Origin of the sequence: Haloimpatiens massiliensis, assembly GCF_900184255.1 — a bacterium.
Lineage (GTDB): Bacteria > Bacillota > Clostridia > Clostridiales > Clostridiaceae > Haloimpatiens > Haloimpatiens massiliensis.
Window position 1 is genome coordinate 382,855 of record NZ_LT854639.1, and the last position, 230,686, is coordinate 613,540.

Sequence of the window (230,686 nt, forward strand, 5' to 3'; positions counted from 1 at the left end):
CTCCATTTCTATATCACCTCATAATATATCTAGTGCAGCACACCCTACACCATTATTTTGTAGTCTTTTAAATAAAACTTTCTTTATGCTAGGTAGCAGTTCAACCTAATCTCTTTCTTTTAGTATCACGTTCAATATAAGCGCCACTATAGTTCCTGTGGAAATTCCTGAGGAAAAAAGCATCTTTAAGCCTTCTGGTAATTTACCTATAAATTCTGGTCTAAAAGTAACTCCCAATCCTAGCCCAATAGCTGTGGCAATTATTAATAAATTACGGTTATTTATCTTCACTTTGCTTAAAGTTTGAATTCCCGCTGCTGCTACTGTTCCAAACATAACAATTCCAACGCCTCCAAGCACTGGTTGTGGCATTATATTAATAAGTGCTGCAACTTTAGGGAATAACCCCAAAAATATTAGAAGTATTCCAGCAGTCATGGTTACATGACGACTAGCTACTTTTGTTAATGGAATTAATCCAATATTTTGACTAAAAGACGTATTAGGAAGTCCTCCAAAAAATCCTGCAATCATGCTACCTACTCCATCTGATAAAACACCAGCTCCAACTCGCTTTTCATCTTCTTTTAATCCTGAAACTTCCAATATAGCTTTAAGACATCCTACTGTTCCTATAATAGTTACAAAATATGCTGGAATAAATGGAAGTAAACATTTTATATTAAAATTAACACCATATGCAAAAATATTAGGCATAGATACCCAACTTGCTTCAGCTACTGATGAGAAATCTATCATATTCATAGGTATACAAATAATATATCCCAAAACCATACCAATTAGTATAGATGCACTGCTCGTAAGTCCCCTTCCATAATGGTTTAAAAGTAGTGTAACTATCATTATGAATAGAGCTATAGAAATATTTTTTAAGCTTCCATAGTTAGGAGACCCAACCCCTCCTGCGGCCCAATCTATAGAAACGGGTAATAGAGTTAGTCCAATTAAACATACTACTGTACCTGTTACTACTGGAGGAAATAATTTCATTAAAGGCTTAATAAAAAAACTTAGCATAATAACTATAACTGCACCTAAAATGGTACCATCAAAAATACCTGCTAGTCCATATTGAGAACCTACAGCAATGGCTGGTGCCACAAAAGTAAAGTCTGTTCCCATTATACAAGCAACACGAGCTCCCACTGGACCTATTCCCTTAGATTGAATAACAGTCGCCACCCCTGCCATTAAAATTGCAGCACTAATTAGAGCTGTGGATATTTTAGCATCCAATCCCAATGCTCCTGAAATAACTATAGGTACTACAATAATTCCACCAAAGGCTGCGAATATATGCTGGAATCCTAGTAGAATCTGAGCTGGAATCTTAGGTTTATCATCAACTCCATAGTTCAACTGCACTTGAGCTTCATTGTTTTTCATATTCTTTTTTACTCCTCTCTTGTTAAAAATACTTATATTAAAAATATTTTCTATCATACAAGGAGCTTCGTAATGGATATGATTAAAGTCATATAATTATTTATATAAAACATAGCTATATAACAAATTTATAAGGCAAATTTGTAAAACAAAAAACACCTCAATATACATATAATATATGAGGTGTTGATTTTAAAATAAACAGATATAAATTCCATCTAATTATTAAAAAACAATACCCCGTAGTCTGCTAATTTACGGTTAGCAGGTAGAAACTTTCGGTCCATATTACCGATGATATACGAGCTTTCTGTATGATATACTGCATTATATCATATTTTTTTTAATAATCATATGGTAAAATATTAATGTTATGAGAATATTGCGAAGCAATACATTGAAGAAAAATCTGATTTTAATTCCGTAATAAATGTGGAATTTGGGACTGTTCACAATACGCCAAGAACTTCTAAATGTCTCACAGTTAAAGCCCCTAAAGCTTTCAAACTCACTCGTTCCTCGTTCAAACATGAAAGTTTCTTAACGGGTCTTTAACTGTGAGACATAAGAAGTTCTAAGGCTAGTTCAATAGTCCCAAATTCCACATTTATTACTACATTAAAATCAGATTTTTAGTTTAATATGTATGTGGTTTTAGAGTAGAAGCCTACTAAAGGATGATTTTCCTCCTCTTCGCTATGGAAAATCTTTAATTCATAAAATAAATATAAAGGTGCTCATAATATTTTTTAGGCGAAGCCTTTCGTTTAGTCTCTAATTAATAGTTACAAATATTATTTTGACTAATCGTGAAATATAATTGTTAACTTTGATTGTGTACTAGTAAATAATTGATTATAAAAATGCATTAATGTGTAATAATTAATATATTTTGCCTTAAGGCATTAATTTGTATAAATCTTAAATTTGTAGGGTAGACCAGGTAAAAGGTAATAAGTTAGAAGTAAGAGCTCTTGAAAAAATTCAGCAAAGCTGAATTTTCACCATAACTATTACTTCTTAGCTATTACCTATTACTTATCTACAAGTTCTTATTTATCTAACAATTAAAGATTTTCCGTAACGTAGTGGAGAAAAATCATCCTTTAGTAGGCTGTCTCTCCCATAAGTAATGTACATATGAACCAAAAAATCTGTCTTTAAGGTAACAATAAATATATTTTTTTAGACTATTGAGCTAGCCTTAGAAATTCTTTGTTTTCAAATTTCAATACCCGTTAAGAAGCTTTCATGTTTGAGCGCCGTTAGAAGCGAGTTTGAAAGCTTTAGGGTATTAAAATTTGAAAACATTAGAATTTCTTGGCGTATTGCGAACAGTCTAATAAAATATATTTATTGTGGACTTAAAGACAGATTTTTCTTGCAACACTTGCTTCGTAATATATTCTTTTGTTGATTTACTTTGTTCTGTAGTGAGTGTGAAGTAGCTCATGCGCTATGTGGCTATTTGGTTTCTCGAAAAACTCATCATAAGCCTGTTTTATCATTGGATTTTCATGAGACTTTCTTATGATTTTATTGGAGTCTACGGAATATATACATTCCATCCTCTTCTTAACTATTTCAGTATCGCACTTACTGTATGGTTGTCCTGCACCATTTATACATCCGCCTGGACATGCCATGATTTCTACAAAATGATATTTTGATTTTCCCTCTTTTATATCATCCATAATTTTTCTAGCATTACCTAGTGAACTAGCTACTGCTATATTTACATCTTTTCCGTTTAAACTTATAGTAGTTTCCTTTATACCTTTAAGACCTCTTACATCTTTAAAGTCTACATTTTCTAAAGTTTCACCAGTTACCCATTCATAAGCAGTTCTTAAAGCAGCTTCCATAACACCGCCAGTAGTGCCAAATATAGAACCAGCTCCAGTAGATTCTCCTAATGGGTTATCGAATTCTGCATCTTTTAAATTTTTTAAATCTATACCAGATTCTTTTAACATTTGTGAAAATTCTCTTGTGGTAATTACTATGTCCACATCTTTCATTCCTTCTCTGGCCATTTCTTCTCTATTAGCTTCATACTTTTTAGCAGTACATGGCATTATAGAAACTACCACTACATCCTTAGAATCTATGCCTAACTTTTTAGGTAAATAAGTTTTTGCCATAGCACCAAAAATTTGTTGTGGTGACTTACAGCTAGATAAGAATCTTGTGTTTTCTGGATACTGATTTTCCACAAAATTAACCCATGCTGGACAGCAGCTGGTCATAAGCGGAAGATTTTCACCTTTAGTAAATCTTTCTATGAACTCAGTAGCCTCTTCCATAATAGTCATATCTGCTGCAAAGTTTGTATCATAAACTCCATTAAAGCCCATTTTCTTTAATGCTGCTACCATCTTAGGAGTTATATTAACGCCAGCTTCAATATTAAATTCTTCTCCTAATGCAACTCTTACTGCTGGAGCCACTTGAACTACCACATGTTTATTCTTATCATCTAATAAAGGCCATATTTTATCGTAATCTCTCTCTTCACTTAAAGCTCCTGTAGGACAAACTGCAACACATTGTCCACAATAAGTGCAGTTAGTGTCTACTAAAGGTTCATTAAAAAAGGTTGATACTACCGAATTAAATCCTCTATCAATTTCAGTTAAGACATTAATTTTCTGAACCTCATTACACATGGTAACACATCTTCTACACAAAATACATTTATCCATATCCCTAACTATTACCTTTGAAGATCTATCTATTTCATATTCTGATATCTCACCTTGAAATCTATTTTTTCTTATACCTAAATCTGCTGCTATTTTTTGAAGTTCGCATTTTCCATTTCTTTCACACTGCAAACAATCATTGGGATGATCAGATAATAAAAGCTCCACTATAGTTCTTCTAGCCTTAATAGCTCTTGGTGAATGAGTTTTAATAACCATTCCTTCTGTAGCTTCTACAGAACAAGATGGAATTAATTTGCCTTTTCCCTCCTGCTCAACTACACAAACTCTACAAGTTCCTTTACAATTTCTGGTTTTACCATTATTCATATACATATGACAAAGAGTAGGTATATTTATGTTTAATTTCTTAGCTGCATCTAATACGGAGGTGCCTTTTTCCACTTCTACTCTTTCACCATCTATAACTAAATTAATCATATCCATTTTTCTTCCCTCCCTACGCTACTCAATTGTTATAGCCTTAACTGGACATGCATTATAACAAGCTCCACATTTTATGCATATCTCTTTATCTATTACATGCTTTTCTTTGACACTGCCCTGTATAGCTCCTACCGGACAAGTTCTAGCACATTTTGTGCATCCTATACATTTATCTGTAATTTTGTAAGCCAAAAGTTTTTTACAAACTTTAGCTGGACATGTTTTATTATTCACGTGAGCTTCATATTCATCTCTAAAATACTGTAATGTACTTAGCACTGGATTTGGAGCTGATACTCCTAAACCACAAAGTGAAGTGTCTCTTATGACTTTGCAAAGTTCCTCCATATTATCCAAGTCCTCTTCTGAGGCTTTGCCTTCAGTAACTCTATTTAATAATTCTAATAGTCTCTTATTTCCTACTCTACAAGGTGTACATTTACCACAGGACTCATCTACAGTAAATTCCAAATAGAATTTTGCCACATCAACCATACAGTTATCCTCATCAAGAACAATCATTCCACCAGAACCCATCATAGAACCTATTTCTGTTAAAGTATCATATTCAATAGGTATATCTATAAATGAATTAGGTATACATCCACCAGATGGTCCTCCAGTTTGCACAGCTTTTAGTTCTTTACCGTCTTTTATTCCTCCACCTATTTCATATATAATTTCCTTTAGAGATATTCCCATAGGCACTTCTACAAGTCCTACATTATTTATTTTACCTGCCAATGAAAACACCTTAGTTCCAGCAGATTTAGCTGTTCCTATGGAACTATACCAAGCTGCTCCTTTATTGATTATAGGCGCAATATTTGCAAAGGTCTCTACATTATTTACACAAGTAGGTCTTTTCCACAAACCTTTCTCAGAAGTACGAGGTGGCTTCATGGTTGGTTCTCCTCTTTGTCCCTCTATGGAGTGAATAAGTGCTGTAGCTTCTCCACAAACAAATGCTCCTGCACCATATTTTATTTCTATACTAAAGTCAAAACCTGTACCTAATATGTTTTCTCCTAAAAGCCCTGCTTCTTCAGCATGACTTATAGCTATTCTTAATCTGTGAACAGCTAAAGGATATTCTGCTCTTATATATATATATCCCTTATTAGAACCTGTAGCATATCCGCAAATAGCCATAGCTTCTAATACACTATGAGGATCTCCTTCTAATATGGCTCTATCCATGAAAGCACCTGGGTCGCCTTCATCAGCATTACATATAACATATTTAATGTCGCCTTTAGCTCTTAGGGCAGTTTGCCATTTCCTACCTGTAGGGAATCCTCCGCCCCCTCTTCCTCTTAATCCTGAATCTGTTACTTCTTTTACAGTCTCCTCAGGTGTCATTTCAGTAAGCACCTTCCCAAGAGCGGTATAAGCTCCTGAAGCGAGAACTTCTTCAAAATTTTCTGGGTCTATTACACCACAATTTCTTAACGCAATTTTTACCTGTTTTTTATAAAAAGGAATGTCTTTTTTGTTTCTTACTTTTTTCTTAGTTTCAGGTTCATCATATAAAAGTCTCTCTACTACTTTCCCTCCAACTATATGACTTTTAATAATTTCTCCTGCATCTTCAGGTGAAACCTTAACATAAAACACATTATCAGGAACTACCTCTATCACAGGTCCTTCTGAACAGAATCCAAAACACCCAGTCATTATAACCTTGGTACTTTCTTCCATCCCTGCCTTTTTTATTTCCTCATTTAACTTTTCTATTATCTTATGTGAATTAGCTGATTTACATCCTGGACCACCGCATACTAATATTTGTCTTTCTTTAATTTCCTTGCTCTCTTTGATGTCACTACCTTCTTGGTTATATCTCAAACTAACGATTTTGCTATATTGCTCTTTTATTTGTAGCAATTTATTATAGTCTACTATTCTCTCCATAACTATTTATCACTCCTTTAGCCCTTCTAAAACAGTTTCTACTTGTTCCTTCTTAAAATAACCATGAACTTCATCATTCACAAGTACCACTGGAGCTATAGAACAAGCTCCTACACATCTCAATACATCTAGAGTAAAAAGCCCATCTTCTGTGGTCTCTCCTTCTTTTATTCCAAGCTTTTGCTTGAACTCCTCAAGAATTTCTCCTGCTCCTCTAACAAAACAAGCTGTACCTGTACACACACTAATAACATACTTGCCCTTAGGTACAGTAGTAAAAAATGAATAAAAGGTTACTACCCCGTATACTTTTGAAGCAGGTATTTCCAATTTATCAGCAATAAACTGTTGAACCTCCTTACTCAAATATCCATAAAGTCCCTGTGCCTTATGCAATACAGCTATTAACGCCGCTTCTTTATTATCTTGTTTTTGTATAAATTCTTCTAATTCCTTAAATTTTGAACAGTTATTACAGCCTGTACACAATTTATATCCCATCCTTCCACTATCCTTGAATTTAAATTGTCTGTGCTAAAATACACTCTTAATAAATTAGTTATACATATTCGTCATAAATTCACCATTAGTAGTTTTACTATTTAATGTCTTATTAATTATTAATTTCATTAGCTTCATAGCTTTAAATTAAAAATTTGAATTAAAGCTTAAAAATTAATTCTCAATTCACTGTTTGATAAGTTATTAACAATCTCTTCTTATCATTTCTTTAACTTTTACCATATTTTTATATACCTATATGGCCTTTTTCAATTATATCATTTTTCTAAATATTTGTTAATATAATTTTTTCCCCTTTAAAGATTCATATTATGTACATGATTAAATAGAATTTTTTTTGGTGTATTCTAGTATTAAAATAGATATTTCTTTAACACTCATTTTGAATGTTCAAATCAACACTTAAGTCAAAATTCCCATTTATGCCCTTATAACTGTTTATTTTCTATAGATAACTGTTATAGTATTTACTATAGTCAAAACATAGCAATATGATAATATTCATTTATTATTTAAAATATTGTACTATATAATTTCATTATGTATATTTATTATTTTTGCAATTTATAAATGCATTAGTTTCACAAAGTATCATTTTTCCTCGAAATTTTAAATAACCAATACAAGACCATTTTATGTAAACTATTTAAAATTAAGATATTTATATGTTAATTTTTTATCATTTTTCCTCGAAAAAAATAAAATAGAAAAATCATAGAAAACATGGATAAAAAATAAAATGGGATAGTTAAAATTCTTTAACTATCCCATTAATTTATTTTTTTACCTTTTTAAAACAAACCGTTATTTTCTTCTCTTTTTCTTTTTAAAATAGATCATACTTTACTTTTATTCTTTCTAACTTTTCTATCATAGGCTGAGAAATAAAAAATAAAAATACAACCGTTGCAAAAGCATGTACTAAGTCAAAGGGAATCCCTGTTGCGTAAGTAGATAATAGGGCTTTTAGCGTAAATCTAGGCATTATCATAGTTATGGCACATATATTCATTATTCCACCGTATATCAAAAATGTTGATAATCCTCCAAAAATACATAGAATAATGCGATTACTTTTTAGTCTTCCTTTTTTGAATACAATTCCTGCAATGAATCCAATTATACCAAAGCTAAACATTTGCCATGGGGTCCATGGACCTTGTCCAAAGAAAAAATTTGATACAAGGCCAGCCATAGCTCCTGTTAAAAATCCCTCTTCTGGGCCAAAACAAACACCCGTTATTATAACAATTGCCACCACTGGTTTAAATTGAGGCAACATAAAAAATGCCATTCTTCCAACAACAGCTATAGCTGCCATGGTAGCAATTAGTATAAGTTCTCTAGGTTGAGGTTTCCTTTTTTCAAATTTCATAAAAAATGGTATCATGGTATAAATAACTATCATTATACTAATAAAAAAATATTTTCTATCGTTTAATTTGTATATACCAAAAATAATAGTTAACGGTATAAGTATTACTATTATAAAAAATGTTATTAATTTTTGTATATTAAATTTGGGCACCTTTTTCTTTATATTACTGTTACTTGTACCGTTATTCTCTGTATTACTACTATTTATATCATCACTACTATTCTCTGTATATTCAACACCGCTATTTGTATAACTGCTACTATTTCCATATCCACTCTCATTTTTAGAACTATCACTATTTCCATAACTATCATCATTAGTGTAACTACTGCCATTAGCATAACTACTGCGATTATTTGTATTGCCGGTATTATTTATACCATCTGCTGACATATGGATATCACCTCTTCGTAGCTGCTAACATCATCTAATATTCCTCTTGTCAGACGATTTAATGATGTGGTGTAAAAACTATTATTTCTAAAAAACTTTTTAGGTATATCTGTTGAAACTATATTTCCATTAAAAAGCATAGAACACCTATCCGAATATTTAGCGCAAAAATCCAAATCATGTGAAACGATTATAATGGTAACTCCATCTTGTCTCAACTTTTTAATTATTTCCCCTAGTTTGTATTTAAAGAAGCTATCCAAAGCCTTAGTAGGTTCATCTAAAAGTAAAACCTTAGGACTAAGCATTAAGATTTTTGCCATAGCTACTATTTGTTGTTCCCCACCACTTAAATCATAGGGATGTCTCTTTAAAAGTGACTCTATGCCAAAATAATCTATTATTTCTTGAAATTTTTCATTTATCTTAGCTTTTTTAATTCCTCTACCTTTTAGTACTTCTTTTAAATCTAATTCAACTGTTTTTTTAACAAATAGTGCCTGTGGATTTTGAGGCATTAAAACTATTTCACTGTTAGCAAGTATGCTTTCTCTCTTTTTAAATACATCTAATTCATTATATTTTACAGTACCTCTATATGGCTGACATAATCCAGCTACTAACCTTAAAGTAGTGGTTTTACCTGTACCATTACCACCTACTATAGAATAAATTTCTCCCTCATTTACCTGTAATGATAAATCCCTAATTATATCATCACCTTTTTTTTCATACCTAAACCATACCTCTTTTAAGTTTATTAAGGATTTTACATTAGAAACCTCTGGTATCGGTATCGGTGTAGATTTAGTTGTGGTTGCAGCTACATCACATGTATTCTTATCTAAGTTATTATCTTTTAGGTATGAGCTAAGCCATTTTCTACCTTCTTTTATAGTAACAGGATTTCCATTACTACCTAAAGTTACAGCCAACCTCATTGGTATTGGAAGAGCATTAAACATAGCCTCATTTTCACCATAAATAATTGAACCAATTTTATTTGGAACAGTATCTGCTACAATTTTTCCTTCATCCATTACTATCACTCTATCAGACAATGGTAATACATCATCTAAATGGTGTTCTACTATTATTATAGTAGTACCAAGTTCTATATTAATTCTTTTAATGGTATTTAAAAAATCTACTGTAGCTATAGGATCTAACTGTGACGTAGGTTCATCTAATAGTAGCATATCTGGCTGCATAACCATTATAGAAGCTAAGTTCAAAAGCTGTTTTTGTCCCCCAGATAATTCTGTAACTGATTTTGTAAACCAAGTTTGTATTCCAAAAAATGAGGCCATTTCAGCTACTCTTGAGCGTATGGTATTTGTGTCATATCCAAGACTTTCTAGTCCAAAAGCCAATTCATGCCATACTTTATCAGTAACTACTTGGTTATCTGGATTTTGTAGTACATACCCTATACTACTAGCTTCACTACGTAAATCTATAGATTTTATATTTTTACCCTTATATAATATATTTCCCTTTACAGTACCTGCAGGAGTTAAAGCTGGTTTTAGATGCCTTAGAAGTGTTGATTTTCCACATCCTGATCTACCACATATGGTTATAAAATCTCCACTTTCTACTGAAAAATTAATGTCATTTAAAGCATTTTCATTGCTACCTGAATAGGCAAATGTTAAATTGTTGACCTTAAGCGTTTCCATACCATGTCCTCCCTTACATTTACTATCACTGGAAAAATGCACAATAAAGTATATGATATATAAAACAAAACACTTACTATGGATATACTTTTGTATTTTATCATAGGAAAAAACATTATTGTGTTAAATCCTAAATATGCTCCAATTAATATAATTAATATATTTAAAGTTATGTAGATTAAACATTTCTTATCTCTAGAATCAAATCTATACAAAGAGAAGCTAGTTCTACCCTTTAATCCATATCCTCTAGCTTTCATAGAATCTGATGTTTCAATACCATTTTCAAGGGCCCAAGTTATCATTATAGATATTACTTTTACACCATTTCTTATCATACTGAAAATAGTACCTTGGGAAGCCCCCCTTCCAATAGATTTTTGTCCTTCTTCCACTACCTTTAGTTGAGCTTTGAATTTAGGCACAAATCTTAGTGTCATAGACAGCACTAGGGATAGTGCTGGTATAATGCGACCAAATAAATACATGAACTTATCTGATGTCATAACTTTATGGTAACAAGAAAACCATATAAGTACTGATACAAACATTATACCTGCACCTACTCCAAATGCCATTGATTCTAAGGTTATTCCATGATCATTAAAAAAAAACAATGTAGTTACTCCTTGGTGAACAAATACTGGATTTAGTATAGCTATAGCTAATCCTATACACAAAGAAGAAAGCAAATTGAATTTTACTGCCTTACTGCCTCCTAAATACACTGAATATATAAAACTACATATCAATGATATTACAAGAAAAGCAGGATGCATAAAAAACATTGAAAATAGAATAACCGCAGTAAAATACGTAAAATTAATTATAGGATGTAATCTTGAAAATGCATCACACATTATTTATCACCTATCCATTCACATCCTACATCTCTTCCTAAGTCACATGTGTATTCCCATTCTATATTATCTCCAGGTTTAAGAAGATATCTGCTACATCCATAGTTTGGAAACCATCCATTTACTTTGTACATCCAACCACTTAAAGGTCCACAGTCAAATTCATATAAGTTATGAATTCCTTTAATATAAACACTGTTATACATTGGGGTAAACTCAAAATCCATGTGTATTCTGTTTCTTGCCATTTCCCTTGAAAGTACGTTGTACACAGATTCTCCCTCATAATACACGGCTCTTCTTCTCTTGTATATTACTCCATCACGTGGAACCATACATTCTTTTCCTTTACGTAAATCTTCCATATTATCTAATATAGTATTACATCTTACAGATAAAATGCAGTAATGTGCTCTACTAGGATCTATCTTTACATCTTGAGGTTCAACAGGCGTTGGCATTCCCTTAGGAGTAGGGTCTGTCATATATTTATCTTTTTTATTAGAATCTGTATGCTTATTAGCCTCTGCAACTAACCTAGCATAATTACTATCACTAGTACTTACCCCTGAAGTTGGCTTTTGAACTAAACTTCTATCTACTTTATTTGGATCATCTTTTTTAAATTTAGGTCTTACTTTACTTTTTTTTGATGACTTATGGTTTGAAGCTGACTTACTATCTGCTGCTTTACTAGTTGTTCCTTTACTAGTTACAGCTTTACTAGCCTCACTTTTACTTTTCTCTTCAGCCTTTTCCTTCTCTTTGTCAACTGGTTTTGATTTACTCTCTGGATCTTGTTTACTCTCTTTAGGAACACTGGAAACTTCAGATTTTCCTTTTTCCGCTACTTGAACAATTTTAGAAGCATTTTCAGCATGCTCATCTGGCGTTTCTACCTTAGCGCGAACCCACGTCACACTTATACACATAAAGACTGCAGCCACAAAAGCTACTATAGATAATCTCTTTTTTGTCATTGTATTTTTTTTCATTAATAATTCACCTACTTTGACAATTTAATATTTTTTAATAGTCTCTTAAAGAGGAGATAGTTAAAATGTTTCATAATATCTAAATACCACTAACTATCTCCAATTTTATTCCTAATTCTAATTAGAAATTACTAAATACATACTATTTCTTTATTTTACATATTGATTTTCTTTTTAGAACAAACAATATTCCTGCACTGCAAACAAACAAAATAACAATAGGCATAGTTTTTGAATTATCGCCTGTTTGTGGAGTTGACATATTTTCATTTTCTATTTGTGCATTTTCATCTTGTACTTCTCCACCCAATGCATATGTGCCTTGTTCATCTTCACCCTGGTTATTTGATGATGATTGTTCATCCTTTATGCCAAGCTTAGAATTTGCACTAATAAAATAATCTGAACAATGATCAATTTCAAATACTGCTTTTCCATCTTTAACAGAAATTTCATTAACTAATTCGCTTTTACCTGTTTTTTCATTAAAATAGTATAAGAAATAATCTCCATCTGCTAAATCAACATCTATAGTTACTTTTGCCTTTCCTGGTAGCTTACCTTCATGATCAAAACTTAAAATAGTAGCATCTTTTGCAATACTTTTAATTTTTCCATAATTTTCAGATGTAAATGAAATCTTTGTATTAAAACTAATAGTTGGATCTGTAATTTCACTACCCTTAAAGCTTATTGAATAGTCCTTACCTTCTATAGTCTTATCTTTAAAGGTATACACTTCGTCAGAACCAATTATATTTTTAAATACATCACTTATTATTGTCTTATTATTTTCAAGTTCATTAATTACTTTTTCTGCAAATAAAACATCCTTATAGTTTTTAACATGCTTTCTATCCTTTTCATTAAGTTTTTCATATTCAGCCTTTAACTCTAAAACAGTGTTTTTATCCTTTAAAGTTATATTCATAGGATATATTTCACTAAAAATTCTATCATCAATTTTCTTTACCTTAGCTTCAATTTCTTCTATCTTTTTCATTAATGACTCTAATTTTTCACAGCCAGTTTTCTTATCTGGTAAATCTGGTAATGCTTTTAGAGCAATTAAAAGTTGAGAAACATTATTTTTATCATCAAGTCCAATATCACTTGGTAATCTGTCAATATTTTCTAAAATCAATTTTAACTTAGCAAGATTTTCTTTTTCTAATTCTTTTTTAAGTTCCTTAAGCTTGCTATTTGCATTATTTAATTTTTCAATATTTGTTACCTTTTTCTTATCAGCATCGCTTAGTTTATTAAATTTTTCATTTATTTCTACTATTTTTTTCTCATCATTTAAGGTAATTGTTTCTGGAAGATTCTTAATAGAATTTATTACATCATTTATCATGGCTTCATCTGTTACCGTGATACTAATTTGGTATTTTTTCACTTCATTTTTTCTATTTTTTATTTCAATCTGTATTTTATCTCCATCCACAGCTTTTATTTCAGAGTTTAATGGTATACTGCTTGTATCATAAGCACCCATTGGTATATTTACAAAGCTAAAACTCTTTACATTGGATGGGATTTCAAGAGAATAGCTTTGTTTATCCTTATCAAAAGCTATGTTGTAATTATTTCCATTACCTTTTATAATGAATTCCTTTTGATTGGTTTCTGGACGAAAATCATATAAATTTCTCATATTATTTCTTAAGCGCCAGTAAGATACCAATCCATAAAGAGTCTGTTCTGTTGCCATACTATTTGATGCATCAGGTTTAGAAGATGGATTTTCAGGATCATACTTATATGAATGTAAAAATCCCCCGTCCCTTTCATTTCTATATTTCATTATTCCATCAATTAGAGTTTTTCCATTTTTTATAAATCTAGAATCTTTCTCGCAGTCAATTCCAATAGAACACAATGCAGTAAGAATTTGAATTGTACTTTCTACATTTTCAGTTCCCCAGCTAGTAAAGTCCCCATCATTATTCTGTCTTGTACCCATTAAATCTAGACCTTCATCTATAATTTGTTTTATAGTTTTATTACACTCTATATAATTTCCTTGTGCGTCCTTAATCTTTTTTGATTTATATGTGTACACCTTATCACTGTTATAATATGGTGCCAAAGCTTGTATAGCCATACCTGTTATATCTACATCAGATACATTTCCCCAAAGAGCAAATCCACCATCTGCTATCTGTTCTTCAAGTACTGCCTTAATAATATCATCCCTTGTATATTTAGCTCCTTCTGGAACCTCATATTTCATGCTGTCCAAAGAAATAAGTGCCCAAATAGCTCCATTTATACCCTGTCCTTTAATTCCTCTTCTTGTAACACAGTTATAAGTTCCATCTGCAATTAGATTTATAGGCTTACCCTCTGGGTCAGTTCCAATCTTTGTAGGATCGCCTCCCATAGCGAGAACTGCTAAAGAAATTCTATGCCACTCAGTACCTTTAACAGCATGCAATTTACCTTTTTCTTTGTATCTTTCAGTAACATTTTTTTCTATAGCAGAAAGATATGCAGCATAATCATCTTTATATCCATATCTTCCAACACCTATTGGAAACCAATCACCTGGTGTGGTTCCTGCCATTGTTAAAAATTCAGGATTTAATAACTTTTCATTTCCCTGCTTTGCCCATTTTATTATTCCTTCAATGGTTTCTTCTAGCTTTGCATTGGAAATAGAATTTACTTTTACTTCCTCTGCAAAAGCATTAGTGGTCATTCCAAGTATCATAAATATCGAAAGTATAATACTTAGTAACCTTTTTTTAATTTTCAAAATATACACTTCCCCTCTAATTTATTACTATGTCAACATAAAACTGTATTAATTATGCTCTATTATTCAACTTTAATTAACTTTCCTTGAACTACAAGCCTAGCATTTTCCCAATCATATGCACAGGTAGACAAAGTAATCATTGTATCCTTACAGTTAAATTCAACATTTCTAAAATACAATGCGGAGCTTTTGATTAACTTTAAATAATTGCTCACTTCTTCATCATTATTAAAATAAATTTTTCTATAATCAAAGTCTGCATTTACAACAAAAACAGAGAAAACTTCAAATTTATATTTTTTAGGAAGAATAGCTAAGTCTACTAATTGATTATTCTTATAAAACTCTTTATTTTTAAAAAGTTTTAAGTCTGCAAACATGCTTCCATCTTTCATGTTATGTCCGTATAAAATTATGTTCTGTCCAGCTAGACTATTATTGTTTAATTTGTTTCTGTAATCAATAAAAATAGTGCCATACTTACTTTTATTCTTTTTAATATCATGTTTAATATAAAATTCATTATTTGCACATTGGACTACTGGATAATTAACTTTACTGTTATTAATCTTTATAATCCCTTTTATGTCACTATTTATATCAATTAAACTTTGCATAATATTTCTATTTTCACTATTATTACTTGATCCATTTTCGATTATTTGAGAAAGCTTTTTGGATAAATTATCATTTAATTTTTTATTATAGTAAAATTTATATCCCATATAAACAAGGCTCGCTGTAGAAAAGAGAAAAGCTATTAGTGCAATTAAAAATAGTATCTTCCTTCCTTTCTTAACCTCTACTTTAAATATCATATTTAACCCCTTTCTCAAAAAACAATCAAAAATCTTTGCTCTATATTTCTTTAGGGCACCAAAGTTTTCATTATGAATTTATATATTTTTATTGTATTTTTTCCTTTTTGAAACAATCAACACTACTAATGTTGCTAAAGCTGTAATAGCTACAATGCTCATCATGAGAATAGGTGACTTGTCTCCTGTTTTAGGTGTTTCCGTAATTTCTGCTAATTTAGGTGTATCTTCAACATCTGCAGCTTTAAATGTTTCTGTAGCTTTTTCTGTTTTATTTGTCTCTGCATTTTCTCCTGATTTTGATTTCTCTGAAGTAGCTTTAGCTTTTTCTGCAATAGCATACAAACTAAAGTGATCTGTTTCAAAAGATATAGTATTACCATTAATAGTTGCTTTCATATCTTGTAGAGTACCATCTTCTAATATTCTGTACACAAGTACTCGACTGTGATCATAATCAGTAGGTATATTCATTGTAACCTTCACTTTACCATTTGGTTGAATTTTTTTCTTCTCACTTTCTAGTGAAATATCGAAGGATTTAAATTTTTCCGAAGTACCCTTTAATGCTGTTTTAATCTTATTGAAAACCGTTGCATTTGACTCTATTACTGGTACTACTACCAGTTTTGTATCCACTGGCACAACATTAGACTGCATTTCTACCTTAATTCCAGTATCTTTGTCTTGATTCTCTACTGGTTTAGTGCTTAGTTTAGGAACTGTAACTTTACAAGTAGCAGTTAAATTACTAACTTTTGCAGTAATAACTGCCTCTCCCGCTTTTAGCGCTGTAATCTTTCCATCTTCTACCTTTATAACTGTAGCATCTGAACTTGTCCATTGTACAGTTTTATCATCTGTGGTATTTTCTTCTTTATAACTAACTATTAAATTTTCCTGAGCATTTTTTTCTAATACTAAAGATGTACTATTAAGTGATATGCCAGTCAAAGGAATCTTTAAATCTTGAATCTTTTTAATTGCATTATCTAACTTTTCAGCATTTGTCACCTTTTTCTGATCATTAACACTTAATTTATCAAATTCTTTCTTTACTTCCATAACTTTTTCTTCATCTTTTAGTGTAATATCCTCTGGTAGACTATCTATATCTTTTATTATTTTTTGTAAATTTCTATTAAGTTCTTCAATGGTCTCTATTGATTTGTTTAACTTTTCAGCATTTGTTACTTTTTTCTGATCAGCACTACTCAACTTATCAAATTGCTTCTTTATTTCCATAACTTTTTCTTGGTCATCTAATATAATATTTTTAGGTAAGTTATCTATCTCTTTTATTACATTTTGTAAAGCTCCATTAATTTGGTGAATCTTTTCTATTGCCTTATTTAATTTTTCAACATTTGTTATTTGTTTCTGAATATCACTGGTTAGATTGTCAAAATTGGACTTTATTGCTATAACCTTTTCCTCGTCATCTAATGTAATATTCTCTGGTAATTTATCTATCTCTTCTATTACAAGATCTTGAATCTTTTTAATCGCATTATCTAATTTTTCAGCATTTGTTACCCTTTTCTGATCACTACTGCTTAATTTATCAAATGCTTTCTTTACTTCCATAACTTTTTCTTCATCTTTTAATGTAATGCTTTCTGATAAATTATCTATATCTTTTATTACGTTTTGTAAAATTTCTTTTATTTCTTCAATCTTCTTAATTGCATTGTTTAACTTTTCAATATTTGTTATCTCTTTCTGAACATCAGCAGTTAGTCTATCAAAATTTTCCTTTACTTTCATAACTTTTTCTTGATCATCTAATGTAATATTTTCTGGTAAATTATCTATATCTTTTATAACAAGTTTTTGTAGTTCAAATTGTTTTATAACTTTATCTAATTTCATATAAATTTCATCTACAGACTTTTGTGTTGCATCCAATTGAGCAGCTATCTTATTTGCCTCGTCATATACTGACTTAATCCAATTTTTTGCTAATATTTCTTCTTTATATTTAGCAGAATTTATAGAAGAAAGTAATGTCATCAATCTATCTTTATTGGCTACTTCATAAAAGTCGGTATTTTCACCACCCATGGCATATCCGCCACCGATATCGGCACCATATCCATATAAAGTAAATTGCACACGAATCACATCTCCATCGGCTGGATAAGAATCAGCAAAACCTACATTTGGGAATACATTATTTAGAGCATACATCCAACCAGACATAAATGTGTAATCAAACTCTCCCAAGCAACTAGCATCATTTAAATTATCTGGTGGCCAGTTACCTTTACTCTCTAAAACAGTTTTTAGTCCTTGTGGTACTTTATCCTCAATATTGACAGGAGCATTCAAAAGTTGTGCTTTATCTTGATCTGTACATCCATGATCAAGTACCCCTCCATCTCCTACTATAGACAAATAAAAGCTATCCTCCAATCTTCCAGTATGTTCATATGAATAACCATGTTCAGTCAAAATACGATCTAGTGCCTGTGCCGCATTTTCACCTTCATAAATTGGAACTTGTGTGGGTTCAATTATAAAACCTCTACCAATTGTTAATGCTTCTACTGTCCAAGTAGCATAACCAATTAACTCACCCTTGGCAGCTTTTTCATATATAATGTTATAGGTTTTAATTGCTTCAATATCACCAGAAAAGGCTCTTACAACAACTGTATTTTTACCCTCTTGACTAAATTTAAGTGTATAGCTTGTTTTGTTTTCGTCATCCCAATTTGGATTTACCTTTTCTCCATTTAAGGTAACCTCACTTGATATTTTTTTGCCATCCAATCTAGCAACAACATCGAAGGTTTTTTTACTACCTTTTAGTGTAGCACCATCAATTAATGTTGTTTCTAAGGAAATTTGTCCATTTTCAACCGCATAGGCTGATTCTGGAACTGCTATTATCAGCATAAACAGCGACAACAACAGAGCCAAGACTTTTTTCACTTTCATTTTTTGTTTCCCCCCTATAAAATATCTAAATTATTAAAACAAAAAAGAGAACCTAAATTCGGTTCTCTTTTAAAACAGATTATTAAAAATTAATTATAAATAACAAGTACTTAAAATAATACTTATTACTTGCATTAAAATAATCAAGCTAAAATCCCACCGATATTGCTTAAATAACAACATAAGGCAGGTCTCCTGACTTGAAATCATCCTACTAACTTAAAGTCTTCCCAGTTTTACCAGTGACTAAGAACATTAAAATATGTTCTTCTATAAGCTTTCGTCTTTCTCACAGTAGCGGGGGCTGTTATGGTCTTTCACCATATTCCCTTTTAATGTACGTTTGAATGTACAACCCTACATCTAATAATTATTCAATTTCAATTGTTTAAATTTAATCATACAACTGTATTATATATCTTATGTATCCATAATACAATATATTTTGAAATATTTATCTTTTATGCTTTAAAAATTACATTACTAGAAATCAAAAAAATTCTATTATCCCAAACTAAATATTTACCATGGTTCCAAAGGTCTTATCCCCAAAAATTTGATGCAACCCCAAGCATAATAGTAATTAGGATAATATCACCTGTATAATATTGTAAACAAAAAAAACGTAAAAGCCATCTCATTTTCATATTGTTTCCATGATTTTAAATATATAATCTATACTTTATCTTTACTCTTTCCATTTTCTTTATCATCTTTTCTCCAAATACAAATAGGAAAAAGGCTGTACCAAAACCATGAACAGCATCATAGGGAGCACCTGAAATGTAAAGCATAGCTAGTGATTTAAAACTTATAGTTACATTTGAAGCTGGTATTGAACTGGCCATGACCATAGCAGCCATATTCATTATGCCACCATATATTATGAAGGTTGTAAAAAAACCATATATAGATAAAGTTATGTCATCTATGGGCAATCTCTTTCTTTGTATAAAAAGTCCAAGCACAAGTCCTACTGCTCCAAATGCGTATAGCCACCATCCAAAAAAAGTTGCCGTAGACTTTGTATAAAGATATATCACATAACCTATTGATATGGATATTATGATACTTAATACTGGACCTACTATAATTTGAAAACTTCTTGATTTTACCTTATCCACCTGGGTTTTATTAAATATTAACCCTGACAAAAATCCTAATATACCCCAGCAAAACATTTGCCATGGTGTCCATGGACCATGTCCTGCAAAAAAGTTAACAACAAATCTTGAAATAGCACCTACTAAAAATCCTGCTTCTGGTCCAAGAGATATGCCTGACAAAATAACCATTGCAGTTCCTGGTTGAAAAGGTGTCATCATAAAACACATTAAATTTCCAACAGTAGTTAAAGCAGACATTACTGCTATCATTACTATCTCTCTAGCTCTTGGACGTCTTTTTTCAAACACCATGAAAAATGGTAGCATTGTATAAAATACTATGAATAATCCTATGAGTAAATACCTTTTATCCTCTAAATATTTAATTCCTATAAATATAGTAATAGGAATTATTACAAATATTATAAATGCTGATACAGCTGTTCTTTTCCTAAATGCTAATTCATAACGTTTTGGATCATATTTTCTTGACATAATTGAATCACATCCTCACAGGTTATTGCATTTTCAAATATATGTTTTGACATGCGGTTTGACGCTGTGGTATAAAAACTGTTGCTACTGAAAATCTCCCTTGGTGTATCCTCTGAAATAACAGTTCCATCAAACAACATGGCACATCTATCAAAATACTGGGCACAGAACTCTATATCATGAGTAACCATAATTATAGTTACTCCTTCTTTTTGAAGTTTTTTAAATATTTTAGCTAAGACTTTTTTATAAAAAGGATCTAGTCCTTTTGTAGGCTCGTCCAATAATAATATCTTAGGATTTAACAATAAAATTTTACCTAAAGCAAGCCTTTGCTGTTCTCCTCCACTTAAATCATAGGGATGTAAATCACCTAAATTGGATAAACCCAAAATCTCTAACATTTCATTAGCTTTACTTATTTTCTCATCATCTGTAGCATTTATATCCTGAACCATATCTAATAAATCCTCAAAAGCACTTGGCTCTGTGAATAATTCCTTAGGGTCTTGAGGCAGCATACATATATTTTCTGTAAATAATTCTTTATACTTATATTTATTTATTTCCTTACCATCTATTATTATCTTGCCTCTATAAGCCTTTTTTGTACCTGTAATAAGCTTTAAAAGAGTGCTCTTTCCCACTCCATTTCCCCCTATTATAGAAAATAACTCTCCTTTGTTTACAGTAAGGGATAAATCTCTTATAACATCATTACCTTCCTTACTATATCTAAACCATGAATCTTTTATTTGTATAATAGGTTTCTTTATATTTGCATAGGATTCATTTATACAGGACTTATCTATAGAAGATTTATTTTTACAATCGATTTTTTGAATCCTTGGCTTATTCCCTAATAAATTAGTAAGCCACATCTTTCCATCTCGTACTGTTATAGGACAGTTGGTCTCAAAATTAATTTCTGAATTCATACTAAAATTCCCTTGTAAATTCATCTTGCAATTTGTTTCTAAATTCATCCCACAATTTGCCTTTAGATTCATTTTAGAAATTACTTTAGATTTCACTCCAGTATTCACTTGAAAACTCATTCCATGATTCATTTCAGATTTCACTTCAGAATAAACCTTCATAGCCGTTGGAAGTCCATCATACATAGGATGTCTCTTTCCTTTTGAGCTTAGAAAATTTCCCACCTTTAATGTATTGTCATAAATCTGAGCTTGTCCATCCTCCATTACAAGAACTTTATCAGCTATGGGAAAAACCTCCTCCAATCTATGCTCCGATAATATAATTGTTGTACCCAATTCTAGATTTATCTTTCTTAAAGTTGATATAAATTCTGCAGATGCTATAGGATCAAGCTGTGAAGTAGGTTCATCTAATATAAGAACCTTTGGCTGCAGAGCCATAACTGAAGCAAGGTTTAATATCTGTTTTTGTCCTCCGGATAATTCAAAAACACTTTTTCTAAACCAGCTCTGTATACCAAAGAAACTTGCCATTTCAGCAACTCTCTTTCTTATAAATTTAGTCTTCATCCCTAAGCTTTCTAGTCCAAAAGCAAGCTCATGCCAGACTTTATCTGTAACAATTTGTTTATCTGGACTTTGATGAACGAATCCAATTTCTGATGCACTAATAAAGGCACTTAGCTTGTCTATAGATATACCATTATAAAGCACTTCCCCTAACACATCTCCATCCGGTGCTAATTCTTGCTTCATGTGGCGAAGAAAAGTACTCTTGCCACAACCAGATTTTCCACAAATTAAAACAAACTCTGATGGATATATCTTAATATTTAAATTCTTAATTGCTTCTTTTTCACATCCTGGATATGTGAAACTCATATTCTTGAACTCAATGATTTCCATTTATATTCCTCCAATAGGTCAATTATTACAGGTATCATAAGTAAAATAAAATATGCCAAATACACAATTACAGACATTATTGTTATATGCTCAATGCCGATAGCTGGATAATATATTATATTATTCATACCAAAATAGCAGCCCATTGAAACAATCAGTGATAGAAAAGCTATGATGGTTAAAGTAATTGCATCTCTTCTGTCAAAACGGTATATGCTAAAGCTTGAACGATGTGGAAGGCCATATCCTCTAGCTCTCATAGAATCTGATGTTTCAATAGAATTTTCCATTGACCATGTTATAAGTATAGAAAATTCTCTCATAAATTGTTTAGCCCTTTTAAGTACTCCCCCCTGTGAAATACCTCTTCCAATATTCCTTTGACCTTCTGAAATATTCTTTAATTTTTTCTTAAACAATGGTACAAATCTAAATGTCATTGATAAAACTAAAGAAAGTGAGGGAATTATTCTTCCAAAAAGATATATAACCTTGTCCGAAGTCATTATGTAATTAATAGATTTAAACCACATTATAGCGCTTATCATCATAATTCCTGAAGCTACACCATATATTATTGCTTCTAAAGTTATGGCATTATCATTTAAATAAAAAAGTATAGTTACCCCTTTATGAACAAATAATGGATTTATTATAGCCATAATTATTAGCATCGGTATTAAAAACTTCAAATTAGACTTCAATGATGCTATTCCATTTAAAACAACAGAATAAGTAAAGGATGCTACTAATGTGATTATAAGAAATAAAGGATGCATAGAAAAAACCGTAAACAAAATCACTGCTAAAAAGTAACAAAAATTCACAATAGGATGATATGTTTTAAATCCTGTCTCCATATTCACACCCTCCTTTAGTCCTTATTATATTTAGAGTAATCCTGATCTCCTACATCCTTACCTAAATTGCAGGTGTAATTCCAAGATATATAGTCATTTTCTTTAACATTATATCTACTGCAGCCATAATTAGGAAACCAACCATTTACCTTATACATCCAGCCACTCAACTCTCCACCGTCAAATTCATATAGATGATTTATTCCTTCCACATATGCTCCGCTATATAATGGATCATTCCTAAATTCCATTTGAATCCCTTTACTTCTAGTTGCACGCTTCAATATATCAAATACATTTTCATTCTCTTTTATTTGGACTTTCGTAGGTGGCAAAATCACACCATCTTTAGGAATATAAGAGGCTTTTCCTTTTGGAAGTCTATCCATATTGTTAAGTATTGTATTACAACGAATTTCTATAGTACAGTATCTCTTTTTAGTCCTTCTTGAATTGGCAGAAGTACTTTTAGTTCTTTCTTTACTTGCTACTGTTTTATTATTAGTATTATTATTTGCTTTATTGCTTACATATCTATTATTAATTTCTTTATTACTACTTTTTACATCTTTGTTTTCTTTATTAGCATTATCCTTATTACTATTTACTTCATCTGAGTTATTTTTATCTGTATTATTTTTATCTTCGGCAATCTCTGAAGTTTTTGCTTTATCCTTTTCAGCTTTAGATGATTCATCCTTATTTTCATTTTTAGGTTTTACTTCATCAAATTTTACTTTTGCTACTTCTGTCTTTACATCAGATAATACCCAATCTCCACCTTCATCTATGCTAAATGAAGCCATGCTGTTTTTAAACTGTATTTCAGATTTATAAACTAAATGATTAGAAGCTTCATTATATTTATATAGATATTTTTTTTCCTTAGATGGATTATGAAGTTTTATGTCTACCTCTAGAGGCAATTTATTATTATGGCGGAAAGACAACATGTCCACTTTCATGCTATTGTCCTTAGCAATGATTTTAATAAATTCCTCATACACTGTATCAGTTTCTATATCTAAATTTATTGGATGTATCTCCTTAACCTTACTTCCTAATATATTCCACTCTACTTTTTTATTAGATCCTACCTTAATTTCCTTATTAAAGATTTTATTTTCTTTTTTTATCTTTTCTAACTCTTCACTTGATAGACAATTTTTATTAGAGGAAGATTTGAATTCTTTAATATCAGCTTTAATTTTCTTATATTGTTTTCTCATATCATCAATATCTGGTGCTTCCTCTTCAACTAAAACTTCAGCCTCAGCAATAGCATTTTTTATCTTAATAATATTATTCTTAGAGTAATCGCCTTTGTCATTTCCCAGCTTAGCCTTATCTAATAATGTATTTGCTTTCTTTATCTGTGTAGAAATAGCTTTATTATAATCCGATGGTTCGATAGACAATTTATAAAGTCCACCTATTACAAAAAAGGCCAATATACTGATGAGTATTATCCTTCTTATCCTTTTTCTTTTCATAACCAAACCCCTTATAAATTATTTGGAGAGACCACATTATATGATCTCTCACTGTTTAATTATTTTTCTATAGTTATAACCTCTCATTTGTAATTATTATTTTATACTTCCATTCCCTTACCTTTAATTATTCTTTTTAATTTTGCTATTTACCCTTTTGATTATTCTATTTGATTTTTTACCTATTGTACTTTAACAGATTTTTTTCTATTATATACAAATAGAATTACTCCTATTAATATGCAAACTGTTGCAATAATAGCTGGATAATTTCTTGAACCAGTTTTAGGCAAGGTATCATTATCCTCTTTATATTCACTGCTATTTTGTTTATCAGACTTTAAGTTTTTATTATCACTATCTGCATTGTCTTTAATTGAATTTTTATCTGATGATTTTTCTTTCTCTTTACTAATTTTCTCTACATCTTTTGATATTTCAGGAATAATATTATAATTTTCAATATATTTTTTCTCTGATTCTGGTATAGATTTATAGTTAGTTTCTACTTCATCTATAATATTCTTTATCTCATCTACATTATTCTTATCTACAGTAATCTTTTTATCTCCATCCATAAGTTTTTCATTAATTAATGCATTTATAAAGTCAACCTTCGCTGGAATAAAATACTGCTCATAACTAGTAATAGTAGCTAAATCTTCTTTAGTAAGTCCATTAATGGCTTTATCTACATTATCTATTAACGACTTACTATTAGTATTAATGGCTACACCAATTAATGTATTTTTAATAAGCTCGTCTACTTTTTTTATTTGATTTAATACTTTTTCTAATTTTTCTTCAGCTTTTTCTAATTTAGAAAGATTTGTAACTAATTTTTTACCGCCATCACTTAATTCATCATATCTTGCTCTTGTAGATACGATGGAAGCACTGTCTACAGAAGTAATTTTGTCCACTGGTTTTATATTACCTATTGCTTCCATAACACCTTTTGCTGAAACAGCATTCTGTAATTCTTCTACTTTTGCAACAGCCTTAAGTAATTTATTTGAATTTGTTATTTTAGCTTTTTCTTCATTTGATAACCTATCATAAGATGCTTTTAAAGCTAGAACTCTACCCTGGGCATCTAATGTTATATCTTTTAATTCTGGCAATGAATCAATACCTTTTATTAAATACTCTATTGGATCAACATTTTCTAATATTTTTTGCAGCTTATCAAAATTAGTAACCTTAGCTTTCTCTTGATCTTTCAAAGCATCATAACGTTCAAATATACGTTTAATTTCAAAACTATTATAATATGGAGAACCAGCTGGGTCTGGTAGTCTTTCAATTTGATTTATGATATCAGCAACACCTATATTAGTATTATTTTTCTTTCCATAATTGTAAAGTATTCTAGCATCATTGTAGAAAACCATATCTCCATTAGGAGCAATTGCTACACTTTGTGAAGCGTATTGTTTTTCTCCTATATTAGTAACCTTTTCATATTTAGGTTTAGTTTGTCCTATACTATCTCTAACAATATACATTACTGAACTGTCACTTTCCTTATCTGGTGCATAAGGAATAATATATAAATAAACTTCTTGATTATTTTCTTTTGTGGCATAAGCTGTAGTTAATATAGGAGTACCTTTTGTAATAATTTCATCTATCCTATAAATCTCTTCCATAGTGTTTGCATCTATTACGTGGAATGGTTCATTACTTCCCATAGTATGTCCACCACCACCAAGATATAATCTATCATTATAAATTACTGGACTTGATTGAGTTCCACCACCATCAACATCAGAAATGTATGCCTTCATACTCTCTTTTTTAAAAGACCCATCACTATTTATCTCATATGAACGTACTACAGCTCCCAGACTTCCAGCACCGCTAGCAGATATATATATACGGTTATTCTTTGGATAATATACAATAGTGGATGAAACCACTTCTTTATTTGGTAAAACCATGGAATCAATTATTTTTCCTGTTTTTGCATCAACAGATCTTACTACACTACCCTCTCTTCTAATTTTACCTTGATCTGCAAATATAACTGCTCCATTTACAAATGCAGGACCCGCATTTGTTCCAAATCCTAACATTGTATTAGTTTCTACAGTCCATGCTGATTCTACCACTTCATCTGATTTTGAAGGATCTACATCTGTAGTTTTAAAAGCAGCATATTTTCCATTACGATCTCTTGGTCCTGTATATACATAACCATCATTGTAAAATACCTGTGCTTGAATTTGTGCACCCTCTGCTATTGAAGCAGTAACAAATAACTGTTCTAAAGTATTTGCATCATATGCGATTAAATATGTTTTCCCTGGCTGTCCGTTTTTTCTTGTAACATGTCTTGGAACAAAAATCTTACCATCACCATAAGCCAAATTTATAAAAAATGCGGCATCTCCTGGAGCTGGTGCAGTTTTTATTACTTTTCCAGTACTAGTTTCAAATTTAATAAGTTTTTCATATATATAACAATAAGTATAGTTCCCTACTATAATAGGAGTGCCTGGAGTAGTAACCCAATCCGAATCGCTTTTAGATTCAGTATATTTCCACTTTAATTCCATTTCTTCACCATTTCTTGGGGTTTTGGCATCAGATACTCCTTGAAGCTTTAAATTTCCCATAAATTGTGGCCAGTTTAAAGTAGTACCAGCTTCTACTAACTTATCTGTTTTTTTCGTTTCAGCAAATACACTGGTAAAATTCGTTAATACCATAGCCATAATAATTACCATGGCCAAAAAATGTTTAAATATATTTAACTTTTTTTTCATTTTTCACACACCTTTTAATTTATTGATTTAAGATATAGTACATATTATTTTAAAATGCTGTAAATTTCCATTTTAAACTTAGTAATTCTATTAATATAGTTAAATTTAAATACATCAGTTTGAATTTAAAAATAATAAGTCAGTATGCTAGTATATTTAACTTGTTATTTCTTTTCATGTACCTTATGTAACTTTAAAACTAGTAAGTATACAACATAAACTTTTAAAAAATCACATAAAAAAATCTTCTAACACGAGGTTAAAAGACAGCGAATAAATAATATGAAAACATTTCCACATTTAACACCCCCCTATTAATCGTAGAGACTTTGGTGAAAAATATAGGCAGATATCCTGACTTAAGTATCATCATTTAAAAATGTCTTCCCAGTTACCCAGTGACATAATATTCTTAAACTCCTCTATTACAGTGGCGGAACCGTTCAGGATTTTAACCTGATTCCCTTTTAATCCATTGCTAAATCTTAATAAATAACTCTTCAGCAACGAAACCCATATTTTATTATTAAATTATTAACATGTTCAAGATAATATTAACTATACGGTATAATATTGTCAATAGTAGAAATCAGTAGAAATACGAAATAAAGAAGAAATTTAGAAATAATTTATTTATTTTAAGAAAAATAAGATAAAAATAGAGACGGTTAAGAACTTTTATCTAAAAATTCTTAACCGTCCCCCTACTTCTTTACTTTCCTCTGCTTAAAGCATAAGCTTCTCTTGTTAAAAACTGCTTTGTCTTAAGATATTCAGGTATGTTCTTTTCCTCATTATTTATAGTTATATTAGCAAATTTCCTTCTTAATTCTAGCATGTACACATTATTGTCATAAGGTAGCTTTCCAATACATCTCAGTCTAAGTTTAAAATTATCATCCAGTTCACTTATATTAAATAGAGTGAGAAATCTTTTACATCTTCCTTTGAAAGCTTCTTCAGGATCAAGATTATCTATTTCAGTGTTATCAAAGATAAAATCAATATTTAGATATCCATCCTCAGCATATATGTTTGATTTGCAGAACTCATTTATATATTGTCTATTTTGATTAGCTCTAGAAATTCTCGAAAATTCCTCAAGCTCATCTATAAAGGTCAAAAAGGACGAATCATCAATAATTCCTTTCATTTGAAAACCTTCACTAGTATGATCAGATATAGCCATAAGTATTGATACAAGTACCATTGTCTTAACATAATCATATTTATTTACATTTAATGTTTTGTAATCTGAATAGTTAAAAGGTCTATTACTAAATACGGACAATTTTCTAAACAAAAGAAAAGCACTCATTATTCCATGTTGGTAGTTTTCAAAATCCTTTGAATATCTAATGTGCCTAGAATAACTAAAGTACAACTGCATTTTAAGTTTATTATTTTTTAAAATTTTACTCTCCTCTTCTGTTAAATTTAAAATTGCTTCTTCATTTACTCCCTTTATCTCCCCACTATATCCATTAAATTTAAATATCTTTTTAATAATTTGCTCTGACTCTTCACCTGATTTTCGTAAAAAACTAAAATTATAACTTATAAGATTTATGAAATCTTTTATTAAATTATCGTGTATATCTGAATAACTAAAATCAAATTCACTAAAGTCTTTTATTCCAAAATGAGGCAGTATACTTTTTATATTTTTATTTATAGAATTTATTTTCTTTATAGGATAGCCAAGATCATGAGTTAAAGCTCCTAAACATCTTACGGAATCATTATAATCTTCAAATTCTTTAATAAGATCATCTAACTCAATTACATCCTGAAATACTTCTGAATATTTACTTTTTCTAAACACATCGGATATTTGCCTTAATTGTTCATCTTCCTTACCGTATTTGTTAAAAAAAATCTTAAATTCATGATTTTTTATAATATATTCACCTAAAAAATATACCCATAGACAGTGCATAGTATGATCTCTATAAAAAGAATCCGATGCAAATATAAGCTCTTCAAAATTTACATATTCATCAAAATATGCAAATAAATCATCATAACCTCTTCTATCAGAATCTATAAAGCTCATGGATGCCTCAAATAGAAGTTTCCAAAGTTTCTTGCAAATTTTAATTTTATTATGCATTTCATCAGCTTCTCTTAAGTTTGATATTTCCCTTAATATATCTTTCTTGTACCATGGTTTATTCTTCAAAAACGCTATTGAATCCTTACCAATCTCATTAATATAAAAATCAAGTACCTTCTTTTCGTTAATTATCCCCAATTAATTCACCCCATTTAAAACTATTATTTTTAACCATTATTTACTATTATATCATTGATATCAAATTAATTACAGAGTGTGAAAAACAGTACAACTAGGCCCATTTAAGATACTTTCTGCATGCTTCAGATAGCTACACTGTCCTCTTACTTTAAATTTCTCTTTTTGTAAATAATAATATAGAAGAAATTATTGATAAGACTGTTATTATAACTGTTATTATTAGAGGTTTACTGGAGAACTCACTTGAAAGCTTCGAGCTTTCTGCTATAAGAGTAAAAGGATTAAAAGAATATTTAAATGTATTTAAAAGAGTTAACAAGATATTTATTCCCATAGATAACAGTGCAACCGCCATAGATTTTTTAAACAAGCTGCTAAACAAAAATATCAATGAAAGAATAAACAATAGATAAATATATACACTAGAAGAACATATAAACACAGTTTTTATATTAGGAAAATCCTGCTTAAATACAATAAAAGAATAATATATGTTTGTGATTACAGAAAGCGTACTTATTATAAATACTACAACCCCATAAAAACAAAATTTTGATATTACAATTGATGCCTTATTTGCTGCTTTTGTTATAGGAAATATTATGTTTCCCTTAGAAATTTCATTGCATAAAACTCCACTAAGTGTAAGACATAAAATCAATACACAAATTTGAGGTAAGGTACTACTTAAATAGTTTGCCACAGAATCCATTGCTGATGTTTTAAAAAGACTTGACATATCAGTTCCATATTGTTTTTCTAAAAGCTTTGGTGTGACTTTTAGCATAGGAGGAGTTAATAGCGCGAAGAAAAAGAATCCCATAAATAATATTATTAGTTTATGTTCTCTTTTAGCCTCTATAAATTCCTTATTTATATATGCCTTAAATGTCATTGCAAACACCTGCCTTAACAAGATTAAAGAATATATCCTCTAATGATACTTCTTTTTTAGTAAAGGATTTTATAGGAGTATTTAAAGATACTAAATATCTAAATAAATCACATTCATCTTTTAAAGTATTATCCACATAAATTAACATTATTTCTTCATTTTGTTTTATATTTTTTATAAATTGTGGATAATTTTGTTTTTGTACACAGCCATCAAAAATCACTTCATAATAAAAGGATGAATACTGCTTTTTAAGTGAGTCAAGAGTAGTTGAAGTAACAATTTCACCTTTATGAATTATAGTTATATAATCACATATATCTTCTGCATCACTTAAAAGATGAGTTGAAAAAAATACTGTCATACCTCTTTTCTTGAGACTTCTAATTATATTCATAACTTCTCTTCTACCTTCCGGATCCAATGCTGAGGTAGGTTCATCCAGTATAACTATCTTAGGATTATTACATATAGCAGTAGCTATCCCCAATCTCTGAAGCATGCCTCCTGAAAGAGTTTTTATGGTTTTATTTGATGCTTCTTTTAGACCAACTACTGAAAGTAATTCATCTCTAGAAAAACTAGAATCTTTAGAAGGAGAAAGGCTTAGTATAAAATCTAAATATTCCTTAACTCTCATATAGTTATAAAATTTAGGTTGCTGAGGAAGATACCCTATAGATTTTCTCTCATCATCATAATTAAGCTCTTTTTCACAAAAGATTACCTGTCCTGATGAAGCTTTTTTCAAACCACATATTATATTCATAGTAGTAGTTTTACCTGCTCCATTTTCACCAATAAATCCGTAAATAACCCCCTGTGGAATCTTTAAGTTTATATTTTTAAGTACCTTAAAATTGCCATAATTTTTATTTAAGTTTATAAGTTCTAAAGTAAAATCATTGTCCCCCTCACATATATTCATTGGCCTTCATCCTTTCCTAATATTATTTAATTCCCTTATAAAATTACTAATTTCATTTTCCCATAATTATTAATTTCATTTTTCTAAAATTACTGCTTTCGTTACTTCTTAATATCATTATTTTCATCACTTCCCTTACATTTGTTTCATATTTTCTAATCCTCATTTCTGCCTATTATTAAAAATGCAATACATCCTATAGAATTAAAACATAGTATTGTCCACGCCCATTTTGGGATAAATTTCACTGGACTTTTTGCTATTATTATAAAACAGTAAATTGAAAAAATAGCTTGAAGTATTAATATTGGTATTAATAATGTAAAATCTATAGTCACAATATCCACTCCTTTACTTCCTATTTGCATTTATTTATAAGCTACAAATTACTTATTTTTCTTCTTAAAATATATTTTTTTATATATTAAATAAATTAAGGCTGAACTAGGCACATTCATTAACCCAATTATTCCCCAAAGCCAAGGATTTGGAATATTATTTTTCATCGCATCTCTGAAAATAATAGTTCCTTGAATAGTCACAAGTATAAGCAGCAATATAATAAGTACTGTATTTCCTGTCACTAGCCTTCCCTCCTTGCTTTTCTTCTAATAATAAATGAATTTATTATTAGTAATAGTATAAGTAATACAAATTGGACTTCCACTATCGCTACTATTGAAACCTTTGTACACATAAATCCAATGAAAATAGACATTAAAGTAGCTACCAATAAGAATTTAATTGTAGCCTTTCGAAGCTTAATATTAAAACCTATTTCCTGTCCCTTTTCTACTATAGAACTTATATCAATAGAAACAGGTATATTATTTTCCATATCATTTGTAATGGACATCTTATCTAAAATAGATTTTAGTTCAAATTCATCAGAGGTAGCACCATCTAGTGACCCCTCATAGTACTTATCAATGTTTTTATTTAAATCATCAAAGGATTTCATATTAGCTACCTCCCTTAAATTTCGAAATAATTTCTTTTATTCCATAATGTAATCTAGAACGTACTGTACCAATTGGACAGTTTAATATATCACTTATTTCTTCATAACTATATCCATAATAGTGCTTTAGTATAAAAACGCTTCTTTTATCATTAGACATGGCTTTTAATATTTTCAAAACCTCCTCTAAATCTTCCTTTATAATTATATCTTCCTCCAAATTATAAGAGGATGGCAAAACATCTAATAGTATATCTGTTTCATTAACCTTTCTTAAGCAATCCTTATATTTATTAGTTGCAATCTTTATTAACCATGTAGAAAACTTTGCCTTTGGAGTAAAGGACTCTATATGAATAACAGCTGATAAAAGGGTGTCTTGAACAATATCCTCAGTTAAATCTTTATTACAAGTGAGTTTTAATACATATCCCTTTAAAATTGAAAAATTATTACTAATCAATATTTCCAAGGCATATTTATCCCCCTTCTTAGCTCTTGTGATTAAATTTTCTTCATTTTGATTTTGAAGATTCATATGTTTTACTCCTTTTGCTATTACACTTATTTCATTTATTTATTCATTTCATTTATTAAACGTATTAATTTCAAAAAAGTTCAATGAAAAATTAAAATTTTTACCTAATTATAAACTTTGCTAAAAAATAAATCTATGTTAAAAATAGCTCAATTATCCCTTATATCCCTCTTAAAAATTACTATTATTGAGATATTCAAAGCTTTCTGCTTGTACTATTGATTAAAACATGTTTATTTATTCTTTATTATTTTTACATTTTTATACTTTATTTTAAAATAGTGGTATAATGTTTTTATCGTTATAAAATATTAATGGAGGTGTTCTATTATGAAAAAAACTTTTAATAAAGTTTTTAAAAAAGTTTTTTTATTAGTTCTATCCTTTATGTTATTAACATTAAACTTTACTCCTAACGTCTTAGCTTCATCTGCTTCCTGTGGAAATTCTAATACAAATTCATCATTACCTAAATTAAATAACAATTATCCTATTGTAATGGTTCATGGATTATTTGGTTGGGGAAATGACGAACTCTATGGCATTAACTATTGGGGTGGAAAAAATAGTCTAAAAGATATGCTAAATAAAAAAGGCTATACAGTTTTCACTCCTACTATAGGTCCTATATCTAGTAATTGGGATAGAGCCTGTGAATTATATGCTTACTTAAAAGGTGGTACAGTGGATTACGGAGAATTCCACTCAAAAAAAGCTGGACATGCACGTTATGGAAGAACTTATCCTGGAGTTTATCCACAACTGGGAACTTCAGATGCTAATGGATTAAAAAAGATCCACTTAATTGGTCACAGTATGGGTGGACAAACCATTAGAGTATTAGCTCAATTATTAGAAAATGGGGCTGTGGCATTAAAAAATTTACATACAATATACTGTTTTGCAAGTTTAAACTTAACACAATATATTGTAGTATTTATTTTTAGTGCGACAGCCCCGTTGATGTAATTATTACTTCATTTAAAATAATCGTATTTATATAGATATTTTTCATTTTCCAAAACTTCTTCAATTAATTTGTGTAATCACTTATAATAAGTATAAATGCTATCCAGTATTTAGTCTTTAAAAAGTTATAAATTTATACGTTTATACAATATTTTCTTTTTTTATTAAATTACCAAAGCTTAGGATCGGAGTGTGAATTTATGAGACTTCACAGACTTTTAGGAATTATTATGCTGCTTGATTCAAGAGGAACAATGAAAGCAGGAAATTTAGCTAAAATACTTGAAACTTCAGAAAGAACTATATATAGGGATATTGATATATTATGTGAAGCGGGTATTCCTATTATGTCACTTCCAGGTCCTAATGGCGGCTACTCTTTTATGGAGGATTATAAAATAAATTCAAATGTTTTTGAGAGCGGAGATATTATTAATCTTTTACTTTCAAGTATGGGCATAAGACCAGAAAAGAATAGCGAAACAGCACAACAGCTACAAAATGCCATAATTAAGCTTGAAAAAAGTATATCTATAGAGCATAGAAAAGAGATTATTAAGGCTAAAGAAAAATTTTTTATTGATTCAGAACCCTGGCGGGGTAAAAAGGCACAAAATAAGTACATAGATATAATTAAAAAATCAGTGCTCAATTTAAAAAAGATAAAAATATATTATAAAAAATATGATGGAGAAGTATCAGAAAGAATTATAAGACCCTATGGTGTAATAGTAAAAAATTCTCAGTGGTATGTGGCAGCCTTTTGTGAATTAAAAAATGATATTAGAATTTTTAAATGCAGCAGAATTAAAAATACTGAAGTTCTAAGTGAAAGTTTCCATATGCCCGAGAATTTTTATCTGGAGGAATTCTGGAAAAAAAACAAACAAAAATTTGTGAAACAGGCCTCATCTAAAATAGAGCATAACGCATACCCTGTAAAAGTCAAATTGTATGAGGAAAAGAAAAAACTTCTTGAAGGCTTTCATGTGCTTTCTTCCATGAAGTTAAAAGACCATTGGGTTTATGATATAGATATGATTAGTTTTCAAACTGCCTGCAATGTAATATTTCCTTTTAGTGATAGAATAGAAATTCTAGAACCTATGGAGCTTAGAGGGTTTATATTAGAAAAAATCAATAAAATCTTAAATTTATATAAAGTTAAATAAATCCCTGACATAATGTTGTCAGGGATTTATTGATATAATTGATATAACATTAATTGAAGGGGTGAGGGATAATGGAAGAAAAAATAAAAAAACTTTCAGGGGCAAATATGGACATAGATCTAACAAGTGATGGCAAAGTTGATTGGAAGCAAAGTGCTTGTCCTTGGAATAAAAAAGACGGATCAAATACACATAAATGTGCAGTTAAAGATACTTCAATATGTGAGTATTTTTGTGGTATTGAATATCTAGATAAAGTAATTTGTTGTTTCCCTAATGCAAATCCAAATAGGTATCAGGGAGCGATTAACAAATAGATACTATCAAATGGTAAATACTAGATATAGCTAACAAATTTTAATATATATTAATTTAAAATTCGTTAGCCCATCTATAAATACAAATATGAAGGGAGATATTAATATGGAAGGAAAAATATTAACCATCAAAGGATTCAAAGCTGTAGGTATCACTTACTTTGGTAACAATAAAAATGGAGAAATACCAAATCTTTGGAATACATTTAACAAACGTTACAAAGATATAAAACAAAAAAGTAAATCTATGCTCTGTTACGGTGTCTGTGATGATGAAGCAGATTCCCAAGGTAGATTTCCCTACACTGCTTGTGCAGAAGTAGATAGCTTTGAGGATATACCAGCAGATATGGTAACAAAGGTTGTTCCAGAGGGTAATTACTTGGTGTATACTTATAAAGGAGCTATAAAGGATATTTGTGAGTTTTATAACAACATATTTGCAAAATGGCTTCCAACTTCAGGACATGAGATAGATTATAGACCTCAATTTGAATTATATGATGAGAGATTCATGAACAATGGAGAATTTGACGTATATATTCCGATTAAGTAATACTTTATATAATAATATCTACTAATTATTTTTATTCATAAATATATCATAAAAAGGATGTGCGTGCAGCAGCATGTCCTTTTTATATTCTTATAAACTCAAATTTTCCTTATTAGTTGTAATGTAAAGTTTTTAAAAGAAACACTAAATAAAAATTCAATATCAATCATAACTTATACTCATTCTAAATATAATTTAATTGTTATAACTATTTATAAAATACACTTTAGTAGCTCATAGAAGTGATATACGTCTATTGACAAAATTAATATTTATTAGTTATAGCGTGAATTTTAAAATTCTAAGTTTCCTAATTAACTAAAAGTAGCGTATTAATGATACTTATTTTTAAAAATTTTTATGAGGTGTTAAAATGAATTATATAAACACAACAAAATATAAAGATGAATTACCAATAAATACTATAGATAAAATTAGAAATTTACTCTATAGTGCAGGGCTTTCTACCATAGAAACAAATTGGAACAACTCCATTAAAGGCTTCTATTCGGTAAGTCTAACTGTTAAAGGTACAAACTTATCTACAAATGGTAAAGGCACCACTTCCTTATATGCATTGGCAAGTGCTTATGCAGAACTTATGGAAAGGTTACAAAACCAATCTTTCTTTAAACTTTCTGTAGATTTAAGTCCACAGGCATTAAATTATAGAGGTTTCTATTATGCACCAGATGAAAAGTATATTAAAATTACTGATATGATAAATAGCCAAGAAGATTGGGTTCAAACACAAATGTCTCAATTAAATCCTGATATTGATAAATTTAAGCTCATGAATAAGTGGAAGGCTATATCTTATGAAGACATTTCCTGTGATTTTGTTGCTTTACCATATATTAATTTAACAAATAGTAAATTATCATATATACCAATCAAAATGATTTCAAAAATGTATATGTCCAATGGCATGTGTGCTGGAAATACAATAGAAGAAGCATTAGTACAAGGATTATCTGAGATTTTCGAAAGATTCGTAAATAAAGAAATAATATTAAATAAAATTACACCTCCAACTATTTCTAATAAATATATATCAAAATTCCCAAAAATTGAAGCAATGATAAATAGAATAAAGTCTAATGGAAATTATGATATAATTGTAAAAGATTGTTCACTTGGAAAATTCTATCCAGTAGTAGGAATAATTTTCATCAATAGAGACGACCAAAGCTATTTTGTTAAATTTGGAGCTCATCCAATATTAGAAATTGCTCTTGAAAGAACTCTTACTGAGCTTTTACAAGGGCAAGATATTAAAAATATGAATGGATTAAAAGAATTTGCTTATAAGAATACTATTAATAGTGAAAAAAATAATTTAATTGGCATTCTTGTAAATGGTTCTGGCTTTTATCCTACTGAATTTTTCAGTAAAAATTTCAGTTATAAATTTAGTGAATTTGAAGATCTTAGAGATTGTAGCAATAAAGAAATGTTAAATTATTTAATTTGTTTATTAAAGAAAGAAAATTATGATGTTTTTGTAAGAGATGTATCATATTTAGGATTCCCTAGTTATCATATAATTGTTCCAGGCTTCAGTGAGATTGAAAAAATTGATGATATAGAATCAATAGAAGAATACTCTGATTTTGTTAGAATTAAAAAATGTATAAGAAACTTAGATACCCTTTCTAACGAAGAAACATTACAATTTTTAAATATAATGAAATATCGCAAAATCAAAGGTCTAGCCCCTATAACTGAATTTTTAAACATTTACACAAAAAATACATTTTCATGGTATTATTCAAGCATTGATTTGTTTACTGCCGCTGTCTATTACAAGTTAGGGGACTTTAAAAATGCCTACGAAACTTTTAATACATTTTTAAAATATATTCCATTTAATCCACTCAATAAAAAAATATACACTTATTATAAATGTGTGAGAGACTATATTGGAACAAAAATAGATAACTTAAATGAGAAGGAAAGTATAAAAATGTTAAATTCTTTTTATCCATTAAATATGATAAATAAAGTAATCAATCAATTTAGAAATCCACAACAAATCTTTTCTATCTTTGGACAACTAAGGTGCTGGAACTGTGAAATCTGTGATTTCAAAGCCAGTTGCTCATATAATACAACAGAAAAGGTTTATAAAGTTCTAAAATACAATTATGATTTAAATAGAATAGACCAATATCGTATCAAAAATTTATTAAGTTTATAGTATTTTAATAATTCAAGCGAGAATGAAAATTTATTTCTATTCTCGCCTTTTTTAAAATAAAAAAGACTAAACACTAATTTAATTTAAAAGCATTTAGTCCTAAGATTGTTATACCTTTGATTTTATATTTAATGTACTTAATTACTCTTCATAAGTAGATATCATTGGAGTCATTTCATACGTTCTCTGCATTGATTGCATTGGATGCATCGCATACATTCCACACATCGATTGCATTGATTGCATTGGATGCATTGCATACATTCCCTGCATCGACTGCATTGATTGCATTGGATGCATTGCACACATTCCCTGCATCGATTGCATTGATTGCATTGGATGCATTGCACACATTCCACACATCGACTGCATTGATTGCATTGGATGCATTGGATGCATTGCATACATTCCCTGCATCGATTGCATTGGATACATTGGGTAGTTAGGTTTCATTTCTTTAGCATTCATTTCTTGCATACAGCCCATTTCATATTTATCCATTAATATACCTCAAATTTATTTTTTCTATATTATTATATGTGAATCACCTTTTTATGTGATTCTATTATTTAGTGTTTGATACCCATTTACACTTTCGTGGATTTATACTATCATAGTTTCTCAACAGGAATCCATATTTCACAAAAACAATCCTTAATATCCTCTGAATACAATTCAAAATCAGTATCATCAATCATGCTATATTCTGAACCTGGAAGAAACTCTGAAAAGATTTTCCCCCAGGTTTCGCCTATGCAATCTTCATTTTCACCAACACATTTAAATACAGCCCATAATGTAGGTTTTACCTGCCATATAGTATATCCATCCGGTACATTACCACCACTAAATTCCATACCAATGCCATAGTCAAAATGAGTACTTTCTTTTGATACTGGTGCACAGGCTCCATAAACATCATGCTTTCTAGTGTTTTGTTTCAGAACATCAAATACTCCATTTTCGCCACATTGTTTCCAAAAATCCGGAATTTCAGTATTTCCATCTTCTGAAATTGATTCATTTCTAAACTTTTCAACCTTAGCCAATAATTTAAATTCTTCTCGTTTTTCAATTCTGTAGTCCATAACAGTACCACCTTCCAATTTTATTTTAATAAGAAGGCGATTAAAAGACTTTAATTTCATACCTGCACGCCTTGCCACATTCGGCGTAACACCATGAAATCTAGTAAATGCTTTTGTAAAACTTTCTGGTGAATCATAGCCATATTTTAATGCAATATCAATTACCTTTAAATTAGATATAGAGATTTCCTGTCCAGCCATGGATAATCTTCTATTCCTAATATACTCATTTGCTGTAATACCAGTCACTAAACTAAATGTCCTATGAAAATGATAGCTTGACATGTACACATGTTTTGCAACATCTTCATAAGTAATCGGCTCTAATATATTTTCTTCCATATAGTCGATTGCCTTTTGCAGGTTCTGAATAAAATTCATTTTATCACCTCCATGTATAAATTGTACTAAAACATAACTGTTATTTCCTATCCTCCCTTGCTCACATTTGTCCAAATGAACTATAAATTTTGTTAATAAACTACCTCATTAAGTTTAGAAATTAATTCTTGATCATTAAATTTTTTAGTAAGATAATTTTTAGGATCAAACTTTAGTAAAACATTTCCTATATCAAATACAACATTTTTAATCATTTTGCCCTCCAAATATAATATAAGCACTTACCTTTGTGTGTTTTTTGTTTAGATTTTCTAAGTAAATTGCCATTTAAACTTCAATATTATTTAAACATATAATATAAAAAGTGTCGAGAAAAACTCGACACCCTATTTCTTTAGCTTAAATGAACTTTTAAGTGATACTATTCTATTAAATACTAATTTTTCATCAGTAGTATATTTTGGATCTACTGTAAAAAATCCATTTCTAATAAGTTGTAACTTGTCTTGTGGCTTGGCATTTTCTATAGCTGCCTGCTCAATAAATCCTTGTAATATCTCTAGTGAGTTTGGATTTATTTGTTCTAGGAAATTCTTTCCTTCATTTTCTTCTGCATCATCTAATATTAAAGGCTCGAATAATCTAAATTCTGCTGGTTTTGCTTTTTTAGCTTCTACCCAGTGAATAGTTGCTTTTACCTTTCTTCCTTTAAAACCTGAACCTGATTTTGTTTCTGGATCATAAGTACAATGTATTTCTACAACTTCATCATTCTCATTTTTTATAACATCTGTACATTTAACAAAATATGCACCTTTTAATCTTACTTCGTTTCCAGGGAATAATCTAAAATACTTCTTTACTGGAACTTCCATAAAATCTTCTTGTTCTATATATAACTCTCTTGAAAATGGCACAAGTCTCTTTCCTAGAGTTTCATTCTTAGCATTGTTCTCTATTTCTAACATTTCTGTTTGACCTTCTGGATAATTTGTAATAACTAATTTTAAAGGTCTCATAACAGCCATTGCTGATGGTACTTTTAATTGTAAATCTTCTCTTATGAAGTATTCTAACATTTGAGAATCTACTATTGAATTAGATTTAGATACACCTATTGCCATACAAAAGTTTCTTATAGCTTCTGTTGTATATCCTCTTCTTCTTAATCCTGATACAGTGGGCATCCTTGGGTCATCCCATCCGTCAACTATTCCTTCATCAACTAATTGTTTTAACTTTCTTTTACTCATAACTGTATTAGTCATGTTTAATCTTGCAAATTCAATTTGTCTAGGAACAGATTCCATTTCACATTCTCTTACAACCCAGTCATATAAAGGTCTATGATCCTCAAACTCCAAAGTACATATGGAGTGAGTTATTCCTTCTATAGCATCTTCTATTGGATGAGCAAAATCATACATTGGATATATGCACCACTTATCTTTTGTATTGTGATGTTCTGCATGGGCAATTCTATAGATTATAGGATCTCTCATATTTATATTTGGAGAAGTCATATCTATTTTAGCTCTTAAAACTTTTTCTCCATCTTTAAATTCACCTTTTCTCATTCTTTCAAATAAGTCAAAATTTTCTTCAATAGTTCTACTTCTATAAGGACTTTCTTTTCCAGGTTCAGTTAGAGACCCTCTATATTCTCTCATTTCTTCTGGAGTTAAATCACAAACATAAGCTAATCCCTTTTTTATTAAAAGAACTGCTTTTTCATACATTGTATCAAAATAATTTGATGCAAAATTTATTTCATCCCAGTTACCACCAAGCCATTTTACATCTTCTTTAATTGATTCAACATATTCAGTATCTTCTTTAGTAGGGTTTGTATCATCAAATCTCAAATTAAATTTTCCATTAAATTCTTCTGCTAATCCTGAGTTTAAAACTATTGATTTAGCATGGCCTACATGTAAATAACCATTTGGCTCTGGAGGAAAACGAGTTACTATTTTATCATGTTTTCCACTATTTAAATCTTCAATAATTATATTTCTTATGAAGTTAGATGAATTGATTTCATCAGACATATTTTTCCATCTCCTCTTAATTATTTTTACATATAAAATGCTTGTTATTAAATTATGTTTATTACCACATATATAATGCTTATTGTTAAATCTCACCTATTGTTACATGCATAATGCTCATTATTAAACCGTACTTATTATCAATTTTAATCTAATATACCTAAAAAATAAAGTTAGTAACTGAACTTTCACACATAAATTTTAAGATATATATTATTTTTTAATTTTATATGCTTATATTTCTAAAAATTTCTCAAATCTTTGTTTTACTTTATCTTTACCTAATATATTCATAATAGTATAAAGATCAGGTGTATTACTTCTATGTGATAAAGCTGCTCTTACTGCACCTGCAACATCTGAAATCATTCCTTTATATTGTTCTGGATTTGCTTTGTATGCTTTTCTATTTGCACAATATCCTAATTCTAAACCAATTGATTTTAAATCTTCAAACCATTCCTCTTGACTAGTAACATTGGTATTGTATTTATTCATGTATGCTTTTATTACGTCTTTTGCTTCTTCTAATGTTAATGTCTTTGGTAATTCAACTTCTTTAGCAGTTTCTTTGTAGAATAATTCATCGAAGAAATAGAAGATTTTTTCTTTTACTTCATCCCACTTAGCATAGTCTTTTCTTGGTTTTGGCCCTTCTTTATCTATATTAAATATTTCTTTAGACATTTTTTCATTAACTGTAACCAATCCATACATTTCCGCATCAAATTCTTTTGCCCAAGCTATATAATTATCATAAACTACATCTGCCTTCATTTTGCAAATAACATTTTTACTTACATCATTTAATTTTACTATATCAAATAAAGCTCCTGATTTACTCATTTTGTCTAAATTTACTGTGAAGTCATGATAACAAGCTGTAGGATTTTCTTCTCTCCATTGTTCAAAGGTTGAATTTATGATATTTAATAAATATTCTATAACTGAAACTGATGGATATCCAACTTCCTTATAATAAGAAACCGCAGCTTCTGGATCTTTTCTCTTTGATAATTTTCTCTTTGAACCGTTATCATTTTTCATTATTGTTGGCACATGAGCATATTGTGGTATTTCTAAACCTAATACTTCAAATAATTGAATATGTATAGGCAATGATGATAACCACTCTTCTCCTCTTATAACATGAGTAGTTCTCATTAAAGTATCATCTATAGCATGTGCAAAATGGTATGTTGGAAGTCCATCACCTTTTATTATAACAATATCTTGGTCATTCTCAGGAAATGATATATCCCCTTTTATTAAATCATGAATTTCAACTCTATTTTCTATATTTCCTGGTGACTTTAATCTTAATATATACTCTTCTCCTGCTTCTATTTTAGCTATAGCTTCTTCTGGACTTAAATTTCTGCACTTAGCATATTCTCCGTAATATCCTGGAGTTATTTTTTCAGCTACTTGTTTTTCTCTTAAAGCTGCTAACTCCTCAGGAGTACAAAAACATGGATAAGCCAATCCCTTAGCAATCAAATCCTTGGCAAAGGTCTTATATATTTCCCCTCTTTGACTTTGTCTATATGGACCATATTCTCCTTTAAAAGTTTCTTGTCCTGTCATACCTTCATTAAAATCCATTCCAAAGTTATACATTGTTTCAATTGTATCTTCGATTGCCCCTTGAACTTCCCTCTTTTGATCTGTATCTTCTATTCTTAAACAGAAAACACCTTCACTTTGACTTGCTAATCTCTCATCTACTAAAGCTGTGAATATTCCTCCAATATGTTGAAAACCCGTTGGTGATGGAGCATATCTAGTAACTTTTGCTCCTTCTTTTAAATTTCTCTTTGGATATTTTTTTATATAATATTCCGGTGTCTTGTCTACATCGGGGAATATTATATTAGATAATTTTTCTAAACTCATTTTTATTCCTCCTAACTAACTATAATAAATATAAAAAAACTTCCGTCCTAAAACATTAGAACGAAAGTTACTTCCGCGTTACCACCTAAATTGATTAAGTAAACTTAATCCACTCATTATCCCTATATGGGGAGTTCCCCTAAACCTACTACACAATAAAGCTTTCAGTTTAAGCTCCAGAGCTTCTTTCTATAGAATCAAATATTAGGCTTGCACCCTCCCTAACTCGCTTTAAATTAATGTCTATATACTCTTCTCCTTCATTGCACTTATCAATATTATTATTTTCAAAATATAGTACTATTATACCTATACCACTGGTTATTGTAAATAGTATAGACATATTTTTATTAACTTACAATTAATCTTCATTTATTTAGATTCATTTAATAACTTCAATATATTTTTATAAAAACATTACCTTACAAAATTGTGCAATAAAAGAGAGGATATATATTTTTTATAATGTTAAACTTTGTTTAGGAGGCGATGATATGGAGTGGTTAAAGAAACTAAGTCAATCTATAGATTATATAGAAAACAATTTGGATGGAACTATTTCTTATGAAGAAATATCAAAAATAGCCGACTGTTCCATTTACTCTTTCCAACGCATGTTTAGTTATATTGCAGGTATTCCTTTAGCTGAATATATAAGGCGTAGACGTATGACAGCTGCTGCATTTGAAATACAAACTAAAGAAATTAAAATTATGGATATAGCTTTAAAGTACGGTTATACTTCACCAACTGCTTTTAATCGTGCATTTCAAAGTATTCATGGTGTAGCACCAACTCTTGCTAGGTCAGAAGGAACTCTACTAGAAGCATATCCACGAATCAGTCTTTCAATATCAGTTAGTGGAGGTGAAAGTATGAAGTATAGAATAGAAAAAAAAGGACCTATTCGAATTATAGGAATAAGAACTGGTTTACAAGAAAATTTTGAATACAATTTTAAAGTAGTCCCTGAATTTTGGAATGAAACACTTAAAAAGGATGACTATTTTAAAATTTGTAACTTAAACAATCAATCCCCTAAGGGCATTCTTGGTTTAACATTATATGAAAACCCTAAAGAAATTTATTATTATATAGCTACTTCTACAGATAAGAATGCTCCAAAAAATATGCTAGAGTACACTATTCCATCCGCAACTTGGGTTATTTTTGAATGTAATGGTAATTTTAAAGAATCTATTCAAACCATATTTAAAAAATTTCTTACAGAATGGCTCCCATTCTCAAACTATGAGTATGCAGGATTGCCAGATATAGAAATATATCCAATAGCCAAATCCCATATTGCTTCTGGATATTCAGAAGTGTGGATAGCAATTAATAAAGTAAGTGAATAAAAAATAATTATAAAGGAGAAAAAAATGAATTATAGTATGAAAATTAAGAGTATTGAACCTATTAGAGTAGCTTATATGAAATATAATGGAGTTGTTGCTGGAGCAAATAAATTCTTTCCAAATGTCTTTAAAGCAATTAATGGGAAGGCAAATGGAGCCCCTTTTATTTCCTATTATTCATTTGATGAGCAAACCAAAATAGGTGAATTGGAACTTTGTGTTCCCACTGCCGAAACGCCAAATAAAAATGGTATATCAATAAAAGAACTGCCTAAAATAAAATCACTTTGCACTACTCATATTGGTTCATATGAAAGTCTATTTGTTGCATATAAAGCAGTATATAAGTATGCCAAGGAACATTCTATTTCTTTAAAATCACCTTACCATGAAGTTTATATTAAAGGGCCTGGATTATTTTTTAAAGGTAATCCAAACAAATATATAACTGAAATTATATTTCCAATAGAAGAGGTGGAATAAATGCTTGCAATTGAAATTAAAAATATAAATAAATGCTATAAAAATGGAGTTAGTGCCTTAAATGATTTGAGTCTAACGGTTAAAAGAGGAGAAATTTTTTCTCTTCTTGGCCCCAATGGGGCTGGGAAATCCTCACTAATTAATATTTTAACAACATTTTATAACGCTACTTCTGGTACAATAAGTGTTTTAGGAAAAAACTTGCAGGAAAATCCTCATTGGGTAAGAAGTCAAATAGCTTGTGTTTCTCAGAAAATTTCAATAGATGAGCATCTCTCTCTAATGGAAAATATGGTTTTTCAAAGTAGATTATATAAAGTCGCTGCTAAAGAAGCTGAAGAAAGGATAAAAACATTAATAGATATTTTTAACCTCTCTAGTTATTTAAAATATCCTACTTCTTCTTATTCTGGTGGTGTAAAACGTAGACTTGACATTGCCATGAATTTAGTTTCTTCACCTAAAATTTTATTTTTAGATGAACCTACAGTAGGATTGGATGTAGAATCCAGGGCATCATTATGGAAAATGCTTCTTAAAATTCGTAATCAGCTAGGGACAACAATCTTTCTTACCACTCATTATCTTGAGGAAGCCGATTTTCTAAGCGATACCATATGCATTATGAAAAAAGGGGAAATATTAGTGCAAGGTTCACGAGAGGACTTAGAAGGTTATATAAAACAAAATGTTCTACGTATTATTTTTTCTACTAAGGAAGACGCTAAAAAGTATAAAGATATTTTAATCAATATGCTCAACACTAAATTTACCACTTTAAAAAATAAATCTTTATTTATAGGATTAGCTGACACTCCTAATGCTTTTATTGAAATTAATAAATGGCTTTTAGAAAATCATATAAAATTTAATGGAATTGAAATGGTAGAACCAAGCTTAGAGGATATTTTTCTTATAATAACAAATTCAGATAAACATAGATTGGGGGAATCGAAATGTTAAATATTTTATGGAGAAATATGAAATGGCGTTTTGAAAATCCTTTATCAATTGTTTTTACTATAATACAACCTCTTCTATGGCTAGTTATGTATAGTACAGTTGCCAATTATACAATGCAAAATTTAGGAATTCAAAATTACACTGCTTTTATACTTCCTGGAATCCTCGTTTTAGTTACATTGGGTGCTTGTTGTAGCTGCGGATTTATGAATTTTATTATGAGATCTAATGGTAGTTTTTATAGAATTTTAATTGCTCCTATTAGCCGAAAATCAATTGTTTTAGGGCAAATGTTAGAGTCAGTATTAGTTTCACTTTTAGAAGCAGCCATTTTATGCGTTGCAAGCCTCTTTTTTTCTGTTAGAATTGAAACAGGGCTAACTGGAATATTACTAATTATTTTACTTATCTTCATGACTGGATTTTTCATGTCAGGACTTTCGTATTCTATAAGTCTACTACTCCCCAATGAAGTAATTTATGAAACAATCATGAATACAATTGTACTACCATTTTTCTTTTTAAGTACAGCATTGTTTCCTATTGAAGGTTTAACCGGTGCTTTACGAACAATTGTATTAATAAATCCTTTTACACATATTATTAATGCATTGCGTAGTTTAATACTTGGAAATACCATATTATTCTTAGATATATTACCTGTAATTTTATTATTTATAGTAATGTGTACTCTAAGCTTTTTACTTGCCATGTGGAGATTAAAAAAAGAAACAACTAACTAAATTTATTATAAATTAACTAATTTCATAATAAATTTATGTATAAAAGCCGTATTACAAATATGTATTACGGTTTTTATAATAACAAAAGATTTATATTCGTTTTATATACTTTAATATCTTTATGCATTTTACAGCTCATTCCAATACTTTGCTTAAAATTACATATTACGCAATCATTCTTATTAAAAGAAAATTTAATGCTTATGGTTTGCGTATCTTTTTCCTTAAGTTTTCCTAATAAAATCTTTAATTAATATAAAAAAAATATTATACTTAATAATAGTATAGTAAGTAATACCTATGATTAAACCATAAAAAGGTACAATGTGGTGGAATTATGAAATTTCTCCTCCATGACTTGCATAAGAGCTGAGAACAATAAATTTAAATAGTTCCTTTGCTTCTTATGCAAGTCATTCCAGAAAAATTTCATAATTCAAGTAATTTAATACTTTTTGTGGGATAATCATATCTATAAATAGGGAAAACTAGATTGAGGGGTTTATATATGAAAAGAAAAGATATACTTGAATTAAAAAAACGTTTAAAGAAAGATCATTGCACCTTCACTAAACTGTGCGGTTGCTATGTTAATGGTGAAAAAAATATTGTTTTAAATTTTAGAGAAAACTTTTTAAATTTAGATGAGGATGAGTACTTTAAGTATTTAGAAATTGCTAAAAAAGTCCTATCTGGAACCATTGGCAACAATATTTTAGAACTTAATTTTCCACTCAATGAGAATCTTGAAAATGAAAAACAACTTTCTCTTATTAAGCTTAAAAAAAGTCAATTAAAAGATGATGCTCTACTTCAAGATTTTTATAAATCTATTATAGATAATTATGATTATACCGGCAATTTTTTAATACTAGTTTTTCATGATGCTTATGATGTTATTACTAAAACTACTGATAATTCTAAGATAGATGAATCTGAAGAAGTTTATGAGTATATTCTATGTGCAATATGTCCTGTTTCACTTTCAGATCCCGGACTTAGATACTTTGAAGAAGAAAAGAAAATAAAGGCACGTATTAGAGATTGGGTGGTGAATACTCCTCTCCTTGGCTTTGTATTTCCTGCTTTCATTGATCGTAGTTCAGACGTTAACTCTGTTATATACTACACTAAAAATGCAAAGGACCCACATTCTGAATTAATGGAAAATGTTTTAGGTTGTTCTTCAAAACAAACTGCCACTATACAAAAAGAAACCTTCCAAGTAATTATTAAAGATCATATTAGCACTGATGAAAAAAAAGCTGAGAAAACTTTTATGGAAATACAAGAAAACTTAAATACTATGATAGATGAATACAATGAAATGTATGATGATACAGATGCCGAACCTATAACCTTAACACAAAAGGATATGCAAAATCTTTTAATAGAAAGCGGAGTTCCTGAAGAAGTTACTACTAAAATTGAAAAATCTTATGTAGAAAGCTTTGGTGATGACCTGCCTTTAGCAGATAATTTAATTGACCAAAAAGTACTTAAGGCAAATGCTCAAAGAAAAAAAGAAGAACATCTTGAAAAGCAAGTAGAAATACTTGAAACTAGACTTAAAGAAGTTAAACAAGAGGCAGCTGTAGATAATGAAGCTGACCTGGCTACAGAAATTAATGATGATAATGTGGTCTTAGAAGAAGCTGACGATACAAGTTCAGAAGATAATAAAGTTACTTCCAACTATGACGTTATACTTCAAGTAAAGCCTGAAAAAATACCTGAAATAAAATCTCAAATAATTGATGGTCAAAAATGCATAGTTATTCCTATTAATGAAAATGAACAAACTACAGTTAATGGCTTAGAACATTTGATTTAAGTTATATAAAGAAAAATAGCAAATTTTAAAAATAAAGTTTGCTATTTTTCTTTACTCTTTTTATATCTCAAATAATTATAAGGGATAAGGTGCGTCTATATACTTTTCTGCCTCTTTATATTTATTTTTTGGTATTGGAATTACTAATTTTTTTAAATCCTTAAATTCTAAACCTCTCATATTATCAGTTTTTCTTGATGTCTTACTTGGGACTGCATAAGTTATTTCAATATTTTTATCTCTTATCTGTTTATTTTCTAATTCACTTTCACACTGTATATTAAATCTATAAACTTGTTCATTAACTATAACCATTCCTTTAGTAATGGTTATAATATAGTTTGTAAATATTAAATGATCTATTAAACTTATAATTTCTTTTAAAGCATCTATTAAAAATAGCACTCCTATTACTACCATACAAATTACTATATATGGAACTATTTTTTCAGTACCTTTTGAATTTATAATGTTATGTAGTTCTAATGCGATAATTGTTGTTATTAAAACTATTGCTATAACCTTTAAATAACCCTTTAAATCATTAAATATATTAATTTTAAAATTTTCTATTATAAGCTCTCTCCATTCACTTTTTTCATACTTCCATTCAATATAAACGTCCTCATTATAGTATATATTCTTATATTTAAAGGCCTTTATAATATGATAAATTGATATTATAAGCAATGGAATTACTAAAAGCGTCATAATGGTGGCACAAACAACAATTCCTATTTTTGAGTGTTCAACCTTACTATTCCAATTTATCAAATTACATTTTGTCATTAGAAATACTGCTAAAATCATCATTAATGCATTAGCAAAATATAATATTGAAATTCTTATTTCCCTTGAACTTACCTTCATTTTCATTTCCCCAATCTTACAACTTATGAATATTTAAAAAACGCCATATCATATGCTTTTCTTTAATCATTAAATGACAATTCGGATTTAAATACTATCATAGCATTTCCAGAAATCTTAACTTCAACTGGTTCTTTGTCTTCTATTTTCACCTCAACTTCAATAATTCCTGGTCGTTTTATAGCTTCGCCTTGTTTAGCCCTAAATTTAAATAAAGAATTATTGTGCTTAACAAAATTATGGTGAATAAGATATGCACCTAAAGGACCATTTGCATTGCCAGTTACAGGGTCTTCATTAATACCTATTGCAGGTGCAAACATTCTGCCATGTATTAAAATATCATCATCCTGTGGATCAACTGTGAAAACATAATATCCATTACATTTAATAACCTTACTTAGTTTAGAAAGTGCATTATAATCTGGATGCAAAGTATTTAAAGTTCCAATACTTTTGATACCGACCATAATCTTAGAATGACCTGTTGAGACAATCTGAATTTTATAGTTTTCTAGTAAATCACTATTTTTTATATTAAGTGCTGCTAAAAGTTGTTCTTTATCTTTACCATCAATAATGCTGCCAAAGTGAATTTTACCTTGTGTCATGACAATTTTATAATCCTCATTTTCCTTTATTATATCAACTGGTAAAATTCCAGCACCTGTTTTATGATAAACCCTTGAAGTATTGAGCCCGTTTTCAATAGCGCGGGCATAATGAGCAGCAATAGTCGCATGCCCACAGATTGGAACTTCATTTGTTGGCGTAAAAAACCGTATATGAACATCATAGTCATTGCTATCTGAAGAAAAAATAAATGCTGTCTCAGAATTATTAAGTTCCCTAGCTATTTTCTGCATTTCATAATCAGTTAATCCATCTGCATTTGTTATTACTCCTGCTGGATTTCCTGTAAATTTTTCTTTTGTAAATGAATCAATTTGGTATAAATTATATTTTCTTATCATGATCTTTCTCCTAACTATATTATGATTTTATAGGTTGCTCTTAATTTTCTTAAATTGTGGCAATTAATTTCTAGATATTATATAATTAATTATAATTTTGATTAAATAGACATACAAGTACGCACTTTTTAATCAGATGCTTACCATTTGGAAAGAAGGATAAGATATGTACAAAGACATGATTGAAAAATTTCCAAATCAAAAGAAAAAGCACTCATCCAGCCAAGAATAATGCTCTAAACTCTTAAATTTATATAATAAATTTTATTCAATAGCCCTAAACAAAATAAGCACTCTGTGAAAGCGGCTAACAGCAAGTTATGGTTTTCTTGCAAGTTGTAAATCTATCGTATCGTATATAGTAATAATACCGCCGTTATCATTAATCGCTTCTCTTATTTCATCAAACAATTTCATTCTTATCGTTTCTTCAATAGCAATATGACCTGAATAGGTACCTAATAATAATATATACTCATCGGCTGTAAAGGTTCTTGTTCTATTATAAAGTCTATAACTTATATCTTTAAATCCATATTTAGAAGCTATGTCTGCTATATTTTTGGCATTTTCCTCACTATATTCATCTCCCCTTAATGAATTAGGCATATACTTTGCATATATGTTTTCAAATGCAATATGTATGTTATTGTGTTTCTTGTCCAGTTCCTATTCCAACCTCAAGCACATTACTTGACGGGGTTATTTCTTTTACATTAAAAATATCATCATATAACTCTTCAACATAATTAGGACGCCACCTGTCGTATTCACTGTAAACAGAGTTAAATGTGGTTTCTAAACCTTTAATTATTGACATTTTTACCCCTCCCGTTATATAAATAATCTCCTCGACAAATTACTATTTATCTGTTGATTATATAAATAATCTTAGTTCAAAGTTTTTACTATTCTGTATCACTCTCCACAAATATAATACCATTATTTCCTATAACTGTACATATTTTAATCACTATTAATACAACTTAAGTCATAAAACACATATATAAACCAACTGTAATATTGGTGAGGAACCCTTTGGGAGAGGCTCCAATATGGAAGGCGATAGGTAAAAAAATAAGAGTCTTAACTGATACTCCTCTTAATCATTTCTATTATATTTAACACTTTTAAATTTCCTTAAACCTCTGGTATTTTTAATGAATTTGTAAGATCCATTTGGGATATTTATATGGGAATTAAAATGCTTAGTTATTGTTATAGGCATAGGATTATTGATAAGGATTAGGGGGTTGAGGTTATTGAAATATAGATGATTCCTTATTTATAAAAATTTAAAGGGTCTCGAGATGAGACCCTTTTGCTTTAGATTAATATTATGTTATAGCTTAAAAAAATATATTATTCCCTAACTATAATTATGTTACTTTGACTCTGCAAATTGGAATTTATCTTTTGCTTAAACTTCTTCCCAGACAATAAACACCAACCAGCATTTCTCCCACAGATAACCCCAAAAGTAATCCAGCAAAAAAATCTTTTATATCAGAACCACCAATACTATGAGAAACAGCCAAGGAAGCAATCCCCATTACAATTAGTAAAATCCCATACATAGTATTTTTTTGTTGCTCTAAATCTTGCGTCCTTTTTAACAGGTCCATAATCTGTTTCTCATCGTATATGCGTACACTATTTTCTTCAATTTCTTCTCCGTCAATTAGTTCTGCAACTGTTATTTCAAGCTCTTTGCATAGTTCTTGCACCACACTGTAATCAGGCATGCATTTTCCTGTTTCCCATTTTGAAACAGACTTATTTGATACGCCTATTTTTTCTGCAAGTTGCTCCTGTGTCATATTGTGTTCTTTTCTCTTTTGTGCAATAAATTTGCCTATAGATAATTGGTTCATATTTAACACTCCTTTGTTTTTGATACTAAAATCCTACTTGCAAAGTATCAAAAGGTCTATCCCTTATTATGCGAATATAGGTGGAATCCTTATAACTTGTGATTTTCTAACATCCAAGACTCGAAAAAATCTTCAGTTTTTCCTTGTTGATGATGTGCGTCAAATTAGAATTTAACGCCTATAAAGTTTTCCAATATCTTCTTGTTATTATTTTATGTCCATCTATGAGGTTTTCTACTTTATCTTGGAGTACCATATCATTCTTTTCCATTATTTTAGCAGAAGCAGAGTTATCATCATCAACCAACCAAAAATAATTCGCACCAACCCTATTGGGTTGCAGATTACGCTCATTTTTGTAATTATCGTATTTTACAAATATATCATAGGACCTTGCATCATCAAATGCATATGTTGTGACGTGGTTATCCTCATATTCGTCATATGCTTCAATATATGATTTCAAGTACTTTTCATTTGGTTCTGTAAGTATAATCATAACTATCCCCCCGGTAAATTTACTATTTACATTTACTCAACCTTAAATTGAAATTTGTTGTTCTTCGTATTATGCTCACAATATAAATTTATTCTATGGCGAATTATGCCATTAGAATTGCATGGTCTGGTAATCCAATCGCTATAGTTTTTATATCTTTTGCTGTTAAGCTTCCATATCCGTTTTTCTTACTGATGAAATCCCAGTCATATTTTGCAAACATACTATAACCTTTCCTCCTGCTCACAGCATCATTACTATTTTTCTTAACATCTACATTCTTATTACATATGAAGTAAATAAAATTGCAGATACAAGCGCTTTAGATTATGCACATAATATATATTTAAGAATATCTGTTAAATCGTCTGTATCAACTGCATACATTGCAAACTGTTGAACTTTTGGTAAACTGTTTATAGCAATAGATTTTCCACAATATTGAAAAACCGGAATATCTGTTGAATCATCGCCTACAGCAATACATTCATCAGGTTTTATATTGTTATTTTTACAAAAATCTTGTAAACATTCGATTTTTTGTTCAGCCCTATTGTAATTAAGAATTCTCCCAGTAAATACTCCTTTAACTACTTCGTAATCACTACCATAATAATCATCAAATCCCCAAATATCACATACAACTTTGGCTACTTGCTTAGGACCGACAGTAATAACAATACATTTAATATTTTGTTCATGTAATATTTCAACTACATCCTTGATATTTTTTAGAGGTTTTGCTATTTTCAAAAAGGATTGAGCAATTTTACATTCTTCAAGACCTAAAAGTAATTTTGCTCTAAGATAATCTGCTGATATGTAGTTAATCAGTCCTCTTTCTTCTTGTTCTTGAATGAAAGAATGTTCTTTTTCTTTCCCATTTAAAATGCATGGTAACATAACGGAATGGATTTCTCTGATTAGAGTATCATCTAAGTCAAAGCAAACAAGTTTCAAATTTCCCATTTCTATACACCTTCCCCAAAATATAAACATTATTAACTCCAATAGCCTACACAGTGTGTATTAACTTACTCTTCGTCTATTACTCAAATTTGTTCTTAATTTTATTGTAACATATTTTGTGAATACACTATTACTTATGACACGGTATTTTCGCCTATAAAAACAGCCTTAGGCAAGTTATATCAATGCCTTAGGCTGTTTTTATAGGAAACTTCTTCTCACATTCGTTCGAATGAGTAAGTTCTGCTATCCAAATCAAAGATTTGGAGCATCGCTTATGGTACGGTTCATCGTAACAGTGACAAATGATAAAAATCAGTTAAATGAATTTGCTACAACTGATTAACACTGGGGTTGTTAAAGTTTGCCCATGCTAAATTACTGTCAATGTATCTAGCCATTCTGTAAGCTATTGGTTTAAATCCACACTTCGGCCAAAATGTTGAGGAAGTAAGGTTGGTTATTCTCCAATCTGCTATTATACTGTTATACCCTTTTTCTTTCATAATCCTATGGCCTTCATTCATCAATTTTTTACCAACCCCATTTCCCATTTGGGAATAGTAAGTGCCCGCAATACTCAACTCTACCCCATTATCAGGTACCATTAAATCTGGGGTAATAGGCCAATATGCTTGAAATCCTAACCCCTTCAATTCTTTTTCCGCAATAAAGATCATTGCGTCATTATCCTCTACCGCACACTTATACCCGTTCCTTATGTCTGTTACAACTTCAGGTAAAGCAGGTGCAAAGGAAGGTGATGAATTTTGATACGATTGGATTATAGTGGACATATTACCCATTGTTTCACTATCCATTTTATTAGCAACTCTAATCTCTGCATCAGATACATTTTCAAAAGGCTTGTATTCCTCCATGTTCATTACCCCATGTACTTGCTGAATAAAAAAGCTTAATTTTAAGAAGGCCTCATAGTATACCTGATTTCCAAGAGGTATTATGGTATAGTGCATAAAGCAACCTTGTTCAAGCCATAAAATAGCAACCTTTGCATAGAGATTCCTTATAAGCTCAGAGGATTGATCTAATCTGATTGCAATTCCCTCATACGGAACCCATACATACCTGCCTCTTCTATTATCAATCTTTATCTCTCCCATTATATAGCCTACTAGTTTACCATTATCAAATGCTCCTATCCCAATAACTTTACTATTAGTAAACAATTCTTCAAGTGAATCTGTGATATATTTTGTATTAAGGCAACTGTTCCTCAGTAAGGGAAACACTTTACTCTCAAGGTTTTGCCTATCTATTAGCAAAGCAACCATTCCAGGTATATCATCAATAGTAATTAATCTGAATTCATATTCGCACATTTCTACCTCCAAATCGAATTTATATTATATTACATATATTAACATAACAAATTACTATTAACTATGTAAAAAACAATTCATTATTGTTTTTTACCACCTGGGATTGTAATGAAAACATACACCAAAGTGGATATTGGTTTGTAGAGAAAAGTGTAAAATATATGCCCCAAAAAAGCTTTTAGATTTCATTATTCTTATTAATAAAAATAGCCTTAGGCAAGTTATATGAATACCTTAGGCTGTTTTTATAGGAAACTCCTTCTCACATTCGTTCGAATAAGTAAGTTCTGCTAGCCAAATCAAAGATTTGGAGCATCACTTATGGTACGGTTCACCCTTTATAATCCTAATTCCATATAAGATTATTAAATCAGTTTTCTAACAAAATTATAAACTTCCTCATCTTCAGCTTGTGATATCTTTACATGTTCCAAAGTTACACCTTCAATAGAAAAATTCAAAAGATCCTTTAGTTTATTATAATATAAGTCCCTATCTAATCTAATTTTGCTGAAAATAATTTTTTGAGCACAGGGCTTGCTATTTGCATCTGAAGGAAGCATAAGCATAGCTAGTCCTCCCGTGTATTTATTTTTATTTACATTAGGTTTAATCATATTTATATAGGCAGTACCATCATTAGCACTTTGCAAATTAAAAAATAGAAGTTTGTCCGTGGTGTTGTAATTACCTTTAAAGTATTTAATAACTTCACCATCAGAGAGAATTTTAAATATTACGTCATCATTACAAATATCAACAATTCCTTCGTGTATAGCTCCTTCCCTAGCTATATTTGTAACTAAAAAATAAACATAATATTTTTCTTCGAATATATTCATCTTAATTTCTTGATTATTTTCTAAAGTTTCAATATCTAATGCTGTTAATGTACTTCCAATAAGTTTATCCATGCTTATGTTGTATACCTCACAAATATATATTAAAGTTTCTATGGATGGGAAGGCCTCTCCTGACTTATATTTAGAAAGTAGATCTTCTGAAACACCTATTTTCTTAGCAAGATTCTTTTGTGTTGATTCTAGGCTAATAAACTTTTTTAGATTATATATAAACGTCTTAGCGGTCTTTTCATATATATTATTTTTTAAACCCTTTACAACATTGATGTCAACGGACATACTGCCCTCATTGTTTTTTACATATTCCAATTGATTTTTTACCTTCTCACTTATTTCTTTAAGTTCATATAATTCCTTCTTCAAAATTCTCCCTCTCTCTATAGTATTTAATTTTATTTAGCATACTCGCTTATTCATAATTATTTATTTCTAATTGTTCATCCTTAGTTATTTATTCTTAGTTACTTATTCTTATTCACTTCTTCCTAATTTTTTATAATCCCCAAAATAAGTTCTCCACCTAATTATAATATAATTATAATCAAGTTACTTGAATTATATTCAACTTAATATTTTATACTTTTCAATTAGATTTGATATTTATATATAGTTATTGTTATAAGTTAATTACTATATTACCATAATCATGAAGTTATAAAAACATCTTTAAATTCTAAAAAATTAGTCCAGCTAAGAAATGTCAATAAGAATTAAAAAAATAATTAATATTTTTATTATCTTAAAAAAGGGTAACCTTAATAAACTTTTGTTAGACTAACAAAAAACGGAAATTATATTTATGGAATTATACTACGCAGCGAAGCCGCATTTCGCTTTGAGATAATTCTTTTGGTGTTCTTCTGGTGTAATTATTTCAAATTCTTTCCCATCACGAAGAATGGCAAATAATATGTTACAAACTTTATGCATAACTGCCCCAAGAGCAATCATTTTAGGCTTACTTTGGCACTTTAAAAGATAGTATTCTCGAAGTACTTGATTTTTGGCGGAGCCATCTTTGTTTTTGCTTATGCTGATTAATGCCATAGTGTGAATTACTCTTCTGGCAATTCGAGAGCCTCGCTTTGACATACTGATTTTTGTGCCATTAAAGTTGCCAGATTGCTTTACTGCTGGATCTAAACCAAAATAAGCAAAAAGCTGTTTTGGTGAGTTGAACGCAGAGAAATCTCCGATTTCTCCCATGAGGCTTACAGCAGAAAGAAAACCTGCACCTTTAAATGTTTCAATCAAGTGAATTTGCTTTACAAAATCAGTATTTTCATTTTCATCAACAAGCTTATGCATTTCAGAGAGTATAGAAGAAATCTCTTCATCATACTTTCGAATAAAGCTTATGTATAATCTAATACGCTTAAAATTACTACTTACAGAATAACCGAAGGTCTTTGCATCATTGGCAGCCTTTATAATGGCATTATACTTATTATTAGCATATGTAAGCCCAAAACGAGCTGTAGATCTTATAGAATCAATAATCTCTTCTTTGGAAGCATTTAAAAATGCATCTGGAGATGTGTATGTTTCTAATAAGGTTAATGATGTATTAGTAGTTATTTTTGAAAAAATTTTAAGGTATTCTGGAAATACCATCCGAAGTTCACTTTGAAGTTTGTTCACATAAGCAGAACGGTTGTCCATCAAATCATAATACTCTCTTGAAAGATTTCTTAAATCAAGAGCAAGATCTGATGGCATAAGAGATACTTTTAAATCTGGCTTTAAGCCTATTAAGGCAGCTTTTTTTGAATCAAATCTGTCATTATGCACTTTTCTAATGTTAATGTTTGTGCTATTCTTAGTGATGATAGGATTAATTAGGTTAACATTAAATCCAGTATCACGAAGATAGCAGAAGAGTGGGTAATGATAAATTCCCGTGGATTCTAGGAAAATGCGACTTTCCAAAGAATACAACTCTTCTGCTTCTTTTATTTTAGAAACAGCGAGTTCAAGGGAATCAATGTTTGAATGTAGTATTTTAAAAGGCTTTCCAACAAAGGTCTGGTTAGGAAGTGCGATAGACATCCAACTGAAATCTGCACCAACATCAATACCGACCGAGATAAATAAATTTTTAAATAAAATGTTTGACATGAGCAAAAGCTCCTTTCCGATAGGAATCCATTTCCATCTAATGAGTACACAACCTTGCGAGTTATACAGGTATAGCCTGAGGCTCCCAACCAGCCGAATCATAAAACCTCATTGAATGGACTAATTGACTAAATCACGGGTATGAGTCAGCAGATACTGACTTCCCAAGGAGGAAAACATTATTTGTCCTATCCTTGAAGATTATACTTTATGAAAAGTCTGGAGTCTATATAGGAACCGTCAAGCATGATAATTAACTAAGATAACATCTGATGAAGGAAGAAATCCTTCTTCTGTTATCTATTATAGAAACAATTAAATTGAGATGAGTAGTCTTAATGACTACATCATTATTATACAAGGAGGAATATTAATGGTTGGAATTCATAAAAAAGATTTCGATAAAAATAAAATTAAAGCAATATTATTAGATTCAGGGAAAGTATTAAATACTCCAGTAACAGGACACTGGTTTATAACACCTAACTTTTTCACATATGTTGATAAAAAAACTTTTACTTCAATAAAACCAACTCAAAAAAAATTAGCCTTTGATAAAGCTATGGAATACATTAGTAAACAGAATTTAATTATTGATGAAGAGGAAGAATATAAATATTTTATTGAGTATTATAAAATTCTTTCAAAATATTTACCTGAATTACAATTAAAAAATGAAGATGTTCAGGCTATTACAAAAGATTATGTATATAACTATACTAAATATATCTTTTTTAGTGATGCTATAAATCTTATACCAGAATTGAGCAAATTCTATAAATTAGCAGTAGTATCAGATGCATGGCCATCTCTAGAAAATGTTTTTAGACAAGCAGGCTTAAGGGATTACTTTTCATCATTTATCATATCTTCGCAAAAGGGAGTTACAAAACCCCATGAATTAATGTATAAAACAGCACTTGAGGATCTTAATGTTTCCCCAAATGAAGCAATATTTATTGATGACAATATTAAAAACTGCCATGGAGCCATAAAGCTTGGAATTACTTCATTTGTACTATGTAGGGGCCTAAAATCCTATGCTTATCATAAATTAAAACATAGAAATTACAACATAATTAAAAATTTAATTGATATTAAAAATATATTAAATTAGAGAGGATTTTTTATGATTACTATTATTTTTGCTATATTATTAAGCTTTTTGATATGTTCAATCACTGGATTGATTCTCATTCCATTATTTAATAAATTGAAATTGGGGCAAAACATAAAAAAAGAAGCCCCTAAAAGTCATAATAAGAAAGCTGGCACACCTACATTTGGTGGTATTATATTTATTTTTTCATCAATCATTACAATGCTCATTTTTATAGAGAACTGTAACAAAGAATTTCTGATTGTTTTATCAGCTTTTTTAGCTTTTGGAATCATAGGTTTCATTGATGATTTTTTAAAGAAAAAGCATAAAAAGAACGAAGGATTAACTCCAATTGAAAAAATGGTATTATTACTTTTTGTTTCAACGATTTTTGCCTTTTATTCATATTACAATTCTTCAATTGGTTCATTAATTATAATTCCTTTTACTAAAAAATCATTTGATTTAGGAATACTCTACATACCATTTATTATTTTTTATTATGTTTCAACAACCAATGCAGTAAATCTAACTGATGGTATAGATGGCCTTGCTACCTCAATAACACTGCTTATAATAACATTTTTTATTTTCATAAGTTTTAATATGGGTTATTACTCATTATCAATATTTTGCGGATGTGTGGCAGGCTCTTTACTCGGATTTCTAAAGTATAATTCTTATCCAGCTAAAATAATTATGGGTGATACTGGCTCTTTAGCTCTTGGTGGTGTTGTTGCAACAGTAGCTATGATACTTAAAAACCCACTTATCCTTATTATCGTTGGGGGGATCTACGTTATTGAAACACTGTCAGTAATAATTCAGATAGCATCCTTTAAATTATTAAAAAAACGTGTTTTTAAGATGGCGCCTATCCATCACTCATTTGAACTATGTGGATGGCATGAGACTAAAATAGTTTTAGTATTTTCAATTATAACAACAATTTTATGCCTTATTGGATTTTTATCATTTTGATTAATAATTTCCTTATAGAACAACTCTCAAAAATAGTAGCCTACCCACTGCACAAAATGAGTTGGCTACTATTTTTATAATTATTTATCTATTCACTTTCATAAATAAATTTCTAAGTGCGTATCTACCGTTATCCCCCACTTTCATAGAATATGGGAGTATTACGGTAGATAACCCTCGTATAAACTGCTTTTTATCTCTACTAAATAGCTCCCTCTTATAATTAAAAAGTATGCTATTTCATATTACATTATTCTAAAAGTAAAATGTGAACAATAATCAATTATATTAAATATTCCAACTATTAATTTGTTTAATATACATCCATTTAGCAAATAGATAATATATTGTTTGTAGGACTAAATATATTCCACCAATAAATGCAAAATACTTCATATACAAAAGTCCCACAGATTTTACTGCAAAAGCAGCATGAAGGGTTGCAACTGTAAGTGGCAAGAAAAACATTGTAAAACTTTGAATACTAACTACTTTTTTTATTTCTTCTTGTGTGACACCTATCTTTTTTAATCCTATAAAATCTTGCTTATCTTTCTGAATTTCGTTAAACATTTTAAAATATAATATACTTCCTGTTGCAATGAAAAATATCATTGCAATAAATGTTCCTATAAATAAAAGCATAGATAACACTTTCATCATTGATGCTGCACCTAACACTCTCTCAGTAAAGAAACTTTCTTTACCTTTTGTAACTAAATTTTTTATTTCTTTTACTGCATTAGAAGCTTTTAAATTATGTTTAATGTTGTATCCATAATAAGTATACTTACTAGCAGGTGAAACTTTATTCCACATTTTTTTAAAATCATCATTATTAACAATTATAGTACTAGTATTTTGCTCATCTGCATTTATAATTCCACCTTTTATATTATTTAATATATTAAATCTACTTATTGAGCCTTCGATATTTAAGTTTAAAGTCCTCTGATGCTTAAAAGGAAGCTCTGTTTTTTGATTAGCTATATCATTAGTTAAATCATAAGTATATATTATTACTTGTCCATTTTTTAAATCTAAAGATTTCTTATTATACTGTTTTGCAAGTTCATTAAAACTATCCTCTGACATTATGTTAAAATCGGTTTTATTTATTTTTATACCATAAGTACTTTTCTTATTTTCTACTACCGTATCATTATTTTTCGCTTTTATTAATTCTACTTTGTTTTTATATTTTATATGAAATTTATACTTATTTAATATATCTTCAACTTTACCCTTAGGTATAACTTTATAGGAATTTACACTCTGCTCTATAATTCCTATATCCTGTGGACAATTTTCTTCCATTGAAGATAAACTGATCTTTTGCAGTGAATAAACTGATATAGCTGATGCAAGGGTAATTCCACTAAGTATTGATGTAATAAACAATACTTTTGCATTATCTTTTAATTTATATATAATTTGAGATAAGGTTATTAGATTTATACCTTTATAATAAACTTTTTTAGTATTTTGTAGTTTATTTGCAAAATACACACTAAATTGTGAAAACAAAAGTTTAGTGCCTATTATTACAACTATAAGTATTGGAATCATTGTAGCTACAATAGCCGATTTAGAAAGTATGCCTACAATATATCCAGATACAATAAGTATTATTGCTAGTGCTGCTTTTATTTTAGAGAACTTTGGTGTAGCCTTAGGTATTCTTTCACCTTTTAATAATTCTGCAATATTATTATTTTTTATTTTGAAACTTGTAATAAAGCTTATAAGATTAAGAAGTATAAAAAAACTTACTATTGTTATTTTTACAGCTTTACTTGATACTGAAAATGGAATTTCTGCGTTTAAATCTAAAATTGCAGACACAGCTAGAAAGAATAATTTTGAAAATAGAATTCCAAAGAATACCCCTGTAATAATAGAAGCAATGGAAATTATTATATTCTCAAACATAACATATCGTCTTATTTGGTCTTTGGTCAATCCAAACATCGATAAAAGTCCAAACTCTTTTTCTCTAGACTTTAAAAAACTCGTTATTGAGTAATTTGAAAATATAAAAGTAAAAATTACTATTACAAATTCACATAAGTACATTAATCGGCTGGATACAGTGGCAATGGTCCCATCACCAATATTTCCACTACTCACACCTTTATTATATATAAAATTAGCAAATATAAAAAATATAGTTACAACTATTACATTACTTAAATAATACATAACATATTTATTTAAGTTTCCCTTAATATTTTTAATAGCTATATTGTTAATTTTCATTTAAATCCTCCTTCATTATATAATTGACTACTTACTTTTTTTGATTCTATCTTTCACATTAAAAATTCTCCTTCTACAGTTTATAATTGTCTGCCCTGCTTCCTAAAAGCGAAAGAGAATCCATGATTTCCTTGAAAAATGCTTGTCTATTTCCTCCATTTACAATTTCTAAAAAATATTTTCCATCCTTAATCATAATTATTCTTTTGCAAAAGCTTGCGGAAAAAGGATCGTGAGTAACCATCATTATAGTGGCTTCTTTTTTGTTATTTAAATTTGTCAAAGTTTCCATAACATCCTGTGAAGCCTTAGAATCTAGATTTCCTGTAGGTTCATCTGCAAGAATTATAGAAGGATTATGAATAAGTGCTCTAGCACAAGCTGCTCTTTGCTGCTGCCCTCCTGAAATTTCATATGGTTTTTTATTTAAAATATCTTTAATATTTAAAAGCTTTGCAATATCTTCCACTCTATTTTCTATTTCCCTTACATTAACTTTTTCTAATACAAGTGGTAATATTATATTTTCCTTTATAGATAAGGAGTCTAGAAGATTAAAATCTTGAAATATAAAACCTAGCTCTTTTCTTCTAAACAAAGCAATATTTTTTTCATCTAACTTTGTAGGATTTGTCCCATTTATAAAAAGTTCTCCTGATGTAGGACTATCTATTGTTGCCATTATATTTAACAACGTGGTTTTACCACTACCAGAGGGACCCATTACCCCTAGAAATTCACCTTTTTCAATTTCCAAACTAAATTTATCTAACGCCTTAAAGGTCATTCCACCTTTTTTTCCACCATATATTTTTGTTATATTTTCAACTTTTAAAATTGACATAATAAAAACCTCCTGCTTTATATATTCTTTTGAGACTATGATTTTATTATAAAAAAAATAGAGAAATCTTAGTATCGATTTCTCTTTCATTTTGAATATTAACATTACAATTTTGAAAGGTTACAATGCAAATATATTTTTTCCTTTATAAAAAACAATATAAAATTTTGTTCCTTGTCCTTCTTCTGATTCAACATATAATTCATTTCCAAGCTCATTACAAATCCGTTTTGATAAATACATGCCCATGCCTGTAGACTCCGCAGTCTTTCTACCATTTTTACCTGTAAAGAAAATATTAAATACCCTGCCTAAATCTTCTTTTGGTATACCAATGCCATTGTCTTCAATGGTTACAACTACTTTTTCAGCCCCATCTTTTATTTTAAAGTTTATAGCTTTTTTATGTTTTTCTGCTGCAATTGTATATTTTATTGCATTAATAACAATTTGATTTATAACAAAATATATCCACTTTTTATCTGTTTGAACAATGGTAGATTTACCTATTATTTCAGGAAATATTTTATTCTTAATAAGTAATTTTTTATTATCATTTATTACTTTTCTTAAAATCAATAATATATCTATATCTTGCACATTAAAATCATGGTTAAATTCATTTATTCTTGCATTATATAACATGATATTAAGACCTTGTGATATTTTTTCATTTTCCTCACCAATACTATCAAAAACTTCCTTGTATTCACATGCATTTTGTTCCTGAAGTATTAGATTAATTACAGATACAGGTGTCTTCATTTGATGCACCCATTGATTTATAAAATTTGAATAGTTCTTTTGAATGTCTTCATATTTATAAACTTTACCTTCATATGATTTATGTAACTTTTTCAATAAATCTTTAAAAATTTTTTGCTCTATACTTCTAACTTCACCTACATTTATAATATCATCTATGATATTTTCAGAATTTAATGTTTCATAAAGCCTTTTGTAAAATGCTCTTACTTTTGCGTACTCACATAATAAAAATATACTAAGTATCACTATAGAAACAAGATATGCATACAATATATTTATTATGGGAAAATCTATTATTTTTATAAATAAGGTCAAATGCATTATTAAAATAACTAAAGATATACTTATGAAATAAACTATTACATAAGCTATTCTATCTTTTAAAAAATCTGTAAATTTCATTTTATTCACCCACTCTTTACTCTACCAATTGTTAGTAAGCATATATCCTTGACCACGTTTTGTCTCTATAGCATTAGTAATCCCTACTTCCTCTAGCCTCTTTCTAAGTCGTGTAACATTCACAGAAAGAGTATTATCATCAATAAAATCAGTATCACTCCAAAGGATCTCCAGCAAAGTATCTCTTGAAACAATCTTATTTATGTTTTTCACAAAATGCAATAAAAGAGAAAACTCATTTTTACTAAGTTGAGTTTTTTTGCCTTTATATTCTAAAAGATTCTTATCTGTATGTAATATAAAATCACCAATTTTTAAAAAATCCATATGATTTTTAGCATAGCTGCCATATACTCTTCTCAACACACCTTTTATCTTTGCCAATAGCACATCGTAAGAAAATGGTTTTGTTATAAACTCATCTCCTCCATTATTTATTGCCATTACTTGATCCATATCAGAATCTCTAGCTGATATAAATACTATTGGTACTTTAGAATCAACTCTTATTTCACTACACCAATAAAAACCATCAAAAAAAGGAAGGTTTATATCCATCAAAACCAGATGCGGCTTATACTCCAAAAATTCATCTTTTATATTTGAAAAATCTTTAACTAGAAATGCTTTATATCCATATCGTTCTAAGTGATTTTTTATAAGTTCAGCCATTTTCTTATCATCTTCTATAATCATAATACTATACAAAATTACCACAACCTTTAAATATTTATATACTTATTTTACAATACTTAATTTATTAACTAAAGTAGTTTACGTTTAATTTCCATTTACACTAACAAACTTATGAAATTGCTTTTATCATTTGTCATAAGATAACACATCTTATCCAGTAATATTATAACTCTTCACCAAAAAAACTAAATAACATATACTATATTATCTAAACATTATAATTTTTCAATATGAAAACAACTTTAATATATTATTATGATTATCCCACAAAAAGCATTACATTACCTGAATTATGAAATTTCTCTGGAATGACTTGCATAAGAAGCGAAGGAACTGTTTAAATTTAATTTTAGAAATTCTTCTTTTAGACAGATAAAATTATCGTAATCCTTAAAAGGACGCCAGGCTAGCGAACCTGAGGCAGGACGCTGAATGTGAGCGTTAGATAATTTTATATGGCTAAAAGATTAGAATTTCTTAAATTAAATTTATTGTTCCGAGCTCTTATACAAGTCATGGAGGAGAAATTTCATAATTCCATCACATTATACCTTATTGTGGTTTAATCATTATTATTTATTTTATAAAAAGCAAAATCCAAAAGGGGGATATAGCAATGCCAAGCGATATAATACTACCAAAAGAATATGAAATAGAAGGCATCATCAGTGATAATGGAAAGATTTTAAAAGGAGATGGTTTTTCAGTTAGCCATCCTTATTTAGGAGTATATGTGGTTAAATTCGACCATCCTTTCTTCTATCAAGCGCCTGAAATCACCATAGAAGCATCTGGACTAACACAAGGTGCAACAGCAATGGTAATTGATAAAAACTTAAACGCCTTTAAATACTTTACCCTTCAAATAGAACCATATGATATGTATTTACAGGATTTAGAAATAAATTTTTCAGCTAAGGGTCTTAAGAATTAAACTTAAGATACTGTAATATGTATATTAATTTTGAATTTTAAATAACTATAAACACTTAATTCTATTTTAATAAAAATAAATTAAATAAGATTATAATATAACTGAAAGGAGATTATGATCATGGAAAAATTACGAGAAAATAGCAAAGTTAGAGAAATAGATGGCTCTATAGCTTCTGATGGAAGAATTCTAAAGGGAGATGGTTTTACAGTTACCCATGAACACCCTGGAGTTTATATTGTTAAATTCGATACTCCTTTCTATTTTTCACCACCAAGTATAGAAAGAATGGAAATAATAAACCCTTTTATTGAACCTTATGGTTATAAAGTAAAAATAATTGGTTCAGTAACTACAACCCACTTCAAATACTTCACCTATGAAATAAAAGATCATGATTTAATTATGAAAGATATTGACCTTAATTATTTTTATGCTTGGGGCTATAAGGAACCTGAACCATAAAGTACTCTACCGTAAAAACTACTCACCCTATTATCATAGAGCATGAGTAGTTCTTATTTTCTTCTATTTATTTAATAAAACCTCATTCAAATTAAATGATTTCTATTTTTTCTCTTTTATCTTTCATTTATATATATATATTATATAATAAATATATTAAGATAATATACTTTAGGAGGCTTTGTTTTTTTATGAATAATAAACTGACAGAAGAAAATATAAAAAAATTAAGAGAAGAATTAGAATATAGAATGACTGTAAAAAGGGCTGAAATTGCAAAAGAAAAATTAGAAGCTGCTGCCCATGGTGATAGGTCTGAAAATGCAGAGTACAAAGAAGCTTGTGCAAACTATAGAGAAAATGATAATAGAATTCAATATTTAATGACCATGATTTCTACAGCAACTGTAATAGATGATGAAAATGTAGATAAATCAATATTAGGAGTTAATAGTAGAGCTAGAATCAAATTCATAGATGATGATTTTGAAGATGTTATAACATTAGTAACTACTATGGATTTAGATCCTGAAAATATGCACATAAGTATAGAATCAGACTTAGGAAAAGCTCTCTCCGGTAAAAAAGCTGGAGATGTAGTTGAAGTTAACGCTCCAGGAGAAAAATATTCAGTAGAAGTATTGGAAATATTGTAATTTCTTGATATATGAGTCCAGTAGGCACAACAATTAAGTTTGCCACTGGATTCTTTTTTAATCTTTTGTATACGTTTTATGATATTACTTTAAACTTTCAGCAAAACCCTTATTTCTCCACTTTCCCTTTTTAAAGAAAATTGTAGTTATAATAGCTCCTAGTGTCCATGAGACAAGCAGTGAAATAAATGTAGATTCAGGTCTTCCTGTAGGATATGCTGCACTTCTAGTAAGATAAGCAATTCCATAAGCCACAGGAACACGCACAATAACTGTAGTAATTAGTGAAATCCACATAGGTGTCATTGTATCTCCAGCGCCTCTCATAACACCTGATAAACTTTGGGTTACAGCCATTGCAATATACCCTAGGGCAAGAATTTTCATCATATGCATACTTAAATCAACTAGCTCTTTTGTATCAGTAAAAATTCCCATAAGATATTTTCCAAAAATCAAAATTAGAATTGTTATAGTAGTGGACACTCCAACTGCAATCATCGTACCGTCCTTAGTTCCCTTTTCTACTCTATCCATTTTTCTAGCTCCAATATTTTGACCAGCATAAGTTGTCATAGCAGTTCCAAAAGTAAAGTTAGGCATCATAGCAAATCCATCTACACGCATAACTATTACATTACAAGCAATAACCATTTCTCCAAAACTATTAGTTAAGGATTGTACAACTATCATGGCAAGGGAAAATATTGCCTGAGTTAATCCAGATGGTAATCCCAGTTTTATAAGTTGAAGGGAGTAGTCCTTCTCAACTTTCAACATTTTTAAATTAAAGTCAAATACACTCCTCATTTTTGATAATTTAATAATACAAAGCACCGCTGATATTCCTTGAGCAACAACAGTTGCAATGGCAACTCCTGGGACTCCCAAGCCCATACCTGCAACAAACCAAATATCCAATATAACATTTAAAATTGTAGAAATAATCAAAAATACAAGTGCAGATACAGAGTCACCTAGCCCACGAAGAACTCCTGCTAAAATGTTATAATAAGCAAAGCCTGCAATACCTACATAATAAATGATAAGGTATTTTGTACACCAATCAATTATAGAAGCTGGTGTTTTTAATAATAAAAGCAGTGGACGTGTAACAATAGGTCCTACAATCATTATTATTACAGAAGCAATAGCAGTAAGTGTCATACAAACACCAATGGTATGGGATAATTGCTTACGTTTTTTTGCTCCAAAATATTGAGCAACCATAATGCCTGCTCCTGTTGCAATTCCAACAAAAAGCACAAGTAAAAGATTTAGTATTGGAGCTGCACTGCCAACTGCAGCAAGAGCATTATCACCTACATATTTTCCTACAATAATAGAATCAGCTGTGTTATAAAGCTGCTGAGCTACGTTTCCAATTAGCATCGGTATGGAAAATTCAACAATTCTTTTCCATGGTGTGCCCTCAGTCATATCCTTTGCTGTAAATAATCTAGAAATTTTTTCCATAGATTTTTCTCCTCTCTATTCTTTAATATAACATAACTCTTCGCCAATGATTCCTATTTTCCTGCAAAATATTCATTATTCCTTATTATCCCTTATTTTCCGCGTTTTTTCCACTGAAATATTGTAAATCCACCGTGATGCTCTATTTCATACGAATTAACAACTGAATTATCAAAAATAAAAACTCCTTAACCGTCTATTCCCTTTTCCTTCACCCTGGCTATAGAACACTTATAGGTGTATACTTAACTTTAAGGGGGGTACATAAATGAGACAAAAAAATGATTTTACTCAAGGAAGTGTTTCGAAACGCATATTAAATCTAGCTTTACCAATGACTTTAGCACAACTTATAAATATACTTTATAATATTGTAGATCGTATGTACATTGGTAGAATTCCCAATGCATCAACTCTAGCTCTTACTGGCATTGGTATTACACTTCCTATTATTACAATAGTAATGGCTTTTGCTAATCTTTTTGGAATGGGTGGCGCGCCACTTTGTTCTATTGCTCGAGGTAGAGGGGATATAGACGAAGCTGAAAAAATTATGGGCAATTCTTTTTCACTTTTAATTATATTTGGTACTTTGCTTACTATATTAGGACTACTATTTAAGAGGCCTTTGCTATTTCTTTTTGGTTCTAGCAATTCTACATTCTCATATGCAAATGACTATATTACAATTTATTTGCTTGGAAGTATCTTTGTTATGATTAGCCTTGGCATGAATAGTTTCATAAACTCTCAGGGGTTCGGAAGAATAGGCATGATGACTATCCTGCTAGGTGCTATTACAAACATTATATTAGATCCTATTTTTATATTTTTATTTAATATGGGAGTAAAAGGCGCCGCATTAGCTACTATAATATCGCAATTTTTATCATGCTTTTGGGTTTTAAAATTTTTGACTGGAAGAGATGCAATTCTCAAACTTAAACTTGAAAATTTTAAAATAAATCTATCAATACTAAAGAGAATTGTTTTTCTTGGATTATCTGGTTTTATTATGGCTCTTACCAATAGTGTTGTACAAATTGTTTGTAATATTACTTTACAAACCTATGGTGGAGATTTGTATATAGGCATTATGACCATTATTAACTCTGTTCGTGAAATTATTATAATGCCTGTAAGAGGCATTACTAACGGTTCTCAACCAATTTTAGGTTTTAATTATGGTGCAAAAAAATATGACAGAGTTAGAAGTGGAATTAAATTCATGTCCATAGTTTGTATATTATATACAACTATAATATGGATTGTTCTAAGAGCTTTTCCTGAATTTTTTATAAGAATATTTAATAATAACCCTGAATTAATAAAAAAAGGTATTCCTGCAATGAATACGTACTTCTTTGGTTTCTTTATGATGTCCTTACAATTTTCAGGGCAATCAACTTATGTTGCCCTTGGTAAATCTAAGCATGCAATAACTTTTACACTATTACGTAAAATAATTATTGTAGTCCCACTTACATTAATTCTACCTAAAATGTTCAATTTAGGTACTAAGGGAGTTTTCTTAGCTGAACCTATTTCTAACTTTTTAGGAGGACTAGCTTGCTATGTAACAATGCTGCTTACAGTTTGGCCACGTCTTAAAGAAAATAACCAATGCTGTAATGAATCGAGTATATCCTAGTAATCAAGTTTTTGGATTGTATTAAAATTATAGTTTTTTTATTTTAAACTGAATACATAAAACTTCATTTTTAAATTGAGTTTAATTTTATTTCTTTTCTACATATAAATGGCATGGGAGTATCCTATTAACTTCCATGCCTTCAAAACTATTATTGTAATTTTATTAGACTAATTCTTTTATAATTTCATAAATCTTTTTCACATCTTCAACTCTTGTTTTTCCTGTTTCTTTATCAATTATTGAATTATAAACATGAGGCATTACTCTTTTACAGCCGGCATCTAAACAAACTTTTAATATTTCTCTAAAGTTATCTAAATTGATTCCTCCTGTTGGTTCTACCAATAGTAAATCATATTTTACACAAGCTTCTGCCACTGCTTTTAACTCCTCTATACTTTTCAATCCGCCCATTGGGAAAAATTTAACTGAGTGAACCCCCATATCCTTTAACATTAATACAGCTGTTTCAACATCTACTATAGCTGCTTCTCCATTTTGACTTGCAGGACCTGTTGAAATTTTAACTTTTCCTACTATTCCAGTTGGTGATATAAGTGAATTAACCATTGTATTTTGAGCATTGTTTGCCATAAGCATTCCCACTGCCACTGGTGCTCCTGTAAAAACTTCATTGATGTGTCCAGCATCTGTTGCTGCTCCTATTTTAGCAGCCTTCTCCCATTGCATAGGATCGCCTGAGCCAAGTCCCACTGAAACTGTTGGTATCTCTTTAAGCCATTTATTAACTTCCACTATACCTTCTTCTGCATTATTAAATTGTTTAGAAAGTACTCCAACAGCTACATGCCCATCAATTACTTCTACTACCTCTTTAGCATTATCTATATCCTTTGCTAAAACATTTATTGCTACTCTGCCATTATAGAAATTAATTTTTTTTCCTGCCATCTCTATCTCTCCTTTACTATTTCTTTTAACCTTTGTACAATTATTTCCTTATCACCATCTATCATAGGTCTAGGGTCAAATGTTATATATCCTAAATTTACTCTATGTTTTCTTCCATGAATTGATGGATTTCCTTCACTAAGCATTTTCATGACTTCATTAGCATTTATTCCTAATATATCTTGTTTAACCTTAACTTCTGCTCTATAAATTGTTCTTCCAGCCTCATCCACAGTAACCTGTGCTTCAAGTCCTCTAATCTCATTTATCTCCTTAACTAAGTAATTAACTATTTCTTTTTGACATTTTAGTTCTTTTTCTTTATCTTTGTTTACGTAAATATCTAAAGCCTTAAGCAATCCCATTATATTTTCTTTTCCTACCTTCATGGCTCTTCCTATACCTTTATATTGAGCCTTTGCATAAGCAATATACTCTTTTTTTCCAGTAACAAAACCTGAAGTTGTTGCTTCTATAGCTTTAGCTCCACTATATACTACTAAATCAGCTCCTAATTTGTAATATTTAGTTATATCTTCTTCTGCTGCTGCATCTACTAGTATAGGTAAATTGTTTCTATGAGCTATTTCTATCATATCCTCTAGAGTTACCATTGATTTTTGAACACAATGATGAGATTTTACATACATAAGTGCTACTGTATTTTCATTTATAGCCTCTTCAATATGTTCTTTAAATACTTGATTAGAGTAACCAACTTCTACTGGTTTTCCTCCTCCAAGTCTTATCATAGTAGCTACTGGTGCTCCGTAATTTACAGCATGTCCCTTTTGGATTATAACTTCATTTTTAAGTCCAGTAGTATCCGGAAGTCTCTCCATTAAAGAAATCTTTCCCTTAGTTATTAAACCTGCTATAGATAAGGCTATTGCTGCTGATGCAGATGAGGTAACACAAGAATCTTCTGTCTTTGTATAACTGGATATTATTTCACCAGCTTTATCAATCAAAGAATTAATTACAACATAATTTTGCCCTCCGTTTTTGGAAGCTTCTGCTACTTCATCACTTAATGTAGATACTCCTAATGCTGTCATTCTACCAGACGCATTTATCACCCTTTTTAATCCTATTTTTTCATAACAATTCATAAATTACACCTTCTTTTAAATTATAATAACAATCCTCCTAATAACATAGCACCTATTATTGCTCCTCCAGCTATTGGTCTTTCAAACTTATAAAATATAGCTCCTCCAATAAATGCTCCTATTCCTGTTGGAATTGAATATTGTATTGCTGAAATGATTATTAATGGACCTAGATATCTTCCAGTAGCATTACCTGCTCCCATCATAATACCTGTACCACCTGCTGCTATTCCATTTGGCATCATTTTTCTTATTACTATTATTAAAGCTCCTATTAACACACCTATTATTAATCCTGTTGCTAATGCTAATGGAAAGCTCTTAATTGGCATTTCAATACCTGATGCTAACATCATAGCTGGTATACCAATACCAACTCCTGTTAAAAGTGACCCACCTATATCTAAAATTCCAACTAATGGCCCTTCAAGTACTCTAGCTAGTAAAAATCCTGTAGCAAAACCTGCTGCTGCTGCATAATCCCCACCATTTAGACCTTTATCTAACATCTGAACTACAAATATTTCATTAAATGCTCCAGTATGATGTACAACATACATATGAGTTCCTGCAAATATAGCCGCACATGCTATACCAACTATTAAAGGAAATGAAAAATCTTTAAGTAAAAATGATAACAACCTATCTTTTTTCTTATTTTCCATGATATACTCTCTCCTTACTTTTTAATATTAAAAAGGTAATCCTAATTTTTTAGTAAATCCTCTAAAATAAGCTATAGCTAAGAATATCAATACAACTATTACTATTAGTGACTGAGAAGTTTTGTTTTTATATCCATTTTCTTCAACAGTTTGTCCTACTAATATACCTAATACAATTCCTGGAGTACCATTTCCAGTAACCATGTGTGATACTCCCCCTAATACAGTAGCCCATGTTCCTGTTATCTTTCCTGAATCTAATGCTGCTAACCAAAATACCGCTGGCATTATTGGATTTATCATTAAATTAGCTGCTGGAGTTAATACTTCTTTAGCTATTGTTGATAATTTTACAGGTATTACTGATGATATAGTATTTAACAATGTTACAACAACAGCACCTACACCAGCTCCTGCAAACATCATCTTTTTAGGGTTATGTAATGTTTCTTCTAAATTTTTATTTTTTGTCAATAATATAGCCGCTGAAAAGTTTGGTATTATTCTGTGAAATACATCTTGTGTTAATGCTCCTGATGCCACTGTTGATGCAGCAGAGTTAAATAAAAAACCTAATCCAAATGAAAAATGTGCTATAGGATCTCCATTACATGCATTTAACTCACCTAAAGTTCTAAATGCGCCTAATCCTTGTGATTCTGGTGCATGAAACATTCTTGCAGCACCTGCAGCTACAGCTGCGCCACCCAATGTACCAATGATAATTGATTTAATAATTATCCAAAACACTTTAACTCCTCCTAATTAAAAATCTACATATTTTACATTTATTCTAATTGTTGCCTTAACTTTAACTTCTTCCTTTTCTCTTGGCATAAATATAAACATAAATCTTTCTTTTATTTTTTTTATTTCAACATCTTCTATAAAAACATCCACTGGTTCCATATGTATAACTATCCCATCTACATATTGGTATACTTTTTTTCTTAACATTGCAAATATCTTACCCATTGCATCTGCTTTACTCTTACCTTGCGCTTCTAAAGTTATATCAATTTGTTTCTCTAACATAACACTTTTCTTTGTCATAATTTTTCTACCCTTTATTTATTTCCATATATGCTTTTACTAATTTTTCTCCTAATTCTTCTACGTCCATAAATCCGAATCCTAGTACACTATTACCTTCTTTTAAAGCTGTTATCCCTGCTTCTACTGAGCGCAAATGATGTTTTGCTTTATAACCATATTTATTTGCTGCCATTAAAGCTCCTGCTCCACCAGAACCGCAAAAACTTATTCCTATATCCGCATTGTTTTCTTTCATAACATCACCAAGCTTCATATCTGCTGCCATTCCTTTTATAACTATAGCCTTTCCACCTCCTTTTTCTACTCCTGCTGCTACCTTTTCACCTTTTCCTAATCTGTGACCAATTACTACTACAACTTGTTTTTCCATTATAGACTCCTCCTAAAAATTATTAATTATTAAATTATAATTTTATTTTCTAATAAATTTTATTTTGCAACTTGTATATGTATTGCCACTAGGTATATTTCTGATAAATTTTGTTCTCTTCCATATCGAACAAATATGTCTGAAAAAAGCTCTGTAGCTATTTTTATGGACTCCTCAGATAATTCATTAAGCATGTCTTCTCCTAATTCATCAACAAATTCATTATTCTTAACTCTATCTACAAAGCTAATAACATGATTCCAAAAACTTATAGCAAAATTATCTTGAAAATTTATATTATATTTTACTAACACGCTATTAACATGTTCTATATCTTTCTCTATATCTTTTAATTTATTCTCATCTATCTTAAGATTATTTCTTATTAAATTTAAGTATTCCACTTCCATTGCCTCCTGTATGCACCACGTACTCTAGTTCAAGTTTTTCTAAAATTCTTTGTTCATTTCCTTCTGAATCTTTTGCTATTTCATCACATGATTTCATGTTAAATATTGTAAAATCCCCTTTATATCCTTCCTTTAATTCCCCTAATCCTTTAAGCTTAAAAAAGTCGGATACATCTGATGTAACCTTTTGTACACATTGTTCCAAGGTTAATCCAGCTGCAATTAACTTGCTCATTACATTTAAAATACTTCCTACTGGTTCAATCATATTAGTATGATACAAGTCAGTACTTATAAAATCCGGAATAAAATTATTTTTTAAGGCCTTCCCAAAAGTCCTTATATTAAAACTTGCACTGCCATGCCCTACATCAAACTTTACTCCTCTTTTTTTAGCTTCTATAACTTCATCCTTCAATGTACCCTCTTCTTTAAATAAACCATTCTTTTTACCATGATATGCATGGGTTACTATGTCATTTTTATCTAATAAATTTAAAACTTCACTAGCACTTGGAGGATAATTTCCCATATGCACTACCAATGGCAATTGAGCCTTTTTTGCTATTTCCTTTCCAATGGCTATTGGCTTCAATCCATTTTTTCCTACTACTGATGCACTAGCTCTCACTTTAATAGCCTTTATATTGTGCCTATTTTCATTTACAACTTTTAATACTTCTTCTTCATCTATATTTTCCAGATTAGATAGTTCATCTAATGTATCCAATCCATTTTTTGATATATTTAAACAGGTAAATACTCTTGTTTTTACTTTATCTATAACATTTTCTTTAAAATCCATATAATTTAAAGGTCCAGAAGTTCCAGCATCAAATATTGTGGTAGCTCCCCTTTCTATACCCAGTACATCCGCTTCAGTACCTATAGGGGATTTTCCTTTATAACAGTGAGTATGTATATCAATAAAACCTGGGGCTACTATTTCTCCATTAAGCTTTATTTTCTCCACATTATTTTCTTCTAATTCTTCTCCAATTTCCTTTATTACACAATTTTCAATTAATATATCTAATTTATCAAATAAATATCCATTTTTAGGACTTAATAAACGCCCTCCTTTTATAAGTAGCCTATCCATTTTAACTCCCCTTTCTAATTTAAATATCTTAATATAGATACAACTTCTGTTTTAGATATTTTCAAATTATATTTTTCATATATATTTTTAAATGTTTCTTCTATCATTTTAAACAAAGTTTTATATTGTTTTTCATAATGTTTCAATTGTTTTTCTTCTGTGAACTCTCCTCTTTGCCATCTTGGAATTGCCATTATTAAATGAATTAGTATACCATAGACCCTTCTAAACTCCTCTGTATTTAAGCCATTTGGAAAAATCCTTTGAAATAGTTCTCCAAATTCCACTAATATCAATCCCATAAATTCTGAAAATTGAAAAAAGTTTTCTTGCTTAATGTCCAATTTTTTGTTTGATATAAATCCCCCAATATTTTTTATTTCTTTATAAAATTCACTAACATGCTTTTTAGGTATGTACTTCAACATTACGTTTGTAAGCACTTCATCTATATATTCTTCCTCTTTATTCACTTCTCCCATATACTCACTTTCAAGGTAAAGAAAATCTCTGATTTTTGAAAGCTCATACATAGTTATTATTGGACTAACTATTATTGCTGGTTTATGTAAATTATCAATTTTTATAGTACTTATTACTAAATCTACATCTCCTAGCAAGTCCTTATCTTTTTCAATATTTATTACAGAAACTATATCTTTTATGTTAATTTCCGGAATATTATTTTTTATTCTTGTAGCCAGCAACTTTGATGTCCCTCTAGAAGTATTACAAACTACTACTACGTTCTTTTTTACATATGTTTTACTCTTCTCTAAAGATTTCACAAAATACATTGTAATAAATCCTATCTCATCTTCACTTAATTCAAATAAATATTCCTCTTTAAATATTTGTGCGGTTTTTCTTGCAATCTCAAATACATCTCCATATTTTGCTTTAATTTGCTCTAGTATTGGATTTTTACTTATTATGTTTAAATCATATCTCTTTATTGTGAGCCTTAAATGATTTATTATCTCTGAATTTAATGTTTCTAACTCATTTTCTTTTATATTCAAATGCTCATATACATATTGAACTATTTTTTCAACTACTATATTTAACTTTTCCTCATCTACTCCTTCTTTTTCAATGTTTATTAAAAACATATTTTCAGAAAGGAGTACGTGTGAAAAATACGCTATTTCTTCTTCCACATATGGTATGTTAAAAAGCTTCTGTATTTTCTTATATATATTTATAGTCTGCCAATAAATTTTAGTGGTTTTATACCTTGTCACTTCTTCTTCATATTTTCCTACATTTTTAAAAAGTCTAATTCTTTTTATGAACGCTAACACTATAAGTTTTAATTTAAGTTCTTCTAATGTGTTAATTCTTATATTAAATTCATCTTTTATATACCCTATTACTTCATCTGCTTTTTTACATTCACTCTTGTTAAAAATATTAAAAGATGCTTTAAATATTTCCTCTCCATACACTTTTATTATTAATGGAATTAACACCTCTCTTATGTATAATCTTATAGCCCCCTCTTCTCCTGATAATTTAAACCCATGATGTGGCTTCCCCTCTATGGAAATAGAATGATCTAAAAGTTCTTCATTTATCTCCTTTATAGTACTAAGCACTGTACTCCTAGATACAAAAATCAAATCTGCTAACTGTTCAGACGTAATTATTTCATCGGAATAAACTAATTTACTAACTATTATTATTTTCCTATTATCTGGAGATAGTATAATATTATCACCTAAATTCATTTCACTTAATGCCTCTAAAGCTTTTTCCTTTTTCAAAATTTTAATGCCTACTCTAGGTACTTTTTCAATTATTGCACCATTTTCATTTACCCAATATTCTATATCTTCTAAATCATATCTTATGGTTCTTAAAGATACATCAAATTCTTCTGATAGTGTCTTAGCTGTTATACTTTTCTTAGAAAGCAACAATCTTTGAACAATCAATTTTTGTCTTTGGGTTAAGATCATTAAAATCACTTCCTTAGCTATATATTAATCTACTCTTTGCACTATTAAAATATTAATTATCTTCACCACCAATAGTGCAATTTTATACTATTGTTAATATTTTATCACTGTTTTTGCATGATTTAAAAGTGCAATTTTTACATCATTGTGCAGAGTTTAACTTTTTTCAAAAGTCATTGTATCCATACAATTGTCAAAATATTTTTTCAGAATTATAATAGTTCTAGTACTGTAACAGGCCTAACACTATAACATGTCGTAGGCCTAGTATTTTCATGTAAAAATATAGCTATAAGTGAGGGGATTATATGAAAAATAAAAATTCAAAAATGATAAGATTGTGTCAAACTGCATTATTCGCAGCGTTATGTTTTGTATCATTTACTTTTCTTCAAATTAAAATTCCGGTACCTGGAGGAGATGCAACTTCATTACATATAGGCAATGCCTTTTGTGTATTAGCTTCCCTACTTCTTGGTGGATGGTATGGTGGACTAGCTGGGGCTATAGGAATGACCATAGCAGATTTACTAGATCCTGTATACATTTTAGTAGCACCAAAAACATTTATATTAAAATTATGTATTGGTTTAATAACAGGATTAGTTGCTCATAATTATGCCAAAATAAACAATAGTAATGACAAAGGTTACATATTTAAATGGAGTATAATTGCTTCAATTTGCGGACTAGCTTTTAATGTAATTTTCGATCCTGTGGTAGGCTATTTTTACAAACAATATATTTTAGGACAGCCTCAAAAAGCTGCATCAGTCTTAGCAAAATTAAGTGCATTTACTACATTCTTCAATGCAGTTGTGTCTGTAATATTAGTAGCTTTAATTTACAATGCTATATTGCCAATTTTAAAAAAATCAGGTTTTTTAATGCCAGTAGGAAAAGATAAATAGTAACTAAGATCTATTAGCCACAAACTGCCTGTTCAATTATATAACTTTCCAAGTTATATATTAAGAAATATATAGTATGATTAAACCACAAAAAGGTATAATGTGATAGAATTATGCAATTTCTCCTCCATGACTTGCATAAGAGCTCGGAACAATAAATTTAATTTAAGAAATTCTAATCTTTTAGCCATATAAAATTATCTAACGCTCACATTCAGCGTCCTGCCTCAGGTTCGCTAGCCTGGCGTCCTTGCCAGGCTTACGATAATTTTATCTGTCTAAAAGAAGAATTTCTAAAATTAAATTTAAATAGTTCCTTCGCTTCTTATGCAACTCATTCCAGAGAAATTTCATAATTCAAGCAATGTAATACTTATTGTGATTTAATCATAGTATGATTAAACCACAAAAGATACAATGCGGTGGAATTATGAAACTTTATAAAGAATTTATCAGTATAAATAGACAAAACCATCTACATATCTGCGGATGGTTTTGCTTATAATTATTCATAACATATAATAGTGGGGCTGTGGCACTAAAAATAAATACTACAATATATTGTGTTAAGTTTAAACTTCCAAAACAGTATATTGTATGTAAAATTCTTAATGCGACAGCTCCTTACAATCATAAATTTAATTCTTTTTAAATTCAATTATAACCTTAAATAAATCTCCATCTACCTGTATTTCTAAATACCCTCCTTGAATTTCCACAAAACTTTTCGCTATAGCAAGACCTAAGCCAGAGCCCTCTGTGTTACGTGATTTATCTCCTCTTACGAATCTCTCAAGGATTTCATCTGGATTAAACCTTATCTCGTCTGCGGCCATGTTCTTTAGGACTATTTTAACCTTGTCTTCATCTGGAATAATATCAATATATACTCTTGAACCGTGCATTGCATATTTTGATATATTATTTAAAAGATTTTCAAATACTCTATACATTCTTTGGCTATCTAGTGGAAGTATTACTTTTCCATCTGGGTAGTTTGTTCTTACTTTTAGTAATGACTTTGATAATTTATCGTCTACCTCTATAAGGGTTTGTTTCATTAATGCTACAACGTCAACATCAACAATATTTAGATTTATGTTTCCACTATTAGCTTTACTTACTTCAAATAAATCCTCAATTAAATCCTTTAATCTTTGTGATTTTATATCTAATATATTTAGATATTCCTTGCGTTTATCACCAGAAAGAGTTTCATCCTTTAACAAATCCACATATGTGATAATAGCTGTTAATGGGGTTTTTAAGTCATGGGATACATTTGATATTAATTCTGTTTTTATTCTTTGGCTTTTAACCTCCTCTTGAACAGCATTTTTTAATCCCTTTTGTATACTCTGTATTTCTTCTTTTAGGTCATTAAATATACCTAAATCTTCCTCAACGGATACATCTAAATTTCCTGAAGCTATTTCCTCTATAGCATCATGAAGTCTGCTGTATTTACTACTTATGTTGTTATAGCTTTTTCTAATTAATTTATACAATACAATTGAGTAAATAATAGCCACAGGGATACCAAAAAACCATATTGAACTAATAACTAGCAGAATAATAAAGTTAATAAACAATAATTTTATAAGCTTTTTTGTGTTTTTATCTTTTAAATCTATATCTTTTAAACTTTTAACTGTATTTTTACCTCTCCTTAAAATAACTCTTATGACTTTAACTATTATAGAATTATTTTTAAAGTATTCCTTTATTCCTGTTTTAAAAATATACTTTATATATGTTACTATTAAAAACACTACTGTCAATAAAACTACCCAGTGAACTATATTTATTAGGTTGTTAAGTGCTTCAATTGAGCCTTTACTTAATTCTATTTGTAGATTCTGAAGAATTTTAATTAAACTATTTTTTATAGTTTCATTTATAAGTAAAAGTGAATTCTCATATATAAACACTATTACTATGCTAAAAATTAAGGTCATTATCTCTATAGGCACCCTTGAAATGGTTTTAAAACCTACTACCTCCTTGGAAATATTATAAGGAACTATGAGTGCAAATATTACTATTAATAAAACGACTATATTGATATATATGAAACTTACTTGGCGATAAGCTGAATTTTCATTCATAACCTTTAGATTGTATATATTATCAAAATACTTTAATTCCTTAGGTACTGCATAGATATATGTCATATTTTTAATTGGTTTAACTTCTAAATTCTCTGGCACATAAGTTTTTCGTTTACTAAAAGCTTGATTAACTGAAACCCTGTCAGCACCATAAATCTTACTTATTTTCATTTCACCAACTTCATTGTAGTCAATAACTAAATAAAATAAGTACTTATTATTAAACTCTTGAATAATTTTTGCATCAAGATTTTCACTTAATAAATTTATTATTTTATCTTCATTTCTTCCCTCTGATAACTTTGATTGCTTTTCAAAAGCATAATACTGCATATTTTTATTATAGTCTAAATTGCTTCTATAATCGTATATATCATTATCAAAATTATTTTTACGCTCTTTTACTTCCTCCTCTGTATTCTGCTCAGTATTTACAGTGCTACTTAGAAGAACTTCTGAAGGTTTAAGGTTTTTATTTTCCTTTTTATTTAAAATATCATAGTATATTGTATAGTTGCTATTCCTTATATCAAATAGCCTATCATTAAATGAAAAACTTTCATGCTTGTTGTCTGCTGCTTTTTTTATACTAGGATACAATGCATATATTCCTAATGATGATAAAACTAATATACATAAAAGTATTGCATTTATAATAAATTTACTTTTATTGTTTTTCAATTTTGTATCCAACTCCCCACACCACCTTTAAATATCTTGGATTTTTAGGATTTATCTCTATTTTTTCTCTAATATTTCGTACATGAACCATTATTGTATCGGTATTTACTGCTTGTTCGTTCCACACCCTTTCATATATTTCATCCGCTGAAAATACCCTTCCTGGATTTTTCATAAGCAAAGTTAAAATTTTAAATTCTATAGGTGTGGTTTTAATCAATTTTCCATCAACACTAACTTCCTTTGTATCCTCATTTAGTTCTATACCACCAATTGTAAATACATTTTCCTTTTGGTTATTTTTGTTTATTATGCTTAAGAATTTACTATATCTTCTTAGCTGAGAGTTTACCCTTGCTAATAGTTCCATAGGCTGAAAAGGCTTGGTAACATAATCGTCTGCACCAATATTCAGTCCCATTATTTTATCCATATCTTCAGATTTTGCCGATAGCATTATAAGTGGGAAATCATACTTTTCCCTTAACTTCATTGTAAATTCGATGCCATCCATTTTAGGCATCATAATATCAACTATAGCTAAATGAATTTCTTCCTTTTCTAATATTTCTAATCCCTGAACTCCATTTTCTCCAATAAAAACTTTATACCCCTGATTTACCAAATAAGTCCTTATTCCCATAGCTATATCTTTTTCATCTTCTAAAACTAAAATATTATACATATTCATTTTCCTTACCTCTTTCTGTGTTAAGGCACATTCAAATAAATAATAAGTCAGTATGCTAGTCTATTTTGCGTCATACTGCGTCAGCAGAACCCGCCTATAGTACTAACAAAGACAGAACCTGTTTTCCTTGCCTGACACAAAATAGACTAACATCTTTGAATTGTTATTTCTTTTCATGTACCTAATGTCATAAATATATAATATCATAGCTTTTATATAATTCTGCATTCATATTACTGCATTCCCCCCTTATTTATTCTACAAACCTATTCTATATCTATTTTTTTAAGATATAGTTGTGGTAATTCTAAAGATTTTCTAAAGAAATGTCTTATACTCTAAATTGTTTATTATATACTGCAAAATAAAAGCTGCACTTTTCATAATAATCTTTCCTCCGTTAACTTAATTTATCATTAAATCTTTGATATATATCATATTCACTTAATGGGTCAAGAGCTGCTGTAGGTTCATCAAGAATTACTAATGCTGCATGCTTATAAAGAATTTATAAGCATAAAATAGATAAACCCATCACGCTTTTGTGATGGGTTTTTTATTGGTGGAGGCGAAGCATATCATTTCAAATGTGCTATCAATTAAGGATTTATAAACAGAGCTCTAACCTTCAGATGGAGTTTTTACTCCATCTGAAGGTTAGAGCTCGTTATCCAGGGACTTACCTGCCGTAACACTCCCACTTTGTTAGAAGTGGGAGTGTTACGGCAGGTAAGTCTCTGGATAAATATTTACTTGTTAATTGGTATCCACACTTCGCATCTATAATCTTCTGATTTAGTATCGCCACTATAGTAAACTTCAAGCTCCGGTGCACAAGCATGTTGATATCCAGATGAAGGTAGCCACTCTGTAAATATTCTTTTTGTTAAAGTTTGAATAGATTCAGGCAGTGGTCCTATTGACTCAAATATAGCCCATGTGGCATCAGGGATAGTAGCTTTTATATACCCCTTTGGTACATCTTCCATTGCATCCTCTACAGCAATCATATAATTAAACTCATTTTTAATCATATCAAAATCTTTACATACACCTAAAACGCCCATTTTTCCTGCTTTTGACCCCAAGAATTCTAAGCTTCCATCCTTCATTAATTCATCCCAAAACATAGGAACAACCTTAAAATTTTCTCCTCCATTCATATTAACTTTTTTTTGCTTACCTATTACTTTAAACCCTTTTTTCTTTTCAATTTTATAATCCATACTCTTCTCTCCTTTAATTGAAATATGAAAGGATAGCTTAGGATAAGAAATTAGCTTTACTCCTTGTTTTTTTACCTTAGACGGATTTATTCCATGCATTTTCTTAAATGCCTTTGAAAATGACTCCAAGGATTCATATCCATATTTAAAAGCTACGTCAGTTACCCGTGCCCCCATAAATAGGTCCTGTGCAGCTAAAGACAACCTCCTTCTTCTTATATATTCACTTATTGTAACACCTGTTATCATGTAATACATCCTTTGAAAGTGAAATTCTGAGGACAAAGCTATTTTTGCAATTTCCTTTATATCTATTTTTTCCGTAATATTGTCCTCAATATAATCTATTGCTTTATTCATAGAGTTTAACCAATCCATATCCCCCCTCCTTTCATATCTAATGTTAATACATTAAAGAAGTAAATACCTGTCTTCCTATGCTATGTGCTGACAGAACATAAAAATAATTATACTTGTTTCATTTTGCACCCCTATGTATTTCCCTTTATAGGTATATGTCTTTCCTCTGTACACGTATGCGTTTTCTTTTGTATCTATCAATAGTTTCCAAGTATGTTCATAATCAGAACAATTCATCAAGTAATATATAATATCTTACTAAATTCATATCTGGCTTAAATTTAAGATTTTTCAAAAATTTATCTGTATATTCTGTTGGAAAGTCTAAAAGTTCACACAAGCACAATGCAATGTCTTGATGTCTATCAGCAATACCACCACGTCCCATATCTATATATCCTGTTATGGTTTTTCCATCAGTGAATAAATTATTAAAGCAATAATCACCATGGCTAAATACCAATGTCTCTTTTGGTTTGTTTTCCACCAAATACTCATATGCTTCATCTGTATTTTTAATGCCCTCAGTGTATTTATTTTGATCCACTTCTAGATGAAGACCATTATCTATACGCTCTTTTGCCTTTTTTAATTTATAATCAATTGTGCTGTCAAATTTACATTCAGATATATCTAGCTTCTGCAATTGATTTATTCCATCTGCTGCAAGCTTAATTAATAAATTAGGGTTGTCTCTATATAAATTATTTTCTAGCATAATACCTTCTGCTTTTTCAATCAACATATATGAAGTACCATTTTCAATAACCCTGCAAATGACCTTTGGAACTGGAAGTTTCCCCTGAAGCCACTTATAAATACCATATTCTCTCTCTGGCTCATCAGATACTTTTTCTATCTTTAAATATAGTTCTTTGTTTTCTCCAATACATTTAACTACTTTTGCTTTTGACATTCCTTCGTGGTCATTATGAAACTCCATACCCTTAATAAAATTTTGAATTTTTTCTGGTAAATACATGTTATTCAACCTTTCTTAATGTTTTTAGCATATAAATTTAAACTATCCAAATATTATTTTATTCATCTATTATATACCTTATTTCATGATTGTGCCAAAATAATATCCTTTCCATGAAACTTCAGTCTAAACTTATTGAACCCAGTAGCAATATAGACATGTAGTACATATTCTGATACTAGAGGAGGTGCAAAAGTGAGTAATCTAAAAAATTCTATAGAAATTGAATCTAAAAAATGCTCCAATGAAATTAATATAGATGCCCCTGTTGTTCAATGTATAGGCCGTGCCAACTCCGTGCAGGACTATTTGAGAATAATAGACACAACATTCAGAGATATTTGTCCAAGCAATAGAAACTGTGAATTATGGTACCGTGGTCAACCTCAGGCGTCATTTAATCTTATACCAAGAATTGCAAGATCACCTTTAAACCCAAAGGATGAGATATTGTTTCTATCGAAATTTAAATCTCTTGCAATACCTGATGTCCAGTTCTTACCATCATTCCCTATTCCCAACGGACCTGCGGCTTACTGGCACTGGCTGTTCCAGATGCAACACTATGGCGTACCCACCAGGCTAATGGATTGGTCCCGTGATGCATTTGTAGGCTTGTTTTTTGCCATTACCCAAGCGGCTGCTGATGTAGGAAACGATGCTGCAGTATGGGTACTCAACCCCGTAATATTGAATGAAGCTTTTTCATTCCACAGCTTCGTAAATCCTGGATATATCCCTAATGTGGATGAACCAGTGGTAGACCTTTACTTTGGTCCTAATGCACAAATACTCGGCACTACAAAACCTGCTGCCGTAATTGGCCCTATGAACAACCCTAGGATAGTAGCCCAAAGGGGAACTTTCACAGTATTCCCTCGTATTGAGGATGTTACGCCTTTGAACCTGTTCACTGACGCTTCTAATTATTTGTTAAAGATTTGCATTGCTGCAGAAAGCATCGATTCCATCAAGCGCCAATTAACACGTTATGGTATAACAAGATTTGCCTTGTTTCCAGACCTCTGCAATATAGCAGAGGAGATTAGTCTCCAGCTAATACAAGAAGGACAGATACCTTAAGCTTAATTAGAATAAAATTTTTATTTTAGTAGTTTAAAGGCTACCCCTAAGTATTAACACTTAGGGATAGCCTTTCCTTATTTTCAATATAGCTATAAACAATTTATACCTAAAAAATTCTTTGTATCTCTTGGAAGCTCAACACTTACTACTTTCGCATTAGTAGCTTTTACTGCTTCATCAGCAGCCATAATTTGAGAGCCTGCTCCAGTCCTGTTGCTTATAATGCCTATGGCTCTATGGCTTTTGTCTAATCTCATTTTATCTCGCAAAACGCTATCTATATTTGTTATAACAAGCCCTACTATATTTCCATACTTTACCGTTCCTACAAATTCAGTTATTGGTGCTGGTTTATTCATTACTTATCTTTCCCCTTTTGAGATTAATTTTTTATCTGTTGATTTTATAATTTTACTAATTTAATTCTTTGGAGTCAAATTTTCTTCGTTTCTTAAGTCTTTTACTTCAAAATATATATTATAATACTATAGTTCCCTTCAAACATCTTGGAAGGTTTTATCTTATTTTACTGCAATTAATTATATTTTTATGTATATTTGCAAATACTAATATAAAATCAGTAAGGGTGATGATATGTATGACTTCTAAAGAAAAAGCCTACATAGGTGGAATTATAGATAGTAAAGGCAGTATTATGCTTTTAAAGTTTAATAATAATGAATTTCCGTCTCCTTGCATAAGCATAAGTTCAACCTCAATTGAATTATTAAAATGGATAAAAGATGTAACAAAAATGGGTTCAATAAAAAATAAGAAAAATAATAACTCAGAAAAACATGCTAATTCCTTTATTTATACAATCAAGCATAATGATGCAATAAATCTTTTACTAGAAATTTAACCCTATTTAATAGTTAAATGTAAAAAGAAAAAAGCTAAACTAATATTAGGGAAATACAAAGCAGTTACTCCTCGAAATGGAAGATATTCTAATGAAATGCTTAAAGTAAAAAAACAATTTTATGAAGATTTTATAAGTATAAAATAGGAAAAACCATCACGTTTTTGTGATGGTTTTTTATTATTTAAGGCAAATCACACTCTTCAAAATCTACTAATTTAGTAAATACTTAAATTGGTAACCTTTATAGTCCACATCATTTATCAGACCAAATAAAGCCGCAACAAGTTTTATATTTTCCACTAATAGCTCTTTCAATAGCTTGAAATGTAACATCGTAAAAAGCTGCTGCTTCCCTTAAACTATTCCATTCTTTAATAAAATTCCCGTTTATATCATACTGCCTTATCACTCGATTTTTTTTAATTTCAATTTCGCCAACATATCTCCATATAAAATTACAACAAGTTTTTCTTTCTCCCGTGCAAACCCTACGAATTGCCTTGGGTGTCGTGTTATATTGTTCTGCTGCTAAATTAACTGAATCCCAAGTATTAATTAAATTTACTTCTAAATCATATTGCTCTACCTTTTCAGGGCAAACGCATATGATTTTTTTGGCGCTAGCCCTTTTATTTTGCTGAAATAATGCTTATAATTTAAATTGTACAAAGATAGAAAGGAAGATTATTATTAAACCAAACATGTTTGATATTGAAAGTATAATATTTGATGCATTTAATGAAGTCGAAGACCCACGAGGCGATAACAAGAGACATAAATTTATAGATATAATCGGTATAGCACTATGTGCTGTAACCAGTGGAATGGAATCTTATAATGAAATTGAAGAATTTGGAGAGTCAAGTGAAGAGTGGCTAAAGCAATATTTTGAGTTACCTAATGGAATTCCTTCACATGATACATTCAATAGGGTATTTTCCCAAATAAATCCTAAACAATTTCAAAAATGTTTTAATGAATTAATGAAGAATTTAGCTGAATTAGTAAATGGAGAAGTAGTATCTATAGATGGTAAAACAGTGAGAGGATCATCTTGTAATAGTTCAAATCAAAAATCAATTCATATGGTTAGTGCTTGGGCAAATCAGAATCAGGTAGTTTTAGGGCAAATCAAAACAGATGATAAATCAAATGAAATCACAGCAATTCCTAAATTAATTGAACTATTAGAATTAAAAGATACTATTGTTACAATTGATGCTATGGGAACTCAAAAGAAAATAGCAGAAGTTATTATAGAAAAAGAGGCTGACTATGTGTTGGCATTAAAAGAAAATCAGAAAACTCTTCATGACAATGTTGAATTATTTTTTGACTCTATATTGAGAGATAAAAGTACAGATATAAAAGTACAAACCCATACTACTCATGATAAAGATCATGGGAGAATTGAAACACGAAAATACTTTTTAGTTAATGAAATTTCATGGCTAGATAATAAAGAAGACTGGAGAAACATTCAATCTATAGGTATGGTTGAAAGAAAACGAATTGTAGGAGATAAAGAAACTTTTGAGCGAAGCTACTATATAACAAGTTTAGAGTCTATAGAGTTATTCTCAAATGCAGTTAGGCAACATTGGGGTATAGAAAATAAGCTCCATTGGGTTTTAGACGTATCTTTTAATGAAGATAAATGTAGAGCTAGAAAAGATAATTCAGCTGAAAATTTGGCTGTCTTACGACATTTAGCCTTAAATCTACTTAGGCAAGAAAAAACTTTAAAGAAAAGTTTAAATATAAAAAAAGTTAAATGTGCATTAGATAAAAAATATCTAGAAAAAGTTATTTTCGACCCTCTACGAGGTAAAGAATAAAGAATATTAAAATGCCACTAAGGAAAATCTATGAGTAGTTTTTTCAATATTCACTTTATTTATAGCAGCTCATTTATTTTACATATTTTATAAAAACGCATCTTTATATTGAAAGAAATACAATATAAAGATGCGTTTGCCCTGTCTACCTTTTTAATTTGTCTTGACTTTTTATTAATAGTTTTTTTATTACATCCTAATCTAGCTTTTATATCTATTTCATCTGCCAAAAACTCATTATATTTATCTAAATATAGCCATATAAAATTTTTATGTGATTTATGATTTTCTTTTTCACAACATTTTTTAATCGAACCTATATCAAACTCTTCTTTTAAATCTTTTAAAGCATATGTTCCTATATAATTTGCATCTTTATCTAATTTAACTATTTTTCTCCCCAACTTTTCTTGTCTTTTACATTCTTTACTATCTATACATCTTTTAAATTTCTCCCATTTTTCTCTTTTTCTTTTCATATAAATAGTAGCATTATCATATAAAGAATCTACTACATCTCTGTATTTTCTACCTGTAAAGCTTATCTGACAAATATTTGGTGAATGTTTATTTATTAAAACATTTTTTTCTGAATTAAAGAATTTTTTTATTCCATAAAGCATATCGTATGTTCCAATAAATTTTATCTCACAAATGAGCATTGGACTTTTCCTATTTTTTCTTAATTTCATATAAGTTGATATGCATCCATCACCGTCCATATATCCTCTAATAAAATGTTTAATTAACTGTTTGGGAACTATATTTTCATTTGCAAATTTTAATACTAATGATTTTCTTGGTATACAACCTAATTTTATTAAATCATTTGCCATTTTAGTGCTACTAATATTAATAGAAACATATCCTTTGTTACTTACATATAATGGCCTATTAGACTTTACATCTTTCAATAGTTGCTCTAATATATATTTATCATCTGGATGTAGTTGTATTATAATAATTTTATTATTTTCACTTTTTTCACTTACACAACCATCTGCATATAAAAGTCCTAACCAATATGCCTTTCTTTCGTTATCTATTTTTTCAAAATATGAATCATCTTGAATATATCTTGACATACTATCACCTAATAATATTTTTGTTATTATCTTTTGTACAATCATATAAATTATTCATGTATATTAATTTGAAACAGTTCTTTATTACGTTTTGTATCCACTAATAAAGCTATATATTATTAAGCAAAGGTATTTTTTAACGCTTGAATTTTTCTGAAAATATAAATAAGTTTAGAGGAAATACCGTATAAGATACACAAATAATATACTTGTAAATATATAAGCCAACAAAAAGTTACATATTTAAAAGATATAAAATCATAAAAAATTTAAGAAGATTTATTAACTGAAAAGGAATATAAGAAAGATTTTATATGGGAATATTACCCAATTTATATTATTTTATTTAAATTACATCCTAAAATATAAAATGCTTTTAAGCATTTATTAGGTTTAAAAAGCATTAAAAAAAACCACGTCAAAGCTGTCGTGGTTTTCATGGTGGAGGCGAGGAGAATCGAACTCCTGTCCGAAAGCTTCCACTTGCCTTAACTTTTCTAGTTATATCAATGCTTGTAGCAGTTATTCATCAAAAGTCCCATTCGGAGTATCCGATTTGCTGTTAATTTTCATTTTATCATAACGTAGACTTGGAGTAAACCAATAGGTCTAAATGCGTAGAAATATCTTATAAAAATGTAAGTATAGTAAGCCGAATATAACACCCAGTAAACATTCCGTATTGAGAGGTGTATAATCAACCCCATTTTCTTCTAGCCATTGACGGATAGACTTTTCACCTATTTTCTGCAATTATACTTTGATGCATCTTATAAGAAAATTGTTCATCAAGTTTATTATTTTTTTATTGCTTATTTATCTGCTATATTCAATAATTTCACCATATGCAACTTTCTCTTGATACTCAATTGTTTTTATAACCATTTCATGACAAACTACAATCACTCTGTTATACTTCAAATACTTTTCCAATACCCCATTTATTCTTTTCTTCATATTTTCCTTAGTTTCCCACACTTTGACCTCACCCTTAGGATGTATTCCATTATGTAAATCAAAATCTCTACTCAAGGAAAAACATTCTTCTGAGGTTCTATGTTGAAAGTTTATTATATCAGGTATCCATTCATGTAAGTCAACATCAACTTCTATATCTATTCCTAATTCCTTGGATAAAATTGATGCACTTTGAAGTGCTCTTGTATAAGGTGATGAAACAATAACTTCACAATTTTTAAGTCGATTGTCTTTTGATGTTTCTTTTAATTGCTGTATTCCAATTTCAGTTAATGGTGCTAAATCCAACCCATGTCCAATAAAATTTCTATCATTAACAGGTTGATATGTTGGTTCTCCATGCCTAATTAAATAAAATACTGTCATAATTCTCCCCCTTTAATACGCACTTTTTTACAAAGTCGAATCAATATATTGATTAAATTATACCATATAATTACAATAGTTCAAATTGAAATAGGATGTCCCATTTACAGTGCATTAACTTGTTATATATAGTAGGAAGAAGTTTTTTTATAAAGGTTAGAAGCTGAGAGTTTCCTATAAAACTCCAAGGTAATCGTAGATGCCGATGCAATAACTTCTACGGATTCATTCTTATTGAATGGGTGTTGGGTTTTTACATGGATTGAACCCTAAGGAATTGACCTTAAAACAAACATGGGAGAAGATAGCAGGAGTGCTATTGGGGAATGAGGATTTAGCTATGTCCCCTTTACTTCATTGGATGGCTAAATTATAAATAGGTTAATACTCATTAAATAGAATCTCCGTTATATAGCACTTAGTAATTAAGCATTGGTTAGCAAGCCCCTTAGTTAATACATAGAATCTTGACGGATTCAGATACTTTAGAAATTAATTTAAGCAATAGGTAATTGCTGAGTGATAACGAAGCAGATAAGTATTAAAACTCCTCTTAATAAAACCTGTCTTATAATAGTTTAACAAGTTAATTAATACTAATGGGACTATTCTTTTAAATAGGAGGGGGATGTCTAAAATTCTTCCCTTTTCTGTTGTTGGTATGAATGAATGGAAAATTTACGGATTTGTATTCAAGGAAAGTCCTATTTTTCCCACTATAAAATCAACACAATTCCCCTCTAGAATGAGTATTCCTAATGGTTTTACAAATGTCAATATATGTCACCAAAACTCTGTCTATATATAGTAACAGCAATAGTAAAAAAGTGGTGAGGAAATAAAATCCTTAACCACTCTTTTTTATGGCTTTTTGTGCTATAAATCAGATAAAGTATCTTTTTGTATAGCCTTATGTAAATCATTTATGCTGTTATGATAGTATGCCATGGTTATTTCTAAAGAAGAATGTCCCGCTATTCTACAGACATCTAATGGATTACTTCCATTTTTTATCATGTTAGTTAATGCTGTATGCCTTAACTTATGGGGCGAGGTACTTTTATCCAAACCTGCCTTCTTTCCATACTCTATTAGTTGACTCTTAATATGAGATAAAGCTACTTTGCTATGTGATACACTTGATAAAAACAAATACTCGCTATTAACATCATTAGCAATTTCCACTAGCTTCTTAACATATGGTTGTAACTTATTGTTCAATGGTACAATCCTTTGAGTCCTGTTCTTTGCAGTTTCTCCGTTTATGATGATGTACTTATACTTTAAATTCACATCTTTAACCCTTATATTCACAGTTTCATTTACCCTTGTACCTACGGATAGCATGAGAAGTATTATAACGTAATCCCTTAATCCTGCGTATGAAGTCATGTTTATTACCTTGAGTAACTTTTTTATATCACTTTGAGTTAAAGGTTGTTTTTCATTCTTAACTTCCCTAACCTTTTTTACTCTTTCATTGATTCTATCCTTAACAAATCCTTCATCTTCTAAAAAGGCTAGATATACCTTTAAATAGCGTATTCTGATATTGGTAGTGTTAGGACTTACCTTCTCCAACATAAACGAAATATACCCTCTTATCAGCGTTATATCATATCGAATTTGGGTGTCCGAATAATACTCAGAAATATAGTTATTCATGTAAAGAAATGCCCTGTCATAATCATACAAAGTCCTTGTAGACAGGTTTTGTGACCTCTTACAGATGATAAAATCTTTCTGTTTTTCAATAAAGTCCTGTACGGAGAAGTATTCTGCTGTTACCTCGTTATCAAACCCTATCGGAGTAACATTTTTTGTTAATTGTAGTCTTTTAGCCATTTTAACACCTCAAATAAAAAAGATTACAGGTATCGGACACAGAAGAATTTCTTCCGAATCGAACTAGTAATCTTAATCATTAAAGTGCTATAAACCATTGATAACACTATGTATTTGGTGGAGGCGAGGGGAATCGAACCCCTGTCCGAAAGCCGCATCCCCTGAGCATCTCCGAGTGCAGTCCTTATTTTAAAATTCCCTCTTCCAAACGCCTAAGGACAGGCTTTTGGTTTTGGTAGCTTCATAATTTCCGTTCCCTACTCAAAGCTTTGTAGGGCTCGTTTCCCCGCTGTCGACGCCAGACCCTAAGTCGCGGGACTCTTAGGCTGACGAGCAACTATACTAAGCTGCTAATGCTAAATTATCGTTTTCGTTTATATTTAAATCCATAGTTTTTTAACGCGGGCCCATGGGTCCCTCGACTCGCTTCCCAGGAGCTACGTACCCCCGTCGAAACCATTACGCCCCCATGATAATTTACATTGAACAATAAACATTTAAAATAAGCAATTACTGCCCAAAATGTATAATCTACTGTTTATAGTACAAATGTATTGCATAGGAACGCCACCGATATTTAGTTTTCAAAATGTAAACATAACTTAGACTTTACTATAAACAAAATGTATCTATTATTATACACCTATATATAGCACATTGTCAAAATCATGATACGTTATTATAATACAATACATATGATAATTAATCAAGTATAAATACTTGTAAAAAGCAATTACATTATGCCTATACTCTCATTCTTTCTTTCATCTGTCTATCAATATCTCTTTTGGCAGCTTTTTCAAGCATAGCATCTCTTTTATCGTAGTTTTTCTTACCTTTTGCCACTGCTAAGCTTACCTTTACCATACCATTTTTTAAATATAAAGATAATGGTACTAGTGTGTATCCCTTTTGGCTCGTAAATCCTGTTAATTTAAGAATTTCACTTTTGTGAAGAAGTAGTTTTCTATCTCTTAGTGGATCTTTATTAAATATGTTTCCCTTTTCGTAGGGGCTTACATGCATATTTACTACAAATACTTCTCCATTTCTTATATCAGCATAGCTATCCTTTAAATTAGCTTTTCCTTCTCTTATGGATTTAACCTCAGTTCCTACTAATTCTATTCCAGCTTCATAAGTTTCTTCTATAAAATAATCATGTCTTGCTTTTCTATTTTCTGCTAAGGTTTTTGTTCCTTTTGCTTTAGGCATATATATCTCACCCCTAAAATTTTAATTGCCTTATGTCACTTTATGTGAACAAAGCATTTGTATATATTTAGTCTATCATATAGTATATCATTTTGTAATACACTTTTCAATTAGCACAACATAAGAATATTGTAAAGCAATACATTGAAGAAAAATCTGATTTTAATTCCGTAATAAATGTGTAATTTGGGACTGTTCACAATACGCCAAGAACTTCTAAATGTCCCACAGTTAAAGACCCTAAAGCTTTCAAACTCTCTCGTTCCTCGTTCAAACATGAAAGCTTCTTAACGTGTCTTTAACTGTGAGACATAAGAAGTTCTAAGGCTAGTTCAATAGTCCCAAATTCCACATTTATTACTACATTAAAATCAGATTTTTAGTTTAATATGTATGTGGTTTGAGAGGAGAGCCCTACTAAAGGATGATTTTTCTCCGCTTCGCTATGGAAAATCTTTAATTTATAAAAAAAGCACTCATAATATTTTTTAGGCGTAGCCTTTCGTTTAATCTACAATCCTAGTTACTAATAATATTTTAACTAATTGTGAGATATAATTAGTCACTTTCATTAGATACTAGTAACTGCCACATTATCAAAATATTAGATAAAATTCAATATATTTTGCCGTAAGGCATTGACTTGTATAAATCTTAAATTTGTAGGGTAGACCAGGTAAGAGCTCTTACTTTTTACCTATTACTTATCTACAATTTCTTATTTGTCTAACAATTAAAGTTATATATTCTTATATATAAATCCTAATTATGCCTATGTATTTAGGCTGGCTACCGCCAATAAAAGATTTTTAAAGCGCTTAAAAAAAGTTATAACTATTCCATTTAATGAAATAGTTATAGCTTTTTTGCTATCTCATTTATTTAATTAAAGATTTTCCGTAACATAGTGGAGGAAAATCATCCTTTAGTTAGCTGTCTCTCTCCTTTGATAGCTTATGTACGAACCGAAAAATCTGTCTTTAAGGTAACAATAAATATATTTTTTTAGACTATTGAGCTAGCCTTAGAAATTCTTTGTTTTCAAATTTCAATACCCGTTAAGAAGCTTTCATGTTTGAGCGCCGTTAGAAGCGAGTTTGAAAGCTTTAGGGTGTTAAAATTTGAAAACATTAGAATTTCTTGGCGTATTGCGAACAGTATAATAAAATATATTTATTGTGGACTTAAAGACAGATTTTTCTTGCAGCACTTGCTTCGTAATTTATTCTTACTCTTCGCTTTCGAGATCTTCTAGTGATATTATTTTATATTCATAAGATTGTATAGCCTCTTCTTTAGACTCTGTTGACTCTTCATCAGGCTTTTCTTCCTTTAATAATTTAAAGTTCACTTCATAGGCATCTAAGTCTACACTTTCTACTTTAATCTTTACCTTATTGCCTAATCTATAGGTGTTTTTGGTTCTTTCACCTATTAAACAAAGATGTTTTTCATCATAAATATAATAGTCATCATCTAATGTACTTATGTGAACAAGGCCTTCTACAGTATTGGGAAGCTCTACAAACATTCCAAAATTTGTTACGGAAGAAATTATACCATCATATTCTTCTCCAATTCTTTCACTCATGTATTCAGCTTTCTTTAAATCGTCTACTTCTCTTTCTGCTTCATCTGCTATTCTTTCTCTTTCAGAAGATTGGATAGATGCATAATCTACGGCTTTTACCAAATTATTAGTTTTCTTTTCATCTAATCTTCCATTTATAAATTCCTTTATAATCCTATGAATTATAAGGTCTGGATATCTTCTTATTGGAGATGTAAAGTGACAGTAGTATTTAGCTGCCAAACCAAAGTGACCTATACATTCAGGTGAATATCTAGCTTGCTTTAGGGAACGAAGTAAAAGTGTGTTTATAACAACTTCTTCATCCTTGCCTTTTACCTGTTCTATTACACCTTGAAGCATTTTAGGATGTACTTCATTAGACCACCTTATAGCTACCCCTAAGTTATGAGCAAATTCACTAAAGTGCATTAATTTTTCTTCATCTGGGTCTTCATGCACTCTATATACAAATGGAGTATTAGCCCAGAACATGTGCTCAGCCACTGTTTCATTACAAACTAACATAAATTCCTCTATAATTCTATTAGCTATGGCTCTTTCGTATGGTTTAATGTCTATAGGTTTGCCCTGTGGATTTAATATTATCTTACATTCCTCAAAGTCAAAGTCTATAGCTCCTCTTTTTAATCTCTTATTGTAAAGTATATTGCAAAGTTCTTCCATAGCCTTAAAATCTTCTACTAAATAATCATACTTTTCCGTAAGCTCTTTATCCTTATCTCTAAGTATTTTGGTTACATCAGTGTATGTCATTCTTTCATCTGTTTTAATTATACTTTCTACTATTTCATAACTAACAACTTTTCCATCCTTGTTTATTTCCATTAAACAGCTCAAAGTTAATCTATCTTCTCTTGGATTTAAACTACATATACCATTAGATAGCTTCTTAGGAAGCATCGGAATTACTCTGTCTATTAAATAAACAGATGTAGCTCTTTTCAAAGCTTCCTTATCTAACGGAGAATTTTCCTTTGCATAATGAGAAACATCCGCTATATGTACTCCTAAATAATAGTTTCCATTTTCTAGTTTAGCTATAGAAACTGCATCATCTAAATCTTTAGCATCTTCTCCATCTATGGTTACCATTCTTACATTTCTAAGGTCTTTTCTTCTCTTATATTCTCCTTCTGGTATCTCTGTTTCTATATTATCTGTATACTTAAGCACTTTTGGTGGAAAATCCTCTGGCAATTTATATTTCTTTATTATAGACAATATATCAATGCCCTTTTCACCTTTTTTACCTAGTATTTCTACCACTCTACCTTCTGGATTTCTTCTAGGCTCTGGCCATTGAGTAATTTCTATGATTACTATGTCACCACCTTTAGCACTATTTTTTTCTCCTTTTGGAATAAATACATCTTGTATTATTCTCTTGTCGTGTGGAATTACAAATCCAAAATTTCTACTGTCTTCATAAGTTCCTATTATAGTTGAATTAGCTCTTTCTAATATCCTTATAATTTCTCCTTCACATTTTTTATTTTCTGCTTTTTCTTTTGTTATTTTTACCATTACTCTATCGCCATTCATGGCGCCATTCATATTAGATGAAGATACAAAAACATCTGGACCTTCTTCATCGGTTATAACAAATCCATATCCCCTAGCATGACTTTGAAGTTTCCCAGGCAATAATCCCATTTTATCTGGAAGTCCATAATGCTCTGTTCTAGTTTTAACTATCTGACCATCCTTCTCCATACTTTTTAAAGTGCTTTTAAAGGCTTTTATTTCTTTTTTGCCTATACCAAACACCTTAGCTAATTCTGTTATATCCATTGGTTTATATGCTTTTTCCTTCATAAAGGAAAGAATAATTTCTCTTATATTCATAATTATCGTCACCTTATATAGCTAAAATCCGCATGTAAAATTAATTTATAATATTGTCCATAATTCGCAATATGCCATTATATATTAAATATAATATCAAATTCGAAAATTTAATTAATGAACAATTTAGGGGAATCTTTAAATTTACATATTAGTAATTTAAGAATTAAGATTATCTTTTACATTGAATTTTAGTAAATTAGTAACTTCTCCTCCTCCCAACTATTTTTATTACTTAGTATATCTTTCTACTAAAATATGTAATTATTTATTATTGTAGATAGTATCCTTATAAATTATATTATTTCAAAAACAATATTTATTATTCTCATATTACCATTATACTACATACATTGCCATAGATTTCTTTATACATTAACATTTTGCAAGTACAATTACATTTATATACTTTAAAAATATTTATATTTCATATTTTTTATTATAATAATTTTGAAATTTAAAATGTTCTAATATATTAGGAATAATTTTACTTATATTTTGCAAAATATGATTTATTTATACATTTTTACTATAGATACCGTAGTATTCATACAAATTTTCTATAATGTGTTTTTCATATTGATAAATTTTGCCACCTAATCTATAATGAATTTCGGGTTAAACCGACATTTATTATAGGGGGGAAGCTAAATGAAAAAGAAGAAATTACTAAGTCTTCTTCTTGCAGTTACTTGTAGTTTAGGTCTTGTAGCTTGTGGAAATTCTACAGCTAACAAAGATTCAAAAACTACTACTGCTAAAGAAGAAAAAATCAAAGACGGTGGAACTATGGTTTTTGCCTTTGGTAGTGATCCGACAAAACTAAATCCATTTTATCAAGATAACAGAGTAACTTTTACTGTTAACAATGCTTTATTTAGTCCACTATTTATTATGGATAGCAATGAAACTAGATATTATTTAGCAGAAAAAGTTGAAGAATCTGCTGATAAAATGACTTATAAAATTAAGCTAAAAGACAATCTTAAATGGCACGATGGAAAGAAAATAACAGTTGATGACATTATATTCTCTATAAATACTATATGGGATGAAAAACAATGTATAGGCGATAGAGAAGGTTTCTTAATTGGCGGCAAAAAATTCGAAATGAAAAAAGTAGATGATTTAAACTTAGAAATTAAATTACCTCAAGTTTATATGCCTTTTAAAGGAGTTATTGGCGGGTTACGTCCAATTCCGAAACACGTTTATGAAAGTGAAAAAGACTTAGCTAAATCAGAGAAAAATAATAAACCAGTTGGTTCAGGTCCTTATAAATTTAAAGAATGGAAAAAAGGCGATCACTTAACTCTAGAAAGATTTAATGACTATTTTGGTGGAAAACCTCATGTAGAGCAAATAGTTTATAAAATATCTGCTGATAAAAATAGTGGTTCTATAGCTTTTGAAAATGGTGAAATAAATGCAACTTATTTAACTGAGAAAAAATTCAATGCTTATTCAAAAGATGATAAGTATAAAACTTATAAGTTTGATGAATCTATGCCGGAATATATGGTATTTAACTTTGAAAATAAACTTCTAGGTAAAAAAGAAGTTAGACAAGCTATAAGTTACGCCATAAATAGACAAGATTTATTAAAAAGTATATTTGAAAATATAGAAAATGCTAAACCAGCTTATTCTGTATTCCCACCAAGCACTTTATATTACACAGATAAAGTTGAACATTATGATTACAATATAGAAAAAGCTAAAGATTTAATGAAAAATGCCAATGTAGAAAAAGCAACTTTAAAATTTGGATATATAGCTGGAAGCGAAAAGGATGTAAATCAATTTAACGTTATTAAGGAAAACTTAAAAGCTATAGGAATAGACGTTAAACCAGTACCACTTGAACAACAAGCATTTTTCTCTCAAGTATTCGGAGAAACTCCTAAAACTTTTGATTTGACTTTAAATGCTTATGTTTGTGGTACAGAACCTGATGCTTATTCCGGATTATTTGCAAAAGGTGGCGCTATGAACTGGAGCGGCTACTCTAATCCTGAATTAGACGAACTATGGAAAACAGCTGCTATAGAAACTAATGAAGCTAAAAGAAAAGAAATGTACGAAACTATTCAAAAGAAATTAGCTGAAGATGCCGTTCAATACAATATAGATTACTCTACTTCAATGATAGGCGTAAGTGCAAATATAGGTGGAGTAGAAAAAGCTAAAACAGTTCCAATATATATGTTTGAAGATTTATCTAAATTGTATTTTATTGAAAAATAATATAAGATAAATGAATCCAACGCAACATCATATATAATAGTTATATTACAAATACATTATGTTCATAAACAGATTATAAATTAAGGGGCATGCTTGGCTTAACATCCATTCATGCCTTTTATTATAAGAAAATTAATTGAAAAAATTGCACTCCTTACATGTGCGTTAAAGGTTGGTGTCTTATGAAAAAATACATATTTAAAAGAATTTTACAAGCTATACCAATGTTATTTGTCATCACTATAATTTCCTTTGCTCTTATGAACTTTGCTCCTGGCAACCCTGCTCATGCTTTTATAACCCCGAAAATGAATTCCAAACAAGTGGCTAAAATAAAGGAAGAATTAGGACTAAATGATCCTGTACCTATAAGATATGTAAAATGGCTAAAAAATTGTACTAGAGGAAACTTCGGATACTCCTATATAACTCACGAACCTGTGTTAAAAGAAATGGGTGCCCGCCTTCCTACTACTCTAGGTCTTATGGGCATAACCATGCTTATATCTGTACTTATATCTATTCCTTTAGGCATGGTTTCAGCACTTAAAAAAAATTCAAAAATTGATAATATTATCACGGGTATTTCATATGTAGGTATATCTATCCCTAGTTTTTGGTTTGCTATGCTTATTATTATTCTTTTCTCTAGCAAACTAAAATTCTTACCTTCCTCAGGTATGAGAAGCATAGGAGTGGATACTACCCTAGATTTAATTAAACACAGTATAATGCCTTGCGCTGTGCTATGTTTTCCAAATATAGCTGTACTCACAAGATATATACGTTCTAGTGCTTTGACACAGTTAAAAGAAGATTATATAATAACTGCTTTAAGTAAGGGACTTTCTACCAGAGCTGTACTATATAAACATGTTTTTAAAAACTCCATTCTTCCTTTAATAACTATACTGGGCATGAGTCTCCCAGAGCTTGTTTCAGGAGCCTTTATCACAGAAACTATATTTGGTTGGCCAGGCATGGGAAGATTCGGCGTAGAAGCCATATTTAATAGAGATTACCCTGTTATCATGGCTATGACTCTTATATCTTCTTCACTGCTTATTTTAGGAAACTTAATTTCGGATATTTTATATGGAATTGTTGATCCAAGAATTAGGGTGGTGGATAAATAATGAAAAATAGACTTTTTATAAATTTAAAAATACATTTTAAAAAGAACAAATTGGCTTTAATTTCTTCTATTATACTAGGAATAATTATATTGAGTTCCCTTTTAGCTTTTTTATCTCCTTACGATCCAAATAAGATAAATGTTTCAAATAAATTGGCCTCTCCTAGCATTCAACATATATTTGGCACTGATGAACTTGGAAGAGATTACTTTACAAGAGCTCTTTATGGTGGAAGAATATCTCTTAAGGTTGGATTCTTATCAATGTTGGTATCTATCTCACTTGGTACTATAATAGGTGTTATAAGTGGATATTTAGGAGGACTAGTTGATAGTTTGATTATGAGGATTATAGATGTCCTTATGTGTATTCCTACCTTTTTTCTTATATTAATAGCTAATGCCTATCTAGAGCCAAATATAAACAATATAATTGCTATAATTGGCCTCTTTGGTTGGATGGGAGTTGCTAGAGTAGTACGTTCCGAAACTTTATCTTATAAGCAGAGAGAATACGTTTTATGTTCTAAATCTTTAGGTGCAAGTAATTTTCACATAATTTTTAAACACATTATACCAGATGTTATTTCTTCTGTAATAGTCATGTCTACCTTGAATATAGCAGGAGCCATACTTACAGAATCCTCTTTAAGTTTCCTAGGACTTGGTGTTCAACAACCCATGGCTTCTTGGGGCAGTATGCTGCAAAATGCACAAGGTTATATAACAGATAAACCTCATATGGCTATATTCCCTGGAATGTTTATTTTACTTACAGTGCTTAGTTTTAATGTATTAGGCGATACTCTTAGAATTACCCTAGATCCTAAAATCGACCAAGAAATTTAATAAAGCAAAATAATAGAAATAAAAAAGCGCACTAGACAGTGCGCTTTTTTTTATTCTATTTAAGAAGATTTAATAATATTCCACCATATTCAACTATTACTGGAGCAAATACTAATGAAACTATTGTCATAAGTTTTATTAATATGTTCATAGCTGGGCCTGATGTATCCTTGAATGGGTCTCCTACAGTGTCACCAACAACTGCTGCTTTATGAGCGTTGCTTCCTTTTCCACCATGTGCTCCACCTTCAATATACTTCTTAGCATTATCCCATGCACCACCAGAGTTAGCCATAAATATAGCCATAAGAACTCCTGTTGCAACAGCTCCACCTATTAATCCACCTAAAGCTTCTGGTCCTAATAATAAACCTATTAATAGAGGAACTACTATAGCAAGTATTCCTGGTAATAACATCTCTTTTAATGCTGCTCCTGTTGATATATCAACACAACTCTTATAATCAGGTGTTCCCTTACCTTCCATGATTCCTGGAATTGTTTTAAATTGTCTTCTAACTTCTTCTATCATTTGGTTAGCTGCTTTACCAACTGATTCCATTGTTAAAGCACCAAATAGGAATGGAAGCATTGCACCTATTAATAATCCAGTAAGTGTTACTGGGTTTAATAAGTCTATACCTTCTAATTCAACAGATTGTGCATAAGATGCAAATAATCCAAGAGCTGTAAGAGCTGCTGAACCTATTGCAAATCCTTTACCTATAGCTGCAGTAGTGTTACCAACTGAGTCTAGTTTGTCAGTTATTTCTCTTACTTCATGAGGAAGTCCTGACATTTCAGCTATACCACCAGCATTGTCTGCTATTGGTCCATATGCGTCAACTGCAACAGTTATACCTGTAGTTGAAAGCATACCTACAGCTGCTAAAGATATACCGTATAATCCGTGAGCTACTTCAGTTGCTCCACCCATTATAAAGAATGAAACTAGAACCCCAATACCTATAAGGATTATTGGTAATACAGTAGAGTACATACCTACTGCTAATCCTGATATTATTGTAGTAGCTGCACCTGTTTCTGATTGCATACCAATTTTCTTAACAGATTTGTATTCATCTGAAGTATACATTTCTGTTATTTTACCTATTAACATACCTACTAGCAATCCTGCTGTTATAGCAGCAAAAGCTTTTAAGTTTCCAAATACATAGTTACTTAATACAAAAGCTACGATTATAACTAGAACACCACTTATAGTTGTTCCTGTATTTAAAGCCTTTTGTGGGTTTGAAGACTTACTCTTTCTAGCTATTAAAATACCTACGATTGAAGCTACGATTCCTATTGATGATAATAACATTGGGAATAATATAGCTCCTTTTTCAATATTAACTTTTCCAACAAATAATGCTCCAAGAGTTAAAGCTGAAATTATAGAACCTACATAAGATTCAAATAAGTCTGCTCCCATACCAGCAACGTCACCAACGTTATCACCAACGTTATCTGCTATAACTGCTGGATTTCTTGGGTCATCTTCTGGTATTCCTGCTTCTACTTTACCAACAAGGTCTGCTCCAACATCTGCTGCTTTAGTGTATATTCCACCACCAACACGCGCAAATAGAGCTATTGAGCTGGCTCCTAGTCCAAAACCTGTTAAGAATTTAGTATTTCCACCAAATACCATGTATAATACGCTTAATCCTATTATTCCAAGACCAACAACTGACATTCCCATAACTGCTCCACCAGAGAATGCAATTTCAAGGGCTTTTGATTGTCCATTTCTAGCTGCATTAGCAGTTCTTACATTTGCCTTAGTAGCAACCTTCATTCCGAAGTAACCTGCTAATATTGAGAATATAGCTCCTACTACAAAGCATACAGCTGTTTCCCAACCAATGGCAAATACTATAAGTAAAAATACTATTACTATAAATATTGATAATGACTTATACTCTCTTCCTAAGAAAGCCATAGCACCTTCATGTATGTAACCTGCAATTTCCTTCATTCTATCAGTACCAGCTTCTTCTTTAGATATAGCGGCGCTTAGAATAAAAGCAAATACTAGTGCTAAAATACCTGCAATAGCTGCATAAATATTAGTATTCAATTCTTATTCCTCCTATATTAAATTTTATTTTATTATATTTATTGCCATCGTTACAACAGCAAATAATATGCTTGAAATTACCGTAATTCTAGCCAAAACTTTATCTGATGTTCTCACATTATGTTTTGCATAGAAAGTATCTTGACTTGGTGCTGCAAAATTATTAAAACCATCTGCTTTACTTGGTTGCATTATTACTGATACTATAATTGCAATTGAAAAAATCACTTGCATAGCAACTAATAGTTTTTGCATAGCTTCACCTCCCCGTGTGATAAAACACATGACTATTTTAGCACACCCCACATAAAATTACAATAACAATAAAGGGGTACCTTATGTGCCCCTTTATTCTCTTATACATTTTACAATTATATCACAAAATACAATATTTATTCAATATAAATTACCATTTTTTTATCCAATAAGTATCTATTAAACTACTACCTACTTTATAAAAATAACAGATAGTATTAGATATACTTATAGATAAATAACGTTCTTTTAAGCTACACTCACAGATAAGCAGAATTCTTTTAAACTATGATTATCTATTTATATTGTAGAATGCCTTTATTCCTCTGTATTCTCCCATTTCGCATAATTCTTCTTCTATTCTTAATAATTGATTGTATTTAGCAACTCTTTCACTTCTTGAAGGAGCTCCTGTTTTAATTTGTCCTGCATTAACAGCTACAACTAAATCAGCTATAGTAGTATCTTCAGTTTCTCCAGATCTGTGAGATACAACTGCTGTATATCCAGCTCTTTCAGCCATTTCTATAGCATTTAATGTTTCTGTTAATGTTCCTATTTGGTTAAGCTTTATAAGTATTGAGTTAGCTGTCTTTCTTTCTATACCCATTTTTAATCTTTCAGTATTTGTAACAAATAGGTCATCTCCAACTAACTGAATTTTATTGCCAAGTTTTTCAGTCATAAGCTTCCAACCATCCCAGTCTTCTTCTGCCATACCGTCTTCTATAGAGATTATTGGATATTTTTCTACTAAATTAGCATAGAATTCAACCATTTCAGCTGGAGTTAATGTCTTACCTTCACCTTTTAATTCATACATGTTTGATTCTGTATTAAAGAACTCAGATGATGCTGGGTCTAAAGCTATGAATAAATCTTTTCCTGGTTCGTATCCTGCAGCTTTTATAGCTTCTATTATAACTTCTATAGCTTCTTCATTACTATTTAGATTTGGAGCGAATCCACCTTCATCACCAACACCAGTTGCTAATCCTTTTTTATTTAATATTGATTTTAAAGCATGGAATGTTTCTGAGCACATTCTTAATGCTTGTGAAAAACTTTCAGCTCCTACAGGCATTATCATAAATTCTTGTAAGTCCACGTTGTTATCAGCATGAGATCCACCATTGATTATGTTCATCATTGGAACTGGTAAAACTTTACCATTAACTCCTCCGATATATTGATATAAACTTAATCCTAAAGATTCAGCAGCTGCTCTAGCACATGCTAAAGAAACTCCAAGCATTGCATTTGCACCTAATTTTCCTTTATTGTTTGTTCCGTCAAGTTCTATCATAGCTTTATCTATAGCTACTTGGTCTAAAACATTCATTCCAACTAATTCATCAGCTATTAGTGTATTTACATTTTCTACTGCTTTTAAAACACCTTTTCCAAGGTAAACTTCTTTATCTCCATCTCTTAATTCTACTGCTTCAAATATACCAGTTGAAGCTCCTGATGGAACTGCTGCTCTTCCTACTATACCATCTTCTAATGTAACTTCTACTTCTACTGTTGGGTTTGATCTTGAATCCAATATTTGTCTTGCATAAACATCAATGATTTCAATATAATTTTTCATTTAATTATCCCTCCGCTTTTTTAATTAATAATTAACAATTGATACATTAGTTAATCCACTAATAATCTCAATACTAATTATTATTATATATAATTTTTTTACTGACTTATTATTTACTTAGTTATTATTTACCTAGTTACTATTTATTATTAGTGCTTAATTTATATACAGTGCTCGTACTCATTCTTATCCCTAGTCACCAATCACCATTTTTAAAGTTTAGGTAATAATTAGGCTCTAGTTTTTATTTAAATTTGTAGATTTTTTTAGCGTAGCTAAAAAAAATCCTCCTCCTCTAGCCCTCTAGCCCACTGGCACCCTAACACCCTAACACTCTAAATACGGTCCACTGGCACCCTGACACACTAACACTCTAAATACGGCCCTCTAGCACACTAAATAAGCGTTTCTCCTGTCATTTCTTCTGGCTTTGGAAGTCCCATTTCCTTAAGGATAGTTGGTGCTATATCTGCTAATTTTCCACCATTCCTTAAAGTTTTACTAGAAGAATTATTAGACACATACAAAAATGGTACTGGTCCTGTAGTGTGAGCTGTCATAGGTTTTCCTGTAGAGTAATCTATCATTTGCTCTGAATTACCATGGTCTGCAGTTATAAACACTGTACCATTTTTATCCAAAATTTTATTGACTACTTTGCCTATACATTCATCCACTGCTTCTATAGCCTTCTTAGCAGCATCAAAAACCCCTGTATGACCTACCATATCTGGGTTTGCGTAGTTTAATATTATAAGATCATATTTATCTTCATCTAATCTTTTTAATAGTTCTTCTGTAACTTCATAAGCACTCATTTCTGGCTTTAAGTCATAAGTTGCGACCTTTGGTGAAGGTATAAGTGCTCTATCTTCACCTTTATTAGGTTCTTCAACTCCTCCATTAAAAAAGAAGGTTACATGAGCATATTTTTCTGTTTCAGCTATTCTTAATTGTTTTTTACCTAAAGAACTCACATACTCTCCAAGAGTGTTCTTTATGATTTGTGGTTTATATGCAATTTTTACATTTTCTATGGTTTTATCATATTGAGTCATACATACAAAATGTAAATCTAAAGTCTCTCTATTGAAACCATCAAATTTTTTGTCATTTATAGCTCTTGTCAATTCTCTAGCTCTATCTGGTCTAAAATTAAAGAATATAACTGAGTCTTCATTTTTAATAGTAGCTGTAGGCTCTCCTCCTTCTAATATCACTGTAGGAAGAACAAACTCATCGGTTTTATTGTCATTATAGGATTTTTCAATTGCCTCTACTGCGCTATTAGCCTCTTCACCTTTACCTAAAACCAATGCATTATAAGCAAGTTCTACTCTTTCCCATCTATTGTCTCTATCCATAGCATAATATCTTCCAGCTACTGTAGCTAATTTTCCCATGCCAATTTTATTGCAATATTCCTGAATTTCTTCTATGTACTCTTTTGCAGAAGATGGTGGTACATCACGCCCATCTAAGAATCCATGAATATAGACCTTATTCAATCCTTTATTCTTTGCAAGATTTAATAGTCCTTTTAAATGTTCTATGTGAGAATGAACTCCCCCGTCGGATAGTAAACCCATTAAATGTAATGAAGAATTTTTTTCTTTTACATTATCCATAGCCCATAAAAAAGCCTCATTTTGTTCAAACTTTCCTTCTTGGCTTTCTTTAGTTATTCTAGTAAGTTCTTGATATACTGTTCTACCAGCTCCTATATTCAAGTGTCCAACTTCTGAGTTACCCATTTGTCCCTCTGGAAGTCCAACACTTAAGCCACTGGCATTTAGCTGGGTGTGAGGGTAGTTATTGTATAACGTATCGTAATTTGGCTTATTGGCAGCCTTTACTGCATTGCCATCTTCTTTATCTGAAATTCCGTATCCATCTAATATCATTAACATAACTGGCTTTTTTTCCATTTGAACACCCCTTTTCTTTAGAGGGCTAGGGGGCTAGAGGACTAGAGGGCTAGTTTTTATCCTAGCTTTTTGCTCTAGTCTCCGTGTCCCATTACACCCCGATTTTTTGTTGGCTAGTTGGCGGAAAAGCTTGCTTTTCCTGCCAACTAAACTATAATTAAAGATTTTCCGTAGCATCGCGAAGGAAAATCCTCCTCCTCTAGCACACTGGCAAACTAGCACACTAACACCTGACCCACTAGCACACTAGAACTCTAGCACACTAACATCTAGTCCTTTGCTGATTAAAAGTTTACTATTTTAGAAAAATCATCAGCTTTAAGACTTGCTCCTCCAACTAAAGCGCCATCTATATCTGACATACTCATTTGTTCTTTTATAGTGTTTGGTTTAACAGAACCACCATATTGTATTCTAACTTTCTCAGATGTTTCTTTATTATATATTTTTTCTACAGTTTTTCTAATGAATCCTATAGTTTCATTAGCTTGCTCTGATGTAGCAGTTTTTCCTGTACCTATAGCCCAAATTGGTTCATAAGCAATTACTAAATCAGCTACCTGATCAGATGTTAATCCTGCAAGATCCAATTTAACTTGTGTTGCAAGTACTTCTTCTGTTATGTTTGCTTCTCTTTCTTGCAGACTTTCACCTATACATAATATAGGTGCTATATTATGTTCAAAAGCTTTTTTTAACTTTTTATTTACTGTTTCATCAGTTTCGTTAAAATATTGTCTTCTTTCACTATGTCCAATTATAACATAATGTACTCCCATTTCTTTAAGCATAGCTGGAGCCACTTCACCTGTAAACGCTCCACTTTCTTCAAAATGCATGTTTTGGGCACCAACTTTTATATTGCTTCCTTCTGCAGCCTTTAAAACTGCATCTAAACATACAAATGTTGGACAAACAACCACATCACATTTTGCATCTTTTACTAATGGTTTTAATTCATCTATAAATGTAACAGCTTCTTTAACTGTTTTATTCATCTTCCAATTTCCTGCAATAATTGCCTTTCTCATTTTAAACACCCTCCTTAATTTAGGGAACTAGTTGGCTAGTTGGCTAGTTGGCTAGTTGGCTAGTTGGCTAGTTGGCTAGTTGGCTAGTTGGCTAGTTGGCTAGTTGGCTAGTTGGCTAGTTGGCGGAAAAGCTCCGCTTTTCCCGCCAACTAAACTATAAATGAAGATTTTCTGTAGCATCGCGAAGGAAAATCCTCCTTCCCTAGCACTCTAGCACACTAGCAAACTAGCCCACTAATATCTAGTCCACTGGCACACTAGCACACTGTTCTCTGTTTCTCTTGACTATTTATCATTAAGTGCTGCTATTCCTGGAAGTTCCTTTCCTTCTAAGAATTCAAGTGATGCACCACCACCAGTTGAGATGTGAGTCATCTTCTCTCCGTATCCTAATCCATTAACCGCTGCTGCACTATCTCCACCACCTATTATAGTTGTGGCATTACTATCCGCCATAGCTTTTGCTACTGCTAATGTTCCTTTTGCAAAATTAGGGAACTCAAAAACTCCCATCGGTCCGTTCCAAACCACAGTTTTTGCTTCTTTTATAGCTTCCGCAAATAATTCAGCTGATTTTGGTCCTATATCTAATCCCATACAATCTGCTGGCACATCTCTGCCTTCTGAAACTATCGGCTGGGCATTTTCAGCAAATTCCTTTGCACAAACTCCATCTACTGGAAGTAATAATTTTGTTCCTTTATTTTTAGCTTTTTCTATCATATTTTTTGCATATTCTATCTTATCTTCTTCTAGAAGTGATTTTCCTATTTCATGTCCTAGAGCTTTTAAGAATGTATACGCCATTCCTCCACCTATTATTAAAGTATCTACTTTTTCTAATAGATTATCTATAACTCCTAATTTATCTGAAACCTTTGAGCCTCCTAAAATAGCCACAAATGGTCTTTCTGGATTCTCTACTGCATTGCCTAAAAACTTTAATTCTTTTTGTATTAAGTATCCGCAAACTGCTGTATCTAAAAATTCTGTCACTCCAACTGTAGAGCAGTGAGCTCTATGAGCAGTTCCAAAAGCATCATTTACAAATATTTCTGCCAATGAAGCTAATTCCTTTGAAAAAGTATCTATGTTTTTAGTTTCTTCTTTTCTATATCTTGTATTTTCTAGTAATACCACATCTCCTTCTTTCATTTCCGCTACTGCTTTTTTAGCATTTTCACCAACTACATTTTCATCTCTAGCAAAAACTACTTCTTTTCCTAGCATTTCTGAAAGTCTTTTAGCTACAGGAGCTAATGAAAGTTCTGGTTTGGGCTCTCCCTTTGGTTTTCCAAGATGTGAACAAAGTATTACTTTAGCACCTTTTTCCATTAAATATTTAATAGTAGGCATAGCACCAACTAATCTGTTCTCATCAGTAATAACGCCTTCCTTTAAAGGAACGTTAAAATCACATCTTACTAATACTTTTTTACCTTTTACTTCTATATCCTCTATTGTTTTTTTATTAAATTGCATATTTTTCTCTCCTTTCACATGGATGAATTAAAAAATATTTCAACATTCTCATACCATTTTACCACTTTTACATAAATGTGTTAATATAAATACGCATTTTATTTTTAAAAAGCGTATATTATTTTACTTATAAGACTATTAATATATCTCTTTTATGTATTGTGATATACTATTTATTTTACCCATGGTCAGTTTACGCCATTAATTGAAAAAAATCAAGCAAAATCAATGGATATATTTTTCTTTTTAAAACTAAGAGTGAAAAGTTGTACAACCTCCGTACATAAAACCTTTCACTCTTAATTATTAATTCTAAATTCTCAAATCGCAAGTTTTAAGTTTCAATTCTAAATTAATAACCTTTAAGTCTTAATTTTTAACTCACAATTCTCTACTTTCAATTGTCAACTATTTATTAAAGTCTATCAGCAACATATTTAGTTAAATCAGCTAATCTGTTTGAATAACCGTATTCATTGTCATACCAAGAAATTATCTTAACCATTTTGTCACCCATAACCATTGTTGATAATCCATCAACTATTGAAGATCTTTCATCTCCTCTATAGTCTATAGATACTAATGGTTCTTCACTATATCCTAATATTCCTTTTAATTCATTTTCTGAAGCTTTTTTGAATGCATTGTTTATTTCTTCTACTGTAGCAGTTTTTCCTAATGTAACTACTAAGTCAACCATTGAAACTGTTGGAGTTGGAACTCTTACAGCCATTCCATTTAATTTACCCTTTAATTGTGGAAGAACTTTAGCAACTGCTTTAGCAGCTCCTGTAGTTGTAGGTATCATAGCTTCTGCTGCTGCTCTTGCTCTTCTTAAATCCTTATGAGGAGCATCTAATATTTTTTGGTCATTTGTGTATGAGTGAACTGTTGTCATCAATCCTTCAACTATTCCAAATTCTTTGTCAAGAACTTTAGCAAATGGTGCTAAACAGTTTGTTGTACATGAAGCATTTGAAATTATGTTATGATTTTTTGCATCATATTCTTCTTCGTTAACTCCCATAACTATTGTTATATCTTCTTCTTTAGCTGGAGCTGATATAAGAACTTTTTTTGCACCTGCTTCTAAGTGAAGAGCCGCTTTTTCCTTGCTTGTAAATAATCCAGTTGACTCTATAACTATTTCTGCTCCTATTTCTCCCCAAGGAAGGTTTTTAGGATCTCTTTCTGCATATATTTTTATTTCTTTTCCGTTAACAACTATTGCACCTTCTTTAGCTTCTACTGTTCCGTTAAATTTTCCGTATAATGCATCATATTTTAGTAAGTGTGCAAGTGTAGCTGGATCAGTTAAGTCATTGATAGCTATAACTTCTAATTCATTTGAATAATTCTTAACTAATGCCTTAAATACATTTCTTCCTATTCTTCCAAAACCATTAATTGCAACTTTTTTCATTTCAGATTACCTCCTGATTTTTATATATCTTTTTTATTTTTTGTTTTTCTTTATATAAAATTCATTGTAAACTAAATTAATTTTAATTATTTTCTTGTAGTATTTTCATAATTTCCCTAGCGGCACCTTCATCAGTTACAAGAACTTTAGCATTTAAGTTTAACCCTGCAGATAGTATTGCTTTCGCCTTGCTCTTACCTCCTGCTACAGCTATGCTAAGGCTTATATTTTTCAGTTGCTCTCTTCTTATACCTATAGTAGGAGTAAAACGAACAATTTCTCCTTTTCCACTGAAATAGTATCCAAAAGCCTCACCAACGGCACCTTTATTCTTAAGTTCATTCACTTCTTCTTCTAACATTCCTCTTTTAACTGCCATTTCATCAGCTTTGCCAATTCCAAATATTAATATATCTGTTTTTTGAATTTTATCTACTATTTCTCTTATATTCTTCTCGTTTAGCATAGCTTCTAATGCATGATCGCTTAAGTCATCTGGCACATGTAGAAGTTTATAATTTCCTCCAATTTTTTCTGCTAGTTTTGCTGTAAGGGTATTTGATTGAATTTCTAAATTTCTACCCATACCTCCTCTAGCTGGTAAAACTGTTATGTTTTTAAATTTACTCATCTTAGGTATATTATCTATTACAGCTTTAACTGTACTTCCACCAGTTAAAGATATAATGAAATCTTCTTTTAAATTGTTCTTTACATATTTAGCTGCTGCTTTTCCCAATTCATTTATTATTACTGGTTCATCTTCTAAGTCTCCTGGTACTATCAAAACATCCTGTAAATTCAAACTTTTCTTTAGATAATCTTCTATATCGTCCAAGCCTTTTATACCGTACATAAAATCCTTTAGTTTTTCTAAAAGTTCCATTCCTTCTTCTGTTACGTTCATTCCTGGTGTATTTATATCTATTAGTCCTTGACTCTTTAAGAAATTTACTTCTGTACGTACAATCCTTTCTCCAATACCCAAGTTATTTGCTAGTATTCTCCTACCTATAGGCTGATTGTACTGTATATTTCTTAATATGTTATATCTTTTTTCCATAATATCTACCAGCTCTGGAACAATCTTTTGTTCTAGCTTTATTAAGTCATACAAATTTAACACCTCTTTGGTCACTTTGAGTCCCATATATTAATTTTATGTCCCAATACCATTATAAAATATAAGAAGACATTTTTAAACAATATTTTTAAAAAAATTGTGAACAAAATGTTAACATTTTAAAATATAGGGATTTACCCTATATTTTAAAATCTTTTTCTTTTACTAGAAGACTTTATTCCTAATTCTTCTCTATATTTTGCCACAGTTCTTCTTGAAATATTCATGCCTTCTTCTACTAACATCTCGCATATTTTCTGGTCTGATAGCGGTTTTTTCTTATTCTCTTTATCTATATATTCCTCTATTTTTTTCTTTATTTTTATCACAGATATATCTTCTCCTGAGTAAGTAGATGAAATTGCTGTAGTGAATAAATCTTTTATTTTTATGGTTCCCTGACTAGTATATATATACTTATCCCTTATTGCTCTACTCACAGTGGATTCATGCACGTCAATTGCATTGGCTATTTCCTTTAAAGTCATAGGCTTCAATTTATCTTTTCCATAATCAAAAAAATCTCTTTGAAGTTTTAGTATTTCTTCTAAAACTCTGTATATAGTACTTTTTCTTTGTTCTATGCTCTTTATTAAAAACATAGCACTATTTATCTTATCCTTTACATATTCTACAGTGTCGTCTTTTTTCTCACCATTTAAAATTATATTTTTATATACAGGATTTATATTTAATTTAGGAAGCACACTGTCATTCATTATAATATGATATTCACCATTTATCTTTTTTATATAAGCATCTGGTGCAATGTACTTTACACTTTCCCCAGTATAAAAACCTCTAGAAGGTTTTGGTTCTAATGTTTTAATCAAATCAGAATATTTTTGAGCTTCTTCCACCGAAACAGAAAGTTTTTTAGCTATATCAGCTATTTTGTTATCAGCTAGCAGTTCTAAATAACTATCAATAAGTGACAATATTTTTTTGTCCTCTATACCCTTCTTTATTAACTGTATTTTAAGGCATTCCTTCAAATCTCGGCAGCCTATTCCATTTGGCTCCAGTGATTGAATGATATTAAGTGCATATTCTATCTGTTCCTCTTTAGCATCAATCTCCTCTGCCATGTTCTCAATTGTATTATCTAAATATCCTCTATCGTCTAAGTTTTCCACTATGTATCTGCATATTTCTTTTACATACTTTTCTTCCTGTAATTCTAATATCTGTTCCTCCAAAAAATCCTTTAGAGATTTCTCACTAGATATAAAATTGAAGGGTGATACTTCTTCATCATCTGTATTTACATAATTTTTACTACTATAATTGTCAAATTCCAAATATTCTATAAATTTTTTATAGTCTATTTTGTCCTTATTATTTTCTATGGAATTTTCTTCGTTATAACTTGCATCCAGCACAGGATTTTCTTGAAGTTCCTTTCCTATATACTGCTGTAATTCGAATCCTGACATTTGAAGCATCTTTATAGATAACTGCATCTGCTGTGTCATTATTAACTTTTGTTCCTGCGTTAACTTTAAATTAAAATCTAATTTCATCTTTTCACCACACAGTCTTTTTTACTATTGTAACTTATTATATCACTATATATTAATTAAATTCTACTGATACATATAAAGTTATTTTTTTGTAAATCAATAATAATCAATTTAAGTAAATGTTAGTAACAAAAAAACCTAGCCTATACTATACCGTTTACGCTAGGTTTTTTATATTGGCCTTATAGTAGTATATTGTACTATAAAAGCACATTAATATAATAATTAATATACTGCCTATCTTTCTCCCTTTACATAAGGTTTTCCATCTGCTGCTGGTGCTGTAGTTTTTCCTACAAAACCTGCTAAAGCAAGCATAGTTAATAAATATGGCAATATTGAATAAAATTCTGTTGGTAAATGCCAACTAAAGCTTTGTGCTACCATTTGAAAAGCAGTACCAAATGCGAATAACAAGCTAGCTAACATAGTTCCCTTAGGAGTCCAGTTACCAAATATAACTGCTGCTAAAGCTATAAATCCACGACCAGCAACCATGCCTTCTCTGTAAACTGGAGTTATACCTATAGAAAGTGCCGCTCCTCCAAGCCCTGCTAAAACTCCTGATAATATAACACACAAGTATCTTGTTTTATATACATTTATACCCAAAGTATCTGCTGCTGCTGGATGCTCACCTACAGCTCTTATTCTAAGTCCTATTGGTGTTTTATATAATACATAACTAGCTACAAAAACAAGTATTATAGCTATTATAACAAACCAATTAAGCCCAGCTAAAAATTGCCCTAGTACTGGTATTTTTTCAATAGACTTTGGAATTGAATACCCTAATCCATTGACTATATCTGTTTGACCACCTTTATGAAATACTTTCATTATTAAAAAACTTGCAAGAGCTGATGAAAATAAATTAATAGCTGTTCCTGATATAACTTGATCTGCTCTTAAAGTTATACTTAAAAATGCGTGAATTAAAGCTATAAAACCACCCGCTACCATAGCAAAAAATATACCCATTACAGGATTTCCAGTAATGTAAGAACCTAAAACTGCAAAGAAGGCTCCAACAATCATCATACCTTCAAGTCCAATGTTAACTACTCCCGATTTTTCAGAAAACACCCCTCCAAGACCTGCAAAAATTAAAGGAGCTGCCATTCTAAGTGTAGCATTTATAAGTGAGATAATTAAATTATTATCCATTGATCATTGCTCCTTTCTTCTTTCTATTTTCAAAGTATTTGACTATATAATCTGTAGCTACAAATATAATTATTACCGCTTGTATTAAAGCAACTATTTCCTTAGGTATACCGTTTAACTGTAATACTTTTGAACTACTATTTAATGCACCAAATAGTATCGCTGCTGGTATACATCCTATTGGATTATTTTTAGCAAGTAGTGCAACAGCTATACCATCAAAACCAAAATTAGGGAAAGCCATCATATCTTGAACTTGATGCATAACTCCTGCTACATGCGTAGCTCCACCAATTCCTGCTATAGCTCCTGATAAAACCATTGCCAATATAATATTCTTCGATATGTTTATTCCTCCATATTCTGAACCATATGGATTAATTCCTACTGCTCTTATTTCATAACCTACAGTAGTTTTCCATAACAACCAGTAAATAAATATAGCTACAATTATAGCTAATATTAAACTTACATTAGCATTACTTATTTTACTAAATTTAAGAAATTGAGCACTTTTTTGTATCAATGGTGTACTTGATGTTGCCTTAACTCCAAATCTAGTTCTTAATATCATCCAGTTTACAATATACATTCCTATAAAATTCATCATTATAGTATTGATAACTTCATTAGTTCCAAATTTAGCTTTTAAATATCCTGGTATTCCTCCCCATATACCTCCAGCTATAATACCTATTATTATTATTAAAGGTATATGAATTACAGGACTTAATCCTGGTATTAATCCTACTAAAGCTCCTGCTCCCATTCCTACTATAAACTGTCCTTCAACACCTATATTGAAAAGTCCGCATCTAAATGCTATAGCATTAGCTACACCCGTAAATATCAATGGTGTTACAAAAACTAAGGTATTTAAGGCATTTCTCTTAGTGGCAAAGCTTCCTTTCCATATTAACTTAAATAGTGTTCCTAAAGCAGTAAAATATTGAGTTATAGAATATCCCTTAGCCCACATAACAAAGAAAACTGCAACAAATATTGATAGTATTATGGCTAAAAACGGGAATAATAAACTTTTTAACGTTCTGGTTAATGCATTGGAGGTTTTTTCTTTATTACTCAATGTCTGACACCTCTCCCTCTTTATCTTTTAAGCTTCCACCTGCCATAAGTATGCCTAATTTCTGCTCATTTGCATCCTTTCTATCTAGTACATCCACTATATGTCCATCATACATAACTGCTATTCTATCAGATAAAGCTAAAATCTCATCTAATTCCAAGGAAACAAGCAAAACTGCTTTCCCATTGTCTCTTTCTCCTACAAGTCTTTTATGAATAAATTCTATAGCTCCTACATCCACTCCTCTAGTAGGCTGTGATGCTATTAAAAGTTCCGGATCTTTAGAAATTTCTCTTGCTACAATTAACTTTTGTTGGTTACCACCAGATAATGAGGAAGCTGATACTTCATCATTAGGTGTTCTTACATCAAATTCTTTTATGAGTTTTTTACAATATTCTCTTATCTTTGTATAATTCATAATTCCTTTTTTGCTAAAAGGCTTACTGCGGTGACTTCCAAGAATGGAATTTTCGTATAATGAATAATCAAGTATAAGTCCTCTTTTATGTCTATCTTCGGGTATATGTCCTAATCCTGAATTTATAATATCCATTGGATTTTTAGCGTATATATCTTTTCCCTTTAAGGTTATTTTCCCTTTTTCTGGCTTTCTAAGTCCAGTTAATGCCTCAATAAACTCTGTCTGTCCATTTCCATCTACTCCAGCTATCCCTACTATTTCCCCACCATGAACAGTTAAATCTATACCTTTTACTGCTTCTATATTTCTGGAGTCTTTTACATGTAAATCCTCTATTTCTAATACTTTTTCACCTAATTGTGCTTCTTTTTTATCTACTACTAATTGAACTTTTCTACCTACCATTAATTCTGCTAGTTCATCTATGTTTGTATCTTTGGTATTAACTATTCCTGTAACTTTTCCTCTTCTTATAATAGTAACTCTATCACTCATTTTCATAACTTCTTTTAGTTTATGAGTTATAAGAATTACTGATTTACCTTCTTTCTCCAAATTATTAATAATAACTCCAAGCTCATCAATTTCCTGTGGTGTTAATACTGCAGTAGGTTCATCTAAAATTAATATTTCTGCTCCCCTATAAAGCGCTTTAAGTATTTCAACCTTTTGCTGTTGTCCTACAGAAATATCCTCGATTACTGCATCTGGGTCTATTGAAAAACCATATTTGTCAGCTATGTCTTTAACATCTTTTCTAGCCTTATTTATATCTATAGATAATCCTTTTTTAGGTTCTGTACCTAATACTATATTTTGGGTAACAGTAAAATTATGCACAAGCATGAAATGTTGATGTACCATACCTATGCCTAATTTTATGGCATCATTAGGATTTGCTAAACTTACCTTATTTCCCTTTACGTATATTTCTCCCTTTTCAGGTTGATATAAGCCATATAGTATATTCATTAAAGTAGTTTTTCCAGCACCATTTTCACCAAGAAGTACATGCGTTTCACCCTTTATAAGTTCAAAATCTACATCATCATTAGCTACAGTACCGGGGAATATCTTGGTTATACCTTTCATCTCTACTACTTTTTCCATTATTCTTCCTCCTATTTACCTAAGAATGCTATGGATATTTATAAAAAGCTAGATGTAATTACATCTAGCTTATTTAATTAATTACTATTTTACTGCATTTGTTGTAAACTTCATTGCTTTTTCTTTAGTTTCTGGAACTTTTATTTTTCCATCTACTATAGCTTTTTTATATTTTTCAACTAATTCTAAAACATCTGCTGGAACATTGTTTTTTGATGTATCTGCCACACCAACACCATTTTCCTTTAAACCATATACTTTTGTTTCACCTTTAAATGTTCCATTAACAACAGCTTCAACAGATTCTTTAGTAGCTAAGTCAACTCTTTTTATCATACTTGTTAATATTACATTTTTATATTTTGGCACTGATACTGCTTGGTCTTGGTCAACACCTATAGCCCAAACTTCTTTTCCAGCTTTTTTAAGTTCATCTGCAACTTTGAATAATCCTATTCCAACTCCACCAGCTGCATGATAAACTATATCGCATCCTTCATTGTATAAAGATTTACCAAATTCATAGCCTTTGTTTGTATCTGAGAAAGAATCTGCATATTTAACAACCACTTTAATGTTAGGATTTACAGCTCTTGCCCCTGCTATGTATCCAGCAGTAAATTTATTTATACTTGGAACATCTTTTCCACCTAAATAACCTATTTTACCTGTTTTACTCATCTTAGCAGCAATTGCTCCTACTAGGAAAGAACCTTCTTCTTCTTTAAACACCAATGATCTAACATTTGGTAGTTCTATAACAGAATCTACTATAGCATATTTCTTATCAGTATTTGCTTTAGCTATTTTTTGTAATGCTTCTTGCATTTGATATCCAATGGCAAATGTTAAATCACAATTTTGATCCAATGATAATGTTTGTAAATTTTGCTCATAGTCTTCTTTTTGTTTTGATTCTATTGGGAAATATTGAACACCTGTTGTTTTTTGCGCATCTTTGATTCCCTTATCTGCTGATTGGTTGAATGACTTATCGTTCAATCCACCCTCATCTGTAGAAAGACCTATTTTAATGTCCTTACCCTTTTGTTCTTGCTTTTGTCCTTCTTTTGAGCCATTGGTAGCGTTTTCACTTCCAGCCTTACCACATCCCACAAATAGGGTCGCAACCATTGCTAATGAAGCAAACATTGCCACTATTTTCTTTTTATTCATTTTATTTTTACCTCCCTTTAACTATAGTTTATATCATTCTATTTCATTTAATACACTAGAAATAGAATTTTAAAAGTGCTATTTTTCCACCTAAAAAAATGACTTTACGGCACCTTTTTATAAATTTTTATAAACTTTATTTGTATTATAACCTATAGATTAAACCTTTTCAATATTTTATTAATATATTTTTAATTTTGGTATTAAACATAAATACAATTAATATTTATTTATAATATATGATTAACCCACAAAAGCATTATATTACTTGAATTATGAAATTTCTCTGGAATGACTTGCATAAGAAGCGAAGGAACTGTTTAAATTAAATTTATTGTTCAGAGCTTTTATGCAAGTCATGGAGGAGAAATTTCATAATTCCACCACATTGTACCTTATTGTGGGTTAATCAATATATTCAATTATATTTAAATTAAATAGGAACCAAAAATCTTACTTATTTTTGGTTCCTATTTATTAAAACGCGCGTTTTTTTTATTTAGTAGTGTGTTTTTTTAATTACTTTTTTAATTATTTCTATCCTATATAACCTGCTTTTTTAAGTACTTCTTGAGCCTTTTCACTTTCGTCCTCTGCCACAAGAATTACAGGACCTGTGCATCCCATTCCACTTTCTGAGTATACTTCTTCTTTCCAAAGAGATTTACAAGCATCTTCAAGTTCAAGTATATCTATACCTGGGATAGCAAATGTTACAACTTTCTTAGGTGGTATTTTAACTTCTTCTGCTGCAGCTGGAGCTGCTTTTTTAGTAACTTTATCTATTTCTTCTTGAAGCCCTGCTTTTTTAGCAGCTTTGAACTCTCCAGAAGCAATAGATAAAACTTTATTTTGTGCACAAGTAGCACAGTATCTTAAAGCTTCACATATAAGTGGAGCACCTGATGCTCTTGATACTATGTTAACTAGCTTATCATAGTTATCACCAATTCCTGGTCCATAACCATATCCAACAGTTTCATAGTTTCCACCTGTAGTAAATGAAGAGAATATTTTTATAAGAAGATTTCCTGTTAATGAATCACATACCATTACATCTGGAGTGCCTGCAAGAAGATCATTTCCTCTCATTACAGCTCCACCATCTGCTCTTAGTGATTCAGCAAAATCAAATTGGTATCCTCTATTTTTAACTTCTGTTAATATTCTTTCAACTTGTCTAGCTCCATCAACATTTAATATACCTACTCTAGGATTTTCTATTCCTAAAGCTTTAGCAGTAGATATTCCTGATATAGCATTTATAACCATACCTTCAACTCTGTTTGTTGATGTGGTTCCAGTAGTTGTAGCTATTATCATTTCTCTTCCCATACCTGGAGTTACTACTCTTCCTACAGTAGATACTCCTATTGGAAAATCAAAGTGTTGAGTTACACATCCATCTATTTCGCCTTTTTCAAGAAGTTCAACCATTTTCTTATGGCCTTCTTCTGCATCACTTACTTCTATAGTTTCGAATTCATCGGTAATTTTTGATCCTATTAAAACTATATCAAAATCACCGTATTTACCCTTAGCTAATTTAGCAGCTTTAACCATTTCCTCTACGCCATGCTCTGAGCCTAAAATAGTCAAGCCTATTCTTACTTTCTTCTTAAAGCTTCCACTTTTTATACCTTCAGCGATTTCATTGAACACCTCAGCAATCATTGCCTTTGTAGCGTTACTAGCCAAGTGAAACACCCCTTTCTATAATGTATTAATGCATTATTCTTCTACTTTTGATCCTAAGAAATTAGCAAAGTCTTTCATAGCATCTGCAACCATATCTTTAACTTCTTCCTTGCTGATTCCGCCTTCTTCTTCTACTTTTCCTGTATTCTTTTCAACCAATATAGAAATACCATCGAATAGATTAGTCATTCTTCCTAAGAACAAACTTCCTTTTCCTATAATCATGAAGTTATTTAATTTTCCTTCTTTCATTAAATCTATTCCATGACCAATTATTGGAACACCTGATGGAATATGTCCTTGAGTTGGAGCAAATCCTGGATATCCATGCTCTTTTACGAATGCTGGTAATTCTTTTCTATCTAATTGTCCTGATTTAACAGCTAATGCACCTATCATTTTGTAGTTTTGTGTTGGTACATCTCCAGCTCCTGCTGGTTCAGTTATTTCAGATGTTTGCATTTCTGGTGAGAATTTGTCTATTTGTGGTATTGTCATTCCATTATCAACTAATGGCTTAAGTACTAATGCATCTAATACTGCTTGTGGTGAAGCTCCACTTGCTATAGTATGTCTTCCAATAACATCTGTTCTTATGATTGGATGAACTCCATCATTTTCAGAAACTAATATTGCAAAACCTCCTAAACAATCTTCTAATACTGGTAAATCTTTTCCTACATGAGATTTTCCATTCATACCTAGTTTAGCTGTACATCCACCAGCTACTACTAAAACATGTTTGAACATGCCTGATTTTACAAGAGATGCTGCATTAATTAAAGCATGAGATGGTCCAGCACAGAATCCTCTCATATCTATACCAGTAGCTCCTTTAAATCCAGCTATTTCTCCTACAGATTTAGCTAAGTTTCCGCCACCTCTTTGGTTCATATCTCCTACAGCTTCTTCTGAACACTCTATAATGTATCCAACTTCTTCAACTGGTAAATCTAATTCTTTTGTAATATACATAGCAGCAAGTACTCCTGAAGCTTTAACTGCTAAGTTCTCAAGCATGAATTCTGCTGAAAGGTTAGAATCAAATTCGTGTGCTCTTTTTACGCATCCAACTAATTTTCCGTCTTGGTATAATCCTTCTGCTCCGTTTTGGTTTACAGCCTTTTCAATATCAGCCATTTCTGCGCCTTTTAAAGCTCCAACCTTATCTTTTAATAGTTCATGTGCTTCTATTTTTCCTTTTATACCCTCAACAAAAGATTCTTCTAAAAGTACAAGATCAAAAACATCTACAATCTTCATTAATGCATAGAATTCATCTTGTGGCATTATTTCTCCAAATTTACCAAATCTACTAGCACCCTCTACATTTGCAGTATGCCAAGGTTTTGCAGTGTTTGATAATTCCTCTGGAGTCATGTTTCCTATATAAGTTTGGTTTGGTGCATATCCAACAACCTGCTCATAACTTCTTAAGTGGCTTTTTATAGCTTTTAAGTATTCTGAATCTGGATTTTGTTCTCTTTCTAACATTTGTGTAGTACCATTATGTATTACCATGTCTGGTGTGTTTACTAACACATAAGCTGCTTTTTTTAGAACTGGGAAACTCATTATAATACCTCCTCTTATTTTCAAAAATACATTCTTAATAATTTTATTAAAAACAAAAAATTAGTAACAATGCTTTTTAATTTGTTTACTTATTACTAAATTTTTATTTTCAATAAACAACATTGTAAGTACACTGAAAGTTATTTTGCATATTTAAACAAAAGTGCTGGGAACACACGGTTCCCAAACACCTTTATATATTGAATTAATGTATTAGTCTTCAAAAACTTTTTGGCCATCTACTTCAGTTTCAAGAGCTTTTAATGCTTTTTTAACTAATCCTTTTCTTAATTCATATTCATCTTCTTTAGATAAAGCTGGATTTCCAAGTGGGTGTGGAATAGCTATTGTAGGCACTATTCTGTTAGCACCAACTGTTAATGATATTGGTACTACTGTACACATATGAACTACTGGAATTCCGCCTCTTTCTATTTCTTTAACTAACGTTGCACCGCAACGAGTACAAGTTCCTCATGTAGAAGTTAATATAACTGCATCTACACCATCAGCTTTTAATTCAGCAACAATTTCTTCACCAAATTTTTTAGTTGATGCAACAGCAGTTCCATTACCAACTGTTGAGTAGAAATATCTATGAAGTGAACCGATTTCTCCGTTTTTCTCCATTTCTCTTAATACGTCAACTGGTATAACTCTGTCTGAGTCTTCGTTAGCATAAGTTGGATCATATCCACCGTGAGCTGTTTCATAAGTTTCTGAAGTTAAATCCATTACTCCTTCAATATCGTATTTTCCATAGTGAGATGCACTTGAAGATTCGATATGGTCTGGATTTCCCTTTGGAACTGTACCACCAGATGTAACAATAGCAATTTTAGCTTTTGTTATATCTTTAACTGCTGGATTTGGATCTACTCTGTCGAAGTTTGGCATTGGGAATTCTGTTACGAATTCTTCACCTTTTATCTTCTTAACAAGTAAATCTACAGCTCTTTTTGCTCCTCTTTCTTCATGGAAGAAGTTCTTTCTTATTCCTCTTGGAATATATCCTTCTTCTGCAGGAGTTCCTACAGCTTCACCTTTAGCTAATTTAGTAGCTAATTTAGCAATTGCTGGTAACGCCTGTCTCATACCTACTGCACTATTTCTAGTTTCAACGATGTATACGTCTTTTTTGTACATATCAGCACCTGGGTTTTCAATGTACATAGCAGTTAATACAGGTATGTTTAATTTTTCTTCAACTTCTTTAGCTATAGTTCCACAAGCAACACCGTATCTACCAGCGTTAAATGCAGGACCTGCTATGAATAGATCTGGGCTATATTTCTTCACCATTTCTATTACTTCTGCTTTAGCTTCATCTATATTTTCATTGAAATAAGAGTCACCACATATTACTGTTGCAACTATTTCAATTCCTTCTTTTTTAAGTAATCCATTAAGACCCATTCCTGGTCCTACGAATCCTTCTCTTACTTCTGGTTTATAATCAGCTTTTTCTTCTCCACCAATTCCAGCATAGAATTGATTTATATAGTGAACTACTTTAATCACTTTTTCTCCCCCTTTCAGGATTTAAAGTTATGGGTTCTTATTTGTTATATTTAGAATATTGGTCTCTTACAGTTTTAACTTCGTTTATTATATCATCAACATCTAGAACCATTTCCATCATGCCGCATTGTTCATCGTATACTGCAGCATCACATTCGTCTTTAATTTCTGGCTCTACTACGTGGTAAACGCCTAATCCTAATTCTACTCCAGCAAGTGGGCCTGCAAAAGTTGGGTCTCCAGCAGCTACTGTTTCTGCTGATAAGCCTGAAGCTTCACCTTCAGCTCCACCTAATACTACTACTAAATTTTCAGGGCCATGCTTTTCAGCTAAGTCCTTTACTCTTTGTTGGATCTCCAGATCCATAGCTCCTGCAGCTGTTCAAACAAAGCATTCTGTTGATGCAAATAATACTTCTGCTCCAGCACTTTCTACACATGCTTGTATAGCTGGACCTGGTATACCATCTCTATCGCCAATAGCGATAACTTTCTTTCCTTGTAACATTATAATCATCCTTTCTGTTCTGTTTTAATTATGGACATTTGAATTTTTCTTTTTTAAACTGTTAATGGACTGATATTAGAATCCTCTTGCAGTTAAGTAGTTAAATCCAACTTCACTAGTTGCTCCAGTTATAACTTGGATTTCAGCTTCTATAGAACCGTCTTCTCTTAAACTTCCAACGTGTCCTCCAGCTATTATATTAGCTGCTTCTGGATGTCCTATTACTTTTTTCATTGGAGGTAATACAACTACTTCGTTAGCATTTCCTCCTGTTACAACTGCATCTCCTTTTGGAGTTGAGTCTGCTAATGATTGAGAACTTCCATCTTGTCCTGCATATTCGTCAGTTATAAGAACTGTTTTGATTCCTTTTTCTGTTATCTTGTTACAGTTCATAACAAGGTCAGCATCTGGATTACCAAAACCTTCTTCAGAAATTATAACTGCATCTGCTCCTAAATATTCAACTAATTTAGCTGTCCAGTTAGAAGATCTTTCTTTATCAGCAAGATATACGTTTTCGTTTGTGATTACACATCCTAAGAAGTTAAAATCTTTTCCATGTCTTTCATATAATTCTTCAATTACTGGATGATTCATGTGAACATATGATGGGTTTTTGTCGCAAGCAGATACACAGTTACCACTAACGATTGCTCCATCAAATACTTCTGTTGGATATAAGAATGTTGGGATTATTTTCTTAGCATCTACGCCATATACATATGTATCATGTAGTAAGCCTTGGCTTTGTAACATGTATACATAAACTACTTTTGGTAGTTCTGGGTATTGAGCTGCTTGTTGTAACAATGGTAATGTTTCAAATACCTTTACTTCATCTGGTTCAACTGCTTCACCAGCTTTTCCAAGGTAAGCAGCTGCTTTAAATCCTATAGTTCTTACAGCTTCTTCGTGTTGATGTTGATTTATTCCTTCTTTTGGTTCACAGATAACAACTAAGTTGTTAGTTTTAGAGAATGGAGTGTATTTTGCACCCTCTCCGCACATGTCTATGATACCTTCTTGGAATCCAACTATTTTACCAGTTGTTATTACTGCTGCTCCCTTAAGTACATGAGTTCTTCCATCTCCAACGATGTCAACTTTACTCATAAAGCCTGGCATTATGCCACCTTTACCCTCAACTTTAACTCTTGGCTCGATTACATCTTTAACAGGGATTATTCTTACTTCCTCTCCTGGTCTAACGATATCAAAATCGATACTAGCTACTCTTTCGTCTCCGCTTACTTCATTTAACAATTCTTCTTTGTTTACATAAAGAACACCATTTTCAACCTTAGTTTCATTTCCAAATTGCATGTCCTTTATAAATATTTTGCCTAATTCAAGACGCAAGATGTTCACCTCCCTAAAAAATTTAAAACACTGATTAGATTTTTTATATTAAAGACCTCAAAGGCAGATGCCTTTGAAAGTCTTTAAAAACATTTTCTTAACACATCCTATTTGTAATTTAAACAAATGATGATGTTTTTATACTCGAACTATAAAGTTTCGTAGTATTCTTTTATGAAGTTTTCTATATCGTCAATTGAGCTTACTTTGTCTGGAGTTATTGTTTTTACACATTCTCCAGCATTGTATATTTTCATTGTTGGTAATCCTAAAACTTTTTGTCCTATAGCTACTCTTCTAGCTCCACCTATGTTTAAGCTAGCAAATTTAATTTTGTCAGCGTATTTTTCCTCTAAACCATGTACGCCTGGCATTAATTGTTTACATATTTCGCACTTGTCTCCCCAAAAGTCAACAAATACTGGTTTGTCAGTGTAATTAATAACTTCTGCATCAAAATTAGTCTTATCTAATTCTACCATTTTACAGACCTCCTATTTATTTTATATTATTAATATTTACAATTTTTTGAACTTTTTTATTAAATTTTTTAATCAAATTATTTCGAAATTTTTCTATAAATTTTTTAGTCAATTTATTTCGAACTTTATGATTAAAATTTTAAACCTATTTTATAATTTTATAAGATCTTTTGTTTATATATATTACTCAGCAAAATTGTTTTCTATATAGTGTTCTGCATTTGTAGCAGCAATTGCTCCGTCTGCAGCAGCTGTGATAACTTGTCTTAATGATTTTTCTCTTATATCTCCAGCAGCAAATACACCATCAACATCTGTTCTCATTTCTTCATCAGTTACGATGTCTCCTCTATCATTCATTTTTACCTTTCCTTTAAATACTTCTGATATTGGAAGGTATCCAACGAATACGAATACACCATTAACTTCTAATTCACTAACTTCGCCTGTTTCTCTATTCTTTACTACTAAGCCTTCTAGTATTTCATCACCTTTAGCTTCTTCAACTACAGAGTTCCATATGAATTTGATTTTTGGATTTTTGAAAGCTTTTTCTTGAAGAGATTTTGCAGCTCTTAATTGATCTCTTCTGTGTATTACTGTTACTGATTCAGCAAATTTAGTTAAGTATATAGCTTCAGTTATTGCTGAGTCTCCTCCTCCTATAACAGCTATATCTAAATCTGTAAAGAAGTCAGCGTCACAAGTTGCACAGTAAGAAACTCCTCTTCCTCTTAATTCTATTTCATTTTTAAATCCACCTAATCTTGGATATGCTCCAGTAGCTATTATTATAGTTTTAGCTTCGTAAGTTTCTCCACTCTTACATTTAATTGTTTTTGTTTTTCCTGAGAAATCTACATCCATTACTTCATTTTTAACAAAGCTTACACCAAATTCTTCTGCTTGTTTTCTCATTCTTTCTGTTAAGCTACTTCCAGTACAATCTTCAATTGATCCTGGATAGTTTTCTAATTCATCAGTTGTTGTTGCTTGACCACCAAATTTGGCTCTTTCAATTAATAAAGTGTCCATTCTTGATCTTGCTGCATAAAGTCCTGCAGATAATCCAGCTGGACCTCCGCCTACTATTATAGTATCGTAAATATGTGCCATTCTTTCATCCTCCTTAAATTAATACATGATATATTAAATCATAATCTATAACTTGAAAATCATTTAATACGTTTTCTGTCCAATTAGGAGTTTTCCCCATTTTCAGAAACTTATCCGTAGTAGCTATAGCGTTTTCAATAATAGTTAACGATTGCATATCTAAAGATTTTTCAGCTACTACTGACACGCACACAGTTCTGTACGGCGTTTCATTAGGTTTTACACTACTCATAAGTGGATGTGTCAAAAGTTTATGTCCTATATGTACATAATCCCTAACTTTTTCAAAAACCTTCATAACAGCGTCATTTATAAATATTACTTTTACAACTCTTTCTTCCATTTCTAATTTTTCTTTAGCTAAGGGATTGTTTGTAATTACTATCATATTTTCTACCACGACAAATTCTCCTTTACACATAAAAGCATATAAAAAAGTACATAAAAAAACAGAGAAATAAAAGACTTTGTCTATGCCTCTTATTCTCTGTCTAATAACCTGAGAGTTTTGCTCCGTCGGTGCCCATAAGGCTTTCCAGAGTTATGTCAGTTTTAGGTCCTTTTTGCCTGAGAGATTCATATTGCTTCGGCTCACAATACTTACTCCTTCGGCTATTTACTATACTATATAGTAAATTATCTCCCATAAACATCATCCATAATAAATATTTAATTATCTATTTGATTACATTATAACTGAATATTGATAAATTTTCTACAAAAAAACCTAAATTCTTCATTGGTTTTTCGTATACATACTATAAGTTTATTAAATAGTTAAATAATTTATAAAATTATAAAAGTCCAAATTGAAATAAATGTATTTTTTAATATTCTTCTATGAAGAAAACACCACAAGCACCTCCGCCGGAATGAGTGCCTACTATACAGCCTACATGAGCTTCTATGAATTCTCTGTCCATTGAATTAATCTTATTTGTTAACTCTCCTAATATATCTTTATTATCTGCATTTAATAGTATACTTGTTGCGCCCTCTTTTATGCCTTTTTCATCCATATAACTTAAAATAGTCTTTACCGCTTTTTTTCCACCTCTTACTTTATCCATAACAGCCATTTCTCCGTCTTTTACTTCTAATATAAGTTTTATACCTAATATATTTCCTATCACCCCTGCTGCTTTAGATAATCTACCTCCCTTCACTAGGTTATCTAAGCTTGAAAAAGCAAGACAACTCTTCACATGAGGCATTCTCTCTATAATTCCATCTTCAATTTCTTTTATAGTTTTTCCTTGTTCTCTAAGTTTGCAAGCTTCTATAACTAAAATCCCCAGTCCTGATGTTACATTTAAACTATCTATAACTATTATATCCTCTACATTTTTAAGTATAGAATCACTTGACAACATTTCTACAGCCATTTTAGCTGATTGATAAGTTCCACTCATTTTTGATGATAAATGTATGGAAACTATTTTATACCCATCTTCTATATACTTTTTATAGCATTCATAAAATCTTTGAGGATTCACTTGAGTAGTAGTTGGAAAAACATCTGAAGTATACATCTTTTGTAGGAATTCTTCTAACTTTATGTCTACTCCATCCCTAAAGGACTCCTCCCCAAAGTTTACAAACAGAGGAAGCACTTCTATGTTGTATTTTTCTACTATTTCTTTTGGCAAATCAGCTGTGCTATCTGTTATAATTTTGATCTTTTCCATGCGCTATTTCTCCTCTCTTAGGTACATGAAAATAAATAACAAATCAAAAATGCTAATATATTTTGTGTCAGACAAGGAAATAGGTTTCGTCGCTAGTAAGACTATCGGCGGGTTCTGCTGACGCAGTATGACGCAAAATAGACTAGCATACTGACTTGTTATTTATTTGAATGTGCCTTATTTCATATGTGGAAAACCCATCTGTTTGAGAGCTTCATAAGCTACTATAGCTACAGTGTTTGATAAATTAAGAGATCTAGTGGTCGTTTCCACCATAGGAACTCTTATACATCTTTCTGGGAAGCTTTCTCTTATATAATCCGGAAGTCCTGATGATTCTCTTCCAAATATTATAAAATCTCCTTTTTTGAACTGCACATCCGTATAGTAATTTTCACCATGAGTTGTTATAAAATAAAAATTAGCATCTTGATATTTTTCTTTCATATCCTCATAGCTTTCATGCAATTCTAAATTTACATGAGGCCAGTAGTCCAAACCACATCTTTTTACTTGTTTATCATCTATATCAAATCCCAAGGGTTTTATTAAATGAAGCTTACTATTAGTAAGTACGCATGTTCTTCCTATATTACCTGTGTTTTGAGGAATTTCTGGCTGAAATAGTGCTATGTTTAATATATCATCTTCCAATTTTCTACCTCCTACTAAATTCGAGAATATATCTATTTTATATTACCCCAATTATATATAATAGTAAAGACACATAATCGTTTATTAACAAATACTTCAAAAATGCTCACTCATCAGTGGCTAGTTGGCGGCAAAGCCCCGCTTTTCCCGCCAACTAAACTATAATTAAAGATTTTCCGTAGCATCGCGGAGGAAAATCCTCCTCCTCTAGCACACTAGCCCACTGGCACACTAATCTCCGCCCCACTGGCACACTAATATCTGTCCCACTGACAAACTAGCAAACTAAATAAAGTTATGGTATGATTATCCCACAAAAGCATTACATTACCTGAATTATGAAATTTCTCTGGAATGACTTGCATAAGAAGCAAAGGAACTATTTAAATTTAATTTTAGAAATTCTTCTTTTAGACAGATAAAATTATCGTAAGCCTGGCAAGGACGCCAGGCTAGCGAACCTGAGGCAGGACGCTGAATGTGAGCGTTAGNCTTACTTAAAACCTTGTATATTAATTATTAAATAAAAATTAAAATTCAATTCTATAATTAAATTTTATTTACTATATTCTTTTGAAGATTTCTTCAATTCTTTTCTTTTCATTAATAATATTACCTTCTCCATCCACAATTACATGTGCTCCATTATGTATTTTAACCTTAACTTCACCCTTACAATCTCCAAATCCTTTTAAGCAAGGTGCATCTAATATTCCAAGCTTAACTGCCTCAGATATAACCTTAGGTTCCATTAGTGGTTTTTCATATGCTTCTCCTATTTTAATAATACTATTGATTATGTCCATAGCCTCTTCTTTTAATTGTTCTTTTCTATTATGTACTTCTTTATCTGATGCAAAATCTGGAATACCTTGCTGAGCCATCATATATGATCTTTTAGCAATTTTTACAGATTCAATTATTTCCTTAGGTGTAGCCCTTTGTACAGCTTCACAATAAGCCACTACATGTATTATATGTGGTTTCAAATAGGAACCATAGAATATAGAACTCGCTAACTGTGCTTTAGCTGCATCCATATCCGCTGGATATGATAACAAGCCAGTTCTTATCATCCTTATAATATTAAATTCATCTGATTCTAATTCACTAAGCAATTCTATTTTAGCTAGCATTTTTGCTATATCCATTTTAGGTGAAATTGTAGGTGGTGTACACAACATAAATTGCATAATAAAATCCTTTACTTTAAGTTCTTTAGCATTATATGCTGTTATGTACGCAAGAGCAACTTCTAATGCATCATGTGCAAATCTAAGAGCCCACTGATGTGACTCATTTATTTCTACTGGAATTCCATTTTCCGCATTCCATTTAATTGCCAATTGATTTTCTCTTATGGCATCTTCTAATTTTCTATTAGATCTTCTATCTAGTTCTGAATACCAAGTTAAAGGAATAGCTGCCCAAGCATTATTTATAGTTTCTTTAAGTATTTTAGAAAATTCTAATAAGCCTTCTGTTCCTGAATAACATCTTAACAGTGGATAATTTCCTCTTCTTGTGGCCCCATACATGCGAATTAAATCTTCTTTTTTGCGTATAGGTGCGCCTCCTGCCCCATCCTGTTTTCTATCCATATTCTGTTGATTAAAGAAAAATTGCTGACAATTTTGATCAGGAGCCAATGATATAATATCCAACAAGTTAGATTCTGCCAATTCCATTATAGCTTTTTCCGTTTCTTCTAGTGTTCCTAAACCTATATGGTGTCTAAATAATGGGTATGGATTTTTATAATTTATTCTTTCACGTAGCTGCTGTGGAATGTTTACATTATTTTTGTCAATGCTGTGACTATTTCTTAAAAATAGGATACTTTCCTCTGGCTCTTCTGAACCATCAAATATCTTGCTTATAAAAGAAAACTTTCTTGCAACTTCTGCTGTTTCAATTGTTCCACCGAATACATATATTATATTATCTAATAAATTTTCTTCCCTGAGATTTAATTCTAATTCTTTTAATATTTTTTCTGCAGATTCTTTGCTTAATCTATATCCTATAGAAACCATATGTGGTTGAATTTCTTTTATGGCATTTATAAGTTCTTTTAAAGGTACTGCTCCACCCATATATGTAGTTTCATATCCTTCTTCTTCTGCCATCTGAATAAATTTAAATACTCCTGCTACATGAACACAACTTCCTACAGCTGCCCCTACTAAGTTCTTCATAAACATCACCTTCTTATAAATTTTGAAAGTTTCAACTTCAAATCGCCTTTTAATATATTAAATCTAAACTTTAAACTATCCTTTTTATTTTTCCTAGGATCCAGCACCTTATTCTCCCTTATTAATTTCTGCACTTCATTTATCTTATATTCATTGTCTATACCTTCTAAAATCTCTCTCTCAGGAATTACTGTCCATAAAAATTGTTTTCTTCCCTCTCTGTACTCTATATCTTTATTTAAAACTAAGTCATCTACCATCATCTGAAATAAGTTTATTCCACTTAAATATGATGAATAATTCCACATACCCGGCCTTGGATTTATTTCAATTAATTTATATTTATCATCCCTTTTATCGTACTTATATTCTATATTAGTTATTCCATAATAACCACAAGTTTCTAATAATTTCTTAGATGGTTCAATTAGGCATTCATCAAAGTTTGTCATTCCTGAAGTTATAGTTCCTGCTTCTTTCGGATATTGAGTCAATTTATGTCCTATAGAAACTCCTTTTAATTTCAAACTTTTTCTATCACTATATGTTGTAATTGTATATAAATTTTCAACACCACCTGGAATATACTCCTGTAAAACGAAAGAACTTTCGTATCCTTTAGTGAATTTGTCCTTCAAAAAAGATTTAAGCTCATCCATAGTATTAAATATATAGTTTCTCTTTTCACCTGGAAATAAAGATACAAAGTCCACTACTTCTGATGGTTTAACCAATATAGGTAATTTCATTTGCAAATCCATATCTTTAAATTCACTTTTACTGCATATAAATGTTTTAGGATATATTACATTTAATTCATCACAATACTTATAAAGATGTTTCTTAATGGTTAGTTTTTCTATAATATTCCATTCAGAAAATGAATACACAAAATATTTTTCTAACCTTTCTCTATACTTGGACAATGGAATTAACCACTGATCATTAGTAGTTATTATTATAGGAATTATATTTTTTTCTCTTATATTCTTTCCTATATTCTCCATCTCATGTATAAATTTTTCTTCATTATATTTAGGATCACTTACAGTAATCTGCTTACACATTTTAGAATAAAACGAAATGTTTTTAACACAATCACAAATTATAGACTCAATCCCATAGGTTTCATAAAAAGTTCTTGTTATACTATATCCGTTAACATATCCTCCAAAAATCACTGGAACAAAATTCATTTTACTAGCATCTCCTTATTAAATTCTCTGCCAAATTTCATAAAATCGTATTTCATAAGTATAGAAGCAAATTCTATAAAAGTTTTTATTGTCTTTGCTTCTATTCCATAAGCTTTACCTGTATTATATATAGGAACAAGGCCTGTACATATATCATCATAAATGTATCTATGATTTAAAGTATTTGGTGCATTTATATTTCTGTATGCTTCTATCTCTTTTATGCAGTTATAAATATTGTCTGAGGTAGAGCCATACTCTTTATTCAACCACTCAATTAATGATATATATTGGCATCCCACAGCCTCACATATACTCTTTCTTTCCTCATCTACCTTTTGAATATATTCAGTCACGGTAGGCGTTAAACCCTCACTATAATATTTAAAGTTACTTCCACTTTCTATTCTTGCAGCATTTAATATTGTAGGAATAGGATGAAGTAGTGCCCCTATATTATTAAGTGTAATTTTAAAATATTCTTCATCATATTGAAACTCTGGTATTATATACTTTAAATAACTTTTTTCCCCATCATCTATTTTATCAAAAGATGAATACAGAACCTTAGTTTTTAATCCATGAACGTCCAAAATATTTCCATTTATTCTACAAGCATGCAAAATAGTTTGAGCTTCAATACACTTAGGGTAAAATCCTCTTTGCCTATTTATCTCTTCTGAAAACACTATGCTTCCATAAGTTCTACCTGGCATTAGTATAACTACATGCTCTTTAGTTAAAAAAGGAGCTGAAACTCTTGCTATATCTTTATGAGCATTTCCTGGAGTAACTATAAAGACATATTTGCCTTTTGACAATGCATACTGTAAATCTGTAGTAATTTCTGTTATCTTAACATCACTATGAGCATTATCATTAACACTTCTAGCCTTTATAATATTATTATTTTCTCTTATTGCTTTCAATCTTTCTTCAGTTCTATTCCACAGTATGGTTTCTATTCCTTTTTGCTCTAAATATGTCGATATAGCAACCCCTCCATTACCTGCACCTAAAACAACAATCATAACTATCAACTCCCTCAAATATAATTAGTTACTACTAGCTCTACTTTTAAATTTATCAATATATTCAATTATCATATCCCATATATATTTAATAGTTTCTCTATAAACATAAATAGCTACTATGCACATTATTCCATCTATTAACAATAACTTCAATCCTTCAAATAAAAAACTAATCAAATTAGCCATTAATATCAATGTAATTCCTAAAATTAATTCTCTAATGTTTATTTTTATAGTAAAAAACTTTTTTGTTGTAAAAATTCTACTTATCCATAAGACAAAATACGCTATTAAAGTTGACAGTGCTGCCGCATATACACCTATAAATTTTATAAGAAGTAAATTTATTACAAAATTTAAAATTGCACTATACACGGTTGTTGTAAATGCTTCTTTTGTCTTCTTTTCACAATTGTAACCTACTCCATAAAATAAACTAAAGCTCAAAAACAGATTTGCTAAAAATAATATATTTGCATATTTCCAAGCATACCTATATTCATGTCCAATAAAAATCATCATAGGCTTAAGCACTATCGTACAGCCTAAAACTATTAAGATTTCAAATTTCATTAATTTATTAAAAATTTCTGTAAAAAATTTATCTCTATTTGGCGAACTATAATTTTCTATAGCACTAGTTTGCCATGCCCTATCAAATATACTATTAAACATAAATAAAACAGAAGCAAACTTATTTGACAACCCGTATATACCTACAGCACTCATTCCTACATATATATTTACCAAATACCTATCAGATACATTCATAATCCACCAACTTATGGTGTTTGGTATTAATGGAAATGAATAAACTAAAAGTTCTTTAAACACTTCTTTACTAAATAAATTCATTTTATAACATTTGAATATATTTCCTTCTATTAGTATAAATATACTTACAATAAAAAGAGTTATTATGTTTGCATAAACCATACCTTGATAACTCATCTTAAAATAACCTATAAATATAATATTCAAAATACAAAAAAGCAAAGTTGTAATAATCCCTGTAATAGAATATATCTTAATTTTATCTAGTCCTCTTAATATTTGCTTTAACATACTATTTAGCATGCTAAATAATGTAAGTAACACTATAGCACCTACATAAGGTATTTGTAAATTAAATACTTTATAAATTATCCAAAACACAATCATACTTATAGTGGAAGAAACTATAGTAAAATTTATACCTGTAGATACAATTTCCTCTTTATCGTATTTATCGTCTAGTAAATATCTAAAAACCCCACTGGTAAGCTGAAGAGAAATTATAGGTATTATAAGTGACTGCGTAACATTTATTAAATCCATCGCTCCATATTCATCTGTTCCTAAATAATTAGTATAAAAAGGTACCAATAAAAAACTAATGATTTTTGAACCAAAATCACCTATAGCGTATAAAATCATATCTACTACTAATCTTTTACTTCTATTTTTATTACTCATCAATTTCCACTCCTATAGTAAATCATTAAAATTCTATTGATTTTCTAATAATTGTTCTTCTGGTACATTTTTAAATATTTTTGCTGGATTTCCTACAACTATTTTAGCCTTTTCCACATCTTTAGTAACTACACTTCCTGCTGCTGCAAAACCATCCTCATTTATAGTTTTCCCTGGCAATATAACCGCACCCGCACCTACTCTTCCACCTTTTTTTATTGTAACTCCCTTAAAGTGATTAAATCTCTCTTTAGATCTGGCAGCATAATTATCATTAGAAGTAATCACACATGGTGCTATAAACACATAATCTTCCACTTCAGAATAAGCTGTTAGATATACATTAGTTTGTATTTTACAGTTTGATCCTACATTACAGAAATTCTCTATGGTTGCTCCTTTTCCTATTATAGTTCTTTCTCCTATAGTCACATCTTCTCTTATAACAGCTAAATCAGCTACCAATGTTTTACTCCCAATTTCACATCCTACATATATTATTGTCCCTGCTCCAATTAAGCATTCATCATTAATTTTGCAAGAAGAAAACTTTTTATCATTTTTAAATATACTATTTACGGCTCTCATTGGTTCTTTTCCTATTACTGTATTATCATCTATTCTAACATTGTTTCCTATAGTAGTCCCTTTATGTATAACTACATTATTTCCTATAATACAATTTTCTCCTATAGTCACACAATCCTCTATAACAGAAAATCTACCTATTTGTACATCATTACCTAACTTAGCAGTTTGAGATATATAATTCATTTGCATAATTCAACTCCTATTTATCCCTTAATTTTTAAAATTACCACCATAATATATTATCATATTTTGATGGTAATTTTAAAAAATTAGTATTTGTTTTACAAATTATTTATTAATTTTATCTACATTAACCATTTCCATAGTATTAAAGTCTCCCATAGGGAATTTTACAGGCATTCCAGTAAGTCTTGATTTGTAAGCTGCAAGTATTATGGACATTCCCTTCTTACCTTCTTCACCATTTACTAATGGTTCTCTTCCTTCATTTATAGCATCTATTACATCCTTAAATAATGGAGTATGTCCAAAGCCATAAACTGTGTCTGGATCCCCTTCTTGGGCTTTTAATATAGCATCCTCATTATCTTTTCCATCAGCAAATCTCCAAGTCTCAATCTTATTTACTGCTAGTCCACCTATGCACACCGTTCCCTTTTCTCCAAAAACACTTAGTGTTTCTTCTAAGTTCTTTGGATATACACAGGCACTTCCTTCAATCATTCCTATGGCTCCATTTTTGAACCTTATCATTATAGCTCCAAAGTCTTCTGCCTCAATGTCTCTTAAAAATGTATCACACTGCGCATATACAGTATCTATTTCTCCACCCATCATCCATTGTAGTAAATCTATATTATGTATACATTGATTCATAAGGGTTCCACCATCTTGCTTCCATGTACCTCTCCATGGTGCCTGCTCATAATATCCCATGTTTCTGTTCCAAAGAATTCTTGCCGTTCCGTTCACAAGTCTTCCAAATCTTCCTTCATCCATAGCTTTTCTCAACTGTTGGATTGGCTTATTAAATCTATTTTGATGACTTACACATAATTTAACACCATTTTCTTTAGCACATTTAATCATTTCATCTGCATCTGCAGTTGAAAGAGCCATTGGTTTTTCAACTATAACGTGTTTCTTTTTATTCATGCAATATAAAGCTATTTCTGGATGATATCCACTTTCTGTGGCTATAGTAACTACATCTATATCTTCTTTTTCTAACATTTCTTTATAATCAGTATAGATATTTACATTAAATTCTTTTCCCATTTTAGATATGTATTCATTTTTCTTTTCTTCTGCTTTTTCTCTTACCACATCACAAGTGGCTACAAGTACCGATTCTTCATTATTATTCATTATAGCTTCCACATGCTTGTAAGATATTCTTCCGCAACCTATTATCGCAAATTTATATTTTTTCATATTTATTACACTCCTTTTATATTAAAACTATAAATATATATTATTTATTGTAAATAAATATTTTAAGTTTGTATGCTCTTATTTCTTTTCTTTTTAATTTTACATGATTCTAAGAATAATTCAACTTTTTTATTACATAAAAAGTTACATTTTTTATTAAATATTAATTTAATGAAATTTTCCACTCTTTTTAACATAACTTTATATAATAAACTTTAATCTATTTACTAAATTTAACGTCTATAAATTATCAATCTATTTTTCTACTATAAGTACAAACCTTTTTACCCATAAGTGTAAATACATCATCATTTTCTACATTTTCTTTAACTACTTCTCTAAACTCATCAATATCCTTTTCTAAGGAATTCAAATCTAATTCCATAGGCTTTTCTACAAATATTTTATTATGTTTAGTAGAAGTTAAAGCAACTTCATCCATTAAAAGCTCTTCATACAACTTTTCCCCTGGTCTTAATCCAGTATATTCTATTTTAATATCTTTGTCTGGTTCAAATCCTGATAAAGTTATTAAGTCTCTAGCTAAATCCACCATTTTTACTGGTTTTCCCATATCCAATACAAATATTTCGCCACCCTTAGCCATTCCACCTGCCTGTATAACAAGCTGAGCAGCTTCTGGTATGGTCATAAAGAATCTATTTATTTCAGGATGAGTTACAGTAACAGGACCTCCACGAGCTATTTGCTTTTTAAATATTGGTATTACAGAACCATTACTTCCTAATACATTTCCAAATCTAACTGCCACATATTCTGTACTGCTAGTCTTATCAAAAGCCTGAATCATCATTTCACAAAATCTTTTAGTAGCTCCCATTATATTGGTAGGATTAACAGCCTTATCGGTACTTATCTGAACAAACTTATTAACCCCAAAATCACTGCTGCACTTTACTACATTATAAGTACCTATTATATTATTTTTTATAGCTTCCTTAGGATTTTTCTCCATAAGTGGTACATGTTTGTGAGCAGCTGCATGAAATACTACATTCGGTCGATACTTCTTAAATATTTCTCTAATTCTTTTTTCATCCCTAATGGATGCTATAATAACATCTAAATCTAACTGAGGATTTACATCTCCTAATTCTCTTTGAATCTCATATGCATTATTTTCGTATATATCTAATATAATTAGCTTTTTAGGTTTAAATTTAACTATTTGCCTGCATAATTCTGAACCTATAGATCCTCCTCCACCAGTTACCATTACTACTTTATCTTTTATATACTTATCTATATCAGTATTGTCTAACTTAACAGGATCTCTTCCAAGCAAGTCCTCTATGTTTACATCCCTAAGTTTACTTATACTTACAGTTTCATCTATTATTTCGTATATACCTGGTATAGTTTTTAATTTGCATTTAGTTCTCTTACATATGGATAGTATTTCAGTTTTAGTCTCTAAATCTGCTGAAGGCATTGCCATTACTATTTCTTCTACCACATTTTCTTTACATATTCTTGGAATATCTCTTCTTCCACCTAAAACTCTAACCCTGTGAATTACCTTTCCATACTTAGATTTATCATCATCTACAAAACCTACCACATTATAATTAAATTCCTTATGCTTTCTTATCTCTTTTAAAAGCATAACTCCAGCATCTCCAGCACCTATTATTAAAACCCTCTTTTTACCTTCACAATTACCTTTATACTCGTTATTGTCCTCAACCATTCTGTATATAAATCTTATTCCGCCTAAAGACACTACAGATAAAATCCAAAATATTATGTGCACAGTAAATGGAAACCTAAAGTAAGCATTTTCAAATAATTTATATGTTATAAAATAGCTGTATATTATAAAAACTACGTTAGATAAAGAAACTGAATATATTATAGAAATAAGTTCTTCAATAGAAGCATATTTCCAAAGCTTATTATATAGTTTAAATACAGTATTGAATATTATGGTTATAGCTGTTACTGGTATAACTGAATACCAAAAAAAAGTCATATATTGTGGAGAAATTTTAAAATCTAATCTAAGCAGTAATGCTAAATATAATGACGCCACAATAAGAATTATATCATACATTATGAAACTTCTATATTTCCTCATGAATTCACATCCTCTTCATTTATCTTATATAAATCTTTATGGTCTTACGTTTAAATTTTACACCATTTTAGAAATAATTCAACTTTAATTATAGTGTCTAAATGTCATATATACAAACTTTATTATTAAATAGCTAAAAATTTTACAATTAATTCATGTTTATCTATGTACTTAAAATTATTAATTGTTATCTATAATTTAAATAGTTATAATTTAAATTATAAGAATACATAAAAAGATACCTACTCCTTAAGCATCTAACTGGACACTTATGAAGTAGATATTTAAAGATTAGTAGTCACTTCGCAACATTATATTACTATATCCACTAGTTATTATCTAATTTACCCTTATCTTCATCTCCTCAATACACTTCAATATATTAATTTTCAAAACCATTTTAGTTTCAGTATCTATATATATTTCAGTATCATGAGGAATCAATATGCTGGCCGCTGCTCCAAATTTTCTTAAAAGTATAATATCATAATCTTCCTCTTCGATATTATTATAATTATCTTTTAATGTTTGCAAAACACCCTTACCTTCTTCTATGCTCACCTCGCCAGATTTAATAAACTTCTCTAATATATACATGTGTAAAATTTTTTCAAAAGAAAGAGTAAGTCCCAAAGGATATAATTGACTATATATATTCATGGTCATTTCTGTAACTAAATTTCTTCTCAAAACTTCATCTTTACTAAAAGAAATGTCTTGTAGATTAGGCGTAAACATGTTAGCAATTTCATCTAGAGATAAATCGTCCTTCATGTTCTTTATTACATCAATTCTATCTAGTATTTTATCTTTAGGAAAAAATGTTTCCTGCCCTGTAAAAGATGATTTTTTAATAAACCATTCTTCTGGAATTAGTTTCTTTCGCTTCCATCTATATAATTGTCCATAGGATATACCCGTTAAATCTAAAAGTTCCTTTTTAGAAATCAAATCCTCTTCCATATTATAATTACCTCCTTCCTCCTACAGTACACACATATTACAATACCTAATCATTAGCCACCAGGCTCCAGTTACTAAGCTCTAATCATCAGGCTTTAGTCTTCAATCACTGAGACCTATTCACAATTCTCTAGTCTCCAATAACTATCCACTACTCCCTCAGGTTCACCACTAACTACTCTTTACTCAATTCAAAACAATTAGATACAACATTCTATCTTACATAAATTTTCATCTTAAGTACTCCATTATCACTTGCTCTCTAACCTAGTTCTCTAGAACTCTAATCCCCTAGCCCTCTAGCACTCTGGCCAACTAGCCCACTAATTTAGTGTGTTCCTAAAATTCCCTTATCTCTACATTTTCTATCTATTCTTAAGAATATCCAATTTCCTACAATACAACACACTAACATAGACACAATAAGTATTATAAATTCTATTTTTAAAGAAAACAATGGTTTTTGATTTATTAGTATAACTCTGTTACTGTCATACATATAAGTAAGTGGTATAGCTAGTGATATAGCCATAAATGCCTTTGGAAGTACTTTTATAGGAAAAAAGCTTCCTGACATAGCATTGATTATACTACTGCTTAAATCTATTATTGGATTTGCATTTTTAGCTATTAAAACTAATCCCGCTATGGCAACGCCTATGCCCATAAGACCAATGACTCCTGGTATTATAAATGCTATAGCTTTTAAAACATCTCCTGTTACTCTAAATCCAAAAGCAAAATGACATATAACTCCTGTAATAATAATCTCTATAGTTGTTATAAGTAATTTAGACAAGCTTTTGCTTATTAAAAGGCTTATTCTACTGGCAGGAGCTGACCAATTTGACTCCAAAACCCCCTGTTGCATCTCTTCTTTAAGAGAAAATCCAATGGACCAAAATACCGTTTGCACATAACTCATTACCATATAACCTACCACTAAAAATCCCATAAAATCCGAATTACCAGTGTACTTAGTAAATCCACGCATCTCTCCATTTATGGAAAAACTTTTCCCCATGAAATAAAATGGTGTAAGCCATATTAATGGGTCAAAAAAACTAAATATAACATTAATAGGATATCTAAAATATATTTTCATGCTTATTATAAATCTTGCTCTGTAAACATATAGTTTTCTCAATAATTTTTTCTTCAACTAATTCACCCCCTAGAATCTTCCTAAAGCCCCTTGATTCTTTACTCTCTTTTCTGTATATAAAAAAGCAAGTCTTCCTAATATAAAAATAATTATTCCCAAAATTAAGCACATTATCATATTAAAAGAAGCTGCCCTCAAAGTCTCTCCATTTACCATTAGTTGCCTTGCTGCTATTATTCCATAAGTAAATGGGATGCATTTAGATATACTCTGCATCCATAAAGGAGTTATTGCTATTGGAAAAGTTATTCCGCAAAGCATCATTATAATCCCTCTTACAAACTGTACTGCAGTATTAGTTTCCTTTGCCCATAGAACTAAACTAGCAAATAAACAGCCTAGCCCATATATACCTGGAATCATTATTAAAAATATTAAAAGCCAATGTAAAATATTTCCTGTAAATTGAACTCTGTATATAAATCTATACTCTAAAACAGAAATTACATTTACTGTAAGAGCCTCAGTCATAGATACGAGACCTGCTCCTACTAAATAATCAAATTTATTTATAGGACAAAGCCAGTTAGACTCTAAGGTACCTCTCATCTGTTCCTCTCTTAAAAAAGTTCCAAACCCCCACATAGTTGAATTTACCCACATCCACAGCATAGTTCCAACCACAATATATCCAACATAATTCGGTGTTCCAGTCACAGCACTAAAAGCTTTTAGTCCTGATCTATCTGGTCCTGAAAACCCAATAGCACTTAAAATGTACATAGATGGAAAAATTAATGGCCATATTATTATTTGTATAATCCAAGTAGGATATCGCATTATTAAAGTAAATTCTTTTCTAAAAACCGTACCTATAGTTCTAAACCTATTCATTTAATCCACCCCCTAATCCCTCAAGCTCTTTCCTGTTAAATGTATAAATACATCCTCCAGGGAAGGTTCCTTCACATTCATGCTGAGTATTTTTTTATTATTGTTTGAAACACAATCTATTATCTTTTGAATAACCACATCCCCATCCATATGATGAATATTTAAAATATACCTTCTTCCAGCCTCATCATATTTGCTCACTACATTTTTTATATCTTTTATTTCTTTTATTTCATCTAAAAGTTTTTTATCAGAACCATCCACCTCTACATTTAAAGTCTTTACTTCATTTAACTTTCTTTTTAGATTTTCGGGGGTATCTAATGCTATTATTTTTCCTCCATCTATTATTGCTATTCTATCACTTAAAAAATCTGCTTCTTCCATGTAATGTGTGGTCAAAAGCACAGTTCTTCCTTCATTTTTTATCTCTAGAATTATTTCTCTTAAATTAATAGCTGCTTGAGGATCTAGCCCTAAGGTCGGTTCATCTAGTAAAACCACTGGTGCATTAGGTATCAAGGCTTTGCCTAATGCTACCTTTTGCTTCATACCTGTAGAATATTTCTCTACTAATTCATCTGCCTTATCTTTGAGCCCCAATCTCTCTAACACCTTTTGAGTTCTGTCCTTAGCTTCCTTTTTATTACACCCATATAAAGCTGCAAAATATTCCAAATTCTCCCTAGCACTTAGCTTCCAATATATACTTCTATCTCCTGCTAGTACCGTTCCTATATTACTTAAAGCTTCCATAGGATTTTTATCTACATCTTTTCCCATAACTGTAACACTACCATCTGTAGGCCTTAAAAGGCCTGTTATCATTTTTATAGTTGTGGTTTTTCCTGCTCCATTAGGTCCTAAAAGCCCAAAAACCTCCCCCTTATTTATATGAAAACTTACATCATCCACTGCTTTAAATTCTTTTTTATCAGTTTTTTTAAATAATTTCTTTTTTTCACTGATAAAATACTTTTTTAAATTTTTAACCTCTACTGCTAATTCTTTATTCATTTTAAAAGCCCCCCTTTTTTTAACTTTACATTTTTATTTTATAACTGCAAAAGTTGAATATTTAAATTATATGTTATGATTATCCCACAAAAAGCATTACATTACCTGAATTATGAAATTTCTCTGGAATGACTTGCATAAGAAGCAAAGGAACTATTTAAATTTAATTTTAGAAATTCTTCTTTTAGACAGATAAAATTATCGTAAGCCTGGCAAGGACGCCAGGCTAGCGAACCTGAGGCAGGACGCTGAATGTGAGCGTTAGATAATTTTATATGGCTAAAAGATTAGAATTTCTTAAATTAAATTTATTGTTCCTAGCTCTTATGCAAGTCATGGAGGAGAAATTGCATAATTCTATCACATTATACCTTTTTGTGGTTTAATTATGTTATTTGATATTTAAATTATATTTGCTTTGTTACACCCACTTTTGATTCATTTGACATATTGAAGCTCCCACTGTATTCAACATTTTCTATATTGCATCCTGGTCCTAGTACTATATTTTTACCTCTTACAGTTTCAGCATGAGTGTATTCCAAGTATATTTCATCACCCTCTATTAGCTCACATTGTAATTTAGCTATAGAGTTACTAAAGGACATTTTGAAAAACTTTCCAAATCCTATTTCATCATTTTTTCTTACATCTATCTTCTCTCCACCTATTTCTCCCACTTCATTTTTTCCCTTTAATTTTATATTTATTTCTCCCGCATTAAGCATGCCATCTATTTCAAAAACCCCATTAGAATTAAATATTTCAGCCTCGCAATTACCACCTATTTCTACCGCTCCTGAAACTTTTATTTCTTCTGAATACACATTGCCATCTACATCTATGGCACCAGCTATCTTTAACTCTTTACAATTTATATCTCCCTTTATATCTGCAGCACCACTGACACTTATATAATCACCTTTAACATTTCCATCTATATCTGCAGCACCAGCAACCTTTATATTTTCCCCATCTACATTTCCATTTATATCTCCTGACCCCATTACCTTTAGTTCTTTACACTTCAAATCACCATTTATGTCTCCAGAACCAAGTATCTTAACTTGATTATATTCTCCACCTGAACTCTCTCCTGAACCAAGTATTTTTACATCTCCTAATTTATTTTCCACGCTAAAACCTCCTATATAATCTCTTAAAATTTGTTAGTTTATATTGTTTAATAATATTTTATTCGTCCAACGTAACATTGTTACGCTACAGGAATAAAAAAATATCACTTTAACCAAAATAGAATAAATAATTTCCTTATATTCAATCTCTAATCTCTATTTTCTAAACGCCTTTGCTTGAATAGCATTTCCAATGTCATATACTATTGGCTTTTAATCAAAACTAAAGTCTCTTACCATTTGCTATCTTTTCTCTATACTTTATTGTTTATTTTTCAAATTATTCCTTATGACAATTTCATTGTAACATAACATTGTTTCATTGTAAATACATTTACAATTATTTTTTTAAATCTATATATAATTAAAAAAATAATATGATTAATCCCCAGTGATTAATTTCTCATCTCCATACTTATTTGGAAATTTGAGATTATTCTCTGGGGATTAATAATTTGTATTTTAAAATCAAAATTTGGTGATTAAAGACTTGGGGTTAGGTATTATAAATTATGCTTTTTTCTATTTCTTTAACTATTTCATCTTCTGGATCTATTTCCTTAGCAAGCTTCAAATGGACTTTTGCCTGTTCCAAATCATTAATATTTAAATAGCACATAATTAAATTTGTACATATTTCTACAGAACCCGTAAAACTAAAAGCATCTCTAAAATATGCTATAGCCTTCTCATATTGCCCTATAGAAGCATAATTAAGACCCATTTCATTTATTATTTCTACAGCCTTATTATCTATTGCTAATGCATCATTTAAATAATATATAGCCTTGTCATGATTTTTCATATTTCTATAAGCTACTGCAACATAATAATATATTTCAGCTTTATCTCCTAGAGGCTGCATAAGTGGAATTAACAATTTTAATGCTTCCTCAGGTTCTTCACTTACTAAATCTTTACCTTTGTCATATTGATTTATTATGCTTAAAGATTCTTTAAATGTACTAATTTCCTTGCTCTCATCTCCACCTTTAGCTAAATATGTGTTTATACAGTAATATGCCTTTTGGAAATCTTCCTGTTCTTTTAATATAAGAGCTTCGTATAAATATGGTTCTGGAAAATCTTCATACAGTTCTTTACACTGTACTATTAAATTTAATTCCTCTTCCACATAAAGTTTACTGCTTTCCCTTAGCTTATCACAAAGTAATAAGAGTTTTGAAAAGTTGCCCTTGCTTTTTTCTATAATGCAAAGTCCCTTTAACATTATATATCCTTCTTCATAATTATTCTTTTTAATTTCTTTTGCAATTTTAGATTTTATATATTTTTCTCCATCTTTAGTGTTCAAAAGCATCTTTTCATAGTATTTATTAAATTTAAAATTACAATCTGCTCCTAAAACATAAAACATTCCTTCTATAAAGAAACTCATGGGCATAACATCTAAAGCCTTAGTTTCTTTTATCTCTTTAGCTAAGTTTTCTGTTCCCACAGGCATGTATATGTCCTCTTTTAAATCCACATTAAAAAGTTCCTTAAGCCTTTCTCTTTTTATATTTAAAAATAGTAATTTAGATAATTTCTCTGCATAATGAGCTTTTAAATCCACTAAAATTCACCTCCAAGATTTTTTACACATCTAATATTAATTTAAAGTGCTTGTATTGTAAAGTATTCATTTTTATTATACCGTAATTGTAAATAACTACAATTATAAAAGATAAAGGGTGAAAACTCACCCTTTACATAAATCTATTAATTTTAGCTTATTAATTTTATAAATCAATTTACCACATAAGTTTTAAACTCTATATTATTGTTTTAATTTAAAATGTAGAATTTAAATTAAATATTAAAACTCACAATTTATTCAATTTATTAAAATAAATAATATTATTTTAGTCTATCAAACTCATTACCTGCTCTTTAAATTTAATCATTTTACCTTTACAGTTTTCACTGCTATCTCCTACTACTGATAAATATATTTTTATTTTTGGCTCTGTACCTGAAGGTCTGACTACAAAACAAGAATTATCCTCTAGTATAAATTTTAATACATTAGACTTAGGAAGATCTATTTCTTCTTCATTTATTTTTACTAAATCTTTTTGTATTCCTAATTTGTAGTCAAACTTCTTGATTATTTTAATCTCATTCAAATGAGCTTTCATGGAGTGTCTCAAATGCTCCATAAGCTTCTCTATCTTTTCCTGACCTTCTTTTCCTTTAAGTGTGATAGAGACCAATTCTTCTTTATAGAATCCATATTTATTGTATAATTTCTGAAGTGCATCATACAATGTCAAGCCTTTGGATTTATAGTAAAGGGCCATTTCACATATAAGCATAGATGTTATAACTGCATCTTTATCCCTTACAAAATCTCCAGTTAGGTATCCATAGCTTTCCTCAAATCCAAAAATATACTTTTTATCCCCTTTTTCTTCAAACTCCTTCATTTTTTCCCCTATATACTTAAAACCTGTGAGTACATCTATAATTTCTACATTGTACTCTCTAGCTATTTTCCTAGCTATTTCTGTAGTTACTATGGTCTTAATCACCACACCATTTCTAGGTAATTTTTGTTCTTCTTTTAAGGAGGATAATATATATTCCATTAATAATGCACCAGTTTGATTTCCTGTTAGTACCTTATACTGTCCTTCTTTATTTTTAACTACTACGCCAATTCTGTCACAATCTGGATCAGTTCCAAAAATAAGATCTGGCTCTATATCCTCTGCCATTTTAAGAGCTATGTCAAAAACTCTTGGGTCTTCTGGGTTAGGATAATCCACTGTAGGGAAATTACCATCTGGCTTTTCTTGCTCTTTAACAGTGTAGACCTTTTCATAACCCAATTCCTTTAAAACTCTTCTTACTGGTTTATTGCCCGAACCATGAATAGGTGTATATATTATCTTTAATTCATCAGCTTTTTCTTTAATTAAACTTTTTCTTATGGATAAATCCTTTACTCTTTCCATATATACATTGTCTACTTCTTCCCCTATTATAGAAAGAATTCCTTCTTCTTTAGCCTTTTCTATTTCCATAAATTTAATTTCATTAAAATCTTCAATTCCATTTATTTCTGATATTATTGCATCTGCTGTACTATCTGTTATTTGTCCGCCATCTTCTCCATAAACCTTATATCCGTTATATTCTTTAGGATTATGTGAAGCAGTTATTACTATACCTGCACTACTTTTTAAATGTCTTACGGTAAAAGATAACATGGGGGTAGGTCTTAGACTTTCAAATAAATTCACCTTTATTCCCTTAGCGCATAATACCATAGCAGCAGCTTCTGCAAACTCTTTTGATTTATTTCTAGAATCATAGGCTATACTAACTGAAGCCTCAGCTCCATTTTTATTTATTAAATATCTTCCTAAGCCTTCTGTGGCTTTTCCTACAGTATAGATATTCATTCTATTACTACCAGCACCTATTATTCCTCTAAGACCTCCTGTACCAAATTGAAGATCTTTATAGAATCTATCTTCTTTTTCTTTTTCATTTTTTATATTTATTAGTTCTTTTTTAGTTTCTTTATCTATAAAATTGGAGTTTATCCATAACTGATATTTTTCATTGTATGTCATTTTTATCCCCCTTGTAATATTATTGTTTTTAACTATAAAATAATCTTACTAGTATATAATATTACAAAAAAGAGGAATAATCAATTTGATTATTCCTCTTTTACCTCTAGTTCATAATTTTCTTCATTTTCTACATTTACTTCTTCATTTTTTGCATAAGTAACACTCAATATAACAGTGTCTGGGTCTTCTATCATGGATATTTCCTTTGCCATTTCTACATCGCCCATTCTTATCACACTTCCAACTTTTAATCCCTTTAAATCAATGTGTATACTCTTAGGCAATTCTTCCGCATTACACTGAACTTTAATACTATTTTTCTCCTTTTGCAATATACCACCAGTTTTAGATACAATTTTTTCATTATGGAATACTATAGGAACATCAGATTGTACTATGGAATTTCTTTTAATCTCTTGTAAATCCACATGTATTATTTCATGATTTACAGCATCTCTTTGAACTTCTTTAATAAGAGCTTTTACTATGCTTCCTTCCACATCTAAGTCTATAATTCCGTGCTCTCCTACTCCATTTATTTCTCTTTTTAGTTCCAATTCTCCTACTTCAAACATATAATTTCCCAATGATTTCCCATAAAGAACCCCAGGAACTAATCCCATTCTTCTTTTCTTTTTAGCTGAATTAGAAGTTTTATTTTGTCTTTTACTCAATACTAAAGTTTCCATTTTTATCCCTCCCATTTATGTATTATTGACAAAATACATGAATAATATTCCCTTCAAATGCAATACTAATGTTAGTGTATATACCTAATTAAAATTCAATTTTTTTACTCTCTTTTTACGTTGATAATAAACACTCTTCTCACTTTTAAAAAAACATAAAAATTATTTAAAATAAATTTAATTTTTTATTGCATTCTATTTCCATTTAACTTATAATGATATTGTTTTAAACGAACTAGATAATATTTCTAAGGAAGTTCGCGGATTTTTAAGAAAGAAGGTGTTAATTAAGGTGTATAAATTAAATCAAAAGGAAACTCCTTTATTTGATGCATTAATGGAATATGTGGATAGAGATACTTTACCCTTTCACGTACCTGGTCATAAAAAAGGAGTGGGAATGGACGAAACTTTTAAAAACTTCATAGGTGAAAATCCTTTTAAAATTGATGTAACAGTTTTTAAGTTAGTTGATAGCCTACATCATCCTAGTGGACCTATAAAAAGAGCACAAGAATTAGCTGCAGATGCATATGGATCTAATGCTGCATTTTTTTCAATTCATGGCACATCAGGTGCTATACAAGCTATGATACTTTCAGTAGTGGGAGCTGGAGATAAAATTATTATCCCTAGAAATGTCCATAAATCTGTTACTGCTGGAATAATATTAAGCGGTGCTCACCCTGTTTATATGCAGCCTGAAATAGATAAGAATCTAGGTATTGCTCATGGTGTATCGCCAGAAACAGTGGAGAGAACCCTTAAAGAAAATCCTGATGCAAAAGCAGTTTTAATAATTAACCCTACTTATTATGGAGTAGCTACAAATATAAAGAAAATAAGTGATATAGTTCACAATTATAATATTCCACTTATAGTAGATGAAGCTCATGGTCCGCATTTAGGATTTAACGATAAATTACCAGTTTCCGCTATAGATGCAGGAGCTGACATGTGTGCTCAAAGCACCCATAAGATAATAGGTGCTCTAACTCAGTGCTCCTTATTACATGTTAATTCTGATAGAGTAGATACTAGAAGAGTTCAACAGGTATTGAATTTACTTCACACTACCTCACCTTCTTATATTCTTATGGCATCGCTTGATTGTGCTAGAAGACAAATAGCCTTAGATGGGAAAGAACTTTTAGACAAAACTATAGATTTGTCCAACTATGTAAGAAATGAAATAAATAAAATTCCTGGTTTCAAATGTTTTGGAGAAGAAATTTTAGGAACTCCAGGTGCCTATGCTTTTGACCCAACTAAAATAACTATAACCTGTAAGGATTTAGGCATCACTGGATACCAATTAGATACAATACTGGCTGACAAATATCATATTCAAATGGAATTATCAGATTTCTATAATACTTTAGCTGTAGGTTCCTTTGGAGATACTAAAGAAGGTATGGATAGACTTCTAAGTGCTCTTAAAGAAATAAGCGAAGATTACTATGGCAAAAGCGATAGAAAAATTGACTTTTTAGATATACCTGCTATTCCTGAGCAAGTATTAATTCCTAGAGAAGCATTTAATAGTGAAAAAACTTGTATATCTATTAATGAAAGTATAGGAAAAATAAGCGGAGAATTCCTACTAGCTTATCCTCCTGGAATACCTGTATTATGTCCTGGTGAAAGAATTACTAAGGAAGTAATTGACTATGTATCCCAGTTAAAAGAAGCTGGTCTATACGTACAAGGTACAGAAGACCCTAATGTTGAGTACATTAAGGTAGTTGAAAAGGAAGACGCTGTATTTATAAATGTAGAATAAATAAAAAAAGTGTGGTTTTTAATCCACACTTTTTATTTACTTCTTATAAAAGTCATAAGATTATTTATATTATTATTTTCGGCCTCTTTTAAAAATCTAGTATAGTCCTTTTCATTCATATCTAATATTCTGCTATATGTACGTAATACTTTTTCAAAATATCCCATAACATAATTAGCTTTAATAAGTGCACCTATATTTTTAGTTCTAAATGTAGCAGAATATAATCTTCTTGTCTTTTCAGCCTTTTTCTTCAATTTACCATAATGCTGTCCTCCTGGATATATAGCCTTAACTTTCTTAAAATTTAGCATTAAAGCTTCCTTATATACAGTGTAAATCTTTTCTAAACATTCAGCATTGAATACTTTTTCTTCTTTTTTCATTTGCTCTACAATATTTATTACTTCTTTCAGCTTTTCATTATTTTTTCTTCTAAGTTCTGGTACTTTTTTAACTATAGGCAGTATTTCTTCTACAGCTTCTTTCTCTTCCTTTTTTTTATATCTATCTTGTAAAATTTTAAGTCCAAATTCTGCCTCTAAATAATCATTATTATCCTTAACTATATCCATTTCATTTTGAACTGTTTTATATATACTTATTCTATTTTCTTTATCAAAGAATATTTCGTAATAATAAAATAGTTTAACAAGCTCTCTTTGTACCTGTTTTTTATCCAAAACTTGCTCTCTTTCATTTATAAATATAAACTGACTTTCTCTTCCCTTAACATTATCCATAAATCCCTTACTAAAAGCAACTTTTCTATATGAATTTCCAAAACATTCAACTGGTTCAGATATCTTTACATTTTCTCCCTTTTTAACATATGAATTTAATTTTTCTAATATTTCTGGTGTTGCTTCATTATACATTAACACTCTCCCCCTCCTTGTTATATTTACTATTATAACAAAAAAATCAAATGATACCTAGTACCTAAATAGAGCACTTATACAACTTAATAGAGAGATTTCTTCCATATAAAATTATAATACAATTTATTAATCATTCAACTTTCGCAGTTATAAAATAAAGATATAAAATTTAAAATTTGCAGGTAAGTAATAGGTAATAGCTAAGAAGTAAGGGTTAAGGATAAAACTCAAAGAGTTTTTTATAATTAATTTGTGAATAAGTAAGACCAGCTAGTAAGAGCTCTTGAAATTTATATGCAAAAATTGTGTTAATTACAAATTGGGCACATAAATATAACCTCATGCTTTCACATGAGGCTGAATTTAACTTCCTTTAGTATATAATAATCATCTAAGTATTAACAAGTGTATTGGTGTTAATTTTAGCTAATTATTCTTCTATATAATCTGGAAATAAGCTATCCATTTTTTGTGGTGGATAAAAATCTGGTACATCTCTATTCATAAATTCTGTACATGGATCTTGTTCTCCTGGGCACTCATCAGGTATTGGACAATATCCATAACATGGAATTAATAGTTGTACTAAAAGTTCACTTTTAACTATAATAAATAGCCCTAAAGTTATACATAAAAATACTTTATCTGGCTCTGGCTCTGGAGAATCTACCTTAATTAATTCTGATCTTAAGCAATCAGCAACTACTTCTAATTTTATCATCTTTTCATCTGCATCTTCTATATCTGGATTGCACAAACAACCCTTACTAATTGAAACCTCTGCTATTGGGTCTGGACAATAGAATTTTGGAACTGTTATTGTTTGATTTACCGCATATTCTAGTGTTCTAGTTTCACATGTACTTCCAGTATCAATTAACACATCTACTTTAAAAGTTACTGTAAAATTAACAGTTACTCTTTTGTATCCCTCTTCGCCTTTTACACAGGATTTTGATACAGAAGTAATATCCACATCAAAATTGCGACAACAGCCTATCTTTTTAACTTGACTTGGGTCAGTAACTCCAGTTAACTCCTTACACAATTCTGAATTTAAATTTCCCATTTCATCAATAGGCTTAAGACATCTTTTTATTAAGCATTGATCAAAAATCTTAGGTACTTGAATACAACATAATTCATCAGGGTCTGGTAAACATCCCTGTTTATTTACAAAACCAGGGCGTGGAATGAAATCCTTAGGATTAATTGCCATAAAATAGCCTCCTTCTCTATATTAAAATAATATTGTTTTCTCAATATATATTATGCAGACAAATGTTAAGTGTGCTTTTGTTTATTTAAAGAATATATAATTGAATTCATTAATATATTTTATATGAGGGGGTGAAACGTTATGAATCTATATATTTTAAAAGATATTTCAGACACTCTTTGGAAATTCTATATTGATAAAAGTAAATTTCTCATTTGTGATAATTATTATGAAAAAGTACAAATAGATGAAAATATTTCAGAATTTCATGTAAATATAAACTATATAGGAACTATACAACTGATATACATAACCTATGATGGAGACGTGAAGTATTGTGAATTTAATAAAAAATGGACCACACAAACTCTATACACCCTTTCTAATAAAGGTGATAAAATACAAGAATTAAAGGTATACTCTTTAAATAATGAACTTCATATATTCTTTATTTTTCTCAAGGAAGGTGAAAAACATAAGGGTGATTTATTACACTACAAATGGTCTGGAAACAAATTCAATACCAGCATTGTGGCTTCATTAAATTTTGATTATTCTTCCCTTAAACATTACGATATAGAAATACTTAATGATGAAATATATATATTCTTTCTACAAAATGAAAAAATTGAAAATTCCTTAAATATGAGTAAGTACAAAAAAAATTTATGGAGTAATACTAAAAAACTATATAGACTATATGGAAGTGACATTCAATTTTCTACTATTAAAAAAGATAATGTATTTCATATTTTAAATTTAACAAAAGATAATACTATTTATACCTTAGAACATGTGTCTATAGATGAACAAGGAAATATGAAAGCCTTTAAAGTTCATGAAAGTAGCAATAATATATGCAATCCATTATTACTTATTGAAAATAACTCTTTATATACTATGTGGGTAGAAAATAACTCTTTGATATATTCCTGTTTCCATGATAATTGGCACAAGTGCAATAATATTTTTGTTGAAGATATAAATAGAATGCAAAAATCTAGATATATATCTGAAGAAATTTCCAATAACAGCTTATATGCCAAAGAAGTATTTATTTTAAACTCTTCCTGTGTAAAAATTTTCTTACCAGAGGAAACCCTAATATATAATGACCTAGAAGAAATAAATCTTGATTTACTGCAAAATTGTGATGCAGAAAAAACCATACAAAAATTACTTAAAGAAATTTCCTACGCTAAAATGCTAAATGATAAATTAGGAAAGAGAATCTCCTTATTAAAAAATAAATTATATGAAAAAGAGATTTCTATGACTAATTTTAATAACTATTTAAATCAAACTATTTCACAAAAAAAGGCTGTAGAAAAAGATTATAATTCACTACTTCAATCTCAAAATAATTTTGTAAATGAATTGAAAAATATAAAAAATAAATTGAATTTAGAAAAAGATAAAACTGAATCTCTTAAAAATACAATACTAGAACTATCTCAAGAAAACAGTAAATTAAAGGGAACTTCACTTAAAACAAAAGAATTTGAAAATAAAAATTGCCAATGTAGTTGTGAATATCTAAAAGATTTAGAATTTAAGATTAAAGAAAAAGAAAATGAAAATGTTACATTAAAAGATGAGCTAGAACGTTTTAAAAATATGAGTTTTTTGGATAAACTTTTCAAAGCAAGGTAGATAATGCCGCTCTAAAAAGTGCGGCATTTCTTTTTTATTAGTAACTCAATAGAATTACTAAAATGTGATTATTTAATTATATTTATTTTTTCATGTTTTTTTCCTGTATTGGGTTGATTTTTTTATTTGCAAGCTTTGGAATATTTGTACCTGATTCTCCTGTACCTGCTCCTCCGCCTGGAATAAGTTGTAATAATCCTACAGACACTATCTTGCATGTTGAAATAGCTATATAATATCCATAGTATTCTAGTACAACTATTCCGTCTGAAACTGAGTATACATATCCCTCATACTCATAGTTATTAGTATAAATATATACATACGCTCCTCTATAACTCTCTAATTGATTTCTAACAGGATATTCACAACATTTACAGTAACCCTTATCTGTCTTACATCTATTATCCAAGAATTCTATATCTTCTATAGTTTCACCTTCTGGTGGTAAACCTATAGATTCAATTTTACAAACTGAAATCTTTTCAACATATCCACTGCCTAGTTCAGGTGTAACAGTTAATATATTGTTATTAACCCCTAAAAATATCCATCATCTGTTAATAAATATATAGTATCTCCATATTCAAATTGTTTTAATAAATATTCCATAGGATTTACACAGCAGTCACAATAGTCACAGCTTTTTTTGTCTTTACAGTCTTTATCCTTACAGCAATCAACTACACATATGTCACAACAGTCATCACAACAACTTTTTTTACAAAATAACTCTTTTAACTTATATGCTAAAAGTTCCTTTTCACACATTCCCATTCGGTTAACACTCCTTTTTATCTTTTACCATTTTATTTCTCATTTGTATCTAATTCATTATATGCATGTACTTCCTATATGGTTATTTAAAAGCTAAATATCAAAGTACAAATAATAAATAACAAATATTTTTTACTTACAAAGTATCATTTACATATAATTTGATACCTAACTACATTACCCTAATGTAGTTCCCAAGCCTATATACTCTTCATATAATATATAGAAAACATGACTTTACAAAATTTAAACTTTAATTAATAAAATAATAAATTCATTTAGATTTTAATTAAAATTATCCAATCACATGCACTCTTGTATACAGTATTGGAGTATATGTCATTTAATAAAATATTTAAGTAGTTGATTACAATTGAAATGTAAAAAAACTATAATATGTTTACCTGAATGTAAATGCTGTGAAGGACCTCCTGGTCCTAGAGGGCCTAGAGGACCTCAAGGGCCTTCTGGTGAGCCTGGTAGCATAACATGTAATTGTTGTGAAGAATCCATGAAAGACTTACTAACTCAAATAAATACTAGCGAAACTGTAACTTTAAGCAAGGTAGTCCTAACTAGTAGTAGCGAAATAGCTAATATAAATACTATTAAAGGGTTTCCAAAGGAATCCCTTGTAGAATTTGCAAATGTTACTCCTTCTGGACAAGAATCAAATAACATTTTAGTTTCCATATGCAAAATCGTTGCTGTGGAAGTAACTATAAATGACGATGATACTAAACCAGACATAAATTTATTAATTACTGAAAATCCAAATTGTCCATGTTGCGTTGATGATTTAAGAGAATATTTTAATTCATTAACTGTAAACACTCAAATTCACCAAATTGACACTAACGGTAATGGTGGCTCTTACCAAATTACAAATGATTATTTTCAAGCGGTAGGTGATGGAATATTATACACATCAGCTCAAACATCTGATGTAAATGGAAACTTTAATCAAAATACTAAAATTACCTATACCTCTTTATGCGAAATAACCTCCATTAAACCTAATGAACCAGAAAATCCTTAATAGTAATAACACTTAATTGACACTAGCTAAAGTATAAACAATAAAAAACTAGAGCTTCTATCTGAAAATTATTTAATATAACTCTCAATAGAAACTCTAGTTTTATGTCAGCTCTAGTAGCCGTTATTTAGCTTGACTTAATCCTATATTCAAGGCTTTCTTATTTATATCTACTATTTTAGCTGGAAGACTCTCTTCTAAAACTTTTTCCCAGTTTAAATTGTCAAGACCTAGTACCTTTATTAAAGCTCCTAATAATATTATATTTTGAGCCTTAATTGTTCCTAACTCTTCTGCCATTTTAGATGCATTCATTATAACTTTGTTCTCTACTGCATCACTTAATCTCTCTATAACTTTTTCTGGATACTCCTCTTGTCCGATTAATACCGGTACTGGATATATCTCATAGTCGTTTACTACTACATATCCACCTTTTTTAAGGTATGGAAGCCATCTTGCAGCTTCACTTTTTTCAAAAGCTACTATAGCATCTGCAGTGCCTTTCTCAATAAGTGGTGAATAAACCTTTTCTCCAAATCTTACTTGAGTTGTAACACTGCCTCCCCTTTGAGCCATTCCATGCACTTCTGACATTTTAACGTCATAACCATTTTTCATAAGTCCTTCTGCTAGTGTTTTTGAAGCAAGAATAGTACCCTGTCCTCCAACGCCAACAAATAAAACACTTTTAATCTCTTTCATTTTATTCACCCACCTTCTCTATAGCATCAAATTTACATACTTGCTTACATATTTCACAACCGTTACACATGTTTTGATCTATACTTACCACACCATCTTTAAATTGGAGTGCTGGACATCCTGTCTTTAAGCATGCTTTGCATTTCTTACATTTTTCTGTATTTACAACACATTTAATACCTGCTCTTGCCTTTAACACATCTTTCTTAAGAGCACATGGTTGTTTTGTTATTATAACAAACGGTTCTTTGCTATCATGAGCTTCTTTAACAGCTTCCTCTGTAGATTTTAAATCATATGGATCTACCACTCTTATATTTTCTTCTTTGATTCCAACAGATAGAGCTACCTTCTCTAAATCTACCATTGGAGCTGGCTTATTTTGAAGAGTTTTTCCTGTTCCAGGGTTTTCTTGATGCCCTGTCATCGCAGTTATTCTGTTGTCTAATATACAAGTAACTATAGGTATATTATTATAAACTGAGTTTATAAGTCCTGTAATTCCTGAATGGAAGAATGTAGAATCTCCTATAAATGCAAATACTTTCTTATCTTCTCTTTTTGCCATTTGATTAGCTTTTTCCATTCCCAGTCCGCCGGAAATTGATGCTCCCATACATATAACTGTATCAGTTACACTTAAAGGTGGTACTAATCCTAGCGTATAACATCCTATATCGCCAGTAGCTATTACATCTTTATATTTAGAAACCGCATAGAATATTCCTCTATGGGGACATCCTGGACAAAGTACTGGTGGTCTAGATGGTGCCTTAATATCTGTATTATAAACCCCTTTGTTTTCTTCTTTTAATATAGCTTTTCTTATTATATCTGGATTTAATTCTTCGCAAATTGGAATAACTTCTTTTCCTATGCAAGAAATTCCCATAGCTTTGACTGCTGTTTCAATATATGGATCATTTTCTTCTATAATGTAAAGTTTTTCCACCTTTGAAGCAAAATTTCTAATCATCTCATCTGGAAGTGGATAACTATATCCTATTTTTAAGTAGGAAGCCTTGTCCCCAAAAACTTCTTTGGCATATTGATAGGATATACCACTAGTTATAATACCTATTTTAGTATCTCCCATTTCTATCCTATTTAAGAAAGTTTTATTTGAATACTGTCTTAATTTTTCTAGTCTTTCTTCAACTTCGTAGTGTTTTGCCTTAGAGTGAGCTGGTATCATTACATACTTTTTAACATTTTTCTCATAAGGTTTTACTCCTACTTCGCTTCTTTCACCTAGTTCTACTATAGATTTTGAGTGTGAAATTCTAGTGGTACTTCTAAACAACACTACTGTATCATATTCTTCACTTATTTTATAAGCTTCCCTCATATATTCTAAACATTCCTGGGAATCTGATGGTTCTATTAGAGCTATCTTAGCATGTGGTGCATAGTATCTATTATCTTGTTCATTTTGAGATGAATGCATTCCTGGATCATCTGCAGTTACAACTACTAATCCACCATTTACACCTTCATATGCCATGGTGAAAAGTGGGTCTGCAGCTACATTTAAACCTACATGCTTCATAGTACTTAAACTTCTTGCGCCACCTATAGCAGCACCTGAAGCTACTTCTAATGCCACCTTTTCATTTGGTGCCCACTCAGCATATACTCCTTCATATTTGGCAAGATTTTCAAGTATTTCAGTACTTGGCGTTCCTGGATAAGCTGAAGCTATAGTAACTCCTGCCTCGTAGGCTCCCCTTGCTATAGCCTCGTTACCTGACATTATAACTTTCATAATATTACCGTTACCAAAACCTTATAAAACTTTATAAAAAGATTATATAAGTATATAGTTTTGTTTCTTTCCTACTTCATAATGTCCGATTTTGCCCATTTTATAACCTCCTGCAAAGAGGTTAAATTGCGGCTACTTTCGTTTGTATAACACTCCATAGGCTTTGATATACTTTATAAGTATATTGGGTTATAACGATTACCCAGTTTAGTAAATCCTTTAGGTACATGAAAATAGATAACAAGTCAAAGATGCAGGTATATTTTGTGTCAGACAAGGAAGCAGGTTCCGCCGCTAGTAGAACTATCGGTGGGTTCTGCTGACGCAGTATGACGCAAAATAGACGAGCATACTGACTTGTTATTTATTTGAATGTGCCTTAGGTGATTATACTAAACCATAGTTTGCAAGGTTGTATGAAGCATTTTTATCTCTATCACAAGTAAATCCACATTTGCATTTATAAACCCTATCTGAAAGTTTTAAGTCTTTCTTGATGTTGCCACAATGACTACATGTTTTACTTGAAGGATAAAATGTAGGTACTTGAACAAATTTAATACCATACTTTTCACATTTATATTTCATCTGATTGATAAAAATATTAAACCCCTGCTCTGCTATTGCCCTTGATAAGTGCTTATTCTTCATCATATTAGATACTTTTAAATCCTCCATAACTATTCTATATGGTTTGGCTTTCACCATTTTGGAAGTAGTTTGGTGTATATGATTTAATCTAATATTTTTAAGCTTACTATGAAGTTTTTTAATCTTCTTTTCAAGTTTTGCAATGTTCTTAGTTTTTTGGTAACTCTCTCCCTTCTTATTCATAATATATTTTCTTGAACATTGTCTTTGAAGCCTTTTTAACTTTTTACTTAGTTTTTTAACTTTGTTTGTTTTATTAACATTCCTAGTGTCTAATTTATCTATATTTGTTATTGCTAATTGAGATATTCCTAAATCAATTCCTAAGCTAAAATTATTTAATTTAACAGTTTTAATATTATCTTCAATGCCTACTGAAAGTACCCATACTCTGCCATTAAAATGCACCCTAGGGTTTTTAAACTTTGTTACAGCAGTTAAATCTATATCATAATCTGATTTATATTTAACTTTACCTATCTTTTCAAGATTAACAAAGTTATCTTGAAAATAAATTTTTTCATATCTACTATAAAATCTAGGTTCTGATTTCTTCTTGCTTTTAAATTTAGGAAAACCTCTTCCATTAAAGAAATTAGTATATGCTTTATCTAAATCTCTAATACTCTCTTTAAGTGTTGCATTAGATACTTCATATAACCACTCATAACCTGCGGTATTCTTCAAAACAGTTAATTGTTTCCCTAAATCTATAACTGATAGTTTTTTACTATTAAATTTATAGCTATCTATTTGCTTGGCTAACGCCCAATTATAAACAAATCTCATACAGCCTATATGTTTATACATTAAAATTATTTGCTCTTGCGTTGGATATAGCCGTATATTTAATGCTTTTATCATGTTTTATCACCTCACTTTGCTATTTATATATAATTATGTTCAATAACTTATTTTTTATAATATTTTGAGGTGATTCTACTAGATAATTTTGAAGCCTATTAAAAAATAGTAGACTTTTATAAATTTTTAGAGTCTTTCTTTAACTGTTAATAAGCCCCCCTTAGAATTATTTTACAGCCAAAGCTCCCAGCGCTATAGAATACAATTTAGATTTCGCACTATCAGCTCTGGATACAAGTACTACAGGACATTTAGCTCCCACTATTATTCCTGCATTTTCTGCCCCAGCAAAGTATGTCAATGATTTTCCTAATAAATTACCTGCTTCTATGTTTGGAACTAATAATATATCTGCCTCTCCTGCTACAGAACTATGAATTTCTTTATGCTTTGCTGCCTCTTTAGATATAGCATTATCTAGAGCTAAAGGTCCATCTATGGTGCATCCCTTAATTTGCCCTCTCTTACTCATTTGACTTAATGCTGCAGCATCTAATGTTGCCTGCATCGATGGATTCACAACTTCCACTGCACATAATGGAGCTACCTTTGGATTATCTATTCCAAGAGCATTAGCAACCTTTACTGCATTATTTATAATTTCTATCTTATCCTTTAATTCTGGATATGGTACCATACCTCCGTCTGTTAAGAATATAAGTTTTGAATAGGTCTTTACTCCATAAATCATCACATGAGACAACAAGGTATTGCCTCTAAGATTAGCCTCTTTATTTAAAACTGCTTTTAAAAGTGGAGCTGTTCCAAGCATGCCTTTCATTATAAAATCAGCTTGTCCCTTTGATACAAATTCCACGGCCTTTGCTGCGGCTTTTATGATATCCTTTTCATTTACTATTTTTATATTGTCTAAACTATAGTTTTCTTCTTCACAAATTTGTTTTATTTTTTCTTCATCACCAACCAATATAGCATCAACTATATCTAGTTTTACTGCTTCTGTTACAGCCTCCAATACTGGCTTATCTTGGGCTACTGCTACAGATAAAGTTCTTTTTGAACCTTCTTTGGCCCTTTGAATTAGCTCTTCTAATCTAGTAATCACCCTTATTCCCCCTTCTCCAATTTTTAAACATCCAAACATACATTTATATGATTACTAATTTTTAAATCAATAATAGAGCAAATCTTTAGCTCAAGTTAAAGTTTTTACTCTATCTTAATCTTTTAAAATCATTATTTTGATTATAGAATATTTTCCGAATTTTTTAAAAATGCCTTTAATTCTAGTATAATATTTCAAATATTTTTGTCAATGCAATCTGCTAAAGTGCACCTTTTTTATTAAAGACACTATCAATATTACACTAGGAAATAATACTTGCATTATTATCTGATACACTACCCATAAATTTAAAAACTCATTAGCTTCCATAACACCTTTAAACATTAAATAGCTAAAATTTAACACTAGAAACATTGTAGGTACTAAAATGTCTCTATAATTTTCTAAATTAAACACACTTTGTATTCCTTTTGAAACCCCCAAAACGCAAAGAGAAAATTCTGTAAATTGAGTTATAATAAAAGCTACAGAAGCTATTATTTCTAATCTTTGAAATTCTCCCTTAAATACCATTCTTTTTATAGCTTCATAACTTGGATAATACTGAGTTGAATATATTTCCCCGCCTAAGAGCATTATTTGTACAATAATACCAGTTATAACTATAACTCCTGCTGCAATTAAAGGTTTAACAAATATGCAAGTATTTTTATCAGACTTCACACAATCACAGAAATTTAAAAATATTATTAATTCACTAAAAGGCAGTGCTACTATTTTTAAAGCCTGCGTACTTATTTTACCTAAGCCACTTTGAAAAACTGGCTGTAAATTTGCAGCATTCATTTGAGGGATTAATAGTAACCATGTAAAAAAAATAAATATTAATATACCTCTTATAAAAAATTGAACCCAATTAGCTAAAACATCAATACCTGCATTTAATATCCATATGCTCAATATCCCAATAATTAATATTGGGATAAACTTTGGAGTATAAAAAAGAGCGGTTAACTTAGCAAAATCTATAAAATCATTTAAAATATAAGCTCCTAGAAGAAGAGCATGAAAAATAACTATTATACTTAAAATTTTACCAAAAACTTTGCCAAAAGATATCTCCAATATGTTGAAAATATTTTTTCCTGGATATAAGTTCATTAATTTTCCATATAATATTACGACAGGTATACTCAAAACTAATGCTAAAGTTGCAGCTATCCAAGCATCCTGTTTTAACTCAGAGCCTATACCAAATATTAGAAAAGGGCCTAAAATATAAGTAAATACAAGCAACTGTAACTGCTTATTGGAAATAATATCTTTTTTCATAGAATCTATCCTCCCAAAATATTCTTTAATAGTTCAAAAAACTTTCCAATATATATCATAGGATCAGGTATATAAATCTTAAGAGCTATTAAAGAGCTAATTACAACACTTATAGACATTATAAAAATATATACTGGGATTTCTCGTTTTAAATCTTTATGCCATAATTTTGCTACATTATAACTAGAAATTGATACATAAAAACATATTACTAATACAATCATATTACTCTCTCACTTTTATATTTTGTTTATTTAATCCGCTATATTTTATATTCACATTTGCATACACCTTTATGTCCGTATCTTGGTATTTATCTTTCCATTTATTTCCTATTTTCCTCCATTCTTTAGGTACATCTTTTCTTATTAAATCTCCAAATCCCACTATGTCACTTTTGTATTCTTTTTGAAGCTTTTGTATTAATTCATTTGCATTTTTATCTATATATTCCTCTACCTGCTTTTTAAGTTTTTCTCTATTTTCCTTAGAAATATAATTCACTTCTTCTTCCGCTAATTCAGATATTGCTACATCTATATTTATATATGTACTTATGTATATTTTATTATTTTCTGTTTTTACCTTTAACTTTCTATTTGTATTCATAATTTCTAAACTTACATTATCCTTATTATGTAGTTCTATAGGAATTATAAATATTGGATTTTTCTCTCTTAATATTTGTAGAGTAACCGCCTCCTCTTCATTTAATTTACCTATCATTTTATCCTGTTTAAAAACAGCTGTTCCAAACACTTGAAAATATACTTTACTTTCTTGTTTAACTGTTTTAACCATAGGAGCAGTGGCATCAATCCCTTTGTTTGACAAATCACTTATAAATTTAAAACTCTCTACAGAATTATATTTTCCTATTTTATTAGAATTTTTAATGGTTTCCGCCAATTCATACGATATTATTTCATCTTCTATTTTACCCTTAGTAAGAATTTCAGACGCAGTATCCATTCCAGATATTAAAATCCACATATCATTTCTTACCTCTACATCTCTATTAATTAAATCTATAGCTGGTACTATTCCTTCTTCTGCAATTTCTTCACTTACTATAACAACTTTAGCATGAGATAGTTGCAACACTTTTCCTGTATTTTCAATAGCATCTCTAAGTGCTGAATGTATAGTTTTACCCCGACTTTGAACTATATCGGATTTTATAGCATTACTACCAATAGATGCTTCCATTATTTCTAAGGTTAATATATACTCATCCTTATCCTTATCTACTGCAAAACCTGCTACATATTTTACATCGTCCATTTCTGTATAATCCCAGCATCCACAAAAGACTATAGAAAAAGCTACCAACATAAATAAAATAATAATTTTACTTATACTATTTTTCATATTTCTATTCCTTCTCTTTAATATTATTTCTCATTCTTATGAAATCCTTAGATATAAATTTAGTTCTATATTTTAATAGCCACCAAGGCGCTCTTATGGTTGAATCTACTATAGTATATTTCTCTAAATTTGCTATCTTTAACATATATGGTATACCAAAGCTTTTTATAGACATTAAATGAATAAATAAGCCCATGCCCACAAATATCACCCCATATATTCCTAAGATTGATGCTGCAATTAAAAATATAAATCTTAAAGAAATTATTGCTGCTTTCATTTCATAAATAATCAATCCTGATATACCTGTAATACCTACAACAATTACCATAGGTGCACTTACAAATTTTGCGTTTACAGCTGCATCACCTAGAACTAAAGCTCCTACAATACTAACTGCTCCGCCCACATGCTTAGGGAGTCTAGTACCTGCTTCTCTTATTATTTCAAAAGTAACTAACATAACCATACATTCTATCACCGTTGGAAGAGGCACCCCTTCTCTAGCTAAATATATACTTAAAGCTAACTCAGTAGGAATTAATTCCTTATGAAATGTAGTAATTGCAACATAAATGCCTGGTGTAATTATAGTAATAATAAAAGCAATTATTCTTATAACTCTATTTATAGATGCAAATATAAATTGATCATAGTAATCTTCATTTACTTGAAAATATTCAACGAATAAAAATGGAAGAGTTAGCACTACAGGTGTACCATCACATAATAAAGCTATTCTTCCCTGTAAAAGTTTAGAAGCCACCACATCTGGTCTTTCAGTATTTCCAATAGTTCTAAAAGGTGATAATGGTGCATCATTTATACATTCTTGTATAACTGCAGTAGAAAAAATTCCATCTATATTTATATCATCTAATCTTTTTTCCAGTTCCATTAAAATTTTCTCATTAGCTATTCCCTCTACATAAGCTATACAAATTTTAGTCCTGCTTCTCACGCCTAATTCTCTGAACTTAAACTTTAAATCTGGTGAATTTATTTTTCTTCTAATTAAAGATAAATTTTTAATTATAGATTCATTAAATCCTTCCCTAGGTCCCTTTACAATAGTTTCAGAAGAAGGCTCCTCTATAGACCTAGTATCCCAACCTTTAGTATTAATAATTAAAGCTTTATCATAGCCATCTATAAATAATATAGAATCTCCATAAAGTAAATTATGAATTAATTCATCTACACTATTTACGCTTTTTATCTCATCTACCATAATGACTTGATCACTTATATGCTGTACTAGCTCCTCTTTCACTCTATTTAACCCTTGCTTATTATATTGATTTAAATTATATGTTGTAATTGGATATATAATATTTTCATTTATAGTTTGATTTTTTACCATTCCATCTATAAAAATTAGACAAAATTCTATAGAAGAATCTCTATTTTTAAATTTTCTATAAATTATAGTATCATCGTCCTTTAATATATCTTTCTGAAACAAATCTATATTTTTTTGAAGTGATTTATTTAAATTATACTGTTCAAGTACATTTTTTAGTGTTTTACTATTTTTATTATTTATTTGACCCTTTCCTCTACTATTTTTGTTCTGTTTGTTCCTTTTAAATTGTTTAAATAGCTTTTTCACTAAAATCACTTCCTTTTGCTATAAAATTCTACTTGATTTATTATTTGCAAAAAAGCTTAATATATTCAAATAATAAGAATATTGTGAAGCAATACATTGAAAAAAAATCTGATTTTAATTCCGTAATAAATGTGTAATTTGGGACTGTTCACAATACGCCAAGAACTTCTAAATGTCTCACAGTTAAAGCCCCTAAAGCTTTCAAACTCACTCGTTCCTCGTTCAAACATGAAAGCTTCTTAACGGGTCTTTAACTGTGAGACATAAGAAGTTCTAAGGCTAGTTCAATAGTCCCCAATTCCACATTTATTACTACATTAAAATCAGATTTTTAGTTTAATATGTTTATGGTTGGAGAGGAGAAGCCTACTAAAGGATGATTTTCCTCCACTACGTTACGGAAAATCTTTAATTTATAAAATAAATAAAAAGGCTCGCATAATCTTTTTTAGGCGTAGCCTTTCGTTCAATCTACAATATTAGTTACTAATATTATTTTTATTAATTGTGAGATAGAATTATTAACTTTGATTATATACTAATGAATAATTAATTATGAAAATACATTAATATGTAAGAGTTAATATATTTTGCCGTGAGGCATTGGTTTGTATAAATCTTAATTTGTAGGGTAGACCAGGTAATAAGTAAGAAGTAAAAAGTAAGAGTTAAGAATAAAACTCAAAGAGTTTTTTATAATTAATTTATGAATAAGTAACAAGAGAACAGCTAGTAAAAATAAGAGCTCTTGAAAAAATTTAGCAAAGCTGAATTTTCACTACAACTATTACTTCTTAGTTATTACCTATTACTTATCTACAAGTTCTTATTTATCTAACAATTAAAGTTATGTATTCTTATATATAAATCCTAATCATGCCTATGTATTTAGGCTGGCTATCGCCAATAAAAAATTTTTAAAGCGCTAAAAAAAACTATAACTATTCCATTTAATGAAATAGTTATAGTTTTTTTGCTATCCCATTTTATTTAATTAAAGATTTTCCGTAACATAGTGGAGGAAAATCCTCCTTCAGTAGGCTGTCTCCCCCATAAGTAATGTACGTATGAACCGAAAAATCTGTCTTTAAGGTAACAATAAATATATTTTTTTAGACTATTGAGCTAGCCTTAGAAATTCTTTGTTTTCAATTTCAATACCCGTTAAGAAGCTTTCTTGTTTGAGCGCCGTCAGAAGCGAGTTTGAAAGCTTTATGGGATTAAAATTTGAAAACATTAGAATTTCTTGGCGTATTGTAAGCAGTCTTAAAAAATATATTTATTGTGGACTTAAAGACAGATTTTTCTTATGGTACTTGCTTCACAATATATATTTTTAGTATATTATCCTATCACTTATTTCCTTTATAGAATTACATCCTGTAAGTACCATGGCAGACTTTAAGTCTTGCTTTAATGAATCAATATATAACTTAACCCCTTCCCTTTCTCCTCCAAAGGAAGCAGTGACAAAAGGTCTTCCTATAAGAACAGCATCTGCTCCTAATGCTATCATCTTTAATATATCTACTCCTGTTCTTACTCCACCATCTGCAAGAATAGTTACTTTTCCTCTAACTCTCTCAGCAATTTCTGGAAGTACATCTGCAACTCCTGGAGTTTGATCTAATACTCTTCCACCATGATTAGACACTACTATAGCATCTACACCTGCTTCTACTGCAAGTTCTGCCTCATCTGGTGTCATTATTCCCTTTAATATAAAAGGTAGCTTAGTACTTTTTACTATTTCTTTTATTTCATCTACAGTCTTTGGCATTACTGGCTTACCGTGAAGAGCTAGAGTTATAAGTCCACAGGCATCTATGTCCATACCTACAGCAAAAGCCCCAGCTTCTTCTGCCATTTTTATTTTTTCTATAACATTTTTATTTTCCCAAGGTTTTATTATGGCAATACCTTGTCCATTAGCTTTTTTTAATTGCTGAAGATTTGTAATTAAAAATGAATCCACAGCAGTATCCCCAACCATAGGATATACTCCTGCATCTAAACATCCATTTATAACCCAAGATATGTACTGCTCTTCAGTGTATTTTCCTCCCATATTTAAGGTAGTGCCCGACACCGGTGCTGCAAATACAGGTATATCCAATTTTTTGCCAAATAATTCTGCAGAGGTATTTGGATTCTTTGCATTGTGAATTACTCTCATATTAAGTTTGTATGAATCCAATGCTTCAATATTAATTTTAAAGGCATCTCCTGTACCTTTGCCACCCATACCAGGAACTTCTCCTGCACAAGCCTTTCCATTACATACTGGGCACACTCTGCAACTTCCATTTAAATTTTCCTTTGCATTTTTAAGCACTTCTTTATAATTCATATTTTCCATTCCTCGCTTTCTTACAAATAATAAACGACTTAACTTTCACACATAATTTTCAAGCTTTAAATTAGGTACATGAAAAGAAATAACAAGTCAAAGATGCTAGTATATTTTGTGTCAGACAAGGAAGCAGGTTCCGTCGTTAGTAAGACTATCGGCGGGTTCTGCTGACGCAGTATGACGCAAAATAGGCTAGCATACTGACTTATTATTTATTTGAATGTGCCTTAATAAACGTTTTTAATTTAAAATGTAAAATCAAGGTTAAAATTCTAAAGGAATTTCTTAAATTTAAATTTTAAAAACTCCTAAAGGAGTTTTATCCTTCATTCTAAATTTTCAATTCTCAATTTTCAATTACTTCTTCCGTAGTAACCTCTATACCATTTTTCAAAAGCAATTCTGCAGTAACTCCATTTCCCTTTATTTTATTACCTGTGAAAGTTCCATCATATATAGTACCACATCCGCAAGAAGGACTTTTAGCTTTTAATATAGCTTTTTTAGCTCCCACTGCCTTTGCTATCTTCAAAGTTTCATAAGCACCCTTTATAAACTCTTCAGTAGAATCTCCACCTTTTTCATTTATAAGCTTAGCTCTCCCCTCTAATACCTCTTTTCCAGTACCACCTTCTATTTCATGAGGTACTCTAGGGGTTGCAAGCCCGCCCAATTGTTCAGGACAAACAGGTATAGCCTTACCTTCTTTAACAAGCTTTAAAACCTTTTGGCTCAAATTATTTCCACCACTATACTTGCAATTTATTCCACAAAGACATGCACTCACAATTATCATAACTTCACCTTCTTCCTCCTTCCCTAGCACTCTAGCCCACTGGCCCACTATTTAAGGCCCACTAGTACTCTAATTCAAGGTCCTCTGGACAACTAGCACACTAATTTTAGGCTCACTTACAAACTATTTAAGCTCTACCACAGTAACTCCCGTTCCGCCTTCTCCATAGTTTCCTAATCTATAATTTTTCACATGAGGATGTTTTTTTAACATATCATTTATGGCATTTCTAAGCACTCCAGTACCTTTACCATGTATTACGCTTACCTCTGAAAGCCCTGCCATACACGCATCATCTAGATATTTATCTGTAGTAAACACAGCCTCCATTGCATCCATTCCTCTTAAATCTATGGAAGTAGCTACACTGGCTAGTCTTAACTTAGCTTCTCTTTTTTCCTTTGACTTCTTTATCTTCTTTTCTTCTTTACTTTCTTTTACGTATCTTAAATCCTCTAGCTTTACATTTATTTTTAATATTCCAGCTTGCACAAGAACTTCACCCTTGTTATCTGGTTTTGATACAACTACAACTTTTTGATTTAAAGAAGGTACAAATACCTCCTGTCCTTCTTCAACAGTAGTTAATTTTTCCCCTTTGTCTGATATAGTATTTTGTATTTTATCATCAACAGCTTCTAGTTTATCTTTAAGTTTCTTTCTCTCCTGTTCTAATTCTCTTCTTACATCTGAAGAGTATCCCTTTCTCTCTAGTTCTCTTATATTTTTAAGTATAGAATCTGCTTCTTCTTTGGCTTCTCTTACTAATCTTTTTGCCTCTCTTTGAGCCTCTATAAGAGCTTTTTCTCTAGTTTTATCTACTTTATATAGTTTTTCCTCATACTTTTCTTTTATCTTAGCTGCCTGAAGCTTAAGCATTTCTGTTTCCCTTGCATCTTTCTCTACTTTTATGCTTTTATCCTGAAGACTTTGAATTAAATCTTCAAATTGAAGAGAATCCTCAGCTATTTTCTCCTTTGAACTTGTTATTATATAATCAGGTAAACCCAATCTTCTTGAAATTTCAAAAGCATTAGACTTTCCAGGTATGCCTATTAGAAGTCTATAAGTTGGTCTTAAAGTTTCCACATTAAATTCCACAGATGCATTTTCCACCCCTGGTGCCTTTAGGGCATAACCTTTTAATTCGCTATAGTGTGTAGTGGCCACTATTTTACTTCCTCTATTTTTAAGTTCATCAAGTATTGCCACTGCAAGAGCTGCTCCCTCTGTAGGATCTGTTCCTGCACCCAGCTCATCAAATAATACAAGAGAGTTTTCATCTGCCTTATCTATAATGTTAACTATATTAGTCATATGAGATGAAAATGTAGATAAACTTTGTTCTATACTTTGTTCATCTCCTATATCTGCAAATACCTCTTTAAAAAATCCTATAGTTGAATTATCCTTTACAGGGATCATAATTCCACTTAAAGCCATAACTTCTAGCAGTCCTACTGTTTTCAATGTAACTGTCTTACCTCCAGTGTTAGGTCCTGTTATTACTAATGAAGTAAATTCCCTACCTAAATATACATCATTAGGTACCACTATATCTTTGCTTATAAGAGGATGTCTTGCCCAAATTAAATCTATTACTCCCTCTTCACTTACTATAGGACTTGTGCAGTCATATTCACTAGCAAATTTAGCCTTTGCAAATATAAAATCTAACTCCCATACAATGTCTCCATTATTTCTTACTGCCACTATAGAATCATATATTCTAGAAGATAACATAGCTAAAATTCTTTCAATTTCAGCCGTCTCCTTTAACCTTAATTCCTTTATTTCATTATTTAAATGAACAAGTCCCATAGGTTCTATAAATAATGTAGCTCCTGAAGAACTTTGATCATGTACAAGTCCTTGCACTTGTCCTTTATGTTCTGCCCTTACTGGAAGTACATATCTATCACCTCTAATAGTATATAAGTTATCCTGTAAGTATTGAGAATAATTTCTCATCATAGAACTAACCTTATCCTTAACAGAAAACTCTTTATCTTTTAGTTTTTTTCTAATAGAGTATAATGCTGAGCTGGCTCTATCGGCTATTTCTTCTTCTCCTATTATAGCATTAAAGATTTCATCCTCTATATTTTTAAGAGGTATAATTCCTATGCATATGTCTTCTATTACTCTATAACCTTCTTCATCTTCTTTATGATATATATATTCCTTAAATCTTCTAGCACATCTAAGCATTTGTGCTATTTTAAGGAGCTGACCTGGCATTAAAGACGCTCCCTTAGATGCTCTACTTATAGCTTCCCTTACATCATAAACCCCTTCGAAAGGCGGAGCGCCTTTTCTTACTAGGAGTTGGAAAGCTTCTTTAGTTTCTTCTAAATGTTCTCTAACTTCATACACATTATCATAAGGCTGTAGCTGGTCTATAATAGATTTAGCAGCTGCAGTACTTGTAAACTTTTTAACCATATCCTTTATTTTCTGATATTCTAAAACCCTAAGCGATTTCTCATTCATCTTTCTATCCTCCTACTCGTTTTGAAAATTTCCATAACAGTAACTAACACACTTAATACTGGCACGCTAGCCAACTATCACTGGCCCTCTAACACCCTAGCACACTATTATTCCACTCCTCTTCTAAAGTGCCCTCTAGTATAATTATTAAACTCCCCTTGCCATATTCCTTCATTAAAGCTCTTTAGAACTTTGCAGACTTCTTCATAATTTTCATCAATAAAATCTATCCTAAAATATTTTATACCTATTTTCTTAAGACTATCTAAATTAGGAATCAAATTACTACTTACACTATTATATATATGGCTTCTACAGAAATTATCTGTAATTATAGGGAATTCTGCTCCAGTTCTATCCTTTATTACAAAGCTTCCACTCTTACATTTTCCATTACATTTTTTATCACTACTCATTCCCCCCATGACACTTCCTATAGGACAATATTGACTTACCATAAGCTCTGTCTTTCCATAAATAACGTATTGCGCTGTTATATCTGCATTTTTTATTATGTCTTTTATTTCTTCCCTGTTTAATTCTACACTTAAAGCACATATATCCAACAAATTATCATAAAAATTCAGTGCTTTACTATTAAATATATTGAGCTTATAATCGCCTATTATGGAAGTTCTGCGTTTAAATTTATTAATTATACCTAAATTAGCTGTTATAATACCTAGTATTTTATCTAAATTCTTTTCTATATAATCGCAAGTCTTGATAAATTCCCCCTCTTTTAATATATTAGGTATTTTTAAATAAACCTTTTGACCTAAACTTTCTAAATTGAATTTTTCATTTTTTATAAATGCATCTACGCATATACTTTTTATATGCATATCTAAAGCTGCCTTTAACTGTTCCTTTGTAGAAACTAAAACCAGACACTGGTCAACATTTTTCACTTCTGCTTCATTTTTACCTGTTTTTTTATCTATTTTCTCATCTGTTTTCCCGCCTATGTTTTTATGTTCATTTACGACTTCAAATAGCTTTTCCCTAGAATTTGCTTCTTTAATATTATCATATATCTCCTGCACTAGTTCACGTCTCACATTATTTATAGAAGACATGGGCATAAACCCTTCCTCATAACAGGAAAATTCCACTGGTGAAAACTCAAAAGGTGTATCCTTAGTTTTACAAAGATTTTCTATAATTCTTTGCTGATCTAGCGGTCTTTTTAGTGCCTTTTGCACCATATCTCCTGTAATTTTTATTTCTTTTCCATTAAACTCTGTGCTTATTTCTATTTTCTCACCTATTTTAAACTTAACTTTTAACGGCATTTCCACTCTCTTGCCATAGGGATTCCTATAGTAAAGACTTAAACTTTCTAAAAGCTCTACATTAGAAGTTTTATAAAGAGTGTCCCCATTTTTATAATTGTAAGGGAATATTTTAACCACATCCCCTTTATAGGCTTTTTCTACACTCTTTCGATTTTTAATTATTTTGGATACTTTAAAACCCTTATGCCTAAATCTAACTCCATCCTCCACCTTCAAATCTTCTTGAAGTACAACAAATCCAGTATTATCACTTTTCCCTAATAACACTCCTGTATTTTTAGGAAAATTATATGCCATCATGTCTTTTCCTTCATTTTTAAACATATACCCCTTAGAAAAACCTTCTCTATTAAAAAGCTGCATAAGCTTATTTAAACCAGAGTTTACATATTCTTTATCTATATAACCTTTTTCATATATGCTATCCAAAGCATTTCTATAAATACTCACCACTCCAGCCACATATTCAGGTCTTTTCATTCTTCCTTCTATCTTTAGTGATGAAGTTCCACTATGAACTAATTCCTTTAAAAAATCTAAGCTGCATATGTCTTTTGGGCTTAAAAGATATGCTTTTTTTTCTTCTCCTGTAATCTTATTTATAATATTATAAGGAAGTCTGCATGGCTGAGCACACCTACCTCTATTTCCACTTCTTCCTCCTATCATACTACTCATAAGACATTGTCCGGAATAGCATATGCAAAGGGCCCCATGAACAAAAATTTCTGTCTCTATATTTAAATCTTTCGATATATATTCAATCTCCTTAAGGGACATTTCTCTAGCTAAAACTACCCTCTCTACTCCTAAAGAGCACATAAGTTTTGCCCCTTCTCCATTATGTACCGTAGTTTGGGTAGAAGAGTGCACTGGAAAGCCTGGAAACTTATCCTTAATAATTTTTATAACTGCCATATCTTGAACTATAAGGGCATCTACCCCTATATTATATAAAAATCCTATATAATCCGTAAGCTCTTTAAGCTCTTTTTCTTTAATCAAAGTATTAACTGTTATATAAACCTTTACCCCATAAGCATGACAATAATTTATTGCATTTATCATAACTAATTCATCAAAATTAGAGGCATAGGCTCTTGCGGAAAATTTATTTCCTCCTAAATATATCGCATCTGCTCCTGCCTGTACTGCTGCATATAAACTTTCTAAACTTCCTGCTGGCGCTAATATTTCTATTTTTTTTTTCTGCATCCATTAAAATCGCTCCTAATATGTAATGTTATATTTATTATACACTAAATAACAAGAGCTTACTAAAAGAACAGTTAAAAAGCCTATGAAATTTTAAATTTCATAGGCTTTTTACAAAATTATTTATCTCTACCTTGAGTATATGCGTATTTAAACTCTCTAACTCCAAATAAAGGATTCATTAAATTCTTAACATATTTATAAACATACATATTTCTCTTAGTATATAACTTTGGTGCTACAACTGCTTCATCATAAAGTAGAATTTTTTCTGCTTTCTTATATAATTCTAATCTCTTGTTTACATCTAAAGTTGTTCTAGCTTCCTTAACTATTTTATCATATTCTTTACTCTGCCATCCAGTTGGTATCATATCTGCGCCTGTTATAAATAAATCAAATAAAGCACTTGGATCATTGTAATCTGCACCCCAAATTAATCCTGCCATCTGATAATCATATTCATTTATTCTTTTTTGGAATACTGGCCATTCAACATATTCTGATTTAACATTTATTCCTAATATTTTTTTAAACATTTGTTGATCGTATTCTGCACCAGTCCTGGTTCCTTGATTAGTACCTGAATATAATATAGTCATTGTTAATTTTGATGGATCTGAATCCATACCTAATTCTTTTAAACCTTTAATAAGGAGAGCTTTAGGATCAGGATTATCCTGCTTTAATTTTTTTACTGGTTCCTCATTGGCCATCTTCCTATATTCGCCATTAGCTCCTATTTGAACCTTTGGAGGACACCAACCGTAACCTGGCTCATATTGCCCATGGAATATAACTTTAGCTATATCTTCTCTGTCCATAGCTATAGAAAATGCTTTTCTAATATTTACATTTTTAAATAATTTATCTTTGGTATTAAAAAATTCAAAACTTATATCTGGGTTATATCCCTTTACTATATTAAATTTATTAGTATTATCTAGTTTCTTTATCCACTCTGGTTTGCTTACTTCTAAAGCATCTATAGATCCATTATACACAGAATTAGCTGCTGAATTTCCATCCTTTATCATTTTTAAATTTACTTTTTCTAATTTTACTGAATCCTTATCCCAATAGTCTTTATTTTTCTCTAATACTATTTCACTACTGTGTACCCATTTCTTCATAACAAAAGGTCCACAAAATGCAAGCTTCTCTAATTCAGTACCATATTTTTCTCCATGCTTTTCAATTAAATCTTGTCTTTGAGGTAGCATTACTCTAAAATATGATAAACCTAAGAAATATGAGCATGGACTTTTTAATTCAAATTTTAGTGTCTTATCATCTATTGCTTTTACCCCTATTGAATCCTCGCTTCCTTTGCCAGCCATGTACTCATCTGCGCCTTTTATTGGTGATAGTAAAAATGCATAAGGTGAACCTGTCTTTGGGTTAAGTGTTCTCTTTATGCCGTATTCAAAATCCTTTGCTGTAACTTTTTTTCCATCAGACCACTTATTATCTCTCAAACGAAAAGTCCATTCTGTTCCATCATCATTACTTTCCCATTTTTCTGCTGCTGCTGGTTTTATAACGTCATTTCCATTTTTATCTTGTTCAAGTCTTGTAAGCGGTTCAGTAACCTCTTTCAATATTTGATAAGAAACATCATCATTACCTACAGAAGCATCTAATGTTTTTGGTTCTTCACTGACTATTAAATTTAAATATTGATCCTTATCTATTTTCTCTCCATTTGAAGCAGTTTTACTTTCTTCATCTTTACTGCCACATCCTACTAAAGCTGTAGAGAAAATTAAAGTTGTTCCTAATACTAAAGATATTAGCTTTTTACTTTTCAATTTATATCCCCCCAAGTAAATTTAATTCTATTTTTGAAAACCTTTTCTAAAAGGTATAAAAAAAAGTAAGTAAATATTACTTAATTGTAAAATAATTTAGTAATAATGACATTTGAGTACACATATTAACAATAAATTAGCCTTAAGGTTAGGAAAACCTTTTCTATATAGATAATACTACTTATATTTAAATATGTCAATATTGATATTCACATCTCAAAACTTTCCAATAAAAATTTTGTCTCTACTGACTTTATAAGCATCCTTTTTAAGTTAGTTACTCAAACTTTCGCACATAAAATTCAAACCCTACATTAGATTAATAAGGGTTTTTAATTTTAAATTTAGAATGTAAAATAGGAATTTATAGAGTAGGTAAAAGGTAAGAAGTAAAAAGTAAGAGTGAAAAGGTAAGAACTAATAGGTAAAAAGTAAAAGCTCTTGAAAAAATTCAGCAAGGCTGAATTTTCAGCACAACTATTACTTATTACCTATTACTTGCAAATTAATTATAAAAAACTCTCTGAGTTTTATCCTTAACTCTTACTTCTTAGCTCTTAGCTATTACCTACTACTTACCTGCAAATTTCAAATTATAGTTAATTTCTAAAAGAGTTTTATTTTTCATTTTAAATTTTATATTTTTATTTTATGACTGCAAAAGTTGAATTAGTTATATACAAAACTATTGTAAAAAGGCTGCTTTAATAATAGAATTTTTTAATACGCTAAACTTATAATATGATTATCCCACAAAAAGTATTACATTACTTAAATTATAAAATCAAACTTCAAATATTTTCATTTTATATTATTCAATGTATATAAATATCCTTCATATACTTTTTTAATACTATCGCTCCAATTATAATGTTTTTTTACATATTCTTTTAAAGTGTCATCTTTCTTTTTATATATAGCTTTTTCTAAAGCCTCTAGTATAGTTTTCTCCTCATAAGGATTACAATAATAAGCCATATCCCTAAAATACTCTGTAGCACATCCTTCACTGGTAGATACTATATTGCACCCACTAGCAGCTGCTTCCAATGATGACATTCCTGGTTTCTCCACAAAACTAACTAATGCATGCACCTTTGCAAATCTATAAGCATTATATATATTGTAACTGTCCATAAATCCTAGGTACACTACATTTTTATATTTTATACATCTTTTAAAATATTCCTTATTTTTAACTTTTCCAATTATAACTAATTGAACTCCTAATTTTTCACATAGTCTTGCTAACATTAGCTGATTCTTTTTAGGTGATATTCTTCCAACACAAAGTACATACTTGTTTAACTTATATCTTTCTCTAAAATTATATAATGGTATATCTTCATGCTCTACTTCTACACCAGTATACACAACCTCTACCGCATCACCACATATTCCAAATTCCCTTATAAGTAATTCCTTTTCCATATAGCTATTTGCAAATACCCTATCACAGCTTTTTAATATCTCTTCTCTATATAAATTAGATTTCTTCCATAAATTTAATTTTTCATCATCCTTTTTATACAAATAGTATTTCTCTATATCCCAATAAATAGGTGATATTACTACCGGTTTTTTAAATCCATGAGCAATTTTGTAATACTTATATATTTCACCTACCCTGGTTAAATTGAATAAATGAATAATATCATATTGTGAATAATCACTTATATGTCCATTATCTATATGCACCTGTACTCCATTTTCTTTGAGGTATTGGTAAGTTCTTAGTACCTGTTTTGAATCTCCTTCAAAATTTCTCATGTAATCTTCTCTTGTGCATAATAATACTTTCATTATGCCCTCCCCCTATTAAGTTTATCTTTTAAATATTACTATGCAAAGTAAAAAATAAATATCACAAAAAAATACTACCCTAAATCTTTTACTAATTTAGGATAGCATTTTAATCAACTACTTTTTTCTACACTTACTTTCATTTCCTTTTTAGCCTTAGCTAGGCCTATTTGGCTTTCTAAAAGCTTATTTTCCAAATTAATTATTTTGTATTTAGCAGAATGTATTTGGAATTTCAGCTCTTTATTTTCTGCCTTATACTTATTCCTATCAGCTAAATAACTTTTAGCACTTTCTTCTAGTATAGAAATCTGATCATTTAGATTTTCTATTACTTGCTCATGTTTTTCTATTTCCTTTTGATCACTACTAGAGCTTAACCTATTTTGAAGTTCAGAATTATACTCCTCCAAATGTGTGATTTGCTTTTTAAGATATTGTATTTGATCCTTTAAAAGCTCCTCATTCTTTTGAATATCCTTTGTTTTTTGAAGAAGTTCATTATATATGCCTTCTATCTTAAACCTTTCATCCACAGAATTCAATGCCGTTAATACTGCTGCAGCAGAAACACTTAACTTTTCATTGTTATCCATCAAATCCTGCATTTTGTTATCTACATAAGTAGCTACTTGCTGCAAATACTCTTGACATTCTTCACCTTTTAAGTTGTATTCTAAACCATTTATTTTAACCGTAATAGTATTCATTTAAACACCCTCTTAGATAAAGTGAATCTTATTTTTTTCAAATAATATTATCCATATTTTATTATATTGTATCATATATTTATGGTATATAAAACACTAATAAGGGTTTGCAATGAATTTTTATCTTAATTCTGCACCTAATTTATACTCTAGAGATCTAAGTATTTTATCATGAACCTTGTTAACTTCTTTATCAGTAAGAGTTCTATCCTCTAATCTATAAATTAAAGCATATGCTACACTCTTCTTGCCTTCAGGTATTTGCTTACCTTGATATACATCAAATAATCTGTAGCTTTCTAATAAGTTTCCACCTTGTTTCTTAATTATATCTTCTATTTCTTGAACTAATACCTCTTCATTTATTAAAACAGCTAAATCTCTTGTTACTGCTGGGAATTTTGGAAGTGGCTTATATTTTCTTTCTAATGCTGCATTTTTAAATAATATATCTAAATTCAACTCTGCCACATAACATCTTTCATTTACTTCATAGTTTTCGCATACATCCGGATGTATTTCACCTAAAATACCTAAACATTCTTTTCTCACATATAAAGCAGCTGTTTTTCCTGGATGGAAGGCCGTATTTTGATTTTCACGCTTAAATGAAGCTTTTTTCACGCCTAAAACTTCTAGTACATTCTCCACTACACCTTTTAAATGGAAATAATCTACCTCACCATACATTCCTATAGTAAGTATATTTCTCTCCTCTGGTAAATTATTTTCGTCTTCATTAGCTATATAAACTTTTCCTATTTCAAATAATCTAACCTTATCATTACTTCTTGTATAGTTTCTTTGCAAAGATTCCATTATAGAAGCTATGGTAGTAGTTCTCATTATACTGTAGTCTTCGCCTAAAGGATTCTTAATTGTAACAACTTTTCTAAGCTCACTATTTTCTGGTAGCAATATTTTATTAAATATTTTAGGACTTACAAATGAATAGCTTATGGATTGATTTAATCCACTAGAAATTAAAGCTTCTATAACTTTATCCTCTAGTTTTTGTCTTATATTTTTACCAGCCTTTGCAGTTTCACTAGATGGCATAGTACTCTTTACATTGTTATAGCCATATATTCTAACTATTTCTTCTGCTACATCTTCTTTTATATTTACATCAGATCTAAAAGTAGGTACTGTTATATGAAGTATATCTCCATTAATAACTGTATTTAAATCTAATCTGTCTAGGTATTCTTTCATACTTTCCTTTGGTATATTTGTGCCTAAAAATTTATTTACCCAATTATAGTCTACATCTAAAGTATGTGGCTCTGCTTTTTCGTTATATACATCTATTGTTCCTTCTAGAACTTCTCCTGCACCTAATTCTTCTATAAGGTGACAAGCCCTATTCATAGCAATCTCTACTAGGTTAGGATCTAAGTCTTTTTCAAATTTAGATGAAGATTCTGTTCTTAAAGCTAATTTTTTAGAAGAATTTCTTATATTAACTCCATTGAAATTAGCACACTCAAATATTATTTCTGAAGTGTCCTCTTTAACTTCTGAGTTTAATCCACCCATTATACCTGCTAATGCAACAGTTCTATTTCCATCCTTTATACAAAGCATACTACTATCTAATTTTCTTTCTTCTTCATCTAAAGTAGTAAACTTTTGGTCATCCACAGCTTTTTCCACAACTATTTTATTTTCTTCTATGTCTCTTCTATCAAAAGCATGCATTGGCTGACCTAATTCAATCATAACAAAGTTAGTTATATCAACTATATTGTTTATAGGTCTAACCTCAGCCTCTAAAAGTCTTTCCTGCATCCATGAAGGTGATGGCTGTATTTTAATATTTTTAACTCCTCTGGCCATATATCTTCTACAAAGCTCATCTTTAACTTCTACTTTTAAAATATCGTTTATATTTTCGCTACATTTACTAGTGTAATCTAATGAAGGTGCTTTATAACTTACACCTAAAGTAGCTGCAGTTTCCCTAGCCATGCCTAGTATGCTAAAGCAATCTCTTCTATTAGAAGTAATTTCAAAATCTATTAAAGCACTAGTCATATCGACTACTTCCTTAATATCCTTTCCTACTGGAGTGTCCTGTGGAAGTATCATAAGTCCATAAACAGGCTCATCTCCTGCTATGCCCAATTCTTCTTCTGAACAGAACATACCATTTGAAACTACTCCTCTTAATTTACCTTTTTTGATTTTAAGCCCACCATGTAATGTAGAACCATGTAGAGCTGTCGGCACCACATCCTGCTCTTTCATATTTGTAGCAGCTGTAACTATTTGTATAGGTTCTTCCTTTCCTATATCTACAGTACATATAGAAAGCTTATCTGCATCTGGATGCTTTTCTATCTTTACTAATTTTCCTGTAACAACCTTTTGTATTTCATCTCCAGTTACAATAAGCTCCTCAACCTTTGATCCTGACATAGTCAATCTATCTGCTAACTCTTTTGGTGAAACATTTATATCTACATAATCTTTAAGCCACTTTACTGGTACTAACACTCTAATCTACCTCCTATTATTAATTTCCAATCTTTTATTTGTTCCCCAATCACCACTGTCTGTTCTAGAGTTTTTAGGTAGTAATTAGATTACAAACTTCTAATGAATAATTTATTAGAATTGATCTAAAAATCTCATGTCACTTTCATAAAGAAGTCTTATATCATCTATGCCATATTTAAGCATAACCATTCTATCTAATCCAAATCCAAAGGCAAATCCACTGTAAACCTCTGGGTCTATACCACAATTTCTTAAAACCTGTGGATGAACCATTCCACAGCCTAATATTTCTATCCATCCACTGTTTTTGCATACTCTACAGCCTTTACCACCGCATACAAAACAAGTAGCGTCCATCTCTGCTGAAGGTTCTGTAAATGGGAAATGATGTGGTCTAAATTTGGTTTCCATTTCATCACCAAACATTTTTTTTACAAAAGTTTCCAGAGTCCCTTTTAAATCAGCAAAAGTTATGCCCTTATCTATTACAAGTCCTTCTACCTGATAGAAAATTGGTGAATGGGTAGCATCTAGGTCATCTGAACGATAAACCTTACCAGGAGCAATCATCTTTATAGGTGGTTTTTCATTTTCCATAGTTCTTATTTGTATAGGGGAAGTTTGAGTTCTAAGTACTACATTATCATTTATATAAAAAGTGTCCTGCTCCCCTCTCGCTGGATGGTCCTTGGGAATATTTAAAGCTTCAAAATTATAATAATCTTTTTCTACCTCTGGGCCCTCTTCAATAGCAAAACCCATAGATATAAATATATCTTTTATATTCTCCAGAGTTAAATCTAAAGGATGCCTCTTACCAACCCTTTGTTTTTTTCCTGGCATGGATATATCTATTACTTCATTTTGAAGTCTCTTTTGTTTTTCTACATTTTTTATATCCTCTGCTGCCTTAGTAATTAAATTATCTATGCACTCTCTAACCTCATTTGCTAATTTACCTACAATAGGTCTCTCTTCTGAAGAAAGTTTTCCCATGCCTCTTAAAATAGAAGTTAACTCTCCTTTTTTACCCAAATATTTTACTCTTATAGTTTCAAGTTCATCTTTACTTACAACTTTCTTTAGTTCTTCTAAAGCATTTTCTTTTATTAATTGAAGATTCTCTTTCATTTTTTTCTCTCCTTTCAATAATATCTTATACGCCAAGGTAAAATTTCCCTTGTAATGACTCCATTTGTGCATAGTACATAAGCTACATATAAACAATATAGTATGTAATATTTTGCAATAAAAAAACGCCCCTAAAAAGGGACGAATATATCCGCGGTACCACCCTGATTGACTTTTTACAAAGTCCTCTCAATATTAATAACGGTTAAATCCGCTAACCACTACTATAATTTCGCAGTTAGAACTCCGAAGTGAACTTCAATATAGAATATAATTAAAAAAAACTCTCAATCCATGGTTTTTTCTCCCTGTAAACATTTCTATATCTACTCTCTTCATCACTGTTTGTAAATATACTATTTTAAGTTCATAAATTACTATACCATAAATTCAAATAGATTATCAAGTGTACTTTTGTGTGTATATTTTAAAATCATATGAAACTATTTTAAAATATTTTGTTTTATTGTTTTAGAAATTCATTTATTCTTTTGCCTTAAAAATTCATACATCATTATAGAAGCTGCCACTGAGGCATTTAAGGATTCAGCTCCACCTGGCATAGGTATCTTAACTTTAATGTGGGACATATTTACTATTTCTTCACTTATACCATTACCTTCATTACCCACAATGAAAATCCCCTTTGAGGGTAAATCCACCTTATAAAAATCTTCACTTTCATTGTCTAAATAACTAGCTACAAGTTTAAATCCTTCACTAACCAGTTCCTTTACTATTGTTAAATCCCTATCTTGAATAACAGGTATATTAAATATAGAACCCATAGTAGAACGAAGGGTCTTATCATTGTATATATCCACAGTGCCCTTAGTAACTATAACTCCTAAAGCTCCTACTGCATGAGCTGTTCTTATTATAGTACCCATATTTCCCGGATCCTGTATTCTATCTGCTAATAAATAAATTCCTTCCTTAGAATTAATTTTAACCTTTTCATTTTTAACTACAGCTATTATTCCTTGAGGATTATCTGTATTACTTATAGACCTTAAAACCTGTTCTGATATGACTATAGCAGTTTTAGATTTTAAATTCAAATCTTCACACATTTTTTTCCATTTATTTATGCATTTATCAACAATAAATATTTGTTCTACTGTAAATGAAGATTTTATTGCTTCTTCTACAAATCTAAATCCTTCTACTAAAAAACTTTCTTTTTCTTCTCTATGCTTTTTATCTTTTAATTTTTTTACCTCTTTTATTATATTATTATCCTTACTTCTTATTATATCCAAAGTTCTGCACCTCAGCCTATTTTATTATGTTTTCTAATCTATTTATATCCTCGATGCTTCCTATAGCTACTATAATATCTCCTTCTTCTATCATATCATCTGCTGAAGGGGATATATCTATATAACTTCCTTTTTTAATAGCCATTATATTTATTCCATATCTAGACCTGACATTTAACTCTACTAAGCTCTTGCCATGCCATTCCTTTGGACTTGCTATTTCTGCTATACTATATTCTGATGAAAGTTCAATATAATCTAATATATTTGATGATACTAAATTATGGGCAACTCTAACTCCCATATCTCTTTCAGGGAATATAACTCTATCTGCTCCTATTTTATAAAGAACTTTAGCATGCAATTTGTTATTAGCCTTAGCTATTATATGTTTTACACCTAATTCCTTTGCTAGCAAAGTAGCCATAACACTAGACTGCATATTAGAACCAATGCTTACTACAGCCACATCAAAATTTTTAATTCCTAAAGCATTAAGACTATTTTCATCTGTACAATCTGCTTGAACTGCATGAGTTACTTTATCAGCTATTCCTTGTATTACATCTTCATCTGAATCTAATGCCAGCACATCATTACCTAATTTATAGAGAGTTTCGGCAACAGAAGTTCCAAATCTTCCAAGCCCTATAACTACATATTGTTTTCCACTCATAAGAACACCCCTATCCAACTAATATTTTATCTTCAGGATATTTAATAGAACTTTTCTTTTTGTTTTTAGCTAATGCCAATGCTAAAGTTAAAGGACCTACTCTTCCTGCATACATAGTCAAAGCTAAAACTATTTTCCCTATTGTTGTAAGTTTAGAAGTAAGTCCTAAAGTAAGACCTACTGTACCAAAAGCTGAAGTAGCTTCATATAACAAATACTCAAAAGGAAATCCTACTTCTGTTATTGATAAAATCATAGTTACTGTTATTACCAGCCCTAAACTTATTACTACAATAGAAAAAGCTCTATAAATTATTTCTTTATTTATTCTCTTTTTAAATATTTCCGTTTCCTCTTTTCCTCTTATAACAGAAACAACTGTCATAAGAAGTACTCCCATAGTAGACGTCTTTATACCTCCAGCTGTAGATCCTGGGGAACCACCCACGAACATTAATAATATCGTTAAAAATATACCTGCTGTACTCATATCTGCCGTAGATATGGAGTTAAAGCCCGCCGTTCTTGGTGTTACTGCTGCAAAGAACGAACTTAACATCTTTTCTAAAATACCTTTACCTTTTAAAGTTCCTGGATTGTTGCTTTCAAATAAAAACATCAGTATAGTGCCACCAACTAATAAAATTGCAGTAGCAGTAATTACAACCTTAGAATGTAATGATATCTTTCTTCTACGCTTATAATTATATAGTTCTGCCCACACAAAGAAACCTAAACCCCCTATTATTACTAGGAAGGATATGGTCATTATTACAACAACATTATTAGAATAGGGTATTAAACTATTTCCTGTTAAATCAAATCCAGCATTACAAAAAGCTGATATGGAATGGAATATACTGAAGTATATACCCTTTCCCAAACCATATTCTGGTATGAATTGTGTAGATAAAAGCAATGCACCCATAGATTGAATAAAAAAAGTGAAGAAAAGCACATATCTAGCTAGCTTCACTATACCTTGTAATGAAAAAGAATTCATAGCTTCTTGCATTACTAATCTTTCTTTTAAAGTAATTCTTTTACCAAGTATCAAAGCTATCATTGTAGCAAAAGACATAAAGCCAAGCCCACCAATTTCTATAAGCAGCATTATTACAGTTTTTCCAAAATAGGTCCAATGTGTACTGGTATTCACTGTTACAAGGCCTGTGACACATACTGCTGAAGTAGATGTAAATATACAATCTATAAAAGGTGTCCTGGTTCCACTTGCTGATGCAATAGGTAAATTTAAAAGAATAGCACCCGTCAATATAACTATTGCAAATCCAATAGCTAATATTTGTACAGGAGTAAATTTAGGTTTATTTTTTAATATTTCCGACATTATCTCACCCCGATTTTATGCCTATGAATCAATTTAAGCTAATAATTATTCTAACATTATATCATTTAATATAAGTTTGTCAAAATTCTAAAATATACTTTTATACCTTTATATAATAAAAAAATGCGACTTCATGCCGCATTTTTATATTATAAACTTTGTTTTGCTACTTCTACCAATTCAGCAAATGCCTTTGGATCATTTATAGCTATTTCAGAAAGCATCTTTCTGTTCATATCTATTCCTGCAAGCTTTATTCCATTCATAAATCTTGAGTAAGAAAGACCATTCATTCTAGTAGCTGCATTTATTCTTGCTATCCATAACTTTCTATAATCTCTCTTCTTTAATTTTCTTCCTCTATATGCATCTCTTAATGCTCTTATAACTGATTGATTAGCAACTTTAAATAATTTACTTCTTGAACCGTAGTATCCTTTTGCAAGTTTTAATACTTTTTTATGTTTTTTACGAGCATTTACCGCTCTTTTAACTCTTGCCATCTTAAAAACCTCCTTCTGCTTTAAGCTCTAAACTATAGATATGGTAATACTTTCTTCATTACTTTTTCTTGTGATTCAGATACGTATGAAGTTTGTCTTAAATTTCTCTTTGTTTTAGAGCTCTTTTTAGTTAATATGTGGCTCTTGAAAGCCTTAGCTCTCTTTAATTTTCCTGTTCCTGTCTTTTTAAATCTTTTAGCTGCGCCTCTATGAGTTTTCATTTTTGGCATACTAAACTCCTCCTCTCAATTATGCTCTTTTTGGAGCTAAAACCATAATCATGTTTCTTCCTTCTAATTTAGCTTCCTTTTCTTTTACACAAACATCTTCTAATATTTTGTAAAAATTATCTAATATTTTACGTCCTATATGTGAATAATCAGCTTCTCTTCCTCTGAATCTAACTGTTACTTTAACCTTATTTCCAGCCTCTAAGAACTTTCTTGCATTCTTTGCTTTTACTTCCAAATCATGCTCTTCAATTTTAGGACTTAATCTTACTTCTTTGACATTTATGACATTTTGCTTCTTCTTAGCTTCTTTTTCTTTCTTGGATTGTTCGTAAATAAATTTGCCATAATCCATTATTCTGCATACTGGTGGATTAGCATTTGGCGAAATCATAACTAAATCCATTTCCTTTTCCTCTGCTATAGTCAAAGCTTCTCTAGATGAAATTATTCCGAGTTGTGAACCATCATCACCTATAACTCTTATTTCTTTTGCTCTTATGTCTTCATTTACTAAGTGCTTTTTATCTTTACTAATAATATTCACCTCCTGGTGTTATTAAACATATAATAAAAGGACGGCATATGCCGTCCTTTATATATCACATTAAGTAATCATCACTTACCTTACTAGCTGTGCTGTAAGGTGAGAAACGGCTGTTTCTACTTGAAATTAAATTTTCTATTAAGTTAACAATGATATTCTACTACATTAAGGTTTTTCTGTCAACACTATATTATAAACTATTTACTTTATTATATACTTCTTCTTTTATATTAGCTATAAATTCATCTATAGTGTTAGTTCCCAAATCCCCTTCTTTTCTACTTCTAATTGCTACTTTTTCCTCTGTCATTTCTTTATCACCAATCACAAGCATATACGGAATTTTTTGAAGTTGTGCTTCTCTTATTTTATATCCTATTTTTTCATTTCTAAAGTCTGTTTCTACTCTTATACCATTTTCTTTTAGCTTAGTTTCTATTTCCTTACAGTATTCTAAGCTTCTATCAGTTATATTCATAACCTTAACTTGTACTGGAGCTAACCATGTTGGAAATGCTCCTGCAAAGTGTTCTATTAATATACCTATAAATCTTTCTATACTACCAAACACAACTCTGTGTACTGTCACAGGTCTATGCTTTTCTCCATCTGCACCTATATATGAAAGATCAAATCTTTCTGGCAATTGAAAATCTAGCTGAATTGTTCCGCATTGCCAAGTTCTTCCTATGCAATCTCTTAAATGGAAGTCTATCTTTGGACCATAAAAAGCTCCATCACCTTCATTAACTTTATATTCAAGTCCTGCTTTTTCAAGTGCAGCTCTTAATCCATTAGTTGCAGCTTCCCAGTCTTCATCACTACCCATAGAGTTTTCTGGTCTTGTAGAAAGTTCCACAAAATACTCAAATCCAAACATTTTATAAAATTCATCTATTAAATTAACTACTCCAAGTACTTCATCAGTTATTTGCTCCTTAGTCATAAATATATGAGCATCATCTTGAGTAAAGCATCTAACTCTCATAAGTCCGTGTAATGCACCAGAAAGTTCATGTCTGTGAACAAGCCCAAGTTCACCTAATCTTAAAGGTAAATCTCTATAAGAATGCATTCCATCCTTGTAAACTAACATAGCTCCTGGACAATTCATTGGTTTTACTGCATAATCTTCTTCGTCAATTTTTGTAAAGTACATATTTTCTTTGTAGTGATCCCAATGTCCTGATTGATGCCATAAAGCTTCATTTAATATTATTGGAGTTTTAATTTCATCATATCCTGCTTTTCTATGCACTTCTCTCCAGTAATCTTCAAGTATATTTCTTAAAATCATTCCCTTTGGATAGAAGAATGGGAATCCTGGACCTTCATCATGTATTGCAAATAATCCAAGCTCCTTACCAAGTTTTCTGTGATCTCTCTTTTTTGCTTCTTCTAGCATGTGAATATACTCATCAAGTTCACTCTTCTTTGTAAAAGCTGTTCCATAAATTCTTTGTAACATTTGCTTATTTTCATCGCCTCTCCAATAAGCTCCTGCCAAAGATAATAATTTTACTGCCTTTACTTTTTTTGTAGATGGTACATGAGGACCTGCACATAAATCTACAAACTCACCTTGTCTATAGAAAGAAATTACTGCATCTTCTGGCAAATCTTCTATAAGTTCTACTTTGTAATCCTCGCCTTTTTCTCTTACATATTTTATAGCTTCTTCTCTTGGAAGCTCAAATCTTTCTAATTTTAAATCTTCTTTAACTATTTTTTTCATTTCTTTTTCTATATTTTCCATTATTTCTGGTGTAAAAGAAAAATCCGCTTCAAAATCATAATAAAATCCTGTATCTATAGCTGGTCCTATAGCTAACTTAACTTCAGGATATAGTCTTTTTACTGCTTGAGCTAAAATATGTGATGCGGTATGTCTTAAAGCCCATTTTCCATCTTCATCTGCAAAAGTTGATATTTCTAAAGTACAATCTTCATTTATCTCAGTCATAAGCTCAGATTTCTCTCCGTTTATTTTAGCAGCTAAGGCTTTTTTATAAAGCGCTGGACTTATTTTCATAGCAATATCACTAACTTTGGTGCCCTTTTCTACCTCTATAACTTTTCCATCCTTTAATGTTACTTTAACCATTTTAACTCCTCCTTTTCTTTATTTATTCCGCGACTTTACTAACTTATTCTATACATGTGGTGAATAAAGATAGTTCAGCCTCTGGATGACAATTGATAAGTTTATATCAATAAACTTTTTACATTAATTATTATTTTAAAATTAAACATACTTTAACAAAAAATAATTAAACTCATCCCATAAATGGGACGAGTATATCGCGGTTCCACCCAAATTAATAATAAAATAAATCCTTATTATTCACTTGAACCCTTTAACGCTGGTGGCGGCAATGCTTACTAACTTCAGCACGCTACTCAAAGGTGGTTTTCAACAGCTCTTATTCAAAGGATCTTACAGCCTATGAATCCTTCTCTCTTAGAATAGTCTTCTGCTTACTCTTCCTTTTCACAGTATTTTAATTAATATATTGTAAATTTATTAAAGTATATTACTTTTATTTTAAAAAGTCAAGAGTTCTGAATTATTTTCGCAACTTTTTAGGTACATGAAAATAAATAACAAGTCAAAGATGCTGGTATATTTTGTATCAGACAAGGAAGCAAATTCCACCGCTAGTAGCACTATCGGTAGGTTCTGCTGACGCAGTATGACGCAAAATAGACTAGCATACTGACTTGTTATTTATTTGAATGTGCCTTACTTAATAATTTCTTGCACCATTCACATCCACTACATAGTATAACTCTGTTTTCAAACACACTTTCTATTGTATTTATGAATTCCTTATTTTTACAATTATTTATACCATGTATTACGATATTTTTAGGTGAATTAGTTACAAGCCCACTGATTATCATCTCCTCTATGCCTATTTTCTCATTAACCCCTTCTAAATAAGCTCCTTTTTTAAATTGTTTTGTAATATCCTTTCCCATATCATCTTTTATAACATATTCATCTTCATTTCCTATGAATATATGAATTTTATTTATTTTACTTTCCTGTATGCCAACATAATATTTGAGTAACTTTATAAATTCATCATATTCTCTTTCTATCATAATACTTTCAATTATTTTATCTATTATTAAACACACTTTCTTTTTAATTTCATATTTTCTAAATTGTAAATATCCTTCAATATTTATTAAAGCACTTTCTTTCATCACATTTAAAATATCTTCTTTTATTTCATTCATCCTATTAGAGAAATAAACTGCTTTTTCATCCTTTATTCCTTGAAGATTAGTAAGTATATTAAATAAGCTTATCTTTATATCCTCTATTTCTTCTTTTCCTAAAAAGAAATAATCTTCATTAAGTATGCAATCTACTTCCATGTAATAAAATTCTAATATTATAAATTGATATATAATTTCCATTAAATTAAAATAAACAATATCAATTTTTTCCTTAGGTATACCTTCAATATCCGAAGAAAAAATTTTTAATATAGTAAATTCTTTATCTGCCTCCTCATATATTCCTATATTTATATTTTTATGCTTTAAATTCTCCTCAAGTTCATTTATATTGTATACAAATTCTTTGTTCTCTGTTTTAAATACTATTGTAAGTAATAACATTATAATCACCCACTTTCATTATAGTGAGAATATTTTTACTTAACTGTAATTCATAATTTTCAATACCACTTTAACTATAATACTTTTTAATGTAAAATTTAAAATGCATGTAAAAACTTCTAAATAGATTTTATGATTAATTTTCAATTTTAAATTCTATTTTTTTTAATTTTGTAGTTGTATATTATGAATTGCAGTTACTCAAACTTTTCCTTTACAAATTTAATCCTTGTGATAATATAAGTTATAAATTTATATTTTACAAAATAAATTCATTTATGTATGAAAAGGTGATTTTTATGAAAAAATTTATTATTGTGGATTTTAGAATAAATACAGATGAAAAAAAACATTTAGAAAAACTAGGTTATGAAACCCTTTGTTGCCCTCCTAGCCAAGCACTATACAATGCGGTATGTGGGCATCCTGATATGCTCTTACACTTTTTAAAGGAAGACACTATAGTAGTACATAAAGATATTCCTTTGAACTTTATAAATATTCTAGAAAAAATGAACATTGAAGTTGTATTGTCAAAAAACTCTCTTAAAGAAAATTATCCTTACGATATTTGTTTAAATGCAGTTAATATAGACGATATATTTGTTCATTATACAAAGTATACAGATCCTGCCATAATTAATAATTTATACGGCAAAAAAATTTTAAATGTTAAACAAGGATATACTAAATGTTCTACTGCAATTATAAATTCCAATGCTTTTATAACCTCCGATCCTTCTATTAAAAATGTACTATTAAAAGAAAATAAAGATGTACTATTCTTGCCACCAGGTCATATTAATCTACCTGGTTTAAACTACGGATTTATCGGAGGAACTTGCGGTCTGTTAGAAAAAGATATTTTAGCCTTTTATGGCGATTTAAATTATTATAAATATGGAAAAGACGTCATGAATTTTTTAGAAAAGCATAATGTTAAACCTATTTTTCTTAGAAAGGGACCCCTAGTTGATAGAGGAAGCTTGTTTAGTGGGCTAGTGGGCTAGTGGGCTAGTGGGCTAGTGGGCTAGTGGGCTAGTGGGCTAGTGGGCGAGTGGGCTAGTGNACCTTAACTGGACCCCTAGCACACTGGCACTCTATCCACTAAAAAAGAACTATGCTACGCATAGTTCTTTTTTGGAGGCGCCACCCGGATTTGAACCGGGGAATGAAGATTTTGCAGACCTTTGCCTTACCACTTGGCCATAGCGCCCTATTTAATTGGAGCGGAAGACGGGACTCGAACCCGCGACATCCACCTTGGCAAGGTGGCGCTCTACCAACTGAGCCACTTCCGCATGTTACTGGTGGCTGGACCAGGAATCGAACCAGGGACACGAGGATTTTCAGTCCTCTGCTCTACCGACTGAGCTATCCAGCCTAATATGGCGACCCAGAAGGGACTCGAACCCTCGACCTCCGGCGTGACAGGCCGGCACTCTAACCAACTGAGCCACTGGGCCATATTATGTGGTGGGCACAACAGGGCTCGAACCTGTGACCCTCTGCTTGTAAGGCAGATGCTCTCCCAGCTGAGCTATGCGCCCACATAATGGTGACTCCTAGGGGAATCGAACCCCTGTTACCACCGTGAAAGGGTGGTGTCTTAACCGCTTGACCAAGGAGCCAAATTATTTATCAACGCTTTTTTCATTCTAGTCTGCCGCGCTGACAAATAATATAATACAAGATTATTCTCCATATGTCAACATATTTTTTTAAAACTTTTTAGCTTTTTTTAAAATTCCTTTTAATTTCTTCTCTAATTAATAGGATAGCCNGCGAGTGCTTCAATTAACTCGCATATTTATAATACACAATTTTTAATAACATGTCAACCTTAAATTGACTCCATAGCAGCAATTATTTTAATAATACATCGATTTTCTTCCATATATTTCGTTTTTCTTTTTACTACTATAAAATACATATAATATACTTAACACCATTTTATGATTTTTCATTAAGTGATAAGTAAAGGAATATCTACCACAAAGATATATATTCCTTACTATAACTCTATGAACCACTTCAAATGTTTACTTACATAAAGTTTTTCTAAACCTTGCGAAGAACCGCCTCTTAGATCCTAGCTCTAAATTTTCATCATCAGCTGTCACATTAAATACTATGTTTTAAAAGCTTTCCAATGTCCTCATGTGTAAATTTATATTTTTCATTACAAAACTGACAAACCAATTCCTCTTCTTTACCTTCATCATATATTTCCTTTAAATCTTTTTTTCCTATACTTATTAATGCTTTTTCCACTTTTTCTCTTGAACAATCACATTTATATTCTGGATGAATTTCTTCTAATATTTTAAGATCCATGTCTTCAAATATCAATTGTAAAATTTCTTCTATGGTTTTCCCATCTGAAAGTAGTTTACTTATTGGTGGAACCTCTTGTAATCTATAAGTTATTAAATCTGCTAAAAGTTCATCTGCATTAGGCATCATTTGAATTATAAATCCTCCTGCAGATTTTATACTTAAGTCCTTATCCACTAAAACTCCTACTGCCACTGCAGATGGTGTTTGTTCTGACACAGTAAAGTAATATGCTAAATCATCCCCTACTTCTCCTGTATATATAGGCACTTGACCTACATAAGGTTCTTTTAATCCCATATCCCTTATAATCAGTAATCCTCCATCTTTACCTATTGCTCCACCTATATCTAGTTTTCCTAAATTATTTGCAGGCAAATCTACTTTAGGGTTTCCTATGTACCCTTTCACATGTCCATCACTATATGCAGTAACGACTATACCTTTTGCTGGCCCTTTTCCATCTATTTTAAGTGTTAAACTATCCTTAGGAGACTTTAACATGGTTCCCATCAAACTTCCGCAGGTAAGCATTCTTCCATAAGCAGCTGATGCAGTAGCTGCACACTCATGTATTTTCGTTGCCTTGCTTACAAGTTCAGTAGTATCTCCTCCTATTATTCTTACTTGACCATCTTTAGCCACTGCCCTAACTATTTTATCTGCCATATTATCGCCTTCGATAAAGTTCTCAAAGGCTTCCTCCCTTCATAGTAATAATTCTTATATTTTTTTCTTAACTACATAAACTATTCTTTCTGTATCCTTTTTTATTTTATCATAAATATAATTATCATATTTATCTATTACACATAATCCTGTACTATTTAAAAATCTTTCAATACTTTCTTCTTTATATGCCCTCTCCACATGATTTTCATCAAATCTACTATATACTTGTCCATCTCTAATAAAGAAAGTGAGGTACATATCAACAATATCTTTTTCAAGTATATTCTCCCATACATAAAAAACATCATCACTATCATAGGTGAATACATTATTCCCCAGCACTTCTGTTAATTTATAGTAGGAATTTATATCAAATATAAATATTCCTTCATCTTTTAATAAAGAGTTTACTCCCTTAAAATAATCTAACATTTGATTTTCTTCTAATAAATAATTTGTTGAATCTAAACAACAAGTAATCAAATCAAATTTTCTATTAAGCTGTAATTTACTTATATCTTGGCATACAAAATTTGCTTTAATAGCTTTATTTCTCATTTTTTCTTCTGCTTCCATAAGCATATCTGTTGATAGATCCACTGCCCATACTTTATTGAAAAATCTTCCTACTTCTTTAGTCATATTTCCAGTACCGCAGGCCAAATCTAAATAATCTTCATATTTAATATTATTTTCTTTACAAATTTCTATTATTTTATTACACCACTTTAAATAATCTATATCCTCGTTTATAAGTTCATCATATATATGTGCAAATTTTTTATAACAATCCATAAATCTTCCCTTCATTCTTTCATGTGTTTTATTGCATAATCGTATATATATAATACAACATAGCGGAATATTAGTAAAATAGTTTTATTTTCAATAATAGAAATTATAGTATTACATCCATTATTTATTCTTATTATTTTAATAATCCTTTCTACTATTATTTTGGGTGAGTATTATCGTAATCCTTTTTTTATAATCTCTTCATTTTTAGGTAAATTGAATTTTCTCTTACGCCTTGTCATTATGCCACCTATTCTTCCTGTTTCTTCTGCTGTGAGACCTGCCCAACCATATTTATCCACCTTTTCTTTAAGTCCTAATTCCTCAGCTATTTCATATTTCATATCTTCTCTTATTTTTTCTAATGGAGTTAATTCCTTTTTAGCTTTTAATTTAGATTTTATTATTTTCTTCAAAGGTGTTTTGCCCATTCTATCGCCCTGCTACTCAAAACATGGTCAAATGTATCCATATTGAGATTGTTACTGCTTCAACGTACTCTGTCTTGCCTAAGCTACTACAGTTTGTATAGTACTCCACAGTCGTTAATTCCCCAAATAGCCTTGGGTACACATATAAGTGCTTGTTTAATTAAGCTATCTTATATTCTTTAGCATTGGCTAAATTGATTGAAGCATTTAAATCTCTATCAATAGAAAGCCCACAACTGCATTTGTAAACTCTATCAGATAGTTTTAAATCTTTCTTATATGCTCCACAACAGCTACACACTTTACTACTTGGATAGAATCTATCAACTATTCTTACTTCAATATTATTTTGTTTGGCCTTTAAAATAAGCTTAGTTCTAAATTCATAAAACTTTTGCCCAGCAATTGCCTTTGCTAAATGCCTATTCTTCATCATTCCACTTACATTTAAATCTTCAATAGTTATAAACAGAACTCTTAGCTTCAGATGGAGTTTTTACTCCATCTGAAGGTTAGAGATCGTTATCCAGGGACGTAGCTGCCGTTATCTCCCACTTTGTTAGAAGTGGGAGTGTTACGGCAGGTAGTCATCGGATAAAACTTGGTTTTTGTTTTATTAACTCATTCACTGTTTTATTTATATAATCAGTTCTTATATTTGTAAGTCTTTGATGAAGTTTTTGTACCTTGACTATTTGTTTTTGGATATTTTGACGAGTAGCTTCTCCTTTCTCTTTTTTATTTCTTAATTTTAAACTTTCATATTTTCTTGAAAGCTTTCTTTGCTCACGTTTTAGTTTCTTTTCTGCTTTTTTAACTGTTTTAGTTTTGTTAATATTCTTTTTAGATAAACCATTATTACAAATTGCAAAATTCTTTAGTCCAAGGTCTACGCCTATTCCTTCTGAGTAAGGTTTATTATCTACTTTAATAGCTTCTTCAACTAAAATTGAAACAAAATATCTATCTGCTTTTTGACTTACTGTACCACTTTTAACCATAGAGTTAACTGGAATGTATCCAAATTCTTTTAATCTAATCCAACCTAAAGTTGGTACTTTAACTCTATGTCTTTCAATAGTCCAATCTGTTTTATTATTCTTTGGAAAGTAAGCTTTAACATCTTGATTTTTCTTTTTCGTAAACTTCTTTATTATGAGCAATATAAAAATTGTATATAAACCTACTTACACCAATAGTTTGATGAATTTTAGTTATCTGTTCTTCTGTTGGTTTAATCTCTATTTTGTATGCTTTTTTCAACTTCTTCATCTTCCTTTATCTTTTTCTTATATTTTCTTTGTATTGCTCATAAGTATAATATCTCCTATTTGTTGGTGTTCTAAATGCTTTTAATATTCCTTCGTTATCCCATCTTTGTAATGTTCTAACTGATACATTAATTAATTCTGCAAATTCATTTGGTTTATAGTTATTATTTTTCAAATGTACTCACTTCCTTTCTGTAAGTACATTTGTATATACTTTTAGTAACTAAAGATATCCTCCTGTAAAATATACAACTTTTATTTCAAATGCATATGTTACATATTATTATTAACACCTGAAGAAATTATATTCATATCTATATAAACGAAACTTTGTAACCTATAATAAACGGTTGTTGTTTTTAATTTATTCAAATTTCGTAATTATAAAATAAAAATTGAAAATTATTGTTCATCGGGCTAGAAATAAAGTGTGAATTAGTAACATAAACAAAAAGGGGCTGTCGCATTAGCATAAAAAACATGCTAACGCGGCAGCGTTTTTTTGTGTTTCATATAAAATTTAATGATATTTTAACCCCCAATAAACTTGATAATTAAAAAATGATGCACTTTAATAAGCCTTTGATATTAAGGCTTATTTTGATTTGCGAGTTTTTAAAATTTTAAAATTAAGCACCCTTAAGCATACAGTTCTTAACATTCAGCTACGAAATCAGCCAATTTAGAAAGTAGCCTCTCAAAATTTTTTGAAACTGCTTTTTTCCAAACGAAAGTATACTTATTAGCACATGCCTCTATCTTTGTACCATCAATAAATATAGCATCTCCTAATATTTCTCCAGTCTCATAAAGAAAATTTGTCATTTCAGCCATAATTGTTTCTGAACAGGGAGCAAAGTGAAGACTACGAAATCTTGCAAAAGTAGAATGATCTGGTACTGGTGAACCTTCTAAAAGATACATGAAATTTACATCTCTTTTGCAGGAGGTCTCCATTTGCCTAGAAGAATAGCTATGATTCATATAAGAATAAAGTACAATCTTCAGCATCTGACGAGGCGTAGCCTGATTTTCCCTTAATCGGGAATAAGTCGAATATAAATCTGTTAAATCCATCTCCTCTACAAATTGACTTAGCAAACGCACCGAATCATTATTTGGAATCATGTACTCAATATTTAGTGGAAGTTTTAGTTGATAGTTTCCACGATTTGAAGTATAATTTTTATGTAAATTAATGTATTTGGTCATATGTTAATTTTACCATAAGTCTTTCACTCTTCCGAGTGGGAGATTTATTTTTTATGCAAAAAAGCTGTCGCACTATTTTTTAGTGCGACAGCCCCTTTTTATAAAATTCACGCACCTACTAGTCAAATAAGTGGCATGCTACATAATGTTCTTTTTCTATTTCCTTTAGCACTGGAGTTTGCTCGTGACATATTGGCTTTGCATATCTACATCTCTCAGCAAATCTACATCCTGGCTTTGGATTAATAGGACTTGGAACTTCGCCTTCAAGTTTTATTCTTTGCTTACTTCTTTCTATTTCCGGATCTGGAATTGGAATTGCTGAAAGCAATGCTTGAGTATATGGATGAAGTGGTTTTGAATATAAGTCATGGCTACTTGCAAGTTCTACTAAACATCCTAAATACATAACACCAACTCTATCAGAAATATGTTTAACCATTGAAAGGTCATGGGCTATAAATAAGTAAGTTAAGTCAAATTCCCTTTGCAATTGTACAAGTAAGTTAACTATTTGAGCTTGTATAGAAACGTCTAGAGCTGATATAGGCTCATCACAAACTATAAATTCTGGCTCAATAGCTAGAGATCTTGCTATACCTATTCTTTGTCTTTGTCCACCAGAGAATTCATGAGGGAATCTTGTAGCGTGTTCTTTATTTAGTCCTACAAGTTGTAGCAAATGATATATTCTATCCATTCTTTCTTTTCCTGTATATAAAGCATGGATATCTATTCCCTCTCCAATAATTTCACCAACGGTCATTCTTGGATTTAATGAGGCATATGGGTCTTGAAATATCATTTGAGCTCTTCTAGTGAATGCTTTCTTTTCAGTTTTATTTAACTTATGAATATCTATTCCATCAAATAGTACTTCTCCGCCGGTAGCTGCATACATTCCCATAACAGTTCTTCCACAAGTGGTCTTACCACAACCAGATTCACCAACTAAACCTAAAGTTTCACCTTTTCTTATGAAAAAGCTCACATCATCTACCGCTTTTAAATCAGCATTTTTTCCTACATGGAAATACTTTTTAAGATTTTTTACTTCTAATAAAACTTTTGCATCTTTTTCCATTACTTAACACCTCCTGCCTTTATAGGACTTTCTACCTTTGGTGCAAGTGGATGATTTAACCAACAAGCAACTTCATGTGTTTCACTAAGTTTAGTTACTTGAGGCATTTCCTCTCTACATATAGGCATACAATATTCACATCTTGCAGCAAACGGACATCCTACAGGTGGCTGTATAAGATCTGGTGGTGTTCCATTTAATGAATAAAGTTCTGCTTTATTTCCTAGGTCTAGTCTTGGAACAGATCTTAAAAGTGCCCAAGTATATGGATGTTGTCCATTATAGAATATCTCATCTTTAGTTCCTCTTTCTATAATTTGACCAGCATACATAACTTGAATTCTATGAGCAACATCAGCTACCACACCAAGGTCATGAGTAACTAATATAACTCCTGTACCTAATTTATCTTGCAAATCTTTTATAAGATCCATTATCTGAGCTTGAATAGTAACATCTAGAGCTGTAGTAGGTTCGTCAGCTATAAGAATCTTTGGATTACATGCAAGAGCTATAGCTATCATAGCTCTTTGTCTCATACCACCTGAAAATTCATGTGGATATTGTTTTGCTCTATTTTCAGCATTTGGAATATTAACTAATTTAAGCATTTTTACAGCTTCAGCAAAAGCTTCATGCTTATTCATTCCTCTGTGTATTTGTAAACTTTCTGCAATTTGCCTTCCTACAGTCATAGTTGGATTTAAAGAAGTCATAGGATCTTGGAAAATCATACTAATTTCTGCTCCTCTAAGTTCTCTAAGCTCCTGTTGTGACATTTTTAATACATCTTTACCATCAAATTGTATAACTGAACCTTCTTTTATTTCTGAAGGTGGTGTTGGAAGTAATCTCATTATAGCTTTAGATGTTACAGATTTACCACAACCAGACTCTCCAACTACTGCCAAAGTTTCACCTTTGTTAAGTTCAAAACTTACCCCTCTTACTGCTTGTACTTCCCCATTATAAGTATGAAATGATACTCTTAAATCTTTTATATCCAGTATTTTTTCCATCGATTATTCCTCCCTCTTATTGACGTAGTCTTGGATCTAATGCGTCTCTTAATCCGTCGCCTAATAGGTTAAATGATAACATTGTTAAACTTATCATTAGTGATGGGAAGAAAAGTTCATGAGGGTAGAACATTAAGTTTTGCTGTGCTGCTGATGCTAGAGCACCCCAACTTGTATTTGGTGATTGAACTCCAAGTCCTAAATAACTTAGGAAAGCTTCAGCAAATATAAATCCTGGCACGTCAAATGTTATTGCAACTATTATAATACCCATTATATTTGGTATTAAGTGTTTAGCTATTATTCTTGATGAACTTGCACCTAAAGTTTGTGCTGCAAGAACATATTCTTGTTCTTTAACTGAAAGTATTTGTCCTCTTACAAGCCTTGCCATACCAACCCAACCGGTGATAGTCATAGCAACAACCAAAGATAATACTCCTTTTCCCATTATTAAAGATATTAATATAACTATTATTAAATATGGTATACTTGATAATACTTCTACTATTCTCATCATTATATCATCAACGATGCCTCCGAAATATCCAGACACACCACCGTAAATAGAACCTACTACCACGTCTACTAAAGTTCCTAGTAAACCTATTAATATAGAAATTCTACCACCTTTCCATACTCTAGCGAAAAGGTCTCTTCCTAATTCATCAGTACCAAACCAATGTTCAGCATTTGGTTTCATATTTATTATTGAAGAGTTTGTTGCTTGGTAGCTATGTTTAGTCAAAAATGGTCCAATTATACACATAATTGCTAATATAGCTAATATTATTAAAGACAAAATTGCAATTTTATTTTCTTTTAATCTTCTCCAAGCATCCTGCCAGTAAGTCACATTGGGTCTTAATATTTCTTCGGAATCGAAATTTTCACATCCCATTATCTGAAACTTTTCTTTAGACAATTCAGCCATAACCTTACCTCCTATCTGCTTTCACCATCTATTCTTATTCTTGGGTCAACTACAGAATATAGTAGATCAACTACTAACAATGCTACTATAAACAACGTTGCCATAAATATTGTTTGTCCCATTATCATAGTATAATCTCTGTTGTTTATAGATTCAACAAAGTTAAATCCTATTCCTGGAATTGCAAATATACTTTCTGTGATGAAAGCTCCTCCAAATAGACCAGCTATTTGAGGTCCTAAAAGTGTTATAGCAGGTAATAATGCATTTCTCAAAACGTGTTTCCATACCAATGCAACCCTAGAAACACCCTTTGCCTTTGCAGTTAATATATAATCCTGTCCAATTACATCTAGTACACTGGTTCTCATATACCTAGCATAGGTAGCTATAGTACCAAAACTCATACCTATAGTTGGTAATATTGTGTGCTTAAATGTTCCCCAACCTGTTGTTGGTAGCCATTGTAATTTTACTGTAAAAGTATACTGTAATAGCGCAGCTAAAACGAATACCGGTAATGCTATACCTATTATAGCTACAAACATAACTAAATAGTCTACCCAAGTATTTCTATGAAATGCTGCAATAATTCCTAATGTAATTCCTATAACAAGTCCTAATAAAAGTGCTTGTCCTCCTAATTTAGCTGATGTAGGAGCATATTCTTTTAATGTTCCTGTAACGCTTCTTCCTGGGTAAGTTAGAGATTCACCAAAATCTCCTTTTAATACAAGTCTCTTCATAAACCTTCCATACTGAACTATAGGCGGTTGATCCAACCCATATTTAGCATAGAAATTCTTTCTAATTTGTTCTGGTAAGTTTCTTGCCATACTTGCTAGCGGATCCCCTGGAACTGCATGAATAAGCATAAAAGTTATAGTAATGATGATCCAAAGGGTAACTAGCATGTAGCCAATTCTTTTTAAGATATACCTTAGCATTTTCATCCCCTCCACATAATATAAAAATAAAGTTTACCACAGCAAAGCCAAGGCTTTGCTGTAATAACTTTTTATAAACTATTTATCTCTTCCTTGTGTATATGCGTATTTTATATCACCTGTTCCAAATAGAGGACTCATTAAATTCTTCACATATTTAGCTCTATATGTATTTCTTCTTTGATAAATTGTTGGAGCTATAACAGCTTCATCACTTAATAGAATTTTTTCTGCTTCTTTATATGCCTCAAGTCTTTGTTTTTCATCCATTGTAGATTGAGCTTTCTTGATCAATTCATCATATTTCTTGTTAGACCATCCATTTTGTACAACGCCTGCTCCAGTTACCCACATATCAAAGAATGTATTTGGATCATTGTAGTCTCCTGTCCAAGCTGCACCAGCTACTTGATAATCTAATTCATCTGTTCTCTTTTGGAATACTGGCCATTCAGCATATTCTGCTTTTACATTAACACCCAATACTTTTTTGAACATTTGTTGTTCATATTCAGCATAGGTTCTTTGCCATTGGCTTGTACCACTTTCAAGTACTTTTACTGATAATTTAGTTGGATCTGGATCCATTCCAAGTTCTTTTAATCCTTTTACTAGTAATTCTTTAGGATCTTTATTTTCTGCAGCCAATTTTTTAATTGGTTGTTCTCCAACTGATTCTCTGAATTCTTTTCCAGCTATTTGTAATGATGGTGGACACCATCCATAAGCAGCTTCAGCTACACCATGGAATATTACATTTGCCATATCCTCTCTTGTTATTGCAAGTGAGAATGCTTTTCTTACATTAGCATTGCTAAACAATTTATCTTTAGTATTAAAGAATGTATAATTTGTCGTTGGAACGTATCCTTTTATATTTTGGAACTTTCCAGTAGCATCAAATTTCTTTATCCATTCTGGTTTAGTTACTCCTGCTGAATCCAATCCTCCATTATATAATGAATTGTACATTGCATTTTGATCTTTTATTATCTTATAAGTAGCTTTAGATAATTTAACTTTATCTTTATCCCAATATTTTTCATTTTTTTCTAAAACCACTTGATTTTGATGTGTCCATTCTTTTATAACAAAAGGTCCACAGAATACCATTGTATTTGCTTCTGAACCATACTTTTCTCCTGCTTTTTCAATAATATCTTGTCTTTGTGGGTGCATTACTTTAAAATAAGTTAAATCCACAAAATAAGCACAAGGTTGTTTTAATGTTATTTTTAAAGTCTTGTCATCTACTGCCTTTACACCTACTGTATCTGCAGCAACTTTTCCTTTATTAAATTCATCTGCATTCTTAATAGGTGATAACAAAAATGCATAAGTTGATCCAGTTTTAGGATCTAAAGTTCTTTTTATTCCATATTCATAATCCTTAGCTGTAACCTTTTTTCCATCTGACCATTGATAGTCTCTTAAATGGAATGTCCACTCTGTACCATTTTCGTTATGTTCCCATTTTTCAGCACCAGCAGGTTTGATAACATCCTTTCCATTTTCATCTTGTTCAATCCTTGTAAGTCCTTCCATAACTTGTGTAAGAATCACTGAAGAATATGTATCAGATCCCTTTGATGCATCTAGAGTTTTTGGTTCTGCTTGCAACACCAAGTTTAAATATTGATCCTTATCAATTTTTGAACTAGATGCACTATCCTTACTTCCAGAACCGCAACCAATTAGTGCAGTTGACGCAACTACACTAGCTGTTAATAATAAAGCTAACATCTTCTTGCTTTTCACTTTTAAGTTCCCCCTTTAATATGGTTTATATATATATTTTTTGCAGTTTATATTTTAATAATGTAGCATAAAGCTACCTTATTTCTATATTATATCTATCTATGTACTATATTTTTCCTTTAAATAAGTATTATATATATATTCAATTTCAGTTTATAAAATTCCTTCTTGAATTGTACTTTTATTTGAATTTCATTTAATCTTTGAAATTTTTAGTCAATTGATACTATTTTTTAAAACCATTTCAACAATTTCAATACCACAAGAATAAAATTCAAACCTCTAGATCATATATTAGAAATTTAAAAAACAATTAGAAATTTGAATTTAGATTAACGTCTTTTTTCATTTTTTACATATTATCATAATTTTTTTTAAATGTCAAATTCACACTTTACTTTTGTAAAGCTATACACATGTATTTATATTCATACTGATTCATAAAGAATTTAGATAGGTTTAGTGATTTCTTAATGTGGATATACTTATATTACCTAAGCTTATACGGATTTTCATTCTGTTTGCATATAAAAAACACTTTCATCTTTCAGTATTTATAAAGAATATTAATTCAATGAAATCTCCTAATAAAAATATAATTTATGAAATATATTTTATCTATTCATTCTATTTTTAGATATTAAAAAAGGACAGTAGATTATTTCTACTATCCTTTTTAATGCTATATTTTTATTCTACTCTCTACCAGAAGTGTAAGCATATTTACATTCTGTTACACCAAATAATGGTGTCATTAAATTTTTAACATATTTACGTCTATAAGTATTTCTCTTTGAATATGTTGTTGGGGCTATAACTGCATCGTCATGTATTAATATTTTTTCTGCTTCCTTATATGCATCAAATCTTTCTTTTTCATCTAATGTACTCATAGCTTTTTTAACTAAATCATCATATTTTTTATTAGACCAACCTGTTGGAACGATTCCAGCACCTGTTATCCACATATCAAAGAATGTGTTAGGGTCATTATAGTCCCCTGTCCATGCCATACCAGCTAGTTGATATTGCATTTCATCTGTTCTCTTTTGGAATATTGGCCATTCAACATACTCAGCTTTTACATTAACACCTAAAGTCTTTTTATACATATCTTGTTGATACTCTGCATAAGTTCTAAACCATTGATCTGTTCCTGACATTAATAAGTTAACTGTTAATTTACTTGGATCTGGGTTCATACCAAGTTCTTTTAATCCTTCAGATAATAGCGCTTTAGCATCCTTATTTTCTTCAGCTAATTTCTTAAGTGGTTCTGATTTAACAGTTTCTCTAAAATCTTTTCCTGCTAATTGAACTGATGGTGGACACCAAGCATAAGCGGCTTCATTTCTACCCTTAAATATAACATTTGCCATCTCGTCTCTTGTTATCCCAAGAGAAAATGCTTTTCTAACCTTTGCATTTGAAAAAACTTTATCTTTTTGGTTAAAGAACGTATATCCTGTAGTAGGTAAATATCCCTTTATATTTTCAAACTTTCCAGTAGCATCAAGTTTTTTAATCCATTCTTGTTTTGAAACTCCATGTGAATCTAATTCTCCATTATATAGTGAATTGTAATAAGCATTTTCATCCTTTATTATTTTCCAATTAACTTTTGAAAGTTTAACCTTATCCTTATCCCAGTATTTATCATTTTTTTCCATAACTATTTGATTTTGATGTGTCCAGTTTGTTATTTTAAATGGTCCACAATATACTTCTAATGTATCTGCCTCTGTACCATATTTCTCACCATGTTTTTTAATTATATCTTCTCTTTGAGGTAAGAATAATTTAAAATATGTTAAATCTAAGAAGTAAGGACATGCTTGTTTTAATGTAAATTCTAAAGTCTTGTCATCCACTGCTTTAATACCTACTTGATCAGCACTTGCCTTTCCAGCATTATACTCATCAGCACCCTTTATTGGTGATAATAAGAATGCATATTTAGAACCAGTTTTTGGATCCAAAGTTCTCTTCATTGAGTATTCAAAATCTTTTGCTGTTACAGCTTTTCCATCAGACCAGTTATAATCTCTTAAATGGAATGTCCAAACTGTACCATTTTCATTATGTTCCCATTTTTCTGCTCCGGCAGGTTTTATGACGTCTTTACCGTCTTTATCTTGTTCAACTCTTGTTAATCCTTCATATACCTCTGAAAGTATTTGAGAAGAATATGTATCATTTGATTTTGATAGATCTAAAGATTTTGGTTCAGCTTGCAAGTTAAAGTTCAAATACTGATCCTTATCCATTTTTTCTGCTGATGCTGAATCTTTACCATCAGCACCTTTTTTGTTTCCACATCCAATCATCGCAGATGAAAGTAAAAGCGTACTTCCTAACACTAAAGCTATTAGTTTCTTACTTTTCAATTTTAATGCCCCCTCATTATTTATATTTATATATTTATAAAATTAATAATCTAATTATTATTATTATTAATTTTAACCCCTAATTTATTGAATCTAATTAATTTTATTTTTTATTTTTCAAACATTTATTATTAATAGAATTATTTTTCAATAGAAAGATTTATTAACTACTGATTCATTTTTTATAAATATATCATACTAATTTACATTTGTCAAATTTCTTTTACAACTTTTAAACACATTTTTTACTTTTAATTATTTTCCGTTACTTAAAACTACAAAGAATTCCAAATATTAGTCACTTTCCGCTAATAAAAAAAGAGCACTTTTTTTACAAAGCGCTCTTTTTTTATAGATTTTATTTTCCTCTACCCTCAGTATAAGCATATTTAAATTCGAAATCACAACCAAATAGAGGAGTCATTAGATTCTTAACATATTTATATCTATAAGTGTTCTTTCTTGAATAAGTTGTCGGAGCTATAACTGCATCCTCAACTAAAAGAATTTTCTCAGCCTCTTTATAAAGTTTTAATCTTTCCTTTTGGTCTATGGTACTCATAGCTTTCTTCAAAAGCTCATCATATTTCTTATTTGACCAACCAGTTGGAACTATTCCAGCTCCACTCATCCACATATCAAAGAAAGTATTAGGATCATTATAATCTCCAGTCCATCCCATGCCAGCTATCTGATAATCCATTTCATCAGTTCTCTTTTGAAGTATATCAAATGTCATGTATTCGGCCTTTACATTAATACCTAATGCTTTTTTATACATCTCTTGTTCATACTCTGCTGCCTTCCTTGTATCTGCATCTGTACTACCATGCAAAATTGTAACTGTTACTTTACTTGGGTCTGGATCCATTCCTAATTCTTTTAATCCTTTTATTAAAAGTTCCTTAGGATCTTTATTTTCTTCTACCATTTTTTTAATAGGTTCTTCATTCACTAGCTCTCTATAATCCTTTCCACCTAATTGAACTGTTGGTGGACACCATCCATATGCAGGAGCATTTATGCCATAAGTTATAACATTAGCATAATCATCCCTTGTATATGCAGCGGAAAATGCTTTTCTTACATTGGCATTACTAAGCAATTTATCCTTTTGGTTGAAGAACATATATCCAGTAGATGGTCTAAATCCTTTTATATTCTCCATTTCATCTTTCTTTTGGTCAAATTTCTTTATCCATTCAGGCTTCTTAACTCCACCAGTATCTAATGTGCCATTTAATAATGAACCATAAGCTGCATTAGCTTCTTTTATCATCTTTAAATTAACCTTTTGAAGTTTAACACTATCCTTATCCCAATATTTATCATTCTTTTCAAGTACTATTTGCTGCTGATGGCTCCATTCCTTAACTACAAATGGTCCACAGTATACTTCTAATGTATTTGCTTCCGTACCATATTTTTCACCATGTTTTTTTACTATATCTTCTCTTTGAGGAAGGAATAGCTTAAAGTATGTTAAATCAAGGAAGTATGGACATGGTTGTTTTAATGTGAATTCTAGAGTCTTATCATCTACGGCCTTTACACCAACTGCATCCTTAGAGCCTTTGCCTGCATTGTATTCGTCTGCTCCTTTTATTGGAGATAACAAGAATGCATAGCCAGAAGCAGTTTTAGGATCTAGTGTTCTTAGTATACTGAATTCAAAGTCCTTTGCAGTAACCTTCTTACCATCTGTCCAATTATAATCCCTTAAGTGGAAGGTCCAAACAGTACCCTCTTCGTTATGTTCCCACTTTTCTGCTCCAGCAGCTTTTATAACGTCTTTACCATCTTTGTCCTGTTCAACTCTTGTTAAACCTTCATATACCTCTGTAAAAACTTGTGCCCCATAAATATCATTTGATCTAGATAAATCTAATGATTTTGGTTCATACTGTAAATTTAAATTTAAGTATTGATCCTTGTCCATTTTTACTGCTTTTCCTTTATCCTTATCACCTTCTGCAGGTTTCTTCTCACCACAGCCTACTAAAGCTGTTGTTGCTAGTAATGTTGCCCCAAGTACTACCGCTAACAATTTTTTGCCTTTCAATTTAATGCCCCCTTTTGAAATATATTGAAATTTATTATTATCAATATACCATCTATTCAAATATATGTCAACTATGTAAAATAAATTATTAGGAAATTTTACATTTATTTTTATTGTTTTTTTTAAATAATTTGATTTTAGCTAAAAATGCGTACATTTGTTTCCATTTCAATACTACATAGTAAATATTTTGCCTATATTTGAAACTTAGTATAGCATCATTTACATAATTATGAAATAATTCATTCACATTTTACTGGAAATATATAATTTTCTATTTGGTAATCTAAAATTATATATTTAACTTTAGCATTTATAAAATCACAATTTAGATATATGAAAAGAAATAACAAATCAAAGATACTATTATATTTTGTGTCAGATAAGGAATTAGGTTCCGTCGCTAGTAGGACTGTGGCTAAGTTCTGCCGACACAGTATGACACAAAATAGACTAGCATACTGACTTGTTATTTATTTAAATGTACCTTAAGACTTAAATTTAATTAAAAACTCCTTATGAGCTTTTAATTAAAATATAGGTTAAAAAAAATTACTACAGAATTTTAACCTTCATTTTAGATTTTAAATTAAAAGTTATATTTCTATTTCTAATGCTTATAGTTAAAATTTATATAAAGAAGTTAAATTAGTAATTAAATAGTACAAAATAATTTTAAATAGATTATAATATATTAATATATAAACTATTTTTTAGTTTATATAAATATCAGTAAGGAGGCATAACTATGAGTATATTTAAAGGTTCAGGAGTAGCAATAGTAACCCCATTTAATAAAGAAGGTGTAGACTTTGAAAGTTTAGGCAAATTATTAGATTGGCACATAGAAAATGGTACTGATGCTATAATCGTGTGTGGTACCACTGGCGAAGCTAGCACAATGACCCTCGAGGAAAGAAAGGCCACTATAAAATTTACAGTAGATAAAATAAATAAAAGAATACCAGTAATAGCTGGTACAGGCAATAATAATACTGCTGCTTCCATAGAAATGAGTAAGTGGGCTGAAAGCGTTGGTGTAGATGCGCTTCTTGTAATAACTCCTTATTACAACAAAACCTCTGAAAAAGGTCTTGTAAAGCATTTTGAAGCTATTGCAGACAGTGTAAACATTCCAATAATACTATACAATGTTCCGGGAAGAACTGGCATGAATATACTTCCTGAGACACTAAAGAAACTTTGTAGACACAAAAATATAGCTGCTGTAAAAGAAGCAAGCGGAAATATAAGTCAAATAGCTAAAATTAAAGCTCTTTGCGGAGATGACTTAGATATTTATTCTGGTAACGACGATCAGATAATTCCAATTTTATCTTTAGGTGGTATAGGAGTAATATCTGTTCTTGCAAACGTAATTCCAAAAGAAGTTCATAATATGTGCTATGAGTATTTAAATGGCAATGTAAAAAAAGCCCTAGATATTCAAATAAACTCTTTAGATTTAGCTAATACTTTGTTTATAGAGACAAATCCTATTCCTGTAAAAATGGCTGTTAATCTTTTAGGAATGAACGCAGGCCCTTTAAGACTTCCTTTATGTGAAATGGATGAAAACAATTTAAATAAATTAAAAAAATCAATGACATCTTATGGGCTTACTTTAAAGGAGGAATAAAAATGACAAAAATATTATTAAGCGGATGTAACGGAAAAATGGGCAGAATGATTTCTCAAACCATCACTAATTTTAAAGACTTAGAAATATGTGGTGGTATAGATAAAAATATTGAAAAAACTTGCTGCTACCCAGTATTCGGTAATATTAATGACTGTAATTTAGATTTTGATGTAATTTTAGATTTTTCTAGAGCAGATGCACTAGATTCCCTATTAAACTATGCTGAAGAAAAAAATAAACCATTAGTTTTATGTACTACAGGATACACAGAAGAACAAATTAATAAAATAAATGAATGGAGTAAAAAAATTCCTCTCTTTCGCTCAGCTAATATGTCCATAGGCATAAATGTCATAAACAATGTATTAAGAAATATAAGTGCCCTACTTTATGAGGATTTCGATATAGAAATAATAGAAAAACATCATAATCAAAAGGTGGATGCTCCAAGCGGAACTGCCCTGCTTTTAGGGGACACCATAAGAGAATCCATAAAAGAAGAAACCCAATATAAATTTGGCAGAAGTGGTATTTCTAAAAGAGAAGAAAAAGAAATAGGTGTTCATGCTATAAGAGGTGGCTCTATAGTAGGAGAACATGAGATTATATTTGCAGGCAATGGTGAAGTTATAGAGCTTAAACATACAGCTCTTTCTAGAGAAGTTTTTGCAGTTGGAGCCCTTAAAGCATGTAAATTTATGTGTGACAAAACACCAGGGCTTTATTCTATGGATCACGTTTTAAATACAAAATAAGAATATTGTGATATAAGTGCAATAAGAAAAATCTGTCTTTAAGTCCACAATAAATATATTTTTTAAGACTGCTCGCAATACGCCAAGAAATTCTAATGTTTTCAAATTTCAATACCCTAAAGCTTTCAAACTCGCTTCTAACGGCACTCAAACATGAAAGCTTCTTAACGGGTATCGAAATTTGAAAACAAAGAATTTCTAAGGCTAGCTCAATAGTCTAAAAAAATATATTTATTGTTACCTTAAAGACAGATTTTTCGGTTCATACGTATATTACTTGTGGTGAAGAGATGGCCTACTAAAAGAGGCTTTTCCTCCACTATGTTACGGAAAAGCTTTAATTAAATAAATAGGATAGTACGAAAAACTATAACTGTTTCATTGAATGGAGTAGTTATAGCTTTTCTTTTAAGCGCTCTAAAAATCTTTTATTGGCGATAGCCAATTATTAGGATTTATATAAGAATATATAACTTTAACTGTTAGATAAATTGAAACTTCGCATAACTTTACAGGCTATAGAAAAATTTATTCTAAAGTACCAATCACTTTTCAATTTAAGATTTAGTATAAATTTCACCTGTTAAAAAACAAGCATTCCGTTATCATCGTATTCAAAATTTGGGCCCCAAGCAACTTCCCAATAGTAACCATCTAAATCAGCAAAATATGCATGATATCCACCCCAAAATACATCTTGAGGTTCTTTAACTATTTGGGCACCAGCATTTCTGGCTAATTCCATAACCTTATCAACATCTTCTTTATATTCTACATTATAAGCTAATGTGATTCCTGCAAAACCATTAACTATTTTAGGAGTATTTTCTTCGCTAATATCTTTTACTAATAATTCTAAAGGAAACAACTCAAATTTCGTTCCAGGTGTATTAAAAAATATAACATCAGGGTTATTACCTTTTTCATCAGTTTCAAATCCAAGGTCATCCCTATAAAATTTTATTGCCTTCTCCATACTTCTTACGCCTAAACAAATACATGTAATTTTATTCACCTTAATTCCCCCCTAACAAATTTACTATTTCCTGAACCACTTATACCCTACACCACAATTTTTTTAGTGAATAACTCAACTTTCGCACATAAAGTTCAAGCTCTACATTAGATTAATAAGGTTTTTTAATTTAAAATTTAGAATGTAAAATAGGTATTTGTAGAATAGGTAAGAAGTAAAAAGTAAGAGTGAAAAGGTAAGAACTAATAGGTAAAAGGTAAAAGTTTCTTTAAAAAATTCAGCAAAGCTGAATTTTCACTACAACTACTACTTATTACCTGGTACTTACAAATTAATTATAAAAAACTCTTCGAGTTTTATCCTTAACTCTTACTTCTTAGCTCTTACCTATTACCTACTACTTACCTGTAAATTTCAAATTATAGTTAGTTTCTAAAAGAGCTTTATTCTTCATTTTAAATTTTATATTTTTATTTTATAACTGCGAAAGTTGAATTATTTATATATTAAGGCCGGCTATCGCCATTAAAAGATTTAAGTTAAGCCAAAAGATAACATAATTTCACAACGTGAAATTATGTTATCTTTTTTAAATTCTAAAATTTTTCGTAATGCAATGAAGAAAATTTACCCTTTACTAGCCCTCTAGCCAACTGGCACACTATCACACTGAAAATTATGGCAAAGTCATAATTTTCTTATATGTTGCATATAAACTTTTCAAGTCCGTCTAATGCTTTTTCTAATTCTTCCTCACTATAGCAATAAGAAATCCTAATGTATCCTTCTCCACCACTTCCAAAGGCAGATCCTGGTACTATAGCAACACCTTGCTCCTTAAGAAGTCTGTCACAAAACTCCTCACTAGATATATTAAATTTCTTGATAGAGGGAAATATATAAAAAGCTCCGTCTGGCTTTATTACCTCCAATCCCATATTTAAAAGCCTATCATATACATAATCCCTTCTTCTTTTAAATTCACATTTCATATATTCCACATCTTTCATACAACTTCTAAGTCCTTCTAAAGCACCGTATTGACTTATAGATGTGGCACAAGATACATTGTATTGATGTACTTTAATTATACTCTCTAATATATCTTTACAAGCGCATACATATCCTATTCTAAGTCCTGTCATAGAAAACATTTTTGAAAATCCACCTACAAAAATTATTTTTTCTTTTATATCTTCAAATGCAGCTATAGAGTAATATCTTTCATCAAAATATATAGAGCTATATATTTCATCGGTTATAACTAAAATGTCATTTTTCTTTATCAAATCATACAATTCATTTCTTAACTTCTCTGTAAGTACAGCGCCTGTAGGATTAGAAGGATATGACAATACTAGTACCTTAGGTTTTTCTCCTTTCACTATCATTTTTAAATTTTCTATATCTAAATTGAACTTTTCATCTAAATCAAAATTTACAACTGTGCCTCCTAGCAATTTAACGCAGCTTTCATAAGCAGGATATGCTATAGAAGGTATAAGTATTTTATCTCCTGGGTCAATAACTGATGCAAAAGCTGCATATAACCCTTGACTTCCCCCTACTGTTACACAAATCTCATCTGGATTATAATCTATATATAAAGTTTTCAAGTATCTGCTTATTTCTTCTCTTAATTCCTTAATACCTGCATTTGATGTATATGTAGTCTTATTTTCATATATAGCTTCTATCATGGCTTCTTTTATTTTACTAGGCACCTTAAAATCTGGCTGTCCTAGTGTAAGTGATATCACATCTTCATATTGTGAAACCTTATTAAAAAACTTTCTTATACCAGAAATTTCTATTTTATCTGCATTTTCAGCTATAATCTTTTTCATTATATATAGTCACCTCTAAATTCAAATTTTATATTTTCATTTTATATAATAATACTTATACTTATTATACAATATATTTAATTTTAAAATGTAAAATTAAATATACAAAATAATTGAGTATTGATATATTGATCATTAACTAATATGTTAATTTGGTATATTTTCTCTTTAAATTGAAGATATTATTTATTATAATGATATGATAGAAGAAAGTATATTTAAATCTATAATAAAGGAGGTGAATCGTTAGCAAAACTTATTTTTTAGTTTTTTGCATAACGATATTAAAATGTCTTATAATTTAACAGATCCATATGAACTAGCCAGGTATATAAAAGAAGCAGAAAAGTCTACTCCTATAAAAGCATATATTAAAGGAGATTTAAGCAATTGCTCTTTTGATGATATTGAAGATTTTTCTAGTGGCAATTTACATATACTATTTGGTGAAAGTGAAAACATATCTAAATTTATAGAAAAAAATAAAGATAAGATAGAAAGCATAAAAATTGAACAGGATAGAAGAAATTCCGCTATTCCACTTTTAGACCTTAGAAATGTAAATGCTAGAATTGAACCAGGTGCTATCATAAGAGACAAAGCCCTTATAAAAGATAAAGCTGTTATAATGATGGGAGCTGTTATAAACATAGGAGCTGAAATTGGTGAAGAAACTATGATAGATATGAACGCTGTAGTAGGAGCAAGAGCTCAAATAGGAGCTAAGGTTCATCTTGGAGCCGGTGCAGTTGTAGCTGGAGTTCTAGAACCACCTAGTAAATCACCATGCATTATAGAAGATAATGTTTTAATAGGTGCCAATGCAGTTATACTAGAAGGTGTACGAGTAGGAAAAGGTGCCGTAGTCGCAGCAGGTTCAGTAGTAGTAAGTGATGTTCCAGAAAATGTAGTAGTTGCTGGTTCTCCTGCTAAAATAGTTAAAACAGTAGATGAAAATACTAAAGACAAAACACAAATATTAGATGATCTAAGAAAATAATAAAACAAACCCCTATCTACACTTACATTAAATTGTAGATAGGGGTTTTCACTACAGCTTAACCTTAAATAGCATCTTCTTCATTTAAATCGTTTTCACTGTGGTCGACAACTTCATTTTCGCTATTAACTTTTTCCATTTTAGATATAGACACTTCATAGGCTACTTTGTTTATAACTTTATTTTCAGATAATTTCTTTTGATATTCTCGACTTTGAAGTCTTCCCCAAATTCTTATATTATCTCCTACTTCTAGAGTTTTACAAAATCTAGAATTTCTTCCCCATGCTATAGTAGGTATATAATCCGATTTGTTATATGGTCTGTTTACTGCTAGAAGCATATCTGATATTTCCCTTCCAAAAGGAGTAAGCCTGTATACAGGGTTTTTGCAAATATATCCATCAAGAAATATTATATTTGGATTCTTGCTTTTTTCTAAACAATACCTTACGTCTCTAGCAAAAACAGTTAATATAAGTCTATTAGATCCATCTACATACTTATTATAAGATCTTAACTGTCCCTCTACACATAGCTCAGAACCTGGTTCCAAATTCATTCCTGTTATAAGTCTTTCTGAAACAGTAATATTAAGAATATCTTTTGAATTACTTAGTCTTGGAACTTCCAATATAAAGTTATAGAAACCTTCTCCATACATTTCATGACTAAATTCTAATTGGTTAGCCATAGTCCCCTCTAAATATATTTTGTTGTTCATCATTAAATTATCCATCACAATCCCTCTTTCCCCTTAGTTTTTATGTTTTATACACTATAAAATATTCCAATGTGTTAAATATTATTACTATTTATATATAATTATATTTTTTATAATTTTTCTACCGGACTTTTATTGCCATTATAATACAGATGCTATATATTTTTCAAGGTATTACTTAAATTTTAACTGTATATTTAAAAAAATGAAAGTTATTTTGCAAAAAAAATAATTAATTAAATGATTTTATTTACCTATTTGATTTCCTAGGTGGTCTATATAATAATTCTCCGTATAAATCAAATCTCCTACTTTTACAAAAGTATATCCTTGATTTTGCAAGTTTTCTATTATTCTAGATAAGTTTTTAGGAGTGTACTTGGCATTATTGTGAAATAATAATATAGATCCTGGCTTAATCTTTTTCATAACTCTATTATACTCTATATCACTTCCCTGTTCTTTCCAATCTATGCTATCAACATTCCACTGAATACAATAATGATTGTTTTCCTGTATAGTATCTACAACTAGATCATTATAAGCTCCTGACGGACATCTAAACAATTTAGGAAATTCACCTGTTATATTTCTTATTTTATTATCCCCTAACTGTACTTCTTGAATTATTTTAGTTTTAGATACTCTAGTTAAATCAGCATGTGTATTTGAATGGTTACCCAGCTCATGCCCTCGTTTAAATAGCTTTTCTGCCTTTTCTGGATAATCATCTATCCATTTTCCAACTAGAAAAAAAGTTGCCTTTACATTATATTTATCTAGTATATCTAATATTTCATCTGTGTTATCATTACCCCAATTTGAGTCAAAAGTTATAGAAACCTTTTTATCCCTAGTATCTACCGAGTAAATAGGTATTTTTTTACTTTTATTTAAAAAAGTTAATGTTGATTTTGAAAAATAGCTCACAATAAATAGAAATAAAAAAATAAAAAATACCAACAAAAATATTCCCATAGAATTATTTCTAATTCTTTTTAATCTAATCATTAAATCCTCCATATTACAGTTATTCTTATAATTTATATTCCAAACACAAAACAAATATGAAAAACTCTTTAGAAAAATTTTTAGTAAGTAGAGAAATCACTCCTTACTATATTTTTATCTTTTATGTTATAATGAGTATAGTTACCTAAAAGGAGGCTGCAAATATGTTTGATGATACCCTTGAATTAGCAGAAAATAAACTACTGTTATTATATATATTAGAAAAAATTAATTTGCCTATATCTAATATGCAACTTACGAATATAGTACTAGAAAATAATTTTATGAACTATTTTAGCCTTCAGCAATATCTCTCTGAATTACTATCTTCTAAATTTATAGATGAAACAGAAAGAAATAATAAGCATAGGCTTATTATAACTGAAAAAGGCTCTAAGGTCTTATGGCTGTTTCAAAAGAGAATATCTGTTGAGAAAATTAGTTCAATAGATGATTATTTACAAAAACAAATGAGGGATATAAAGAAAGAACTAACTATAACTGCAGACTATACCATAGAAAATTCTGATAATTTTATAGTAAATTTAAAAGCCTCAGAATCAGACTATACACTTATAGATATAAAAATTGGTGTTCCCTCAAATAAACAAGCTAGAGAGCTGTGCAGTAAGTGGAAAAAACATTCTTCTAAATTATACAATAAAATAATTAAACTGCTTATTGATGAAGAAATTTAAATCAAAGTCATTCCTGTAGGTTCTCCACCTATGGATATGACTTTTTTATTTTCATTTGTTATATCTATTTTCATAAGTAAATTATTATAATTATCTCCTATATATAAATCTTTTTTTAATCTTATTATGCCTCTAGGCATACCCCCAACCCTTATAACTTTAACCTCCTTAGCATTAGTCATATCTACAATGCTTATACTTCCATCTCCAAAATTAGAAACATAGCAAAAGCTTGTATCCAAATACATGTCCACTGGGCTATTGCCCACTTTAACTCTATTTAGTATCTGAAAATTCTTTAATGAAATAATTGATATACTGCCTTTATAATTCAGCCCTAAATTACTTTCGCAAACATATATATAATCCCCATTAGGAGAAAAAACTGCTTTTGTAGGATAAGCTCCAACTCTTATATTTTTAATAACTGTATTTTTTTTACAATCAACTAAAGTTATACTATCATCATTCATATTTGCTATTACCATTATATTTCTTCTTTTATCAATATGCATACTGTGAGGTAAACTTCCACATGGAATTTGAGTTTGTATACCCTTTTCCTGTAAATTAAAAGCTGCTAAAATATTAGAATTGCCACATATAACATAAGCCGTATCATTTAAAATCTTTACATCATTACAATGCATTCCTATAGTATAGTTCTCTACGTTTTTTTTATTCTTTATATCCACAATACTTATATCATTAGTGTAATTATTAGCAGTGAAGATTTGATTTGAATTTATACAAATACCATGTGGTCCAATCCTTCTTGAATCATTTCTTAACAAAATCTTATCCACTTGAGTAAAATTTTCTAAATCTACCTTAGAAATTGAATCTGATGAAGTATTACATACATATAAATATTTCAAACTGTTCACCCCCTCATAATCATATATTATGGTGAAACATATCATTTTGGTAATAATATAATTCTTTTTTGGTTAAAATTTATAAATTTCTATTTTTACTGGACAAACTACTGTTTTGTAAAATATAATTTTATCTGGATGTATTTATACCCTATGTATTTATGCTATATGTACATTATTCAAGCTTACATTAGCAAAACACTACATTTGTATAAATTCAACATACATAATCACTTTATAGGAGGCTGATTTTATTGTTTAATTATTTAACAGAAGGCGTGTGTTCAAGAGAAATAAATTTTGATATTGTAGATGGAAAAGTTACAAATGTTTCTTTTTTAGGCGGATGTGATGGAAATCTAAAAGGCATATCTAAGCTTGTAGAAGGTATGGATGTACATGAAGTTATTAAAAAACTTGAAGGAACTACTTGTGGTCCAAAATCCACTTCTTGCCCAGACCAGCTAGCTAGAGCACTAAAAAAATACATATAAGAAATTTGTAAAGCAAGTGCCATAAGAAAAATCTGTTTTTAAGTCCACAATAAATATATTTTTTTAGACTGCTCGCAATACGCCAAGAAATTCTAATGTTTTCAAATTTCAATACCCTAAAACTTTCAAACTCGCTTCTAACGGCGCTCAAACATGAAAGTTTCTTGACGGGTATTGAAATTTGAAAACAAAGAATTTCTAAGGCTAGCTCAATAGTCTAAAAAAATATATTTATTGTTACCTTAAAAACAGATTTTTCGGTTCATACATAAATTACTTATGGGGAGACAGCCCACTAGCCCACTTAAACCATAAATTACGTTGTAATTTATGCTACTTACGGATTATTCTTCGCATATCTCCTACCATATACAGTGAACCACATATAAGAAGTAAATCATTTTCTCCACAATAAGACAAAGCTTTATTATATGCTTCCGCATAATCTAAAAATGCTTCACAGTTTTTATTATACTTTAAAACCTCTTCCTTTAAATCCTCACTGAGTTCTGCTCTTTCACTGTTTGGAGTTACAGTTAACACTCTACTTGCTTTTGGAGTTATGACCTTTATCATAGAATCCACTTGTTTGTCTGCCAATATACCTAGAATTAATACTAATTTATCATATTCAAAATATGTATCTATACTTTCTGTAATATTGATTACACCATCTATATTATGAGCACCATCTATGACCACTGTAGGATTGTTTTTCATAATTTCAAGCCTTGCAGGCCAAGATACATTCTCCAAAGCTTTTTTTATATCTTCTTCTGATATGTTAAGTCCCATATCTATTAATTCTTCCACTGCATTTATTGCTACTGCACAGTTAATTATTTGATGCTTTCCTAAAAGAGATAGATTTAAATTGTATGTACGCTTTTTAGTATTTATTTGTAGCCTTTGCATTACTGCTTGTACACCATTTTCTTTTACAACCTTTGTATTTTCTATATGTTTACCTGACTCCTTACTTACTCTTATAATTCTACTATTATTTTTATAACACACCTGTTCTATAGTTTTTTCTGCTAAATCCTCCTGTGGATATAAAACCAAAGGTACATTTTCTTTTATTATACCTGCTTTTTCCCCAGCTATTTTATCTAAAGTATTTCCTAAAACTTGCATATGATCAAAACTTATAGAAGTAATTATAGTTAAAATAGGATTTATTACATTGGTAGAATCAAGTCTTCCTCCCATTCCTACTTCTATAACCGCATAGTCTACTGCCTGTTCATAAAAATATAAGTACATAGCGCAAGTTATAATTTCAAATTGAGTTGGATGCTCATATCCCATTTCTATAACTTTATCTACAGCTTCTTTTACCCTACTAATTACATCTATTAATTCTTCTTTACTTATATTTTTACCATTTACTTGTATTCTCTCTTCAAATTCCTCAATATAAGGTGATGTATACATTCCAACCCTGTATCCTGCTTCTCTTAATATTTCATTTAACATAGCAGTGGTAGATCCTTTTCCATTGGTACCTGCTATATGTATACACTTTAATTTTTTTTCAGGTTCGCCCAAAATTTCTAATAACTTTTCTGTTCTACTTAACCCCAGATTTGTTCCAAAACGTGCTGTATTATTTACATAGTCCATAACCTGTTTGTAATCCATATTTATCTTCCCCCTACACATAAAATACAATATAATAATATACTATATTTACATAATTCTCAATATAAGATATTGTGATGTAAGTGCAGTAAGAAAAATCTGTCTTTAAGTCCACAATAAATATATTTTTTAAGACTGCTTACAATACGCCAAGAAATTCTAATGTTTTCAAATTTCAATCCCCTAAAGCTTTCAAACTCGCTTCTAACGGCACTCAAACATGAAAGCCTCTTAACGGGTATTGAAATTTGAAAACAAAGAATTTCTAAGGCTAGCTCAATAGTCTAAAAAAATATATTTATTGTTACCTTAAAGACAGATTTTTCGGTTCATACATACATTACTTATGGGGGGGAGACGGCCTACTAAATGAAAATTTTCCTCCACTATGTTACGGAAAATCTTTAATTAAATAAATGGAATAGTTATAGCCTTTTTTTAAGCACTTTAAAGATCTTTTATCGGCGGTAGCCAGCGTAAATATTAAAACCAATGTTTATACAAGCCAATGCCTTATAGCAAAATATATTAAATTTTATTCAATATTTTATTTTAATAATTAGTGATTCATTAGTTTCTAATCAAAGTAACTAATTATATCTCCCAATTAGTCAAAGTATTATTAATAACTGGGATTTAAGTCCTAAACGAAAGGCTACGCCTAAAAAGATTATGGGAGCCTTTTTATTTGTTTTATAAATTAAAGATTTTCCGTAACGTAGTGGAGGAAAATCATCCTTTAGTAGGCTTCTCCTCTCAAACCACATACATATTAAACTAAAAATCTGATTTTAATGTAGTAATAAATGTGGAATTGGGGACTATTGAACTAGCCTTAGAACTTCTTATGTCTCACAGTTAAAGACCCGTTAAGAAGCTTTCATGTTTGAACGAGGAACAAGTGAGTTTGAAAGCTTTAGGGGCTTTAACTGTGAGACATTTAGAAGTTCTTGGCGTATTGTGAACAGTCCCAAATTACACATTTATTACGGAATTAAAATCAGATTTTTCTTCAATATATTATGTCACAATATATTCTTTTATTTCATTTCTTTTAATGATTCTAGTCTCTCTATAACTGCATTGTACATTTCTTTATACTTCTCTCCTTTTTGTCTTTCTTCATTTACAACAGCTTCTGGGGCTTTGCTTGTAAACTTTTCGTTGGAGAGTTTCTTTTCTACTCTTTCTATTTCCTTTTGTAGTTTTTCTTTTTCTTTATTTAATCTTTCTAATTCTTTCTCAACATCTACAAGATCAAGTAAAGGCATATATAGTTCTGCTCCCTTAGTAACTGTAGAAACTGCATTTTCTGCCTCTTCCTTAGAATTCAAGAATACAAATTCTGAAGCTGAGGCAAGTTTTTCAAAATAAATCTTTCCTTCTTTAAAAGCTTCTTTTCCTTCTGTTATATAAGCCATAACCTTAGCTTTCTTAGAAGGTGGTACATTCATCTCAGCTCTTACATTTCTTAAAGCGGTAATTGCCTCCATTATATAATTCATGTTCTTTTCAGCTTCTAAATCATTAAGCTCTTCACTATATTTTGGCCAGTTTGATGTAGTTATAGTTTCTAACCTTTCATCTAAATGAGTATATATCTCTTCAGTTATAAATGGCATTACTGGATGTAGAAGTTTAAGTCCAGTAACTAGAACTTCTTGAAGTACATTAAATACTACTCCTTTTGCTTTTTCATCTTCACCATAAAGTACTGGTTTTACAAGTTCTATATACCAATCGCAGAATTCATTCCACATAAATTCATAAACCTTCTGTGAGGCCATTCCAAGTTCAAATTTATCTATATTATCTGTAACTTCCTTCACTAAGTTGTTCATTCTTGAAAGAATCCATCTCTCAGCTATAGTGTACTCCTTACAATCTTTATATTTTTCCATAAGCTCTTTGTCTAAATTCATCATAACAAATCTTGAAGCATTCCATACTTTGTTTGCAAAGTTTCTAGCTGCCTCAACTTTTTCTTCATAGAATCTTATATCATTACCAGCAGCATTTCCTGTAATAATCATAAATCTTAGAGCATCTGCACCATATTTATCAATTATCTCTAATGGATCTACTCCATTTCCTAGTGACTTAGACATCTTTCTTCCTTGGCTGTCTCTTACCATACCGTGCATCAATACATGTTCAAATGGTATATCATCCATATTATGAAGTCCTGAGAATATCATTCTAGCAACCCAGAAGAATATTAAATCGTAGCCTGTTACAAGTACATTTGTTGGATAGAAGTATTTTAAATCCTCGGATTTTTCAGGCCATCCTAAAGTTGAAAATGGCCAAAGTGCTGATGAGAACCAAGTATCAAGTACATCTTTATCCTGTTCTAAATTTGCACTTCCACATTTTGTGCAGTTGTTTGGCTCTTCTTTAGCTACTATAACTTCTCCACAATCCTTACAGTACCAAACTGGGATTCTGTGTCCCCACCAAAGTTGTCTTGAAATACACCAATCTTGGATATTTTCCATCCAGTTATAATATATTTTTTCAAGTCTCTTTGGAACAATTTTAATCTTTTCATCTTTTACTGCATCTATGGCAGGCTTTGCAAGAGTTTCCATTTTAACATACCATTGTTTTGATAGCATTGGCTCTACTGTAACTCCACATCTATCATGACATCCAACATTATGGCTATGCTCTTTAATTTTTACTAAGAAGCCCTCATTTTGTAAATCTTCAACTATAGCTTTTCTAGCTTCATATCTATCCATACCAGAATATCTTCCATAACCCTCTTTTATAGTTCCATCTTCATTCATAACCATTATTTGCGGAAGATCATGTCTCTCACCTACTCCAAAGTCATTTGGGTCATGAGCTGGTGTTATCTTAACTGCTCCTGTACCAAACTCTAAATCTACATAGTCATCTTCTACAATAGGAATTTCTCTATTTACTAATGGAAGTATTAAAGTTTTTCCTACTAAATGAGCATATCTTTCATCTTTAGGATTTACTGCAACTGCTGTATCTCCAAGCATAGTCTCTGGTCTTGTAGTTGCTATTTCAAGCCATTCATCGCTGTCCTTTACTGGATATTTTATATGCCAAAAATTTCCACTTTGTTCTTCGTATTCTATTTCTGCATCTGAAAGAGCTGTTTGACACTTTGGACACCAGTTAGTAATTCTGTTTCCTCTATATATAAGTCCTTCCTCATATAACTTAACAAAAACTTCTTTAACGGCCTTATTTAAATTTTCATCCATGGTAAATCTTTCTCTTGTAAAATCACAAGAAACACCTAGCTTTTGAATCTGATTTTTTATTCTATTTCTATATTCATCAGACCAATCCCAAACTTTTTCTAGAAAAGCTTCTCTTCCCATTTCTTTTTTGTTAAGACCTTGTTTTAAAAGTTCCTTTTCAACTCTAACTTCTGTAGCTATGCTAGCATGGTCTTCTCCTGGAAGATATAATGCACTGTAGCCCTGCATTCTTTTAACTCTTATTAAAAAATCCTGTAATGTATCATCAAGAGCGTGACCTAAGTGTAATTGTCCTGTTATATTTGGCGGTGGCATCATTATTGTGTATGGTTTTTTATTTTCATCCACTTCTGGAGTAAAATACCCCTTTTCCATCCAATTTTCATATATTCTGTCTTCAAATTCTTTAGGGTCATAAGTTTTTGCTATATTTTTATTTTCTTCCATATCCTTTGCTCCTTTCCTTTTTACTTATAGTAATTTTTAGATACTATAATAAATGTTTGTGTCTTATACCTAGAACCTGTAACAAGCGCTATGATTTTTTATAATAAAAAAAGCACTGCAATCCAAAGGACGACAGTGCGTGGTACCACCTTTATTCTTATAAATAATTTATACTATAAACCAAGCCTTTAGTGCCCTATGAACTATTTTACTCCATAGGATAACTAATATACTGTTTAGGCTATAAAACTTATTTATAAGCTCTTAAAACTTTTAACGAATTTACCGTCTTTGCCTACTACTACTTCAGCAAAGAGACTCAGAAGCTACCTTCAAGCTAATTCCTATAGAAGATCTTTCAGCCGGTGAATCTTCCTCTCTCAATATTCCTTATACCCTACTCCTCTTCTTCATAGTCTTTACTTATTTCATTTTGAATATATTTAACATTATAATACTATTTAACTATATGTCAAGGGTGTATTTAAAATTATCTATGCTAATTTATTCCTTATAAATATCTCAACTATATAAACTCTACTTTTAACTACCATTTTCAATATCTAAAGATTATATTCTTTTAGGTACATGAAAATAAATAACAAGTCAAAGATGCTGGTATATTTTGTGTCAGACAAGGAAGCAAGTTCCGCCGCTAGTAGAACTATCCGTGGAACCTGCTGACGCAGTATGACGCAAAATGGACTAGCATACTGACTTGTTATTTATTTGAATGTGCCTTAACTACTTTTTATACTTTATCTCATTACTATAGTTTATTTCTTTATCAAATTTCCAAGTTGCTCCATAGTTATCTGTTGTAAATTGAATTGTTCTATCTACGTCTCTTAGCTTAACAGGTAATACTCCCTTTGCACCTTTAAAAACAGGACATAATGGCGTGGCACAATCATATTTATATTTAGATGGTAACTTTATATATACCTTTTTCCATGTTTTCCCTTCATCAGTGGTACGATATACTGTTGGATTATTATCACTTTCATATCTAAAACACATAAGTATAATTTTATCACTTGCAAACCCTGCACCAGTAACTACGCGGGCATAGGTTTTATTTGTATTTCCTATTTCTTTCCATGTTTTACCGCCATCATTTGTTTCATAAATATAATTTTCTTGATGCCCCATTGCTACACCAGTTGTTAAAACAACATAACCTTGGTTCTTTGAAGTAAATCCTACCAACTTTCTTTCATATCCATAGTCGTCCTTGGAACCCTGAACCTCATAAGTTTTCCATGACTTCCCTTTGTCCTCACTGATAGTAACTTTTACATCACTGTCCTTATTTCCATAAACAAATGCAGTTTTTTCAGGTGTTATATAATAACTTCCTTCTTCTAAAAATTCATTTTCATTAACATTATTAGCCAAATCAGTTAACGCATTTTCACTAAGTAAGCTTTCTAATACCACAGGAACATCCGCCCAAGTCTTACCATTATCATATGTTACAGAAACTCGTCTATCTCTTATAGTGTATTTATTAGGTGAGTTAAGTGATACTTCGAACTCTTTGCTCTTGATATATTCCTTTTTAGTTGAATCCTTTATTGGCTTTAAACCATTCTTATTAACATGTATTCCTTGATCCACAACTTTATATTTGCCATCACTTATCCTCTTTATTCTCATAGGCCACTTACAATTAACCACTTCTGTATCATTACCCGTTGTTGCCATTAAATCATAATTTATATCTGCAACAAATTCTCTATAATCTCCTGCAATTATTTTTATTTCTTTAATATTATAAGATGACTCTATATTTTCATGTCCAGGTTGATTTTCTTCTTTTTCCATATACTCTTGAAATAACTTACTACTCACCTGGATTAAATCTACTTTTTTCTTTTCCTCTTCACTGTGTTTATAAAAACTTTTATATACCCCCATAGTAATTACTACAATTGATAATAAACTGACTATTATAATTGCATACATCTTCTTATTTTTCATAAGTAACTCCCCTCTTATAAATTAGTAATAACCATGTTCTCTATTACATTTACCTAGTGTATCACCGAATAATTTTTACGTCAAATTAAGTATTAAATATTTGTATTTTATATAAACTGAGATAAAATAAGAGTATGTTTATATCAGTAAGCTACAAATTCTTATAAAAATCACTAATGTTCACAAATATATAGAGAGGAATGATATACATGCACTTACCTATATCCCTTGGGAATTTAGGTTCCATAATTTTTTTAGTTACTTTAAATGAGCAAATTTCATAACAAATTATGGAATAAAAATAGACATTCATAATATCCTAGTGTATTATATTTCTGTCAGAAAACATAAACAAAGGATGAATATAAATGTCTACAGAAAATAATATACCATATAATAAAGAGATTAACAATTTCATAATTAAACTTGGATTATCATTATATTTAACACTGCCTCAATTAAAACATGTTTGTGAATTTATCTTTGCAGCCGTAGGTCGTGGGTATGATGGCAAAGTTATTCATATAGCTGAAAGTTGCTATCAGAGTACTTATAGAACATCCATAGGTCAATTTTTATCCAAAAGCCCATGGAATGAAGATTATATTTTGAGAGCATTACAAAAGTTCGCAGTTAATAAAATTTGGCAGTTATCTCGTGATACAGGAAAGCCTATTTATGTGATTATTGATGATACTATCTGTAAGAAGACAAAGCCTTCGTCACGGGCTAAAAATCCTATAGAAAAGTGTCAATTTCATCAATCACATTTAGAAAATAAAAAAGTCTATGGACACCAAGTTGTAGGTGCTTTACTACAATGTGGCGATGTTACAATTCCTTATCAGCTAACGCTTTATGATAAGACTAAAGTCGATAAAGACAATAAAAAATTTACTAAGATTAATATTGCTGTAAATATAATATCTTCATTACCCGAACCACCTATTCAAGGTTTCGTCTTAGGGGATAGTTGGTATAGTGCTGAAATAATTATAAAAACAGCAAAGGCAAAAGGCTTTGAATATATAGGAGCGTTAAAAACTAATAGAATTATATACCCAAAGTGCTCGCGCATGAATCATAAAATTAATGGTTTTGCCAAAACTATAAACAAGGAAGACTTTCACCTCGTAACAGTGAATAAGCACTCTTACTATGTTTATAGATATGAGGGCAAAATCAATGGTTTTAAAAATGTTGTAATTCTTATTAGTTATCCTAAAGAAGCTCTCTATAATGAAAAAGCATTAAAATCTTTTATATCAACAGATATAAATCTCACAACAGAAGAAATACTTTTTCAATACCGTGAACGTTGGACAATTGAAGTATTTTTCCGTCAAAATAAGATGGAATTAGGTTTTGATAATTATCAAGTTCGTGGTGAAAAAGCCATAAAGAGATTTTGGATTTTAACTCAATTGACTTATCTTTATTGTACTTGTTGCATAAGCACAGATTGTTCTAAATTTGGAGAAGGTTTAAAAATAGCTCGTAAACAATCCCAACAAGAAGTAATTGCTTGGGTATATTCTCAATATAAAAAAGGAGTTAGTTTAAATGCTATTTTTGATACTCTTAAATTATCACACAATAAGTGTGCTTAAGTAATGTAAAATAATGTAAGTGTTTTTGCTCATTTAAAGTTAGTTAATATTTTACTAGTAATATTTTTAATCTTTTTCGAAAGAAGAAATCCCTCCACCACTTGGGCATGGCTTCTTATCCTCATATTTTTTCCTATAGTAGGTTTTATTGTGTACTTATTTTTGGGGCAAAATTTAAGTAGAGAAAAAATATTTAATAAAAAAATTATTGCAGATAATGAAAAAAGTAAATATCTAAAGAAACTAAGATCCTCATACAAATACGATATAGATGCTATAGAAAATGCTGACACTATAAGAATGCTTTATAAAAGCTCTAGCTCCATATTTACACAAAATAATCATGTACAGTTGTATTTTGACGGGAAAGAAAAATTTGAAGCATTATTTAATGAAATAAAAAACGCTAAAAAATTTATACATATAGAATATTATATAATTCAAAAAGACACCCTTGGTTTAAAACTAATAAATACCCTTACTGAAAAAGCCAAAGAAGGTGTGGAAATAAGATTGCTATTTGATGCCATGGGTTCTGGAAAAATAACCAAGAATATAGTTAAGCCACTTATAGAAGCTGGTGGAAAAGTTTTTTCCTTCTTCCCTAGTAAAATTTCCTTTATAAATAGAAGGATAAATTATAGAAATCATAGAAAAATAGTTGTGATAGATAACCAAGTTGCATTTTTAGTAGGTTTTAATATAGGCAATGAATACATAAGCGAAGATTCTAAAATAGGATATTGGAGAGATACTCATATTAAAATAATTGGTGAGTCCATAAATGACTTAGAAGAAAGATTTTTATTAGATTGGACCTATGCATCTAATGAACATATAGATGATTATTCTAAATATTTTATTTCTAATACTCTCAATGAATCCCATGTTGGTCTTCAAATAGTATCTAGCGGACCTGACCTTAAAGAACAACATATAAGAAATGGATATATCAAAATAATAAATCACGCTAAAAACACTCTTTACCTACAATCTCCTTATTTTGTACCTGACGATTCTATGTTAAATGCACTTAAAATATGTGCTCTCTCTGGGAAAGATGTACGAATTATGATACCAGGAAATCCTGATCATATATTTATGGGTTGGGCAGCTAATGCATATATTAAAACTTTGTTAGATTGCGGCATAAAGGTATATCTTTACAATAATGGTTTTATACACTGCAAGACCATAATGGCTGATGGTTCCGTATGTAGTATTGGTACTGCTAATATGGATATAAGAAGTTTTAAACTTAATTTTGAAACTAATGCTTTCATATATAATAGAAATATATGCACTACTGTGGAAAAACAATTTTTAAAGGATATGGAATACTGTACTGAAGTTACTCTACGAAACTTCCAAAGTAGACCCCTTCGTAGTAAAATATTTGAATCCATCACAAGATTACTATCACCTATTCTGTAAAAGCCACTAAATAGTATTTAGTCTAGATGTAGTTAATAAAAAATTTAAGAATAACTAACAATAAAGACTCTAATTTCACATAACATGTAAAATTAGAGTCTTCGTCTTTTATATTATAAGATTTTTTTATGGTACCTACTTTGAAATTTATAAATACTGTGACAAAATACTCTTCTACTTCATACTATAAAACATATCATTAACACATACGAGGAGGATATACATGCGAAAAAGTATTTCTAAATATTTAATTTTCACACTTGTTTTTATTCTATCTTTTACCTGTCTTTATGGATGCAGTAAAAAAAATAAAAATTTAACCACTGTAAAACTAAATGAAGTAGTGCGTTCCGTTTTTTATGCCCCAATGTATGTAGCTATTAACGAGGGCTTCTTTAAGGAAGAAGGAATAGACATAAAGTTAAGTACTGGACAAGGTGCTGATAAGACCATGCAGCAAGTACTAAGTAAAAGCGCAGACATAGGTTTTTGTGGACCAGAACAAGTTATATATATTTATAATCAAAACAAAGAAGATTATCCTGTATTATTTGCACAATTGACCCAAACAGATGGTTCTTTCTTAGTTGGTAGAAATAAAGAAGACAATTTTAATTGGGAATCTCTAAAGGGAAAAACCATAATAGGGGGCAGACCTGGTGGTATGCCTGAAATGTCTCTTGAATATGTTCTTAAAAATCACGGTATAGACCCAAATAAAGATGTTAAACTAGTTACAAATTTAGCTTTTACTGCCACATCCGGTGCTTTTAAATCTGGAACTGGCAATTACGTAGCTCTTTTTGAACCTACTGCCAGTTTATTAGAAAAAGATAATTCAGGTCATATTGTAGCCTCTATTGGAGAAAGTGCTGGCACCATACCATATACCTGTTACTTTTCTACTAAATCGTATATAAAAGAAAACCCTGAAATAGTAGAAAAATTTACAAGGGCTATTCATAAAGGTCAGTTATGGGTTAAAGACCACCGTGATAAAGACGTAGCTAAATCCATAAAAAGTTTCTTCCCAGGCAGCGATGAAGAAATTCTAGCTAAAGTTATTAAAAATTATAGATCCATAAATGCCTTTGCGGAAACTCCAGTTATGGAAAAAGGAGATTTAAATAGACTTATGGACATTATTCAATCTTATAAATCTGACCTAATACCTCAAAGACCTCCTTTCGAAAAAATAGTTAATAACAGTTTTGCAGAAAAAGTAATGAAAAACACAAAGTAAGAATATTGTGATGTAAGTGTCATAAAAAAATCTTTAATTAAATAAAATGAGATAGCAAAAAAACTATAACTATTTCATTAAATGGAATAGTTATAGTTTTTTTTAGCGCTTTAAAAATCTTTTATTGGCGATAGCCAGCCTAAATACATAGGCATGATTAGGATTTATATATAAGAATATATAACTTTAATTGTCAGATAAATAAAAACTTGTAGATAAGTAATAGGTAATAGCTAAGAAGTAATAGTTATGGTGAAAATTCAGCAAAGCTGAATTTTTTCAAGAGCCCTTATTTTTACTAGCTGTTCTCTTGTTACTTATTCATAAATTAACTATAAAAAACTCTTTGAGTTTTATCCTTAACTCTTACTTCTTACTTTTTACTTCTTACTTATTACCTCTTACCTGGTCTCCCCTACAAATTAAGATTTATACAAACCAATGCCTCACGGCAAAATATATTAACTCTTACATATTAATGTATTTTCATAATTAATTATTCATTAGTATATAATCAAAGTTAATAATTCTATCTCACAATTAATAAAAATAATATTAGTAACTAATATTGTAGATTGAACGAAAGGCTACGCCTAAAAAGATTATGGGAGCCTTTTTATTTGTTTTATAAATTAAAGATTTTCCATAGCGAAGCGGAGGAAAATCATCCTTTAGTAGGCTTCTCCTCTCCAACCATAAACATATTAAACTAAAAATCTGATTTTAATGTAGTAATAAATGTGGAATTGGGGACTATTGAACTAGCCTTAGAACTTCTTATGTCTCACAGTTAAAGACCCGTTAAGAAGCTTTCATGTTTGAACGAGGAACGAGTGAGTTTGAAAGCTTTAGGGGCTTTAACTGTGAGACATTTAGAAGTTCTTGGCGTATTGTGAACAGTACCAAATTACACATTTATTACGGAATTAAAATCAGATTTTTCTTCAATGTATTATGTCACAATATATGCTTATCATCTTTCGTTGGAGGCAGCTATTTCCTCATGAGTGAATTCTACCTTATGCAATTTTTCCTGCTCTTTTAAATTGTCAAAAGCAGTGGATAACATAAGTTTAATTCTATTTAATTGATTTACCTCACTGGCACCTGGATCATAATCTACTGCTACAATATTAGCGCCTTTATATCTTTTCTTTAGTTCTTTTATCATACCTTTACCTGTTACATGGTTAGGTAAACACGCAAAAGGCTGCATACAAACTATATTTTTAGCTCCACTTTCTATAAGCTCTATCATTTCAGCTGTTAAAAACCAACCTTCTCCTGTTTGATTACCTATAGAAAGTATTTCTTTTGCACTCTTTGCCATTTTTTCAATGGTTGTAGGTGCAATAAATCTTTTACTATTTTTTAAAGCCCTTTTCATGTGTCTTCTATAATGTTCTATATATTTTATGCCTATTTTACCAAAGAACTCTGCCATTCTAGTTCCTGATAAATATTTCCTTTTGTATTGGTAATTATATGCTACATATAGACAAAAATCTGTAAGGTCAGGCATTACTGCTTCTGCACCTTCACTTTCAATTATATCCACTATATTATTATTTGCTGTTGGATGAAATTTA

Annotated in this window: 184 protein-coding genes, 6 tRNA genes, 1 other RNA gene, 7 pseudogenes, 4 riboswitches and 5 other annotated features (2 of these 207 running past the window's edge); of the genes and pseudogenes, 36 read left to right on the forward strand and 162 right to left on the reverse strand. The window is 30.3% G+C overall.

Annotated elements, in window-relative coordinates; translation table 11 throughout:
* From C1715_RS07085 to sigY, 24 genes are all read right to left on the reverse strand, one after another.
* A protein-coding gene (locus C1715_RS07085; RefSeq protein WP_102399835.1) for a xanthine phosphoribosyltransferase crosses the window boundary here: on the reverse strand, positions 1-6 show its 5' end (the start). 570 nt of this gene lie to the left of the window's left edge; 6 of the gene's 576 nt are visible here — the first part of the coding sequence; its start codon is at positions 4-6; its stop codon lies beyond the left edge, outside the window.
* 99 nt (positions 7-105) lie between these two features.
* The gene (locus C1715_RS07090; protein ID WP_102400007.1) at positions 106-1,407 is read right to left on the reverse strand and encodes a nucleobase:cation symporter-2 family protein; all 1,302 of its coding nucleotides are present in this window, start codon (positions 1,405-1,407) and stop codon (positions 106-108) included.
* Positions 1,408-1,630: 223 nt separating this feature from the next.
* Positions 1,631-1,732, reverse strand: a riboswitch (purine riboswitch).
* 1,093 nt (positions 1,733-2,825) lie between these two features.
* Positions 2,826-4,559 carry an NADH-dependent [FeFe] hydrogenase, group A6 gene (locus tag C1715_RS07095; RefSeq protein WP_035291822.1) on the reverse strand — a complete coding sequence of 578 codons (1,734 nt, stop codon included), beginning with the start codon at positions 4,557-4,559 and terminating at the stop codon, positions 2,826-2,828.
* Positions 4,560-4,577: 18 nt separating this feature from the next.
* Positions 4,578-6,473 carry an NADH-quinone oxidoreductase subunit NuoF gene (locus C1715_RS07100; RefSeq protein WP_035291824.1) on the reverse strand — a complete coding sequence of 632 codons (1,896 nt, stop codon included), beginning with the start codon at positions 6,471-6,473 and terminating at the stop codon, positions 4,578-4,580.
* A gap of 9 nt (positions 6,474-6,482) precedes the next feature.
* Positions 6,483-6,962 (reverse strand): NADH-quinone oxidoreductase subunit NuoE, encoded by a 480-nt coding sequence (nuoE, locus tag C1715_RS07105; RefSeq protein ID WP_035293517.1) that lies wholly within the window; start codon positions 6,960-6,962, stop codon positions 6,483-6,485.
* 859 nt (positions 6,963-7,821) lie between these two features.
* Positions 7,822-8,766 (reverse strand): ECF transporter S component, encoded by a 945-nt coding sequence (locus C1715_RS07110; RefSeq protein WP_081897029.1) that lies wholly within the window; start codon positions 8,764-8,766, stop codon positions 7,822-7,824.
* Complete coding sequence (locus C1715_RS07115; RefSeq protein ID WP_035291826.1) at positions 8,748-10,448, reverse strand: ABC transporter ATP-binding protein; 1,701 nt, start codon at positions 10,446-10,448, stop codon at positions 8,748-8,750. Before C1715_RS07115 ends, C1715_RS07110 begins: the two co-directional genes overlap by 19 nt.
* Entirely contained in the window at positions 10,421-11,308 is an 888-nt protein-coding gene (locus C1715_RS07120) for an energy-coupling factor transporter transmembrane component T (RefSeq protein WP_035291828.1), read from the reverse strand. The genes C1715_RS07115 and C1715_RS07120 overlap by 28 nt, the downstream gene beginning before the upstream one ends.
* Entirely contained in the window at positions 11,308-12,303 is a 996-nt protein-coding gene (locus C1715_RS07125; protein ID WP_242971912.1) for a DUF4430 domain-containing protein, read from the reverse strand. The genes C1715_RS07120 and C1715_RS07125 overlap by 1 nt, the downstream gene beginning before the upstream one ends.
* 142 nt (positions 12,304-12,445) lie before the next feature.
* Entirely contained in the window at positions 12,446-15,064 is a 2,619-nt protein-coding gene (locus C1715_RS07130) for a prenyltransferase/squalene oxidase repeat-containing protein (protein WP_102399836.1), read from the reverse strand.
* Between the two features lie 62 nt (positions 15,065-15,126).
* The gene (srtB, locus tag C1715_RS07135; protein ID WP_051931704.1) at positions 15,127-15,885 is read right to left on the reverse strand and encodes a class B sortase; all 759 of its coding nucleotides are present in this window, start codon (positions 15,883-15,885) and stop codon (positions 15,127-15,129) included.
* Positions 15,886-15,963: 78 nt separating this feature from the next.
* Positions 15,964-18,828, reverse strand: coding sequence for an Ig-like domain-containing protein (locus C1715_RS07140; protein WP_102399837.1), 2,865 nt, complete (start codon positions 18,826-18,828; stop codon positions 15,964-15,966).
* Positions 18,829-18,996: 168 nt separating this feature from the next.
* Positions 18,997-19,203, reverse strand: a riboswitch (cobalamin riboswitch).
* 287 nt (positions 19,204-19,490) lie between these two features.
* Positions 19,491-20,429 carry an ECF transporter S component gene (locus C1715_RS07145; protein ID WP_180964023.1) on the reverse strand — a complete coding sequence of 313 codons (939 nt, stop codon included), beginning with the start codon at positions 20,427-20,429 and terminating at the stop codon, positions 19,491-19,493.
* On the reverse strand, positions 20,393-22,276 hold the full coding sequence (locus tag C1715_RS19750; RefSeq protein ID WP_242971913.1) for an ABC transporter ATP-binding protein: 1,884 nt from the start codon (positions 22,274-22,276) through the stop codon (positions 20,393-20,395). Before C1715_RS19750 ends, C1715_RS07145 begins: the two co-directional genes overlap by 37 nt.
* On the reverse strand, positions 22,249-23,136 hold the full coding sequence (locus tag C1715_RS07155) for an energy-coupling factor transporter transmembrane component T (protein ID WP_035291838.1): 888 nt from the start codon (positions 23,134-23,136) through the stop codon (positions 22,249-22,251). Before C1715_RS07155 ends, C1715_RS19750 begins: the two co-directional genes overlap by 28 nt.
* A 14-nt stretch (positions 23,137-23,150) precedes the next feature.
* A complete protein-coding gene (locus C1715_RS19755) occupies positions 23,151-24,629 on the reverse strand; it encodes a DUF4430 domain-containing protein (RefSeq protein WP_242971914.1) in 1,479 nt (492 codons plus the stop codon).
* 182 nt (positions 24,630-24,811) lie between these two features.
* Positions 24,812-27,400, reverse strand: coding sequence for an LPXTG cell wall anchor domain-containing protein (locus C1715_RS07165; protein WP_035291840.1), 2,589 nt, complete (start codon positions 27,398-27,400; stop codon positions 24,812-24,814).
* A 327-nt stretch (positions 27,401-27,727) separates the two neighbouring features.
* Positions 27,728-27,932: riboswitch (cobalamin riboswitch) on the reverse strand.
* Between the two features lie 180 nt (positions 27,933-28,112).
* Positions 28,113-29,654 (reverse strand): hypothetical protein, encoded by a 1,542-nt coding sequence (locus C1715_RS07170; RefSeq protein ID WP_035291842.1) that lies wholly within the window; start codon positions 29,652-29,654, stop codon positions 28,113-28,115.
* A 151-nt stretch (positions 29,655-29,805) separates the two neighbouring features.
* Positions 29,806-30,552, reverse strand: a complete 747-nt coding sequence (locus C1715_RS07175) for a hypothetical protein (protein WP_035291843.1) — start codon at positions 30,550-30,552, stop codon at positions 29,806-29,808.
* The gene (locus C1715_RS07180) at positions 30,542-31,480 is read right to left on the reverse strand and encodes an ABC transporter ATP-binding protein (protein WP_035291845.1); all 939 of its coding nucleotides are present in this window, start codon (positions 31,478-31,480) and stop codon (positions 30,542-30,544) included. Before C1715_RS07180 ends, C1715_RS07175 begins: the two co-directional genes overlap by 11 nt.
* Before the next feature lie 155 nt (positions 31,481-31,635).
* Positions 31,636-31,827, reverse strand: a complete 192-nt coding sequence (locus C1715_RS07185) for a PLDc N-terminal domain-containing protein (RefSeq protein WP_035291847.1) — start codon at positions 31,825-31,827, stop codon at positions 31,636-31,638.
* Positions 31,828-31,866: 39 nt separating this feature from the next.
* Positions 31,867-32,064, reverse strand: a complete 198-nt coding sequence (locus C1715_RS07190; RefSeq protein WP_035291850.1) for a hypothetical protein — start codon at positions 32,062-32,064, stop codon at positions 31,867-31,869.
* Complete coding sequence (locus tag C1715_RS07195) at positions 32,064-32,441, reverse strand: hypothetical protein (protein ID WP_035291853.1); 378 nt, start codon at positions 32,439-32,441, stop codon at positions 32,064-32,066. The genes C1715_RS07190 and C1715_RS07195 overlap by 1 nt, the downstream gene beginning before the upstream one ends.
* 1 nt (position 32,442) lies before the next feature.
* Complete coding sequence (sigY, locus tag C1715_RS07200) at positions 32,443-32,979, reverse strand: RNA polymerase sigma factor SigY (RefSeq protein ID WP_102399839.1); 537 nt, start codon at positions 32,977-32,979, stop codon at positions 32,443-32,445.
* Positions 32,980-33,309: 330 nt separating this feature from the next.
* Between sigY and C1715_RS07205 the strand changes: the two are divergent.
* The 5 genes and pseudogenes from C1715_RS07205 to C1715_RS07225 form a co-directional block, all read left to right on the forward strand.
* Positions 33,310-33,843, forward strand: a pseudogene (locus C1715_RS07205) (esterase/lipase family protein); the annotation flags it as partial.
* A gap of 305 nt (positions 33,844-34,148) precedes the next feature.
* Entirely contained in the window at positions 34,149-35,120 is a 972-nt protein-coding gene (locus tag C1715_RS07210) for a helix-turn-helix transcriptional regulator (RefSeq protein WP_102399840.1), read from the forward strand.
* A gap of 71 nt (positions 35,121-35,191) precedes the next feature.
* Positions 35,192-35,437 (forward strand): hypothetical protein, encoded by a 246-nt coding sequence (locus C1715_RS07215; protein WP_102399841.1) that lies wholly within the window; start codon positions 35,192-35,194, stop codon positions 35,435-35,437.
* A 106-nt stretch (positions 35,438-35,543) separates the two neighbouring features.
* Entirely contained in the window at positions 35,544-35,993 is a 450-nt protein-coding gene (locus C1715_RS07220) for a GyrI-like domain-containing protein (RefSeq protein ID WP_102399842.1), read from the forward strand.
* Between the two features lie 373 nt (positions 35,994-36,366).
* Positions 36,367-38,193 carry a YcaO-like family protein gene (locus C1715_RS07225; RefSeq protein WP_102399843.1) on the forward strand — a complete coding sequence of 609 codons (1,827 nt, stop codon included), beginning with the start codon at positions 36,367-36,369 and terminating at the stop codon, positions 38,191-38,193.
* Positions 38,194-38,334: 141 nt separating this feature from the next.
* On the opposite strand, the gene C1715_RS07230 is transcribed toward C1715_RS07225, so the two are convergent.
* The 5 genes from C1715_RS07230 to gltX form a co-directional block, all read right to left on the reverse strand.
* Positions 38,335-38,694 carry a hypothetical protein gene (locus C1715_RS07230; protein WP_102399844.1) on the reverse strand — a complete coding sequence of 120 codons (360 nt, stop codon included), beginning with the start codon at positions 38,692-38,694 and terminating at the stop codon, positions 38,335-38,337.
* A gap of 110 nt (positions 38,695-38,804) precedes the next feature.
* Positions 38,805-39,662 carry an AraC family transcriptional regulator gene (locus C1715_RS07235; protein ID WP_102399845.1) on the reverse strand — a complete coding sequence of 286 codons (858 nt, stop codon included), beginning with the start codon at positions 39,660-39,662 and terminating at the stop codon, positions 38,805-38,807.
* 92 nt (positions 39,663-39,754) lie between these two features.
* Positions 39,755-39,877, reverse strand: a complete 123-nt coding sequence (locus tag C1715_RS20020) for a hypothetical protein (RefSeq protein ID WP_278320096.1) — start codon at positions 39,875-39,877, stop codon at positions 39,755-39,757.
* Between the two features lie 132 nt (positions 39,878-40,009).
* The gene (locus tag C1715_RS07240; protein WP_102399846.1) at positions 40,010-41,674 is read right to left on the reverse strand and encodes a glutamine--tRNA ligase/YqeY domain fusion protein; all 1,665 of its coding nucleotides are present in this window, start codon (positions 41,672-41,674) and stop codon (positions 40,010-40,012) included.
* Between the two features lie 234 nt (positions 41,675-41,908).
* A complete protein-coding gene (gene gltX / locus C1715_RS07245) occupies positions 41,909-43,570 on the reverse strand; it encodes a glutamate--tRNA ligase (RefSeq protein ID WP_102399847.1) in 1,662 nt (553 codons plus the stop codon).
* A 53-nt stretch (positions 43,571-43,623) separates the two neighbouring features.
* Positions 43,624-43,843 (reverse strand) — a binding site (T-box leader).
* A gap of 221 nt (positions 43,844-44,064) precedes the next feature.
* Between gltX and C1715_RS07250 the strand changes: the two genes are divergently transcribed.
* The 5 genes from C1715_RS07250 (at position 44,065) to C1715_RS07270 (ending at position 48,951) form a co-directional block, all read left to right on the forward strand.
* Positions 44,065-44,928 carry an AraC family transcriptional regulator gene (locus C1715_RS07250; protein WP_102399848.1) on the forward strand — a complete coding sequence of 288 codons (864 nt, stop codon included), beginning with the start codon at positions 44,065-44,067 and terminating at the stop codon, positions 44,926-44,928.
* 24 nt (positions 44,929-44,952) lie between these two features.
* On the forward strand, positions 44,953-45,411 hold the full coding sequence (locus tag C1715_RS07255; protein WP_102399849.1) for a GyrI-like domain-containing protein: 459 nt from the start codon (positions 44,953-44,955) through the stop codon (positions 45,409-45,411).
* Positions 45,412-46,374, forward strand: a complete 963-nt coding sequence (locus C1715_RS07260; protein WP_102399850.1) for an ABC transporter ATP-binding protein — start codon at positions 45,412-45,414, stop codon at positions 46,372-46,374.
* On the forward strand, positions 46,368-47,117 hold the full coding sequence (locus C1715_RS07265) for an ABC transporter permease (protein WP_102399851.1): 750 nt from the start codon (positions 46,368-46,370) through the stop codon (positions 47,115-47,117). Before C1715_RS07260 ends, C1715_RS07265 begins: the two co-directional genes overlap by 7 nt.
* Positions 47,118-47,625: 508 nt before the next feature.
* Positions 47,626-48,951, forward strand: coding sequence for a DUF4317 domain-containing protein (locus C1715_RS07270; RefSeq protein WP_102399852.1), 1,326 nt, complete (start codon positions 47,626-47,628; stop codon positions 48,949-48,951).
* A 75-nt stretch (positions 48,952-49,026) separates the two neighbouring features.
* Here C1715_RS07270 and C1715_RS07275 read toward each other — a convergent pair whose 3' ends face one another.
* From C1715_RS07275 to C1715_RS07315, 11 genes are all read right to left on the reverse strand, one after another.
* Positions 49,027-49,821 (reverse strand): hypothetical protein, encoded by a 795-nt coding sequence (locus C1715_RS07275; protein ID WP_102399853.1) that lies wholly within the window; start codon positions 49,819-49,821, stop codon positions 49,027-49,029.
* A 62-nt stretch (positions 49,822-49,883) separates the two neighbouring features.
* Positions 49,884-50,795, reverse strand: a complete 912-nt coding sequence (locus tag C1715_RS07280) for a PhzF family isomerase (protein ID WP_102399854.1) — start codon at positions 50,793-50,795, stop codon at positions 49,884-49,886.
* Positions 50,796-51,113: 318 nt separating this feature from the next.
* Entirely contained in the window at positions 51,114-51,404 is a 291-nt protein-coding gene (locus tag C1715_RS19760) for a hypothetical protein (RefSeq protein ID WP_242971915.1), read from the reverse strand.
* A 37-nt stretch (positions 51,405-51,441) separates the two neighbouring features.
* Entirely contained in the window at positions 51,442-51,615 is a 174-nt protein-coding gene (locus C1715_RS19765; RefSeq protein ID WP_242971916.1) for a hypothetical protein, read from the reverse strand.
* A gap of 589 nt (positions 51,616-52,204) precedes the next feature.
* Positions 52,205-52,669 carry a helix-turn-helix domain-containing protein gene (locus tag C1715_RS07290; protein ID WP_035291893.1) on the reverse strand — a complete coding sequence of 155 codons (465 nt, stop codon included), beginning with the start codon at positions 52,667-52,669 and terminating at the stop codon, positions 52,205-52,207.
* A gap of 178 nt (positions 52,670-52,847) precedes the next feature.
* Positions 52,848-53,168, reverse strand: coding sequence for a hypothetical protein (locus C1715_RS07295; protein WP_102399855.1), 321 nt, complete (start codon positions 53,166-53,168; stop codon positions 52,848-52,850).
* 103 nt (positions 53,169-53,271) lie between these two features.
* The gene (locus tag C1715_RS19350; protein WP_180964024.1) at positions 53,272-53,415 is read right to left on the reverse strand and encodes a hypothetical protein; all 144 of its coding nucleotides are present in this window, start codon (positions 53,413-53,415) and stop codon (positions 53,272-53,274) included.
* 80 nt (positions 53,416-53,495) lie between these two features.
* Positions 53,496-54,137 (reverse strand): HAD family hydrolase, encoded by a 642-nt coding sequence (locus C1715_RS07300; protein ID WP_102400011.1) that lies wholly within the window; start codon positions 54,135-54,137, stop codon positions 53,496-53,498.
* Positions 54,138-54,469: 332 nt separating this feature from the next.
* Positions 54,470-55,480, reverse strand: coding sequence for an N-acetyltransferase (locus C1715_RS07305; protein ID WP_102399856.1), 1,011 nt, complete (start codon positions 55,478-55,480; stop codon positions 54,470-54,472).
* A gap of 365 nt (positions 55,481-55,845) precedes the next feature.
* Positions 55,846-56,706 (reverse strand): helix-turn-helix domain-containing protein, encoded by an 861-nt coding sequence (locus tag C1715_RS07310; protein ID WP_102399857.1) that lies wholly within the window; start codon positions 56,704-56,706, stop codon positions 55,846-55,848.
* Positions 56,707-57,153: 447 nt separating this feature from the next.
* The gene (locus tag C1715_RS07315; protein WP_035287686.1) at positions 57,154-58,461 is read right to left on the reverse strand and encodes an IS110 family RNA-guided transposase; all 1,308 of its coding nucleotides are present in this window, start codon (positions 58,459-58,461) and stop codon (positions 57,154-57,156) included.
* A gap of 373 nt (positions 58,462-58,834) precedes the next feature.
* Here C1715_RS07315 and C1715_RS07320 point away from each other — a divergent pair, with 373 nt between their 5' ends.
* Both C1715_RS07320 and mraY read left to right on the forward strand, forming a co-directional pair.
* Positions 58,835-59,578: an HAD-IA family hydrolase gene (locus tag C1715_RS07320; protein WP_102399858.1), complete on the forward strand. Its 744-nt coding sequence runs from the start codon at positions 58,835-58,837 to the stop codon at positions 59,576-59,578.
* 12 nt (positions 59,579-59,590) lie between these two features.
* Positions 59,591-60,544, forward strand: a complete 954-nt coding sequence (mraY, locus tag C1715_RS07325) for a phospho-N-acetylmuramoyl-pentapeptide-transferase (RefSeq protein WP_102399859.1) — start codon at positions 59,591-59,593, stop codon at positions 60,542-60,544.
* Between the two features lie 288 nt (positions 60,545-60,832).
* Here mraY and C1715_RS07330 read toward each other — a convergent pair whose 3' ends face one another.
* The 4 genes from C1715_RS07330 to C1715_RS07345 all read right to left on the reverse strand — a co-directional run bounded on the left by C1715_RS07330 (position 60,833) and on the right by C1715_RS07345 (position 65,525).
* Positions 60,833-62,803: an FtsX-like permease family protein gene (locus C1715_RS07330; RefSeq protein ID WP_102399860.1), complete on the reverse strand. Its 1,971-nt coding sequence runs from the start codon at positions 62,801-62,803 to the stop codon at positions 60,833-60,835.
* A gap of 73 nt (positions 62,804-62,876) precedes the next feature.
* Positions 62,877-63,647, reverse strand: a complete 771-nt coding sequence (locus C1715_RS07335; RefSeq protein ID WP_102399861.1) for an ABC transporter ATP-binding protein — start codon at positions 63,645-63,647, stop codon at positions 62,877-62,879.
* A 120-nt stretch (positions 63,648-63,767) separates the two neighbouring features.
* The gene (locus C1715_RS07340) at positions 63,768-64,817 is read right to left on the reverse strand and encodes a sensor histidine kinase (protein ID WP_102399862.1); all 1,050 of its coding nucleotides are present in this window, start codon (positions 64,815-64,817) and stop codon (positions 63,768-63,770) included.
* A gap of 21 nt (positions 64,818-64,838) precedes the next feature.
* Positions 64,839-65,525, reverse strand: coding sequence for a response regulator transcription factor (locus tag C1715_RS07345; protein ID WP_035291912.1), 687 nt, complete (start codon positions 65,523-65,525; stop codon positions 64,839-64,841).
* 604 nt (positions 65,526-66,129) lie between these two features.
* Between C1715_RS07345 and C1715_RS07350 the strand changes: the two genes are divergently transcribed.
* The 3 genes from C1715_RS07350 (at position 66,130) to C1715_RS07360 (ending at position 67,568) form a co-directional block, all read left to right on the forward strand.
* Positions 66,130-66,447 (forward strand): hypothetical protein, encoded by a 318-nt coding sequence (locus tag C1715_RS07350; protein WP_102399864.1) that lies wholly within the window; start codon positions 66,130-66,132, stop codon positions 66,445-66,447.
* A gap of 120 nt (positions 66,448-66,567) precedes the next feature.
* The gene (locus tag C1715_RS07355) at positions 66,568-66,912 is read left to right on the forward strand and encodes a hypothetical protein (protein ID WP_035291916.1); all 345 of its coding nucleotides are present in this window, start codon (positions 66,568-66,570) and stop codon (positions 66,910-66,912) included.
* A gap of 191 nt (positions 66,913-67,103) precedes the next feature.
* Positions 67,104-67,568: a GreA/GreB family elongation factor gene (locus C1715_RS07360; protein ID WP_035291918.1), complete on the forward strand. Its 465-nt coding sequence runs from the start codon at positions 67,104-67,106 to the stop codon at positions 67,566-67,568.
* A gap of 84 nt (positions 67,569-67,652) precedes the next feature.
* Here the strand turns inward: C1715_RS07360 and C1715_RS07365 are convergent, their stop codons facing one another.
* Positions 67,653-69,044 (reverse strand): MATE family efflux transporter, encoded by a 1,392-nt coding sequence (locus C1715_RS07365; RefSeq protein ID WP_102399865.1) that lies wholly within the window; start codon positions 69,042-69,044, stop codon positions 67,653-67,655.
* A gap of 268 nt (positions 69,045-69,312) precedes the next feature.
* Here C1715_RS07365 and C1715_RS07370 point away from each other — a divergent pair, with 268 nt between their 5' ends.
* Positions 69,313-70,695, forward strand: coding sequence for an MATE family efflux transporter (locus C1715_RS07370; RefSeq protein ID WP_102399866.1), 1,383 nt, complete (start codon positions 69,313-69,315; stop codon positions 70,693-70,695).
* A gap of 165 nt (positions 70,696-70,860) precedes the next feature.
* Here C1715_RS07370 and dagF read toward each other — a convergent pair whose 3' ends face one another.
* Genes dagF through C1715_RS07415 form a run of 9 tightly spaced genes read right to left on the reverse strand, consistent with a single transcriptional unit; the run spans position 70,861 to position 78,286 of the window.
* Entirely contained in the window at positions 70,861-71,610 is a 750-nt protein-coding gene (dagF, locus tag C1715_RS07375; RefSeq protein ID WP_102399867.1) for a 2-dehydro-3-deoxy-phosphogluconate aldolase, read from the reverse strand.
* Between the two features lie 2 nt (positions 71,611-71,612).
* The gene (locus C1715_RS07380) at positions 71,613-72,722 is read right to left on the reverse strand and encodes a DgaE family pyridoxal phosphate-dependent ammonia lyase (protein ID WP_102399868.1); all 1,110 of its coding nucleotides are present in this window, start codon (positions 72,720-72,722) and stop codon (positions 71,613-71,615) included.
* Positions 72,723-72,742: 20 nt separating this feature from the next.
* Entirely contained in the window at positions 72,743-73,387 is a 645-nt protein-coding gene (locus C1715_RS07385; protein WP_102399869.1) for a DUF4310 family protein, read from the reverse strand.
* Positions 73,388-73,414: 27 nt separating this feature from the next.
* Positions 73,415-74,137, reverse strand: a complete 723-nt coding sequence (locus C1715_RS07390; RefSeq protein WP_102399870.1) for a DUF4311 domain-containing protein — start codon at positions 74,135-74,137, stop codon at positions 73,415-73,417.
* A gap of 15 nt (positions 74,138-74,152) precedes the next feature.
* Positions 74,153-74,440 carry a DUF4312 family protein gene (locus C1715_RS07395; RefSeq protein ID WP_102399871.1) on the reverse strand — a complete coding sequence of 96 codons (288 nt, stop codon included), beginning with the start codon at positions 74,438-74,440 and terminating at the stop codon, positions 74,153-74,155.
* A gap of 7 nt (positions 74,441-74,447) precedes the next feature.
* The gene (locus tag C1715_RS07400) at positions 74,448-74,813 is read right to left on the reverse strand and encodes an SFCGS family glycine-rich protein (RefSeq protein WP_102399872.1); all 366 of its coding nucleotides are present in this window, start codon (positions 74,811-74,813) and stop codon (positions 74,448-74,450) included.
* A gap of 59 nt (positions 74,814-74,872) precedes the next feature.
* A complete protein-coding gene (locus tag C1715_RS07405; RefSeq protein WP_180964025.1) occupies positions 74,873-75,217 on the reverse strand; it encodes a PRD domain-containing protein in 345 nt (114 codons plus the stop codon).
* Positions 75,189-76,325: an amidohydrolase family protein gene (locus tag C1715_RS07410; protein WP_102399874.1), complete on the reverse strand. Its 1,137-nt coding sequence runs from the start codon at positions 76,323-76,325 to the stop codon at positions 75,189-75,191. The genes C1715_RS07405 and C1715_RS07410 overlap by 29 nt, the downstream gene beginning before the upstream one ends.
* 14 nt (positions 76,326-76,339) lie before the next feature.
* On the reverse strand, positions 76,340-78,286 hold the full coding sequence (locus C1715_RS07415; RefSeq protein ID WP_102399875.1) for a PRD domain-containing protein: 1,947 nt from the start codon (positions 78,284-78,286) through the stop codon (positions 76,340-76,342).
* A 308-nt stretch (positions 78,287-78,594) separates the two neighbouring features.
* On the opposite strand from C1715_RS07415, the gene C1715_RS07420 reads away from it, so the two are divergent.
* Positions 78,595-79,197 (forward strand): ECF transporter S component, encoded by a 603-nt coding sequence (locus tag C1715_RS07420; protein WP_102399876.1) that lies wholly within the window; start codon positions 78,595-78,597, stop codon positions 79,195-79,197.
* A gap of 638 nt (positions 79,198-79,835) precedes the next feature.
* Here the strand turns inward: C1715_RS07420 and C1715_RS07425 are convergent.
* The 4 genes from C1715_RS07425 to C1715_RS07440 all read right to left on the reverse strand — a co-directional run bounded on the left by C1715_RS07425 (position 79,836) and on the right by C1715_RS07440 (position 85,248).
* On the reverse strand, positions 79,836-82,001 hold the full coding sequence (locus C1715_RS07425) for a HAMP domain-containing sensor histidine kinase (RefSeq protein ID WP_102399877.1): 2,166 nt from the start codon (positions 81,999-82,001) through the stop codon (positions 79,836-79,838).
* The gene (locus C1715_RS07430; protein WP_102399878.1) at positions 81,976-82,680 is read right to left on the reverse strand and encodes a response regulator transcription factor; all 705 of its coding nucleotides are present in this window, start codon (positions 82,678-82,680) and stop codon (positions 81,976-81,978) included. Before C1715_RS07430 ends, C1715_RS07425 begins: the two co-directional genes overlap by 26 nt.
* Before the next feature lie 749 nt (positions 82,681-83,429).
* Positions 83,430-84,284, reverse strand: a complete 855-nt coding sequence (locus C1715_RS07435) for an AraC family transcriptional regulator (RefSeq protein ID WP_102399879.1) — start codon at positions 84,282-84,284, stop codon at positions 83,430-83,432.
* Positions 84,285-84,489: 205 nt separating this feature from the next.
* A complete protein-coding gene (locus C1715_RS07440; protein WP_102399880.1) occupies positions 84,490-85,248 on the reverse strand; it encodes an APH(3') family aminoglycoside O-phosphotransferase in 759 nt (252 codons plus the stop codon).
* A 195-nt stretch (positions 85,249-85,443) separates the two neighbouring features.
* Here C1715_RS07440 and C1715_RS07445 point away from each other — a divergent pair, with 195 nt between their 5' ends.
* Complete coding sequence (locus C1715_RS07445) at positions 85,444-86,331, forward strand: FRG domain-containing protein (protein ID WP_242971917.1); 888 nt, start codon at positions 85,444-85,446, stop codon at positions 86,329-86,331.
* A gap of 92 nt (positions 86,332-86,423) precedes the next feature.
* Here C1715_RS07445 and C1715_RS07450 read toward each other — a convergent pair whose 3' ends face one another.
* Positions 86,424-86,693: a BMC domain-containing protein gene (locus C1715_RS07450; RefSeq protein ID WP_146005375.1), complete on the reverse strand. Its 270-nt coding sequence runs from the start codon at positions 86,691-86,693 to the stop codon at positions 86,424-86,426.
* Between the two features lie 239 nt (positions 86,694-86,932).
* Here C1715_RS07450 and C1715_RS07455 point away from each other — a divergent pair.
* A pseudogene (locus tag C1715_RS07455) lies at positions 86,933-87,343 on the forward strand (LAGLIDADG family homing endonuclease).
* Positions 87,344-87,452: 109 nt separating this feature from the next.
* Here C1715_RS07455 and C1715_RS19355 read toward each other — a convergent pair.
* Positions 87,453-87,608, reverse strand: a complete 156-nt coding sequence (locus C1715_RS19355) for a hypothetical protein (protein WP_180964026.1) — start codon at positions 87,606-87,608, stop codon at positions 87,453-87,455.
* A 292-nt stretch (positions 87,609-87,900) separates the two neighbouring features.
* On the opposite strand from C1715_RS19355, the gene C1715_RS07460 reads away from it, so the two are divergent.
* Complete coding sequence (locus C1715_RS07460; protein WP_102399881.1) at positions 87,901-89,037, forward strand: ISAs1 family transposase; 1,137 nt, start codon at positions 87,901-87,903, stop codon at positions 89,035-89,037.
* Between the two features lie 59 nt (positions 89,038-89,096).
* Here the strand turns inward: C1715_RS07460 and C1715_RS07465 are convergent, their stop codons facing one another.
* The 6 genes from C1715_RS07465 to rnr form a co-directional block, all read right to left on the reverse strand.
* The gene (locus C1715_RS07465; RefSeq protein ID WP_102399882.1) at positions 89,097-90,122 is read right to left on the reverse strand and encodes a hypothetical protein; all 1,026 of its coding nucleotides are present in this window, start codon (positions 90,120-90,122) and stop codon (positions 89,097-89,099) included.
* An 816-nt stretch (positions 90,123-90,938) separates the two neighbouring features.
* The gene (locus tag C1715_RS07470) at positions 90,939-91,466 is read right to left on the reverse strand and encodes a histidine phosphatase family protein (protein WP_035291962.1); all 528 of its coding nucleotides are present in this window, start codon (positions 91,464-91,466) and stop codon (positions 90,939-90,941) included.
* Between the two features lie 876 nt (positions 91,467-92,342).
* Entirely contained in the window at positions 92,343-93,311 is a 969-nt protein-coding gene (locus C1715_RS07480) for a tyrosine-type recombinase/integrase (RefSeq protein ID WP_102399883.1), read from the reverse strand.
* Between the two features lie 115 nt (positions 93,312-93,426).
* Positions 93,427-93,780: a transfer-messenger RNA gene (gene ssrA / locus C1715_RS07485) on the reverse strand.
* A 275-nt stretch (positions 93,781-94,055) separates the two neighbouring features.
* Positions 94,056-94,526, reverse strand: coding sequence for an SsrA-binding protein SmpB (gene smpB, locus C1715_RS07490; protein WP_102399884.1), 471 nt, complete (start codon positions 94,524-94,526; stop codon positions 94,056-94,058).
* 1,228 nt (positions 94,527-95,754) lie between these two features.
* Positions 95,755-97,965 (reverse strand): ribonuclease R, encoded by a 2,211-nt coding sequence (rnr, locus tag C1715_RS07495; RefSeq protein WP_102399885.1) that lies wholly within the window; start codon positions 97,963-97,965, stop codon positions 95,755-95,757.
* Between the two features lie 651 nt (positions 97,966-98,616).
* Between rnr and C1715_RS07500 the strand changes: the two genes are divergently transcribed.
* The 3 genes from C1715_RS07500 (at position 98,617) to C1715_RS07510 (ending at position 102,196) form a co-directional block, all read left to right on the forward strand.
* Positions 98,617-100,212: an ABC transporter substrate-binding protein gene (locus C1715_RS07500; protein WP_102399886.1), complete on the forward strand. Its 1,596-nt coding sequence runs from the start codon at positions 98,617-98,619 to the stop codon at positions 100,210-100,212.
* Positions 100,213-100,394: 182 nt separating this feature from the next.
* Positions 100,395-101,348 (forward strand): ABC transporter permease, encoded by a 954-nt coding sequence (locus C1715_RS07505; protein WP_102399887.1) that lies wholly within the window; start codon positions 100,395-100,397, stop codon positions 101,346-101,348.
* Positions 101,348-102,196 (forward strand): ABC transporter permease, encoded by an 849-nt coding sequence (locus tag C1715_RS07510; RefSeq protein WP_102399888.1) that lies wholly within the window; start codon positions 101,348-101,350, stop codon positions 102,194-102,196. The genes C1715_RS07505 and C1715_RS07510 overlap by 1 nt, the downstream gene beginning before the upstream one ends.
* A gap of 55 nt (positions 102,197-102,251) precedes the next feature.
* Here the strand turns inward: C1715_RS07510 and C1715_RS07515 are convergent, their stop codons facing one another.
* From C1715_RS07515 to C1715_RS07700, 38 genes are all read right to left on the reverse strand, one after another.
* A complete protein-coding gene (locus tag C1715_RS07515; RefSeq protein ID WP_102399889.1) occupies positions 102,252-104,282 on the reverse strand; it encodes a sodium-translocating pyrophosphatase in 2,031 nt (676 codons plus the stop codon).
* A 24-nt stretch (positions 104,283-104,306) separates the two neighbouring features.
* Entirely contained in the window at positions 104,307-104,516 is a 210-nt protein-coding gene (secG, locus tag C1715_RS07520) for a preprotein translocase subunit SecG (protein WP_242971918.1), read from the reverse strand.
* Between the two features lie 313 nt (positions 104,517-104,829).
* Positions 104,830-106,131 (reverse strand): phosphopyruvate hydratase, encoded by a 1,302-nt coding sequence (eno, locus tag C1715_RS07525; protein ID WP_102399891.1) that lies wholly within the window; start codon positions 106,129-106,131, stop codon positions 104,830-104,832.
* Positions 106,132-106,526: 395 nt separating this feature from the next.
* Complete coding sequence (gene gpmI, locus C1715_RS07530) at positions 106,527-108,059, reverse strand: 2,3-bisphosphoglycerate-independent phosphoglycerate mutase (protein WP_102399892.1); 1,533 nt, start codon at positions 108,057-108,059, stop codon at positions 106,527-106,529.
* Between the two features lie 284 nt (positions 108,060-108,343).
* The gene (gene tpiA, locus C1715_RS07535; RefSeq protein WP_102399893.1) at positions 108,344-109,090 is read right to left on the reverse strand and encodes a triose-phosphate isomerase; all 747 of its coding nucleotides are present in this window, start codon (positions 109,088-109,090) and stop codon (positions 108,344-108,346) included.
* 285 nt (positions 109,091-109,375) lie between these two features.
* Positions 109,376-110,572 carry a phosphoglycerate kinase gene (locus C1715_RS07540; RefSeq protein WP_102399894.1) on the reverse strand — a complete coding sequence of 399 codons (1,197 nt, stop codon included), beginning with the start codon at positions 110,570-110,572 and terminating at the stop codon, positions 109,376-109,378.
* Positions 110,573-110,987: 415 nt separating this feature from the next.
* Complete coding sequence (gene gap, locus C1715_RS07545) at positions 110,988-111,995, reverse strand: type I glyceraldehyde-3-phosphate dehydrogenase (RefSeq protein WP_102399895.1); 1,008 nt, start codon at positions 111,993-111,995, stop codon at positions 110,988-110,990.
* An 82-nt stretch (positions 111,996-112,077) separates the two neighbouring features.
* Positions 112,078-113,112 (reverse strand): sugar-binding transcriptional regulator, encoded by a 1,035-nt coding sequence (locus tag C1715_RS07550; RefSeq protein ID WP_102399896.1) that lies wholly within the window; start codon positions 113,110-113,112, stop codon positions 112,078-112,080.
* 152 nt (positions 113,113-113,264) lie between these two features.
* On the reverse strand, positions 113,265-114,641 hold the full coding sequence (gene rpoN, locus C1715_RS07555) for an RNA polymerase factor sigma-54 (protein ID WP_102399897.1): 1,377 nt from the start codon (positions 114,639-114,641) through the stop codon (positions 113,265-113,267).
* 237 nt (positions 114,642-114,878) lie between these two features.
* Positions 114,879-115,808, reverse strand: coding sequence for an ABC transporter permease (locus C1715_RS07560; RefSeq protein WP_102399898.1), 930 nt, complete (start codon positions 115,806-115,808; stop codon positions 114,879-114,881).
* Positions 115,801-116,895 carry an ABC transporter permease gene (locus C1715_RS07565; protein ID WP_242971919.1) on the reverse strand — a complete coding sequence of 365 codons (1,095 nt, stop codon included), beginning with the start codon at positions 116,893-116,895 and terminating at the stop codon, positions 115,801-115,803. Before C1715_RS07565 ends, C1715_RS07560 begins: the two co-directional genes overlap by 8 nt.
* Positions 116,888-118,429, reverse strand: coding sequence for an ABC transporter ATP-binding protein (locus tag C1715_RS07570; RefSeq protein WP_102399900.1), 1,542 nt, complete (start codon positions 118,427-118,429; stop codon positions 116,888-116,890). The genes C1715_RS07565 and C1715_RS07570 overlap by 8 nt, the downstream gene beginning before the upstream one ends.
* An 84-nt stretch (positions 118,430-118,513) precedes the next feature.
* Entirely contained in the window at positions 118,514-119,605 is a 1,092-nt protein-coding gene (locus C1715_RS07575) for a BMP family lipoprotein (protein WP_102399901.1), read from the reverse strand.
* A 537-nt stretch (positions 119,606-120,142) separates the two neighbouring features.
* Positions 120,143-121,303, reverse strand: a complete 1,161-nt coding sequence (grdD, locus tag C1715_RS07580; RefSeq protein ID WP_423240823.1) for a glycine/sarcosine/betaine reductase complex component C subunit alpha — start codon at positions 121,301-121,303, stop codon at positions 120,143-120,145.
* A 33-nt stretch (positions 121,304-121,336) separates the two neighbouring features.
* A complete protein-coding gene (gene grdC, locus C1715_RS07585; protein ID WP_102399902.1) occupies positions 121,337-122,878 on the reverse strand; it encodes a glycine/sarcosine/betaine reductase complex component C subunit beta in 1,542 nt (513 codons plus the stop codon).
* A 213-nt stretch (positions 122,879-123,091) separates the two neighbouring features.
* On the reverse strand, positions 123,092-124,399 hold the full coding sequence (gene grdB, locus C1715_RS07590) for a glycine reductase complex selenoprotein B (protein WP_102399903.1): 1,308 nt from the start codon (positions 124,397-124,399) through the stop codon (positions 123,092-123,094).
* 37 nt (positions 124,400-124,436) lie between these two features.
* The gene (gene grdA, locus C1715_RS07595; RefSeq protein WP_102399904.1) at positions 124,437-124,907 is read right to left on the reverse strand and encodes a glycine/sarcosine/betaine reductase complex selenoprotein A; all 471 of its coding nucleotides are present in this window, start codon (positions 124,905-124,907) and stop codon (positions 124,437-124,439) included.
* 75 nt (positions 124,908-124,982) lie between these two features.
* A complete protein-coding gene (locus tag C1715_RS07600) occupies positions 124,983-126,269 on the reverse strand; it encodes a glycine/sarcosine/betaine reductase component B subunit (protein WP_102399905.1) in 1,287 nt (428 codons plus the stop codon).
* A gap of 149 nt (positions 126,270-126,418) precedes the next feature.
* Positions 126,419-126,751: a thioredoxin family protein gene (locus tag C1715_RS07605; RefSeq protein WP_102399906.1), complete on the reverse strand. Its 333-nt coding sequence runs from the start codon at positions 126,749-126,751 to the stop codon at positions 126,419-126,421.
* Positions 126,752-126,934: 183 nt separating this feature from the next.
* Positions 126,935-127,867: a thioredoxin-disulfide reductase gene (trxB, locus tag C1715_RS07610; protein ID WP_102399907.1), complete on the reverse strand. Its 933-nt coding sequence runs from the start codon at positions 127,865-127,867 to the stop codon at positions 126,935-126,937.
* Between the two features lie 13 nt (positions 127,868-127,880).
* Complete coding sequence (locus C1715_RS07615; protein ID WP_423240825.1) at positions 127,881-128,255, reverse strand: GrdX family protein; 375 nt, start codon at positions 128,253-128,255, stop codon at positions 127,881-127,883.
* Positions 128,256-128,411: 156 nt separating this feature from the next.
* Positions 128,412-128,523: riboswitch (glycine riboswitch) on the reverse strand.
* 171 nt (positions 128,524-128,694) lie between these two features.
* A complete protein-coding gene (locus C1715_RS07620; protein ID WP_102399909.1) occupies positions 128,695-129,555 on the reverse strand; it encodes a DegV family protein in 861 nt (286 codons plus the stop codon).
* 177 nt (positions 129,556-129,732) lie between these two features.
* Positions 129,733-130,209 carry a tRNA (cytidine(34)-2'-O)-methyltransferase gene (locus tag C1715_RS07625; protein ID WP_102399910.1) on the reverse strand — a complete coding sequence of 159 codons (477 nt, stop codon included), beginning with the start codon at positions 130,207-130,209 and terminating at the stop codon, positions 129,733-129,735.
* Between the two features lie 563 nt (positions 130,210-130,772).
* Entirely contained in the window at positions 130,773-132,407 is a 1,635-nt protein-coding gene (locus tag C1715_RS07630) for a cobalamin B12-binding domain-containing protein (RefSeq protein ID WP_102399911.1), read from the reverse strand.
* Between the two features lie 5 nt (positions 132,408-132,412).
* A complete protein-coding gene (locus tag C1715_RS07635) occupies positions 132,413-133,603 on the reverse strand; it encodes a carboxylate--amine ligase (RefSeq protein ID WP_102399912.1) in 1,191 nt (396 codons plus the stop codon).
* Positions 133,600-134,634 (reverse strand): NAD/NADP-dependent octopine/nopaline dehydrogenase family protein, encoded by a 1,035-nt coding sequence (locus tag C1715_RS07640; RefSeq protein ID WP_102399913.1) that lies wholly within the window; start codon positions 134,632-134,634, stop codon positions 133,600-133,602. Before C1715_RS07640 ends, C1715_RS07635 begins: the two co-directional genes overlap by 4 nt.
* 24 nt (positions 134,635-134,658) lie before the next feature.
* A complete protein-coding gene (locus C1715_RS07645; RefSeq protein WP_102399914.1) occupies positions 134,659-136,092 on the reverse strand; it encodes an oligosaccharide flippase family protein in 1,434 nt (477 codons plus the stop codon).
* 33 nt (positions 136,093-136,125) lie between these two features.
* Positions 136,126-136,872 (reverse strand): acyltransferase, encoded by a 747-nt coding sequence (locus C1715_RS07650; protein WP_102399915.1) that lies wholly within the window; start codon positions 136,870-136,872, stop codon positions 136,126-136,128.
* A 99-nt stretch (positions 136,873-136,971) separates the two neighbouring features.
* Complete coding sequence (locus tag C1715_RS07655; protein WP_102399916.1) at positions 136,972-138,078, reverse strand: Gfo/Idh/MocA family protein; 1,107 nt, start codon at positions 138,076-138,078, stop codon at positions 136,972-136,974.
* 250 nt (positions 138,079-138,328) lie between these two features.
* Positions 138,329-140,176: a polysaccharide biosynthesis protein gene (locus tag C1715_RS07660; protein ID WP_102399917.1), complete on the reverse strand. Its 1,848-nt coding sequence runs from the start codon at positions 140,174-140,176 to the stop codon at positions 138,329-138,331.
* A gap of 339 nt (positions 140,177-140,515) precedes the next feature.
* Entirely contained in the window at positions 140,516-141,139 is a 624-nt protein-coding gene (locus C1715_RS07665; RefSeq protein ID WP_102399918.1) for a YhbD family protein, read from the reverse strand.
* Between the two features lie 328 nt (positions 141,140-141,467).
* Positions 141,468-142,301, reverse strand: a complete 834-nt coding sequence (locus tag C1715_RS07670; protein WP_242971920.1) for an ABC transporter permease — start codon at positions 142,299-142,301, stop codon at positions 141,468-141,470.
* A gap of 12 nt (positions 142,302-142,313) precedes the next feature.
* On the reverse strand, positions 142,314-143,138 hold the full coding sequence (locus C1715_RS07675; RefSeq protein ID WP_102399919.1) for an ABC transporter permease: 825 nt from the start codon (positions 143,136-143,138) through the stop codon (positions 142,314-142,316).
* Between the two features lie 12 nt (positions 143,139-143,150).
* Positions 143,151-144,155 carry an ABC transporter ATP-binding protein gene (locus tag C1715_RS07680; protein ID WP_102399920.1) on the reverse strand — a complete coding sequence of 335 codons (1,005 nt, stop codon included), beginning with the start codon at positions 144,153-144,155 and terminating at the stop codon, positions 143,151-143,153.
* Between the two features lie 407 nt (positions 144,156-144,562).
* The gene (locus tag C1715_RS07685; RefSeq protein ID WP_102399921.1) at positions 144,563-145,291 is read right to left on the reverse strand and encodes a polymer-forming cytoskeletal protein; all 729 of its coding nucleotides are present in this window, start codon (positions 145,289-145,291) and stop codon (positions 144,563-144,565) included.
* Between the two features lie 496 nt (positions 145,292-145,787).
* Complete coding sequence (locus C1715_RS07690) at positions 145,788-146,867, reverse strand: tetratricopeptide repeat protein (RefSeq protein WP_102399922.1); 1,080 nt, start codon at positions 146,865-146,867, stop codon at positions 145,788-145,790.
* Between the two features lie 289 nt (positions 146,868-147,156).
* Positions 147,157-148,875, reverse strand: coding sequence for a phospho-sugar mutase (locus tag C1715_RS07695; protein ID WP_102399923.1), 1,719 nt, complete (start codon positions 148,873-148,875; stop codon positions 147,157-147,159).
* Between the two features lie 89 nt (positions 148,876-148,964).
* On the reverse strand, positions 148,965-149,567 hold the full coding sequence (locus C1715_RS07700; protein WP_102399924.1) for a 50S ribosomal protein L25: 603 nt from the start codon (positions 149,565-149,567) through the stop codon (positions 148,965-148,967).
* A 292-nt stretch (positions 149,568-149,859) separates the two neighbouring features.
* Here C1715_RS07700 and C1715_RS07705 point away from each other — a divergent pair, with 292 nt between their 5' ends.
* Positions 149,860-151,350, forward strand: a complete 1,491-nt coding sequence (locus C1715_RS07705; protein WP_102399925.1) for an aminotransferase class I/II-fold pyridoxal phosphate-dependent enzyme — start codon at positions 149,860-149,862, stop codon at positions 151,348-151,350.
* Between the two features lie 32 nt (positions 151,351-151,382).
* Here C1715_RS07705 and C1715_RS07710 read toward each other — a convergent pair whose 3' ends face one another.
* A complete protein-coding gene (locus C1715_RS07710) occupies positions 151,383-152,228 on the reverse strand; it encodes a hypothetical protein (RefSeq protein ID WP_102399926.1) in 846 nt (281 codons plus the stop codon).
* Between the two features lie 433 nt (positions 152,229-152,661).
* The gene (locus tag C1715_RS07715; protein ID WP_102399927.1) at positions 152,662-153,450 is read right to left on the reverse strand and encodes a hypothetical protein; all 789 of its coding nucleotides are present in this window, start codon (positions 153,448-153,450) and stop codon (positions 152,662-152,664) included.
* A 141-nt stretch (positions 153,451-153,591) separates the two neighbouring features.
* Between C1715_RS07715 and C1715_RS07720 the strand changes: the two genes are divergently transcribed.
* Entirely contained in the window at positions 153,592-155,103 is a 1,512-nt protein-coding gene (locus C1715_RS07720) for a hypothetical protein (protein WP_102399928.1), read from the forward strand.
* An 82-nt stretch (positions 155,104-155,185) separates the two neighbouring features.
* Here C1715_RS07720 and C1715_RS07725 read toward each other — a convergent pair whose 3' ends face one another.
* Together C1715_RS07725 and C1715_RS07730 are read right to left on the reverse strand one after the other, a co-directional pair.
* A complete protein-coding gene (locus C1715_RS07725; RefSeq protein ID WP_102399929.1) occupies positions 155,186-155,515 on the reverse strand; it encodes a hypothetical protein in 330 nt (109 codons plus the stop codon).
* A gap of 128 nt (positions 155,516-155,643) precedes the next feature.
* The gene (locus C1715_RS07730; protein WP_102399930.1) at positions 155,644-155,880 is read right to left on the reverse strand and encodes a hypothetical protein; all 237 of its coding nucleotides are present in this window, start codon (positions 155,878-155,880) and stop codon (positions 155,644-155,646) included.
* Positions 155,881-156,253: 373 nt separating this feature from the next.
* Here C1715_RS07730 and C1715_RS07735 point away from each other — a divergent pair, with 373 nt between their 5' ends.
* Positions 156,254-156,919, forward strand: a complete 666-nt coding sequence (locus tag C1715_RS07735) for a hypothetical protein (RefSeq protein ID WP_102399931.1) — start codon at positions 156,254-156,256, stop codon at positions 156,917-156,919.
* Between the two features lie 123 nt (positions 156,920-157,042).
* On the opposite strand, the gene C1715_RS07740 is transcribed toward C1715_RS07735, so the two are convergent.
* The 25 genes from C1715_RS07740 to ytxC form a co-directional block, all read right to left on the reverse strand.
* Complete coding sequence (locus C1715_RS07740; RefSeq protein ID WP_102399932.1) at positions 157,043-157,624, reverse strand: indolepyruvate oxidoreductase subunit beta; 582 nt, start codon at positions 157,622-157,624, stop codon at positions 157,043-157,045.
* Between the two features lies 1 nt (position 157,625).
* Entirely contained in the window at positions 157,626-159,389 is a 1,764-nt protein-coding gene (gene iorA / locus C1715_RS07745; protein ID WP_102399933.1) for an indolepyruvate ferredoxin oxidoreductase subunit alpha, read from the reverse strand.
* Between the two features lie 387 nt (positions 159,390-159,776).
* Positions 159,777-160,904: an RNA-guided endonuclease InsQ/TnpB family protein gene (locus C1715_RS07750; protein WP_102399934.1), complete on the reverse strand. Its 1,128-nt coding sequence runs from the start codon at positions 160,902-160,904 to the stop codon at positions 159,777-159,779.
* Between the two features lie 166 nt (positions 160,905-161,070).
* Positions 161,071-161,970 (reverse strand): phosphate butyryltransferase, encoded by a 900-nt coding sequence (gene ptb / locus C1715_RS07755; protein ID WP_102399935.1) that lies wholly within the window; start codon positions 161,968-161,970, stop codon positions 161,071-161,073.
* A gap of 207 nt (positions 161,971-162,177) precedes the next feature.
* Positions 162,178-163,263 carry a GerAB/ArcD/ProY family transporter gene (locus C1715_RS07760; protein WP_102399936.1) on the reverse strand — a complete coding sequence of 362 codons (1,086 nt, stop codon included), beginning with the start codon at positions 163,261-163,263 and terminating at the stop codon, positions 162,178-162,180.
* Between the two features lie 5 nt (positions 163,264-163,268).
* On the reverse strand, positions 163,269-163,487 hold the full coding sequence (locus tag C1715_RS07765; RefSeq protein WP_102399937.1) for a hypothetical protein: 219 nt from the start codon (positions 163,485-163,487) through the stop codon (positions 163,269-163,271).
* A 1-nt stretch (position 163,488) separates the two neighbouring features.
* Entirely contained in the window at positions 163,489-164,634 is a 1,146-nt protein-coding gene (locus C1715_RS07770; RefSeq protein ID WP_102399938.1) for a Ger(x)C family spore germination protein, read from the reverse strand.
* A gap of 4 nt (positions 164,635-164,638) precedes the next feature.
* Positions 164,639-166,246: a spore germination protein gene (locus C1715_RS07775; protein ID WP_242971921.1), complete on the reverse strand. Its 1,608-nt coding sequence runs from the start codon at positions 166,244-166,246 to the stop codon at positions 164,639-164,641.
* A gap of 1,336 nt (positions 166,247-167,582) precedes the next feature.
* Entirely contained in the window at positions 167,583-168,596 is a 1,014-nt protein-coding gene (locus C1715_RS07780) for an alpha-hydroxy-acid oxidizing protein (protein WP_102399939.1), read from the reverse strand.
* Between the two features lie 349 nt (positions 168,597-168,945).
* The gene (locus C1715_RS07785; RefSeq protein ID WP_102400016.1) at positions 168,946-169,395 is read right to left on the reverse strand and encodes a 2-thiouracil desulfurase family protein; all 450 of its coding nucleotides are present in this window, start codon (positions 169,393-169,395) and stop codon (positions 168,946-168,948) included.
* 123 nt (positions 169,396-169,518) lie between these two features.
* Positions 169,519-171,888: an endonuclease MutS2 gene (locus tag C1715_RS07790; RefSeq protein WP_102399940.1), complete on the reverse strand. Its 2,370-nt coding sequence runs from the start codon at positions 171,886-171,888 to the stop codon at positions 169,519-169,521.
* A gap of 107 nt (positions 171,889-171,995) precedes the next feature.
* Positions 171,996-174,401 (reverse strand): U32 family peptidase, encoded by a 2,406-nt coding sequence (locus tag C1715_RS07795; protein ID WP_102399941.1) that lies wholly within the window; start codon positions 174,399-174,401, stop codon positions 171,996-171,998.
* Between the two features lie 119 nt (positions 174,402-174,520).
* Positions 174,521-176,212, reverse strand: coding sequence for a peptide ABC transporter substrate-binding protein (locus C1715_RS07800; protein WP_102399942.1), 1,692 nt, complete (start codon positions 176,210-176,212; stop codon positions 174,521-174,523).
* A gap of 801 nt (positions 176,213-177,013) precedes the next feature.
* Positions 177,014-178,015 (reverse strand): glycosyltransferase family 4 protein, encoded by a 1,002-nt coding sequence (locus C1715_RS07805; RefSeq protein ID WP_102399943.1) that lies wholly within the window; start codon positions 178,013-178,015, stop codon positions 177,014-177,016.
* Between the two features lie 113 nt (positions 178,016-178,128).
* Complete coding sequence (locus C1715_RS07810) at positions 178,129-178,725, reverse strand: cell division protein ZapA (RefSeq protein WP_102399944.1); 597 nt, start codon at positions 178,723-178,725, stop codon at positions 178,129-178,131.
* Between the two features lie 120 nt (positions 178,726-178,845).
* Positions 178,846-181,224 carry a phenylalanine--tRNA ligase subunit beta gene (gene pheT, locus C1715_RS07815; RefSeq protein ID WP_102399945.1) on the reverse strand — a complete coding sequence of 793 codons (2,379 nt, stop codon included), beginning with the start codon at positions 181,222-181,224 and terminating at the stop codon, positions 178,846-178,848.
* Between the two features lie 114 nt (positions 181,225-181,338).
* Complete coding sequence (gene pheS, locus C1715_RS07820) at positions 181,339-182,358, reverse strand: phenylalanine--tRNA ligase subunit alpha (RefSeq protein WP_102399946.1); 1,020 nt, start codon at positions 182,356-182,358, stop codon at positions 181,339-181,341.
* Positions 182,359-182,492: 134 nt separating this feature from the next.
* Positions 182,493-182,709 (reverse strand) — a binding site (T-box leader).
* A 128-nt stretch (positions 182,710-182,837) separates the two neighbouring features.
* Positions 182,838-183,620: a TrmH family RNA methyltransferase gene (locus tag C1715_RS07825; RefSeq protein WP_102399947.1), complete on the reverse strand. Its 783-nt coding sequence runs from the start codon at positions 183,618-183,620 to the stop codon at positions 182,838-182,840.
* Positions 183,621-183,636: 16 nt separating this feature from the next.
* A complete protein-coding gene (locus C1715_RS07830; RefSeq protein WP_102399948.1) occupies positions 183,637-184,296 on the reverse strand; it encodes a potassium channel family protein in 660 nt (219 codons plus the stop codon).
* Positions 184,297-184,306: 10 nt separating this feature from the next.
* Positions 184,307-185,647: a TrkH family potassium uptake protein gene (locus C1715_RS07835; protein WP_102399949.1), complete on the reverse strand. Its 1,341-nt coding sequence runs from the start codon at positions 185,645-185,647 to the stop codon at positions 184,307-184,309.
* Between the two features lie 149 nt (positions 185,648-185,796).
* On the reverse strand, positions 185,797-186,150 hold the full coding sequence (rplT, locus tag C1715_RS07840; RefSeq protein WP_102399950.1) for a 50S ribosomal protein L20: 354 nt from the start codon (positions 186,148-186,150) through the stop codon (positions 185,797-185,799).
* Positions 186,151-186,182: 32 nt separating this feature from the next.
* Positions 186,183-186,380, reverse strand: a complete 198-nt coding sequence (gene rpmI / locus C1715_RS07845; RefSeq protein ID WP_035287730.1) for a 50S ribosomal protein L35 — start codon at positions 186,378-186,380, stop codon at positions 186,183-186,185.
* A gap of 19 nt (positions 186,381-186,399) precedes the next feature.
* The gene (gene infC / locus C1715_RS07850) at positions 186,400-186,927 is read right to left on the reverse strand and encodes a translation initiation factor IF-3 (RefSeq protein WP_102399951.1); all 528 of its coding nucleotides are present in this window, start codon (positions 186,925-186,927) and stop codon (positions 186,400-186,402) included.
* A gap of 17 nt (positions 186,928-186,944) precedes the next feature.
* Positions 186,945-187,055, reverse strand: a sequence feature (ribosomal protein L20 leader region).
* A gap of 62 nt (positions 187,056-187,117) precedes the next feature.
* Positions 187,118-189,031, reverse strand: a complete 1,914-nt coding sequence (gene thrS, locus C1715_RS07855; RefSeq protein WP_102399952.1) for a threonine--tRNA ligase — start codon at positions 189,029-189,031, stop codon at positions 187,118-187,120.
* Between the two features lie 181 nt (positions 189,032-189,212).
* Positions 189,213-189,431 (reverse strand) — a binding site (T-box leader).
* A gap of 220 nt (positions 189,432-189,651) precedes the next feature.
* Positions 189,652-190,560 (reverse strand): putative sporulation protein YtxC, encoded by a 909-nt coding sequence (ytxC, locus tag C1715_RS07860; protein ID WP_102399953.1) that lies wholly within the window; start codon positions 190,558-190,560, stop codon positions 189,652-189,654.
* A 299-nt stretch (positions 190,561-190,859) separates the two neighbouring features.
* Between ytxC and C1715_RS07865 the strand changes: the two genes are divergently transcribed.
* Positions 190,860-191,570, forward strand: coding sequence for a DUF6873 family GME fold protein (locus C1715_RS07865; RefSeq protein ID WP_102399954.1), 711 nt, complete (start codon positions 190,860-190,862; stop codon positions 191,568-191,570).
* Between the two features lie 131 nt (positions 191,571-191,701).
* On the opposite strand, the gene C1715_RS07870 is transcribed toward C1715_RS07865, so the two are convergent.
* The 20 genes and pseudogenes from C1715_RS07870 to C1715_RS07965 form a co-directional block, all read right to left on the reverse strand.
* A tRNA-Cys gene (locus tag C1715_RS07870) sits at positions 191,702-191,776 on the reverse strand.
* 9 nt (positions 191,777-191,785) lie between these two features.
* Positions 191,786-191,861: transfer RNA gene (locus tag C1715_RS07875), tRNA-Gly, on the reverse strand.
* A gap of 7 nt (positions 191,862-191,868) precedes the next feature.
* A tRNA-Phe gene (locus C1715_RS07880) sits at positions 191,869-191,944 on the reverse strand.
* Between the two features lie 5 nt (positions 191,945-191,949).
* Positions 191,950-192,026, reverse strand: a tRNA-Asp gene (locus C1715_RS07885).
* A gap of 8 nt (positions 192,027-192,034) precedes the next feature.
* Positions 192,035-192,110: transfer RNA gene (locus C1715_RS07890), tRNA-Val, on the reverse strand.
* 6 nt (positions 192,111-192,116) lie between these two features.
* Positions 192,117-192,191 (reverse strand) — tRNA-Glu (locus tag C1715_RS07895).
* A 493-nt stretch (positions 192,192-192,684) separates the two neighbouring features.
* Positions 192,685-193,566, reverse strand: coding sequence for an Hsp33 family molecular chaperone HslO (gene hslO / locus C1715_RS07900; protein ID WP_102399955.1), 882 nt, complete (start codon positions 193,564-193,566; stop codon positions 192,685-192,687).
* Positions 193,567-193,620: 54 nt separating this feature from the next.
* Positions 193,621-194,364 (reverse strand): class I SAM-dependent DNA methyltransferase, encoded by a 744-nt coding sequence (locus C1715_RS07905; protein ID WP_102399956.1) that lies wholly within the window; start codon positions 194,362-194,364, stop codon positions 193,621-193,623.
* 173 nt (positions 194,365-194,537) lie between these two features.
* Positions 194,538-194,795 carry an alpha/beta-type small acid-soluble spore protein gene (locus C1715_RS07910; protein ID WP_102399957.1) on the reverse strand — a complete coding sequence of 86 codons (258 nt, stop codon included), beginning with the start codon at positions 194,793-194,795 and terminating at the stop codon, positions 194,538-194,540.
* 160 nt (positions 194,796-194,955) lie between these two features.
* Positions 194,956-195,264, reverse strand: a pseudogene (locus tag C1715_RS20025) (RNA-guided endonuclease InsQ/TnpB family protein); the annotation flags it as partial.
* Positions 195,265-195,397: 133 nt separating this feature from the next.
* Positions 195,398-196,058 (reverse strand): annotated as a pseudogene (locus C1715_RS20030) (RNA-guided endonuclease InsQ/TnpB family protein); the annotation flags it as partial.
* Positions 196,045-196,241 (reverse strand): annotated as a pseudogene (locus C1715_RS07925) (MerR family DNA-binding transcriptional regulator); the annotation flags it as partial. The pseudogenes C1715_RS20030 and C1715_RS07925, both read right to left, overlap by 14 nt.
* A 482-nt stretch (positions 196,242-196,723) precedes the next feature.
* A pseudogene (locus C1715_RS07930) lies at positions 196,724-197,278 on the reverse strand (transposase); the annotation flags it as partial.
* A gap of 118 nt (positions 197,279-197,396) precedes the next feature.
* Positions 197,397-198,362 (reverse strand): ABC transporter ATP-binding protein, encoded by a 966-nt coding sequence (locus C1715_RS07935; RefSeq protein WP_102399958.1) that lies wholly within the window; start codon positions 198,360-198,362, stop codon positions 197,397-197,399.
* The gene (locus C1715_RS07940) at positions 198,362-199,381 is read right to left on the reverse strand and encodes an ABC transporter ATP-binding protein (protein ID WP_102399959.1); all 1,020 of its coding nucleotides are present in this window, start codon (positions 199,379-199,381) and stop codon (positions 198,362-198,364) included. Before C1715_RS07940 ends, C1715_RS07935 begins: the two co-directional genes overlap by 1 nt.
* Positions 199,382-199,397: 16 nt before the next feature.
* Positions 199,398-200,315, reverse strand: a complete 918-nt coding sequence (locus tag C1715_RS07945; RefSeq protein WP_102399960.1) for an ABC transporter permease — start codon at positions 200,313-200,315, stop codon at positions 199,398-199,400.
* 11 nt (positions 200,316-200,326) lie between these two features.
* A complete protein-coding gene (locus C1715_RS07950) occupies positions 200,327-201,262 on the reverse strand; it encodes an ABC transporter permease (protein ID WP_102399961.1) in 936 nt (311 codons plus the stop codon).
* A gap of 78 nt (positions 201,263-201,340) precedes the next feature.
* The gene (locus C1715_RS07955) at positions 201,341-203,020 is read right to left on the reverse strand and encodes a peptide ABC transporter substrate-binding protein (RefSeq protein WP_102399962.1); all 1,680 of its coding nucleotides are present in this window, start codon (positions 203,018-203,020) and stop codon (positions 201,341-201,343) included.
* Positions 203,021-203,715: 695 nt separating this feature from the next.
* Positions 203,716-205,347, reverse strand: coding sequence for a peptide ABC transporter substrate-binding protein (locus tag C1715_RS07960; protein ID WP_479724085.1), 1,632 nt, complete (start codon positions 205,345-205,347; stop codon positions 203,716-203,718).
* Between the two features lie 418 nt (positions 205,348-205,765).
* Positions 205,766-207,469 (reverse strand): peptide ABC transporter substrate-binding protein, encoded by a 1,704-nt coding sequence (locus C1715_RS07965; RefSeq protein ID WP_102399964.1) that lies wholly within the window; start codon positions 207,467-207,469, stop codon positions 205,766-205,768.
* Positions 207,470-207,805: 336 nt separating this feature from the next.
* On the opposite strand from C1715_RS07965, the gene C1715_RS20035 reads away from it, so the two are divergent.
* The 3 genes from C1715_RS20035 (at position 207,806) to dapB (ending at position 209,866) form a co-directional block, all read left to right on the forward strand.
* The gene (locus tag C1715_RS20035; protein WP_278320097.1) at positions 207,806-207,934 is read left to right on the forward strand and encodes a hypothetical protein; all 129 of its coding nucleotides are present in this window, start codon (positions 207,806-207,808) and stop codon (positions 207,932-207,934) included.
* Positions 207,935-208,217: 283 nt separating this feature from the next.
* Entirely contained in the window at positions 208,218-209,108 is an 891-nt protein-coding gene (dapA, locus tag C1715_RS07970; protein WP_035291446.1) for a 4-hydroxy-tetrahydrodipicolinate synthase, read from the forward strand.
* A 2-nt stretch (positions 209,109-209,110) separates the two neighbouring features.
* Positions 209,111-209,866, forward strand: a complete 756-nt coding sequence (gene dapB, locus C1715_RS07975) for a 4-hydroxy-tetrahydrodipicolinate reductase (RefSeq protein WP_102399965.1) — start codon at positions 209,111-209,113, stop codon at positions 209,864-209,866.
* 583 nt (positions 209,867-210,449) lie between these two features.
* On the opposite strand, the gene C1715_RS07980 is transcribed toward dapB, so the two are convergent.
* Complete coding sequence (locus C1715_RS07980) at positions 210,450-210,881, reverse strand: VOC family protein (protein WP_102399966.1); 432 nt, start codon at positions 210,879-210,881, stop codon at positions 210,450-210,452.
* A gap of 659 nt (positions 210,882-211,540) precedes the next feature.
* Positions 211,541-212,689, reverse strand: coding sequence for a pyridoxal phosphate-dependent aminotransferase (locus C1715_RS07985; protein ID WP_102399967.1), 1,149 nt, complete (start codon positions 212,687-212,689; stop codon positions 211,541-211,543).
* 289 nt (positions 212,690-212,978) lie between these two features.
* On the opposite strand from C1715_RS07985, the gene dapD reads away from it, so the two are divergent.
* Positions 212,979-213,689, forward strand: coding sequence for a 2,3,4,5-tetrahydropyridine-2,6-dicarboxylate N-acetyltransferase (gene dapD, locus C1715_RS07990; protein ID WP_102400017.1), 711 nt, complete (start codon positions 212,979-212,981; stop codon positions 213,687-213,689).
* 64 nt (positions 213,690-213,753) lie between these two features.
* On the opposite strand, the gene C1715_RS07995 is transcribed toward dapD, so the two are convergent.
* Together C1715_RS07995 and pdaB are read right to left on the reverse strand one after the other, a co-directional pair.
* Positions 213,754-214,428 carry a single-stranded DNA-binding protein gene (locus tag C1715_RS07995; RefSeq protein WP_180964027.1) on the reverse strand — a complete coding sequence of 225 codons (675 nt, stop codon included), beginning with the start codon at positions 214,426-214,428 and terminating at the stop codon, positions 213,754-213,756.
* 231 nt (positions 214,429-214,659) lie between these two features.
* Complete coding sequence (gene pdaB / locus C1715_RS08000) at positions 214,660-215,424, reverse strand: polysaccharide deacetylase family sporulation protein PdaB (protein WP_242971922.1); 765 nt, start codon at positions 215,422-215,424, stop codon at positions 214,660-214,662.
* Positions 215,425-215,588: 164 nt separating this feature from the next.
* Between pdaB and C1715_RS08005 the strand changes: the two genes are divergently transcribed.
* Positions 215,589-216,122, forward strand: coding sequence for a DUF4364 family protein (locus C1715_RS08005; RefSeq protein ID WP_102399969.1), 534 nt, complete (start codon positions 215,589-215,591; stop codon positions 216,120-216,122).
* Here C1715_RS08005 and C1715_RS08010 read toward each other — a convergent pair.
* A complete protein-coding gene (locus C1715_RS08010; protein WP_102399970.1) occupies positions 216,119-217,000 on the reverse strand; it encodes a YncE family protein in 882 nt (293 codons plus the stop codon). The two genes, C1715_RS08005 and C1715_RS08010, sit on opposite strands and share 4 nt — an antisense overlap.
* A gap of 254 nt (positions 217,001-217,254) precedes the next feature.
* Between C1715_RS08010 and C1715_RS08015 the strand changes: the two genes are divergently transcribed.
* Entirely contained in the window at positions 217,255-217,494 is a 240-nt protein-coding gene (locus C1715_RS08015; protein ID WP_102399971.1) for a TIGR03905 family TSCPD domain-containing protein, read from the forward strand.
* Between the two features lie 333 nt (positions 217,495-217,827).
* On the opposite strand, the gene C1715_RS08020 is transcribed toward C1715_RS08015, so the two are convergent.
* From C1715_RS08020 to C1715_RS08030, 3 genes are all read right to left on the reverse strand, one after another.
* Positions 217,828-219,138, reverse strand: coding sequence for a bifunctional folylpolyglutamate synthase/dihydrofolate synthase (locus tag C1715_RS08020; protein WP_102399972.1), 1,311 nt, complete (start codon positions 219,136-219,138; stop codon positions 217,828-217,830).
* Between the two features lie 1,040 nt (positions 219,139-220,178).
* Entirely contained in the window at positions 220,179-222,827 is a 2,649-nt protein-coding gene (locus C1715_RS08025) for a valine--tRNA ligase (RefSeq protein WP_102399973.1), read from the reverse strand.
* Positions 222,828-222,949: 122 nt separating this feature from the next.
* Positions 222,950-223,250 (reverse strand) — a binding site (T-box leader).
* Between the two features lie 321 nt (positions 223,251-223,571).
* Positions 223,572-224,810, reverse strand: a complete 1,239-nt coding sequence (locus C1715_RS08030) for a WD40/YVTN/BNR-like repeat-containing protein (protein WP_102399974.1) — start codon at positions 224,808-224,810, stop codon at positions 223,572-223,574.
* Positions 224,811-225,178: 368 nt separating this feature from the next.
* On the opposite strand from C1715_RS08030, the gene C1715_RS08035 reads away from it, so the two are divergent.
* The 3 genes and pseudogenes from C1715_RS08035 (at position 225,179) to C1715_RS08045 (ending at position 229,097) form a co-directional block, all read left to right on the forward strand.
* The gene (locus C1715_RS08035) at positions 225,179-226,420 is read left to right on the forward strand and encodes an IS701 family transposase (RefSeq protein WP_102399572.1); all 1,242 of its coding nucleotides are present in this window, start codon (positions 225,179-225,181) and stop codon (positions 226,418-226,420) included.
* Between the two features lie 39 nt (positions 226,421-226,459).
* A pseudogene (gene cls, locus C1715_RS08040) lies at positions 226,460-227,854 on the forward strand (cardiolipin synthase); the annotation flags it as partial.
* Between the two features lie 223 nt (positions 227,855-228,077).
* A complete protein-coding gene (locus tag C1715_RS08045; protein WP_102399976.1) occupies positions 228,078-229,097 on the forward strand; it encodes an ABC transporter substrate-binding protein in 1,020 nt (339 codons plus the stop codon).
* 973 nt (positions 229,098-230,070) lie between these two features.
* Here the strand turns inward: C1715_RS08045 and C1715_RS08050 are convergent.
* Positions 230,071-230,686 carry the final stretch of a 2-hydroxyacyl-CoA dehydratase gene (locus tag C1715_RS08050; protein ID WP_102399977.1) on the reverse strand. Its footprint extends 3,671 nt past the window's final position, so 616 of the gene's 4,287 nt are visible here — the last part of the coding sequence; its start codon lies beyond the right edge, outside the window; the stop codon is at positions 230,071-230,073.

Coding starts and splice junctions, on each gene's coding strand:
- C1715_RS19760 (WP_242971915.1), bottom strand. CDS start 51,404: ATGCCTAATTCATTAAGGGGAGATGAATATAGTGAGGAAAATGCCAAA.
- C1715_RS07465 (WP_102399882.1), bottom strand. CDS start 90,122: ATGTCAAGATATATTCAAGATGATTCATATTTTGAAAAAATAGATAAC.
- srtB (WP_051931704.1), bottom strand. CDS start 15,885: ATGATATTTAAAGTAGAGGTTAAGAAAGGAAGGAAGATACTATTTTTA.
- C1715_RS07320 (WP_102399858.1), top strand. CDS start 58,835: ATGGTTGGAATTCATAAAAAAGATTTCGATAAAAATAAAATTAAAGCA.
- dapB (WP_102399965.1), top strand. CDS start 209,111: ATGACAAAAATATTATTAAGCGGATGTAACGGAAAAATGGGCAGAATG.
- C1715_RS07410 (WP_102399874.1), bottom strand. CDS start 76,325: ATGGATAGGCTACTTATAAAAGGAGGGCGTTTATTAAGTCCTAAAAAT.
- C1715_RS07365 (WP_102399865.1), bottom strand. CDS start 69,044: ATGGAAAAAATTTCTAGATTATTTACAGCAAAGGATATGACTGAGGGC.
- C1715_RS07605 (WP_102399906.1), bottom strand. CDS start 126,751: ATGGTAGAATTAGATAAGACTAATTTTGATGCAGAAGTTATTAATTAC.
- smpB (WP_102399884.1), bottom strand. CDS start 94,526: ATGCCTAAAGCAAAAGGAACAAAAACCTTAGCAGAAAATAGAAAAGCA.
- C1715_RS07100 (WP_035291824.1), bottom strand. CDS start 6,473: ATGGAGAGAATAGTAGACTATAATAAATTGCTACAAATAAAAGAGCAA.
- C1715_RS08030 (WP_102399974.1), bottom strand. CDS start 224,810: ATGAAAAATAAGAAGATGTATGCAATTATAATAGTCAGTTTATTATCA.
- C1715_RS07665 (WP_102399918.1), bottom strand. CDS start 141,139: ATGGAAGAGGATTTGATTTCTAAAAAGGAACTTTTAGATTTAACGGGT.
- tpiA (WP_102399893.1), bottom strand. CDS start 109,090: ATGAGAAAGGCAATTATTGCAGGAAATTGGAAGATGAATAAAACAGTT.
- grdC (WP_102399902.1), bottom strand. CDS start 122,878: ATGAGTTTCCCAGTTCTAAAAAAAGCAGCTTATGTGTTAGTAAACACA.
- C1715_RS07650 (WP_102399915.1), bottom strand. CDS start 136,872: ATGCAAATGAATTATATATCTCAAACTGCTAAGTTAGGTAATGATGTA.
- C1715_RS07315 (WP_035287686.1), bottom strand. CDS start 58,461: ATGTCAAACATTTTATTTAAAAATTTATTTATCTCGGTCGGTATTGAT.
- C1715_RS07700 (WP_102399924.1), bottom strand. CDS start 149,567: ATGGAAACTTTAGTATTGAGTAAAAGACAAAATAAAACTTCTAATTCA.
- iorA (WP_102399933.1), bottom strand. CDS start 159,389: ATGAAAGTTATAATGTCAGGTAACGAGGCTATAGCAAGGGGAGCCTAC.
- C1715_RS07575 (WP_102399901.1), bottom strand. CDS start 119,605: ATGAATAAAAAGAAAATAGTGGCAATGTTTGCTTCATTAGCAATGGTT.
- C1715_RS07570 (WP_102399900.1), bottom strand. CDS start 118,429: ATGGAAAAAGTAGTAGAGATGAAAGGTATAACCAAGATATTCCCCGGT.
- C1715_RS07960 (WP_479724085.1), bottom strand. CDS start 205,347: ATGATTGGATGTGGAAACAAAAAAGGTGCTGATGGTAAAGATTCAGCA.
- C1715_RS07195 (WP_035291853.1), bottom strand. CDS start 32,441: ATGAAATCCTTTGATGATTTAAATAAAAACATTGATAAGTACTATGAG.
- C1715_RS07950 (WP_102399961.1), bottom strand. CDS start 201,262: ATGCTAAGGTATATCTTAAAAAGAATTGGCTACATGCTAGTTACCCTT.
- C1715_RS07095 (WP_035291822.1), bottom strand. CDS start 4,559: ATGGATATGATTAATTTAGTTATAGATGGTGAAAGAGTAGAAGTGGAA.
- C1715_RS07295 (WP_102399855.1), bottom strand. CDS start 53,168: ATGATTATACTTACAGAACCAAATGAAAAGTACTTGAAATCATATATT.
- C1715_RS07910 (WP_102399957.1), bottom strand. CDS start 194,795: ATGGGCAAAACACCTTTGAAGAAAATAATAAAATCTAAATTAAAAGCT.
- C1715_RS07145 (WP_180964023.1), bottom strand. CDS start 20,429: ATGTCAAGAAAATATGATCCAAAACGTTATGAATTAGCATTTAGGAAA.
- C1715_RS07440 (WP_102399880.1), bottom strand. CDS start 85,248: ATGTATTTACCAGAAAAAATTCAAAATTTTATTAAGGGTATGGAGTTT.
- C1715_RS07640 (WP_102399913.1), bottom strand. CDS start 134,634: ATGATTGTTGTTTTAGGTGCAGGTAATGGAGGGGTTGCTATATCGACA.
- C1715_RS07340 (WP_102399862.1), bottom strand. CDS start 64,817: ATGAAATTTACAGATTTTTTAAAAGATAGAATAGCTTATGTAATAGTT.
- C1715_RS07500 (WP_102399886.1), top strand. CDS start 98,617: ATGAAAAAGAAGAAATTACTAAGTCTTCTTCTTGCAGTTACTTGTAGT.
- C1715_RS07400 (WP_102399872.1), bottom strand. CDS start 74,813: ATGGAAAAACAAGTTGTAGTAGTAATTGGTCACAGATTAGGAAAAGGT.
- C1715_RS07220 (WP_102399842.1), top strand. CDS start 35,544: ATGGAAGGAAAAATATTAACCATCAAAGGATTCAAAGCTGTAGGTATC.
- C1715_RS07540 (WP_102399894.1), bottom strand. CDS start 110,572: ATGCAATTTAATAAAAAAACAATAGAGGATATAGAAGTAAAAGGTAAA.
- C1715_RS07695 (WP_102399923.1), bottom strand. CDS start 148,875: ATGACATACAATGAAAAATATCAGTTATGGATAAACTCCAATTTTATA.
- C1715_RS07620 (WP_102399909.1), bottom strand. CDS start 129,555: ATGGAAAAGATCAAAATTATAACAGATAGCACAGCTGATTTGCCAAAA.
- C1715_RS20035 (WP_278320097.1), top strand. CDS start 207,806: ATGAAAAGAAATAACAAATCAAAGATACTATTATATTTTGTGTCAGAT.
- pdaB (WP_242971922.1), bottom strand. CDS start 215,424: ATGATTAGATTAAAAAGAATTAGAAATAATTCTATGGGAATATTTTTG.
- C1715_RS07765 (WP_102399937.1), bottom strand. CDS start 163,487: ATGATTGTATTAGTAATATGTTTTTATGTATCAATTTCTAGTTATAAT.
- C1715_RS08020 (WP_102399972.1), bottom strand. CDS start 219,138: ATGGATTACAAACAGGTTATGGACTATGTAAATAATACAGCACGTTTT.
- C1715_RS08045 (WP_102399976.1), top strand. CDS start 228,078: ATGCGAAAAAGTATTTCTAAATATTTAATTTTCACACTTGTTTTTATT.
- C1715_RS07290 (WP_035291893.1), bottom strand. CDS start 52,669: ATGAACCAATTATCTATAGGCAAATTTATTGCACAAAAGAGAAAAGAA.
- C1715_RS07140 (WP_102399837.1), bottom strand. CDS start 18,828: ATGAAAGTGAAAAAAGTCTTGGCTCTGTTGTTGTCGCTGTTTATGCTG.
- dapA (WP_035291446.1), top strand. CDS start 208,218: ATGAGTATATTTAAAGGTTCAGGAGTAGCAATAGTAACCCCATTTAAT.
- eno (WP_102399891.1), bottom strand. CDS start 106,131: ATGAAAAATTATATTGAAATCATTGATGTTTATGCAAGACAAATATTG.
- C1715_RS07225 (WP_102399843.1), top strand. CDS start 36,367: ATGAATTATATAAACACAACAAAATATAAAGATGAATTACCAATAAAT.
- gap (WP_102399895.1), bottom strand. CDS start 111,995: ATGAAAAAAGTTGCAATTAATGGTTTTGGAAGAATAGGAAGAAATGTA.
- C1715_RS08025 (WP_102399973.1), bottom strand. CDS start 222,827: ATGGAAGAAAATAAAAATATAGCAAAAACTTATGACCCTAAAGAATTT.
- C1715_RS07240 (WP_102399846.1), bottom strand. CDS start 41,674: ATGTCTGATGAAATCAATTCATCTAACTTCATAAGAAATATAATTATT.
- C1715_RS19750 (WP_242971913.1), bottom strand. CDS start 22,276: ATGGAAATCATTGAGTTCAAGAATATGAGTTTCACATATCCAGGATGT.
- C1715_RS19755 (WP_242971914.1), bottom strand. CDS start 24,629: ATGAAAAGAAAAAGGATAAGAAGGATAATACTCATCAGTATATTGGCC.
- C1715_RS07615 (WP_423240825.1), bottom strand. CDS start 128,255: ATGATAGTAATTACAAACAATCCCTTAGCTAAAGAAAAATTAGAAATG.
- C1715_RS08005 (WP_102399969.1), top strand. CDS start 215,589: ATGTTTGATGATACCCTTGAATTAGCAGAAAATAAACTACTGTTATTA.
- C1715_RS07660 (WP_102399917.1), bottom strand. CDS start 140,176: ATGAGGAAATATAGAAGTTTCATAATGTATGATATAATTCTTATTGTG.
- C1715_RS07935 (WP_102399958.1), bottom strand. CDS start 198,362: ATGGAAAAAGATGCAAAAGTTTTATTAGAAGTAAAAAATCTTAAAAAG.
- C1715_RS07635 (WP_102399912.1), bottom strand. CDS start 133,603: ATGAATTTTGTTCCAGTGATTTTTGGAGGATATGTTAACGGATATAGT.
- C1715_RS07255 (WP_102399849.1), top strand. CDS start 44,953: ATGAATTATAGTATGAAAATTAAGAGTATTGAACCTATTAGAGTAGCT.
- C1715_RS07330 (WP_102399860.1), bottom strand. CDS start 62,803: ATGAAAATTAACAATATAGCTATTAAAAATATTAAGGGAAACTTAAAT.
- C1715_RS07165 (WP_035291840.1), bottom strand. CDS start 27,400: ATGAAAAAAAAGTTAAATATATTTAAACATTTTTTGGCCATGGTAATT.
- C1715_RS07730 (WP_102399930.1), bottom strand. CDS start 155,880: ATGGGAATGTGTGAAAAGGAACTTTTAGCATATAAGTTAAAAGAGTTA.
- trxB (WP_102399907.1), bottom strand. CDS start 127,867: ATGGCACATATTTACGATACTATAATAGTAGGCGGAGGTCCAGCTGGA.
- C1715_RS07420 (WP_102399876.1), top strand. CDS start 78,595: ATGAAAAATAAAAATTCAAAAATGATAAGATTGTGTCAAACTGCATTA.
- C1715_RS07180 (WP_035291845.1), bottom strand. CDS start 31,480: ATGAATATATGTGAGGGGGACAATGATTTTACTTTAGAACTTATAAAC.
- C1715_RS07435 (WP_102399879.1), bottom strand. CDS start 84,284: ATGGATTGGTTAAACTCTATGAATAAAGCAATAGATTATATTGAGGAC.
- C1715_RS07125 (WP_242971912.1), bottom strand. CDS start 12,303: ATGAAAAAAAATACAATGACAAAAAAGAGATTATCTATAGTAGCTTTT.
- C1715_RS07175 (WP_035291843.1), bottom strand. CDS start 30,552: ATGACATTTAAGGCATATATAAATAAGGAATTTATAGAGGCTAAAAGA.
- C1715_RS07260 (WP_102399850.1), top strand. CDS start 45,412: ATGCTTGCAATTGAAATTAAAAATATAAATAAATGCTATAAAAATGGA.
- rpoN (WP_102399897.1), bottom strand. CDS start 114,641: ATGAAATTAGATTTTAATTTAAAGTTAACGCAGGAACAAAAGTTAATA.
- gpmI (WP_102399892.1), bottom strand. CDS start 108,059: ATGGAAAAAAAGCCAGTTATGTTAATGATATTAGATGGATACGGAATT.
- C1715_RS07350 (WP_102399864.1), top strand. CDS start 66,130: ATGCCAAGCGATATAATACTACCAAAAGAATATGAAATAGAAGGCATC.
- C1715_RS07230 (WP_102399844.1), bottom strand. CDS start 38,694: ATGGATAAATATGAAATGGGCTGTATGCAAGAAATGAATGCTAAAGAA.
- C1715_RS07905 (WP_102399956.1), bottom strand. CDS start 194,364: ATGGATTGTTATAAAAAATTTGCACATATATATGATGAACTTATAAAC.
- C1715_RS07630 (WP_102399911.1), bottom strand. CDS start 132,407: ATGAAGAACTTAGTAGGGGCAGCTGTAGGAAGTTGTGTTCATGTAGCA.
- C1715_RS07385 (WP_102399869.1), bottom strand. CDS start 73,387: ATGGAAAATAAGAAAAAAGATAGGTTGTTATCATTTTTACTTAAAGAT.
- rplT (WP_102399950.1), bottom strand. CDS start 186,150: ATGGCAAGAGTTAAAAGAGCGGTAAATGCTCGTAAAAAACATAAAAAA.
- C1715_RS07510 (WP_102399888.1), top strand. CDS start 101,348: ATGAAAAATAGACTTTTTATAAATTTAAAAATACATTTTAAAAAGAAC.
- C1715_RS07395 (WP_102399871.1), bottom strand. CDS start 74,440: ATGACAAAGAAAAGTGTTATGTTAGAGAAACAAATTGATATAACTTTA.
- C1715_RS07300 (WP_102400011.1), bottom strand. CDS start 54,137: ATGGGAAATTTGAAACTTGTTTGCTTTGACTTAGATGATACTCTAATC.
- C1715_RS07280 (WP_102399854.1), bottom strand. CDS start 50,795: ATGATAAGAAAATATAATTTATACCAAATTGATTCATTTACAAAAGAA.
- C1715_RS07790 (WP_102399940.1), bottom strand. CDS start 171,888: ATGAATGAGAAATCGCTTAGGGTTTTAGAATATCAGAAAATAAAGGAT.
- C1715_RS07460 (WP_102399881.1), top strand. CDS start 87,901: ATGTTTGATATTGAAAGTATAATATTTGATGCATTTAATGAAGTCGAA.
- C1715_RS07115 (WP_035291826.1), bottom strand. CDS start 10,448: ATGGAAACGCTTAAGGTCAACAATTTAACATTTGCCTATTCAGGTAGC.
- C1715_RS07715 (WP_102399927.1), bottom strand. CDS start 153,450: ATGGCAATTAATCCTAAGGATTTCATTCCACGCCCTGGTTTTGTAAAT.
- C1715_RS07470 (WP_035291962.1), bottom strand. CDS start 91,466: ATGACAGTATTTTATTTAATTAGGCATGGAGAACCAACATATCAACCT.
- C1715_RS07480 (WP_102399883.1), bottom strand. CDS start 93,311: ATGGCTAAAAGACTACAATTAACAAAAAATGTTACTCCGATAGGGTTT.
- C1715_RS07760 (WP_102399936.1), bottom strand. CDS start 163,263: ATGAAAAAAGATATTATTTCCAATAAGCAGTTACAGTTGCTTGTATTT.
- C1715_RS07810 (WP_102399944.1), bottom strand. CDS start 178,725: ATGAATACTATTACGGTTAAAATAAATGGTTTAGAATACAACTTAAAA.
- C1715_RS07940 (WP_102399959.1), bottom strand. CDS start 199,381: ATGGAAAAAATACTGGATATAAAAGATTTAAGAGTATCATTTCATACT.
- C1715_RS07275 (WP_102399853.1), bottom strand. CDS start 49,821: ATGAAGGTAAGTTCAAGGGAAATAAGAATTTCAATATTATATTTTGCT.
- C1715_RS07380 (WP_102399868.1), bottom strand. CDS start 72,722: ATGAATTGTTATGAAAAAATAGGATTAAAAAGGGTGATAAATGCGTCT.
- C1715_RS07780 (WP_102399939.1), bottom strand. CDS start 168,596: ATGAATTATAAAGAAGTGCTTAAAAATGCAAAGGAAAATTTAAATGGA.
- C1715_RS07415 (WP_102399875.1), bottom strand. CDS start 78,286: ATGATCTTAACCCAAAGACAAAAATTGATTGTTCAAAGATTGTTGCTT.
- C1715_RS07795 (WP_102399941.1), bottom strand. CDS start 174,401: ATGCAGAAAAAAAAAATAGAAATATTAGCGCCAGCAGGAAGTTTAGAA.
- dagF (WP_102399867.1), bottom strand. CDS start 71,610: ATGGCAGGAAAAAAAATTAATTTCTATAATGGCAGAGTAGCAATAAAT.
- C1715_RS07675 (WP_102399919.1), bottom strand. CDS start 143,138: ATGAATAGGTTTAGAACTATAGGTACGGTTTTTAGAAAAGAATTTACT.
- C1715_RS07120 (WP_035291828.1), bottom strand. CDS start 11,308: ATGTGTGATGCATTTTCAAGATTACATCCTATAATTAATTTTACGTAT.
- C1715_RS07305 (WP_102399856.1), bottom strand. CDS start 55,480: ATGTGCGAATATGAATTCAGATTAATTACTATTGATGATATACCTGGA.
- C1715_RS07110 (WP_081897029.1), bottom strand. CDS start 8,766: ATGTCAGCAGATGGTATAAATAATACCGGCAATACAAATAATCGCAGT.
- gltX (WP_102399847.1), bottom strand. CDS start 43,570: ATGAGTTTAGAAAAATTATCTAATATAATATTCCCCGATGTAGACAAG.
- hslO (WP_102399955.1), bottom strand. CDS start 193,566: ATGGCAGATAAAATAGTTAGGGCAGTGGCTAAAGATGGTCAAGTAAGA.
- C1715_RS07505 (WP_102399887.1), top strand. CDS start 100,395: ATGAAAAAATACATATTTAAAAGAATTTTACAAGCTATACCAATGTTA.
- C1715_RS20020 (WP_278320096.1), bottom strand. CDS start 39,877: ATGATTAAAAATGTTGTATTTGATATAGGAAATGTTTTACTAAAGTTT.
- C1715_RS08035 (WP_102399572.1), top strand. CDS start 225,179: ATGTCTACAGAAAATAATATACCATATAATAAAGAGATTAACAATTTC.
- C1715_RS07945 (WP_102399960.1), bottom strand. CDS start 200,315: ATGGCTGAATTGTCTAAAGAAAAGTTTCAGATAATGGGATGTGAAAAT.
- C1715_RS07645 (WP_102399914.1), bottom strand. CDS start 136,092: ATGAGTAATAAAAATAGAAGTAAAAGATTAGTAGTAGATATGATTTTA.
- C1715_RS07430 (WP_102399878.1), bottom strand. CDS start 82,680: ATGAATATGTATAATATTTTAGTTTTAGAAGATGAAAAAGATATAGCT.
- C1715_RS07210 (WP_102399840.1), top strand. CDS start 34,149: ATGAGACTTCACAGACTTTTAGGAATTATTATGCTGCTTGATTCAAGA.
- C1715_RS07985 (WP_102399967.1), bottom strand. CDS start 212,689: ATGAAAAAGATTATAGCTGAAAATGCAGATAAAATAGAAATTTCTGGT.
- C1715_RS07865 (WP_102399954.1), top strand. CDS start 190,860: ATGAAAAAATTTATTATTGTGGATTTTAGAATAAATACAGATGAAAAA.
- C1715_RS07265 (WP_102399851.1), top strand. CDS start 46,368: ATGTTAAATATTTTATGGAGAAATATGAAATGGCGTTTTGAAAATCCT.
- C1715_RS07770 (WP_102399938.1), bottom strand. CDS start 164,634: ATGAAAAATAGTATAAGTAAAATTATTATTTTATTTATGTTGGTAGCT.
- C1715_RS07710 (WP_102399926.1), bottom strand. CDS start 152,228: ATGTATAATGAAGCAACACCAGAAATATTAGAAAAATTAAATTCATAT.
- C1715_RS07360 (WP_035291918.1), top strand. CDS start 67,104: ATGAATAATAAACTGACAGAAGAAAATATAAAAAAATTAAGAGAAGAA.
- dapD (WP_102400017.1), top strand. CDS start 212,979: ATGTCTTATAATTTAACAGATCCATATGAACTAGCCAGGTATATAAAA.
- C1715_RS07335 (WP_102399861.1), bottom strand. CDS start 63,647: ATGTCAATTTTAAAAGTTGAAAATATAACAAAAATATATGGTGGAAAA.
- C1715_RS07785 (WP_102400016.1), bottom strand. CDS start 169,395: ATGATAATTGTGAGTGCATGTCTTTGTGGAATAAATTGCAAGTATAGT.
- sigY (WP_102399839.1), bottom strand. CDS start 32,979: ATGAATCTTCAAAATCAAAATGAAGAAAATTTAATCACAAGAGCTAAG.
- C1715_RS07560 (WP_102399898.1), bottom strand. CDS start 115,808: ATGGATAATAATTTAATTATCTCACTTATAAATGCTACACTTAGAATG.
- C1715_RS07370 (WP_102399866.1), top strand. CDS start 69,313: ATGAGACAAAAAAATGATTTTACTCAAGGAAGTGTTTCGAAACGCATA.
- C1715_RS07235 (WP_102399845.1), bottom strand. CDS start 39,662: ATGAATTTTATTCAGAACCTGCAAAAGGCAATCGACTATATGGAAGAA.
- mraY (WP_102399859.1), top strand. CDS start 59,591: ATGATTACTATTATTTTTGCTATATTATTAAGCTTTTTGATATGTTCA.
- ytxC (WP_102399953.1), bottom strand. CDS start 190,560: ATGTTATTACTTACAATAGTATTTAAAACAGAGAACAAAGAATTTGTA.
- C1715_RS07270 (WP_102399852.1), top strand. CDS start 47,626: ATGAAAAGAAAAGATATACTTGAATTAAAAAAACGTTTAAAGAAAGAT.
- C1715_RS07995 (WP_180964027.1), bottom strand. CDS start 214,428: ATGGATAATTTAATGATGAACAACAAAATATATTTAGAGGGGACTATG.
- C1715_RS07680 (WP_102399920.1), bottom strand. CDS start 144,155: ATGAATAAAGAATTAGCAGTAGAGGTTAAAAATTTAAAAAAGTATTTT.
- C1715_RS07830 (WP_102399948.1), bottom strand. CDS start 184,296: ATGAGTGGAAAACAATATGTAGTTATAGGGCTTGGAAGATTTGGAACT.
- thrS (WP_102399952.1), bottom strand. CDS start 189,031: ATGGTTAAAGTAACATTAAAGGATGGAAAAGTTATAGAGGTAGAAAAG.
- C1715_RS07090 (WP_102400007.1), bottom strand. CDS start 1,407: ATGAAAAACAATGAAGCTCAAGTGCAGTTGAACTATGGAGTTGATGAT.
- C1715_RS07720 (WP_102399928.1), top strand. CDS start 153,592: ATGAATCTATATATTTTAAAAGATATTTCAGACACTCTTTGGAAATTC.
- C1715_RS07250 (WP_102399848.1), top strand. CDS start 44,065: ATGGAGTGGTTAAAGAAACTAAGTCAATCTATAGATTATATAGAAAAC.
- C1715_RS07750 (WP_102399934.1), bottom strand. CDS start 160,904: ATGATAAAAGCATTAAATATACGGCTATATCCAACGCAAGAGCAAATA.
- C1715_RS07655 (WP_102399916.1), bottom strand. CDS start 138,078: ATGAAAAAATATAAATTTGCGATAATAGGTTGCGGAAGAATATCTTAC.
- C1715_RS07355 (WP_035291916.1), top strand. CDS start 66,568: ATGGAAAAATTACGAGAAAATAGCAAAGTTAGAGAAATAGATGGCTCT.
- C1715_RS07155 (WP_035291838.1), bottom strand. CDS start 23,136: ATGGAGACAGGATTTAAAACATATCATCCTATTGTGAATTTTTGTTAC.
- pheS (WP_102399946.1), bottom strand. CDS start 182,358: ATGAAAGAGAATCTTCAATTAATAAAAGAAAATGCTTTAGAAGAACTA.
- C1715_RS07740 (WP_102399932.1), bottom strand. CDS start 157,624: ATGAAAGAGATTAAAAGTGTTTTATTTGTTGGCGTTGGAGGACAGGGT.
- C1715_RS07805 (WP_102399943.1), bottom strand. CDS start 178,015: ATGAAAGTATTATTATGCACAAGAGAAGATTACATGAGAAATTTTGAA.
- secG (WP_242971918.1), bottom strand. CDS start 104,516: ATGCAAGTGATTTTTTCAATTGCAATTATAGTATCAGTAATAATGCAA.
- C1715_RS07835 (WP_102399949.1), bottom strand. CDS start 185,647: ATGTCGGAAATATTAAAAAATAAACCTAAATTTACTCCTGTACAAATA.
- C1715_RS07450 (WP_146005375.1), bottom strand. CDS start 86,693: ATGAATAAACCAGCACCAATAACTGAATTTGTAGGAACGGTAAAGTAT.
- rpmI (WP_035287730.1), bottom strand. CDS start 186,380: ATGCCAAAAATGAAAACTCATAGAGGCGCAGCTAAAAGATTTAAAAAG.
- C1715_RS19765 (WP_242971916.1), bottom strand. CDS start 51,615: ATGTCAATAATTAAAGGTTTAGAAACCACATTTAACTCTGTTTACAGT.
- C1715_RS07215 (WP_102399841.1), top strand. CDS start 35,192: ATGGAAGAAAAAATAAAAAAACTTTCAGGGGCAAATATGGACATAGAT.
- rnr (WP_102399885.1), bottom strand. CDS start 97,965: ATGAATATAAGAGAAATTATTCTTTCCTTTATGAAGGAAAAAGCATAT.